This is a genomic window from Nonomuraea sp. NPDC049646, from assembly GCF_044465525.1.
GTDB lineage: Bacteria > Actinomycetota > Actinomycetes > Streptosporangiales > Streptosporangiaceae > Nonomuraea.
In genome coordinates, this window is the sequence record NZ_JBITLU010000003.1 from 445,264 (window position 1) to 671,540 (window position 226,277).

204 protein-coding genes, 1 other RNA gene and 1 pseudogene (2 of these 206 only partly in view) are annotated in these 226,277 nt (G+C 72.5%); 105 read left to right on the plus strand and 101 right to left on the minus strand.

Going from position 1 to position 226,277, the window contains the following annotated elements; genetic code table 11:
• From glyA to ACIBQ8_RS11085, 4 genes are all read right to left on the minus strand, one after another.
• Nucleotides 1–661 carry the 5' portion of a serine hydroxymethyltransferase gene (gene glyA, locus ACIBQ8_RS11070; protein WP_352328178.1) on the minus strand. It extends 593 nt beyond the left edge of the window, so only the first 661 of its 1,254 coding nucleotides appear in the window; its start codon is at nt 659–661; its stop codon lies off the left edge, out of view.
• 148 nt (nt 662–809) lie between these two features.
• Entirely contained in the window at nt 810–1,742 is a 933-nt protein-coding gene (locus ACIBQ8_RS11075; RefSeq protein ID WP_358284824.1) for a YihY/virulence factor BrkB family protein, read from the minus strand.
• Nucleotides 1,743–1,800: 58 nt separating this feature from the next.
• The gene (locus ACIBQ8_RS11080) at nt 1,801–2,175 is read right to left on the minus strand and encodes a YccF domain-containing protein (protein WP_397176300.1); all 375 of its coding nucleotides are present in this window, start codon (nt 2,173–2,175) and stop codon (nt 1,801–1,803) included.
• Nucleotides 2,176–2,229: 54 nt separating this feature from the next.
• Complete coding sequence (locus tag ACIBQ8_RS11085; RefSeq protein WP_397191961.1) at nt 2,230–2,994, minus strand: TIGR03084 family metal-binding protein; 765 nt, start codon at nt 2,992–2,994, stop codon at nt 2,230–2,232.
• A 55-nt stretch (nt 2,995–3,049) separates the two neighbouring features.
• On the opposite strand from ACIBQ8_RS11085, the gene ACIBQ8_RS11090 reads away from it, so the two are divergent.
• The 6 genes from ACIBQ8_RS11090 (at nt 3,050) to ACIBQ8_RS11115 (ending at nt 6,732) form a co-directional block, all read left to right on the plus strand.
• Nucleotides 3,050–3,175: a hypothetical protein gene (locus tag ACIBQ8_RS11090; protein WP_352328175.1), complete on the plus strand. Its 126-nt coding sequence runs from the start codon at nt 3,050–3,052 to the stop codon at nt 3,173–3,175.
• A gap of 67 nt (nt 3,176–3,242) precedes the next feature.
• Nucleotides 3,243–3,326 carry a putative leader peptide gene (locus ACIBQ8_RS11095; RefSeq protein ID WP_311132608.1) on the plus strand — a complete coding sequence of 28 codons (84 nt, stop codon included), beginning with the start codon at nt 3,243–3,245 and terminating at the stop codon, nt 3,324–3,326.
• Nucleotides 3,327–3,429: 103 nt separating this feature from the next.
• Complete coding sequence (locus tag ACIBQ8_RS11100) at nt 3,430–5,103, plus strand: nitrite/sulfite reductase (protein ID WP_397176302.1); 1,674 nt, start codon at nt 3,430–3,432, stop codon at nt 5,101–5,103.
• Nucleotides 5,100–5,243, plus strand: a complete 144-nt coding sequence (locus tag ACIBQ8_RS11105; RefSeq protein ID WP_103955276.1) for an Insertion element protein — start codon at nt 5,100–5,102, stop codon at nt 5,241–5,243. Before ACIBQ8_RS11100 ends, ACIBQ8_RS11105 begins: the two co-directional genes overlap by 4 nt.
• Entirely contained in the window at nt 5,240–5,968 is a 729-nt protein-coding gene (locus ACIBQ8_RS11110; RefSeq protein ID WP_397176304.1) for a phosphoadenylyl-sulfate reductase, read from the plus strand. The genes ACIBQ8_RS11105 and ACIBQ8_RS11110 overlap by 4 nt, the downstream gene beginning before the upstream one ends.
• Before the next feature lie 59 nt (nt 5,969–6,027).
• Complete coding sequence (locus tag ACIBQ8_RS11115; RefSeq protein WP_397191962.1) at nt 6,028–6,732, plus strand: sirohydrochlorin chelatase; 705 nt, start codon at nt 6,028–6,030, stop codon at nt 6,730–6,732.
• A 4-nt stretch (nt 6,733–6,736) separates the two neighbouring features.
• Here ACIBQ8_RS11115 and ACIBQ8_RS11120 read toward each other — a convergent pair whose 3' ends face one another.
• The 3 genes from ACIBQ8_RS11120 to ACIBQ8_RS11130 all read right to left on the minus strand — a co-directional run bounded on the left by ACIBQ8_RS11120 (nt 6,737) and on the right by ACIBQ8_RS11130 (nt 8,747).
• Entirely contained in the window at nt 6,737–7,429 is a 693-nt protein-coding gene (locus ACIBQ8_RS11120; RefSeq protein WP_397176306.1) for a hypothetical protein, read from the minus strand.
• A 2-nt stretch (nt 7,430–7,431) separates the two neighbouring features.
• The gene (locus tag ACIBQ8_RS11125; protein ID WP_397191829.1) at nt 7,432–7,932 is read right to left on the minus strand and encodes a SigE family RNA polymerase sigma factor; all 501 of its coding nucleotides are present in this window, start codon (nt 7,930–7,932) and stop codon (nt 7,432–7,434) included.
• Nucleotides 7,933–8,003: 71 nt separating this feature from the next.
• Nucleotides 8,004–8,747, minus strand: coding sequence for a DUF1707 domain-containing protein (locus tag ACIBQ8_RS11130; protein WP_397176309.1), 744 nt, complete (start codon nt 8,745–8,747; stop codon nt 8,004–8,006).
• A 144-nt stretch (nt 8,748–8,891) separates the two neighbouring features.
• Here ACIBQ8_RS11130 and ACIBQ8_RS11135 point away from each other — a divergent pair, with 144 nt between their 5' ends.
• Nucleotides 8,892–10,238 (plus strand): ankyrin repeat domain-containing protein, encoded by a 1,347-nt coding sequence (locus ACIBQ8_RS11135; RefSeq protein WP_397191830.1) that lies wholly within the window; start codon nt 8,892–8,894, stop codon nt 10,236–10,238.
• Nucleotides 10,239–10,326: 88 nt separating this feature from the next.
• On the opposite strand, the gene ACIBQ8_RS11140 is transcribed toward ACIBQ8_RS11135, so the two are convergent.
• The 3 genes and pseudogenes from ACIBQ8_RS11140 to ACIBQ8_RS11150 form a co-directional block, all read right to left on the minus strand.
• Complete coding sequence (locus tag ACIBQ8_RS11140; protein WP_387664106.1) at nt 10,327–11,097, minus strand: SigB/SigF/SigG family RNA polymerase sigma factor; 771 nt, start codon at nt 11,095–11,097, stop codon at nt 10,327–10,329.
• A gap of 174 nt (nt 11,098–11,271) precedes the next feature.
• Nucleotides 11,272–12,162, minus strand: a complete 891-nt coding sequence (locus tag ACIBQ8_RS11145) for a maleylpyruvate isomerase family mycothiol-dependent enzyme (protein WP_397176314.1) — start codon at nt 12,160–12,162, stop codon at nt 11,272–11,274.
• Nucleotides 12,162–12,533: pseudogene (locus ACIBQ8_RS11150) on the minus strand (sigma-70 family RNA polymerase sigma factor); the annotation flags it as partial. The pseudogene ACIBQ8_RS11150 and the gene ACIBQ8_RS11145, both read right to left, overlap by 1 nt.
• A gap of 327 nt (nt 12,534–12,860) precedes the next feature.
• On the opposite strand from ACIBQ8_RS11150, the gene ACIBQ8_RS11155 reads away from it, so the two are divergent.
• On the plus strand, nt 12,861–13,286 hold the full coding sequence (locus ACIBQ8_RS11155) for an OsmC family protein (RefSeq protein ID WP_397176317.1): 426 nt from the start codon (nt 12,861–12,863) through the stop codon (nt 13,284–13,286).
• A 33-nt stretch (nt 13,287–13,319) separates the two neighbouring features.
• Nucleotides 13,320–15,449, plus strand: coding sequence for a glycogen debranching protein GlgX (glgX, locus tag ACIBQ8_RS11160; protein WP_397176319.1), 2,130 nt, complete (start codon nt 13,320–13,322; stop codon nt 15,447–15,449).
• Nucleotides 15,450–15,487: 38 nt separating this feature from the next.
• On the opposite strand, the gene ACIBQ8_RS11165 is transcribed toward glgX, so the two are convergent.
• Nucleotides 15,488–15,889, minus strand: coding sequence for a hypothetical protein (locus tag ACIBQ8_RS11165; RefSeq protein WP_397176321.1), 402 nt, complete (start codon nt 15,887–15,889; stop codon nt 15,488–15,490).
• A 132-nt stretch (nt 15,890–16,021) separates the two neighbouring features.
• Between ACIBQ8_RS11165 and ACIBQ8_RS11170 the strand changes: the two genes are divergently transcribed.
• The 3 genes from ACIBQ8_RS11170 to ACIBQ8_RS11180 are packed head-to-tail and all read left to right on the plus strand — an operon-like array spanning nt 16,022 to nt 18,243.
• A complete protein-coding gene (locus ACIBQ8_RS11170) occupies nt 16,022–16,744 on the plus strand; it encodes a pyrimidine reductase family protein (RefSeq protein WP_397176323.1) in 723 nt (240 codons plus the stop codon).
• Nucleotides 16,741–17,877 (plus strand): ATP-dependent DNA ligase, encoded by a 1,137-nt coding sequence (locus ACIBQ8_RS11175; RefSeq protein WP_397176325.1) that lies wholly within the window; start codon nt 16,741–16,743, stop codon nt 17,875–17,877. Before ACIBQ8_RS11170 ends, ACIBQ8_RS11175 begins: the two co-directional genes overlap by 4 nt.
• Nucleotides 17,878–17,904: 27 nt before the next feature.
• The gene (locus ACIBQ8_RS11180) at nt 17,905–18,243 is read left to right on the plus strand and encodes a hypothetical protein (RefSeq protein WP_397176327.1); all 339 of its coding nucleotides are present in this window, start codon (nt 17,905–17,907) and stop codon (nt 18,241–18,243) included.
• Nucleotides 18,244–18,267: 24 nt separating this feature from the next.
• Here ACIBQ8_RS11180 and pgeF read toward each other — a convergent pair whose 3' ends face one another.
• Entirely contained in the window at nt 18,268–18,975 is a 708-nt protein-coding gene (gene pgeF / locus ACIBQ8_RS11185; protein WP_397191831.1) for a peptidoglycan editing factor PgeF, read from the minus strand.
• Between the two features lie 9 nt (nt 18,976–18,984).
• On the minus strand, nt 18,985–19,683 hold the full coding sequence (locus ACIBQ8_RS11190; protein WP_397191832.1) for a GNAT family N-acetyltransferase: 699 nt from the start codon (nt 19,681–19,683) through the stop codon (nt 18,985–18,987).
• A gap of 57 nt (nt 19,684–19,740) precedes the next feature.
• On the opposite strand from ACIBQ8_RS11190, the gene ACIBQ8_RS11195 reads away from it, so the two are divergent.
• On the plus strand, nt 19,741–21,186 hold the full coding sequence (locus tag ACIBQ8_RS11195; protein ID WP_397176333.1) for an aldehyde dehydrogenase family protein: 1,446 nt from the start codon (nt 19,741–19,743) through the stop codon (nt 21,184–21,186).
• A 17-nt stretch (nt 21,187–21,203) separates the two neighbouring features.
• Complete coding sequence (locus tag ACIBQ8_RS11200) at nt 21,204–22,082, plus strand: tetratricopeptide repeat protein (RefSeq protein WP_397191833.1); 879 nt, start codon at nt 21,204–21,206, stop codon at nt 22,080–22,082.
• Between the two features lie 118 nt (nt 22,083–22,200).
• Here ACIBQ8_RS11200 and ACIBQ8_RS11205 read toward each other — a convergent pair whose 3' ends face one another.
• Nucleotides 22,201–22,602, minus strand: a complete 402-nt coding sequence (locus ACIBQ8_RS11205; RefSeq protein WP_397176337.1) for an RNHCP domain-containing protein — start codon at nt 22,600–22,602, stop codon at nt 22,201–22,203.
• A gap of 1 nt (nt 22,603) precedes the next feature.
• Nucleotides 22,604–22,972, minus strand: coding sequence for an RNHCP domain-containing protein (locus ACIBQ8_RS11210; protein ID WP_352325680.1), 369 nt, complete (start codon nt 22,970–22,972; stop codon nt 22,604–22,606).
• A 316-nt stretch (nt 22,973–23,288) separates the two neighbouring features.
• Here ACIBQ8_RS11210 and ACIBQ8_RS11215 point away from each other — a divergent pair, with 316 nt between their 5' ends.
• On the plus strand, nt 23,289–25,346 hold the full coding sequence (locus tag ACIBQ8_RS11215; RefSeq protein WP_397191834.1) for an acyl-CoA dehydrogenase: 2,058 nt from the start codon (nt 23,289–23,291) through the stop codon (nt 25,344–25,346).
• Here the strand turns inward: ACIBQ8_RS11215 and ACIBQ8_RS11220 are convergent.
• Nucleotides 25,306–25,842, minus strand: coding sequence for a YceI family protein (locus tag ACIBQ8_RS11220; protein ID WP_397191835.1), 537 nt, complete (start codon nt 25,840–25,842; stop codon nt 25,306–25,308). The two genes, ACIBQ8_RS11215 and ACIBQ8_RS11220, sit on opposite strands and share 41 nt — an antisense overlap.
• A 148-nt stretch (nt 25,843–25,990) precedes the next feature.
• On the opposite strand from ACIBQ8_RS11220, the gene ACIBQ8_RS11225 reads away from it, so the two are divergent.
• The 4 genes from ACIBQ8_RS11225 to ACIBQ8_RS11240 all read left to right on the plus strand — a co-directional run bounded on the left by ACIBQ8_RS11225 (nt 25,991) and on the right by ACIBQ8_RS11240 (nt 28,941).
• Nucleotides 25,991–27,166 (plus strand): sensor histidine kinase, encoded by a 1,176-nt coding sequence (locus ACIBQ8_RS11225; RefSeq protein WP_397191836.1) that lies wholly within the window; start codon nt 25,991–25,993, stop codon nt 27,164–27,166.
• On the plus strand, nt 27,163–27,810 hold the full coding sequence (locus ACIBQ8_RS11230) for a response regulator (protein ID WP_397191837.1): 648 nt from the start codon (nt 27,163–27,165) through the stop codon (nt 27,808–27,810). Before ACIBQ8_RS11225 ends, ACIBQ8_RS11230 begins: the two co-directional genes overlap by 4 nt.
• A 118-nt stretch (nt 27,811–27,928) precedes the next feature.
• The gene (locus ACIBQ8_RS11235; RefSeq protein ID WP_352325673.1) at nt 27,929–28,123 is read left to right on the plus strand and encodes a hypothetical protein; all 195 of its coding nucleotides are present in this window, start codon (nt 27,929–27,931) and stop codon (nt 28,121–28,123) included.
• 5 nt (nt 28,124–28,128) lie between these two features.
• Complete coding sequence (locus ACIBQ8_RS11240) at nt 28,129–28,941, plus strand: MBL fold metallo-hydrolase (protein ID WP_397176347.1); 813 nt, start codon at nt 28,129–28,131, stop codon at nt 28,939–28,941.
• Between the two features lie 205 nt (nt 28,942–29,146).
• On the opposite strand, the gene ACIBQ8_RS11245 is transcribed toward ACIBQ8_RS11240, so the two are convergent.
• On the minus strand, nt 29,147–29,719 hold the full coding sequence (locus ACIBQ8_RS11245) for a hypothetical protein (protein WP_397191838.1): 573 nt from the start codon (nt 29,717–29,719) through the stop codon (nt 29,147–29,149).
• Nucleotides 29,720–30,041: 322 nt separating this feature from the next.
• On the opposite strand from ACIBQ8_RS11245, the gene ACIBQ8_RS11250 reads away from it, so the two are divergent.
• A complete protein-coding gene (locus ACIBQ8_RS11250; RefSeq protein WP_397176350.1) occupies nt 30,042–30,341 on the plus strand; it encodes a hypothetical protein in 300 nt (99 codons plus the stop codon).
• 204 nt (nt 30,342–30,545) lie between these two features.
• Here ACIBQ8_RS11250 and ligD read toward each other — a convergent pair whose 3' ends face one another.
• Nucleotides 30,546–31,556, minus strand: a complete 1,011-nt coding sequence (ligD, locus tag ACIBQ8_RS11255; protein ID WP_397176352.1) for a non-homologous end-joining DNA ligase — start codon at nt 31,554–31,556, stop codon at nt 30,546–30,548.
• A 382-nt stretch (nt 31,557–31,938) separates the two neighbouring features.
• Between ligD and msrB the strand changes: the two genes are divergently transcribed.
• A complete protein-coding gene (gene msrB / locus ACIBQ8_RS11260) occupies nt 31,939–32,340 on the plus strand; it encodes a peptide-methionine (R)-S-oxide reductase MsrB (RefSeq protein ID WP_352325044.1) in 402 nt (133 codons plus the stop codon).
• Nucleotides 32,341–32,527: 187 nt separating this feature from the next.
• Here the strand turns inward: msrB and ACIBQ8_RS11265 are convergent, their stop codons facing one another.
• The 3 genes from ACIBQ8_RS11265 to hemG all read right to left on the minus strand — a co-directional run bounded on the left by ACIBQ8_RS11265 (nt 32,528) and on the right by hemG (nt 35,845).
• On the minus strand, nt 32,528–33,352 hold the full coding sequence (locus tag ACIBQ8_RS11265) for a hypothetical protein (protein WP_397191839.1): 825 nt from the start codon (nt 33,350–33,352) through the stop codon (nt 32,528–32,530).
• 382 nt (nt 33,353–33,734) lie between these two features.
• Nucleotides 33,735–34,436, minus strand: coding sequence for a hydrogen peroxide-dependent heme synthase (gene hemQ / locus ACIBQ8_RS11270; RefSeq protein ID WP_352365611.1), 702 nt, complete (start codon nt 34,434–34,436; stop codon nt 33,735–33,737).
• Nucleotides 34,437–34,441: 5 nt separating this feature from the next.
• Nucleotides 34,442–35,845 (minus strand): protoporphyrinogen oxidase, encoded by a 1,404-nt coding sequence (hemG, locus tag ACIBQ8_RS11275; protein WP_397191840.1) that lies wholly within the window; start codon nt 35,843–35,845, stop codon nt 34,442–34,444.
• A gap of 108 nt (nt 35,846–35,953) precedes the next feature.
• On the opposite strand from hemG, the gene ACIBQ8_RS11280 reads away from it, so the two are divergent.
• On the plus strand, nt 35,954–36,949 hold the full coding sequence (locus ACIBQ8_RS11280; protein WP_397191841.1) for a DUF4349 domain-containing protein: 996 nt from the start codon (nt 35,954–35,956) through the stop codon (nt 36,947–36,949).
• 3 nt (nt 36,950–36,952) lie between these two features.
• Here ACIBQ8_RS11280 and hemE read toward each other — a convergent pair whose 3' ends face one another.
• Nucleotides 36,953–37,903 (minus strand): uroporphyrinogen decarboxylase, encoded by a 951-nt coding sequence (gene hemE / locus ACIBQ8_RS11285; RefSeq protein WP_397191963.1) that lies wholly within the window; start codon nt 37,901–37,903, stop codon nt 36,953–36,955.
• Between the two features lie 670 nt (nt 37,904–38,573).
• Here hemE and ACIBQ8_RS11290 point away from each other — a divergent pair.
• From ACIBQ8_RS11290 to ACIBQ8_RS11310, 5 genes are all read left to right on the plus strand, one after another.
• A complete protein-coding gene (locus ACIBQ8_RS11290) occupies nt 38,574–39,170 on the plus strand; it encodes a DUF3000 domain-containing protein (protein ID WP_352365603.1) in 597 nt (198 codons plus the stop codon).
• A gap of 45 nt (nt 39,171–39,215) precedes the next feature.
• Nucleotides 39,216–40,430: an HRDC domain-containing protein gene (locus ACIBQ8_RS11295; protein ID WP_397176360.1), complete on the plus strand. Its 1,215-nt coding sequence runs from the start codon at nt 39,216–39,218 to the stop codon at nt 40,428–40,430.
• 131 nt (nt 40,431–40,561) lie between these two features.
• Complete coding sequence (locus ACIBQ8_RS11300) at nt 40,562–41,707, plus strand: Gfo/Idh/MocA family protein (RefSeq protein WP_397176361.1); 1,146 nt, start codon at nt 40,562–40,564, stop codon at nt 41,705–41,707.
• The gene (locus tag ACIBQ8_RS11305; protein WP_397191842.1) at nt 41,704–42,864 is read left to right on the plus strand and encodes a dihydrodipicolinate synthase family protein; all 1,161 of its coding nucleotides are present in this window, start codon (nt 41,704–41,706) and stop codon (nt 42,862–42,864) included. Before ACIBQ8_RS11300 ends, ACIBQ8_RS11305 begins: the two co-directional genes overlap by 4 nt.
• Nucleotides 42,861–43,721 (plus strand): sugar phosphate isomerase/epimerase family protein, encoded by an 861-nt coding sequence (locus ACIBQ8_RS11310; RefSeq protein ID WP_397191843.1) that lies wholly within the window; start codon nt 42,861–42,863, stop codon nt 43,719–43,721. The genes ACIBQ8_RS11305 and ACIBQ8_RS11310 overlap by 4 nt, the downstream gene beginning before the upstream one ends.
• Here ACIBQ8_RS11310 and ACIBQ8_RS11315 read toward each other — a convergent pair.
• From ACIBQ8_RS11315 to ACIBQ8_RS11350, 8 genes are all read right to left on the minus strand, one after another.
• Nucleotides 43,718–44,761 (minus strand): glycoside hydrolase family 88 protein, encoded by a 1,044-nt coding sequence (locus ACIBQ8_RS11315; protein WP_397176366.1) that lies wholly within the window; start codon nt 44,759–44,761, stop codon nt 43,718–43,720. The genes ACIBQ8_RS11310 and ACIBQ8_RS11315 overlap by 4 nt on opposite strands.
• A 57-nt stretch (nt 44,762–44,818) precedes the next feature.
• Entirely contained in the window at nt 44,819–45,037 is a 219-nt protein-coding gene (locus ACIBQ8_RS11320; RefSeq protein ID WP_397176367.1) for a hypothetical protein, read from the minus strand.
• Between the two features lie 17 nt (nt 45,038–45,054).
• Nucleotides 45,055–47,625 (minus strand): PEP/pyruvate-binding domain-containing protein, encoded by a 2,571-nt coding sequence (locus ACIBQ8_RS11325; protein ID WP_397191844.1) that lies wholly within the window; start codon nt 47,623–47,625, stop codon nt 45,055–45,057.
• A 37-nt stretch (nt 47,626–47,662) separates the two neighbouring features.
• On the minus strand, nt 47,663–48,577 hold the full coding sequence (locus ACIBQ8_RS11330; protein WP_397191845.1) for an alkaline phosphatase family protein: 915 nt from the start codon (nt 48,575–48,577) through the stop codon (nt 47,663–47,665).
• A gap of 8 nt (nt 48,578–48,585) precedes the next feature.
• Nucleotides 48,586–49,359 carry a sugar phosphate isomerase/epimerase family protein gene (locus ACIBQ8_RS11335; RefSeq protein WP_397191846.1) on the minus strand — a complete coding sequence of 258 codons (774 nt, stop codon included), beginning with the start codon at nt 49,357–49,359 and terminating at the stop codon, nt 48,586–48,588.
• A 31-nt stretch (nt 49,360–49,390) separates the two neighbouring features.
• A complete protein-coding gene (locus ACIBQ8_RS11340; protein WP_397176374.1) occupies nt 49,391–50,392 on the minus strand; it encodes a LacI family DNA-binding transcriptional regulator in 1,002 nt (333 codons plus the stop codon).
• Nucleotides 50,393–50,516: 124 nt separating this feature from the next.
• A complete protein-coding gene (locus tag ACIBQ8_RS11345) occupies nt 50,517–51,533 on the minus strand; it encodes a hypothetical protein (protein ID WP_397191847.1) in 1,017 nt (338 codons plus the stop codon).
• Nucleotides 51,534–51,699: 166 nt separating this feature from the next.
• Complete coding sequence (locus ACIBQ8_RS11350; protein ID WP_397191848.1) at nt 51,700–53,127, minus strand: FAD-dependent monooxygenase; 1,428 nt, start codon at nt 53,125–53,127, stop codon at nt 51,700–51,702.
• 93 nt (nt 53,128–53,220) lie between these two features.
• Between ACIBQ8_RS11350 and ACIBQ8_RS11355 the strand changes: the two genes are divergently transcribed.
• Entirely contained in the window at nt 53,221–53,514 is a 294-nt protein-coding gene (locus tag ACIBQ8_RS11355; RefSeq protein WP_397176379.1) for an ArsR/SmtB family transcription factor, read from the plus strand.
• Between the two features lie 13 nt (nt 53,515–53,527).
• On the opposite strand, the gene ACIBQ8_RS11360 is transcribed toward ACIBQ8_RS11355, so the two are convergent.
• A complete protein-coding gene (locus tag ACIBQ8_RS11360) occupies nt 53,528–54,913 on the minus strand; it encodes an LCP family protein (protein ID WP_397191849.1) in 1,386 nt (461 codons plus the stop codon).
• 353 nt (nt 54,914–55,266) lie between these two features.
• Between ACIBQ8_RS11360 and ACIBQ8_RS11365 the strand changes: the two genes are divergently transcribed.
• The 4 genes from ACIBQ8_RS11365 to ACIBQ8_RS11380 all read left to right on the plus strand — a co-directional run bounded on the left by ACIBQ8_RS11365 (nt 55,267) and on the right by ACIBQ8_RS11380 (nt 59,788).
• Nucleotides 55,267–55,995 carry a hypothetical protein gene (locus ACIBQ8_RS11365; RefSeq protein WP_397176381.1) on the plus strand — a complete coding sequence of 243 codons (729 nt, stop codon included), beginning with the start codon at nt 55,267–55,269 and terminating at the stop codon, nt 55,993–55,995.
• 61 nt (nt 55,996–56,056) lie between these two features.
• Nucleotides 56,057–57,220: a thiolase family protein gene (locus ACIBQ8_RS11370; protein ID WP_397176611.1), complete on the plus strand. Its 1,164-nt coding sequence runs from the start codon at nt 56,057–56,059 to the stop codon at nt 57,218–57,220.
• Complete coding sequence (locus tag ACIBQ8_RS11375) at nt 57,217–59,304, plus strand: 3-hydroxyacyl-CoA dehydrogenase NAD-binding domain-containing protein (protein WP_397191850.1); 2,088 nt, start codon at nt 57,217–57,219, stop codon at nt 59,302–59,304. Before ACIBQ8_RS11370 ends, ACIBQ8_RS11375 begins: the two co-directional genes overlap by 4 nt.
• A gap of 88 nt (nt 59,305–59,392) precedes the next feature.
• Nucleotides 59,393–59,788, plus strand: a complete 396-nt coding sequence (locus ACIBQ8_RS11380) for an SSI family serine proteinase inhibitor (protein WP_397176385.1) — start codon at nt 59,393–59,395, stop codon at nt 59,786–59,788.
• A 42-nt stretch (nt 59,789–59,830) separates the two neighbouring features.
• Here ACIBQ8_RS11380 and ACIBQ8_RS11385 read toward each other — a convergent pair whose 3' ends face one another.
• Nucleotides 59,831–61,294 (minus strand): amino acid permease, encoded by a 1,464-nt coding sequence (locus ACIBQ8_RS11385; RefSeq protein ID WP_397176386.1) that lies wholly within the window; start codon nt 61,292–61,294, stop codon nt 59,831–59,833.
• 90 nt (nt 61,295–61,384) lie between these two features.
• Between ACIBQ8_RS11385 and ACIBQ8_RS11390 the strand changes: the two genes are divergently transcribed.
• Nucleotides 61,385–62,023: a DedA family protein gene (locus ACIBQ8_RS11390; RefSeq protein WP_397176387.1), complete on the plus strand. Its 639-nt coding sequence runs from the start codon at nt 61,385–61,387 to the stop codon at nt 62,021–62,023.
• Here the strand turns inward: ACIBQ8_RS11390 and dxs are convergent.
• Nucleotides 61,968–63,860: a 1-deoxy-D-xylulose-5-phosphate synthase gene (gene dxs / locus ACIBQ8_RS11395; protein ID WP_397176389.1), complete on the minus strand. Its 1,893-nt coding sequence runs from the start codon at nt 63,858–63,860 to the stop codon at nt 61,968–61,970. The genes ACIBQ8_RS11390 and dxs overlap by 56 nt on opposite strands.
• 140 nt (nt 63,861–64,000) lie before the next feature.
• Here dxs and ACIBQ8_RS11400 point away from each other — a divergent pair, with 140 nt between their 5' ends.
• From ACIBQ8_RS11400 to ACIBQ8_RS11410, 3 genes are read left to right on the plus strand one after another with little or no spacing between them, the layout of a single operon-like run.
• On the plus strand, nt 64,001–64,888 hold the full coding sequence (locus ACIBQ8_RS11400; protein WP_397176391.1) for a neutral zinc metallopeptidase: 888 nt from the start codon (nt 64,001–64,003) through the stop codon (nt 64,886–64,888).
• A 53-nt stretch (nt 64,889–64,941) separates the two neighbouring features.
• Complete coding sequence (locus ACIBQ8_RS11405; RefSeq protein ID WP_397176393.1) at nt 64,942–65,754, plus strand: neutral zinc metallopeptidase; 813 nt, start codon at nt 64,942–64,944, stop codon at nt 65,752–65,754.
• Between the two features lie 36 nt (nt 65,755–65,790).
• Nucleotides 65,791–66,540, plus strand: a complete 750-nt coding sequence (locus ACIBQ8_RS11410) for a neutral zinc metallopeptidase (protein WP_397176395.1) — start codon at nt 65,791–65,793, stop codon at nt 66,538–66,540.
• Here ACIBQ8_RS11410 and ACIBQ8_RS11415 read toward each other — a convergent pair.
• Genes ACIBQ8_RS11415 through ACIBQ8_RS11430 form a run of 4 tightly spaced genes read right to left on the minus strand, consistent with a single transcriptional unit; the run spans nt 66,537 to nt 70,980 of the window.
• Entirely contained in the window at nt 66,537–67,742 is a 1,206-nt protein-coding gene (locus ACIBQ8_RS11415; protein ID WP_397176396.1) for an ROK family protein, read from the minus strand. The two genes, ACIBQ8_RS11410 and ACIBQ8_RS11415, sit on opposite strands and share 4 nt — an antisense overlap.
• 35 nt (nt 67,743–67,777) lie before the next feature.
• Nucleotides 67,778–69,040 carry a sugar ABC transporter permease gene (locus ACIBQ8_RS11420; protein WP_397176397.1) on the minus strand — a complete coding sequence of 421 codons (1,263 nt, stop codon included), beginning with the start codon at nt 69,038–69,040 and terminating at the stop codon, nt 67,778–67,780.
• Nucleotides 69,037–69,801, minus strand: coding sequence for an ATP-binding cassette domain-containing protein (locus ACIBQ8_RS11425; protein ID WP_352365555.1), 765 nt, complete (start codon nt 69,799–69,801; stop codon nt 69,037–69,039). The genes ACIBQ8_RS11420 and ACIBQ8_RS11425 overlap by 4 nt, the downstream gene beginning before the upstream one ends.
• 60 nt (nt 69,802–69,861) lie before the next feature.
• Entirely contained in the window at nt 69,862–70,980 is a 1,119-nt protein-coding gene (locus tag ACIBQ8_RS11430; RefSeq protein WP_397191851.1) for a sugar ABC transporter substrate-binding protein, read from the minus strand.
• A 231-nt stretch (nt 70,981–71,211) separates the two neighbouring features.
• Here ACIBQ8_RS11430 and ACIBQ8_RS11435 point away from each other — a divergent pair, with 231 nt between their 5' ends.
• Entirely contained in the window at nt 71,212–71,526 is a 315-nt protein-coding gene (locus tag ACIBQ8_RS11435; RefSeq protein WP_397191852.1) for a hypothetical protein, read from the plus strand.
• A 43-nt stretch (nt 71,527–71,569) separates the two neighbouring features.
• On the opposite strand, the gene ACIBQ8_RS11440 is transcribed toward ACIBQ8_RS11435, so the two are convergent.
• Entirely contained in the window at nt 71,570–72,610 is a 1,041-nt protein-coding gene (locus ACIBQ8_RS11440; protein WP_397191853.1) for a hypothetical protein, read from the minus strand.
• A gap of 53 nt (nt 72,611–72,663) precedes the next feature.
• Between ACIBQ8_RS11440 and ACIBQ8_RS11445 the strand changes: the two genes are divergently transcribed.
• Complete coding sequence (locus tag ACIBQ8_RS11445; protein WP_397176404.1) at nt 72,664–73,203, plus strand: DinB family protein; 540 nt, start codon at nt 72,664–72,666, stop codon at nt 73,201–73,203.
• 45 nt (nt 73,204–73,248) lie between these two features.
• On the opposite strand, the gene ACIBQ8_RS11450 is transcribed toward ACIBQ8_RS11445, so the two are convergent.
• Nucleotides 73,249–73,938: a sulfite exporter TauE/SafE family protein gene (locus ACIBQ8_RS11450; RefSeq protein ID WP_397191854.1), complete on the minus strand. Its 690-nt coding sequence runs from the start codon at nt 73,936–73,938 to the stop codon at nt 73,249–73,251.
• Nucleotides 73,939–74,197: 259 nt separating this feature from the next.
• Between ACIBQ8_RS11450 and ACIBQ8_RS11455 the strand changes: the two genes are divergently transcribed.
• A complete protein-coding gene (locus ACIBQ8_RS11455; protein WP_397191855.1) occupies nt 74,198–74,908 on the plus strand; it encodes a neutral zinc metallopeptidase in 711 nt (236 codons plus the stop codon).
• Here the strand turns inward: ACIBQ8_RS11455 and ACIBQ8_RS11460 are convergent.
• Nucleotides 74,845–75,525, minus strand: coding sequence for a TetR/AcrR family transcriptional regulator C-terminal domain-containing protein (locus ACIBQ8_RS11460; RefSeq protein ID WP_397191856.1), 681 nt, complete (start codon nt 75,523–75,525; stop codon nt 74,845–74,847). The genes ACIBQ8_RS11455 and ACIBQ8_RS11460 overlap by 64 nt on opposite strands.
• 70 nt (nt 75,526–75,595) lie before the next feature.
• On the opposite strand from ACIBQ8_RS11460, the gene ACIBQ8_RS11465 reads away from it, so the two are divergent.
• Together ACIBQ8_RS11465 and ACIBQ8_RS11470 are read left to right on the plus strand one after the other, a co-directional pair.
• Nucleotides 75,596–76,510 (plus strand): ATP-binding cassette domain-containing protein, encoded by a 915-nt coding sequence (locus tag ACIBQ8_RS11465; protein WP_397191857.1) that lies wholly within the window; start codon nt 75,596–75,598, stop codon nt 76,508–76,510.
• A gap of 14 nt (nt 76,511–76,524) precedes the next feature.
• Nucleotides 76,525–77,319, plus strand: a complete 795-nt coding sequence (locus tag ACIBQ8_RS11470) for an ABC transporter permease (RefSeq protein WP_397191858.1) — start codon at nt 76,525–76,527, stop codon at nt 77,317–77,319.
• 153 nt (nt 77,320–77,472) lie between these two features.
• Here ACIBQ8_RS11470 and acnA read toward each other — a convergent pair whose 3' ends face one another.
• Complete coding sequence (acnA, locus tag ACIBQ8_RS11475; protein ID WP_397176415.1) at nt 77,473–80,202, minus strand: aconitate hydratase AcnA; 2,730 nt, start codon at nt 80,200–80,202, stop codon at nt 77,473–77,475.
• A 145-nt stretch (nt 80,203–80,347) separates the two neighbouring features.
• Entirely contained in the window at nt 80,348–81,076 is a 729-nt protein-coding gene (locus ACIBQ8_RS11480; RefSeq protein WP_397176417.1) for a metal-dependent hydrolase, read from the minus strand.
• Between the two features lie 311 nt (nt 81,077–81,387).
• Between ACIBQ8_RS11480 and ACIBQ8_RS11485 the strand changes: the two genes are divergently transcribed.
• The 4 genes from ACIBQ8_RS11485 (at nt 81,388) to ACIBQ8_RS11500 (ending at nt 84,496) form a co-directional block, all read left to right on the plus strand.
• The gene (locus ACIBQ8_RS11485) at nt 81,388–82,122 is read left to right on the plus strand and encodes a PadR family transcriptional regulator (RefSeq protein WP_397176419.1); all 735 of its coding nucleotides are present in this window, start codon (nt 81,388–81,390) and stop codon (nt 82,120–82,122) included.
• Between the two features lie 55 nt (nt 82,123–82,177).
• On the plus strand, nt 82,178–82,675 hold the full coding sequence (locus tag ACIBQ8_RS11490) for a DUF1707 domain-containing protein (RefSeq protein ID WP_397191859.1): 498 nt from the start codon (nt 82,178–82,180) through the stop codon (nt 82,673–82,675).
• Nucleotides 82,676–82,768: 93 nt separating this feature from the next.
• Nucleotides 82,769–83,449 (plus strand): DUF6879 family protein, encoded by a 681-nt coding sequence (locus ACIBQ8_RS11495; RefSeq protein WP_397176423.1) that lies wholly within the window; start codon nt 82,769–82,771, stop codon nt 83,447–83,449.
• Nucleotides 83,450–83,614: 165 nt separating this feature from the next.
• Nucleotides 83,615–84,496, plus strand: coding sequence for a CAP domain-containing protein (locus tag ACIBQ8_RS11500; protein ID WP_397191860.1), 882 nt, complete (start codon nt 83,615–83,617; stop codon nt 84,494–84,496).
• Between the two features lie 71 nt (nt 84,497–84,567).
• On the opposite strand, the gene ACIBQ8_RS11505 is transcribed toward ACIBQ8_RS11500, so the two are convergent.
• From ACIBQ8_RS11505 to ACIBQ8_RS11540, 8 genes are all read right to left on the minus strand, one after another.
• A complete protein-coding gene (locus ACIBQ8_RS11505) occupies nt 84,568–86,805 on the minus strand; it encodes a hypothetical protein (protein ID WP_397191861.1) in 2,238 nt (745 codons plus the stop codon).
• Nucleotides 86,806–86,820: 15 nt separating this feature from the next.
• Nucleotides 86,821–96,522 carry a hypothetical protein gene (locus ACIBQ8_RS11510; protein ID WP_397191862.1) on the minus strand — a complete coding sequence of 3,234 codons (9,702 nt, stop codon included), beginning with the start codon at nt 96,520–96,522 and terminating at the stop codon, nt 86,821–86,823.
• Nucleotides 96,523–96,677: 155 nt separating this feature from the next.
• Nucleotides 96,678–97,199, minus strand: a complete 522-nt coding sequence (mug, locus tag ACIBQ8_RS11515; RefSeq protein WP_397191863.1) for a G/U mismatch-specific DNA glycosylase — start codon at nt 97,197–97,199, stop codon at nt 96,678–96,680.
• A gap of 31 nt (nt 97,200–97,230) precedes the next feature.
• A complete protein-coding gene (locus ACIBQ8_RS11520; RefSeq protein ID WP_397191864.1) occupies nt 97,231–98,631 on the minus strand; it encodes a sugar porter family MFS transporter in 1,401 nt (466 codons plus the stop codon).
• Between the two features lie 85 nt (nt 98,632–98,716).
• Nucleotides 98,717–98,842, minus strand: a complete 126-nt coding sequence (locus tag ACIBQ8_RS11525) for a hypothetical protein (RefSeq protein ID WP_397176435.1) — start codon at nt 98,840–98,842, stop codon at nt 98,717–98,719.
• Nucleotides 98,843–98,867: 25 nt separating this feature from the next.
• On the minus strand, nt 98,868–101,327 hold the full coding sequence (locus ACIBQ8_RS11530; RefSeq protein ID WP_397191865.1) for a polynucleotide kinase-phosphatase: 2,460 nt from the start codon (nt 101,325–101,327) through the stop codon (nt 98,868–98,870).
• Nucleotides 101,311–102,879 carry a 3' terminal RNA ribose 2'-O-methyltransferase Hen1 gene (locus tag ACIBQ8_RS11535; RefSeq protein ID WP_397191866.1) on the minus strand — a complete coding sequence of 523 codons (1,569 nt, stop codon included), beginning with the start codon at nt 102,877–102,879 and terminating at the stop codon, nt 101,311–101,313. The genes ACIBQ8_RS11530 and ACIBQ8_RS11535 overlap by 17 nt, the downstream gene beginning before the upstream one ends.
• 42 nt (nt 102,880–102,921) lie before the next feature.
• A complete protein-coding gene (locus ACIBQ8_RS11540; protein WP_397191867.1) occupies nt 102,922–103,836 on the minus strand; it encodes an LLM class F420-dependent oxidoreductase in 915 nt (304 codons plus the stop codon).
• A 119-nt stretch (nt 103,837–103,955) separates the two neighbouring features.
• On the opposite strand from ACIBQ8_RS11540, the gene ACIBQ8_RS11545 reads away from it, so the two are divergent.
• The 4 genes from ACIBQ8_RS11545 to ACIBQ8_RS11560 are packed head-to-tail and all read left to right on the plus strand — an operon-like array spanning nt 103,956 to nt 107,815.
• Entirely contained in the window at nt 103,956–104,966 is a 1,011-nt protein-coding gene (locus tag ACIBQ8_RS11545; protein WP_397191868.1) for a hypothetical protein, read from the plus strand.
• A 25-nt stretch (nt 104,967–104,991) separates the two neighbouring features.
• Complete coding sequence (locus ACIBQ8_RS11550) at nt 104,992–106,122, plus strand: sensor histidine kinase (RefSeq protein WP_397191869.1); 1,131 nt, start codon at nt 104,992–104,994, stop codon at nt 106,120–106,122.
• Nucleotides 106,119–107,219, plus strand: a complete 1,101-nt coding sequence (locus ACIBQ8_RS11555) for a sensor histidine kinase (protein WP_397176445.1) — start codon at nt 106,119–106,121, stop codon at nt 107,217–107,219. Before ACIBQ8_RS11550 ends, ACIBQ8_RS11555 begins: the two co-directional genes overlap by 4 nt.
• Nucleotides 107,216–107,815 carry a response regulator transcription factor gene (locus ACIBQ8_RS11560; RefSeq protein WP_125646369.1) on the plus strand — a complete coding sequence of 200 codons (600 nt, stop codon included), beginning with the start codon at nt 107,216–107,218 and terminating at the stop codon, nt 107,813–107,815. The genes ACIBQ8_RS11555 and ACIBQ8_RS11560 overlap by 4 nt, the downstream gene beginning before the upstream one ends.
• Before the next feature lie 62 nt (nt 107,816–107,877).
• Here ACIBQ8_RS11560 and ACIBQ8_RS11565 read toward each other — a convergent pair whose 3' ends face one another.
• The 3 genes from ACIBQ8_RS11565 to ACIBQ8_RS11575 all read right to left on the minus strand — a co-directional run bounded on the left by ACIBQ8_RS11565 (nt 107,878) and on the right by ACIBQ8_RS11575 (nt 110,829).
• The gene (locus tag ACIBQ8_RS11565; RefSeq protein WP_397191870.1) at nt 107,878–109,020 is read right to left on the minus strand and encodes a DUF418 domain-containing protein; all 1,143 of its coding nucleotides are present in this window, start codon (nt 109,018–109,020) and stop codon (nt 107,878–107,880) included.
• A gap of 69 nt (nt 109,021–109,089) precedes the next feature.
• Nucleotides 109,090–109,497: an STAS domain-containing protein gene (locus ACIBQ8_RS11570; protein WP_397176449.1), complete on the minus strand. Its 408-nt coding sequence runs from the start codon at nt 109,495–109,497 to the stop codon at nt 109,090–109,092.
• Between the two features lie 81 nt (nt 109,498–109,578).
• Nucleotides 109,579–110,829 (minus strand): class I SAM-dependent RNA methyltransferase, encoded by a 1,251-nt coding sequence (locus tag ACIBQ8_RS11575; protein WP_397176451.1) that lies wholly within the window; start codon nt 110,827–110,829, stop codon nt 109,579–109,581.
• Nucleotides 110,830–110,926: 97 nt separating this feature from the next.
• Here ACIBQ8_RS11575 and ACIBQ8_RS11580 point away from each other — a divergent pair, with 97 nt between their 5' ends.
• Nucleotides 110,927–112,567 (plus strand): alpha/beta hydrolase, encoded by a 1,641-nt coding sequence (locus ACIBQ8_RS11580; RefSeq protein ID WP_397176453.1) that lies wholly within the window; start codon nt 110,927–110,929, stop codon nt 112,565–112,567.
• Here ACIBQ8_RS11580 and ACIBQ8_RS11585 read toward each other — a convergent pair.
• Nucleotides 112,554–114,620, minus strand: a complete 2,067-nt coding sequence (locus ACIBQ8_RS11585; protein ID WP_397176454.1) for an APC family permease — start codon at nt 114,618–114,620, stop codon at nt 112,554–112,556. The genes ACIBQ8_RS11580 and ACIBQ8_RS11585 overlap by 14 nt on opposite strands.
• Nucleotides 114,621–114,700: 80 nt before the next feature.
• On the opposite strand from ACIBQ8_RS11585, the gene ACIBQ8_RS11590 reads away from it, so the two are divergent.
• From ACIBQ8_RS11590 to ACIBQ8_RS11600, 3 genes are read left to right on the plus strand one after another with little or no spacing between them, the layout of a single operon-like run.
• The gene (locus ACIBQ8_RS11590) at nt 114,701–115,366 is read left to right on the plus strand and encodes a potassium channel family protein (protein WP_397176456.1); all 666 of its coding nucleotides are present in this window, start codon (nt 114,701–114,703) and stop codon (nt 115,364–115,366) included.
• On the plus strand, nt 115,366–116,025 hold the full coding sequence (locus ACIBQ8_RS11595; RefSeq protein WP_397176458.1) for a potassium channel family protein: 660 nt from the start codon (nt 115,366–115,368) through the stop codon (nt 116,023–116,025). The genes ACIBQ8_RS11590 and ACIBQ8_RS11595 overlap by 1 nt, the downstream gene beginning before the upstream one ends.
• A gap of 8 nt (nt 116,026–116,033) precedes the next feature.
• Complete coding sequence (locus ACIBQ8_RS11600; RefSeq protein ID WP_397191871.1) at nt 116,034–116,465, plus strand: TIGR03668 family PPOX class F420-dependent oxidoreductase; 432 nt, start codon at nt 116,034–116,036, stop codon at nt 116,463–116,465.
• On the opposite strand, the gene ACIBQ8_RS11605 is transcribed toward ACIBQ8_RS11600, so the two are convergent.
• From ACIBQ8_RS11605 to valS, 10 genes are all read right to left on the minus strand, one after another.
• Nucleotides 116,431–116,913, minus strand: coding sequence for an NUDIX domain-containing protein (locus tag ACIBQ8_RS11605; protein WP_397191872.1), 483 nt, complete (start codon nt 116,911–116,913; stop codon nt 116,431–116,433). The two genes, ACIBQ8_RS11600 and ACIBQ8_RS11605, sit on opposite strands and share 35 nt — an antisense overlap.
• A gap of 82 nt (nt 116,914–116,995) precedes the next feature.
• Nucleotides 116,996–117,793 carry an SDR family oxidoreductase gene (locus ACIBQ8_RS11610; RefSeq protein WP_397191873.1) on the minus strand — a complete coding sequence of 266 codons (798 nt, stop codon included), beginning with the start codon at nt 117,791–117,793 and terminating at the stop codon, nt 116,996–116,998.
• Nucleotides 117,794–117,818: 25 nt separating this feature from the next.
• The gene (locus ACIBQ8_RS11615; protein WP_397191874.1) at nt 117,819–118,424 is read right to left on the minus strand and encodes a Uma2 family endonuclease; all 606 of its coding nucleotides are present in this window, start codon (nt 118,422–118,424) and stop codon (nt 117,819–117,821) included.
• A 68-nt stretch (nt 118,425–118,492) separates the two neighbouring features.
• Entirely contained in the window at nt 118,493–119,164 is a 672-nt protein-coding gene (locus ACIBQ8_RS11620) for a DUF3159 domain-containing protein (protein ID WP_397176465.1), read from the minus strand.
• A 4-nt stretch (nt 119,165–119,168) separates the two neighbouring features.
• Nucleotides 119,169–119,555: an OB-fold nucleic acid binding domain-containing protein gene (locus ACIBQ8_RS11625; protein WP_352324045.1), complete on the minus strand. Its 387-nt coding sequence runs from the start codon at nt 119,553–119,555 to the stop codon at nt 119,169–119,171.
• A 103-nt stretch (nt 119,556–119,658) separates the two neighbouring features.
• Nucleotides 119,659–120,297, minus strand: coding sequence for a DUF3710 domain-containing protein (locus tag ACIBQ8_RS11630; protein ID WP_397176466.1), 639 nt, complete (start codon nt 120,295–120,297; stop codon nt 119,659–119,661).
• Nucleotides 120,298–120,356: 59 nt separating this feature from the next.
• Entirely contained in the window at nt 120,357–120,797 is a 441-nt protein-coding gene (gene dut / locus ACIBQ8_RS11635) for a dUTP diphosphatase (RefSeq protein WP_352324043.1), read from the minus strand.
• Nucleotides 120,794–121,348: a PaaI family thioesterase gene (locus tag ACIBQ8_RS11640; RefSeq protein ID WP_352324042.1), complete on the minus strand. Its 555-nt coding sequence runs from the start codon at nt 121,346–121,348 to the stop codon at nt 120,794–120,796. Before ACIBQ8_RS11640 ends, dut begins: the two co-directional genes overlap by 4 nt.
• Nucleotides 121,349–121,423: 75 nt before the next feature.
• Nucleotides 121,424–122,587: an AI-2E family transporter gene (locus ACIBQ8_RS11645; protein ID WP_397176467.1), complete on the minus strand. Its 1,164-nt coding sequence runs from the start codon at nt 122,585–122,587 to the stop codon at nt 121,424–121,426.
• A 109-nt stretch (nt 122,588–122,696) separates the two neighbouring features.
• Nucleotides 122,697–125,174, minus strand: a complete 2,478-nt coding sequence (gene valS / locus ACIBQ8_RS11650) for a valine--tRNA ligase (protein ID WP_397191875.1) — start codon at nt 125,172–125,174, stop codon at nt 122,697–122,699.
• 107 nt (nt 125,175–125,281) lie between these two features.
• Here valS and ACIBQ8_RS11655 point away from each other — a divergent pair, with 107 nt between their 5' ends.
• On the plus strand, nt 125,282–125,566 hold the full coding sequence (locus ACIBQ8_RS11655) for a DUF4235 domain-containing protein (protein ID WP_352324039.1): 285 nt from the start codon (nt 125,282–125,284) through the stop codon (nt 125,564–125,566).
• Here ACIBQ8_RS11655 and ACIBQ8_RS11660 read toward each other — a convergent pair.
• Genes ACIBQ8_RS11660 through ACIBQ8_RS11670 form a run of 3 tightly spaced genes read right to left on the minus strand, consistent with a single transcriptional unit; the run spans nt 125,499 to nt 129,436 of the window.
• Nucleotides 125,499–126,932 carry a trehalose-6-phosphate synthase gene (locus ACIBQ8_RS11660; RefSeq protein WP_397176469.1) on the minus strand — a complete coding sequence of 478 codons (1,434 nt, stop codon included), beginning with the start codon at nt 126,930–126,932 and terminating at the stop codon, nt 125,499–125,501. The genes ACIBQ8_RS11655 and ACIBQ8_RS11660 overlap by 68 nt on opposite strands.
• 9 nt (nt 126,933–126,941) lie before the next feature.
• Complete coding sequence (locus ACIBQ8_RS11665) at nt 126,942–128,492, minus strand: FAD-dependent monooxygenase (protein ID WP_397191876.1); 1,551 nt, start codon at nt 128,490–128,492, stop codon at nt 126,942–126,944.
• Complete coding sequence (locus tag ACIBQ8_RS11670; RefSeq protein WP_397176472.1) at nt 128,489–129,436, minus strand: MBL fold metallo-hydrolase; 948 nt, start codon at nt 129,434–129,436, stop codon at nt 128,489–128,491. The genes ACIBQ8_RS11665 and ACIBQ8_RS11670 overlap by 4 nt, the downstream gene beginning before the upstream one ends.
• 173 nt (nt 129,437–129,609) lie before the next feature.
• Here ACIBQ8_RS11670 and paaI point away from each other — a divergent pair, with 173 nt between their 5' ends.
• Entirely contained in the window at nt 129,610–129,978 is a 369-nt protein-coding gene (gene paaI / locus ACIBQ8_RS11675) for a hydroxyphenylacetyl-CoA thioesterase PaaI (protein ID WP_364414869.1), read from the plus strand.
• Nucleotides 129,975–131,285, plus strand: coding sequence for a phenylacetate--CoA ligase PaaK (paaK, locus tag ACIBQ8_RS11680; protein WP_397191877.1), 1,311 nt, complete (start codon nt 129,975–129,977; stop codon nt 131,283–131,285). Before paaI ends, paaK begins: the two co-directional genes overlap by 4 nt.
• A gap of 16 nt (nt 131,286–131,301) precedes the next feature.
• Here the strand turns inward: paaK and ACIBQ8_RS11685 are convergent, their stop codons facing one another.
• From ACIBQ8_RS11685 to ACIBQ8_RS11700, 4 genes are all read right to left on the minus strand, one after another.
• Nucleotides 131,302–132,111, minus strand: a complete 810-nt coding sequence (locus ACIBQ8_RS11685) for a hypothetical protein (protein WP_397176475.1) — start codon at nt 132,109–132,111, stop codon at nt 131,302–131,304.
• 93 nt (nt 132,112–132,204) lie between these two features.
• Nucleotides 132,205–132,504, minus strand: coding sequence for a DUF4193 domain-containing protein (locus ACIBQ8_RS11690; RefSeq protein WP_352324238.1), 300 nt, complete (start codon nt 132,502–132,504; stop codon nt 132,205–132,207).
• Between the two features lie 340 nt (nt 132,505–132,844).
• Nucleotides 132,845–134,113, minus strand: a complete 1,269-nt coding sequence (locus ACIBQ8_RS11695) for a sensor histidine kinase (RefSeq protein WP_397176613.1) — start codon at nt 134,111–134,113, stop codon at nt 132,845–132,847.
• A gap of 38 nt (nt 134,114–134,151) precedes the next feature.
• Nucleotides 134,152–134,805, minus strand: a complete 654-nt coding sequence (locus ACIBQ8_RS11700; RefSeq protein WP_349451511.1) for a response regulator transcription factor — start codon at nt 134,803–134,805, stop codon at nt 134,152–134,154.
• Nucleotides 134,806–135,029: 224 nt separating this feature from the next.
• Between ACIBQ8_RS11700 and ACIBQ8_RS11705 the strand changes: the two genes are divergently transcribed.
• Nucleotides 135,030–135,194 carry a hypothetical protein gene (locus tag ACIBQ8_RS11705; protein ID WP_352359142.1) on the plus strand — a complete coding sequence of 55 codons (165 nt, stop codon included), beginning with the start codon at nt 135,030–135,032 and terminating at the stop codon, nt 135,192–135,194.
• A gap of 78 nt (nt 135,195–135,272) precedes the next feature.
• Here ACIBQ8_RS11705 and ACIBQ8_RS11710 read toward each other — a convergent pair whose 3' ends face one another.
• Both ACIBQ8_RS11710 and ACIBQ8_RS11715 read right to left on the minus strand, forming a co-directional pair.
• The gene (locus tag ACIBQ8_RS11710) at nt 135,273–136,061 is read right to left on the minus strand and encodes an inositol monophosphatase family protein (RefSeq protein WP_397191878.1); all 789 of its coding nucleotides are present in this window, start codon (nt 136,059–136,061) and stop codon (nt 135,273–135,275) included.
• The gene (locus tag ACIBQ8_RS11715) at nt 136,061–138,037 is read right to left on the minus strand and encodes a prolyl oligopeptidase family serine peptidase (protein ID WP_397191879.1); all 1,977 of its coding nucleotides are present in this window, start codon (nt 138,035–138,037) and stop codon (nt 136,061–136,063) included. The genes ACIBQ8_RS11710 and ACIBQ8_RS11715 overlap by 1 nt, the downstream gene beginning before the upstream one ends.
• A gap of 184 nt (nt 138,038–138,221) precedes the next feature.
• On the opposite strand from ACIBQ8_RS11715, the gene ACIBQ8_RS11720 reads away from it, so the two are divergent.
• Nucleotides 138,222–139,181 carry a ferrochelatase gene (locus tag ACIBQ8_RS11720; protein ID WP_397176481.1) on the plus strand — a complete coding sequence of 320 codons (960 nt, stop codon included), beginning with the start codon at nt 138,222–138,224 and terminating at the stop codon, nt 139,179–139,181.
• Here ACIBQ8_RS11720 and ACIBQ8_RS11725 read toward each other — a convergent pair.
• Nucleotides 139,172–140,359, minus strand: a complete 1,188-nt coding sequence (locus ACIBQ8_RS11725) for a lytic transglycosylase domain-containing protein (RefSeq protein ID WP_397176482.1) — start codon at nt 140,357–140,359, stop codon at nt 139,172–139,174. The genes ACIBQ8_RS11720 and ACIBQ8_RS11725 overlap by 10 nt on opposite strands.
• 92 nt (nt 140,360–140,451) lie before the next feature.
• Between ACIBQ8_RS11725 and ACIBQ8_RS11730 the strand changes: the two genes are divergently transcribed.
• From ACIBQ8_RS11730 to ACIBQ8_RS11740, 3 genes are read left to right on the plus strand one after another with little or no spacing between them, the layout of a single operon-like run.
• A complete protein-coding gene (locus ACIBQ8_RS11730; RefSeq protein WP_397191880.1) occupies nt 140,452–141,654 on the plus strand; it encodes an MFS transporter in 1,203 nt (400 codons plus the stop codon).
• Nucleotides 141,655–141,709: 55 nt separating this feature from the next.
• Nucleotides 141,710–142,432: a polysaccharide deacetylase family protein gene (locus ACIBQ8_RS11735; RefSeq protein ID WP_397176486.1), complete on the plus strand. Its 723-nt coding sequence runs from the start codon at nt 141,710–141,712 to the stop codon at nt 142,430–142,432.
• 44 nt (nt 142,433–142,476) lie between these two features.
• Entirely contained in the window at nt 142,477–143,754 is a 1,278-nt protein-coding gene (locus tag ACIBQ8_RS11740) for a D-arabinono-1,4-lactone oxidase (RefSeq protein ID WP_397176488.1), read from the plus strand.
• On the opposite strand, the gene ACIBQ8_RS11745 is transcribed toward ACIBQ8_RS11740, so the two are convergent.
• A complete protein-coding gene (locus ACIBQ8_RS11745; RefSeq protein WP_397191881.1) occupies nt 143,751–144,242 on the minus strand; it encodes a hypothetical protein in 492 nt (163 codons plus the stop codon). The two genes, ACIBQ8_RS11740 and ACIBQ8_RS11745, sit on opposite strands and share 4 nt — an antisense overlap.
• 12 nt (nt 144,243–144,254) lie before the next feature.
• Between ACIBQ8_RS11745 and ACIBQ8_RS11750 the strand changes: the two genes are divergently transcribed.
• The 3 genes from ACIBQ8_RS11750 (at nt 144,255) to sepH (ending at nt 148,755) form a co-directional block, all read left to right on the plus strand.
• A complete protein-coding gene (locus ACIBQ8_RS11750; RefSeq protein WP_397191882.1) occupies nt 144,255–144,878 on the plus strand; it encodes a pentapeptide repeat-containing protein in 624 nt (207 codons plus the stop codon).
• Nucleotides 144,794–145,759 carry a protease inhibitor I9 family protein gene (locus ACIBQ8_RS11755; RefSeq protein WP_397191883.1) on the plus strand — a complete coding sequence of 322 codons (966 nt, stop codon included), beginning with the start codon at nt 144,794–144,796 and terminating at the stop codon, nt 145,757–145,759. The genes ACIBQ8_RS11750 and ACIBQ8_RS11755 overlap by 85 nt, the downstream gene beginning before the upstream one ends.
• Before the next feature lie 161 nt (nt 145,760–145,920).
• On the plus strand, nt 145,921–148,755 hold the full coding sequence (gene sepH / locus ACIBQ8_RS11760; protein WP_397191884.1) for a septation protein SepH: 2,835 nt from the start codon (nt 145,921–145,923) through the stop codon (nt 148,753–148,755).
• A 99-nt stretch (nt 148,756–148,854) separates the two neighbouring features.
• Here the strand turns inward: sepH and ACIBQ8_RS11765 are convergent, their stop codons facing one another.
• Together ACIBQ8_RS11765 and ACIBQ8_RS11770 are read right to left on the minus strand one after the other, a co-directional pair.
• On the minus strand, nt 148,855–150,348 hold the full coding sequence (locus ACIBQ8_RS11765) for a PH domain-containing protein (RefSeq protein WP_397191885.1): 1,494 nt from the start codon (nt 150,346–150,348) through the stop codon (nt 148,855–148,857).
• 41 nt (nt 150,349–150,389) lie between these two features.
• Nucleotides 150,390–150,911: a PH domain-containing protein gene (locus tag ACIBQ8_RS11770; RefSeq protein WP_358284587.1), complete on the minus strand. Its 522-nt coding sequence runs from the start codon at nt 150,909–150,911 to the stop codon at nt 150,390–150,392.
• Between the two features lie 800 nt (nt 150,912–151,711).
• Here ACIBQ8_RS11770 and ACIBQ8_RS11775 point away from each other — a divergent pair.
• From ACIBQ8_RS11775 to ACIBQ8_RS11790, 4 genes are all read left to right on the plus strand, one after another.
• Entirely contained in the window at nt 151,712–152,224 is a 513-nt protein-coding gene (locus tag ACIBQ8_RS11775; RefSeq protein WP_397176496.1) for a YbhB/YbcL family Raf kinase inhibitor-like protein, read from the plus strand.
• A 199-nt stretch (nt 152,225–152,423) separates the two neighbouring features.
• On the plus strand, nt 152,424–153,830 hold the full coding sequence (locus tag ACIBQ8_RS11780; protein WP_397176497.1) for a hypothetical protein: 1,407 nt from the start codon (nt 152,424–152,426) through the stop codon (nt 153,828–153,830).
• Nucleotides 153,831–153,910: 80 nt separating this feature from the next.
• Nucleotides 153,911–156,106, plus strand: coding sequence for a SulP family inorganic anion transporter (locus ACIBQ8_RS11785; RefSeq protein ID WP_397191886.1), 2,196 nt, complete (start codon nt 153,911–153,913; stop codon nt 156,104–156,106).
• Nucleotides 156,107–156,139: 33 nt separating this feature from the next.
• Entirely contained in the window at nt 156,140–157,156 is a 1,017-nt protein-coding gene (locus ACIBQ8_RS11790; RefSeq protein ID WP_397191887.1) for an NAD-dependent epimerase/dehydratase family protein, read from the plus strand.
• Nucleotides 157,157–157,478: 322 nt separating this feature from the next.
• On the opposite strand, the gene ACIBQ8_RS11795 is transcribed toward ACIBQ8_RS11790, so the two are convergent.
• From ACIBQ8_RS11795 to ACIBQ8_RS11815, 5 genes are all read right to left on the minus strand, one after another.
• The gene (locus ACIBQ8_RS11795; RefSeq protein WP_397176503.1) at nt 157,479–157,715 is read right to left on the minus strand and encodes a hypothetical protein; all 237 of its coding nucleotides are present in this window, start codon (nt 157,713–157,715) and stop codon (nt 157,479–157,481) included.
• Between the two features lie 69 nt (nt 157,716–157,784).
• Nucleotides 157,785–158,175: RNase P RNA component class A (rnpB, locus tag ACIBQ8_RS11800), an RNA gene on the minus strand.
• Nucleotides 158,176–158,440: 265 nt separating this feature from the next.
• Complete coding sequence (locus tag ACIBQ8_RS11805; protein ID WP_397191888.1) at nt 158,441–159,670, minus strand: bifunctional RNase H/acid phosphatase; 1,230 nt, start codon at nt 159,668–159,670, stop codon at nt 158,441–158,443.
• Entirely contained in the window at nt 159,667–160,407 is a 741-nt protein-coding gene (locus ACIBQ8_RS11810; protein WP_397176506.1) for a zinc ribbon domain-containing protein, read from the minus strand. Before ACIBQ8_RS11810 ends, ACIBQ8_RS11805 begins: the two co-directional genes overlap by 4 nt.
• Nucleotides 160,408–160,409: 2 nt before the next feature.
• The gene (locus tag ACIBQ8_RS11815) at nt 160,410–161,210 is read right to left on the minus strand and encodes a Nif3-like dinuclear metal center hexameric protein (protein ID WP_397191889.1); all 801 of its coding nucleotides are present in this window, start codon (nt 161,208–161,210) and stop codon (nt 160,410–160,412) included.
• Between the two features lie 117 nt (nt 161,211–161,327).
• On the opposite strand from ACIBQ8_RS11815, the gene ACIBQ8_RS11820 reads away from it, so the two are divergent.
• The 7 genes from ACIBQ8_RS11820 to ACIBQ8_RS11850 all read left to right on the plus strand — a co-directional run bounded on the left by ACIBQ8_RS11820 (nt 161,328) and on the right by ACIBQ8_RS11850 (nt 169,071).
• Nucleotides 161,328–162,800 carry a flavin-containing monooxygenase gene (locus ACIBQ8_RS11820; RefSeq protein ID WP_397191890.1) on the plus strand — a complete coding sequence of 491 codons (1,473 nt, stop codon included), beginning with the start codon at nt 161,328–161,330 and terminating at the stop codon, nt 162,798–162,800.
• A 72-nt stretch (nt 162,801–162,872) separates the two neighbouring features.
• Complete coding sequence (locus tag ACIBQ8_RS11825; protein ID WP_397176511.1) at nt 162,873–163,901, plus strand: dipeptidase; 1,029 nt, start codon at nt 162,873–162,875, stop codon at nt 163,899–163,901.
• Nucleotides 163,898–164,959 carry a M20 family metallopeptidase gene (locus ACIBQ8_RS11830; protein WP_397176513.1) on the plus strand — a complete coding sequence of 354 codons (1,062 nt, stop codon included), beginning with the start codon at nt 163,898–163,900 and terminating at the stop codon, nt 164,957–164,959. The genes ACIBQ8_RS11825 and ACIBQ8_RS11830 overlap by 4 nt, the downstream gene beginning before the upstream one ends.
• Before the next feature lie 146 nt (nt 164,960–165,105).
• Nucleotides 165,106–165,519 (plus strand): SSI family serine proteinase inhibitor, encoded by a 414-nt coding sequence (locus ACIBQ8_RS11835; protein WP_397176514.1) that lies wholly within the window; start codon nt 165,106–165,108, stop codon nt 165,517–165,519.
• A gap of 76 nt (nt 165,520–165,595) precedes the next feature.
• Nucleotides 165,596–166,384: a GNAT family N-acetyltransferase gene (locus tag ACIBQ8_RS11840; protein ID WP_397191891.1), complete on the plus strand. Its 789-nt coding sequence runs from the start codon at nt 165,596–165,598 to the stop codon at nt 166,382–166,384.
• Nucleotides 166,385–166,445: 61 nt separating this feature from the next.
• Nucleotides 166,446–167,882 (plus strand): Nramp family divalent metal transporter, encoded by a 1,437-nt coding sequence (locus tag ACIBQ8_RS11845; protein ID WP_397191892.1) that lies wholly within the window; start codon nt 166,446–166,448, stop codon nt 167,880–167,882.
• 67 nt (nt 167,883–167,949) lie between these two features.
• Nucleotides 167,950–169,071: a C45 family autoproteolytic acyltransferase/hydolase gene (locus tag ACIBQ8_RS11850; protein ID WP_397176520.1), complete on the plus strand. Its 1,122-nt coding sequence runs from the start codon at nt 167,950–167,952 to the stop codon at nt 169,069–169,071.
• Here ACIBQ8_RS11850 and ACIBQ8_RS11855 read toward each other — a convergent pair.
• From ACIBQ8_RS11855 to ACIBQ8_RS11865, 3 genes are read right to left on the minus strand one after another with little or no spacing between them, the layout of a single operon-like run.
• The gene (locus ACIBQ8_RS11855) at nt 169,032–170,540 is read right to left on the minus strand and encodes an AMP-binding protein (protein ID WP_397191893.1); all 1,509 of its coding nucleotides are present in this window, start codon (nt 170,538–170,540) and stop codon (nt 169,032–169,034) included. The two genes, ACIBQ8_RS11850 and ACIBQ8_RS11855, sit on opposite strands and share 40 nt — an antisense overlap.
• Nucleotides 170,541–171,572, minus strand: a complete 1,032-nt coding sequence (locus ACIBQ8_RS11860) for an acyl-CoA dehydrogenase family protein (protein WP_397191894.1) — start codon at nt 171,570–171,572, stop codon at nt 170,541–170,543.
• Nucleotides 171,569–172,735, minus strand: a complete 1,167-nt coding sequence (locus ACIBQ8_RS11865) for an acyl-CoA dehydrogenase family protein (protein ID WP_397191895.1) — start codon at nt 172,733–172,735, stop codon at nt 171,569–171,571. The genes ACIBQ8_RS11860 and ACIBQ8_RS11865 overlap by 4 nt, the downstream gene beginning before the upstream one ends.
• Nucleotides 172,736–172,899: 164 nt before the next feature.
• Here ACIBQ8_RS11865 and ACIBQ8_RS11870 point away from each other — a divergent pair, with 164 nt between their 5' ends.
• From ACIBQ8_RS11870 to ACIBQ8_RS11885, 4 genes are all read left to right on the plus strand, one after another.
• Entirely contained in the window at nt 172,900–174,249 is a 1,350-nt protein-coding gene (locus tag ACIBQ8_RS11870) for an ATP-binding protein (RefSeq protein WP_397176527.1), read from the plus strand.
• Between the two features lie 11 nt (nt 174,250–174,260).
• Nucleotides 174,261–174,860, plus strand: coding sequence for a TetR/AcrR family transcriptional regulator (locus tag ACIBQ8_RS11875; RefSeq protein ID WP_397176529.1), 600 nt, complete (start codon nt 174,261–174,263; stop codon nt 174,858–174,860).
• Between the two features lie 69 nt (nt 174,861–174,929).
• A complete protein-coding gene (locus ACIBQ8_RS11880) occupies nt 174,930–175,907 on the plus strand; it encodes a diiron oxygenase (protein WP_397176531.1) in 978 nt (325 codons plus the stop codon).
• Complete coding sequence (locus ACIBQ8_RS11885) at nt 175,904–176,701, plus strand: SDR family NAD(P)-dependent oxidoreductase (RefSeq protein ID WP_397176533.1); 798 nt, start codon at nt 175,904–175,906, stop codon at nt 176,699–176,701. The genes ACIBQ8_RS11880 and ACIBQ8_RS11885 overlap by 4 nt, the downstream gene beginning before the upstream one ends.
• A 14-nt stretch (nt 176,702–176,715) precedes the next feature.
• Here ACIBQ8_RS11885 and ACIBQ8_RS11890 read toward each other — a convergent pair whose 3' ends face one another.
• On the minus strand, nt 176,716–177,495 hold the full coding sequence (locus ACIBQ8_RS11890; protein ID WP_397191896.1) for a class I SAM-dependent methyltransferase: 780 nt from the start codon (nt 177,493–177,495) through the stop codon (nt 176,716–176,718).
• 51 nt (nt 177,496–177,546) lie between these two features.
• Here ACIBQ8_RS11890 and ACIBQ8_RS11895 point away from each other — a divergent pair, with 51 nt between their 5' ends.
• Together ACIBQ8_RS11895 and ACIBQ8_RS11900 are read left to right on the plus strand one after the other, a co-directional pair.
• Nucleotides 177,547–178,146: a copper resistance protein CopC gene (locus ACIBQ8_RS11895; protein WP_397176537.1), complete on the plus strand. Its 600-nt coding sequence runs from the start codon at nt 177,547–177,549 to the stop codon at nt 178,144–178,146.
• Nucleotides 178,143–179,177 carry a CopD family protein gene (locus tag ACIBQ8_RS11900; protein WP_397176539.1) on the plus strand — a complete coding sequence of 345 codons (1,035 nt, stop codon included), beginning with the start codon at nt 178,143–178,145 and terminating at the stop codon, nt 179,175–179,177. Before ACIBQ8_RS11895 ends, ACIBQ8_RS11900 begins: the two co-directional genes overlap by 4 nt.
• Here the strand turns inward: ACIBQ8_RS11900 and ACIBQ8_RS11905 are convergent.
• Nucleotides 179,135–180,319: a hypothetical protein gene (locus ACIBQ8_RS11905; RefSeq protein ID WP_397191897.1), complete on the minus strand. Its 1,185-nt coding sequence runs from the start codon at nt 180,317–180,319 to the stop codon at nt 179,135–179,137. The two genes, ACIBQ8_RS11900 and ACIBQ8_RS11905, sit on opposite strands and share 43 nt — an antisense overlap.
• A 69-nt stretch (nt 180,320–180,388) precedes the next feature.
• Nucleotides 180,389–181,675: a cytochrome P450 gene (locus ACIBQ8_RS11910; RefSeq protein ID WP_397191898.1), complete on the minus strand. Its 1,287-nt coding sequence runs from the start codon at nt 181,673–181,675 to the stop codon at nt 180,389–180,391.
• A 52-nt stretch (nt 181,676–181,727) separates the two neighbouring features.
• On the opposite strand from ACIBQ8_RS11910, the gene ACIBQ8_RS11915 reads away from it, so the two are divergent.
• From ACIBQ8_RS11915 to ACIBQ8_RS11925, 3 genes are all read left to right on the plus strand, one after another.
• Nucleotides 181,728–182,135 (plus strand): PaaI family thioesterase, encoded by a 408-nt coding sequence (locus ACIBQ8_RS11915; protein ID WP_352321529.1) that lies wholly within the window; start codon nt 181,728–181,730, stop codon nt 182,133–182,135.
• A 63-nt stretch (nt 182,136–182,198) separates the two neighbouring features.
• A complete protein-coding gene (locus tag ACIBQ8_RS11920) occupies nt 182,199–184,850 on the plus strand; it encodes a CocE/NonD family hydrolase (protein WP_397191899.1) in 2,652 nt (883 codons plus the stop codon).
• On the plus strand, nt 184,847–185,695 hold the full coding sequence (locus ACIBQ8_RS11925) for an ABC transporter permease subunit (protein ID WP_352359061.1): 849 nt from the start codon (nt 184,847–184,849) through the stop codon (nt 185,693–185,695). Before ACIBQ8_RS11920 ends, ACIBQ8_RS11925 begins: the two co-directional genes overlap by 4 nt.
• Here the strand turns inward: ACIBQ8_RS11925 and ACIBQ8_RS11930 are convergent.
• On the minus strand, nt 185,688–186,164 hold the full coding sequence (locus tag ACIBQ8_RS11930) for a VOC family protein (protein ID WP_397191900.1): 477 nt from the start codon (nt 186,162–186,164) through the stop codon (nt 185,688–185,690). The two genes, ACIBQ8_RS11925 and ACIBQ8_RS11930, sit on opposite strands and share 8 nt — an antisense overlap.
• 146 nt (nt 186,165–186,310) lie before the next feature.
• A complete protein-coding gene (locus tag ACIBQ8_RS11935; protein WP_397191901.1) occupies nt 186,311–186,580 on the minus strand; it encodes a hypothetical protein in 270 nt (89 codons plus the stop codon).
• 195 nt (nt 186,581–186,775) lie between these two features.
• Between ACIBQ8_RS11935 and ACIBQ8_RS11940 the strand changes: the two genes are divergently transcribed.
• Both ACIBQ8_RS11940 and ACIBQ8_RS11945 read left to right on the plus strand, forming a co-directional pair.
• On the plus strand, nt 186,776–187,156 hold the full coding sequence (locus tag ACIBQ8_RS11940; protein ID WP_397191902.1) for a nuclear transport factor 2 family protein: 381 nt from the start codon (nt 186,776–186,778) through the stop codon (nt 187,154–187,156).
• Between the two features lie 518 nt (nt 187,157–187,674).
• Nucleotides 187,675–189,723 (plus strand): ATP-binding protein, encoded by a 2,049-nt coding sequence (locus ACIBQ8_RS11945; protein ID WP_397176548.1) that lies wholly within the window; start codon nt 187,675–187,677, stop codon nt 189,721–189,723.
• Between the two features lie 10 nt (nt 189,724–189,733).
• Here ACIBQ8_RS11945 and ACIBQ8_RS11950 read toward each other — a convergent pair whose 3' ends face one another.
• Nucleotides 189,734–190,654, minus strand: coding sequence for a hypothetical protein (locus ACIBQ8_RS11950; protein ID WP_397176550.1), 921 nt, complete (start codon nt 190,652–190,654; stop codon nt 189,734–189,736).
• Between the two features lie 617 nt (nt 190,655–191,271).
• Here ACIBQ8_RS11950 and ACIBQ8_RS11955 point away from each other — a divergent pair.
• Complete coding sequence (locus tag ACIBQ8_RS11955) at nt 191,272–192,171, plus strand: proteasome assembly chaperone family protein (RefSeq protein ID WP_397176552.1); 900 nt, start codon at nt 191,272–191,274, stop codon at nt 192,169–192,171.
• A gap of 167 nt (nt 192,172–192,338) precedes the next feature.
• Nucleotides 192,339–193,379, plus strand: a complete 1,041-nt coding sequence (locus tag ACIBQ8_RS11960) for a Gfo/Idh/MocA family oxidoreductase (protein ID WP_397191903.1) — start codon at nt 192,339–192,341, stop codon at nt 193,377–193,379.
• Nucleotides 193,380–193,424: 45 nt separating this feature from the next.
• On the opposite strand, the gene ACIBQ8_RS11965 is transcribed toward ACIBQ8_RS11960, so the two are convergent.
• Nucleotides 193,425–194,207 (minus strand): tyrosine-protein phosphatase, encoded by a 783-nt coding sequence (locus ACIBQ8_RS11965; RefSeq protein WP_397176556.1) that lies wholly within the window; start codon nt 194,205–194,207, stop codon nt 193,425–193,427.
• A 73-nt stretch (nt 194,208–194,280) separates the two neighbouring features.
• Between ACIBQ8_RS11965 and ACIBQ8_RS11970 the strand changes: the two genes are divergently transcribed.
• Nucleotides 194,281–195,255, plus strand: coding sequence for a hypothetical protein (locus ACIBQ8_RS11970; RefSeq protein ID WP_397191904.1), 975 nt, complete (start codon nt 194,281–194,283; stop codon nt 195,253–195,255).
• A gap of 39 nt (nt 195,256–195,294) precedes the next feature.
• Here the strand turns inward: ACIBQ8_RS11970 and ACIBQ8_RS11975 are convergent, their stop codons facing one another.
• Nucleotides 195,295–197,778 (minus strand): ATP-binding protein, encoded by a 2,484-nt coding sequence (locus tag ACIBQ8_RS11975; RefSeq protein ID WP_397176559.1) that lies wholly within the window; start codon nt 197,776–197,778, stop codon nt 195,295–195,297.
• Nucleotides 197,779–197,888: 110 nt separating this feature from the next.
• Nucleotides 197,889–200,000 (minus strand): M6 family metalloprotease domain-containing protein, encoded by a 2,112-nt coding sequence (locus tag ACIBQ8_RS11980; protein WP_397176561.1) that lies wholly within the window; start codon nt 199,998–200,000, stop codon nt 197,889–197,891.
• 110 nt (nt 200,001–200,110) lie between these two features.
• Between ACIBQ8_RS11980 and ACIBQ8_RS11985 the strand changes: the two genes are divergently transcribed.
• Together ACIBQ8_RS11985 and ACIBQ8_RS11990 are read left to right on the plus strand one after the other, a co-directional pair.
• On the plus strand, nt 200,111–201,265 hold the full coding sequence (locus ACIBQ8_RS11985; RefSeq protein ID WP_397176562.1) for a PucR family transcriptional regulator: 1,155 nt from the start codon (nt 200,111–200,113) through the stop codon (nt 201,263–201,265).
• Nucleotides 201,266–201,394: 129 nt separating this feature from the next.
• Nucleotides 201,395–202,486: a hypothetical protein gene (locus ACIBQ8_RS11990; protein WP_397191905.1), complete on the plus strand. Its 1,092-nt coding sequence runs from the start codon at nt 201,395–201,397 to the stop codon at nt 202,484–202,486.
• A gap of 38 nt (nt 202,487–202,524) precedes the next feature.
• Here the strand turns inward: ACIBQ8_RS11990 and ACIBQ8_RS11995 are convergent, their stop codons facing one another.
• Complete coding sequence (locus ACIBQ8_RS11995) at nt 202,525–202,944, minus strand: MarR family winged helix-turn-helix transcriptional regulator (protein ID WP_397176566.1); 420 nt, start codon at nt 202,942–202,944, stop codon at nt 202,525–202,527.
• A gap of 71 nt (nt 202,945–203,015) precedes the next feature.
• On the opposite strand from ACIBQ8_RS11995, the gene ACIBQ8_RS12000 reads away from it, so the two are divergent.
• The 4 genes from ACIBQ8_RS12000 (at nt 203,016) to ACIBQ8_RS12015 (ending at nt 208,109) form a co-directional block, all read left to right on the plus strand.
• On the plus strand, nt 203,016–204,749 hold the full coding sequence (locus tag ACIBQ8_RS12000) for an ABC transporter ATP-binding protein (protein ID WP_397176568.1): 1,734 nt from the start codon (nt 203,016–203,018) through the stop codon (nt 204,747–204,749).
• Nucleotides 204,750–204,868: 119 nt separating this feature from the next.
• Nucleotides 204,869–206,137, plus strand: a complete 1,269-nt coding sequence (locus tag ACIBQ8_RS12005) for an MFS transporter (protein WP_397176570.1) — start codon at nt 204,869–204,871, stop codon at nt 206,135–206,137.
• A 9-nt stretch (nt 206,138–206,146) separates the two neighbouring features.
• The gene (locus ACIBQ8_RS12010; RefSeq protein ID WP_397191906.1) at nt 206,147–207,700 is read left to right on the plus strand and encodes a gamma-glutamyltransferase family protein; all 1,554 of its coding nucleotides are present in this window, start codon (nt 206,147–206,149) and stop codon (nt 207,698–207,700) included.
• Nucleotides 207,701–207,782: 82 nt separating this feature from the next.
• Nucleotides 207,783–208,109 carry a DUF5709 domain-containing protein gene (locus ACIBQ8_RS12015; RefSeq protein ID WP_397176573.1) on the plus strand — a complete coding sequence of 109 codons (327 nt, stop codon included), beginning with the start codon at nt 207,783–207,785 and terminating at the stop codon, nt 208,107–208,109.
• Between the two features lie 103 nt (nt 208,110–208,212).
• Here the strand turns inward: ACIBQ8_RS12015 and ACIBQ8_RS12020 are convergent, their stop codons facing one another.
• From ACIBQ8_RS12020 to ppgK, 3 genes are all read right to left on the minus strand, one after another.
• Nucleotides 208,213–208,875: an HAD family hydrolase gene (locus ACIBQ8_RS12020; protein WP_397191907.1), complete on the minus strand. Its 663-nt coding sequence runs from the start codon at nt 208,873–208,875 to the stop codon at nt 208,213–208,215.
• Between the two features lie 34 nt (nt 208,876–208,909).
• Nucleotides 208,910–212,782, minus strand: a complete 3,873-nt coding sequence (gene hrpA / locus ACIBQ8_RS12025; protein WP_397191908.1) for an ATP-dependent RNA helicase HrpA — start codon at nt 212,780–212,782, stop codon at nt 208,910–208,912.
• A 111-nt stretch (nt 212,783–212,893) separates the two neighbouring features.
• The gene (gene ppgK / locus ACIBQ8_RS12030; protein WP_397176579.1) at nt 212,894–213,625 is read right to left on the minus strand and encodes a polyphosphate--glucose phosphotransferase; all 732 of its coding nucleotides are present in this window, start codon (nt 213,623–213,625) and stop codon (nt 212,894–212,896) included.
• A gap of 119 nt (nt 213,626–213,744) precedes the next feature.
• Here ppgK and ACIBQ8_RS12035 point away from each other — a divergent pair, with 119 nt between their 5' ends.
• A complete protein-coding gene (locus ACIBQ8_RS12035; RefSeq protein ID WP_397176581.1) occupies nt 213,745–214,866 on the plus strand; it encodes a TIGR03118 family protein in 1,122 nt (373 codons plus the stop codon).
• Between the two features lie 228 nt (nt 214,867–215,094).
• On the plus strand, nt 215,095–215,454 hold the full coding sequence (locus ACIBQ8_RS12040; protein ID WP_357965343.1) for a hypothetical protein: 360 nt from the start codon (nt 215,095–215,097) through the stop codon (nt 215,452–215,454).
• Nucleotides 215,455–215,552: 98 nt separating this feature from the next.
• Here ACIBQ8_RS12040 and ACIBQ8_RS12045 read toward each other — a convergent pair whose 3' ends face one another.
• The gene (locus ACIBQ8_RS12045; protein ID WP_397176583.1) at nt 215,553–216,146 is read right to left on the minus strand and encodes an HAD family hydrolase; all 594 of its coding nucleotides are present in this window, start codon (nt 216,144–216,146) and stop codon (nt 215,553–215,555) included.
• A 117-nt stretch (nt 216,147–216,263) separates the two neighbouring features.
• Here ACIBQ8_RS12045 and ACIBQ8_RS12050 point away from each other — a divergent pair, with 117 nt between their 5' ends.
• The 4 genes from ACIBQ8_RS12050 to ACIBQ8_RS12065 are packed head-to-tail and all read left to right on the plus strand — an operon-like array spanning nt 216,264 to nt 220,714.
• The gene (locus tag ACIBQ8_RS12050) at nt 216,264–217,082 is read left to right on the plus strand and encodes a DUF4253 domain-containing protein (protein ID WP_397176585.1); all 819 of its coding nucleotides are present in this window, start codon (nt 216,264–216,266) and stop codon (nt 217,080–217,082) included.
• A gap of 53 nt (nt 217,083–217,135) precedes the next feature.
• A complete protein-coding gene (locus ACIBQ8_RS12055; RefSeq protein ID WP_397176587.1) occupies nt 217,136–218,653 on the plus strand; it encodes a hypothetical protein in 1,518 nt (505 codons plus the stop codon).
• A complete protein-coding gene (locus ACIBQ8_RS12060; RefSeq protein ID WP_364328875.1) occupies nt 218,650–219,069 on the plus strand; it encodes a hypothetical protein in 420 nt (139 codons plus the stop codon). Before ACIBQ8_RS12055 ends, ACIBQ8_RS12060 begins: the two co-directional genes overlap by 4 nt.
• Before the next feature lie 37 nt (nt 219,070–219,106).
• Entirely contained in the window at nt 219,107–220,714 is a 1,608-nt protein-coding gene (locus ACIBQ8_RS12065; protein ID WP_397191909.1) for an MFS transporter, read from the plus strand.
• A 48-nt stretch (nt 220,715–220,762) separates the two neighbouring features.
• Here ACIBQ8_RS12065 and ACIBQ8_RS12070 read toward each other — a convergent pair whose 3' ends face one another.
• Nucleotides 220,763–221,572: an SAM-dependent methyltransferase gene (locus ACIBQ8_RS12070; protein ID WP_397176591.1), complete on the minus strand. Its 810-nt coding sequence runs from the start codon at nt 221,570–221,572 to the stop codon at nt 220,763–220,765.
• A 189-nt stretch (nt 221,573–221,761) separates the two neighbouring features.
• A complete protein-coding gene (locus tag ACIBQ8_RS12075) occupies nt 221,762–223,012 on the minus strand; it encodes a Scr1 family TA system antitoxin-like transcriptional regulator (protein WP_397176593.1) in 1,251 nt (416 codons plus the stop codon).
• A 222-nt stretch (nt 223,013–223,234) separates the two neighbouring features.
• Between ACIBQ8_RS12075 and ACIBQ8_RS12080 the strand changes: the two genes are divergently transcribed.
• The 4 genes from ACIBQ8_RS12080 to ACIBQ8_RS12095 form a co-directional block, all read left to right on the plus strand.
• Nucleotides 223,235–223,966, plus strand: coding sequence for a hypothetical protein (locus tag ACIBQ8_RS12080; RefSeq protein ID WP_397191910.1), 732 nt, complete (start codon nt 223,235–223,237; stop codon nt 223,964–223,966).
• Nucleotides 223,967–224,443: 477 nt separating this feature from the next.
• Nucleotides 224,444–224,644, plus strand: coding sequence for a hypothetical protein (locus ACIBQ8_RS12085; RefSeq protein WP_397177928.1), 201 nt, complete (start codon nt 224,444–224,446; stop codon nt 224,642–224,644).
• 37 nt (nt 224,645–224,681) lie between these two features.
• On the plus strand, nt 224,682–225,422 hold the full coding sequence (locus ACIBQ8_RS12090) for a hypothetical protein (protein ID WP_352358998.1): 741 nt from the start codon (nt 224,682–224,684) through the stop codon (nt 225,420–225,422).
• Nucleotides 225,419–226,277 carry the 5' portion of an FAD-dependent oxidoreductase gene (locus ACIBQ8_RS12095; protein WP_397177929.1) on the plus strand. The gene runs 326 nt beyond the window's last position, so only the first 859 of its 1,185 coding nucleotides appear in the window; the start codon lies at nt 225,419–225,421; its stop codon lies off the right edge, out of view. The genes ACIBQ8_RS12090 and ACIBQ8_RS12095 overlap by 4 nt, the downstream gene beginning before the upstream one ends.

A 226,277-nucleotide genomic window follows, 5' to 3' on the forward strand; every position in this document is an offset into this window, starting at 1 on the left:
AGATCACGTCGGCGTGACCCACCGGGGACGGGTGGGCGCCGCCCGCGACCAGGCCGGCGATGTGCGCGATGTCGGCCGCGAGCACGGCGCCGACCTCGCGGGCGATGGAGGCGAAGCCCTCGAAGTCGATCGTGCGCGGGATCGCGGTGCCGCCGCAGAAGATCAGCTTCGGCCGGTGCTCCAGGGCCAGCTCGCGGACCTCGTCGAGGTCGACGCGGCCGGTGTCGCGGCGCACGCCGTAACGGACCGGGTTGAACCACTTGCCGGTGGCCGAGACCGACCAGCCGTGGGTCAGGTGGCCGCCGAACGGCAGGCCCATGCCGAGCACGGTGTCGCCGGGCTGCAGGAAGGCCAGGTAGACGGCCAGGTTGGCGGGCGAGCCCGAGTACGGCTGGACGTTGGCGTGGTTGACGCCGAACACGGCCTTGGCCCGCTCGATCGCCAGCGTCTCGATCTGGTCGATGACCTGCTGGCCCTCGTAGTAGCGCTTGCCCGCGTAGCCCTCGGAGTACTTGTTGGTCAGCACCGTGCCGGTCGCTTCGAGCACGGCCTTGGACACGTAGTTCTCGGACGCGATCAGCTTGACGGTGTCGGCCTGGCGGCGCTCCTCCGCCTTGATGAGCTCGGCGAGCTGCGGGTCGGCGCTAGCAAGAGAACTCATGACTCCCCTGTCATCATTGACAATTGGCGAAGACCCAGGCGCTCGGCCTCCGCTCCCGGTTGATTCGCTCCCTGGTGGTCGATCCCACCGAATGCGCCAGTCGTGTCGCCCTAGACGATAGCGGATGCGCAACCGGCCGCTCCTCCCGCTACTTGGTCCGGCTCACACCCGGCCAGAGCCGGTCGACCTCGGCGTTGAGGATGGCCCCGATGAGCACGGCCAGGGCGGTGATGTACAGCCACAGCAGCAGCGCGATCGGTGCGGCCAGGGAGCCGTAGACGGACACCGGCGAGAACCAGGCCGCCAGCACCGCCCGCAGCACGGCGGCGCACACGATCCACAGGAACAGGGCCAGGATCGCGCCGGGCAGCTCCCGGTACCACTTCGTCCGCACCGGCACGCTGACGTGGTAGAGCACGGTGAGGAACAGCACCGAGCCGCTGATCACGACGGGCCAGTAGAGGATGTCGATGAGGATGCCGTACTCGCCGGGGAGGGCGTCCTTGAGCAGGGTGGGGCCGATGACCAGGATCGGCATGACGATGATGCCGATGATCAGGCCGACGACGTAGAGGCCGAACGACATCAGCCGGGTGCGGATGATGCCGCGCTCCTCCCCCAGCCCGTAGGCGACCGAGATGAGGTCGACGTAGACGTAGAGCGCCCGCGAGCCCGACCACAGCGACAGCAGGAAGCCCAGCGAGATGATGGAGACCTTGTTGGCGTCGTCCCTGAGGACGTCGGTGATGAGCGGGTTGATCACCTTCTTGACGGCGTCGTCGGTGAACAGCAGCCCGGCCTGCTCGATCACCCAGCTCTTGACCTCGGTGACGACGCCGCCGCCGAGCCAGGTGCCGAGCTTGCCCAGCACGCCGATCAGGCCCAGCACGAACGGCGGCAGCGACAGCAGCGCGAAGAACGCGGCCTCGCCGGCCAGGCCGGTGACCCGGTAGTTGACACCGGCGTTCGTGGCCGCGCGCACGATCGCCCACGACTTGGTGTCGAGCACCCAGTTCAGCCTGGCCCGGGCGTTCGAGGCGAGCCGCCTCCTGGACCGGGAAGGCGCATTGGTGGACGTCATGGCACCCAACGGTATTTCGCAGTGACTCTCCGGGACAGCTTACGTCCCGGCTCCTGCCCTAGTCGTTGTCCACGATGCGCGCGCCCAGCGGGAGGAGGGAGACGGGGATCAGCTTGAGGTTGGCGATGCCCATGGGGATGCCGATGATGGAGATGAACAGCGGGATCGAGGTGACCACGTGCCCGATCGCCAGCCAGATGCCCGCGACCACGCACCAGATGACGTTGCCGATGAGGGAGAGGACGCCGGCGTCCGGATCGCGCACGACCGTACGGCCGAACGGCCACAGAGCGTAGGCGGCGATCCTGAACGAGGCGATGCCGAACGGGATGGTGACGATGAGGATGCAGCAGATGATCCCGGCCACGGCGTAGCCGATCGCCAGCCAGATGCCGGCGAACACGAGCCAGATGACGTTCAGAATGGTCCGCATGCTCACAGCATGTCACCGGCCGTGCCCTCGACGTCATCCGGTACGACCCTGAACTTACCCTGACCGGGGCGGCCGCCCCCGCCCCGGCGGCCCGGCGAACGCCTGGGCGATCTCCATCCAGACGCGGGCGGGCTCGCCGGCGGCCTCCAGGGCGGTGTCCGACAGGTGCACGCGCTGGGTGACGAGCAGGCAGAAGTCGAGCATCGGGCCGCGCACGGCGGCGGGCGCGTCCGCAGGCCCCGAGGTCCACAGGTCGCCGCCGGGGGTCGTGAGCTCGACGCGTACCGACCCGTCGGGCTCGGGCAGGCCGCGGACGGCGAAGCTGTAGGGACGGGCGCGGACGCCGAGCAGGGCCACGTGCCGCAGCCGTTCGGTGGGCTCCCGGGCGACGCCGAGCGCGTCGGCCACGTCCTGGCCGTGGGCCCAGGTCTCCATCAGGCGCGCGGTGACGAAGGACGCGCCCGACATCGCCGGCCCGAACCACGGCACCCGCACGCGCGCGCCGAGCGCCGCGAACGCCTCCAGCGACCGGGCGCGGGACGTGCGGAACCAGGCGTGCAGCTCCTCCGGCGGCAGGCCGCGCGCGGCCCGCGCGAGGTCGTCCACCGAGCCGGAGCGCGCGGCCAGGGCGCGGAAGCCGTCCGGGTCGGTGACCGACACCACGGCGGCGTCGTCGAACCAGGCCAGATGGCTCACCTGGTCGCGCACCGCCCAGCCCGCGGCGGGCGTGGGCCGCTCCCAGTCGGCGGGGCGCAGCGGCGCCAGCAGCGCCTCCAGGGAATCGCTCTCGGCCCGGAGGTCGGCCAGCAGTGCGGCCATGAGATCCACGCGCGCCAGCCTAACCCGAACAACGTTCTGGGAGAATAATGCAGACGTGATCTGCGAGAGCTGCAAGGACAAGCGTCACGACGACTGCCGCGGCGGCTCCTGGTGCGACTGCCAGCACCAGAGCGAGGAACGGCCGCAGGAGTCGCCGCTCGACTGGCCGCGCCAGGGTTAGGGGCCGGCGGAGTCCAGACTCTGGACCCCATCTTGGACATCCGGGATCTCCGGAGTATCTTCAAGGTATGCCAGCGGACCCCATGCTCGTCGGTCGACGCCACGTCGACCTTCAGCGTGTCCGCAGTGCCATCTGTTGCGACGCCCGCTAACTCATCTTCTCCACCGCAGAGCGCGTCGCACCCACCTGAACCCCTGCACTCGACGACGAGGCAGGAGGAACGCTGCGCGCGCCCACAAAACGAAGGACGCGCAATGAGCACCCCTGCCAGCCGGCATCACAAGCGCCCGCGCGGCGAGGGCCAATGGGCCCTCGGTTACCGGGAACCGCTGAACAAGAACGAAGAGAACAAGAAGAACGACGACGGCCTCAACGTCCGCCAGCGCATCATCGACGTCTACGCCAAGCGCGGCTTCGACTCGATCGACCCCGCCGACCTGCGCGGCCGGATGCGCTGGTACGGCCTCTACACCCAGCGCAAGCCCGGCATCGACGGCGGCAAGACCGCGGTCCTGGAGCCGGAGGAGCTCGACGACCGCTACTTCATGCTTCGCGTGCGCATCGACGGCGGCCAGCTCGACCTGCGCCAGCTCCGCACGATCGCCGACATCGCCAACGAGTACGCGCGCGGCACGGCCGACCTCACCGACCGGCAGAACATCCAGCTCCACTGGATCGAGATCGAGTCGGTGCCCGACATCTGGGAGCGCCTGGAGGCCGTCGGCCTGTCCACCACCGAGGCGTGCGGCGACACCCCGCGGGTGATCCTGGGCTGCCCGCTGGCCGGCATCGACGCCGAGGAGGTGCTCGACGCCACCGACGACATCCAGGCGATCAACCGGCAGTTCATCGGCAACCCCGAGTACTCCAACCTGCCGCGCAAGTTCAAGAGCGCGCTGAGCGGCTGCCCGGCCCACTGCACGGTGCACGAGATCAACGACGTCGCCTTCGTCGGCGTCGTCAACGAGCACGGCGAGGCGGGCTACGACCTGTGGGTCGGCGGCGGCCTGTCCACCAACCCGATGCTGGCCAAGCGCCTCGGCGTCTTCGTCAGCCCCGACCGCGTCGACGACGTGTACGCGGGCGTGATCGGCATCTTCCGCGACTACGGCTACCGGCGGCTGCGGCACAGGGCCCGGCTGAAGTTCCTGGTCAACGACTGGGGCGTGGAGAAGTTCCGCGAGGTGCTGGAGACCGAGTACGTCAAGGAGAGCCTGCCCGACGGCCCGGCGCCCGCCCTGCCGCGCGGCAGCCGCCGCGACCACGTGGGCGTGTACCCGCAGAAGGACGGCAACTTCTACGTGGGCTTCGCGCCCAAGGTGGGCCGCCTCGACGGCGACAAGCTCAACCTGATCGCCGACATCGCCGAGCGGCACGGCTCCGGCCGGGTGCGCACCACCGTCGAGCAGAAGATGGTCGTCCTCGACGTCGCGCCCGACCGGGTGGAGTCCATCGTGGCCGAGCTGGAGGCCAACGACCTCCAGGTCAACCCCTCCACGTTCCGCCGCCAGACGATGGCCTGCACCGGCATCGAGTACTGCAAGCTCGCCATCGTCGAGACCAAGGCCACCGCCGCGCACCTGATCGACGAGCTGGAGCGGCGGCTGCCCGACTTCGAGCAGCCGCTCACCATCAACGTCAACGGCTGCCCCAATTCCTGCGCCCGCATCCAGGTCGCCGACATCGGCCTGAAGGGCCAGCTCGTCGTGGACGAGAACGGCGACCAGGTCGAGGGCTACCAGATCCACCTGGGCGGCTCGCTCGGCGTGAACTCCGGCTTCGGCCGCAAGGTGCGCGGCCTGAAGACCACCGCCAAGGCCCTGCCCGACTACGTCGAGCGCGTGGTGAGCAACTACGACGCCCAGAAGAAGGAGGGCGAGTCCTTCGCCGACTGGGTGCAGCGCGCGGACGAGGCGGACCTGAAATGACTACGCGAGCGGTCCCCTTCCACTGCCCGTACTGCGGTGACGAGGACCTGGAGCCCTACGAGGGGGACGGCGGCTGGTACTGCCGCGCCTGCGCCCGCGCCTTCAAGCTGAAGTTTCTCGGGATCGGAGTGAAGATATGACGCTCGTCGACATCGAGGTGGGTTTGCGAGATCAGCGTGGCACGCTCGACCTGCAGGACATCGTCGAGTCCGCCGCCACGTTCCTTGAGGGCGCCCCGGCCCGGGAGATCATCCGGTGGGCCGCGGCGACGTTCGGCGACCGGTTGTGCCTGACGTCCTCCATGAGCGACGCCTTGCTCATCGACCTGGTGAGCCGCGTCAAACCGGGCGTGGACGTGCTGTTCATCGACACCGGCTACCACTTCGCCGAGACGATCGGCACCCGTGACGCCGTGCGGCAGGTCTATGACGTCAACGTGATCGACATCAAGCCGTCCAGGACGGTCCAGGAGCAGGATCGCGACCTCGGGCCGCGCCTGTTCGGCCGCAACCCCGACCTGTGCTGCTACCTGCGCAAGGTCGAGCCGCTCAACCGGGCGCTGGAGCCGTACCTGGCGTGGATCTCCGGCATCCGCCGGGACGAGTCGTCCAGCCGTACGGACACCAAGGTCGTCGAGTGGGACGCCAAGCGCCAGATGGTGAAGGTCAACCCGATCGCCGCCTGGACGCAGGAGGAGGTCGACAACTACATCGCCGACAACGGCGTGCTGATCAACCCCCTGCACTACGACAACTACCCCTCGATCGGCTGCGCGCCGTGCACGCGCCAGGTCGCCGAGGGCGAGGACCCGCGCAGCGGCCGCTGGGCGGGGCTGGGGAAGGTCGAATGCGGCATTCACCTGTGATCCCCGGCAGGGGCCGCGTCCCGTTGGCAGGCGGGCCGGCCCCCGGGCGCGTGCCACTGGTGGCGGTGGCGCACGGGTCGCGCGACCCGCGTGCCGCCGCCACCGTGGCCGCGCTGCTGGAGCGGGTGCGCCTGGCGCGTCCCGACGTGCCGGTGCGGGTGGCCTACCTCGACCACTGCGCGCCCACGCTGGGCCAGGCGCTCGACGGGCTGGGCGAGGCCGTGGTGCTGCCGCTGCTGCTCACCGAGGCCTACCACAGCCGGGTCGACCTGCCGGCCGCGCTCAACGACGCCCGCGCGCGCGATCCGCGCCTGCGGGTCCGCTACGGCACGACGCTCGGGCCGCACCCGCTGCTGCTGCCGGCGCTGGAGCGGCGGCTGGCGGAGGCGGGCGTGCCGGCCGGCGACCCGGAGACGGCGGTCGTGCTGGTCTCGGCCGGGTCGAGCGACGCCAGGGCCAACGAGGTGATCGCCGGCATGGCCCGCGCCTGGCGGCGCGCCGGCTGGTGGACGGTGACCGCGGCCTACGCCTCGGCCGCCGGCCCGACGCCCGGGGAGGCCGTCGCGCGGCTGCGGGCCGCGGGCGCGCCCCGGGTGGCCGTCGCCCCCTACCTGCTGGCTCCCGGCTTCTTCGCCGACCGGATCCGCCGGGCCACCGCCCCGGCCGTCTGCGCCGACGTCCTCGGCCCGGCGCCCGAGCTGGTGGACGTGCTGCTGGAGCGGTACGAGACGGCGCTGCGCGAGCGCCTGCCCGTGGCCGGCTGAGCCCTCAGCACCGGGCCGTGATCTCGCCGGTCCTCGCATCGACCCTGACCAGGTCGGGCCGGCATGACCGGGTGCGGGCGTCCACCAGCGTCAGCCGCCACTCGGCGGGGTAGGAGGCGGTCCAGGCCAGCAGCTCGTCGGCGCGCTCGGCGGTCATCGTGCCGGTGCCCGCGGCCGTGGCCTTCACCACGGCGGCGCTCACCTCGTTCACGCCGTCGCGGGCCTGGGCGTCGCCGAACCAGCCGGGATCCTGCCGGACCGTGGGCCCGCACGCGCCGGAGGCGACCAGGTCGCCGTTGAGCCAGACCAGCCCGTAGCCGCCGGGCGGGCAGGTGAGGGCCAGGGACAGCTTCTGGGCCTTCGACTCGAAGGTGAACGTCTCCCGCCTGCCTCCCTGGGTGTAGCCGTGGAAGAGCGGCGGCCGGGGCTGGGCGCGCGCCGGCGCGGGCTGGGCCAGGGCGCCGGCCCACACGTCCCCGGCGGCGGGCGCGGGGACGGGCCGGGCGTCCACGGTGAGCACCGTGACGGCCGTGACCGTCAGGGCCGCCGCCGCCACCGAGGCCGCCGCCCGGCCCCTGCGCCGCCGGATGCGGCGGACGCGGGCGTCCACGTCGGCCAGCCGCACCCCGCCCGGGGGCGCGCCGGCGCTGTCGTCGTCGAGCAGGTCGCGCAGGTCGCGCAGTCGCTGTTGTGTCATCGTCAGCTCCCCGTCTCCGCCGCGGCCCTGGCCGCGGGGTCGAGCCGCAGCTTGGCCAGCGCGCGGCTGGCCTGGCTGCGTACGGTGGACACCGAACAGCCCACGATCTCGGCTATGGCCTCGTCGGGCAGGTCCTCGAAGTACCGCAGCACGACCACGGCCCGCTGCTTGGCCGGGAGCGCGGCCAGGGCGGCCCTGAGCGCGTCCCGGGTGCCGAGCCCGGCCGTGTCGTCCTGGTCCTGGGGGCGGTCCGGGAGCTCGCCCGTGGCCACCTCGCCCCGCCAGCGCCGCCGCCACCAGGAGGCGTGCGTGTTGGTCAGGATGCGGTAGACGTACGGGTCGGGGTTCGCGCCGACCCGCCGCCAGGCCAGCCAGGCCCTGGCCAGCGCGGTCTGCGTCAGGTCTTCCGCCGTGGCCCAGTCGCGGCACAGCAGGTACGCCGTCCTGAGCAGGCGGGCCGAGCGCTGCTCGACGTATCGCTCGAAGTCGGCACGATCCCGCATCGAGGGGTCCTCACTGTCCGGTGATGTTCACCGATGACTACGCCGAAGACCCCCGGCGGCGTTGCACGGCCTCAGTAATCCCGGTAGTCGCGGCGGCGCTCGCGCTCCAGGGCGCGGTGCTCGTCGCGGATCTGCCGGCCGACCTCGCGGGCGTCGTCGCGCATCTGGCGGCCGATCTCGCGCCAGTCGTCGCCGTGCAGCGCCCGCCAGTGCTCCCGCCAGGCGGCCAGGCCGCGCTTGAGCGGCTGGGCGCGGGAGTCGCCGAGCACCTTGACGTCGCCCATCACGGCGTAGGCGCGCACCCGGATCACCGGCACGTTCATGCCGGGGGCCGCCTCCAGCACGTCGACCTTCTTGTCGCCCATCACGGCGACGCCGTCGAGGTCGACGTTCACCCCGTCGGGCACGATGATCTTGACGTCGCCCATCACGGACACCGCCGTGACGTCGACCACGTCCGTGCGCACCTCGGCCTCGCGCAGGTCGAGCAGCACGTCGCCCATGACGGCGACCGCGCCGAGCTCCTGGTCGATGCGCCAGGTGCCGCGCCGCTTGGTGTCGCCCATGATGCCGACGAACCAGCGCCGCTTGCCGCCCTCGCGGGCCGGGACGGGCGCGGGCGCGGGGCCGCCGCCCACGGGCAGGTCCTGGGTGAGCAGGGCGAGCTCGGCGTGCGTGGTCGCGGTGTAGGCGGCCTCGGTGCGGTCGGTCAGCTCGGCGAGCGTGAGCCTGCCCTCGACCGAGGCGACACGGAGCTGTTCCACGACGGCCTCGCGCTCGGCGTCCGACGCGCGCACCTCACCCGGATCTGTCATAGACGCAACATATCGCGTCTTGGGCCGGTTGGGGCTCCTCCCCTGGGAGGAACATCCGTACACCCTTGGATGGGTCCGGGGGCCCGAGGCCGCCGCTCAGCGTGCTCCGGCCACCTCGGGCTGCGAAGACGCTAGGGTCCTGTCATGCATGAGGAACAGCTCTATCGCGCGGCGTTGAACGGCGAGACCGAGACCGTGGGCAAGCTGCTCACCGGCGGCGCCGACCCCAACAAGGCCAGCGAGGGCGAGGAGGCCGGGCTGCCGCTCTGCGCGGCCGCCGCCTGGGACCGCGTCGAGGTGGCCGAGGCGCTGCTGGCGGCCGGGGCCGACGTCAACGGCCGCGAGGCCGGCGGCTGGACGGCGCTGCTGTGGGCCGCCGCCAACGGCCACGCCGCGACCGCGGGCGTGCTGATCGAGGCCGGGGCCGAGGTCGACGCGGCCAACGACGACGGCGACACGCCGCTCACGCTGGCGGCCAGACGCGGCGCGCTGGGCGTGGTCCAGACGCTGCTGGAGGCGGGCGCCGACCACGAGAAGTTCGACGGCGACGGCGACAGCCCGCTCGACATCGCGGCCGACTGGGTGGGCGTGCACCTGGAGTCGGCGCTGCTCGACCAGATCGCCCAGGAGGGCTGGGAGTACGTCGTCGGCCGCCAGTACGCCAAGGACGGCACCGAGCTGGTCACCGTGGCCGGCCGCTCCCCCGACGGCTCGCAGACCGAGCAGGTGCAGGCCCAGCGGGGCCACGCCGCCGTGGCGACCCTCCTGGAGGACGCGTCGGGCGTCTACACGCCGGTCGACCAGCTCGTCGCCAGGGCCGTCGCCCACCGCGACGTCGACGAGGACGCCGAGACCTGGTGGATCGTGGCCGACTCGCTCGGCCGGCGGGCCGACGACGAGACCTACGAGGCGCTGTCCCGGCTGTGCGTGAGCGAGGACGCGCGCGAGCGGGAGTTCGGGGTCGACGCGATCGCCCAGTTCGGGTTCGCCGACGGCGAGAAGCCCTACCTCGACCGCACGCTGGCGCTGCTGCAGAAGATGGTGACCACCGAGGGCAACCCGCAGGTGCTGCGCTCGGTGCTGGCCGCGCTCGGCCACCAGGGCGACCCGCGCGCGCTGCCCGCCGTGCTCGACATCATCGGCCGGCCGGGCCACAAGCGCACGATGACGGACGCCATCGCGCTGGCCGACGTGCTGCCCGCCGACCACGAGGAGGGCCTGTCGCTGCTCGTCGAGATGTCCCGGGACGAGGAGGCCGAGATCCGCGACTGGGCCACGGCCGGGCTGGCCGGGCTGTCGGCGGACACGCCCCGCATCCGGGAGGCGCTGGCCGACCGGCTGGGCGACGCCGACCTGCGCACGGTGGCCGAGGCGGCGCGGGGGCTCGCGGCGCGCGGCGACGAGCGGGCCGAGCAGGGCGTCCGGCGGGTGCTGGAGGAGAGCGACGACGACTACGCCAGAGACCTCGTCACGGGGATCGGCGGGGAGTGAGCCTGTCGCCCCCGGCGGCCGCCCGCTGGGCGGGGCCGCCGGGGGCGCGGGGTTCTGGCCCTGGAGCAGGGGCCGCCCGCCCACCCGGTCAGTCCGACAGGGCGGTGCGGAGCTGGTTCAGCACGGCGCGCAGGATGCGGGAGACGTGCATCTGCGAGATGCCGAACTCGGCGGCGATCTCCGACTGGGTCATGTTGCCGTAGAAGCGCATCAGCAGGATGTTGCGCTCGCGCGAGGGCAGGGCGTCGATGAGCGGCTTGACGGAGTACTTGCCGAGCAGCGTGTCCAGCGACTCGTCCTGCGAGGGCAGGAAGTCGCCGAGGTCGGCGCCGTCGTTGTCGCCGCCGACGGGGGCGTCCAGCGACAGGGCGCTGTAGGCGGTCGAGGCGTCCAGGGTGAGCAGGACGTCCTCCTCGGTGATGTTCATGTGCGCGGCGAGCTCGGCGACGGTGGGCGAGTGGCCGAGCGTCTGGGTGAGGTCGGCCGTGGCCTTGTTGAGCTCCAGCCGGCGCTCCTGGTAGACGCGCGGCACCTTGACGGCCCAGGTGCGGTCGCGGAAGTGCCGCTTGACCTCGCCGACCATCGTGATCATGGCGTAGCCGCGGAACTCGTGGCCGAGCTCGGGGTCGAAGCCGTTGATGGCCTTCATCAGGCCGACGTACGCGGCCTGGCGCAGGTCCTCCATCGGCTCGCGCTGGTGGCGGTAGCGACGGGTGACCTCGGTGACGAGGGAGTCGTACATGGTGACGACGCGCTCACGGATGCGGGCCTTGTGCTCGTCCGAGGCTTCCGGCCTGTTCATCTCAGCCAGAAGCTGTTCGGCGGTCATTTCGTCGAGTGCGATATCCAGGACGGCCATCTGAGTAGCTCCATATGCCCGAAGGCGGCCCCGTCCATGGAAAAAGCCCAGGCAGAGGCACGCCACGTTTGAACGTGAGTTGAAGCCCTCTGCTGGACTTCGGATCAAAGGATTCCCTATGGATCCCGATTTATCACCCTATATTAGGTCACAGATCGATCACAGCTTATCCGCTCACGGGCCCGAAAGCGCAGGAGCCGTGGTCAGGACGTCGCGGGCCAGCGCGAGGTCGCCCGTCAGCTCGGCGGGAAAGGCGTCCGGCTCGCCCCTGCCGCCCAGCAGGAAGCAGAACGCGACCACGTCCGCCGTCAGGTGGGCGTCCGGCGTGCCGGGGGCGGTGTCGGCGACGCCGAGCGGGATCCGCCAGTCGCCGCCGCCCGCGCCGGTGAGGGTGAGGCGCAGGGTGCGGCCGGAGCCGTCCAGGCCGGACAGGAGCATCGTCCAGGGCAGCAGGCGGGCGCACAGGTCGGCCGTGGGGCGGATGTGCTCGGGCACGGGGTCGGGCAGGCGGACCCCGGCCATCGTGGCGGCGTCGGCGGCGTGCACCCACGTCTCCAGGCTCCTGGCCAGGACGTGGTCGCGCACGACCGTCTCCATGCCGTCCACCGTGGCCGGCGTGGCCGGGTCGAGGCCGCCCAGGTGGCGGCAGAGGGCGTCGGCCTGGGCCCGCCAGTCGCGCCTGGTCTGCTCGGGGCTGCGGGCCCGCTCGTAGGCCTGCACGTCCGCCGTGCGGCCGGCCGCGTCCAGGGCGGCCAGCGGCGGGCCGAGCACGGGCGCGCCGACGGAGGCGGCCAGCAGGCCGTCCTTGGCGGCCAGGTGGGCCACGAGCTCCTGGAGCGTCCAGCCCTCGACGATGACGCGCGCCCAGTCGTCGTCCACCGCCGAGGCCAGCAGCGCGTCCATGGCGGCGACGCGGCCGGCGTACGGCAGCGCCCAGCCGGCGGTCGGCGCCGCGGGGCGGCGGCGGGCCCTGGCCCCGGCCAGGAGCTGCGGGCGCAAAGAACGGACCGGCACCACCGGGTCCTCCATCAACGCGTCCAGATACAGGCGCTCGACAGGATCCATCACGCTTCTTCCTCCGCCAGCGCGTCGGCCAGGCGCCGCAGCGCCAGCCGGATGCGCGACTTGGCCGTGCCCTCGGGCACGCCCAGCTCCTCGCTCACCTGCCGGTACGTCCGGCCGCCGTAGTAGGCCAGCTCCACCGGCCGGCGCAGCCCGTCGGGCAACGACGTCACCGCCTGCCGCACGCGCTCGGCCTCCTCGGCGGCCAGCACGGACTCCTCCAGCCTGGCGGGCTCGCGCTCGAACAGCCGCGGCCCGAGCGCGGAGACCCGGCGGCGCTCCTCGGCGCGTACGTGGTCGACCGCGCGGCGGTGGGCGATCGTGGCCAGCCAGGCGCGCAGGGTGCCGCGTCCGGGGTCGTAGGCCAGCGGGCGCTCCCAGAACCTCCTGGGTGATGTCCTCGGCGATCACGCGGTCCCTGGTGACCCGTAAGGAGAGCCCGAAGATCAGCGCGGACAGCCGATCGTAGACCTCCCCCAGCGCCGACTCGTCGCCGCCGACCACCCGCTGGTGCAGCAGGCGGTCGTCGTACGGTGCCTCCACTGGCACCACACTCCCGTGGTCCGGACCAAGGCGGGCGGGTGCGCCGCGACCCGAGCATGTCACCATTCGCCGGAAATGTTGAGGCGGACGCCCCCCGCCACCGGCTCCGCGGCCCCGCGATAGTGTCGAACGGACGACGACCGGAGGGATCACCCGCCATGGCCACCACCCGCACCGCCACCACGCAATGGAAGGGCGCCCTGCTCGACGGCTCGGGCACCGTCTCGCTCGACACCTCGGGCGTGGGCACGTTCGAGGTCTCCTGGCCCTCCAGGGCCGAGGCCGCGGGCGGCCGCACCTCCCCCGAGGAGCTCATCGCCGCCGCCCACTCCTCCTGCTTCGCCATGGCCCTGTCCCACGGCCTGGCCGGGGCGGGCACGCCGCCGGAGTCGCTGCGCACGAGCGCCGACGTGACGTTCCAGCCGGGCGAGGGCATCACGGGCATCGTGCTCACCGTGCAGGGGCGCGTTCCGGGCATCTCGGCCGAGCAGTTCCAGGAGGCCGCCGCGACCGCCAAGGCGAACTGCCCGGTCAGCAAGGCGTTGGCGGGCACCACGATCACCCTGAAAGCCGAACTCCTCTAACAGGAACGCTTTCGCGTGCGACAATTGGGTCACATGCGCGAGGTCTGGCCGGGCGAACCCTATCCACTCGGCGGCACCTGGGACGGCGTCGGCACCAGCTTTGCCGTGTTCTCCGAGGTCGCCGAGCGGGTCGAGCTGTGCCTTTTTCACGACGACGGCAGCGAGGAGCGGGTGCCACTCCCGGAGGTCGACGGCTTCGTCTGGCACGGCTACCTGCCGGGGATCCAGCCGGGCCAGCGGTACGGCTACCGCGTCCACGGGCCGTACGAGCCGTCGCAGGGGCGTCGCTGCGACCCCTCCAAGCTGCTGCTCGACCCCTACGCCAAGGCCATCGACGGCGAGCTGACCTGGAACGAGGCGCTGTTCCCCTACTACTTCACCGATCCGTCGGTGCGCAACAGGGAGGACAGCGCCCCGTACATGCCGAAGAACGTGGTGATCAACCCGTTCTTCGAGTGGGGCAACGACCGGCCGCCGCACATCCCGTACCACGAGACCGTGATCTACGAGGCGCACGTGCGGGGGCTGACCATGCGCCACCCGGGCGTGCCCCAGGACCTGCGCGGCACGTACGCGGGGGTCGGGCACCCGGCGATCATCGAGCACCTGCTGTCCATCGGGGTGACGGCGGTCGAGCTCATGCCGGTGCACCACTACGTGCCCGAGCACTTCCTGGTGGCCCGGGGGCTGACCAACTACTGGGGCTACAACACGATGGCCTACCTGGCCCCCCACGGCCGCTACTCCGGCTCGGGCACCCGCGGCCAGCAGGTGCTGGAGTTCAAGGCGATGGTGCGGGCGCTGCACGAGGCGGGCATCGAGGTCATCCTCGACGTGGTCTACAACCACACCGCCGAGGGCGACCACATGGGCCCCACGCTGGGCTTCCGGGGCATCGACAACGTCAACTACTACCGCCTGCACGACGGCGACCGGCGTTACTACCTCGACTACACCGGGTGCGGCAACTCGCTCAACGTGCGCTCGCCGCACGCGCTGCAGCTCATCATGGACTCGCTGCGCTACTGGGTGCTGGAGATGCACGTCGACGGCTTCCGCTTCGACCTGGCCTCGGCCCTGGCCAGGGAGCTGCACGACGTCGACCGGCTGAGCGCGTTCTTCGACCTCATCCAGCAGGACCCGGTGATCTCGCAGGTGAAGCTGATCGCCGAGCCCTGGGACGTCGGGCCGGGCGGCTACCAGGTCGGCAACTTCCCGCCGCTCTGGACGGAGTGGAACGGCAAGTACCGCGACACCGTGCGCGACTTCTGGCGGGGCACCAACTCCGCGCTGCCCGAGTTCGCCTCCCGCCTGACCGGCTCGGCCGACCTGTACGAGTCCTCCGGCCGCCGCCCGGTGGCCTCGATCAACTTCGTCACCTGCCACGACGGCTTCACCCTCACCGACCTGGTCTCCTACGACCACAAGCACAACGAGGCCAACGCCGAGGAGAACCGCGACGGCACCAACGACAACCGCTCCTGGAACTGCGGCGCCGAGGGCCCGGTGGAGGACCCGCACATCGTCGCCCTGCGCCGCCGCCAGCGCCGCAACTTCCTGACCACGCTGTTCCTGTCGCAGGGCGTGCCGATGCTCTCCCACGGCGACGAGATCGGCCGCACCCAGCGGGGCAACAACAACGCCTACTGCCAGGACAACGAGCTGGCCTGGATCGACTGGTCGATGCTGCACGCCGAGTCCGACCTGCTGGAGTTCGTCAAGGCGTTGTCGAAGCTGCGCCGCGAGCACCCGGTCTTCCAGCGCCGCCGCTTCTTCCACGGCCGCCATCCCGAGAACGGCAAGCGCGACCTGGTCTGGCTGACCCCGGGCGGCAAGGAGATGACGGCCGGCGACTGGCACACCGGCTACGCCAAGTCGCTGATGGTCTACCTCAACGGCGAGGCCATCACCGAGCCCGGCCCGCGCGGCGAGCGGATCGTGGACGACTCCTTCCTCCTGCTCATCAACGCCCACCACGAGAACCTGTCGTTCACGCTGCCGGGGCCGGAGTTCGGTGCCGAGTGGCTGCCGGTGCTCGACACCTGTCACGACGTGGTGGAGGAGGCGTTCGGCGACGAGCGGTGGCGGGCGGGCGACCTGGTGGCGGTGACCGGCCGGTCCTTCCAGGTGCTGCGGCTGCCCAGGGAGCCGCAGACGCCCTAGCTCCGCCGACCACCTGGCGGCATCGACCCGGCGGGCCGTCAGAAGACGCGGGCGATGCCGGCCGTGACGAGGAGCAGCGCGAACGTGGTCACCCCGGCCACGCCGTGCAGGACCACGGCGAGCACCGGGAAGCCGGTGGCCCGGCGCTGGTGGCGTCCGCCGCCGAGCCAGCGGGTGAACATCGTGAAGCCCAGCAGCGCGGCCACGGTGAGCCCGCACAAGGCGATCCAGGCCAGCGGGGCGCGGCCGGTCAGCAGGTAGGCCACCCAGCAGGCCAGCGACGCGGCCGCGAGCGCCGGATGGGACAGCAGCAGCGTCACCGGGAAGCGGGTGACCTTGGCCTCCTGCCGGCGCAGGCCGCCGGCCGAGAGCCAGCGGTAGAGCAGGTAGACGCCGATCAGTGCGGCGATCGTCCATGTGACGGCGGTGAGCAGGCCCATGTCACCTCCCGGCGAGTCCCTGCCGTCACCGTATGCAGACTCCGGGCCTTTCGTCCTTCAGTTACTCAAAAGTGCTGTCAGCCGCAAAACCCCCGGGGACGGTTTGTCGGTGGGGTGTGCCAAGGTAGAGGAGTGCGGCGCATCTATCCCGACTTTCAAGACAATCCGGACATCCCGCAGGCGTACGCCTACCCCGAGGGGCGGCCCTGGCTGCGGCTCAACATGGTGTCCAGCGCCGATGGCGCGGCGTGGCTGCAGGGGCGCTCGGGCGGGCTGTCGAGCAGGGGCGACAAGCGCATCTTCGGCATCCTGCGCGGCTTGTCCGACGTGATCGTCGCGGGGGCGGCGACCGTCCGCACCGAGGGCTACGGCCCGGTCAAGCCGCGCGCGTCCTGGTCGTCGATCCGGGCCGGGCGTCCCGACGTGCCGCCGATCGCGGTGATCACCCGCAGCCTCGACCTCGACCTCGACGGCGAGCTGTTCACCGACGCGACCAACCCGACGATCGTGATCACCTGCGAGTCCGCGCCCGCCGAGCGCCGCAAGCTGGCCGGCCGGCGGTCCGATCTGATCATCGCCGGCGACGACGGCGTCGACATGCGGCTGGCCGTGCGCGAGCTGCACGAGCGCGGCCTGACCCGCGTCCTGTGCGAGGGCGGCCCGCGCATCAACGCGCAGCTGTCGGCCGACGACCTGATCGACGAGTTGTGCCTGTCGGTGAGTCCCATGCTGGTCGCGGGCGGCGCGGCCCGCATACTGAACGGCGTGGCCGCGCAGGTCCCGCTTGACCTCCGCCAGGTCCTGGAAGAGGAGGGGGTCCTCTTCTGCAGATACACGAGGGAGCAGAGCCCATGACCGAGCAGCCCGTCGAAGAGCCGGAGCCGGTGCCCAACCTCCCGGTCCGGCCGCCCGTGCCGCCGATGCTGGCCAAGCCGGTCAAGGCCATGCCCAAGCAGGACGGCACCCTGTTCTACGAGCCCAAGTGGGACGGCTTCCGCTGCATCGTGTTCAGGGACGGCGACGAGGTCTACCTCGGCAGCCGCAACGAGCGCCCGTTCACCCGCTACTTCCCCGAGCTGGTCGAGGCGGTCAAGGCCGAGCTGCCCGGCAAGGTGGTGATCGACGGCGAGATCGTGCTGCCCCGGGGGGCGCAGCTCGACTTCGACGCCCTCCAGCAGCGCATCCATCCGGCCGCCTCGCGGGTCAAGCTGCTGTCGGAGCAGACGCCGGCCCAGTTCATCGCCTTCGACCTGCTGGCCGTGGGCGACGAGTCGCTGATGGAGGAGCCGTTCTCCGAGCGGCGGCGGCGGCTGGAGGAGCTGTTCCCGCACAAGGGCGGGTCCGTCCGGCTCACACCGGTCACCACCGCCGACGAGCAGGCGCGCGAATGGTTCGACGCCTTCGAGGGGGCGGGCCTCGACGGCATCATCGTCAAGCCGGGCGACCAGCCGTACGTGCCCGACAAGCGCACGATGTTCAAGGTCAAGCACGAGCGCACGGCCGACGTGGTGATCTGCGGCTACCGCGAGCACAAGACCGGGCCCATCGTCGGCTCGCTGCTGCTCGGCCTCTACGGCGACGACGGCCGGCTGCATCACGTGGGCGTGGCGGCCTCCTTCCCCATGGCGCGCAGGGCCGAGCTGGTGGAGGAGCTCAAGCCGTACCTGGCGGAGCTGAGCGAGCACCCGTGGGGCCACTGGGCCGAGCAGGCCACGGCCAACGCCGGGCAGCCGGCGGCGGGGCCCGCGACCGGCGGGCAGCGGGTGCCGGGCGCGGTGTCGCGGTGGAACGCCAAGAAGGACCTGTCGTTCATCCCGCTCCGGCCCGAGCTGGTGATCGAGGTGGCCTATGACCAGATGGAGGGCGACCGGTTCCGGCACACGGCGCACTTCCGGCGCTGGCGGCCCGACCGAACGCCCGAGTCGTGCACGTACGAGCAGCTGGAACGGCCGGTCAGCTACGACCTCGACGACATCCTCGCCCGTTAGGGGGCAAAGCGGTCTAGTCTCTCCCTTATGACCACCGGTGATGAGCTCAAGGCGGCCGTGTCCGCGCGGCGCGACCTCGGCCCCGACTTCGAGGACGCGCTGGTGGAGTCGTTCCTCGACAAGGTGGGCCAGGAGGTCGACCGGCGGGTCGACGAGCGCCTGGCCGGCGCGGCCCCACGCGCCAAGGCGCCCGCCAGGGGGTCGGACGGCCAGCGACTGGCCCTGGCGATCGTCTCGCTCTCCCTGGGCACGCTGTCCACGGTCGCGCTCGCCTTCGTGGGCGGCGGGCGGGCGATGGCGCTGATCCCGATCTGGGTCGGGATCATCATCGTGAACGTCGTCTTCAACGGCTCCCGCGAGAAGTAGCCCCTCCGGGGGCGGGCTTCCGGGTCAGGTCAGCCAGATGAGACCGGCGAAGCGGCCGCCGGGCTGCTCGCGGCGGTGGGAGTAGAGCTCGGCGGACTCGATGGTGCAGCGCGCGTCGTGCCGCACGTCGGCGACGCCCGCCGCCCTGAGCTGGGACTCGATCCCGGCCCGCAGGTCGAGCGCCGGGGTCCCCCACGACGTCGTCGACCACGTGGGCGGCACCTTCGCGGCCACCCGCTCGCGCAGGTCCTCGGGCACCTCGTAGCAGCGGCCGCAGGCGCCGGGGCCGATCAGCGCGATCATCCGGCCCGGCCGGGCGCCCTTGGCCGCCATGGCCTCGACCAGGACGGTGGCCACGCCCGCCTCCGTGCCGGGACGTCCGGAGTGGGCGGCGCCGACCATGCGCGCCTCGGGGTCGGCCACCAGCACGGCCGGGCAGTCGGCGCCCAGCGAGGCCAGCGCCAGGCGCGGCTCGGTGGTGAACACGCCGTCGAGCGGCGGCGGGTCGTCGCCGAACGGCTCGCTCACGTAGGCGACGTCGGCGCTGTGGACCTGGCGCATGTAGACGACGGCACGCACGCCCAGCTCGGCCGCCAGGCCCTCGCGGTTGGCCCGTACGGCCGCCGGGTCGTCGCCGACCATGCCGCCGAGGTTGCGCGAGCCGTACGGCGGGGCGCTGACCCCTCCGTGGCGGTCGGTGACGACGGCGTGCACTCCGGGGGCCAGCAGCATGCCCCGATCCTAGCCGGGTCCGGGCGAGAAGCCGGGCTGCGGCCGCGGGGAGGGGCCGGGCTGCGGGGAGGTCGTCGGTTGCGGGGAGGTCGTCGGTTGCGGGGAGGTCGTCGGTTGCGGGGAGGAGCCCGGTTGCGGGGAGGAGCCGGGGCCGCCCGGGGAGGAGCCGTGCAGGACGGTGCCGGGCGGGCGGCCGAGCTCCAGGTACATGTTCACCTCGTCGAAGCGCCATTCGCCCACCTCGACCACGTTCGGCAGCCGCCCCCACTCGCGGAACCCGAGGCTCTGGTAGAGCGCGATCGCGCCGTGGTTGTTGCCGCGCGCCCGCAGCGTGAGCGTCTCGATGCCGGCGGCGCGGGCGTCGTCGGCGAGGCCGGCCACGACCACCCGGCCGAGCCCGAGCCCGCGCGCCTGCGGGTGGGCCATGACCTTGCCGACCTCGGCGGAGTGCCGGAAGACCGCCTCCTGGCCGCGCCGCCACAGGCCCATGGCCTGCACCGTGCCGTCGACGGTGGCCAGGGCGAGCCGCCCCTCGCCCTTCCTCGCCATGGCGAGCGTGGCCTCCACCCAGGGGTCGGTCTCGTCCCTCGTGGGCGGCGCGAGGTAGCCGACCGCGCCTCCCAGCTCGACGACGGCGTGCAGCACGCGGTGGACGGCGGCGAGCAGGGGCTCGTCGGCGGTTTCCGGCCAGGTCAGCTCGATTTTCACGGAAGACCATTATGCCCCGATCCCTCCGGGACTGGCCTGCCCGTGACAAGCAAGCATATGCTTGGGCACGTGCCTGACTACCGCAATCTCATCGGCGGCGAGCTGGTCCCCGCGGACCGGACGATGGACACCGTCAACCCCGCCACGGGCGAGGCGTGGGCCCGGATCCCGGCCAGCGGCGCGCGCGAGGCCGAGGCCGCCGTGGCGGCGGCGCGGGCGGCCTTCCCCGCCTGGTCGGCCATGCCCGCGCTGGGCCGGGCGCACTTCCTGCGCAAGGTGTCGGAGCTGTTCGCCCGGCACGCCGAGGAGCTGGCCCGGCTGGAGACCCGCGACAACGGCCGCATCCTGCGCGACACGCTCAAGAAGGACCTGCCGGGCATGGCGTACCTGTGGCAGCTCGCCGCCGGGCAGTGCCTGGAGGCGGTCAAGGGCGACACCGTCCTGCTCGGGCCCGACACGCTCGGTCTGACGCGGCGCGAGCCGTACGGGGTGGCGGTCTGCATCATCCCCTGGAACTCCCCTGTCTCGACCTTCTCCGCCAAGGCGGCCTACGCCCTGGCCGCCGGGAACACGGTGATCGTCAAGCCCGCCGAGCAGGCCAGCGCGTCGGTGCTGCGGCTGGGCGAGCTACTGGCCGAGGTGTTCCCGCCCGGCGTGCTGAACATCGTCAGCGGGCTCGGCGAGGAGGTCGGCGACGCGCTCGTCCGGCACCGGGACGTCGGCAAGATCAGCCTCACCGGCTCCACGGCCACCGGCCAGGCCATCACCCGGGCCTCGGCGGACGCGCTGAAGCCGCTGACGTTCGAGCTGGGCGGCAAGTCGCCCAACATCGTCTTCCCCGACGCCGACCTGGACGCCGCCGCGCAGGGCGTCACCGTGAACTCGGTCTACACCGGCAACGCCGGGCAGGTGTGCGTGGCCGGCTCGCGCATCCTCGTCCACCGGTCGATCTGGGACGACCTGCTCGGGCGGATCAGGCACATCTGCGCCGGGCTGGTCCTGGACGACCCTCTCGACCTGGCCACGACCATGGGCCCGATCGTGTCGGCCGGGCAGTTCGAGCGGGTGCGCTCGTACCTGGAGACGGCCGAGAAGGAGGGCGCCGAGCTGGTCTTCGGCGGACGGTCGGGCGCCGAGGTGGTGCCCGGCCTGCCGGGCGGCTACTGGGTGGCGCCCACGCTCTACACCACCGAGGACAACGGCCTGCGCATCTGCCAGGAGGAGATCTTCGGGCCGGTGGCGGTGGCCATCCCGTTCGACAGCGACGAGCAGGCGCTGGAGATCGCCAACGACTCGCCGTACGGGCTGGCGGCCGGGGTGTGGACGCGGGACCTCGGACGGGCGCACCGGTTCGTGCGGGATCTGCAGAGCGGCACCGTGTGGGTGAACACCTACCGCCAGATGCCTCCGGGCCTGCCGTTCGGCGGCGTGAAGGACAGCGGGTACGGCCACGATTCCGTCCTGGAGTACACCCGGGAAAAGGCGGCCATCATCCAGATTTAGTTAGATAGATTCCCTCCATGAGCGAGGGGATCAACGACCAGTCCGAGCTGTCCGAGGCAGCCGCCCAGTCGCGCGCGTCCGTGCTGCGCAGCCGAGCCGAATCGTACATCGCGCTGTCGCGGCACGAGGCCGCTATCGCCGATCTGACCGAGTCGATAACGCTGGTCCCGGACAACGCCCGCGCCTGGCGGCTGCGCGGCGAGAGCCATCGGGTCATCGAGCGGTACGAGGCCGCCCTGGCCGACTTCGACGAGTCGTTGAGACTGGAACCCGACAGCGCGTACGCGCTGGGCTCGCGCGGGCAGGCGTACGCGGCGCTCGGCCGGCTGGAGGAGGCGATGGACGACTTCGACCACGCGCTCACCCTCGCCCCCGAGTCCCTGTGGATCCTGGAGGCCAAGGCCGACGCCCTGGTGGACATGGACCGGCTGGACGAGGCCCTGGACGAGCACGCCAAGATCATCGCGTTGAACGAGGAGCTGGCGTACTCGTGGGTGGCGCGCGGCGACCTGTACCAGCGCATGCACCTCTACAGCGAGGCCATCGCCGACTACACCAGGGCCCTGGAGGCCGACCCCGACCACGTGCGGGCGCTCAGCCGGCGCGGCGAGGCGCTGCGCATGATCGACCGCTACCAGGAGGCGCTGGCCGACCTGAACCGCGCGGTCGAGCTCGACCCCGACAACGACCGCGCGTTCGGCAGCCGGGGCGCGGTGCTGAGCGAGATGGGCGACAACGAGGCCGCGCTGCGCGACCTGGACAGGGCCATCGAGCTGGACCCCGAGTACATCTGGGCCTACCGGGTGCGCGGCGAGATCTTCCAGGAGATGGAGCGGCACGAGGAGGCGGTGACCGACTTCACGCTGGCCCTGCGCCTGGAGTTCGGCGACGACTGAGCCGTCACGAGGGGGCGGGCCGCCCCGGAGGGCGGCCCGCCGTCGTCAAGGCGCTTCCCGAGCGCCTTCTGTGAGCACCTCTTGTCAGAGCGCGCCCCTTGTCAGAGCGCGCCCCTTGTCAGAGCGCCAGCAGGGCGTTCACCGGCAGGCGGCTGTCGGACAGCGGCCGTACGGCGATGCGCAGCAGGGCCAGCGCGTTGTCGTCGCCGGCGATGCGGTTGGCGCTGAGCCCGCCGCACGCCTGGCAGTGGTGGATGATCAGCCACTCCCCGTCCGGCCTGACGGTGACGCTGAGCGCCGCCATCAGGCCCCGGCAGCCCGCCCGCCGGTCCCCCGGGATCCGGTGGTCGACGTGCAGGCTGGTCAGGCAGTGCGGGCAGTGGTTGCGGTGCGCCGTGCCGGGCGCGTCCATCGGTACGTCCAGCCGGCAGCCGACGCAGCGGAACGCGTCGCCGCGCTCGCCGCGCTGTACGGCCTTGGGCTGTTGCGGCCTGGCCCGGCCAGGGTTCCTCCTGGGCATGTCACAGGTCGCCGAACGCTTCGAGCGGGAACGGCGGCTGCGCGAGCGGGCGTACGGCCATGCGCATGAGGATGAGCTGGTTGTCGTCCCCGCAGATGGGGTTGGACGTCAGCTCGCCGCAGCGCGAGCAGCGATGGATGATCATCCAGTCGCCGGTGCGGAGGACCGCGATGGAGATCGGGTTCATCCGCGACCGGCACTCCGACGGGCCGCCCTCCACCCGGTCGAGCACGTGCAGCGAGTGCAGGCAGCTCGGGCAGTGGTTGCGGCGGACGCCGCCGGGCGCGTACGCGGCGACGGTCAGGCCGCAGCGGACGCAGGCGAAGGTGTCGGTGCTGATGATGGAACGAGGTTTGCCGTTGGCAGACAACCTGGGTTCTCCTTGCCGGATTTGTCGTGAAAAAGGCAGCAAGGGAGCGCCGAGCGGGCCTCACGGGCACGCTGGTGCCACAGGCGGTCCGGCCGCTGGGGCCAGGACTAGATGCTCGTCCTCAGGCTCTGGAACACAGGAGAGGCGGGCACGCCCGTGACACGGTGAGGCGCGCTGGGCGCCATGCCGGTCATCAACCCACCTCCAGAAGTCGCACCGAACGGGACAGTCGCCAGGGTAACCACCCCCGCCGGCCGCGCGCCAACGATTTTCCCGGCCCCTGGAGATCGACCGAATATCCTTCTAGTGTGCGTCCATGGGGATCGGGCTGACCGAGGAACACCAGGCGCTGGCGGCCTCCGTACGGGGGCTGGCGGGGCGTACCGTCGAGCACCGGGCGCTGGCCGGGCAGGGGCTGCTGGGGCTGCACCTGCCGGAGGAGCACGGCGGTCAGGGGTTCGGGCTGGTCGAGTCGTGCGTGGCGCTGGAGGTGCTGGGCGAGTTGCGGGTGGCGGGGCCGTACCTGCCGGCCGTGCTGGCCTCGGCGGCGCTCGCCCGGTCCGCGAGTCCCGCGCCCGGCCTGCTGCGCGGGCTGGCCGACGGGTCGCTGACGGCGGCCGTCGCGCTCGGGCCGCTCGCCCTCGGGGCGGCCGGGGCCGACCTGTTCCTCGTGCCGCACGGTGACGGGTGGGCGCTGCTCGACCGGGCCGGCGTGCGCGCCGAGCCCGCCGAGGGCGTCGACCCGGACCGGGACCTGTGCACGGTCACGGCCGTCACGGACGGCGACGTCCCGCCGGAGCGCCTGCTGGGGCCGGTGCCGGTGCGGGAGCTGGCCGCGGTGCTGCTCGGCGCGGACGCGTGCGGCACCGCCGCCTGGGCGGTCGGCACGGCCGCCGCCCACGCCAAGGTACGCGAGCAGTTCGGCCGCCCGATCGGCCAGTTCCAGGGCGTCAAGCACCGGGTGGCGGCCGCCCTGGTGGCCCTGGAGCAGGCCCGCGCCGCCGTCTGGGACGCCGCCCGCGCCTTGGACACCCCTCCCACGGACAGACCCGGCGGACCCGGCGGACCCGGCGCACTCGGTGACGACGTGCGGCTGGCCGCCGGGGTGGCGGCCGTGCTGGGGCCGGACGCGGCGGTGCGCTGCGCGGCCGACGCCATCCAGGTGCTCGGCGGCATCGGCTACACCTTCGAGCACGACGCCCACCGCCACTACCGCCGCGCCCTGTCCGGCCGCATGCTGGCCGGCGACCCGGGGCCGTGGGCCGAGCAGGTCGCCGGGCTGGCCCTGGCGGGCGCCCGCCGGGCGATGGAGCCCGACCTGCCCGAGGAGTCCGTCCCGCTCAGGGAGGCGATCAGGGCGGAGGCCGAGTCGTTGCGGCGCGAGGAGCCGCTCGCCCGGCTGGGCCGGTTCGCGCGGGAGGGCTGGATCATGCCCTACCTGCCCAGGCCGTGGGGCCGCGCGGCCACGCCGCTGGAACAGGTGATCATCCACCAGGAGTTCCGCGACCTCAAGCGTCCCAACCTGGGGATCGCCGCCTGGGCGGTCCCGTCCATCGTCACGTACGGCACCCCCGAGCAGCGGGAGCGCTTCCTGCCCAGGACGTTCACCGGCGAGCTCGTGTGGTGCCAGCTGTTCAGCGAGCCCGGCGCCGGGTCCGACCTGGCCGCTCTGTCCACCAGGGCCACCCGCGTCGAGGGCGGCTGGTCGCTGACCGGCCAGAAGATCTGGACGTCCCTCGCCCAGTACGCCCACTGGGGCATCTGCCTGGCCCGCACCTCCCCCGGCAGGCCCAAGCACGAGGGGATCACGTACTTCCTGGTGGACATGTCGGCCCCGGGCGTCACGGTCCGGCCGCTCAAGGAGATCAACGGGGACGAGATCTTCAACGAGGTCTTCCTCGACGACGTCTTCGTCCCGGACGACCTGGTGGTGGGCGAGGTGGACGGCGGCTGGCGGGTGGCCCGCGACACGCTCTCCCACGAGCGGGTCGCGCTCGGCGACTCCTGGGGGCCGGGCTCCCGGCACACCGACCTGATCCGGCTGGTCGCGAGCCTGCCGCCGCTGCGGCAGTCGCAACGCGAGCAGGCGGGCCGCCTGTGGGCCGAGGGCCAGGCGATCTCGGCGCTCGGGCTGCGCGTGACGCTGTCCAGGCTGGCCGGGGCCGGCCCGGGGCCCGCCTCCAGCGTGCGCAAGCTGCTCGGCATGCGGCACGCGCAGGCGGTCTCGGAGTTCTGCTGGTCGCTGGCGCCGTCCGACCGCCACTGGAACCGCATGATCCTGACCACCCGGGCCTTCACCATCGGCGGCGGCACCACGGAGGTGCAGCTCAACATCATCGCCGAGCGCGCGCTCGGCCTTCCCCGCGATCCGTGACGCCCGCCCGCACGCACCTGACCTCGGCCGACATCGCCAGGTGCCGGGCGGCGATGCCGGGCATGGCGGTCACCCCGAAGGCGGTCCGGTCCACCCGGGCGGCGACCACGACGGTGAAGCCGTTCGCGGTCACGTCGCAGCGCTGGACGGTGAGGGTGAGCGGGCGCTCGACGCCGGTGACGGTGAGCGTGCCGGTCAGCGTCCCGTCGCCGCTGGGGCCGCCGGTGAAGGTGATCACGGGATGGCGGGCGACGTCGAGGAAGCGGGGCGAGCACACGGTCTCGTCGCGGCGGTGGTTGCCGGTGTGGAAGCCGGCGGCGTCGATCTCCACGCGCACGCGGGAGTCGGCGAGCGGTTCTGCGACGTCCACGGTGCCGCCCCTGACGTCGAAGGTGCCGCGGGCGCGGGCGAGGCCGTACAGGTGCCGGGTGGTGAAGTGGATCGCGGAGTTCTCGGTGTCGATCTCGTAGCGGCCCAGCGGGGGCAGGTTCGTCATGGGTCCATTGCACGGCGGCGGGGTGGCCGTACGGCAGAGCGGGCCGTCGGTGGTGGGGGCGACGATCGGCGGGAGCGCATGCGACTTTCGTATGGTTTCCCACTTGCCGGATATTTGCGGCATACGGGGATGTCGTAGCGTTTGCGGCATGTGTGCAGGGGCGTGTCGCCGTTCCCTCGTCCTGGACGTGGTCATCGCGGGCGGCTTCGCGCTGCTGGACACCGGCTCGACGCTGCTCGGCCTGTCGTGGTGGCCGGAGCGTCCGGGTCCCCTCGCCTGGACGCTGCTGGCGGTCCAGGCGGCCGCCTGCCTGTCGCTGGTGGCCCGCCGCCGGGCGCCGCTGACGGTCCTGGCGGTGCTGGGGACGTACACGCTGGTGCTGACGTTGCTGATCTCGCCGGGCGGGGTGCTGGTCCCGGCCGGGCAGGGGAACGTGTGGGCGCCGTTCGCGACCATCGCGGCGGCGTACGGGCCGCTCTACGACCGCAGGGACCGGCGGATCGCCGTCGCCGCGCTGGCCGCGTACACGATGGTGATCGCGCGGGTGTGGGACCCGTCGGCCGGCGTGCTCGTCGACGGGGTGCTGCGCACCGCCGTCGGCCCGCTGCTCGCGCTCTACCTCGACGGACGGCGGCGGGTGCTCAGGATGCTGGTCGAACGCGCCGAGCGGGCCGAACGCGAGCGGCACCTGCTGGCCGAGCAGGCCCGCGCCGAGGAGCGCGCCCGGCTGGCCGGCGAGATGCACGACGTCGTCACCCACCGGGTGAGCCTCATGGTGCTGCAGGCCGGCGCGCTGCGGGTCACCGCGGCCGACGAGCACACCCGGCAGACCGCCGAGGAGCTGCGGGCCGCGGGCTGCCAGGTGCTCGACGAGCTGCGGGACCTGATCGGCGTCCTGCGCACCGCGCCGGAGCCGGACGTGCCGCCGTCGGCGGCCGACTTCGCCGCGCTGGTCGCCGAGTCCGCCTCCGTGGGCACCCCGGTCGAGCTGGTCGAGGAGGGCGACCGGGCGCTGGCCTCGCCGGTGGTGGGGCGCACGGCGTACCGGATCGTGCGCGAGGCGCTGACCAACGTGCGCAAGCACGCGCCGGGCGCGCGGGTGCAGGTGCGGATCGAGTACGGCCAGGCGCGGGTCCGGCTCGCGGTGCGCAACACGCCGCCGACCGGCCTGCCCGGCGGCCCCCTGGCCGGCACCGGCTCCGGCCTCGGCATCGCCGACCTGCGGCGGCGGGTCGAGGTCGTGCACGGCACGCTGCGCGCCGGGCCGGCCCCCGACGGCGGGTTCACCGTCGAGGCCGTCCTCCCGGCGTACGTGGCCACATGATCAGGGTCGTGGTCGTGGACGACGAGCCGATGGTCTGCCGCTTCCTGCGCACCATCCTCGGCTCGGCGCCCGACATCGAGGTCGTGGACGAGGCCCACGACGGCGCGGCCGGCGTCGAGGCGGTCGTGCGCGCCCGTCCGGACGTCGTGCTGATGGACCTGCGCATGCCCCGCGTGGACGGGCTCACCGCGATCGAACGCCTGGCCGAGCTGCCCCGGCCGCCGGTCGTCGTGGTGCTGACGACGTTCGACGCCGACGAGTACGTGCTGCGCGCCCTGCGCGCGGGGGCCGCCGGCTTCCTGGTCAAGTCCACGCCGCCGGAGGACCTGATCGGGCTCGTCCGGGTGGCCGCCGAGGGGCACACCGTGCTGTCGCCGGTCGCCGCCCGCCGGCTGGTGGCGGCCTCGGCCGCCGCGGACCCGGCCCGCGCCCGCGCCCGCGAGCTGCTGGAGTCGCTGACCGGACGCGAGCGCGAGGTGCTGGCCTGCCTCGGCGAGGGGCTGTCGAACGCGCGGATCGCCGCCCGCCTCCACCTGGCCGAACCCACCGTCAAGGGGTACGTGTCGCGCCTGCTGGACAAGCTGGGCTGCCACAACCGCACCCAGGCGGGCCTCATCGCCCACGACGCGGGCCTGACCCGGTAGGCGCCGCGGGCGGCGGGTTCGGCGGCGGGTTCGGCGGCGGGTTTGGCGGCGGGTTTGGCGGCGGGTTTGGCGGTGGAGCAGCGAGGTAGGTGATAAGCCGCAAAGGGGGACAAAAGCCATGAGTAATCCGCAACAGCCCGAACTTCGCCGGTCGGGCAAGTCTGGAGCGAACTCGAAATCCACCGACGCCGTGCCGGAGTCGAAGAGCGGCGGCAAGCGGGCCGGCCGTCCGCACGGCAGCGACAAGGGGCACAAGGGCGGCGGCAAGGGCGGCGGCGTGCCTCCGGGCCAGCACCCTCCGTATCCGGGGTGAGCCGGATGAAGGGCAGCCTGCAGTTCATCGGCAACGCGACCACGCTGATCCGCTACAACGGCTTCACGCTGCTGACGGATCCCAACTTCCTGCACCGCGGCCAGCGGGCGTACCTGGGCTACGGCCTGAGCTCGCGCCGGCTGAAGGACCCGGCCATCGACGTGTCGGACCTGCCGCCCATCGACGCGGTGGTCCTGTCGCACCTGCACGGGGACCACTGGGACCGGGTGACCGAGAAGGGCCTGGACAAGGGCACCCAGATCATCACCACCCGGCAGGCGGCGCGCACGCTGCGCCGCCGCGGCTTCGGCCGCAGCACGGGCCTGGAGGTGTGGGAGCAGCACGAGCTGAACGGCCCGCAGGGCAGCGTGACCGTCACCGCCCTGCCCGCCCGGCACGCGCCCGGTCCCGCCGAGGCGCTGCTGCCGCCGGTGATCGGGACGATGCTGGAGTTCCGCGGCCCCGAGGGCCTGGTGGAGCTGCGCCTGCACATCAGCGGCGACACCCTGCTCGACCGCCGCCTGGAGGCGATCCCGCGTCGCTTCCCCGAGGTCGACCTCGCGCTCGTGCACCTGGGCGGCACCCGCCTGCTCGGCACCCTGCTGGTCACCATGGACGGCGAGCAGGGCGCAACCTGGGTCGACCTGATCAACCCGCACACGGTGGTGCCGGTGCACTTCGACGACTACGGCGTCTTCAGCTCACCGCTGGACGACTTCCGGCACCACATCGAGCAGGTGGGCCTGGCCGACCGGGTGGTCTACCTGGAACGCGGCGAGACCCGCGAACTGGCGCCGCACCACCTCGTGCGCCGCTGACCTCCCGCCGGGGTGAGCTCTTTTCTACCCGGAGGAGGAATCTCCTACCGGGGGCGGAAACTTTCCTATCCGATTTCTGCCCCGGTGGGAGGTACGGGAGTTACCTTCGATCTCGGCCGCACCTCCTGTGCCGCCGCACGGCCGGGCCGTCGGGCCCCGTCCCAGGCGCCGGGTCCGGCCGTGCGGCCCACAGCCGCCGGCCCGCTCAGGAGAGCTTGGCCAGCTTCTCCGACGTCCGCTGGAACGCCTTGCCGGTCCACTTGTAGGTCTGGCGGACGAGCAGGTCGGGGCAGCACCGGGGAGCCTTGTCGCTGACCACCTTGCCGCTCAGGCGCGCCTCGCCGTGCTGGACGGTGACCGTCTGGGTCTTGAAGTACCGGTTCTTGCCGAGCGTCCCGATCAGCCGCGGGGCCGAACGCCGGGACGCGCCGTCGTAGACGAAGGAGATCACCGGGTTGCCCGCCGTGGGGCTCGGGCAGGACGAGGTGACGACGGTGTCGGGACGCCCGTCCCGGGTGAGGTCGCCGACGGCGGCGACGCGGGCGCGGACGACGTACCAGCTGTCCTTCGGCCCCGGCTTGGGGCAGTGCAGCGCCCGCTCCACGACGGGCGCCCAGTCGATGCCCTGGAACGGGTCCTTCGCCGCCGGGCCGGTCGCGGCGAAGGCGGCGCCCGTGGCGAGGATCGGCGCCAGTGAGGTCGACAGGACGACGGTCGACGCCCAGACGCGGAGTCGGCGGGCCATCGGGCTGCTCTTGTGCGTGGCGCTTGAGTTCATGACCGTTTCGATGCGGGAAACGCCTGACAAGTTCGGCCCGGCCGCGTGAGTTCCGGCGTCATGCCTCGGGAGGGTTCGGCCGTCCTGCCCTCCGGAGCGTTTCGCCACGCGGAAGGGGGTGCAGGGCTTTGTGGGGACTCGACCACATTTTCGGAAGCGTCGGCGCAGCGTTACGCGCGACACGCCCAGACCTGCGGCTCTCATCCTGTACCAGGTCACGATCGCCACCGCCGTTATCGGTCTGAGATGTTCACTCATGTCTCCACCTCGCCCCCTGCCCAGGCAGCCGCCTGGCCGAGGCCGGAACGGAAGGACACCTCACATGCGCCCAGCCACCCGAGCAGCCCTCGCCACCCTCGCCGTCGCGTGCTGCACCTTCAGCGCGCTGCCGGCCTGGGCGGCGCCGGCCGGGAACGCGCCCTCGTGCGTGACCGTCTGGCAGACCACCGGGACCATCACCAAGACCGGCTACGCCCGCAACGACTGCGGCTACCGGCTCCGACTGAAGATCATCTGGGCGCGCGGGACGGACGGCGCCTGCCAGACCGTGGACCCCGGCGAGACCATCTACTCGCGCGTGCCGCGCGGCGTGCGCACCTTCGACGGAGCCGACACCTGCTGACCGGCTCCCGCGAAAAGGCCGGCCCCACGACGGGGCCGGCCTTTCGCGGCTCTCGGGGGTCGCCGTCACCGGGGGTCAAGGGCCAGTGACCGAGATTCCCGCTCCGGGAGTCAACCGCCGACGACCGAGATTCCCGCTCCGGGAGTCAAACGCCGGTGACCGAGATTCCCGCTCCGCCCGGCGGGAGAGCGATCTCCGGAGGCGTCACTTGTCCTCCGGCGCGTTCCTGGCCTTGCTGGGCTGGACACGCTTGGGCTCGCCCGGCATCTTCGGGTAGTTGGGCGGGTAGGGCAGGTCGCCGCGGTCGTCGGCGGCGTACATCTCCAGCAGGGGCTCGATCGAGTACGCCCGGTCGTCGATGGCCGCGTGCACGTCGCCCAGCTTGGCGAAGCGGGCCGGGACGGTGCGGATGTCGAAGTCGCGCGGGTCGGCGTCGGCCAGCTCGTCCCAGGTCAGCGGGGTCGAGACGGGGGCGTGCGGGCGAGCCCGGACGGAGTAGGCGCTGGCGACGGTGCGGTCTCTGGCGTTCTGGTTGAAGTCGATGAAGACGCGGTCGCCGCGCTCCTCCTTCCACCACGCGGTGGTCACCAGGGCGGGATCGCGCGCCTCGACCGCCCTGGCCAGCGCGATGCCGGCGTGGCGCACCTGGACGAAGTCCCAGCGGGGCTCGATGCGCACCGCGATGTGCACGCCGCGGTTGCCCGAGGTCTTGACGAACCCCGCCATGCCCAGCTCGTCGAGCACCTCGCGGGTGCGCTCGGCGGCCCGGCGCGCGGCGTCGAACTCCAGGCCGGGCTGCGGGTCGAGGTCGATGCGCAGCTCGTCGGGGTGCTCGACGTCGGCGGCCCGCACCTGCCAGGGGTGGAAGTCGATCGTGCCCAGGTTGGCGCAGTAGGCGATCGCGGCGACCTCGGTCACCCGGAGCGAGTCGGCGGTGCGGCCGCTGGGAAAGGTGACCGTGACCGACTGCAGCCACTCGGGATGCCTGGGCGGCATGCGCTTCTGGTAGATGGCCTCGGTCTGGACGCCGTCGGGATGGCGCTTGATGTTGGTCGGCCGGTCTCTGAGCGCGCGCAGGGCCCCTTCGCCGACGCTCACGTAGTACTCGACCAGCTCCCGCTTTGTCGCCCCGATCTCCGGGAAGTAGACCTTGTCGGGATTGGTGACCTTGACGGTCCGCTCCCCCACCTTGAGCTCTATGAACGGCGATGCCATGCCACCGAACCTACTCCCCCGCCCCGACAGAACAGCCGAGACGACGGGCGACGCGACGACCGGCTCGACGACCGGCGCGACATCTGGCAATAGAGGTGGGCCCGTCCCGGAGCCGCGTCGGTGGCGGGACCGGGGCTCGACGGGACGGACCTAAGATCATCCATCGCCGTTCCGGGCGCTGGCGCGCCACCCGGCCGGCCATCTCGGGTCGCCAGCGGCGCCAGCACGGGCGTGGGCTGTGCCGCTACGGCGAGCCGCGGACGATCTCACCCCTTGGCAGGAGGCGATGACACCCCCTTACCGACAAAGACGCGAATTCGGCCGAGAAAGGATGCTTCACCCTGCGGAGATCTCTTTTTGCCGGATCTCGTAGTCTGGACGCATGGACAAGGTGGTCAAGAGCGAGGCCGAATGGCGTGCCAGGCTCTCTCCTGAGGAGTTCCACGTGCTCAGGGAGGCCGGCACCGAGCGCCCGTTCACGGGGGAGTACGTCGACACCAAGACCGAGGGCGTGTACTCGTGCCGCGCCTGCGGCGCCGAGCTGTTCCGGTCCGACACGAAGTTCGAGTCGCACTGCGGATGGCCGAGCTTCTTCGAGCCGTCGGGGTCGGAGGCGGTGAGGCTGATCGAGGACAACAGTCACGGCATGGTGCGCACGGAGGTGCGCTGCGCCCGCTGCGACTCCCACCTCGGGCACGTCTTCCACGGCGAGGGCTATCCGACGCCGACCGACGATCGTTACTGCATCAACTCGGTCTCGCTGAGGCTCGAACCCAAGGGGTGATCGATTAGCGACAGAGCGTACCGATCGTCCACAAGGGGTAGGGGCCTGCTTGTGGGCCGTGTCCATCTTCGCCACCGCTGGGTGACGATTGAGACGATCGGGCGTGTCGTGACTCAGCGGTGCGAGGTGTGCTCCAAGACGAGGGTCCGGGTGCGCTAGCCCGCCCCGGTGGGCGTCCCGGCGCGCGTCAGTTCGGCCGGGGGTAGGTGACGCGGCAACTGTGATCGGACGGGCCCAGGATGTTGGCGAGGACGGGGTTCCCGTTCTCGCCGAACTCCGCCTGCACGAACACGATCGGCCGCTTCACGCCGTTCGCCCTGAGGTACTCCAGGCCGCGTTTGCACAGCGTGATCGCCGTCGCGGAGTTGTCGGCGCTGTCCGGTAAGTTCGTGTAAATGCGCAAATATCCGCCTATGGTGCGGATGTCTTTGAGGTGTTTCATCGCCTTGTCGCCCCGTCCCCAGCGGGCGTGGAAGTACTCGGCGGCCTCCCGGTCGGTGTGCCGCGACGGGCCGTCGGCCTTGTAACCGGCCGAGTCGCCGCTCTTGGCGTCGCCCGGGGCATCGGCCTCGGGCAGGCTGACCTGGGCGTCGCCGGTCTCGGTCCGCCCCGTGACGGTGTCCGGCTTGCCCTGGACGGCGTCCGGCTTCGCGGCGGGGTCGGCGGTGCCGGTCTTTGCGGGCGTCCCCGACCCGGCGGGGTCGGCGGCGGCCGGCGTGCTCGGCCGGGCCTGGCCCTTCGGCAGCTCGCGCGCCTCGGCGGCGCCCTTGCCGCTGGCCGGCGCCCGTCCCGGGTTCGCCGGGACGCCGCCCTCCGCCGCCGGTTCCCGCCTGGCCGTGGCGCCGTCCGCGCCGGCCGGGGCTCCGGAGGCGGCGACCGTGCCGCCGAGCGCGCCGTTCAGGCCGAGCAGCAGCGCCACTCCCCCGGCCAGCGCCACCGCGCCCGCGGCCAGAGCCCGTGTTCCCGTACGCGCGCGCCGCCGCCGCCCACGCCGCCCGCGCCCCGTACGCACCTCAGCCGGGCCGCCGGTCGCACGCGCGTGACGCCTACCGGCCTCAGCCGGCCCGTCGGTCGCCCGCGCGTGACGCGTACCGGCCTCAGCCCGGCCGGCGGTCTCGTGTGCGCCGCCGGTGCGGGTGTCCGGCCGGTCGGCGGGGTGCCGGGCGGCCGGGGTCGTGTCCGGTAACGCTGCGTGGCGGCCTGGCGCGCGCCGGCGTCCGGGGCCCTGACCTTCCGCGGACTGTTCCACCCGGCCCTCCTCGCCCCTGCGTGGATCGTGCCACGACGTCACGCCACCGAAAGGGAATTCACCCTCGATTGTGACAAAGGGGATAGATCACTTCAGGGAGATCGTCAAGTTGGCCCCGACGTTCCTCGCCGGACCACCACGACCGCTACGGCAGGGCCGCGACGAGCTCCTGCACCGGCTTGCGGGCGCCCGTGTAGAACGGGATCTCCACGCGGGTGTGCCGGCGGGCCTGCGCGCCGCGCAGCGTGCGCATCAGGTCGACGATGCGGTGGAGCTCGTCGGCCTCGAACGCCAGCATCCACTCGTAGTCGTTGAGCGAGAAGCAGGCCACGGTGTTGGCCCGCACGTCGGGGTAGTCGCGGGCCATCCGGCCGTGCTCGGCCAGCATCGCCCGCCGCTCGGAGTCCTCCAGCAGGTACCACTCGTAGGAGCGCACGAACGGGTAGACGCTGACGTACGCCCGCGGCTCCTCCTCGGCCAGGAAGGCCGGGATGTGGGACTTGTTGAACTCGGCCGGCCGGTGGAGCGCCATGGCCGACCAGACCGGCCTGCTGTGCCGGCCGAGGCCGGTGCGGCGGAAGCGGGAGTAGACGTCCTGGAGGTCCTCGGGCGTGGGAGCGTGCCACCAGAACATGTAGTCGGCGTCGGCACGGAAGCCGGCGACGTCGTAGACCCCCCTGGTCACGACGTCCTTCCCGGCCGCCTGTGCGAGCAGCTCCTCGACCTCGTCGGCCATGTTCTCCCGGTTGCCCGGGACCTGCTCGGTCACCTGGAAGACCGACCACATGGTGTAACGGATCACCTGGTTGAGATCGCGGGCCTTCGGCCGCGGCGCGCCCTCTGTCATGTCCTTCATTCTCCTTCTCGCGACAGGTGGTCCAGAATCCGGGCCGCGGCCGTGCGGGCGGTCGCGATGCAGGCGGGGACGCCGATGCCGTCGTAGGCCGCGCCGCACACGGCGAGCCCGGCGGCGCCGGAGACCGCGGCGCGCACCCTGGCCACCCGGTCGAGGTGGCCCACGTTGTACTGCGGCAGCCCGCCGCCCCAGCGGGTGACCCGGCTGTCGACCGGCAGGCCGCGCACGCCCACCACGTCGGCCAGCTCGGCCGTGGCCAGCGACACCAGCTCCGCGTCGTCGCGCTGGAGCAGGTGCTCCTCGCCGATCCGGCCGACCGAGCAGCGTACGAGCAGCAGGTCCTGGGCCAGGTGGGGCCACTTCACCGAGCTGAACGTCACGGCCTTGACCGGCCGGCCCTCCACCGGCGGCACCAGGTAGCCGCTGCCGGTCGGCGGCTTCGGCAGCGCGTCGATCGGGTAGGCGAGCGTGACGACGGCCATGCTGGCGTACTCGATCCTGGCCAGCTCGGCGGCGGCCTTGGGCACCTCGGCCTTGAGCAGGCGGGCGGCGGCGGGCGCGGGCGCGGCCAGGATCACCGCGTCGGCCTCGATCACCTCGGGCCGCGGCACCGGCCCGGCGACCAGCCGCCAGCCCTGCTCGGTGCGGTGGAGCTCGCGCACGGTCACGCCGGTGCGGACGTCGGCCCCGGACGCCTTGGCCACCGCCTCGGGCAGGCCGCCCAGGCCCTGGCGCAGCGTCGTGAAGACCGGCCCGCCGTTCTTGGGCGCCTCCTCGACGATGTGCCGGGCGGCGCTCAGCAACGAGCGCTCGGCCCTGGCGACGGCCGCGACCTGCGGCATCGTCGCCTCCAGCGACAGCATGTCGGAACGGCCGGCGTAGACCCCGCCGAGCAGCGGCTCGACCAGGCGCTCGACGACCTCGCCGCCCATCCTGGCCCGGATGTAGGAGGCCACGGACACGTCGGTGCGCACCAGCGTGGGCGGCAGGACCTGGTCGAGCGGCACCCGCAGCAGGCCGCCGGGCGAGATGATGCCGGACCTGGCCAGCTCCGCCAGGTCGGCCGGCACGCCCATGACGTGCCCCTTCGGCATCTGCCGCAGCGCGCCCCTGGAGTAGACGGCCGACCGCACGGTGCCGGGGAGGACGAGATCGTCCTCCAGCCCGACGGCCTTGGCCAGCTCGACGCCCTCCGGCCGGCGGGCCAGCATGGCCTCGGCCCCGGCGTCGAGGCTCACCCCCGCGACCTCGGAGGCGTGCAGCTTGCCGCCGAGGCGGGGGCTGCCCTCCAACACGGTGACCTTGACCTGCTCGCTCGTACCCTGACGGAGGAACCACGCGGCCGCCAGGCCGGAGATCCCACCGCCGATGACGACGACGTGCGCCCGATTCCCTTCCACGTCTCCTGACGCTACCGCCTCGGCAGACCGCCCAGCTGTTCGGGGCACGTGACCCTACCGTGATGTATGTCGCCAAACCGGGGTGATCCGGTTTCCGTCATAGAGGGCATGAGGAGAACCCGGTTAGGCGTCGCGCTCTCGGCCTGCGCCACTCTGCTGCTCGCGGGCTGCGGCGGCGGCACCGTCGAGATGGCGTCGGGCGGCTCGCCCGCGAAGGTCTCGCAGGGCATGGCCGCCCCCGAGGCGCGGGACCTGGCCGCGCCGCAGAAGCAGGCCGCGTCGCAGCGGCGGCCAGCGCCGCAGGACGGCGGCAGCGCCGTCTCCGGCGTCAAGCCGGAGCAACGGCAGCCGGACCGGCAGGTGATCTACACCGGCAGCATGACCGTCCGCGCCAAGCAGGTCACCTCGGCCGCGCAGCAGGCCAAGCAGCTCGTCACGGCGGCGGGCGGCTACCTGTCGAAGGAGGAGGCGGAGTCGGCCGGCGACACCGAGGACACGGCCCTGCTGGAGTTCAAGATCCCGCCCGCCCGGTACGCCGACGTGACCGCCAGGCTGGGCAAGGAGCTGGGCAAGCAGCTCTCGATGACCCAGGGCACCCAGGACGTCACCCTCCAGGTCGCCGACGTCGAGAGCCGGCTGAAGTCGGCGCAGAAGTCGCTGGAGTCGCTGCGCACGCTGCTGGAGAAGGCCGAGACCATCGGGCAGGTGCTGCAGGTGGAGCGGGAGATCAACTCCCGCGAGGCGGACCTGGAGGCGTTGCAGGCCCAGCAGAAGGAGCTGGCCACCCAGGTCGCGATGGCCACGCTGACGCTCCGGCTGGTCGGGCCGGTGACCGTGGTCGAGGACCCGGCCGAGGAGCCGGCGGGCTTCCTCGGCGGGCTGAAGACCGGGTGGGGGGCGCTGGTGTCGTTCACCAAGACGGCGCTGACCGTGGTGGGCGCGCTGCTGCCGTGGCTGGTCGTCATGGCGCCGCTGGTGGCCGTGGCGGTGTTCCTGGTGCGGCGCAACCGCGCGCGCCGCCCCGCGCCCCCTGCCGCGTCCGAGCCCGGGCCCAAGCCCGAGCCCGACCCCGAGCCCGCCGGGCCCGGTCCGTCGGCCGCGTGACGGTCAGGCGCCCGCTTCGTGCACCAGGTCGGTCAGGCGCTTGAGCTGGTCGGGGTCGGTCGAGGGGAGCACGCCGTGGCCGAGGTTGAACACGTGCCCCTCGGCCGCCGCGCCGCGCCGCAGCACCTCGCGGGCCCGGCGCTCCACGACCTCCCACGGCGCGAGCAGGATCGCCGGGTCGAGGTTGCCCTGCAGCGCCTTGCCCGGCCCGACGCGCCGGGCCGCCTCGTCGAGCGGCACCCGCCAGTCGACGCCCACGACGTCGGCCCCGGCCTCGCCGAGCACGCCGAGCAGCTCGCCGGTGCCGACGCCGAAGTGGATGCGGGGCACGCCCGCGACGCCCTCGAAGATGCGCCGGGTGTGGGGCAGGACGAACTCCCGGTAGTCCTCCGGGGCCACCGCGCCCACCCACGAGTCGAAGAGCTGGATCGCCGAGGCGCCGGCCGCGATCTGGATGCGCAGGTGCTCCAGCACGATGTCGGACAGGCGTTCCATGAGGGAGTGCCACAGGGCGGGCTCGCCGTACATCATGGCCTTGGTGCGGTCGTGGTTCTTCGACGGGCCGCCCTCGATGAGGTAGGAGCCGAGGGTGAAGGGCGCGCCGGCGAAGCCGATCAGCGGGGTGCCACCCAGCTCGCCGACCAGGGACGAGATCGCCTCCGTCACGTACGGCACGTCGCCCGGCTCCAGCGGGCGCAGCGTCTCCACGCCCCGCGCGTCGCGGATCGGGTCGGCGACGACCGGGCCGACGCCCGGCTTGATGTCGAGGTCGACGCCGATGGCCTTGAGCGGGACGACGATGTCGCTGAAGAAGATGGCCGCGTCGACGCCGTAACGGCGCACGGGCTGCATGGTGATCTCGACGATCAGGTCGGGCGTCGCGCAGGCGGTGAGCATCGGCACACCCTCGCGGACCTTCAGGTATTCGGGCAGCGATCGCCCGGCCTGCCGCATGTACCAGACCGGGGTGTGCGGGACGGGCTGCCTGCGGCAGGCGCGCAGGAAGGCTGAGTCGGCGAGATTCACCCTCCAAGGGTGCCATGGCACCGGATCGGCCGAGACATCGGCGCGAGGTGTCGGAAAAACATGCATTGGATACCCAAAATCATGATCAGATAGCCAGATGAAGGTTTACCGGTCTGCCCGGCAGCGGCGTCGCACACGGGTCGAACACACCCCATGCCCGCCCAGAGAGCCGGTCTCGACTGGACCAAATGTTCACCAACCCACCGCGCGGCACCGATTCAGCGACCACTTTCGGGACACGCCGAGCGCGTTGCGGGGAATTGTCAGCGGCTCGTGCCAACGTCGGAGCCACGACCCGAAGAAAGGCCCCGGTTCGATGACTGGTGCGATGACCGCGTTGTGGAGTTCCCCGGAGGTTCGCAGCGAGCGCTGTGCTGCCTGCGCCGGCGAGCGGCTGTTCGAGCAGCCGCCCTGCTTCGACGGGCACGGTCCTGGCGAGTGCCCGGAATGGGCCTGCGCCGAATGCGGCCACGCGATCCTGCTCGGCTCGGCCGAGACCACCCGACCGGTCCGCCAGCTGGTTACGGCAGCGGCTTGATCACCAAGGATGAGCACCCCCGTGGTCCCCTTCCGTCCGTCCTCGACCTACGCTTCGGCTATGACCCTCGGTGACCAGCCACCGCCGCCCGCCGCGTTCACCCGCGCGGCGCAGAGCCTGCGGCTGTCCGAGGTCAGGCCGGAGATCGAGCTGGAGGACCTGCCCGCGCCGCAGCGGCTGGCCCCCTACTCGGCCGCCATCGGCGCCTCGGTCTACCGCGACGACGACGAGCTCGCGGTCGGCCGGCTGATCCTGCTCTACGACCCCGACGGCCAGCGCGGCTGGGAGGGCCCGTTCCGGCTGGTGGCCTACGTCCGGGCCGACATGGAGCCGGAGATCACCTCCGACCCGCTGCTCGGCCCGGTCGTGTGGAGCTGGCTGACCGAGGCCCTGGAGGCGCACGAAGCCGACTACTCCGCCGCGGGCGGTACCGTGACTAGAGCCGTGTCCGAGGGCTTCGGCAACAAGGCGGAAGACCCGGTCACGACCGAGCTCGAGCTGCGTGCGTCCTGGTCGCCCGCCGAGGAGGATCTGTCCGGCCACGTCGCCGCCTGGTGCGACCTCATGTGCCTGGCGGCGGGGATCCCGCCGCTCCCGCCCGACGTGGCCGCGCTGCCGCGCCGACGTGATGATCCGGAGAGTGACCGTACGAAGTGAGGGCACCAGTCAAGACAGCACCAGCGTCATGAGGTCGGTGAGCTCATGACAGAAGAACGCATCGTAGAGCCCCTGCTCGAACCCCGCGAGGGCATCCCCCCGGTGATCGCCGACGCGCACGGGCTGGCGCGGGTCGTCGACGCCTTCGCCGCGGGCACCGGCCCCGTGGCGGTCGACGCCGAGCGCGCCTCCGGCTACCGCTACGGCAACCGGGCCTACCTGGTCCAGCTCCGCCGGGCCGGCGCCGGCACCGCGCTGATCGACCCGGTCGGCTGCCCCGACCTGTCGGCCCTCGACGCCGCGCTCACCGGCACCGAGGTCGTGCTGCACGCCGCGTCCCAGGACCTGCCGTGCCTGATGGAGGTCGGCTTCAAGCCGCGCGAGATCTTCGACACCGAGCTGGCCGGCCGGCTGCTCGGTTACGAACGCGTCGGGCTCGGCACGATGGTCGAGACCGTGCTCGGGCTGCGGCTGGAGAAGGGCCACTCGGCCGCCGACTGGTCCACCAGGCCGCTGCCGGAGGACTGGCTGCGCTACGCCGCCCTCGACGTCGAGGTGCTGGTCGAGCTGCGCGACATGCTCCACCAGGAGCTGGCCGGGTCGGGGAAGCTGGAGTGGGCGCGCGAGGAGTTCGCGGCCGTGCTCAACACCCCGCCGCCGGTGCCGCGCTCCGACCCGTGGCGGCGCACGTCGGGCATCCACAAGGTGCGCAACGTGCGCGCGCTGGCCATCGTGCGCGAGCTGTGGACCATGCGCGACACGATCGCCAGGGAGAACGACCTGGCCCCCGGCCGGGTGCTGCCCGACGCCGCGATCGTCACCGCCGCCCTTGAGGGGCCCCGCACGAAGAAGGCCCTGACCGAGATCTCGGCCTTCACCGGCCGCAGCGCCCGCCGGTACATGAACGACTGGCTGGCCGCCGTCAACCGGGCGCGCACGCTGCCCGACGGCGAGCTGCCCCAGCCGAGCACGCCCGGCGACGGGCCGCCCCCGCCCAACCGCTGGGCCGACCGCGACCCGGCGGCGGCCAAGCGCCTCGCGGCGGCGCGGGCCGTGGTGGCCGCGCTGGCCGAGGAGCACCGCATGCCCACGGAGAACCTGCTCCAGCCCGACGCCGTGCGCAGGCTCACCTGGGAACCCCCCGCAGAGATCACCGACGAGAGCGTGACCGCGCGGCTGCGCGCGCTCGGGGCGCGTGAGTGGCAGCTCTCGCTCACGGCCCATCCCATCGCCAAGGCGCTGGCCCGGCTCGACGGCTAGCTCCCCCGCCGGCGTACGGGCGGAGGGCCCGCCTCCGCCCGCCGGCGTCACCGTCCCACTTGACGCTCGGAGGGCGACGGCCGTACGTTTCGGGAAAGCGCTTTCCCCATCCGTTGCCTGAAGGGATCCCCATGAGCGTGCGCACCATCGGCGTCGTGATGAACGGCGTCACCGGACGAATGGGCTATCGCCAGCACCTCGTCCGATCCGTCCTGGCCATCAACGAGCAGGGCGGCGTCACGCTCTCGGACGGCGAGCGGGTCAGGCTGCGCCCGGTCCTGGTCGGCCGGAACGCCGGCAAGCTCGCCGACCTGGCCGACCGGCACGGGATCCCGGACTTCACCACCGACCTCGACGCCGCCCTCGCCGACGACGACAACCTGATCTACTTCGACGCCCAGGTCACCAGCGCCCGCGTCAAGGCCGTGCTCAAGGCCATCGAGGCGGGCAAGCACGTCTACGCCGAGAAGCCCACGGCCGAGTCGGTGCAGGAGGCCGTCGCGCTGGCCGAGGCCGCCGCGGCCAGGGGCGTGAAGAACGGCGTCGTGCAGGACAAGCTGTTCCTGCCGGGCCTGCTCAAGCTGAAGCGGCTGATCGACGGCGGGTTCTTCGGCCGGATCCTGTCGGTGCGCGGCGAGTTCGGCTACTGGGTGTTCGAGGGCGACTGGCAGGAGGCGCAGCGCCCGTCCTGGAACTACCGGGCGCAGGACGGCGGCGGGATCGTGCTCGACATGTTCCCGCACTGGCACTACGTGCTGGAGAACCTGTTCGGCCGGGTCCGGTCGGTCTACGCCAAGGCCGTGACGCACGTGCCGTCCCGGGTGGACGAGCAGGGCCGCGCGTACGAGGCCACCGCGGACGACGCCGCGTACGGGATCTTCGAGCTCGAAGGGGACGTGATCGCTCAGATCAACTCCTCCTGGACGGTCCGCGTGAACCGCGACGAGCTGGTCGAGTTCCAGGTGGACGGCACGCACGGCAGCGCCGTCGCGGGCCTGCGCAACTGCCGCTTCCAGCACCGGGCCGCCACCCCCAAGCCGGTCTGGAACCCCGACCTGCCCGCCACGGGCCGCTTCCGCGAGGACTGGCAGGAGGTGCCGGACAACGCCGAGTTCGACAACGGGTTCAAGGTCCAGTGGGCGGCGTTCGTCCGGCACGTGCTGGAGGACGCGCCGTTCCCCAACGACTTCGCCTCGGGAGCGCGCGGCGTGCAGCTCGCCGAGCTGGGCCTGCGCTCGAACGCCGAGGGCCGCAGGATCGAGGTGCCGCAGCTGTGAGGATCGACCTGCCGGGCGGCGCGTACGAGCTGCGCGACCCGGTGACCTGGGCGGCGCCGGCCGCCCCGGCCGTGAGCCGGGTCGTCTACGCGGCCGCGCACGTCGTCGCCGACCCGCTCGGCGACAACACGCCGGGCTCCCCCGCCGCCGTCGACTGGGCGGCCACGCTGCGCTTCCGCCGCCACCTGTGGTCGCACGGCCTGCGGGTGGCCGACGCCATGGACACCGCCCAGCGCAACATGGGCCTGGACTGGGCGGCGACCAAGGAGCTGATCCGGCTCAGCGCCGAGGAGGCGCGCGCCTTCGGCGACCCGGCGGCCCTGGTGGCCTGCGGCGCGGGCACCGACCACGCGCCCGACGCCGCCGACCTGCACACGATCACCGCCGCGTACGCCGAGCAGGTGGAGACCGTCCAGGCGGCCGGCGCGGGCGTGATCGTCATGGCCTCCCGCCAGCTCGCCAGGGTGGCGGCCGGGCCCGCCGACTACCACCAGGTGTACGGCAAGGTCCTCGACCTGGCCGACCGCCCGGTGATCCTGCACTGGCTGGGCGAGATGTTCGACCCGCAGCTCGCCGGTTACTGGGGCGCGCCGGGCGTGGACGCCGCGACGGAGTCGTTCCTGGAGCTGGTCCATGCCCACGCCGCCGTGGTGGACGGCGTCAAGGTGTCGCTGCTGGACGAGGAGCACGAGGTGCGGCTGCGCGCCGCGCTGCCCGAGGGCGTCCGGCTCTACACCGGAGACGACTTCAACTACCCGTCCCTCATCAGGTCGGGCTCGCACGCGCTGCTCGGCATCTTCGACGCGATCGCCCCGGCCGCCGCCGCGGCCCTGCGCGAGCTGGACGCCGCCGAGGCCGCCACCGGCGAGCAGGCGGCCCGCCACCTGGCCCGCTACGACGAGATCCTGGCCCCCACGGTCGCCCTGTCGCGGAAGATCTTCGAGGCGCCGACGTACCACTACAAGACCGGCATCGTCTTCCTGGCCTGGCTCAACGGCCACCAGGACGCGTTCGCCATGGTGAACGGCGCCCAGTCGGCGCGCTCGCTGCGCCACCTGGCGGAGGTGTTCAGGCTGGCCGACCGGGCCGGGCTGCTGGCCGACCCCGAGCTGGCCGTGCGCAGGATGACGGCGCTGCTGGCGGTGAACGGCCTGTGAGCCTGTCGCTGAACCAGTGGACGACCAGGCGTTGGTCCGTCGCCGAGGCCGTGGACGGCTGCGCGCGGCACGGCCTTGAGGCGATCGGGCTGTGGCGCGAGAAGGTGGCCGAGGAGGGGCTCGCGCGCAGCGCCAAGCTGGTGCGCGAGGCCGGGCTGCGGGTGTCCTCGCTGTGCCGGGGCGGCTTCCTGACGGCGGGCGGGCTGCCCGGCGAGGAGGGGCGGCGCGCGTTCGAGCGGGCGCTCGACGACAACCGGCGGGCCGTGGACGAGGCGGCCGAGCTGGCCGCCGCGTGCCTGGTGATGGTGGTCGGCGGGCTGCCGGGGGTGCGGCCGGGCGAGCCGCTGCCGCCCGGTTTCTCCAAGGACGTCGCCGGGGCGCGGGAGCGGGTCGCCGAGGCGCTGTCGGTGCTGGCGCCCTACGCCGGGGAGCGCGGCGTCAGGCTGGCGCTGGAGCCGCTGCATCCGGTCTACTGCCCCGACCGGGCGGTGCTGTCCACGCTCGGCCAGGCGCTCGACCTCAGCCTGCCCTACCCGGAGGAGCAGGTCGGGGTGGTGGTGGACACCTTCCACGTGTGGTGGGACCCCAGGCTGGCCGAGGACGTCGCGCGGGCCGGGCGGCGCATCGCGTCGTACCAGGTGTGCGACTACCTGCACCCGCTGCCCGCCGACGTGCTGCTCGGGCGGGGCATGATGGGCGACGGGGTGATCGACTTCGCGCCGATCACCCGGGCCGTGCTGGCCGCCGGGTACGCGGGCGACATCGAGGTCGAGATCTTCAACGCCGACGTCTGGGCGGCCGACCCGGACGAGGTGCTGGCCACGATGAAGGCCCGCTACGCCGAGCTGGTGGTCTAGACGCGGCCGGGGTCGAGCGTGCCGTCGAGGGTGAGGGCCGCTTCGAGCAGGAAGTAGTCGCCCCAGACCAGCTCGTGGGCGGTGGCCAGGCCCTTGCGCCGGTCGTAGCAGCCGTCCACCAGGCCGCCGTGCTCGTTGAGGTGGTCGCGGGCCAGCGCGTCCAGGGTGCGGGCGGCCTGCTCGCGGTAGCCGTCCTTGGCCAGCGGCGCGAGCTTGGCCAGGGCGGCGGCGGCGATCGCGGTGGCCGAGGTGTCGCGGGGCGCGGCGGGGATGCCGGGGTCGTCGAAGTCCCAGTAGCAGACCAGGTCGGACGGGACGTGGGCCAGGTACCAGTCGGCGACCTCGGTGGCCGGGCCGATGAACTCGGCCGACAGGTGGGCGGCCTGGGCCAGGCCCAGCATGGCCCACGCCTGCGCGCGGGCCCAGGTGCTGCCCGGCGAGGACCCGTTGACGGCGCCGGCCGAGGTCTGGGCGACCGAGCCGTCGGCCCGTACGCACATCGCGTAGCCGGTGCGGGCATGCGACTCGGCCATCACCAGCAGTTCGCGGGCGCCGGTGCGTTCGCAGGCGAAGGCCAGCAGCGGGACGGTGCCGGGCAGGCCGTCCACGCAGGCGCCGGGGCGCGGCCAGCCGTACCTGACGACGTCCTCCTCCTGGGGCGGCAGCAGGCCGGCCAGCGGGTCGAAGCCGATGCTCAGCGACCGGGCGGCGGCCACGGCGGTGGTGGCGCCGGGGTCCTCGTCGCCGGCGAGCACGGCCGGGAGCGCGGCGCCGTACCAGAACAGCATGCCGCGCAGCAGGGTGGGGGCGTCGGTGCGGGCGGCCAGCCGCTCGGCGACCTGGCCGGCGGCACGGGCGTAGCGGGGCTCGCCGGTGACGACCCCGGCCAGGGACAGCAGACCGCCCCAGAAGCCGCCGCACCAGTCCCCGTCCTCGGACCAGGTCCATTCGCCCGTCACGGGGTCGGCGTAGAGAGGGAAGCGTCCTTGAGACTGCGCGAGGGTGCCGCCGACCCTGCGCACCAGCTCTGTGACCAGCATGGAACCGCCTCATCCGGAAACGTGATGCCTCCTCCGGTTACCCGGGGCGGCACGGGCTTAACGGGGCGCGTCCCAGACGATCAGGCAGCGCCGCGGCGACAACCGGCGGAACCGGCACCCGGGCAGCGACCGCCTGGCGGCCCGCCTTTGGGTCCGCGGCGGAGCCATGAGGCCGTCGCCGCAGCCGACGTCGAGCGCGCGGGCCGAGCCGGGCGGGATCAGGCTCAGCACCAGCCGCTGGTAGTGCACGTTGTGATTCCAGTACGGATCGGGCACCTGATCACCATAGTGCGCTAAAGGGTCACCGTGCCCGCCGCTCCGTCGACGGTGATCTCCTGCCCCGTGGCGATGCGGCCGGTGGCGTCGCGGACGCCGACGACGGCGGGGATGCCGTACTCGCGGGCCACCACCGCGCCGTGCGACATGGCGCCGCCCATCTCCATCACCAGGCCGCCGGCCGTGAGGAACAGCGGGGTCCAGCCGGGGTCGGTCGAGGGGCAGACCAGGATCTCGCCGGGTTCGAGGTGGGCGCCGTTGGGGTCGAGCACCACCCTGGCGACGCCGGTGACCGTGCCGGCCGAGGCCGCCGTGCCGGTCAGCGCGCCGTCGGGCGCGGGCCCGGCCAGGGCCTCGGGCTCGGTGCCGTCGGAGAGCAGGATCCGGGGCACGTGCCTGCGGCGCGACTCCCGCTCGTACGCCGTCCGCCGCTCGCGTACCAGGTCGCGCAGGTCGCCGCCGGACAGGGCGGCCCTGGCCTCCTCCAGGCGCAGGAAGTACACGTCGGCGGCGTCGTCCAGGACGCCGGTGGCGGCCAGGTGCTCCCCGACCGCGCGCAGGCTCCGCCGGACGGCGGCGATGGCCCTGACCGCGTGGTACTTGGGCAGTTCGCGCAGCCCCGCGTACGCCCGGGTGCGGCCGAGCGCGAAGCGCACCACGGGCGCCCGCCACCGGCCCCTGCGGGCGGCCAGCGCGGCGACCCGCTCGACCTCGTCCAGGGCCGCCCGCGCGCCCCTGGCGAACAGCGCGTCGGGGGCGAGCGCGGAGCCGGCGTCCAGGCGCAGGTAGTTGGCCAGTACGCCGAGGATGTGGGTGGGGTCGTCGGACCAGCGGGGCAGGCCGGCGTCGATCTCGGCCACGCCGCGGTGGCCGTACCTGCCGAGGAAGGCGGCGATCTCCTTCTGGGCCCGCGGCGGCAGCTCGCCGGCCCGGTACCGGCGGGCCAGCTCGGCCGCGGGCGCCGCGCGGAACACCTCGGGCTCGACGCGGGTGGCCAGGTCCCACAGTTCGAGGTCCATCTCGGTGGTCGGGTTGTGCGGGACGCCGCGCAGGACGTCCTGCAGGTCGCCCACCCGCGCGCCGGAGAGCCGGGCGGCCAGGCCGAGCAGGGCGTAGCCGGTGATCACGATCGGCATGATCGAGACGATGGCCGGGAACGTCCCGCCGAGCAGGCGTTCGGCGTGGTCGAGGCGCTGGGCGGGGGTGGCGCCGGGCGGCGGTTCGAGCCTGCGGTCCAGCTCCGCGCCGACGCGGGCGGCGTGGGCGAGCGCCCTGTCCGGCCGCAGCAGCGCGTCGCGGACCCGCGCCGGCGCGTGCACGCGGCGCGCGAAGCGGAGAAGCCCGCGCAGGAACGGGCGCGGCGAGGTCTGGACGACCGACAGCCGCGGGTCGCCCGCCAGCTCCCGCACGACGGCCGCGGCCCGCGCCTCCCCCAGGGGCATCATGCGTGTCAGGACCGCCCGGCCGGTACGGCTGCGCAGCGGCGTGGTCAGGTCGATCCACAACCGCTGCCCCGCCTCGGACAGGAACGCCGGGCCGGCGAGCCGGTCGGCGGGCGGGTGCCCGAACACCGCCGCCGCCCCCGAGGCGACCAGGTCGAACACCGAGGCCCCCATCGGCGTGAACGGCCCCATCACGCCCTGGGCGACGTTGAGCGACAGGTGGACGCGCAGGCCGGGCCCGGCCGGCCGGGGCAGCGGGTAGAGGGTGGTGATCGGCCTGGCCTGGGTGAGCCAGAGCGTGCCGTCGGGGCCGACGGCCCACTCGGTGTCCTGGGGCGTGCCGTAGTGCTCCTCGACCCGCGCGCCGAGCTCGGCCAGGGCGAGCACCTGCGCGTCGGTCAGGCACAGGCCCGCGGCGGCGGTCTCCACGCGTTCGACGCCGCCGCCGGGCCGGGGCCGGACGGCCAGCCTCGCGCCGCCCGCCCGCCGTTCCAGCACCTGGCCGCCCGAGACGACGAACCGGTCGGGATCGACGGCTCCGGAGACGACCGCCTCGCCGAGCCCGGGGGCGGCGTCGAGGACGGTCTCGCGCCGCCTGCCGGTCACCGGGTTGGCGGTGAACATCACCCCGGCCACCCGCGCGTCCACCATCACCTGGACGACCACCGCGAGCCGGACGCCGGCGTGGCCGATGCCGTTGGACTCCCGGTAGGCCACGGCCCGGTCGCTCCACAGCGAGGCCCAGCAGCGGCGCACGGCGTCGAGCACCGCCTGCGCGCCCACCACGTTGAGGAAGGTGTCCTGCTGGCCGGCGAAGCTGGCGAACGGCAGGTCCTCGGCCGTGGCCGAGGAGCGCACGGCCACCGGGACGTCCGCGCCGAGCCGCGCGTAGGACGCCACGATCGCCTCGCGCACCGGGGCGGGCAGCTCGGCGCCGAGCAGGTGGCGCCTGGCCCGCGCGGCGAGCCCGTCGCCCGGGGCGAGGTCGAGCCCGGCGGCGGCCTGCCGGTAGGCGTCGGTGGTCAGGGCCCAGCCGGGCGGGACGGGCAGGCCGGCGCGGATCAGCTCGCCGAGGTTGGCGGCCTTTCCGCCCACTTCGGCGAGCATCGTGGCGTCGACCTCGGAGAGGTCGCGTGTGATCCTCATGGAAGGCACCCCCTCTTCCGAGTCTGCCACAAATTCATCAACTGTTGAACAGCGGTTCCCCGTCCAGTTCCCAGGCCGGGTCGAGCGGCACGCCGAGCAGGGCCAGCGCGGTCGGGCCGACGTCCACCAGGCGGGGCTCGGCCAGCGGGCGGCCGCCGAGGTCCGCGTCCAGCCGGTTCGCGATCACGAACACCGTGCGCTCCTCGGCCGAGGTGCCGCCGTGGCCGCCCTCGTCCACGTGGCCGTGGTCGGTGGTGACCAGCACGGTCCAGCTCTCCCCCGGACGGGCGCGGACGGCGTCGAGCAGGCGGCCCAGGTAGGCGTCCTGGGCGTGCAGGGCGGCGGCGTACTCGGGGCAGTGGGGGCCGAGGGCGTGGGCCACCTCGTCGGTGTCGCCGAGATAGACGAAGGCGAGGTCGGGGCCGGTCTCGGCGAGGTGGCGCTCGGCGGCGTCGGCGATCTGCCGGTCGGCGGCGGTCCAGGTGAGGGCGTAGCCGTCCAGGACCATGCGGTGGTCGATGGCGGGGCCGAACGCGCCGTGCTCGCCGAGGGCGGCCCAGGACAGGAAGGCGGCGGTCACGAGGTCGGGGCGGGCATTCTTCGCACGACTCAAAAAGTCCGGAAATTTCGTGAACTGGGGGCTGGTGAAGCTGTTGTCCACGACGCCGTGTTTGTCGGGCCAGGCGCCCGTGGCGATCGACGACCATCCGGGGCCCGAGTCCGTGCGCGACCTGATCACGCGGCCCGCCGCCGGCGGCTCCGGAGCCTTGGGCACGACCTCGCCGGGCGACTCCGTCCTGGGGGCCGCCGCCTCGCCGTACGGGAGCCTGCTGGTGCCGTACGCGCCGGAGGCCATCAACGACGACAGGACCGGCGGGGCCAGGGCGACGAGCCGGTCGAAGCGCAGGCCGTCCATGCCGACCACGAGGACTTTGTTCTTGTTAAGGGGCATTCCCCTATCTAAGCGGTGAACCGCCGCACCCAGGCGACCGCGCCCGGCAGGATCTCCTCGACCGGCGCCACGTCCGGGTACCAGGTGCGCTCCCACTCCAGCGAGACCCATCCGGCGTACCCGGCCGCGCGCAGCAGGTCGCCGGCCTCCGCCAGCGGGACCGAGCCCGTCCCCATCGGGACCGGGGTGGTGTCCTCGGCCGAGACGGCGTCCTTGACCTGGACGTAGGCGAGCCAGGGCCCGAGCGCCGCCAGCGTGGCGGCCGGGGACTCGCCGTGCCGCCAGGGGTGCAGCAGGTCCCACAGCGCGCCGGTGACCTCGGGACGGCCCGCCTCGGCCAGCAGCCCGGCCACGGCCGCGCCGGTGGGCATCCGGTCGTGCGTCTCGACCAGGACGCGTACGCCGAGGGCGGCGGCCGTACCGGCGACGGCCCTCAGCCTGCGGGCGCCGACCGCCGGATCGTCGCCGCGCGGGAACACCCGCACGCCCGGCGCGCCCAGGTCGGCGGCCAGCCGCAGGTCGGCGAGGAGCGCGTCGGCGACCGGCGCGTCCGGTCCCGGCTCGCAGATGCCGACATATCCGGCCAGGGCGGCGATCTCCAGCCCCGCCCGCTCCACCCGTTCCCGCACCCCGCGCCGCTCCTGCGCGGTGAGCCCGGCGTGGACGCCGGTGTCGGGATGCAGCCGCAGCTCAAGGCCCTGACAGCCGTGCGCGACGGCGATCGCGACCGCCCGCTCCAGCCCCTCCCCGGGCATCCCCAGCGTGCTGACCGCCGGCTTCACGCCGTCACCCCTGCTCCCCCGCCCGTCCCGCTCACGCCATCCTCCTGACGCTCTCCCGCAGCACGACCTCGCCCGCGACGTGCTCGACCACGGGGGCAGCGGCGGCGTCCTCGCGGCCGAGCGCGAGCTCCAGGGCCCGCGCCCCCATGTCCGTCAGCGGCAGCCGCACGGTCGTCAGCGCGGGCACGTGATCACGCAGCGTGACGATGTCGTCGAACCCGGCCACCGAGACGTCCTCCGGCACCCGGATCCCGCGCTCCCTGCAGGCGGCCAGCGCCCCCACCGCCATCACGTCGTTGACCGCGAACACGCAGGTCGCCTCGCCGATCTCGGTCGCGGCCCGGTAGCCGCCGTCGCGGTCGAACGGCCCGTGGACCACGACGGGCTCGGGCAGGCCCAGCTCCCGCAGCGCCGCCGTGAACCCCTCGCACCGGTCGGCGGCGGTCACCAGGTGGGGCGGCCCGGCCAGCACGGCGAACCGGGTGTGCCCCAGCCCGGCCAGCGCGCGGGCCAGGGCCGCGGCGCCGGCCCGGTTGGCGGGCGCGACGGTGTCCACGCCGAGCAGGTCCTGGCCGACGCACGCGGCCCGGCCCCCGCCCTCCTGGTAGCGGGCCAGCTCCTCGCGCAGCCGCCCGGTCACGACGGGGTCGGCGACCCGCGAGCCGACCAGCAGCACGGCGCGCACGCGCTGGGCGTTCATGGTGGCGACGTAGGCGATCTCCTGCTCGGGGTCGCGGTGGGTGGTGCCCACCATGACCAGCATGCCCTCGGTGGCGGCGGCCCGCATCGCGCCGTCGGCCAGCGCGGCGAAGTAGGGGTCGGTCAGGTCGTGGACGACGATGCCGATGACGTTGCTCGCCCCGCGGGCCAGCGTCTGGGCGGCGATGTTGGCGCGGTAGCCGAGCTCGTCGGCGGCCCGTTCGACGCGGGCCCTCAGGGTCGCGCCCACCTGGCGGGTGCTGCCGTTGAGCACCCGCGAGGCGGTGGCGAGGGAGACGCCCGCCTGTTTGGCGACGTCCTCAAGCGTGACCACGAGACCTCCCGGAAAGCGGTTTCCAAGTCTGCCAGACGACGACCTGGCTCCGCATCCTCGCACGCCCGCCCCGGGCGGCGACACAACTCGCGGGGCCGCGCTCACCGGGACGGCGACGGGCCGCTCACGCCCAGGGGAACAGGATGTCGAACAGGCCCTTCTTCTCGCTCGGCGAGGGGGCGGGCTGCTCCTGCTGCGCGGGCGGCGCCTGCGTGGGGGCGGTGGTCTCCTGCCGCTCCGGCTCCTTGGTCGCGGGGGCCTCGGCCGGGTCCTCGGGGGTGCCGTCGGAGGTCTCGTTCATCTGGTCCCGCGGGCCGTGGGTGACCTTCTCGTCGGGCGTGGCGGTCGGGCGGCTCTCGCGGGCGGTGGCGGTGGGCCGCGCCGACGGCTCGCGGGTGGGACGGGGGCGGCGGGCCACGGGGGTGGGGGTTACGGTCTCGGACACGGTCGGCTCGGCGGTGTCCGTTTCCTCGGGCTCGGGGGCCGGCTCGGTCTCCTCCGGGAGCGCGGTCTGCGGCGGGGCGGTGACCTGGCTCGCACCGGCGCAGGTGCCGACCCCGCACGGGTCGTCGGCGGAGGTGCCGGTGAGCAGCCAGCCCGCCCCGGCGCCGACCAGCACCACCGCGGCGGCCGCCAGCACCAGCACCCGGGTACGCCGGCGCACCTCGCGGTCGCGCCCGGCGCCGCCCCGGCGGTCGTCGGCGTCGTCGGTCCAGCCGGAGCCGAGGAAGCCGCGTCTGGTCTCACCCGCGTCGTCGTCGCGTTCGGGCCGGTAGCCCTGGTCCAGCGGCAGGTAGGGCAGGTCGTCGTCGGCCGCCCGGTCATCGCCGGGGACGTCGGGCGCGTCTGCCTCGACGACGGCGTGCGGCCCGCTCAGGCTCTCGTACGACCCGGCCGGCGTCTCGTGCGGACCGCTCAGGGCCTCGTGGGACCCGCTCGGGGCGTCCAGGACGTCGTGCGGGCCGCTCGGGGCGTCGAGCACGTCGTGCGGCGCGTCGGCCGGGGCCGCCGGGGCCGCCGGGGCAGGGGCTTCGACGGGCTGCGCGCCCTGGCCGGCCGGGAGGATGTAGGTCTCGTTGCCGGAGACCTGGATCGCGGGCTGCTCGTCGGTGTCCTCGGTGCTCCACCGGGGGGACAGCACGTCTCCGGTCAGTTCCGGGTTTAACGATTTACCCTGCCCATCCTCGTACGGCCTGTCGTTCTCGTCGCGCGCCACGATGGAACCTCTCTAGCTCTGAATACGGACCGCGACCTTTCTTAACAGACTTGTCCGGAAATTTCACATGTTTCACTAAAGTTACTCTGCGTCACATTCGTCCCAGCCAGCGGGCGAGCGCGGCCTCCAGCGAGTGCCCCCGCGCCTCCGACGTCCAGGCCGTATAGCCGTCGGGCCGCACGAGCAGCGCCTCGGCGTCGTGCTCCGCGCCGCCCCGCACGATCTCCAGCCGGTCCGCCCACGGAGCGGCCGCCGCCACCAGGTCGTCGCGCCCGCCGAGGTCCAGCAGCAGCGCCCGGCCGCCGCGCAGCAGCTCCGCCGTGCGCACCACGCCGCCGGCCGTCTTGACCGGCAGGTCGGGAGCCATCCGCCCGGCCCCGGGCACGCCCACGTCGTAGACGGTGTCCACCCCGGCGATCATCCCGCTCAGGTACTCGTTGACCTCGTCGAACCGCATCAGCTCGGCGAACAGCTCGCGCAGCGGGTCGACGGCCGGGTCGGGGTGGGCCAGCGCGCTCTGGGCCCGCACGTTCCACAGCACCCGCGCGCCGACCGGATGCCGCTCGGCGTGGTAGCTGTCCAGCAGCCCGGCCGGGGCCTCGCCGCGCACTTCGGCGGCCAGCTTCCAGCCCAGGTTGAAGGCGTCCCCCAGGCCGGTGTTGAGCCCCTGGCCGCCCCACGGGAAGTGCACGTGCGCGGCGTCCCCGGCCAGCAGGACGCGGCCCGCGCGGTAGGCCTCGGCCTGCAGGGCGGCGTCGCCGTACCGGGACAGGTTGCGCGCGCCGGCCATCGGGACCGGGACGCCGAGGATGTGCTCGGCCGCCTCCTGGAGCTCCTCGACGGCGACGGGGGCCTCCCGGTCGGCGTGCGGGGCCCGGAAGTCGTAGGTGGTGACGCGGCTGTGCCCGGCGGGATCGAGCCAGACGATGACCCATCCCCGCGGCGTACGCGTGTAGCCCGGCGGCACCGTGTACGGGTCGAGCAGCCGCACGTCGCCCATGAGCGCGGCGACGCGGGCCCCGGCGCCGGTGAACGGGATGCCGGCGGCCTTGCGCACGACGCTGCGCGCGCCGTCGGCGCCGACGACGTACCGGGCGGTCAGCTCGCGGCCGTTCACGGTGAGGGCGACGTGGTCGTCCCGCTGGTCCAGGCCGGTGACCTCCTGGCCGCGCCGGATCTCCGCGCCCAGGGCCGCCGCGCGGCGGGCGAACACCTGCTCGGCCCACGCCTGCGGGCTGCCCACGATGCTCGGGCCGCCGTCCGAGACCGCGCCGAGGTCGAGCCCGAACATGCCGGAGAAGTGGAAGCTCACGCTCCCGTACGTGGACCGCCCCACCGCCTCCAGCAGCCCCCGCCGGTCCAGACTCCGAGCCGTGCCCGCGTGCAGCGTCCCGGCCTTGGACTGGCCGGTCGGCACGGCGAGCCGTTCGAGCACCAGCGGCCGCACCCCCTGCAGGCCCAGCTCGGCGGCGAGCAGCATGCCCACGGGCCCGCCACCCACCACGGCGACATCGAACACAGCACCCTCCTCGGACCCGGATGAGTACGTAATCCTCGTACATACGAACAATGTCCGTCAAATCATCGTTCGTGTTATCCGTACAATGGCGGCATGCTGCACCCGTCGCGTGACCAGATCCAGTTGGTGGAGGTGCTCGCCGCGCTCGGCCATCCCGTACGCGCCAAGATCGTGCGCGCGCTGGCCTCGGGGGACGAGCTGTTCTGCGGCGAGGTCGTGGCCGACGTGCCGAAGTCGACGCTGACCGCCCACTGGCGGGTGCTGCGCGAGGCCGGCGTCATCTGCCAGCGCCCGGAGGGCCGCAAGCTGTTCATCCGGCTGCGCCGCGACGACCTCGACGCCCGCTTCCCCGGCCTGGTCGACCTGCTGCTGTCCGAGGACCTCTAACCCGCCGCCGGCGTCACAGGCAGGGGTTCGTGGTGGAGTCGACCACCTTGTCCTTGAGCGAGCCCGGGATCGCCGACGCCACCCGCACGCCCGGCCAGTCGGCCCCGATGACGAGCTGCACGATCGGCCCGTCGGGCAGCGGGGTGACCTTGGTCGCGTACGGCTTAGGGTTCACCGGGGCGACCTTGCCCGCCACCGGCGTGCGCTTGTCCTTCGACAGCCGGGCGGCCACGGCGTCCCCGTAGACGGCGCCGTTGTCGGCGTCCTTCCTCGCGTACCGGATCGACGTGGTGGCCACCGGCGCGGCGTTGCCGACCTGGACGACGGCGAACCCCTGGTCGGCCAGCTCGTCGGCCACCTGACCGGCCTTGCCGAGCTCGGTGGTGCCGTTGAGCACCTGGACGCGCACCTTCGCGTTCTCGACCTTCGGCTTGGCGGCGGCCGAGGGCGGGGTCACGTTGACGTCGGAGCGCACGGCCTCGAAGAAGTTGCGCGCGTCCGGCTGCTTGAGCTGCACCCGGTTCTTGTCGGCCGGGTACGCCTCCACCGGCACGGTGATGCCCTTGAGCTCCTTGGCGGTCAGCCCCTTGACGCTGCCCGCGATCTCCAGCATCCGCGACAGCGTGAGCTTGTCGTCCACGGTGACGGCCTTGGCCCCGGCCCGCAGGAACGCGTTCAGCTTGCCGGGGTCGGTGAGCAGCCCGCCATCGGTGATCTTGTCCAGCACCTTGGTGAGGAAGACCTGCTGGCGCTGGATGCGACCGAGGTCGCTGCCGTCGCCGAGGGTGTAGCGGGTGCGCACGTACCCGAGGGCCTGCTCGCCCTTGACGACGTGCTTGCCCGCGCTGAGCACGAGCTTGGCCTTGGGGTCGTCGACCGCCTTGGGCAGGCAGATCTCGATGCCGCCGAGGGCGTCGACGATGCCCTTGAAGCCGGTGAAGTCGACCTTCACGATGTGGTTGATCTTGATGTTGGTGAGCGACTCCAGCGTGCGGACCGTGCAGTCGATGCCGCCGTCGTTGAAGGCGGAGTTGATCTGGCGCAGCCCGCCGGCCAGCATCGTGCCGGTGCGGCTCCGGCACTGCGGGATCATGACCATCGTGTCCCGGGGGAAGCTGATCATGGTGGCCTTGTCCCGGTCGGGAGAGATGTGCAGCACCATGATCGTGTCGGTGCGCTCGCCGAGGCCCTGCGACTTCGCGCCGTACTTCTTGTTGTCGCCCTCGCGCGAGTCCGAGCCGACGAGCAGCACGTTCAGCGCGCCGGTCTCGGGCGGCCGCGACGGCCCGGCGTCCACGGGCACGCGCGGGATGTCGTTGTCGATGCTGCGGTAGTAGGCGTACCCGCCCAGCGTGACGACGACCAGCACGAACGTCAGCGCCATGCTCACCCACGCCATCGGCGTGATCCGCCGCGCAGGCCCCGGGGGCCGGTCCGGGCGACGGTCGGGGCGCTGATCGGGGTGGCGGTCCGGGCGGCGGTCGGGGCGATGCTGCGGCCGTTCCGGCGCTCTCCGGCCCTCGCTCACGCGCCCCCCTCTACGCGCGCCCGCACAGGACGCACCCCCGCGCGCCCCTCGCAGAGCGCGGCCCCCTCTGGTGTGACGCGCAGCATACTGACAATCCGCCGTTTATACGGCATGTCGCAGATTTCACGCGATGGCACCCTCCAGCGGACGCGTCCGGCGAGGGCTCCATGCAATGCGCGCGAATCCACGGCGTCACTACGGTCCGTGACGCCATCATGACGTCCATGCTTCTGACCGAGATGGCGCCCCCTCCAGGCGCCGAGGCGCTGGCCGGGCTGCGCGCCGCCGCCCGGACCGCCCGCCGGGCCGTCTTCGTCGCGCTCGCCGGCTCGATCGCGCTGCTGGCCGCGTCACAGGTGCTGGCCGACCGCGCGCCGACCAGAGAGCAGACGTTACCGCTCGCCGTGCTCTCGCTGGCGGTGTTCGCGATCGCGGTGCCCGTCCTGGCGGTCACCCAGCTGGTGTGGGGCGCGCGGGCGCGCCTGGTGCGGCAACGCGAGCGCGAGCTGTTCGCCGTGCCGCCCTCGGCCCGGCGGCGTCCGCTGAGCCGGCTCGGCGTCGCCTCCGGCTGGGCCGTGCTGCTGCTGCTCGGCGGCACCTCTCCCGGCCAGTTCAGGGCGGCCGCTCTGTACGCCTTCGCCGACGCCCTGAGCTGGGCCGTCGAGGCCGCCATGGTGATCGGCCTGGCCGCGGGGGTGTCGTTCCTCATCTGGTGGGCACGGGACGCCCTGGGGATAGTGGCGCGCGCCGGTCGTCCGGGAGGATCACCTGGCGATCCGTGGGATCCCGGCCGGGGCGCGCGTCCACGAGGGGGCGCGGCGCTCTGGACGGGCGCGGCCGTGGCGGTCGCCGCCCTGCTCGGAGCCCGCGCCCATCTCTGGGAACCGCCCATGCCGATCGTTTACGCGCTGCTGACCGCCGCCCTCGTCTGCGGGGTGGTTACCGACGAGTAGCATAGGCGCGGAACCCCATCCAAGAACGAGGAGCGAATCCGTGCCTTCCTCTCGTGACGTCGTGTTCGTCGACGGCGTACGCACGCCTTTCGGCAGGTCAGGGCCGAAGGGACTGTACGCGGAGACCCGCGCCGACGACATGGTCGTCCGCGTCATCCGCGAGCTCATCCGGCGCAACCCCGGCCTGCCCCCCGAGCGCGTGGACGAGGTGGCCATCGCCGCGACGACCCAGATCGGCGACCAGGGCCTGACCATCGGCCGCTCGGCGGCGGTGCTGGCCGGCCTGCCCAAGAGCGTGCCCGGCTACGCGATCGACCGCATGTGCGCGGGCGCGATGACCGCGGTCACCACGGTCGCGGGCGGCATCGCCTTCGGCGCCTACGACGTGGCCATCGCCGGCGGCGTCGAGCACATGGGCCGCCACCCCATGGGCGAGGGCGTGGACCCCAACCCGCGGTTCCTGTCGGAGAAGCTGGTCGACCCTAGTGCGCTGGTCATGGGCATGACCGCCGAGAACCTGCACGACCGCTACCCGTCGATCTCCAAGGAGCGCGCCGACGCCTACGCGGTGCTCTCGCAGGACAAGGCCGCCAAGGCGTACGCCGACGGCAAGATCCAGCCCGACCTCGTGCCCACCGCCGTCCGGACGGCCGAGAAGGGCTGGGGCCTGGCCGCCGAGGACGAGGCGCCGCGCCCCGGCACCACGATGGAGGCGCTGGGCGCGCTCAAGACGCCCTTCCGCCCGCACGGCAACGTCACCGCGGGCAACTCCTCCGGCATCAACGACGGCGCCACCGGCTGCATCGTGGCCGCCCGCGAGGTCGCCGGCGAGCTGGGCCTGACGCCGAAGATGCGCCTGGTCTCCTACGCCTTCGCGGGCGTGGACCCCGAGGTGATGGGCGTGGGCCCGATCCCGTCCACCGAGCGGGCGCTGCGGCTGGCCGGGCTGTCCATCGGCGACATCGGCCTGTTCGAGATCAACGAGGCGTTCGCCGTCCAGGTGCTGGCCTTCCTGGAGCACTTCGGCATCGCCGACGACGACCAGCGCGTCAACCCCTACGGCGGCGCGATCGCCTTCGGCCACCCGCTGGCCTCCTCCGGCGTCCGGCTCATGACGCAGCTCGCCCGCCAGTTCGGCGAGCGGCCCGACGTGCGGTACGGCATCACCACCATGTGCGTCGGCATGGGCATGGGCGGCACTGTGATCTGGGAGAACCTGGCATGAGCGACATCGAGACCTGGCGCGCGCTGCTGAGCGGGCGCAACACCGACGAGGTCGTCACCAAGGCCCTCGTGCGCGACGTGCCGCTGCCCGGCGGCGCCGGCACGATGGCCCTGATCACCCTCGACAACGGCTTCGACCACACCAAGCCCAACACCTTCGGCCCGCACGGCCTGTTCGCGCTGGAGGAGGCCCTGTCGCGGATCGCCGCGCGCACCGACCTGGCCGCCGTGGGCGTCACGGGCAAGCCGTTCATCTTCGCCGTCGGCGCCGACCTCAAGGGCGCGGCCGCCGTGGCCTCCCGCGAGGAGGCCGAGGCCATCGGCGCGCTGGGCCACCACGTCTTCCGCCGGCTGGGCGAGCTGCCGATCCCGACGTTCGCGTTCGTGAACGGCGCGGCCATGGGCGGCGGCCTGGAGATCGCGCTGCACTGCGCGTACCGGACGATCTCCTCCGGCGTGCCCGCGGTGGCGCTGCCGGAGTGCTTCCTCGGCCTGGTGCCCGGCTGGGGCGGCACGCAGCTCCTCCCCCGCCTGATCGGCCCGGCGAACGCGATCAAGCTGATCATCGAGAACCCGCTGTCGCAGAACCGCATGATCAAGGGCGCGGACGCCTACAAGCTGGGCGTCGCCGACGCGATGTTCGAGCCGGCCGACTTCCTGGAGGAGTCGCTGCGCTGGGCCGCCCGCGTGGTCAAGGGCGAGGTCGCCGTCGAGCGGCAGGAGCACGACGGCTGGGACAAGGCCGTCGCCGACGCGCGCTTCCTGGTGGACATGAAGCTGCGCGGCGCCTCCCCCGCCCCCTACCGGGCGCTCGACCTGATCGCGCTGGCCGCGACCGCCTCGCGCGAGGAGGGCTTCGCCGCCGAGACGCGGGCGCTGGCCGACCTGCTGATGGGCGACGAGCTGCGCGCCGGGCTCTACTCCTTCGACCTGGTCCAGCGCCGGGCCAAGCGTCCGGCCGGCGCGCCGGACAGGTCGCTGGCCCGCAAGGTCACCAAGGTCGGCGTCGTGGGCGCCGGGCTGATGGCCTCGCAGATGGCGCTGCTGTTCGCCCGCCGCCTGGAGGTCCCGGTCGTGCTGACCGACCTCGACCAGTCCCGCCTGGACAAGGGCGTGGGGTACGTGCACGCCGAGGTCGACAAGCTGCTGGGCAAGGGCCGCGTCTCGGCCGACCAGGCCAACCGGCTCAAGTCCCTGGTCACCGGCTCCCTGACCAAGGACGCCTTCGCCGACGCCGACTTCGTCATCGAGGCCGTCTTCGAGGACATGGCGGTCAAGAAGCAGGTGTTCGCCGAGGTCGAGGCCGTGGTGTCGGCCGAGTGCGTGCTCGCCACCAACACCTCCTCGCTCTCGCTCACCGAGATGGGCGCCGGGCTGGCGCACCCCGAGCGGCTGGTCGGCTTCCACTTCTTCAACCCGGTCGCCGTGATGCCGCTGCTGGAGATCATCAGGGGCGCCTCGACCGACGACGCCACGCTGGCCACGGCGTTCGCGGTGGGCAAGTCGCTGCGGAAGTCGTCCGTGCTGGTCAAGGACGCGCCGGCGTTCGTGGTCAACCGGCTGCTGACCTGCTTCATGGGCGAGGTCGTGGCCGCCGTGGACGAGGGCACGCCGCTGGAGGTCGCCGAGCACGCGCTCGACGGGCTCGGGCTGCCGATGACGCCGTTCGCGCTGCTGCAGCTCGTCGGCCCGGCCGTCGGCCTGCACGTCGCCGAGACGCTGCACGCGGCCTTCCCGGAGCGGTTCGGCGTCTCGGAGAACATGGCCAAGCTGGTCGCCTCGGGCAAGCCCGGCGTCTACCGTCCGGACTTCTCGCTCGACCCGGAGGCGGTGGCGCTGTTCGCCGGCGGCACGTCGCCGTCCACGGCCGAGCAGGTCCGTGAGCGCGTGCTCGGGGCGCTGTCCCGGGAGATCCGGATCATGCTGGACGAGGGCGTCGTCGCCGGGCCGCAGGACATCGACCTGTGCATGATCCTGGGGGCGGGCTGGCCGTTCCATCTGGGTGGCATCACGCCTTATCTGGACAGGTCGGGGATCGCCCAGCCCCGGTTCCTTCCGCCCGGTGTGGCCTCGCTGCCCGCGTGATTTTACGGAGGCCCGCCCGGCGGGTCTCCGTACGTCATGGCCGCCTTCGCCGTAGCGTACTGTGCCGTCCTACGAACGGAGAGTAACCATGATGCGAGCAGTCGGCACGATCGCTCTGTGCGGAGCCCTCGTGCTGGGCGCGTCGTCGCCCTCCCTGGCGGCGGCGCCCCCCACCCCCAAGGTCGTCCTCAAGGTCACCATGGCAGTGAAGAACGGCCCCACCAAGGGCGCCTGGCTCAACTGCAGCCCCGACGGCGGCACCCACCCCTCCGCCCACGCCGCCTGCGCGCTCCTGCGCAAGGTGAAGGGCGACCCGGCCAAGATCAACGTTTCCCCGAAGGCGGCCGCGGCCTGCGGCAAGGAGGTGGAGCCGCGCGCCGTCATGATCCTCGGCAAGTGGTACGACAAGACCGTCAAGTGGGGCAAGGTCTACACCAACGCCTGCACGATGAAGGCGGGCCTCGGAACGCTCCTGGCGATCTGAGCGGGTGAGGGGGGCGGGCGGCCGGCCCGCCCCTCTCGCGCGTCACCGGCCGGGCACGGCGCCCCGCCTGCTGTGCCGGTAGCCGTAGGCGAAGTAGACGACCACGCCGATGACCATCCAGACGACGAACCTCAGCCAGGTCTCCAGCGGCAGGTTGAGCATCAGGTAGAGGCAGGCCAGCACCGACAGGATCGGCAGCAGCGGCACCATCGGCACCCGGAAGGCCCGCTCCAGGTCCGGACGGGTGCGCCGGAGCACGATCACGCCGACGGACACCACCATGAACGCGAACAGCGTGCCGATGTTGACCAGCTCGGCCAGCTCCCCGAACGACACGAACCCGGCCAGCGCCATGGTCACCAGGCCGATGAGGATGGTGAGCCTGGCGGGCGTGCCGAAGGTGGGGTGGACGACGGCCAGCCGGCGCGGCAGCAGGCCGTCGCGGCACATGGCGAACAGCACCCGGGTCTGCCCGAGCAGCAGCACCAGCACCACGGTCGTCAGACCGGCGATGGCGCCCACGCTGATGATGGTGGCCAGCCAGGACTGGCCGACGGCGGTGAACGCGTCCGACAGCGGCGCGCTCGTGCTCAGCTGCTTGTACGGCTGCATCCCGACCACGACCAGCGAGACGGCGACGTAGAGGATCGTGCAGACGGCCAGCGAGCCGATGATGCCGCGCGGCACGTCGCGCTGCGGGCGGACGGTCTCCTCGGCGGCGGTGGCCACGATGTCGAAGCCGATGAAGGCGAAGAACACGATCGCCGCGGCCGAGAAGATGCCGATCACGCCGAACGCGACGGGCGTGACCCCGAACAGCACCTGGATCAGCGGCGCCTTCAGCCCCTCGACCCGCGGCGAGGCCACCGGCTCGGGGATGAAGGGCGTGTAGTTGGCGGCCTTGACGAAGAACAGTCCGGCCACGATGACCAGCAGCACCACCGTGATCTTGGTGATCACCAGGATCAGGTTGACCCGCGAGGAGATCTTGATGCCGGCCACCAGGATCGCGGTGAGGATCAGCACGATGGCCACCGCGGGCACGTTGACCACGGGATCGTCGCCCGCGATGGAGGCCGGCAGGTGGATGCCGACGGAGTCGAGCATCGAGGCGAAGTAGCCCGACCAGCCGACCGACACCACGGCCGCGGCCAGCGCCAGCTCCAGGATCAGGTCCCAGCCGATCACCCAGGCGGGGAACTCGCCGAGGGTGGCGAAGGAGAAGGTGTAGGCGGACCCGGCCACGGGGATCGTGGAGGCGAACTCGGCGTAGCACAGCGCCGCCAGGCCGCACACGACGGCCGCCACGACGAACGACACCGCGACCGCCGGCCCGGCCACCTCCTTGGCCACCTGGCCGGTGAGCACGAAGATCCCGGTGCCGACGATCACGCCGATGCCGAACACCATCAGGTCCATGGCGCTCAGGCGTTTACGCAGCTGGTGCTCGGGAGTTTCGGTGTCGCGGATCGACTGTTCGACGCTCTTCGTGCGAAAGATGTCCACGATCAGCGATCCTTCCCAGACCCTCCGTGATCATGCGCTCGCGCCGGGCTCGCCGGTGAAGCGCCTCGTCGGGGGTAGCGGACCCGCATCATGGTGGACGACCTGCTGGACACGCTGGCCGGTCAGGACGTGGCGGTGGTGCTGGCGCTCGTCCTGGTCTTCCTGACCCTGGACGCCTCGGTCGGGATCGGCCTGATCACGCCGGGCGACGGCCTGCTGCTCGTCGCGGGCGCCACGTCGGGCAGCGTGCCCGAGACGCTGGCCCTGATCGGCACCGGCGTGCTGGCCTGCCTCCTGGGCGCGACGGGCGGCCACCGCCTGGGCCGCCGGTACGGCCCCCGCCTGCGCGGCAGCAGGCTCGGCCGGCGCGTCGGCGAGGAGCGCTGGACCCGGGCGGAGCAGATCCTGCGGCGCAGCGGCTGGGCGCTGGCCCTGGCCTACTTCCTGCCGGTGGTGCACGCGCTGACGCCGGCCCTGGCGGGCGCGGTGGGCATGCCCTACCGCCGGTTCATGCCGTGGGCCCTGCTGGGCAGCACGGCGTGGGTGAGCACGTACATCGTGCTGGGGACGGTGGCCGGGCAGATGGCGCGGCGGGAGGCGGGCCTGCTGCTGCCGGCGGCGGCCGCGGCGGTGGTCGTCATGCTGGCGATCACCGCCGTGGTCCGCCGGGTGCTCAACGGCGGACCGGCTGCTCCACGCGGGAGGTCCGCTTCGCGACGGCCTCGGTGATCTGGCGCGCGAGGTCCTGGCCGGTCAGGCCGATGCGGCCGAGGATCGCGGCCCGCTTGGCGTGGTCGAGGAACTCCTGCGGGATGCCGAAGGTGCGCACCGGGACGTCGACGTCGGCGTCGCGGAGCAGGCGGGCCACGGCGTCGCCCACGCCGCCCACGCGGCCGTTGTCCTCGACCACGGCGACCAGCTTGTGGGCGCCGGCGGCCAGCGTCAGCGCCTCGTCGAGCGGCTTGACCCAGCGCGGGTCGACCACGGTGGCCGAGATGCCCTGCGCGTCGAGCAGGACGGCCGCCTCCATGCACACGTGCGCCATCGGGCCGACGCCGACCAGCAGCACGTCCGGCTCGCCCTCGGCGGCGCGCAGCAGGTCCATCTCGCCCAGGCGGCCCACCGACTCCAGGGGCTCGGCCACCGGGCCCTTGGGGAAGCGCAGCACGGTCGGCCCGTCGGTGACCTCCACGGCCTCGCGCAGCAGCTCGGTGACGCGGTCGCCGTCGCGCGGCACCGCGATCCGCAGGCCGGGCACGACCTGGAGGATCGACAGGTCCCACATGCCGTTGTGGCTGGCGCCGTCGTCGCCGGTGACGCCGGCCCGGTCGAGGACGACGGTGACCGGCAGGCGGTGCAGGGCGACGTCCATCAGGAGCTGGTCGAAGGCCCGGTTGAGGAAGGTGGCGTAGACGGCCACGACCGGGTGCAGGCCGCCGAGCGCGAGGCCGGCGGCGCTGGTCAGCGCGTGCTGCTCGGCGATGCCGACGTCGTAGATGCGGTCGGGGAAGGCGTCGGCGAAGGCGTTGAGGCCGGTGGGGTGGAGCATGGCCGCGGTGATGGCGACCAGGTCTTCGCGCTCCTTGCCGAGCCTGACCAGCTCCTCGCTGAAGACGTTGGTCCAGATGCGCGGCTTGGGCTTCTCGGCGCCGGTGGCGCGGTCGAAGGCGCCGGGCGAGTGGAACTGGTCCTCGTCGTGGTTCTCGGCGGGGGTGTAGCCGCGGCCCTTCTGGGTGAGGGCGTGCACGATGACCGGGCCGCGGAAGGCGCGGGCCTTGCGCAGCGCCGCCTCCATGGCCTGCTCGTCGTGGCCGTCGATGGGGCCGACGTACTTCAGGCCGAGGTCCTCGAACATGACCTGCGGGGCCAGGACGTCCTTGACGCCCTTCTTGAAGCCGTGGAGGGCGTCGTAGAGGACGGGAACGTTCCCGAGCTTGTCCTTGACGTATTCGAGCATGTCCTCGTAGCGGCGGTTGACGCGCAGCGAGGACAGGTGGGAGGCCAGGCCACCGATGGTCGGGGAGTAGGAGCGGCCGTTGTCGTTGACCACGATGACGACGGGCAGGTCTTTGATCGCGGCGATGTTGTTGAGCGCCTCCCAGGCCATGCCGCCGGTGAGCGCGCCGTCGCCGATCACCGCGACGACCGTGCGCTCGCGCTCGCCGCGCAGCTTGAACGCCTTGGCCAGGCCGTCGGCGTAGGACAGCGCGGTGGAGGCGTGGGAGTTCTCGACGAAGTCGTGCTCGGACTCGGTCTGGCTGGGGTAGCCGGACAGGCCGCCCTCCTGCTTGAGCGCCTCGAAACCGGCCGCGCGGCCGGTGAGGAGCTTGTGCACGTACGCCTGGTGGCCGGTGTCCCAGATCACCGGGTCGCGCGGGGAGTCGAAGACGCGGTGGACGGCGATGGTGAGCTCGACCACGCCCAGGTTCGGCCCGAGGTGGCCGCCGAACCTGGCGCAGGCGTCGACGAGCAGGTCACGGATCTCCCCCGCCAGCCGCGGCAGCTCATCGACAGCGAGCCGTTTGACGTCGTGCGGTCCCTCTATCGAGCCCAGCAACCCGCTCACGGATGCGACTCCCCTCTGCCTCGTTCGCCGTCTGTTCCTTTTCGACGACGCAGAAGAGTCTAGTTCGCCGACGTCTCACTGACTCCATCGAGTCAAATCCACCCACTTATGTCCGATCTTGACCTAGTCTTTCCGGACATATGAACTCCCTCCCTAAAGGCAGGATCGCGGCCGTGGTCGCCGCGGCTCTCGCACTCGTCATGGCCGCCGCCTCCCTCGTGCTCGTGCTTTCCGACGTCGCCACGACCTCGGCCGAGCGTGCGCCGGTCAGCCAAGCCCAGAAACTCGCCTCACCGCCGGCCGCGGCCCGCGCCGGCGCAGCCGCGCCCGGCGGCCAGGCGCAGGCCACGGCCAACGCCCTCTACCGGACCGGCAGGCTCGCCGACGTGAACTGCGCGCCGGGCGCGCTGCCCGCGGGCAGCATGATCGCCTATCGCCGCTTCCTCACGCGGGTGACGTACTGCCTGAACAAGGCGTGGGCCACGCAGTTCCGCAAGGCCCGCATGCCGTTCAGCAAGCCGCGGCTGCGGATCATCACCAAGAAGGTCAGGACGCCCTGCGGCGCCTGGAACACCGGCGCCGACGGCGTCTACTGCTCCACCGACCGCACGATGTACCTGCTGATCAGCCGCGACCAGCTCCGCAACCCCTTCCCGCTGGGCATCAGCCGCCTGATCGCCCACGAGTACGGCCACCACGTCCAGCAGGCCTCCGGCATCTGGAACTACTACTGGACGGCCAGGAACACCGCGGGCAAGGCGGCGCGCCTCCAGCTCTCGCGCAAGTCCGAGCTGCAGGCCGAGTGCTTCTCCGCGGTCTTCATGAGCACGATGAAGGGCACCGCGCTGGTCAACCAGTCCGACTGGGACTACACGGTCCAGTGGTTCTACAAGAACGGCGCCAAGGGCTGGCCGCAGAACGACCACGGCAAGGGCCCGACGCAGGCGGCCTGGATGACCAGGGGCTTCAACCGGGGCGCGCCGGGCGCCTGCAACACGTGGGCGGCGGCTGCGCGAAACGTCCAGTGAAGTCTGGCATTTCCGCTTTACGTTGATCTCCCTCTTTTGTAGTGTGCCTTCCCATGCGTACCCCCCGATTGGCGATCATTGCCGGAGCCCTGGCGAGCGTTTTCGTCGCCGGTACGGCCCACGCGGCCGTGGCCGCCCCGGCGAGCAAGCCGGTCCTGACGAAGAACCCGATCTACAAGACCGGCCGGCTCGCGCTCAGGACGTGCGAGGAGCCGCCGGTCCGGTCCGGGACCGAGGACGAGGCGCGGGTCTACTTCGAGGCGGTGCTCGAATGCCTCGACAAGGCTTGGGGCCCCAAGCTCAAGCAGGCCGGCTTCGCCTTCAGCAAGCCGAAGTTCCAGGTGATCACCAAGCTGGGCGCCCCCACGGGCTGCGGCGGCTTCCCGGGGGGCGCGCAGGCGTTGTACTGCCCGGTCAACAAGACGATGACCCTGCTGCTCAGCCCGAACGTGGTGGAGGAGCCCTCGGACCCGGTGCTGATGCTGGTCGTGGCCCACGAGTACGGGCACCACGTCCAGAAGCTCACCGGCATGCTCCGGCACAACAAGCGCGGCGAGTACGTCCTGGACAACCCGCGGAACCTGGAGCCGGTGCGCCGCACCGAACTGCAGGCCGAGTGCTACGCCGGGGCGTTCATGGGCAGCGTCTGGGACTCGCTGGGCCGTAGCCAGAAGGAGTTCGACTCCCTGCTCAAGGGCACGCACGACCCGGCCGACCTGAGCGCGCTCGGCGTGAAGACGCGCTCCTCGGCCGACCTGAGCCACGGCTCGGACCACAACGTCGCGTGGTGGCTCAAGCGCGGCTTCACCGGCAAGTCGGCGGGCTCCTGCAACACCTGGGCGGCTCCCAAGGCCAAGGTCAGCTAAGCCAAACTCGTACAAACTCCTCTAAGATCCGCGATCGTGCGCATTCCCCTCATGGCGCTTGCCATGTGCATGATCGCGGTTCTGCTGTCGCCGGCTCCGTCGGCCGCGGCGGGCCGCCCGGCGCATGGGGGATTGTCGGCCGCGCCGGTCGTCGCACGGGAACGCCTGGCCTGCGCCGTCCCCGCCATCAGGACGGGCAGCGCCGCCTCGCTCACGTCCTTCCACCGGGCCATGGCCAGGTGCGCCGACCGGTTCTGGGCCGGCCGGTTCGCGGCCGCGGGCCTGGCCTACAGCCCGCCCGAGGTGACCGTCACCACCGGCGGCGACTCGGTCTGCGGCCGGATCACCGCCAACGGCGCGCAGTACTGCCCGGTGCAGCGCACGATCGTCATCCGCATCATGAAGCACGACCTGGACGACCCGTTCAGGATGAACATCGCGCACTCCGTCGCGCACGAGTGGGGACACCACGTCCAGCAGCTCACCGGCGTGCTGGACGCGCAGAACGCCCTCTACCAGCCCGCCTCCACGGGGGCCCGCACCCTGCTCAGCCACCGGCTGGAGATGCAGGCCGAGTGCTTCGCCGGCGTCTTCTACAGCGCCGCGCTCACCTCGATCAAACCCGACGTCACCTGGCGCGAATGGCTGGACGCCGTCCGCCGGGCGGACTACAGCAAGATCCACGGACGCCCGCGCAACCTGGCCTACTGGCAGAACCGCGGCTACCGGGACGGCTCCGCCGCCGCCTGCGACACCTGGACGGCCCCCAAGGCCCGGGTGCGCTAGGAGCTGACCCTGGCCAGCACCTCCAGCGGGTCGGCCAGCACGTGGGCGAAGGCCAGCTCGGCCGCCCCGACCAGCGTCACGTGGTCGCCGAGCGCCGACGTGCGCAGCCGTACGTGCTCGCGCTGGGGGGCCATGGCGTGCAGCGCCAGCCGGGTGCGGACCTGCGCCGCCGACCCGAGGTAGACCTCCCGCAACATGCCCCCGAAGATCACCATCTCCGGGTTGAAGATGTTGACCAGGTTCGCCACGCCGAGCCCGAGCCAGTCGCCGACCCGGCTCAGCGCCTCCTGCGCGACGATGTCGCCCCGGTCGGCCGCGTCGACCACGGCGCGGACCGCGTCGCGGCCGTGCTGGCCGGGCCCGAAGCGGCCGGCCAGCTCCAGCAGCGCCCGCTCCCCCACCTCGGCCTCCAGGCAGCCGTGCGAGCCGCAGGAGCATTCGCGCCCGCCGGGGTTGACGACCATGTGGCCGACCTCGCCGCCGTAGCCGTCGAAGCCGCCGAGCAGGTGGCCGCCGGTGATGATGCCGCCGCCGATGCCCACGTCGCCGTGCAGGCAGATGAGGTCGCGCACGCCCACGCCGAGGCCGCGGCTGTGCTCGGCCAGGGCCGCCAGGTTGGCGTCGTTGCCCACGCTGACCGGCAGCCCGAGGCCCAGCCTGCGGCCCAGCTCCTCGCCGAACGGCACGTCGTGGGCCATCAGGTTGGGCCCGAACGTCACCACGCCGTCGCCCTTGCGCACCCCGCCGGACACGGCGGCGGCGGCGCCGACGCACACGGTGTCGTCGCGCGTCTTGCGCCGCATCTGCCTGGCGAACCCCGACAGCACCCCGGCCAGCTCGTCGAGGGCGAACCTGCCCCGGTCGCGGGTGGTCTCCCTGCGGTCGAGGATGACGCCGCCCAGCCCCACCCGCGCCGCCACGAGCCGGTCGGGGCCCACGTCGAACGCGAACACGTAGACCCGCGCCGACTCCGGGCGCACCACCAGCGAGGGCCGGCCGGCCCGGCCGGTCTCGCGCGGCAGCTCCTCCCGCACCAGCCCGGCGGCGGTGAGGTCGGACGTCAGCGCCATGATGGTGCTGCGGTTGAGCCCCATCTTCGCGGTCAGCTCGGCGCGCGAGATCGGCCCGCCCAGATGGACATGGCGAAGCAGCGCGCCGAGATTGTGGCGCCTGATGTCCTCCTGGGACGGTCCGGCACGCATCGTCTGGGGTTCCTTCAGGGGCTGCGGGTCGCTGATCACCTTAGACCAGCGGCAGCCGCCCGCTTGCGCGCCAGGGCGTCGACGCCTGCGGCGAGCAGCAGCACGCACCCGGTGACCAGGTACTTCACGCTCGCACCGTAGCCCATCAGGCCCATGCCGTTCTCGATCACGGCCACCACGGCGCCGCCGAGCACCGCGTCGAGCACCCGTCCCTTGCCGCCGAACAGGCTGGTGCCGCCGATGACGGCCGCGCCGACCGCGTACAGCAGCACCGAGCTGCCGCCGGTGTTGGGGTCGACCGAGCTGGCCCTGGAGGCGGCCACGATCCCGCCGACCGCCGCCATCGAGGAGCAGATCACGAACGCCGCGATCTTGATGCGGTCGACCGGGATGCCCGCCCGGCGCGCGGCCTCGGTGTTGCCGCCGACCGCGTACAGGTGCCGGCCGAACGCGGTGCGCCGCAGCACCAGCGTCCACACGACCAGCAGCACGACGATCACCGGCACCACGATCGGCACGCCGGTGAGCGAGACCAGCGCGGGGTTGCGGCTGCGCTCCAGGTTGAGCACGTAGACCGCGAGCCCGCCGAGCAGCGCCAGGGCGCCCACCCGGGCCGCGATCAGCGACAGCGGGTCGGCGACCAGGCCGCGCGCGGACCGGTTCCTGGCCCGCAGGAGCTGCACGGCCGCGAAACCGGCCACGCACACCGCGTACAGGATCCAGCCGAGCAGCGGCGGCAGGTTCTTGTTGGCGACGGCGACGATCACGCTGTCCCGGACGGAGATGTTCGTGCCCTCGTTGACCAGCACCAGGACCAGGCCCTGGAAGGCCAGGAAGGCGGCCAGCGTGACCACGAACGACGGTATGCCGACCTTGGCCACCAGCGTGCCCAGCACGACGCCGATGAGCACGCCGGTGGCGATGGCGGCCAGCACGCAGACGTACCAGGGCAGGCCGAAGGTGGCCAGCGTGACGGCCAGCACCGCCGCGCAGACGCCGCTGGCGAAGCCGGCCGACAGGTCGATCTCGCCCAGCAGCAGGACGAAGACCAGGCCCATGGCGATGAGCGTGACGTTCGCGCCCTGGGTGAACAGGTTGGCGAAGTTGATCGAGGTGACGAACGCGGGCCGGGCCAGGGCGAAGACCGTGCAGAGCACGATCAGGCCGAGCACGGCGGGCAGCGCGCCCATGTCGCCGCCCCGCACGCGCTCCCAGTACGCCCGCACGCTGTGCGCGATCGACGGGGACTGCGCGGCGACGACGATGGCCTCGCCCGGGAGTTCCTTGACCTTGCTCATGGGGTGACCCCGTTCTTGAGGCCGAGTTCGCCGCTGCGACCCGAGGTGATCAGTTCGACGACCTGGGCGTGCGTCACGTCGGCGGTCTTGACCTGGGCGGCCATCCTGCCGAGGTAGAGCGCCGCGATCCGGTCGGAGACGGCGAACACGTCGTTCATGTTGTGCGAGATGAGGACGACCGCCAGGCCCGTGTCGGCCAGCCTGCGCACGAGTTCGAGCACCTGCGCCGTCTGGGCCACGCCGAGGGCCGCCGTGGGCTCGTCGAGGATGACGACCTTGCTGTTCCACAGCACGGCCTTGGCGATCGCGACGGTCTGCCGCTGACCGCCGGACAGGCTGGAGACCTGCTGCCTGATGGACTTCACCGTGCGCACGGACAGGCTGCTGAGCGTCTTCTCGGCCAGCTCCTCCATGCTGTCCTCGTCGAGCAGGAAGCCGTTCTTGCGCTCCCTGCCGAGGAACATGTTCTGGACGATGTCGAGGTTGTCGCAGAGCGCCAGGTCCTGGTAGACGATCTCGATGCCGAGCTCGCCCGCGTCCCGGGGGGTGTGGACGGCGACCTGGCGGCCGTCGAAGAGGATCTGGCCCGAATCGATGGGGTAGATGCCGCCGATGCACTTGACCAGCGTCGACTTGCCGGCGCCGTTGTCGCCGACGAGCGCCGTGACCTCGCCGGGGTAGGCGGAGAACTCGACCTCGTGCAGCACCTTCACCGGACCGAAGCTCTTGTCGATCCCGCGCACTTCGAGGAGGGGGGTCATGGGGCTCCCTAAAGAGGGGCGCGGCCTCGCGCCGGTGGCACCCGGCCGCGCCCGTCCATGCTATTGAATTCCGGCCTCAGTGCACTTCTTGGCGAAGTCGGCGGTGCAGAGCTCCTCCTTGGTGACGTAACCGTCGGCCACGACGTCCTTGACGTTGTCGAAGGTGATGGCCTGCGGCTCCAGCAGCTCGGAGGGCACGTCCTGGCTGGTCTCGGGGTCCTTGACGCTGGCGCTCGCCGCGGGCTTCTCGCCCTTGGCCAGCGCGACGGCGAGCTTGGCCCCGGCGTCGGCCTCCTTCTTGACCGCCTTGTAGACCGTCATGCACTGGTCGCCCGCCAGGATGTTCTGCAGGCCCTGGACGGTGGCGTCCTGGCCGGTGACCGGCACCTTGCCGTTGAGGTTCTGCTTCTTCAGCACGGTGATGGCGGCGTTGCCGAGGCCGTCGTTGGCGGCCAGCACGCCGGCGATCTTCGGCTGCTGGGTGAGCATCTGCTCGAAGATCGTCCCGGCCTGGGTGTTGTCCCAGTCGGGCACGGCCTGGTCGGGGCCCTTGACGTACTCGCCGGCGTCGAACTTGGGCTCGAGCACGCCGTCGTAGCCGTTCTTGAACAGGGTCGCGTTGTTGTCGGTCGGCGAGCCGTTCAGGTAGGCGACGATGGGCTTGTCGGCCTTCTTGTCGGCCAGGCACTTGCTCAGGCCCTCGCCCTGGAGCGTGCCGACCTTGGTGTTGTCGAAGCTGACGTAGTAGGCGGCGCCGCCGCCCAGGGTCAGGCGGTCGTAGTCGATGGTGGCCACGCCCTGCGACTTGGCCTTCTCGATCACGGCCTTGCCGCTGCCGCTGTCCAGGTTGACGATCATCAGGACGGTGGCCCCGTTGGTGATCATCTGGTCGGCGATGGTCTGGAACGCCGTCTTGTCGTTCTGGGCGTTCTGGATGTCGTACTGGACGCCGGCGGCCTTGAACGCCTCTTCCAGGTACTTGCGGTCCGCCGTCTCCCAGCGCGCCGACGACTTGCTGTCCGGGAGGATGACGCCGATCTTGCCGGCCTTCGCGGGCTGCGTCGCCGAGGCGGAGGAGGTGGAGGTGGTGCCGGTCTGACCGCTGTCGCCCCCGCAGGCGGTGAGACCGAGGGCGAGCGTCGCCGCCGCGGCGGTCAGGCTGAGGATCCCCTTGCGCATGATGCAGGGTCCTTTCTTCCGGAGGGGCCCGGATGAATGTTGTTTGCGGCAACGTATTCCGCCACAGCCTGCTTTGGAAGACCCTTCCGTCCGGCAGTTTGTTGTTTCCGGTAACAATCCAGAAACGTAGGTCCGGAGGGTTGGTAACTGACAGTAACTTTTTGGTCACTTTCCGTGACCATCGAGGCTCGTGAGGATGGAGGGGCCCTCGAAAGGAAAGGAACCCCGCCCATGCGCCACCGTGCCCGCCTCGCCGCCCTGACCGTGGTCCTCGCCTCCGCGACCGCCGCGCTCCTCGCGCCCCTGCCCGCCCAGGCCGCGACCGGTCAGGTCGTCGTCTTCCAGGTCGAGCCGCTGCCCCTGGAGATCTACAACGACCCCGTCGGCTGCACGAAGCTGCCCGCCGCCGCGCACGTGCTCAACAACCAGACCGATCAGGTCGTCCGCATCTACGGCGACCCGTTCTGCTTCTCGTCGTCCGTCACGGTCCCGCCCGGCTACGGCAGCCACGTCCCCGCCGGGTCGGGGAGCTTCTCCGTCGCGTAGTCGTGCGCCCGTACCGCGAACGGCCCCCGCTGGGGCCGTTCGCTCAGCGGCGCGGGGTGTACGGCGCCTGCGTCCCGAGGTCGACGTCCGCGTCCGGCCACCGGCGCCGCAGGGCCGCGGCCACCTGGCGGCACCATCCGGCCAGCCGCGGCAGCGCCCCCTCGGCGGTACGGGCGGCCGCCTCCAGGATCGCGACGAGCTGGGCCCGGCTGTCGTCCCCCGCCGGGCGGCCGTCCAGCACGGGCAGCCGGGTGAGCCTGGCCAGCGCGTACGACACGCACGCCGCCGCCAGCCCCCTTTCGTAACGGACGTCGTCCTCGGCCTGCGGGACCCCGGCCGCCAGCGCCCGCCGGTAGGCCTCTCCCGCGGCCGGGCCGCCCAGCGTCAGCCAGCCAGGGCCCGGCACGTGCAGCGGGACCGCGTCGTGCAGCGCGTGCGTGAACCCGGCGAACTCGAAGTCGATCAGCCGCGCGTCGGCGGGCCCCTGCTCGCGCACCAGGACGTTGTTGGCCTCGGCGTCACCGTTGCTGAGCACCAGGAACGGCCCCGGCTCGGCCAGTTCCGCCAGCGCCGCGCCGAACTCCCGCTCCACCCCGCCCGGGACCGGCACCCCCAGCAGCGACGGCATCCCCGTCTCGCGCTGCCGGGCGACCCGTCCGAGCCGGTCGGCGGCCGGATCGACCGGCCCGAGCGCGGCCCGCCGCCGGTAGTACGCCTCCGCGTGGCCCGCGGTGATCGCGCCGAGCTCGCCCCGGGCGCGGGCGGCGGCCGTCAGCCGGTCCGCGTGCGCCCCGGCGCCGTGGCGGCGCAGCAGTCCGTCGAGCGCGGTCCGCGGCGCGAGGTCCTCCAGCACCAGCCGCCCCTCCGCCAGGTCGACGGCCAGCAGGCGCGGCGCCAGGGCCGCCCCCAGGTCCTCCGACAGGAACCGCAGGGCGGCCGCCTCCGTGCGCAACCGCCACGGCTCGTCGCGGGCGCGGGAGGCGTGCGGCCCGGTCCACTTGATGATCACGGTCTCGTCGCGGTCGGTACGGGCGCGGGCGACCCGCCACGGCTCCAGCCTGGTCCACTCCACCACGTTGATCACGACGCGAGCGTACGGAACGGCCGGGAATCGCCTTGTCGCTAGACTGCCCGATCATGACCGTATTCGACGAGCAAGGACGCCCGGAACCGCCCTTCATGGGCGACGAGACCGAGACCCTCCTGGGCTTCCTCGACTTCCTGCGGGCCACCCTGGAGTGGAAGTGCTCGGGCCTCGACGCGGCGGGCCTCGACGCCACCGTCGCCGCGTCCTCGATGACGCTGGGCGGCATGCTCAAGCACCTGGCCTACGTCGAGGACCACTGGTTCTCCCGCATGCTGCACGGGCGCGACCCGCACGCCCCCTGGGACGCCGTCGACTGGACGGCCGACCCCGACTGGGACTGGCACTCCGCCGCCCACGACTCCCCCGACGAGCTGCGCGCGCTCTGGCGGGACGCGGTGGCCCGCTCGCGCGCCCTGACCGCCGAGGCGCTGGCCGCCGGTGGGCTCGACCAGCCCGCCCGGCGTACCTGGCCGGACGGCCTCCGCCCCCACCTGCGCTGGATCCTCGTCCACATGATCGAGGAGTACGCCCGGCACAGCGGCCACGCCGACCTCATCCGCGAGTCCCTCGACGGGCAGACCGGCGAGTAGCCCGGCGACTGGCCCGGTGACTGGCCCGGTGACTGGCCCGGCGGGTCAGGTGAGCAGGCTCTGGGCGATCAGGGCCACCGCCGACGCGGTGGCCACGCCCAGGACGGCCATCCGCACCTTGCCGCCGTCCAGGTAGCGCCGCAGCGGCCGCGACGCCAGGAAGCCCAGGGTCATGGGCACGATCAGGGCCGCGCCCGTGGCCAGCGCGCGGGCCGGAAGGTGGCCGACGAACGCCAGGATGGCGATCGACTGCGCGGCGCTCAGGAAGAAGAACATCGCCAGGGTGGCCCGGATCTGCGGCCCCTTGGCACTCTGGTACACCAGCGCCAGGGGCGGACCGCCGATGCCCGTGGCGGTGCCGGTGATCCCCGACACGAAGCCCGCCCCGGTGATCGTCCCGCCGTTGCGGACGACGCTGACCGTACGCGCGGTGAGCCCGACCGCCAGCAGCACCATGACGCCGACCAGCACGCCGAGCGCCTGGACGGAGACGTACACGACGATGAAGGCGCCGACGGCGCTGCCGGGCACCCGGCCCAGGAGCGCGAACCCCAGCCCCCGCCAGTCCACCCGCCGCCACTCGGCGGCCAGCGTGAACAGCGGCAGGGTCATGTTGACCACCTGGATCGCGCCGGGCATCAGGCTGTGGTCCAGCATCGTCAGCACGGGCGCGGCCACCAGCCCCAGCCCGAACCCCACACTCCCCTGCACGACCGCGCCCAGAAAAACCGCCACACTCGCGACAAGTAACACCAATCCCACGTCACTCACCCCGAAAGTCAACCACCCTCACCCACAGTCACCCCCGCTGGACAACCCCCGACCGCCCCCGCCGAACGGGGGCGCCCCGCAGGCCGGATACCCCGGGGCCAGGTGCCGCCGGGGCGGGGTGCCGGGGCGAGGTGGCGGGGCGAGGTGGCGGGGCGAGGTGGCGGGGCGAGGTGGCGGGGCGAGGTGGCGGGGCGGGGTGGCGGGAAGCTCTATGCTGCTCAGCGTGCGCTTCTCCGTTTCGCGTGCCCTTGTCGCTCTTGTCGCCCTGTCGGTGGCGGCGGTCGTTCTTCAGGCCGGGCCTGTGGAGGCCGTCGCGGGGCCGCGACTCGGGCGGTCGGCGTGCCCCGAGACGCCGATCAGCTCAGGCGGGATCCCCAGGAGCCGCGAATACCTCACAGCGGTCGTGAAATGCCTGGACAAGTCGTGGTCCGCGCATTTCAGGCGTACCGGCCGGACGTTCCGCAAGCCCGTCGTCCGCTACTACGACGAGCCGGTGCGGGAGGTGTGCGGGTTCGCCTGGCCCGAGCACGCGGCGGCCTTCTACTGCATCGGCCGCGACACCCTCGTCTTCCCGCTGACCGGGGCCTGGATCGAGGGCCGCACCGACCTCTACCCTTTCAAGGTCGCCGCCCACGAGTACGGCCACCACGTGCAGAGCCTCCTCGGCGTGCGCAAGGGCGCGCAGAGCCGGCGCTACGAGCTCCAGGCAGACTGCCTGGCCGGCGCGTTCCTGGGCAGCGTGTGGCCGTCGCTGAGCCGTACCCGGCAGGACTGGACGGCGCTGCTCGACGCCACCAGGGCCGCCGGCGACGAGGGCGAGGAGCACAGCCACGGCACGGGCGCCAACCGCGTGCGCTGGCTGGAGCGCGGCTACCGGGCGGTCTCGCCGGCGGCCTGCGACACCTGGTCGGCCCCCGCCTCCCAGGTCTCCTGACGGTCGAGGCGGCCCTGCATGCCGTCGAGGATGAGCCGTAGGCCGTCCTCGAACGAGCGCTCCCCCTGCGGGTCGCCCACCTCCGCCAGCCCGGCCGTCAACCGGGGGTGGGCCCGCTGGAAGGCGGCCATGTCGGGCATGGCGCCGCCGGCGTCCGGCCGCGTCCGGTCGGCCTGCTCCTCCAGCACGAACCCGGCGACGTACACGCTCATCGCGAACAGCCCGCGGACAGCGTCGCCCACCGCGAACCCGGCCGACTCCAGGGCCGCCACCGACCGCTCCACCACCTCGAACAGCAGCGGTGACGGCCGGGTGCCGGCCACCAGCCGCGCGCCGTCGCGGTAGGAGTTGAGCATCGCCCGGTCGCGGTGGGCGTGGTCCCTCATCCACTCGCGCCAGGCGGCGGGCTCGGTGAGCGCGGGGCGGGTCATGTGGGCGGCGGTCATCGCCTCGGCCATCGCGTCGAGGAGCTCCTGCTTGTTCTTGAAGTGCCAGTAGAGCGCGGGCGCCTGGACGCCCAGTTCGCCCGCGAGCCGCCGCAGCGTGAGCCCGTCGAGCCCGGTCTCCTGCAGCAGCCGCAGCGCCGCGGCCACGATGGTGCCCTTCTCAAGTGCCACGGTTGACAGCTTAACAACGTTCAATGCACCCTTAACGCTGTTAGATTTAACGCCGTTAAGGAGCCTCGCGATGATCTACGCGGAGGGTTTACGGAAGCGGTACGCGGCCACGGAGGCGCTCAGGGGCATCGACCTCGACGTCCCGGCCGGCACGGTGTGCGGGCTGCTCGGCCCCAACGGAGCAGGCAAGACGACGACCGTGCGCATCCTGGCCACCCTGCTCCGCCCGGACGGCGGCCGGGCCGAGGTCGCCGGGCTCGACGTGGTGCGCGAGGCGGCCCGGCTGCGCTTCCGCATCGGCCTGGCCGGCCAGCACGCCGCCGTGGACGAGCTGCTGACCGGCCGGCGCAATCTGGAGCTGTTCGGCCGCCTCTACCACCTGTCCAGGGCGCGGGCCAGGAGCAGGGCCGAGGAGCTGCTGGAGCGGTTCGGGCTGGCCGCGGCCGGGCGGCGGCTGGTCAGGACGTACTCGGGCGGCATGCGGCGGCGGCTCGACCTGGCCGCCAGCCTGATCGTCGCGCCGCCCGTCCTGTTCATGGACGAGCCGACCGCGGGGCTCGACCCGCGCAGCCGCCGCGAGCTCTGGGACGCGCTGCGCGACCTGGTCCGCGAGGGCACCACCCTGCTGCTGACCACCCAGTACCTCGACGAGGCCGACCACCTGGCGGACCAGGTCGTGGTGCTGCGCGAGGGCCGGGTCGCGGCGGCGGGCTCCCCCGCCGCGCTCAAGAGGCAGGTCGGCGGCGACCGCGTGCGGATCGTCTTCCGCGACCCCGGCGACGCGGCGACGGCCCTCGGGACGCTCGGGCTCGCGTCCGAGCCTGCCGTCGAGCCGGGCGGGACGCGGATGACCCTGCCGGCGCCCGACGGGGCCCAGTCGCTGGTCCGCGTCGCGCGTGCCCTCGACGCGGCCGGGATCGCCGTCGAGGATCTCGCGCTCCGCCGTCCGACGCTCGACGAGGTCTTCCTCCACCTGACCGCATGACAGGAGCCACGAGCATGAACCTGCGCTGGACCGTCACCGACTCCCTGACCATCGCGGGCCGCACGTACTCGCGGTGGAAGGCCCAACCGGGGGAGATCGCCGGATTCCTGGTGTTCCCCATCATCATGACCGTGCTGTTCGGGTACGTCTTCGGCAGCGCGATCACCCTGCCCGGCGGCGGCGACTACCGCAGCTTCCTGATGCCGGGCATCTTCATGCAGGTCATGGCCATGACGGCGACCGCGGCCGCCACGGCGGTGGGCGAGGACATGGAACGCGGGATCATCGACAGGTTCCGCGCGCAGCCCATCGCCCGCAGCGCCGTGCTCATCGGGCGCAGCGTGGCCGACCTGTCGATGCACCTGATGTCGCTGGCCGCCATGGTCGCGGCGGCCGTGCTGCTGGCCGGATGGCGGACGCACGGCTCCCCGGGCGAGACGGCGGCGGCGTTCGGGCTGCTGGCGCTGTTCGGCCTGGCGATGATCTGGGTGGGCACCTACATCGGCCTGTACGTGCGCAGCGGCACGCAGGCCGACGCGGCCACGTTCGGCTGGCTGTTCCCGATGACCTTCCTGGCCAACACGTTCGTGCCCACCGAGGGCCTGCCCGCCTGGCTGCGGCCGGTGGCCGACTGGAACCCGATGAGCGCGACCGTGGCCGCCGCCCGCCGCCTGTTCGGCAACCCCACCTCGGCGGGGTCCGTCTGGCCGCTGCAGCATCCGGTCGCGGCGAGCCTGCTGTGGTCGGTGGCGCTCATCGCCGTCTTCGCCCCGCTGGCGACCCACCGCTACCGCACGTCCAGCCGGTGAGACACGGGCGGACAGCGGAGAGCCGCCCGGCGGAGGGTGTTCCGCCGGGCGGCTCTCACGGGTCGGGTGAAACCCCCGATGCGGGCGCGTGAGGATCCGCGCCCCGTCCCCGGCCCGCGTCCGGCTCTTGACCGGGCGCGGGCGCGGGAAGTCCTACTTGGCCAGCAGCGAGCGCAGGACGTACTGCATGATGCCGCCGTGCCGGTAGTAGTCGGCCTCGCCGGGCGTGTCGATGCGGACGACCGCGTCGAACTCGACGTCGCCGGCCTTGACGTGCACGGTGGACGGGATGCCGCCGCCGTTGAGCGCCTCGACGCCGGTGATGTCGAACGTCTCCTCGCCGGTCAGCCCGAGCGAGGCCGCCGTGGCGCCCTCGGGGAACTGCAGCGGGAGCACGCCCATGCCGATCAGGTTGGAGCGGTGGATGCGCTCGTAGGACTCGGCGATCACGGCGCGCACGCCGAGCAGCGCGGTGCCCTTGGCCGCCCAGTCGCGCGAGGAGCCCGAGCCGTACTCCTTGCCCGCCAGCACCACCAGCGGCGTGCCGGCCTCGGCGTAGTTGACCGAGGCGTCGTAGATGAACGACACCGGGCCGTCGGGCTGGGTGAAGTCGCGGGTGTAGCCGCCCTCGGTGCCCGGCGCGATCTGGTTGCGCAGGCGGATGTTGGCGAACGTGCCGCGGATCATCACCTCGTGGTTGCCGCGCCGCGAGCCGTAGGAGTTGAAGTCGCGCACCTCGACGCCGTTGGCCTGGAGGTACTGGGCCGCGGGGGTGCCGACCTTGATCGAGCCGGCCGGGGAGATGTGGTCGGTGGTGACCGAGTCGCCGACCTTGACCAGCACCCGGGCGCCCGAGATGTCGGTCACCGGCTCCGGCTTCTCCGGCATGCCCTCGAAGTAGGGGGCCTTGCGCACGTACGTGGAGGACGGGTCCCACTCGAAGGTGTCGCCGGTCGGGATCGGCAGCGAACGCCAGTGGTCGTCGCCCTTGAACACGTCGGCGTAGTCGCGCTCGAACATGTCGCGGCCGATCGAGGAGTGGACCACCGAGGCGATCTCCTCCGGCGCGGGCCAGAGGTCGCGCAGGAACACCGGCTGCCCGTCGGAGCCGATGCCGAGCGGCTCGTTGTCGAGGTCGATGTCCATCGTGCCGGCCAGCGCGTACGCCACCACGAGCGGCGGCGAGGCCAGGTAGTTCATCTTGACGTCGGGGTTGATGCGGCCCTCGAAGTTCCGGTTGCCGGACAGGACCGCGGTGACCGCGAGGTCGTTGGCCTGGATGGCGTCGGAGATCTCGGTGGGCAGCGGGCCCGAGTTGCCGATGCAGGTGGTGCAGCCGTAACCGACCAGGTTGAAGCCGATCTTGTCGAGGTACGGCTGCAGCCCGGAGCGCTCGAAGTAGCCGGTGACGACCTGCGAGCCCGGGGCCAGCGAGGTCTTGACCCACGGCTTGCGGGTCAGGCCCTTCTCGACGGCGTTGCGGGCCAGCAGCGCGGCGCCGAGCATCACGTACGGGTTGGAGGTGTTGGTGCACGAGGTGATCGCGGCGATCGACACGATGCCGTGGTCGATCTCGAACGACGTGCCGTCGGCCAGCGTGACCGGGACCGGCTTGTGCGGCCGGCCGCCGTCGGCGCGGGCGTTGGAGGCGGGCGCGTCGGAGGCGGGGAAGGACTCCTCGCCCTCCTCGTCGACGCCGTCGGCCACGTAGTTCTGGACGTCGCGACGCCAGGCGTCCTTGGCCGCCGACAGCTCGATGCGGTCCTGGGGGCGCTTGGGGCCGGCGATCGACGGGACGACCGTGCCGAGGTCGAGCTCGATGTACTCGGAGAAGACCGGCTCGGGGCCCTGCGGGTCGAGCCAGAGGCCCTGGGCCTTGGCGTACGCCTCGACCAGCGCGATCTGCTCCTCGGAGCGGCCGGTCAGGCGCAGGTAGTCGACGGTCTGGCCGTCGATCGGGAAGATCGCGCAGGTGGAGCCGAACTCGGGGCTCATGTTGCCGATCGTGGCCCGGTCGGCCAGCGGCACGGAGGAGACGCCCTCGCCGTAGAACTCGACGAACTTGCCGACCACGCCGTGCTTGCGCAGGATCTCGGTGATCGTCAGGACCAGGTCGGTGGCGGTGGCGCCGGCGGGCAGCTTGCCGCTGAGCTTGAAGCCGACCACGCGCGGGATCAGCATGGAGATCGGCTGGCCGAGCATGGCGGCCTCGGCCTCGATGCCGCCGACGCCCCAGCCCAGCACGCCGATGCCGTTCTCCATCGTGGTGTGGGAGTCGGTGCCGACGCAGGTGTCGGGGTAGGCCTTGCCGTCGCGGATCATGACCACGCGGGCCAGGTGCTCGATGTTGACCTGGTGGACGATGCCGGTGCCGGGCGGCACGACCTTGAACTCGTCGAAGGCCGTCTGGCCCCAGCGCAGGAACTGGTAGCGCTCGCGGTTGCGCTCGTACTCGCGCTCGACGTTGCGCTGGAAGGCGTCGGGGTGGCCGAAGTAGTCGACGATGACGGAGTGGTCGATGACCATCTCGGCGGGCGCGAGCGGGTTGATCCTGGCGGCGTCGCCGCCCAGGTCGCGCACGGCCTCGCGCATGGTGGCCAGGTCGACCACGCAGGGGACGCCGGTGAAGTCCTGCATGATGACGCGGGCCGGGGTGAACTGGATCTCCACGCTGGGCGTCGCGGCCGGGTCCCAGCCGCCGAGCGCCCGGATGTGGTCGGCGGTGATGTTGGCGCCGTCCTCGGTGCGGAGGAGGTTCTCCAGCAGGATCTTCAGGCTGTACGGGAGGCGTGCGGCGCCCTCGACGGCGTCAAGCCGGAAAATCTCGTACGACGCGTCGCCGACGCGTAGCGTGTCACGGCTGCCGAAGCTGTTCGCGGACACGGTGATTCGCCTCCTCCATCAGACAATTGCTCACTTGAATCCTGCCGCACCCACGGAACGACACGTACGTTAGGTGAACCTAACTTGCGGGGCTCGCGGCGGATGTCTCGACGTCAAGATATTACTACGGTATCTCGACATCAAGTTAAAGCGGGGCGAGCCGCCAGAAGAGCAGGCCGATGATGGCGACGGAGAGGATCGGCGCGAGGATCTTCTGCTCGAACTTCTTGCCGGTCTTGATGCCGATCTTCCAGGGCAGCACGAACTTGGCGCCCAGCGGCCAGAGCACCGGGCAGCCCCGTTCGGTCATGCAGTCGCCGACGACGTGGATCAGGCAGCCGACCCCCACGGCCAGCCCGAGCCAGGCGTAGCCGACGTTCAGGGAGAGGAACACGGCGTAGAGCCCGGCCGTCATGCCGATGTTGATCATGATGGACCCGGCCTTGTTGCCCGGGATGCCGATGCCGATCGCCCGCAGGGCCAGCCCGATCATCAGCACGACCGTGATGTCACGGGCGATCGGATAGGCGTTGACCAGCCAGTGGACGCCGAACCCGAGCGCCGCCGCGAAGGCCAGCGAGTGGGTCATGCCGCGGTGGCCGCCGCTGATCCAGGACACGAACTTGCTGAGCAGCCAGGTGACCGGCCCGAAGGTCTGGGCGATGGTCGCGCTGGGATGGTCGAGGTCGGGCAGCATGGCCGCCCCCGCGCAGACCAGGGCGCCGGCGATCAGCTCGGCCGGGCCGAGCGCGCCGGCCATGATGCCGGTCTCGATGAACCGGGAGCTCTCGTTCAGCAGCGGCAGTGCGGCGAGCGGCGGCGCCAGCGCCAGCCACGCGATCGCCCCGGTCATCGCGTGCGTGTGCCCCATCATGATCGGGACTGTATTGCAAAGAGCCGCTTTACGCGGAGATCCCGGCCGCCAGGTTCTCCTGACGCTGGAACGGTCCGCCGGAAAACACCCGCAAACGCAGACGAGGTCGTCTCCGCGGCGACAGCACCCCCCAGCCCTGCCGACGCGGAACGACCTCGTCTGCTCTGTTCAACGGCGGACATCCCAAGACTGTTCCCCAATTCCGCAACTTTTTCGTGATCTGGCTCACTCTGCACCCTGCCTTGCCAACGAAACAGTAGCGATATATCTTTGACGCATCGAGAACAGATCGCGATATAGGGAGAAAGAGCATGAGTTACGCACACGCAGCGGGCGACCAGTGGTTCGGCCCCCGGGAGAACCTGCGCGCGGCCCGCGAGAAGCTGAGGGCCATCGCCGACGCCTTCGAGCAGATGGGCGGCCATCACCACCATCACCGGGGCGGCGGCGGGCCGGGCGAGCGCAGGCAACGCGGCCGGCGCGGCGGGCCGGGCGGACCGTTCCCGTTCGACTTCGGCCGCGGCGGCCCCTTCGGCCCGGGCGGGCCCTGGGGCGGGCACCACGGCTGGGGCGGCGGCCGGGGCCGTAAGGCCAAGCGGGGCGACGTCCGCGCCGCGATCCTGGCCCTGCTGGCCGAGGAGCCGCGCAACGGCTACCAGATCATCCAGGAGATCGCCGAGCGCAGCGAGGGCGGCTGGAAGCCCAGCCCCGGCGCCGTCTACCCGGCGTTGCAGCAGCTCACCGACGAGGGCCTGGTGATCGCGGAGGAGAACGAGGGCCGCAAGACCTTCCGCCTCACCGACGAGGGCCGCGCCTACATCGACGCGCACGCCGACGAGGTCCGCGCCCCCTGGGACGAGATGCGTCCGGACATCGACGACAACACCGCCGATCTCTGGCACATCGCCCGACAGTCGGCATTCGCCATGATGCAGGTTCTCCAGACCGGAAACGACGCACAAATCCGCGAAGCGCGTAAGACTCTGGTTGAGACCCGGCGCAAGCTCTACCAGATCCTGGCCGACGGCGAACCGGGCGAGGAGTAACCAGGTGACCGGCTCCGCAGCGACAGGCCGGTTCGGGGAGAGCGAGGAACCAGACATGGACCACAACGATCTCCGCATCGGCGACGCCGAGCGCGAGCAGACGATGGCGGCCCTGCGCGAGCACTTCGCCCAGGGCCGCCTGACCCACGAAGAGCTCGACGAACGCCTCGACCGGACGCTGGCCGCCAAGACGGTCCGCGACCTGTCCCAGGTGACGGCCGACCTGCCCGGCTCGTCCCCCTCCTACGCCCAGCCCCCGCAGCTGTCCCAGCAGATGCCCCAGTTCGACCGGGACGCCTGGCGCCAGGCGATGAGGGCGCACCGCCACCAGATGCAGGCCATGCACCACGCACAGGCCGCGAACCGCCGGCACGACCATTCCCGCCGTCACTGGCGCGGCCACCGCGGCCCCGGCCCGCTGCTGCCCCTCCTGATCGTCTCCGGGGTGCTGGCGCTGGTCTTCGGGTTCGGCCTCTTCAAGATCCTGCTGGCGGTGTTCGTGGTGGCCACCGTGTTCAACCTGGTGCACCGCCGCTTTCACTACCGCGGGTGACCTTCGCATCCCTTCGTGACGTTGGGCCTTGACCAGAATCAACTGACATTTCATGATCTGGCGGGCGGATCTCACCGAACGAAGGGGCGTCGCATGACCGAGCCGGGTTCCGTGGCGGCCCTCACGAATCCGTTCGCCGCGGTGGGCGGCGCCGACGCGCTCGTCCTGGACGCGCCCGGCTACCTGGCGGCCTTCGAGCGCGACCACGCCGGCTGCGTCGTCCCCCTGTGGAAGCTGGAGCGCGCCCAGAGCTTCTACGAGCCGGACGTGGCGAGCTGGCGGGCCATGATGGACGGCGACTGGACCGCCTCCCTCTCCCTGGCCGAGCAGATGGCGCCGCTGGTGGCCGGCTACTTCCGCCACCGGATGCCGGTGCGCCGGGTGCGCGTGGTGGAGTTCCCCGTCAGCGCGTACCTGCAGTGGGAGATGCACCTGCTGGACATGCGGGCCAGGGCGGGCTCACCCTGCCGGGTGGTGCCCGCGGCGCGCGTGGCCGCCCTCGAACCGGTGCCCGAGCTGGTGATCTTCTCCCCCGTCCTGATGTACGAGGTCCTCTACGACGAGCACGGCGGCGGCCGGGGCGGCCGGCGCATCACCGATCCCGGCGTGATCGGCCCGTGCCTGCGGGCGGTCCAGGAGCTGTTCGCCGAGGGCGAGGACGTGCGCGACTTCCACCGGCGGGAGATCGTGCCGCTGCCGCCGCCGTCGGTCACCGACGAGATGCGCGCCGCGGTGCCACCGTACGCCCACCGGACGGAGGAGTTCCGGGTCTGAGCGCGGCCGGGTTGCGGCCCGCGACTGGAACGGGCCACGACGCATCTCCTGACACTTTGGTTTACCCGGACATCAGGGAAATTTCGCAAATTTCGTGACAGGGGGGTTGCGGCCCTACCAGAATGCGGTGCGATCCAGCGTCCATCGCAACTGGAGGAAGCCCCAATGCGCAGACCCCTAGGGGTACTCGCCGGCCTGGTGAGCCTGGCTGCACTCGGTACGCCGACGACCCCGGCCGACGCCTCGACGGCGGCCGCGGCCGGCAGCGAGGCCGCCGGCCGTTGCCGGGTCACCGTGGCCACGCCTCGCGTCAACGACACCGCCCAGATCGTCTCCTCCGCCGCCCGTCAGGGCTGCCGTACGGACGCGCTCCTGCGCGTCCGGCTCAAGCGCGCCGTCCCGGGGCCGGACCCCGTCGTCAAGAGCGGCTCCACCCGGTCCGGCAGCGTCGCGCTCGCCCTCCCCTGCGCGCCCGGCGTCTACTACGCGGTCGCCACCGACCACCGGGGCCGCGGCGCATCCTCCAAGGCGGTCAGGCTGACCTGCGCCCCGGCCCCGACGCCCACGGCGACCCCCAAGCCCACCCCGACGGCCACCCCGACGACCACAGCCACCCCGGCCCCCAAGCCGACCGCGACCGGCCCCGCCGGCACGGTGGGCACCGCCGAGGAGAACGAGGTCCTGCGCCTGGTCAACGCCGAGCGCGCCAAGGGCGGCTGCCAGCCGCTCAAGCACGACGCCCAGCTGCGCGCCGCGGCGTACGGCCACTCCGCCGACATGGCCGCCAAGGGCTACTTCGACCACACCTCGAAGGACGGCCGCAGCTTCATGGACCGCATCAGGGCGGCCGGCTTCACCGGCGGGACCGCCTTCGCCGAGAACATCGCCAAGGGCCAGGCCACCCCGGCCTCCGTGATGAACTCCTGGATGAACAGCTCGGGCCACCGGGCCAACATCATGAACTGCCGGTACACGGTGATCGGCGTGGGCGCGGCCAGGAACGGCCAGGGCCCCCTCCACTGGACGCAGGACTTCGCGGCCAGGTAGCCCTCGCGGGCCCCGCGCGCCGCGCGGGGCCCACCGGGTCAGACGCGGGTCAGACGCGGGTCAGACGCGGGTCAGACGCGGGTCAGCAGGACGTTCCCGTCCCCGGCCTTCCTGACCACGATGACCGCGTACAGCCCGGTCACCTTCGGGTCGCTGATGGTCAGGCGTTCCATCTTGTTAGGGCCGCCGCTCGCGGACTTGCGGGCGGCCGAGCGCGGCAGGCCCCACGCGGCGGGGTCGGGCGCCATCACGAAGAGGTCGAGGTCCTGCCCGTTGCGCGGCACGACCGTGATCGTGGCGGGCACGCCCTTCTCGATCCACGTCGTCCGCACCTCGGCCAGGCGGCCGGCGGCAATGGGGAACTCCTGCGGCGTCCCGGCCTCCAGGTTGCCCGCGGCCGCCTCGGTCACCTCCATCGCGTACTCCTCGTAGTCGGCGTCGGAGCTGACCGAGTTGACGAACCAGTTGCGGGTGGCCGAGCTGGGCTGCACGGCGACGAAGTCCGCGCTGGTGGCGGTCCAGTCGGCGCTCCTGACGGCGTCGCCGCCGGCGTTGGGCGTGGTGGCCAGGTCGACGTCCGCGCCGTCCGGCCCGGTGACGGCGGCCACCACGTGCCATTTGCCGGGCGTGGTGACGAAGGCCGTCTGCAGCGGGACGTTGGCGGGCCGGCGGATCGGATGCCGGTCGGCCAGGTCCTCCACGTGCTGGGTGGAGACGGCGTTCTGGAACAGCGCCCCCTCCGCGAGGTCGTGGTGCTGAGGGTCGAGCAGGGTCATGAAGTGGTCGAGGTCCTGGGCGACCGCCTTCCTGAACGCGGCCACGACGGTCTCGGGCCCGACGCCGCCGAGGTCCCAGTACGTCTCGTCCCGCGTGCCCGAGTCGGCCAGGTCGAGCAGCACCCCGGCCACGCGGCCCTCGGTCCTGACCGCGTCCGTCCCGCTCGGCCAGCCGTCGCTGAACCAGCGCGGGCTCTCCAGGTCGATCGCGGAGGTCGACCACCGGTAGTGCGTGTCGTCGTAGGTCTGGACGGCGACCCAGTCGGCCCACCCCTCGATCCAGGCGCAGGTCGGGTTGATCATCGGCGCCCTCATGAAGTGCTGCCCGCAGTCGCCGCCGGTCGACGGTCTCCTGCCCGTGTAGTCCATGATGAAGTGCCCCAGCTCGTGGGGAAGCGTCATCTTCTCCAGCGGTATCGAGGCGTCCAGGTTGATCTGGAAGCGGCCCAGGCAGTCGGGGCCGGCACTCGGGCAGTAGTAGGACGTGGGCAGCACCTTGTCCGGCCGCCAGATGACGGTCACCGACTGGCAGTTCTGCTCGCCCGGCTTCCAGCAGTCGTCGGCCGGGTCGTTCAGCCAGCCGGTGTAGGCCTTCCACGTGTCGTAGACGGCCGCGTGCAGGCGGAAGGCCCCCTCCATCGGATCCCCGGCGGCGCTGCGGTAGTCCATGACGGTGGCCGACGTGCCGGGGGGAACGTCCGGCGTGGTCGGGCCGGCGTCGGTGTAGATGTCGGCGGCCTTCTCCGAGAAGCCCACGGACCAGTAATTGCTGACCGGGCTGACCTCGATGTTGACGTCCTGGCCGGTGCCGTCCTCCTCGGTGCCGGGGAAGCAGAGCTTGTAGGCGCCGGACGCGTCCGTCTCGGCCCAGCCGAGATTGAGCCGGCCGTTCGTGTCGGTGTCGAACGCGTCCACCTCGGCCATGGGGACGCCGCCGACGGTTCCGTCCGCCCTGATGTAGGTGACGCGCCCCTGCACGCACGTGTCGCCGGCCGCGGCGGCCCGCGCGGTCCTTTCCGTACGGCGCCCGCGGCCCTCGCGCGGCATGCCGAACACCGACGACCGCTCGCCCACGGTGACGTAGGCGAGCCCGCCGGAAGCGGGCCCCGGCCGCCCGTCGCGGGCCTGGACGCGGACGGAGGCGGGGCCGGGCCCGACCGCCGTGACGACGCCCTCGTACCGGACCGTCCGGCCCGCACGGGCCCGCCAGGTCCGGGTGGCCCGGTCCACCGGGCTGCGGCCGATCGTCGCGGCGGCGCGGTCGAGCCCGGCGGGCGGGGTCGCCCACTTCAGGGTGTCCGCGAGTTCGATGATCGTGGTGGCGTCGGGGATGTCGTCTTTCGGGGTCACCTCGATCGTGAGCTTCGCGCTCTGCCCCACGGCGGGGGCGCGGTCGAGCGAGACGTCCACGGTGAAGCAGTCCCCCGGGACGCAGGCGGGCTGCTTCGGCGCGGCGGCGTGGGCCGGGGCCGTGGTGAGGCCCACGGCCGCCAGCACCCCCGCCAGGGTGGTCGCCATCAGTCGGCGTGACATCGGCATGTCTCCTGATCAGCCCGCGCAGGCCACGGGCGAGTCGAAGTGGCCAGGTGAGGTGGGATAGGGCGAACCGCTGTCGCCCGAGGCCGGCACGGCCACCTCGCGCACCCCGGACGCGTCGCCGAGGGTGCGGCCGGCGCCCGCGCCCCAGGCCACCCTGGCCAGGAAGTCGAGCATCGCCGGGGAGTGCTGGCGGACGATGTTGTGTCCGCCGTTGGCCGGGCCGCAGTGGGTGTAGAGGTTGAAGCCGCCGTTCCAGTCGATCATCTTGTCGCCGGGGTTGGGCCCGTTGGCCGTGCGGTCGCCCTGCAGGACGTCGCGGTCCGCGCCGCCGTACTGCCAGTCCACGCCCTGGTGGTGCTGGTCGTCGGCGGTGGCGGCGTTGTCCTTGTCGGTCATGCGGAACCACGCGCACGGGTCCACCACCGTGGTCAGCTCGCCTTCCGGCATCTTGCCGGGGGCGCACGAGCCGGGGTAGGAACCGCGCGGGTTGTAGTCGAGCAGGTCCGCGCCCGCGCCGCCGAAGACGTGGTCGACGAAGCGGTCGCCGGTGCCGCGGGCGGCCGGGTCGAACGCGCCGCCGGTCAGGCAGTCGGCGGTGGCGGCGTCCAGGGCCGGGTCGCAGCCCTTTCCGCCCCACAGCAGGTCGTCGCCGTCGCCGCCGAACACCTCGTCGCCGCCGCTGTCGCCGTTGACCAGGTCGTCACCGGCGCCGCCGTGCATGCTGTCGCGTCCGGGGCCGCCGCGCATGCGGTCCGCGCCGCCCTTGGCGAAGCCGTCGTGCGGCATGGCGGCGGACGTCCAGGTGTCGCCGTCGGTGTCGTGCAGCAGGTCGGTACGGCGGTCGTAGGTGCCGGGCTGGAAGCCCTTGTAGGTCTCCTTCGGCGGGGCGTTGAGGCTGACGGTGAAGCCGAGCCGCTGGGCGTCGGCGGCGTCGAGGCGCTCGTTCAGCACGCCGCCGCGGTCGCCGAGCATGGCGTCCTCGCCCGCGCCGCCGGACAGGTCGTCGTCCCCCAGTTCGCCGAACAGGTCGTCGTCGCCCTGGCCGCCGTGCAGGGTGTCGTCGCCGTCCTGGCCCCACAGCGCGTCGTCGCCGTCGTCGCCGTACAGGTGGTCGGCGCCGTAGGAGCCGGCCGGCTCGCAGGTGGCCTGGGCCTGGGTGCAGAACCTGGTCGACCCGCCCGGCAGGGCCGGGTCGTGGCCGCGTACGCGGGTCGCGTCCGCTGGCGCCTGGCCCGCCGGGTAGCGCTCGGTGTAGACCTTCTCGGCGTCGCCCGTCACGGTGCGGACGAGCGAGCCGTTGTCACCGAGCAGGACGTCGGCGCCGCCGCCGCCCTCGATCGCGTCGGCCCCGTCGGCGGCGGCCTGCCTGGCCGAGCCGCCGATCAGGTCGTCCTGGCCGGGGGCGTCGTCGCCCTCCAGGTCGGCGGCGCCGCTGGGGTCGCCTCTCCAGCCGGGGTCGGTCAGCGGTCGCGTGGTGGTGTGGGCGGACTCGGCCGTCAGCGGCAGGTCGCCGCGGATCTGGTCCGCGCCGTCACCGCCCTCGGCGTAGTCGCCCTGGCCGCCGCCGGACAGCTGATCGTCCCCGCCCTGCCCCCACAGAACGTCCACCCCGGCCCCACCGGACACCCGATCCGCCCCTGCCCCGTCACCTGAGCCCTCGGTGGAACCCTTGCGCGAGCCTTCGCCTGAGCCGTCACCTGGGCCCTCGGTGGCACCCTTGCGCGAGCCTTCGCCCGCGTCGGCGGCCAGGAGTGTGACGGCGCGCGGGGTCATCGGGGTGCCCGCGGAGCCGATGCGGACGGTGGCCCTGGCCGGGGTGCCCGTCAGCGTCACCACGGCGTTGTCGCCGGCCACGACGTCATCGCCGGGGCCGCCGTAGAGCGCGTCGGCGGCGTCGGCGGCCGTGGTGTGGGTGCCGCCGACCAGGTCGTCGTCGCCCTGGTCGCCCTCGACCCAGTCCACGCCCGCGCCGCCCTCGGCGTAGTCGTCGCCCTCCTGGCCGCGCAGCCGGTCGGGGCCGCCCTGGCCGAAGATCGCGTCGTTGCCCGCGCCGCCATCGGCCACGTCCGGACCGAAGCCGCCCGCGAGCAGCTTCACCTGATGCGCGGCCGCCTGCCCCGGCCGCACGGCGACCGAGGTCGCCGGGTCAGCCGCCGGCTCACCGCCCGAGGCCGCCGTGGCAGACGGCGCAGCCGAAGGACTCCCCGCCCCAGACGGCCCCGCAGAAGGGCCTCCCGTGGACGACGGGCTCTCCGACGGTGTGCCCGACGAGGTGGCCGACGGAGTAGCCGACGGCCCCCCAGACGGCCCCCCAGACGGCCCCTCGGACGGAGCGCCCGAGGAGCTGGGCGAGGGGCTGGGCGAGGTGCCCGACGGACCGGCCGACGGGGTGCCCGAGGGGGCGGCCGACGGGGTGCCCGAGGGCCCAGGGGGCGGGGTGGCGGTCAGGCTGGCGTTGTCGGCGGCGATCACGTCCGGGCCGTCGCCGCCCAGCAGCGTGTCACCACCATCCGGGTACGCGCCCGCAGCGCCCCCCACCAGCTCGTCCTCCCCCGCCTCGCCGTACACCTCGTCGCCGCCGACGCCGCCCTCCAGGTGGTCGTCGCCCGCGTCGCCGTGCACCTCGTCGGACCCGATCCCGCCATGGGCCCGGTCGGGGCCGTCGCCGCCGTGGATCACGTCCGGGCCGCCGGCCTCCTCCGGGGTGCCGTCGAGGTCGAACGGGCCGTCGGCGGCGCCGTTGTCGCCGATCAGCTCGTCCGCCCCGGCGTCGCCGTACAGGAAGTCGCCCTTGTCGTCCTTGCCCGCCGTGCGGGTACCGCCGATGACCAGGTCGTCGCCGTCGCCGCCGAACGCCCGGTCCTGCCCGGACTCGCCCACGACGGTGTCGTCGTGCGCGCCGCCGTACAGGGTGTCGTCGCCGGAGCCGCCGGTCACCTCGTCGGCGCCGTCGTCGCCGAGCGCCGTGTCGTCGCCGGAGCCGCCCGAGACCCGGTCGTCGCCCGAGCCGCCGGCCAGGCGGTCGTCACCGCGTTCGCCACAGACCACGTCCTGGCCGCCGCCGGCCTCGACCCGGTCGGCGCCGCCGCCGGCCGAGACGGTCTCCTTGCCCGCGCCGCCGATGATCAGGTCCCGGCCGTCGGCGTCGCCGTCGTGCTCCTCGCACGGCTCGTCCCGCCGGCGGTCGCCGAAGACGGTCGCGCCTCCGTCGCCGCCGATGACGTGGTCGTTCCCGTCGCCGCCGGACAGCTCCTTGGCCGAGGGCTGGACGCCCGCCGGCAGCGGCAGGTGACGCACCTGCCTGGCCGGGCCGAAGTCGTCGCGCCCCTGGGCCTCGCCGACGTCGGACGGCTCGGCGATCACCCAGTCGTCGCCGGGGCCGCCGGAGATGTCGTCCTTGCCGTGGCCGCCCGCGAGCACGTCGTCCCCGCCGCCGCCGATGATCTGCACGGCCTCGCCGGGAGCCGAGTGGCCGGCGACCAGGTCGACGGCCTGACCGCCGTACACCTTGTCGGCGCCCGCGCCGGTGTCGACGTAGTTCGGCCCGGAGTCGGCGGGTCCCGCCTCGTCGCGGTCGATCTTCTCGCGCGGCCCGGTGTAGATCTCGTCGGCCGCCGAGCCGCCGGTGAGGGTGTCCGCGCCGGGCCCGCCGACCAGCAGGCTCGGCTGCGCGCGGAACCGCGGCGAGGGGTCGGCGGCGGCCAGCGGGCTGTCGGAGGCGACGGCGATGGTGTCGTTCCCGCCGTTGCCGTACAGCCGGTTCTCGCCGAGACCGGCCGCGATGCGGTCGCCGCCGTCGGCCGGGCCGTCGTCCGGCGCGCCGGGCAGGTCGTCGCCGGTCCAGTCGGCCACCTGAACGTCGCCGACCTTGCGGGTGGCGGGGGTCAGGCGGCCGTCACCGGCCACCCAGCCGCCCGCGCCGCCCATGGTGACGCAGTCGTCGCCGGGGCCGCCGGCCACGATCGCGGCGGGCCCGTCGTACTGGTCGCCGCTGGTGATCTGGTCGTCGCCCTTCCCGCCGTCGATCACGTTGCGGCCGGCGCCGGCCAGGATCAGGTCGTCGCCGTCGCCGCCGAACGCCACCACCGTCCGGTCGAACGGGTGAGCTCCGGCGGCGTCGTCGCCGTACCCCTGGAAGACCAGCCGCAGCGCGCCCTTCGCGCCCCGGCCGTCGGCCAGCACCCGCGTCAGGCCGGACGCGCGGTGCTCCTCGCGCACGCCCAGCGCGCTGACCACGAAGCCCTCGTCGCCGGGAAGCTGGCTGACGGTCCACTGCTCGGCGTCGTCGCCCGGCTTGGCGGTGCTGCCGCCCCTGGCCTTGCGCATCGGGCCGACGTGCAGCACCAGGGCGTCGCCCGCCTCGGTGGCGAGCTTCGGCGGGTCCTCGTCGCACTTGGGCCGGACCGAGAAGTCGAGCAGTTTGGCCTCGACGATGGTCCAGTCGAACCGCTTCTTGAAGATCGAGATGCCCACCTCGACCCAGGCCTTCAGGTAGACCTTCAGCTCGCCGTCCAGCGAGAACAGGCACAGCGGGTTGCGCAGCAGGACGTCGGCGAACTCGAAGAACCGGAACTTGCCGTCGTTGGTGGGATCGAGCCAGTTCATGGCGACGGTGAGGAAGATGCCGCCGCTCACGCCCGCCTTGACCAGCACCACGTCCACCGCCGCGCCGGCCTCCAGCCGCCCGGTCAGGGAGATCGCCGGCAGCGGCCTGCCCTGGTCGTCGGTGGTCTTCAGGTAGAGGCTGTCGAGGACCTGGAGGTCGACCTTGCCCTGCTCGATCGCCTTGCGGATGCCGTAGGTGTCGAAGCCCGCCCTGATCTGGGCCTCGACCCCGGCGGTGCCGGAGATGACCACCATGATCGGCGGCGGCGACCAGACCGGGCCGAAGGACTGGCTGTAGGAGAAGCCGAGGCGCAGCGGCCCGGAGTCGAAGGCGACCAGCTCCACGTCCTTGCCCATCAGCAGGCTGAAGATCGACCGTCCGGCGTTCTGCAGCACGGGGAAGCTGAAGCCCGCCTTCGCGGAGTGCTCCATCGGCCCCTGGGCGTCGGCAGTGGCGGCCTTGCCCTTCCCGCACGACCGGGCGCCCTGGTCGAGCGCGGCGAACAGGTCGTCCGTGGCGGGGGCCACGTCCTTGATCAGCGAGTCGGCGACGTCGGGCGAGTTCTCGGTGTCCAGCGCGCGGTCACCGGCCACGGTGAAGCTGCCGATCGGGATGTGCAGCTCTCCCTGGCAGTCGGGCAGCGACGTGACCAGCCTGCCGACCTCGATCATCCGCTCGATGAACTTGGTCGTGCCGCCGCCCGCGACCGTGTTGTACTTCTTGGCGATCGTCATCAGGTTCACCTCGCCGCCGCCCGCGGCCCTGCTCAGGTCCGACAGCACGGGGATGGGCGCGTAGAGCTGATCGATCACCGGTTTGACCGGGTCCGTCACCTTCTTGACCTGGGTCACCACCGGCCCGAGGACGCTCCGGAAGAAGTCCCCGGCCTCCAGGTTCACGTTGTTGAAGGCGATGTTCAGGTTCGCCGGGTCGGGCGGGCCGCCCTTGGTGAGGTCCCAGTCCAGGTCGAAGTCGCCGTACAGGCCGGGGAACATGGCCGAGCCGGCCGTCACCTTGAAGCGCCAGTCCACGGCGACCTTGGCGTTCAACGACGTCTCCACCAGGCCGCCGGCGTCGGCGAGCTGGTCCAGGCCGATCCGGCCGACCGGCTTGAAGCCGATGGTGAAGGCGCCCGCGAACAGGTCGGGGGCGTTCTGCTCGCGGTTCTTGAGCGTGATGTCGAGGATCGCCAGCCTGGCCTTGATCTCCTCGGGCAGCGAGACGTTCACGCCGACGGTCGCCCGCGGCCGGTTGGCCTCGCCGGCGTCCACGTAGAAGCCGCTGGTCCGGTCCAGGCCCACCATGACTTCGGCGTGCCAGCCGAGCTCGGCCCGTACGCCCTTGCCCGCGCCCTGCTTCAGCGCGAGGCCGGGGACGCCGACGTCCAGCGGCCGCTCCACGCCCAGGCAGTCCTTGACGCAGCCCCGTTCGGGATCGACGTCGCCCTTGCCGACGCTGACCTTGAACGCGATGCCGGTCAGCTCGGCGCCCTTGGCCGCGTCGCAGGCCTCGGGCTTGGCGGGGTCGGGGACGGGCGCCTGCAGGCAGGTGATCACCGGCTGCACGCCGGGCCCGACCTTGGGCGCGAGCTCGTCGTTGTACCAGGTGCGCAGGTCGCCGCCGGTGGGCACTTTGCCGCCGTTGGGCAGCTTGGCCAGGGCGGCCTTGATCCCCTGGCGCTTGGCGCCGACGAAGTCGGCCCCCTGCTGGAGGTCGGCGCCGACCATCGGCAGCCGGCCCTTGCCGGAGGCCATGCGCATGCCGGTCTCCAGGGCGGTGAGGTAGCGGTCGATGCCGTCGCCCAGGTTGGTCCAGTCCAGCTCCAGGCCCGGAGGCAGGGTGGAGAAGTCGAAGGAGGGCAGCTCCAGCCGGTTCACGTCGCCGGGCAGCTTCTTGGACAGGTCGAACATCTCGGCCAGCGGCGCTGCCCTGGGCAGCCGCAGCACGAGCGCGTGCTTGCCGTCCGCGGTGAGCGGCGCGCCGTTGAGGTAGGCGGGCAGGACGGCGCACAGCGCCAGGTCGGTGTCGTCGCGATGCGGGTCGCGGTCGCAGGCGACGGGGTCGCTCGTCTCGTTCAGCGCCAGGTCGAGCCCGGAGAAGAAGGCGGCGGGGGTGACCGCGTCCTGGGACTCGCCGCCGTAGCGCAGGCTCACGCCGTAACCGAGCCTGGCCTGCAGCGGGTCGTCGCCCTCCTTGCCGATCGCCAGCGGCAGCGGTCCGACGTCGGCCTTGACCGTGCCGTCGAGCTGCGCCTTCGCCTGGAGGTCGAGGCCGGAGTCGGTCTCGATGAGCAGGTCGCGGGCCGCGTCGAAGCCGCGCTTGAGCGCCACCCGCAGGCCGAGGCGCACCTCGCCCTCGACGGCGGCGTCCAGCGTGGCCGAGCCCTTGGCGGCGACCAGGCTGCTGTCGCCGAAGGCGAAGCGCAGCGGCTCCTGCACGGCCGCCTTCTTGTCGTAGGCCAGCGACAGCCGCAGGGCGCCGTCCTCGTAGCCGATGCGCACCTGGCCGCCCAGCGCCTTGTTCAGCTCGGCCACCAGCGCCTGGACGGTGTCCGGCGGCGCGGCGGTCAGGCGGTCGATCGCGTCCCGCAGCGGCGAGCGCAGCGCGTAGGCGGCGCCCGCCTCGGGCACGGCCTGGCCGAACTTCTCGGCGAAGGACAGCGTGTGCTCGCCGCACGCGGTCGCGACGGTCAGCACCCGGGTGCCGACGGCGACCCGGCGGCCGACGTGCGCCTGGGTGAACGTGCGCGAGGGGTCGGTGACGTAGGCGTTCTCGTTGCCGCAGGCGCCGTCGCCGTAGACGACGCCGGGGCCCGAGCCCATCTCCTCCGCGGCCACCAGGTCGGACAGCGAGCGGCCGAGCAGCGGCAGCTTCGCCGTCATCGCCTCGTTGACCGGCCCGCTGCCCTTGACGCCGTCGAGGTACGTGGCCACCGCGCCCAGCGACTTGATCAGCGCGCCGAACAGCGCCTGCGGGTTGTCGGGTTCGAAGGCGAAGTCCTTGACCCTGCCGATCTGGTCGAAGCCGCGGAAGCTGACGGCGGCGGGCTTGCCGAGGTCCGGCATCTCCACCTCGCCGGAGACCCTGCCGCCGAAGAAGTCGGCCAGTCCGGGCACGCCCAGCGTGAGCCGCGCCTTGGCCACCGCGTCCACCTGGGAGGTCAGGACGTCGCCCGGCTTGCTCGCCAGCCGCTCGAACAGCCGGGTCAGCGGCACGTCGCCGATGTCCTTGAGGCCGACCTTGACCAGGTCGCCGCCGTTCCTGCTGCCCATGGTGAGGTCGCCGGTGATCTGGACGCCCAGGTAGCCGGCGACGGCGTTGACGTTGACCGAGGAGAGCACCGACACGCGGGCGCCGAACAGGTCCCGGCCGGTCCGCAGCATGATCCGGTCCGCGGCCCTGGGCAGCTCGTTCACCACGGTGGCGCTGCCGTCGGCGTTGACGTGCTTGTACGGGCACGCCTTCTGCTGCCCGTCCGGCCGCTGGGCGCAGCCCTGGCCCGTCACCGGGTCGCTCAGGTCGAGCACGACCGTGGCCGAGGCGTGGTAGCCGCGCATGACGCCCGCCACGGCGGCGGTCGCGTTGGCGCGGTCGAGCCCGGCGGCGGCCTTGAAGGTGTCGCCGAAGGCGATCTGCCCGATCATGGGGTCGTTCGCGGAGATCCGGTACGGCGCGCCCGCGGCGGGCACGCCGCCGCGCCATCCCTCCTCGGCGAGGGTGACGGTGTCGGCGGTGTTGTCGGCCACGATTCCGCTCGACGTTCCGGCGGTGACCGTGCGCCCGGCGAACTGCCCCGGCGTCCACTTCTGCCCGGCGTGCCGCAGCGTCCTGGCCGCGTACGTGACGCCCGTCCCGGTCCCGCTGACGGTCTGCCCCGCGGGGTTGAGCGGCTCGGGGGCCGGGTTGACGGTCCGGTCCACGACGACGGTGAAGGCGATCTTCTTGGCGGCGTCGTCGTACCCGGCGTCGGCGACCTTGATGATCGCGCCTCCGGGCAGGCCGCGAGCCTTGCCCAGCGCGGCGAGCAGGTCCTGGATGGAGGTGAAGGTGGGCCGGCCGGTGTTGCGGTCCACGCTGGCGGCGGCGAAGGCGTGGATCGCCTCCGACACCTGCACGGCGTCGGCCAGCGAACCGCGCATGAACGGCAGGTCGAGGTCGCCCTGCCCGTCCCAGCGGGCGCGCTGGGCGGCGGTGATCGCGTTGGCCAGGTGGGTCAGGCCGTCGAGCAGGTCCTTGGGCGTGAGCGTCTGGAAGCGGCCGAGCCGGTCCAGGTCGGCCTGGGTCACGCTGACGGCGGGGCCGCCGGTGGCCAGGTCGGGCCAGCTCGCGTCGATGGTCGCGGCGGCCCCCTCGACCTGGGCGCCGGCGAACGGCTGCGCGGTGACCTGCAGCCTGGCGGCGGCCGAGCCCTTGCGGGCGAAGGCGAACAGGCTCTGCGAGCCCAGTTCCGAGGTGTCCAGCCGGCCGTTGCCGTCCGGGTCGGCGGCGGTGGCGGCGAACTCGGCGTCGACGGAGAGCGTCGAGGCCGCCGAGAGGTCGACGCCGAGGATGCCGAAGGCGGCGGTGGGCCTGGCCCCGGCGGCGAGCCTGCCCTCGGCCCGCACGGTCAGGCCGGCGTCCTTGGCCAGCCAGGCGGACTTCGTGGCCGGGTCGTAGGCGAAGGGCAGCTTGGCGGTGAGCTTCAGCGTGACGTCCACGCCGCCCGAGGTGGTCAGCGAGACCTTGGGCTGGGCGCTGCTGACGGAGATCGGGCGGCCGGCCGCCGTCCTGGTGACCTCCAGGGTCAGGTCGAGGCGCCTGATCCCGTTCTGGGTGCCCGCCTTGGCCAGGAGTCTTCCGGCGCGGGGGCCGGACAGCTCGTACTCGTCCTGGAGGTCGTCCAGGGTGGTGAGGTCCTTGAGCCTGTCGTGGACGGCCACCTGGAACAGGTCGCCCAGGCCCAGGGCGTCCTCGCCGCCGGGCACCAGGCCGACGAACGGCAACTGCTCGCCCATCGGGCCGAGCGTGGCCAGGCCGCCGCCCGCGGCCGTGAACCGTTCCACCGCGGACAGCAGCGCCGCGGTCTCGGCGTCCGGTGCCGCGGACGCGGCGGCCGGTGGCGGCACGGCCGCGACCAGACCCGTTAACAACGCCAATGCGCAGAAGACGCGCGACAATCGCCGGCTTGCCACCAGACCCCCCAGTGCGAAGACACAACGAACCGGGTACGTATCTAGCGATCAAGGCTTGTGCGTGACTTGGATCCGTCTACAAGCGCAGGTCAGAGACCGTCGGTTTCCGGGCCGGGGCGCAGCGTGGCGCGCAGGCGGGCCATCTCCCCGGCGATCGTGGCGACGGTCCAGTGGGCGTTGAGCCCGCTCGGGTTCGGCAGCACCCACACGCGGGCCCCGCCCACCTGCTCGGGCTGGGGGCCGATGACCGCCTTGGGCCGCGCGAAGGCCGTCCGGTACGCCGAGATGCCGAGCACGGCCAGCACCTGCGGCCCCAGCTCGGCCACCTTCCCCGCGAGCCGCCGGCCGCCCGCGACCAGCTCGTCGCTGGTCAGCTCCGCCGCCTTGGCGCTGGCCCGGGGGACGATGTTCGTGATGCCCAGCCCGTACGAGGGCAGCAGGTGCTGCTCGGCGGGGGCCAGCAGGCGCGGCGTGAAGCCGGACAGGTGCAGCGCGGGCCAGAACCGGTTGCCCGGCCGGGCGAAGTGGTGGCCGGTGGCCTCCGACATCAGGCCGGGGTTGATGCCGCAGAAGAGCACGTTGAGGCCGGGACCGAGCACGTCGACAAGCACGTGCCGGAGGTTAGCCCACTCCGCGGCGTGGTCAGCCCATGTCTTCCAGCTTGCGGCCCTTGGTCTCCTTGACCCATTTGGTGACGAAGAGGAAGGACAGCGCGGCGAACAGGGCGTACATGGCGTAGGTGAGCGGCAGGTTCCACTCCGACAGCGCCGGGAACGAGACGGTGATCAGCCAGTTGGCGATCCACTGCGCGGCGGCGGCGACGCCGAGCGCGGCGGCGCGGATGCGGTTGGGGAACATCTCGCCGAGCAGCACCCAGACCACCACGCCCCACGACAGGGCGAAGAACAGCACGAACACGTTGGCCGCGACGAGCGCGATCGGCCCCTGCGGGCTGGGCAGCGAGACCACGCCGCCGACCTCCCGCGACGCGCTGAACGCCCAGGCCGCGGTGCCCAGGGCGATCGCCATGCCGGCCGAGCCGACGAGCAGCAGCGGCCTGCGCCCGATCCGGTCGACCAGGGCGATCGCGATGAACGTGCCGATGATGTTGATGATCGAGCTGGAGAAGCTGATCAGCAGCGAGTTGCTCTGGTTGATGCCCACCGACTGCCACAGCACCGACGAGTAGTAGAAGATCACGTTGATGCCGACGAGCTGCTGGAACGCCGACAGGATGATGCCGACCCAGACGATCGGCAGCAGGCCGAGCGCGCTCCCGCGCAGGTCCTTCAGCCCCGGCACGCGCTCGGTCCGCAGCACGTGCTGGATCTCGGCGATCCGGGCGTCGAGGTCCACGTCCTCGCCCTCGACCTCGGCCAGCACCTCGCGGGCCTTCCGCGACCGTCCCGACATGATCAGGTAGCGCGGCGACTCGGGGATGGTGGAGGCGAACAGCAGGTAGAGCAGGGCCGGGACGGCGCAGGCGCCCAGCATCCACTGCCACGCCTGCAGCCCCCACAGCCGGTTGTTGACGTCGCCGCCGGCCAGCTCGGCGATCAGGTAGTTGACGAGCTGCGAGACGGCGATGCCGAGCACGATGGCGAGCTGCTGGAACGAGCCCAGCCGCCCCCGGTAGGCGGGCGGCGCGACCTCGGCGATGTAGGCCGGTCCGAGCACCGAGGCCATGCCGATCGCGAAGCCCGCGATGACCCGCCACAGCCCCAGGTCCCAGATGGCGAACGGCAGCATCTGCCCGATCGAGCTGACGGTGAACAGGCCGGCGGCCACCTGCATCGACCGGGTGCGTCCCCACCGGTCGGCCAGCCCGCCGCCGATCCAGGCCCCGAGCGCGGACCCGAGCAGCGCGATGGCCACGACGAAGCCGATCTGGACCGCTCCCACGTCGAAGTGCCGCTGGATGCCGGTGACCGCGCCGTTGATGACCGAGCTGTCGTAGCCGAACAGGAACCCGCCGATGGCCGCCGCCGCGGTGATGAAGACGACGTGGCCCAGATGCTCCTGATGGGTGTGCCGAGTTGCCATACAGGTCCCTTCCCCGTGATCGGGGACCTACCCGGTGATCACCTGTGTAGCGCGGCGCTTACCCAACCTTGCCACAACCCGGACGTCAGGCCCGGGTCAGCCAGAAGACCGCGATCACGACGGCCGCCACCGCCGCCGCCACGGCGTACCGCAGCAGCGCGCGCCCGAGGGCGCGCCGGACGTAGCCGGGACGGTGACGGTCGGCGGTCATCACAGGCTCCTTCGGAGGGGCGGGGTCACAGGCGCGGGTCCACCGGCTCGGACTCCAGGGCGAGCACCGCGAAGACCGGCTCGTGCACCCGCCAGCCCGCCTCGCCGTCCGCCAGGCGCGACAGCGCCTCCAGGCCGAGGGCGTACTCGCGCAGGGCGAGCGAGCGCTTCTTGCCGAGGAAGCGGCGGCGCAGCACGTCGAGGGACTCGGTGTAGTCGGGCCCGTAGATGATCCGCAGGTACTCCCGGCCGCGCACCTTCACGCCGGGCTGCACCCGGCCGGGCACGTACGTGGCCGGCTTGACGACCATGCCCTCTCCCCCGGCGGCGGTCAGCGCCTCCCACCACGCGGTGGCCGCGGCCCTGGACTCCGGCGAATCGAGCGTGACCGACACGTTCCTGGTCGGCGCGATCAGCGGCGAGTCGAGCAGCGCCAGCGTGGACAGGTGCCAGGCGTGCGGCTCCAGCGCCGTGGCCCGCCCCTCGCAGGCCAGGATCTGGAACGGCGCCAGCCTGATCCCGTCCAGACCGTCCACCGGCCAGCAGTAGCGCGCATAGGCGTCGCGGAACAGGGCAGCGTTGTCGGAGCGGCGTCGGGTGCGGGCCAACATCCCACCCACATCCAGCCCGCGTCCGGCCGCCGCCTCCAGAGCCGCGACGGCCTCGGGCAGCGCGGCCCGCGCGGCGGCGCCGACGGAGGCGTACTGCGACCTGATCAGCTCGCCCGCCTTGGCCGACCAGGGCAGCAGCTCGCAGTCGAGCACGACCCAGTCGGAGCCCAGCTCCTCCCACAGCGGCTCGCACGCCGCGCGCACCGCCTCGACCAGCGGCGTCATGTCCCGGAAGAACGGCCGCCCGGTACGCGTGTAGACCGCGCCCGTGCTGCCGTCGGCCACGCCGAACCGGGCCGCGGCGACCTCGGGCGTCCTGCCCAGCACGGCGACGGCGCGCGAGCCCATGTGCTTCTCCTCGCACACGACCTCGCGCACCCCCGCCGCGGCGAACTCCTCGAACGCCTCGTGCGGGTGCTCCAGGTAGCCGTCGAGCCTGGACGTCTCCGGCGGCGCCATCGTCGGCGGCAGGTAGACCAGCCAGCTCGGGTCGACCGCGAACCGGCTCATGACCTCCAGCGCGGCGGCCGCGTTCTGCTCCAGCACCTTGACCCGGCCGCCGAGGCGGGTCTCGACGTGCCGGGTGCCGATCACGTCGCCGACGTCGAGCATGCCGGGCTCGCGGGCGGGGGCGCCGAGCGGCTTGGCCGGCTCGTACCAGACCTGCTCGGCCGGCACCTGGACGAGCTCGCGCTCGGGGTAGCGCAGCGCGGTCAGGTGGCCGCCGAAGACGCAGCCGGTGTCCAGGCAGATCGTGTTGTTGATCCACTCGGGGGTGACCGTGGGCGTGTGGCCGTAGACGACCATGGCCCGGCCGCGGTACTCGTCGGCCCACGGGTAGCGGACCGGCAGGCCGTACTCGTCGGTCTCGCCGGTGGTGTCGCCGTACAGGGCGAAGGCGCGCACGCGCTTGGAGGCGCGGCCGTGGTAGGACTCCTTCAGCCCGGCGTGCGCCACGACGAGCCGGCCGCCGTCCAGGCGGTAGTGGCTGAGCAGGCCGTCCATGAACGTCCGAGCCCGCTCGGCGAACTCGGGCGGCCCGGCGGCGAGCTGGTCCAGCGACTCGCGCAGGCCGTGGGCGACGGTGACCTTGCGGCCGTTCAGCGCGCGCACGAGCTTCTGCTCGTGGTTGCCGGCCACGCAGATCGCGGTGCCCGCCTCGACCATGTCCATGACCAGGCGCAGCACGCCCGGCGTGTCGGGCCCGCGGTCGACCAGGTCGCCGACGAACACGGCGGTGCGGCCCTCGGGGTGGCTCAGTCCCTGCCAGCCGAGCTTGGCCAGCAGCGTCTCCAGCTCCGAGCGGCAGCCGTGCACGTCGCCGATGATGTCGAAGGGGCCGGTCAGCTCCGTCCGGTCCGACCACGCCTTCTCGTAGGTGATCTCGGCGTTGTCGATCTCCTCCTGGCCGCGCAGCACGTGCACCCGCCGGAAGCCGTCGGCGGAGATCTTGGACAGCGAGCGGCGCAGCTCCTTGCGCTGGCGGATCACCACGCCGGGGCCGAAGTCGCGGTCCGGGCGCGCGGCGTTGCGCTCGATCGCCACCTCCTCGGGCGTGTCCAGCACGATGGCGTCGGCCAGCACGTCGTGCTTCCTGGCCAGCTCGATGAGGCTCTTGCGGGCGGGGTACTGGACGTTGGTGGCGTCCACGACGGTGAACAGCCCCCTGGCCAGGCGGACGCCGACGATGTGGTGCAGCAGGTCGAACGCCGCCGGCGTGGCGGCCTGGTCGTTCTCGTCGTCGGACACCAGGCCGCGGCAGAAGTCGGAGGAGATGACCTGCGTGGGCTTGAAGTGCCGGCGGGCGAAGGTGGACTTGCCGCTGCCGGAGACGCCGACGAGCACCACGAGGGACAGCTCAGGAACGCTGATCACGGGTGAAGACTCCCATCTGGGTGGGCGGGCCGACCTCGGGGTCGTCCTCGCCGACGGGTTCGACGGCGACGTGGTAGCCGTACTGGGCGGCCACCCGGCCGGCCCAGGCGGCGAACTCGGCGCGCGTCCACTCGAAGCGGTGGTCGGGGTGGCGCAGGCCGGTCAGGAACTCGTAGCGCACGTTGTGCTCGATGTTGGGGGTGGTGACGAGCACGTGGCGCGGGCGGGCGCGGCCGAACACGACGCGTTCGAGCGCGGCCAGGCGCGGCGGGTCGACGTGCTCGACGACCTCCATGAGCACGGCGGCGTCGTAGCCCGCCAGGCGCTTGTCGGTGTAGGTGAGCGCGCCCTGGAACAGCGTGAGCCGGGCCCGCTTGCTGTCGGGCATGCGGTCCAGGCGCAGCTTGCGGGCGGCGATGGTGAGCGCCAGGGAGGAGACGTCCATGCCGGCGACGCGCGCGAACCTGGGCCTGGCCAGCAGCGCGGCGACCAGCTCGCCCTGCCCGCAGCCCAGGTCGATCACGCTGACCGCGCCGAGCTCTTCGAGCCTGCGCAGCACCGCCTCGCGCCGCAGCGTGTTGAGCGGCCGCGCCTTACGCACCGCGCCCGCCTCCTCGGCCCCTCCTTCCGGCACGTCGCCCTTGACGCCGCCTTCCCCAGCGCCTTCCGCAGCGCCTTCCGCAGCGCCTTCCGCAGCGCCTTCGGCGACGGCTTCGGCTTCGGCGACCGCCACGGCGAAGGCGGCCTCGTCGGCGGCGGTCTCCCCGGCGGGGGCCTCCTCGGCGAGCGCCGGCTCCAGCTCCTCCTCGGTCTCGTCGCCCAGCTCGGCCAGCCTGGTCAGCGCGGTGCGGGCCAGCGCCCAGCGCCGCCCGAAGTAGCGCCGGGCGATCAGGCCGCGCTCCGGATGCCCGCCGAGCCAGCCCGCCCCCGCCCTGACCAGCTTGTCGATCTCGTCGGACGCCATCCAGTAGTGCTTGCCGTCGTCGAGGACGGGGAGCAGCACATACAGGTGGTTGAGCGCGTCGGCCAGCAGGACGGTGCCGCGCAGGGCCAGCCGCACGTACCGGGACTCGCCCCATTCGGGGAAGCCCTCGTCGAGCGGCAGCGTCTGCGCCTCCACCGTCCACCCCAGCGGCTCGAACAGCCGCCGGGCCAGTTCGGGGCCGCCCCGGCAGGGCAGCGCGGGCACCCGGATCTCCAGCGGCAGCGGGGTGCCCGGCAGCTCCGGACGGGCCTTGCAGCGGCCCGCCCGCGCGGTGCGGAAGACGTCGGCGAGCGCGACGGCCAGCAGCGAGGAGGCCGCGTACGGGCGGTCGTTGACGTACTGCGACAGGCTGAAGTCGGGCGAGTTGCGGCCGCGCGAGCGGACCAGCGCGATCGGGTCGACCTCCAGCAGGAGGGCCGCCGTGCAGCGCTCCTCGCCCGCCTCCGGGTAGAACACCGTGGCCGTGCCGAACGACTGGCCGAACTCCTGCACGCGCTCGGGATGCTTGTGCAGGAGGAAGCCCAGGTCGGTGGCCGGTGTGGCGGTGGTCGTGATCGTCAGCAGCACGTCCCAAGTGTGCCGTAGCCGGACGAAGCACCGCCAACGGAATTACACGTGCGGCAGCACCTCGGCGGCGATGAGCTCCAGGTGCTCCAGGTCGGCCAGGTCGAGGACCTGGAGGTAGACGCGCTCGGCCCCGAGCTTGGCGAAGGCGCCGAGCTTGGCCAGCACCTCCTCGGGGGTGCCGCACAGGCCGCCCTCGCGCAGCATGCCGGGGTCCTGGCCGATGGCGGCGGCGCGCCGCTCGATCTCGGCCTGGTCGGCGCCCACGACGACGGTCTGCGCCGCCGACAGGATCAGGCCGCGGCCCGCCTCCTCGGCCGCCTCCCGGACCCGCGTGAACGCCTGCCCGGTGTCGGCCAGGGTACGGAACGGCACGTTGTACTCGTCGGCGTACGTGGCCGCCAGCCGGGGCGTGCGCCTGGCGCCGAAGCCGCCGATGATCACCGGCGGGCGGGGCCGCTGGACCGGCTTGGGCAGCGCCGGCGAGTCGACCAGCCGGTAGTAGCGGCCCTCGAAGGAGTAGGAGTCCTTCGCCGTCCACAGGCCGGTGACGATCTCCAGCTGCTCCTCGAAGCGGCCGAACCGCTCGCCGAGCGGCGGGAACGGGATGCCGTACGCGGAGTGCTCACCGTCGAACCAGCCGGTGCCGAAGCCCAGCTCCACCCGGCCGCCGCTCATCTGGTCGACCTGGGCCACGCTGATCGCCAGCGGGCCGGGCAGCCGGAACGTGGCCGGCGTCACCAGCGTGCCGAGCCTGATCGTGGAGGTCTCCCTGGCCAGGGCGCCGAGCGTCACCCAGGCGTCGGTGGAGCCGGCGCCGGGGTCGCCGGGGCCGATGCGCTGGTAGTGGTCGGACCGGAAGAAGGCGTCGAACCCCAGGCGCTCCGCGGCCTGGGCGACGGCGAGCAGGTCGTCATAGGTGGCGCCCTGCTGGGGCTCGGTGAAGATCCGCAGCTTCATGAGGCTCATTATCCGCCCACATCGGACGGCGACCGGAAAAGCCCCGCGCCGTCCGGCGAACGCTTGCTACCTTCACCAGCAACCGCTGAAAGTAGCCGATCGATCACGATGGGTGGCATATGTCGCGGAAAGCAAGAGAGCCCGGCACGCTCCCCCGCCCGCTGGCGGTGCTCGCCGCGCTCGCGCTCGCCGGAGCCACGGCGCTGGCGATCCGGATGTTGCCCGCGGGCGCCGAGCCCGCGCCGCCGTCCGGCGCCGCTCCCGTCCGCTTCGCGCCGCCGGAGCGGCCGGCGGAGGTCCGGCTGCCGCCGCGTTCGTACGTGGGGTTCGTCGACACCGCGCGCGACCCCGGGTTCGACCTGGCGGCCGAGTCGCGGGCCACCGGCGTCGCCCGGTACGCCCTCGGCCATCTCGTCGCGGACGACGACGGCTGCCTCGTCCGGTGGGCCGGGCCGCCGGGGGAGGCGGGGCCGGGGAGTGACCCGGTGGCCGCCGGGCTCGGCCGGCTGAGGGCGGCCGGCGGTGACGCCTTCCCGGTGTTCGGCGGGCCCGGCGGGGACGACCCGGCCGTCACGTGCACCAGGCCGGGCGGCCTGGCCACCGCCTACCGCAGGGCGGTCGGCGCGTTCGGGGCCGCCGCGGCGGGGTTCGAGCTCCGCGACGCCGCCGACCCGGCCATCGCGCTGCGCAGGGCGCGGGCGCTGCACGCCCTCCAGAGGGAACGGCCGCTGCGGGTCTTCTTCACCCTGCGCCTGACACCCGACGGGCTGGACGCGGCCGACCTGGCGGCGCTGCGCGCTACCCGGCGGGAGGGCGTCCGGGTGGACGCCGTCGAGCTGCTGGCCGAGATGGAGCCGCGCACCGGGCCGCAGGGACGGCTGCGCAGGCTGGGAGCGGCCGTGCGGGCGGCGGCCGGGCAGCTCGCGCGGGCCTACGGCCTGCCCGGCGAGGAGCAGGCGTGGGAGCGGCTCGCCCTGACCCCGGTGCTCGCCAGGACCGGCGATCTGGACGAGCCGGAGGCCCGCAAACTGTCGGAGTACGCCGTCCGGCACGGGCTGGCCTGGTTGTCGCTGCGCGGCGTACCCCCAAAACCGGAAATATCCCGCATTCTCTGGAGGACCCACTCCTGACATAGGATTTTCCCCGAATCCGGGGGTGAGAAAGACGATGGCGAGCCGGGCCGAGAGCGCGCGCAAGATCCTCATCTACTGGATGGACGTCATGGTCGTCCTCCTGGGCCTGGTGTTCGTCACCCTCGTCCTCGTCTACGCCACGCAGGGCCTGATGGGACTCCCGCAGGCGCTGCTCGCGATCGCCTTCCTGGCGGGCCAGTTCGCGCTGTTCCCCTCCGTGCTGCGGGCCGCCTTCGACGACCGCCCGCGGCCCACGGCCAAGCTGCTGGTGTCCGGGGTGTGCGCGGCCGGCTCGGTGCTGCTGCTGCCGCACGACGAGCTGGCGAGCACGGCCACCTGGCTGGAGACCGGCGTCCTGTGGGTGTCGGCGGCCGCGTTCTACCTGCCGCTGTGGGGCACGGCCTGCCTGGGCGCCGTGGTGACCGTCCTGGTCAGCGCGTACGTCGTGGCGATCACCGACCGGTCGTGGGCGGGCACGCTGATCCCCGAGGCGGCCAGTTGCGCGCTCATGGTCGCGGCCATGCTGCTGTGGCGCTGGCTGTGGTGGACGATCAGGGACGCCAACGACGGCCAGGAGGCCAAGGCGCGCCTGGCCATCGCCGAGGAGCGCCTGCGCTTCGCCCGCGACCTGCACGACCTGCTCGGCCGCAGCCTGTCGGTGATCACGCTGAAGAGCGAGCTGGCGGCCAAGTTGTCCACCAAGGACCCGGCCAGGGCCCTCGCCGAGATGGACGAGGTGCGCGAGCTGGCCCGCGGCTCGCTGGCCGAGGTGCAACTGGCCGTGGACGGCTACCACACGCTCGACCTGGACGCCGAGCTGGCCGGCGTACGGGCGGCGCTGGAGGCGGCCGGCGCCCGCTGCCTGATCGAGACCAGGGCCGGCGACCTGTCCCCCGCCGGGCGCGCGCTGCTGGCGTGGGTCGTGCGCGAGGGCGGCACGAACGTGCTCAAGCACAGCTCGGCCACCACCTGCGCGATCACGATCGAGGGCGGCGTGCTGGAGATGCGCAACGACGGCGTCAAAGACCTCGCCGCGGCCCCGGGCAGCGGCCTGCGCGGCCTGTCGGAGCGCCTGACCACGGCGGGCGGCTCGCTCTCGGCCGCCCCGACGCCCACCGGCGAGTTCCTGCTGCGCGCGGCGGTGCCCGCGTGAGGCGGCCGACCCGGCTGGACAAGGTCCGCTGGCTGATCGTCTACTCCACCGACATCATCCTGCTGGTGTCCGCGACCGGCTTCTACAATCTGTACCTGCTCGCGCAGAACGTCGATCTGCCCCGGCAGGTGTTCGTGGCCGCCGGCGTGCTGCTGCTGGTCTTCATGGCGCTGGCCACGCGGCCGTTCCGGATCGCCGTGCGCGGCGGCCCGCGCCCGACGGCGCTGCTGGCCGTCGCCGGGGTGCTCGCCCTGGTCCTCGCGGCCGGCACGATCCTGTACACCGTGCCGGTGTGGCTGGCGATGCTGGCCCCCTTCGTCCGCCGGCGGACGATCGTCGCGCTGTCGGCAGGCTGGATCGCCGTCCTGGTGGTCGTCCTCGCGCTGACCATGGGCCTGCCCGTGGAGATGTTGTCGGCGGTGGCGGTCCTGACCGTGTTCACCGGGCTCGGCGTGGGCGGCATGCTGGCGAACCTGTGGTTGTGGCGGGTGGCCAAGGAGGCGCACGAAGGGCAGGAGGCCAGGTCGAGGCTGGCCGTGTCGGAGGAACGGCTGCGCTTCGCCCGCGACCTCAACGACCTGCTCGGGCAGAGCCTCGCCGACGTCTCGGCCAGGACCGCCCGCGCCGCCGAGTCGCTGCCCGGCGACCCGGCCGCCGCCGAGCGGGCCATGTTCGAGGTGCGCGACCTGGCCAGGCGGTCGCTGCGCGAGGTGCGGACCGTGGTGCAGAACTACCGGGCGCTCGACCTGGACGAGGTGCTGGCCGGCGTCCGGGCGGTGCTGGAGGCGGCCGAGGTCCGCTGCACGGTACGGGCCGACACCACGGCGCTGGCCCCGGAGGCGCGCACCCTGCTCGCCACCGTCGTCCGCGAGGGCGCCACCAACGTGCTCAAGCACAGCAAGGCCGAACGCTGCACGATCACGATCGAGAACGGGGTCCTGGAGATGTCCAACGACGGGGTGAGCGGCCCGGTGGGCGAGCACGCGGCCAACGGGCTGGCGGGCCTGGCCGCGCGGGTCGGCGCGGCGGGCGGCGTGCTGCGGGCCGAGCCGACGTCCGACGGCGGCTACCTGCTGCGCGCGGCGGTGCCGGCATGACCACCCGCGTGCTGCTCGCCGACGACGAGCACCTGATCCGCGGCGCGATCGCCGCCCTGCTCGACCTGGAGGACGGCATCGAGGTCGTGGCCCAGGTGGGCCGCGGCGACGAGGTCGTGGACGCGGTCGCCGAACACCGCCCGGACGTGGCCGTGCTGGACATCGAGATGCCCGGCATGGACGGCCTGAGCGCCGCCGAGCGGATCAGCGCCCAATGCAAGATCGTCATCCTGACCAGCCTGGGCCGTCCCGGCTACCTGCGCAGGGCGATGGCCGCCGGCGTGAGCGGCTTCCTGGGCAAGGACGCCTCCGCCGAGGAGCTGGCGATGGCGATCCGCAAGGTCATGGCCGGCGGCCGCTACCTGGACGCCGAGCTGGCCGCCGCCGCGATGGCCGCCGGCGACAGCCCGCTGACCGAGCGGGAGCGCGACGCGCTGCGCCTGGCGGGCGACGGGGCGACGATCTCCAGGATCGCCGGCGAGCTCCATCTCACCGAGGGCACCGTGCGCAACTACCTGTCCAGCGCCATGACCAAGCTCAACGCCCAGAACCGGCTGGAGGCCATCCGCACCGCCCAGCGCATGGGCTGGCTCTGACGTCGGCGCCAGCGCCCTCAGCGCGAGTGACCTCAGCGCGAGTGACCTCACTGCCGGTGAGCTCAGCGCCAGTGGGTGATCCGGCGCAGCACGTACTCCACCGGGCCGTGGCGGTGGGTGCGCAGCCAGCGTCCGCTCGCCCACACGAGCACGGTGTAGATCACCAGCGCGACGCCCATCACCGCGACCGGTGACAGCCTGCCCGCGAGGGCGAGCCCGCACCCGGTGAAGACCAGGGCGATGAGCAGCGACTGGCCGACGTAGTTGGAGGCGGCCACCCGTCCCGGCGCGGCCAGGACGCGGCCCGCCGCCGGGAAGCGGCCGATCAGCCGGAGCAGGGTGGCGACGTAGGCGGCGGCCAGCAGGATCGAGGTGAGCGTGTTGACCGCGCCGCCGACCAGCTCGACGGCGCCGCCCCGGCCGGACGTCCAGGCGTACAGCACGCCGCCGGGCAGTCCGACGCCGAAGCCGGCCCACTGGACGCGGGCCAGCAGGCGGGGCCGCTGCCCGAGGCCCTCCAGCAGCCTCGACTTGCCGGCCGCGAGCCCGAACAGGAACATCGCCAGCGCGGTCGGCCCCTGGAAGAGCCAGATCGTGGCCACCAGCGGCGGGTAGAGCTCGGCCTGCATCGTCAGGAAGTCCAGCGGGCCGCCGGTGGCCAGGGCCAGCACGCGGGCGGCCGCCGCCGGGTCGGCCGCGGCGGGCTGCCCGGCGGCCGGGTCGAGGGTGGACAGCCAGGCGAGGGCCAGCCAGAACAGGGTCAGCGCGCCGATGATCGAGGACCCGGCGATGACGGCCGTCCTCGGCCGGAGCCCGCGCAGGGCCAGCAGGACCAGGCCGAGCGCGGCGTAGAGGGTGAGGATGTCGCCGATCCACAGCAGCAGGCCGTGCGCCAGCCCGATGACGAACAGCGCCAGGCAGCGGCGCAGCGTCCTGGCCCGCACGCTCGCCCCCGCCCGCTCGGCCGCCCGCATCTGCAGCGTGAAGGAGTACCCGAACAGGAACGAGAAGATGATGTAGAACTTCGTCAGCACGAAGGCCGTGATCGCCAGAGCCACGGGCCCGTCGGGGATGGGCATGGCGCCCGACAGCGCGTAGCCCGGGTCGGCCAGGAAGCCGATGTTCGCGACCAGGATGCCCGCCAGCGCGAACCCGCGTACGGCGTCGATCTCCTGAACGCGTCCGGCGAGGGTGGTTTGCGTCATGCCCCGACGCTAGGGACGCCTCCCCGCGCGGCGCGTCCGTCCTTGGTCTGGACGGGCGTGACCAAAGGCTCAGCGGGGCGGATCGGCCGCGGCGGCGGCCACGGCGGCGTCGGCGGTGGGGTAGACCGGCAGGTGCGCGTCGACCCCGGTGATCTCCAGCAGCCGGGCGGGGGCGCCCTGCGGGGCGGCGAGGTAGACCCGCGCGTCGTGCGCGCTCGCCTCCTGGTGGCAGGCGAGCAGGGCGTGCAGCCCCGAGCTGTCCATGAACGTCATCGCGCTCAGGTCGAACACCACGTGATCGGCCGGACGCGCCCTGGCCTGCCGGACGTGCTCCCGTAATCGCGTGTGGTTGGTGGCGTCGACCTCACCGCACACCTCGATCACGGTCACGCCGGGCAGGTGCCGATGGCTCATCGTCAGCGGCGTCATCGGCGGCCTGCCCGATCCTGGGCGGCCCGCGCCTCCGGAGGCGACCATGGATGCACGATAGACAGCTTCACCCGCCCGGGGATCCGGCAAACCGTCACGATGAGGTCACGCCTTGGCCGGGCGCGGCCGTCAGCGCTTCACCAGCAGCGCCACGCATTCGACGTGGTGGGTCATCGGGAAGGCGTCGAAGGCGCGCAGGTCGGTCAGCTCGTAGCCCAGCTCGCCCAGCCACTTGAGGTCTCTGGCCAGCGTCGCCGGGTCGCAGGAGACGTAGACGATGCGCAGCGCCTCCAGCCCCGCGACGCGCTCCACCACCTCGCGCCCGAGGCCGGAGCGCGGCGGGTCGACCACCACGAGGTCGGCGCGCTCGATCTGGAACCGGTCGAGCGCCTCCTCCACCCGGCCGCGCTCGACCCTGGCCTGCGGCAGGTCGCGCAGGTTGGCGCGGGCGTCGCGGACGGCCGCCGCGTCGGACTCCAGCCCGAACACCGCCCCCTCGGGCCCGACCGCCTCGGCCAGCCCGGCCGCGAACAGGCCGACCCCGCAGTAGAGGTCGAGCGCCCACTCCCCCGGCTCGGGCGCGGCGTAGGCCAGCACCGCGTCGAGCAGCGTCTCGGCCGCCCCCGGGTGGACCTGCCAGAAGCCGCTGCCCGCGACCCGGAACTCGCGGTCGCCCACGCGCTCGTGCAGCACGCCGGAGCCGCGGCGCGGCACCGTGCGGCCCTTGCCCTGGTCGAGCAGGATCGAGGCGGGCGCGTCGAGCTCGGGCACGCTCACGCTGCGCCGCGGGCGCGGCGAGACCACCACGGCACGGTCGCCGCCGGCGGAGGCGATGACCTCGATGCCGGCCGCGCCGGGCCACTCGTGGTCTTCGGCGGCGACCGCCTCGACCTCGGGGTGGGCGATCAGGCAGGCGTCGACGACCTCGATCTCGTGCGAGCGGTGCCGGCGGAAGCCCAGCTCGCCGGCGGGCGTGGCGGCGAACTGCACGCGGGTGCGCCAGCCGAGCCCGTCCTTGGCGCCGGGCACCTCCTCCACGACGACCTCGCGCTCGATGCCGGCCAGCCGGTGCAGCTGCTCGGCCACGACCTGGGCCTTGAGCCGGCGCTGCGCCTCCAGCGTGGCGTGCTGCCAGTCGCAGCCGCCGCAGCGGCCGGGGCCGGCGTACTGGCAGGGCGGGACGACGCGGTCGGGCGAGGGCTCCAGGATCTCCACGGCGTCGGCGCGCAGGAACCGGCTGGTCTCCTCGGTCACGTCGGCGATCACCCGCTCGCCGGGCAACGCGTGCCGGACGAAGACCACCCGCCCTTCATGGCGTGCCACACACCAGCCGCCATGCGCGACCGGACCGACCGTCAGCTCCAGAGATGCCTGTTCCACACCCCCACCCTATGGTGAGCCGCCACGGGCGGCGTCCGCGTGCCCCGCCTCGCGCCCCGGACGCCCACTTTCCGGACTTGAGTCACTACTGTGGGTGATGATGGACAGAAGTCGGGTGGTGCGCCGGCGGCTCGGATTCGGGGGCACGCTGCTGGCCGTGCTGTTCGCCTGCGCCTCCCTGACGCCCTCGCTGCTGCCGCGCACGTGGCTGTTCCAGGGCGTGATGGGCGCGGTCACCGGCATCCTCGGCTACGGCGTGGGGGCCACGGCGGGCGCGCTGGGACGGGCGGCGATCCCGTACCGGCTGCCGGAGCGTGGACGGCGGGCCGCCTGGCAGATCATGATCGGCGGCTGCTCGGGGCTGACCGTCGTGGCCCTCTGGTACAGCATCGACTGGCAGCGCGACGTGCGGGCACTCATGGGCATGGACACCCGGATCACCTGGTTCCCGCCGGTGATCCTGGCGGTGGCGGTCACGCTGTTCGCGCTGTGCCTGCTGCTGGCCCGTCTCGTCCGGCTGGCCGGGCGCAGGCTGATCGACTGGCTCGACCGGTACGTCCCCGCCTACGTGGGCCACATCGCCGGGGTGCTGATCGTCGCCTCGGTGGTCGCGGTGTTCGCCGACGACGTGCTGTTCTCGGGGTTCCTCAACACGATGAGCGACGTCTCCTCGGTCGCCAACGAGGGCACCCATCCGGGCGTGCGCAGGCCGGGCTCGGCCAAGGTGTCCGGCGGGCCGGGGTCGCTGGTGGCCTGGGACTCCCTGGGCCGCGAGGGCCGCCGCTTCACCGGCACCGCCTCCACGGTCTCCGAGCTGACCGCCTTCTCCGGCCGTACGGCGACCGAGCCCATCCGCGTGTACGTCGGCCTCGGCGCGACCTCCTCGCCCCGGCAGCAGGCCGCGGTCGCCGTGCGGGAGCTGGAGCGGACGGGCGGCTTCGGCCGTCCGGTGCTCGCGGTGCTCGGCACCACCGGCACCGGCTGGGTCGACCAGCACATCGCCGACTCGCTGGAGTTCATGTACAACGGCGACACCGCCATGGTCGCGGTGCAGTACTCCTACCTGCCGAGCTGGGTGTCGTTCCTGGCCGACCGGCACAAGGCGGCGGCCGCCGGGCGGGCCCTGTTCGAGGCGGTGCGCGCCAGGTGGGACCGGCTGCCGCCCGGCCACCGGCCCCGGCTGCTGGTCGCCGGCGAGAGCCTCGGCTCCTACGAGCTGGAGAACTCCTTCCGCGACCTGACCGACCTGGTCGCCCGGACCGACGGCGCGCTGTTCGTCGGCCCGCCCAACGCCAACCACATCTGGAACCACCTCACCACCCACCGCGACCCCGGCACCCCCGTGTGGCGGCCGGTCTACCAGGGCGGCAGGACGGCCCGCTTCGCCCAGCACCCGGCCGACCTGTGGCGCCCCCCGAGCCCGTGGCCGCCGCCGCGGGTGGTCTACCTGCAGAACGCCACCGACCCGGTCGTGTGGTGGTCGCCCACGCTGATCTACCACCGGCCCGCATGGCTGGAGGGCACGCGGGGGCCGGGGGTGAACCCGCAGATGAACTGGTTCCCGCTGGTGACGTTCTGGCAGGTGCTGGTGGACATGACGGCGGCGATGTCCGTGCCGCCGGGCCACGGCCACCGCTACGGCGCCAACATCGTGGACGGGTGGGCCGCCGTCGCCGCGCCGCCGGGCTGGACGGCGTCCGACACGTGGCGGCTGCGGACGCTGGTCAGCGCGCCTTGATCTCACCCTCGTCCTGGACGGTCTGGTGCCAGGGACGGCGCACCGCGCCCGGCGCGTACGGCTCGGGCCGGCCCTTGAGCCGGTCGGAGGAGTGGAGCTGCCAGGGCACGCTGGTCACCATGACGCCCGGCTTGAACAGCAGCCTGGCCTTCAGCCGCAGCGCGCTCTGGTTGTGCAGCAGGTGCTCCCACCAGTGGCCCACGACGTACTCGGGGATGAAGACGGTGACCACGTCGCGCGGCGAGCGGCGGCGCAGGGTCTTGACGTAGTCGAGGATGGGCTGGGTGATCTCGCGGTAGGGCGAGTCGAGCATCTTCAGCGGCACCGGAATGCCGCGCCGCTCCCAGTCCTCCTGGAGCTGGCGCGCCTCCTCGCCCTCGACGCCGACCGTGATGGCCTCCAGCGAGGAGGGCCGGGTGGCGCGGGCGTAGGCCAGCGCCCGCATGGTCGGCTTGTGGATCTTGGAGACCAGCACGATCGCGTGGTTGCGGGCCGGCAGCATGGCCGGCTCGTAGTCGTCGGTGAGCTCCAGCTCGGTCGCGACCTTGTCGTAGTGGCGGCGGATGCCCTTCATCATGAGGAACAGCACCGGCATCGCGATCACCACGATCCACGCCCCGACCAGGAACTTGGTCAGCAGCACGACGATCAGCACCAGGCCGGTCATGATGGCGCCGAAGAAGTTGATCACGCGCGAGCGGTGCATCTGGTGGCGGACCTGGCGGTCGGTCTCCGTCTTCAGGTGACGGGTCCAGTGGATCACCATGCCGGTCTGGCTGAGCGTGAAGGAGACGAACACGCCGACGATGTAGAGGTTGAGCAGGCGGCTGACGTCGGCCTGGAAGCCCCACAGCAGCAGGCAGGCGCCGAGGGCCAGGATGATGATGCCGTTGGAGAAGGCCAGCCGGTCGCCGCGGGTGTGGAGCTGGCGCGGCAGGTAGCGGTCCTGGGCGAGGATCGAGCCGAGCACGGGGAAGCCGTTGAAGGCGGTGTTCGCGGCCAGGAACAGGATGAGCGCGGTCACCGCGGAGATCACCACGAACGGCAGCGAGCCGCCGCCGAACACCGCGTCGGCCACCTGCGAGATGATCGGCTGCTGGTAGTAGCCCTCGCCGACCGGGGTGCCGTCCGGCCTGAGCAGGTCGTGGGCGACGACGCTCGGCTCGGCCACCCGCACGCCGGAGGCCAGCCCCAGCGCGATGATGCCGCCGAACATGGTGATGGCGATCAGGCCCATCATGAGCAGGGTCGTGGCGGCGTTCTTGCTCTTGGGCTTGCGGAAGGCGGGCACGCCGTTGCTGATGGCCTCGACGCCGGTCAGCGCGGCGCAGCCGGAGGAGAAGGCGCGCAGGATCAGGAAGGCCGCGGCGAAGGAGGCCAGGTTGGTCTGCTCGGGCCGGATGGTGAACCCGGCGCTGGGCGCCTGGAGCTCGTCGCCGAACACCAGCAGCCGGATGCCGCCCCAGGCGACCAGGCCGATCACCGCGAACATGAACGCGTACGTCGGGACGGCGAAGGCGGCGCCGGACTCGCGGATGCCGCGCAGGTTGACCACCGTGAGCAGGATCACGATGATGATGGCGATCGCGGGCCGGTGCTCGGCCACGAACGGGATGGTCGCGCCGACGTAGTCGACGCCGTTGGCCACCGACACGGCGACGGTCAGCACGTAGTCGACCATGAGGGCGCTGGCGACGGTGAGCCCCGCGTTCTTGCCCAGGTTGGTGGTGGCCACCTCGTAGTCGCCGCCGCCGCTCGGATAGGCGTGCACGTTCTGCCGGTACGAGGCCACCACCGTGAGCATCACCACCACGACGGCGACGGCGATCCACGGGCTGTAGGAATAGAACGAGACGCCCGCCAGCGACAGGATGACCAAAATCTCCTGCGGGGCGTAGGCGACCGAGGACAGCGCGTCACTTGCGAAGACCGGCAGGGCGATGCGTTTGGGCAGGAGTTGCTCGTGGAGCTGCCCGCTTCGCAGGGCACGTCCCACGAGCACGCGTTTGACAAGATCCGTTACCTTCGCCACGTAACGAGATGCTAGCCGCATGCCGATGCCCTAAACGCGGCGCTCCCCCATCGGGCCATACTGGTGTCGAGCAACCGGCCGACCGCGAAGTGCGGGGGAGTATGCATATTGTGATCATGGGATGCGGCAGGGTCGGTTCGACCCTCGCCCACATCCTCGAGGACAGCGGCCATTCCGTCGCCATCATCGACCGTGACCCGCAGGCGTTCCGCCGCCTGCGCGCGGGGTTCCGGGGGCGGCGGGTGACCGGCGTCGGCTTCGATCGCGACGTGCTCACCGAGGCCGGCATCGAGTCGGCGGCCGCCTACGTCGCCGTCTCCAGCGGCGACAACTCCAACATCATCTCCGCGCGCGTGGCCCGCGAGACGTTCGGCGTCGACAACGTGGTGGCCCGCATCTACGACCCCCGGCGGGCCGAGGTCTACCAGCGGCTGGGCATCCCCACGGTGGCCACCGTCCGCTGGACGGCCGACCAGATCCTGCGCCGCATCCTCCCCGAGGGCGCCGAGCCGCTGTGGCGCGACCCCACGGGCACGGTCGTGCTGGCCGAGGTGGCCGCCAACCCGGCCTGGATCGCCACCCGCGTCGTCGACCTGGAGAGCCGGGCCGGCGCCCGCGTGGCCTTCATCAACCGCATGGGCGAGGCCCTGACCATCACCGACGACACCGTGGTGCAGGAGGGCGACCTGCTCCACGTCATCGCGGCCGAGAACGACATGGACCGGATCAACAAGGTGCTCGCCGCGGCGCCGGAACAGGACGACTGATGCGCATCGCCATCGCCGGCGCCGGCGCCGTGGGCCGTTCCATCGCCGCCGAGCTGCTGGAGAACGGCCACGAGGTCCTGCTCATCGACGTCGACCCGCGGGCGATCAAGATCGACAGCGTGCCGCGCGCCGAGTGGCTGCTCGCCGACGCGTGCGAGATCGCCTCGCTCGACGAGGCCGGGCTCGGCAACTGCCACGTCGTGGTGGCCTCCTCCGGCGACGACAAGGTCAACCTCGTGGTGTCGCTGCTGGCCAAGACCGAGTACGGCGTGCCGCGCGTGGTGGCCCGCATCAACCACCCCAACAACGAGTGGCTGTTCAACGAGTCGTGGGGCGTCGACGTCGCCGTCTCGACGCCGCGGCTGCTGAGCGCGCTGGTGGAGGAGGCGGTCAGCGTCGGCGACCTGGTGCGTCTGATGACGTTCCGCCAGGGCCAGGCCAACCTGGTCGAGCTGACGCTGGCCGAGGACGCCCCGGTGGTGGGCCAGCGCGCCGGTTCGGTGCCGTGGCCGGTCGACTCCGCGCTGGTGGCGATCCTGCGCGAGGGCCGGGTGCTGGTGCCCACCGCCGACGACCCCCTGGAGGCCGGCGACGAGCTGCTGTTCGTGGCCAGCCAGGAGGTCGAGGAGGAGCTCGCCCACCTGCTCTCGCAGCGCTGAGCCCGGTCATGGACGCCGGCCGCGCCCGGTCGTTGTTCGAGGGCGCCCGCGTCGCCCGCCTGGCGACGGCCGACGCGGCCGGGGTGCCGCGCGTGGTGCCGGTCACCTTCGCCGTCCTGGGTGACGACGTGGTCACCGCCGTCGACCACAAGCCGAAGCGCACCCGCGAGCTGGCGCGGCTGCGCGACATCCGGGCGAACCCGCGGGTCAGCCTGCTCGCCGACCACTACGAGGACGACTGGGCCAGGCTGTGGTGGGCGCGCGCCGACGGCACGGCGACCATCCACGAGGGCGGCGACTGGGGCGGCCACTGGGGCGACCACGACGCCGCCCTGCGGGCGCTGGCCGGCAAGTACGACCAGTACCGCCGGCGGCCGCCCGAAGGGCCGGTGATCGTGGTCGCGGTCAGTCGGTGGTCGGGGTGGGCGTACTCGGGATGAGCAGGTCGCGGTGGGCGCCCTGCAGGCCCTCGGGCAGGTCGTCGGCGGTGACCCAGCGGGCTTCGAGGATCTCCAGCGGGTCGATCCTGAGCGTGCCGCCGACGAGCCGGGCCTCGTAGGCCACCTCGGCCCGCAGCCCGAACCCGCTGCGCACGCGCAGCAGCCGGCCGGTGCGCACGCGCAGGCCGGTCTCCTCGAACACCTCGCGCTCGACCGTGCCCTCGAACGTCTCGCCCCGCCGGGCGAACCCGGTGGGGAAGCCCCACTGCCGCCCCTCCTGCCACAGCCGGTGACGCAGGACGAGCACCCGGCCGTCGGGGTCGCGTACGAGGCCGGTGACGCCGACCATGAAGGTGGCGTGGGTCAGCCACAACACCCGCCAGCGCAGGCGCCCGCCCAGCGCCTTCCACAGCCGCGCCACCACCCAGCCCACCACATTCCCCCTCATCCTCCCCAGACTCCCACGCCTGCCGACCTTCCGGTCCCGGCCGGCGTTCCGCCCGCGAGCGCCGTCCCGGTGGGTTCCTGGGTCACCTGACCCAGCGGCGGAAGCCGCCCTCGGAGTTGATGACCTGGCCCGTGATCCAGGCGGCCTCGTCCGTGGCGAGCCAGCGCACCAGCCGGGCGGTCTCCTCAGGACGCCCCCACCGGCCCGCCGGCAAGGCGTTCCCGACCTGGCGGGCCAGCTCCGGGCCCGCCCAGCCGGTGTCCACCGGCCCCGGGTTGACGCAGTTGACCGTGATGCCGCGATCGGCCAGCGCGTCGGCCAGGCTGAGCGTCATCTGGTGGATCGCGCCCTTGCTGATCGCGTACGGCAGCTCGTCCGGCATCGGCGCCAGGTGCTGGCCGGAGGTGAACAAAATCACCCGCCCACCCGCCCGCCGGTCGTCGTGCCGGGCGGCGAACGCATGCGTCAGCAGCACGCCGGCCCGCGCGTTGACCGCCCACGTCAGGTCGAGCTCGGCGGCGGTCAGCTCGGCCAGCGTCTGGCGGGAGCTGCGCGCGTGGTTGGCCACCAGCACGTCCACGTGCCCGAACCGGTCCGCGGACTGCTCCATCACGCGTTCAGGGGCGTCGGGGTCGGCGAAGTCGGCCTCCACGTGCATCAGGTCGTCACCGGTGCCGCCCAGCGCCGCCAGCACGCCGTCGATGCCCGCAGGGTCGCTGCCCCAGGGCCGGCCGGCGTCGTGCGGGGTCCAGGACTGCACCGCGACCCGCGCGCCGGACGCCAGCAGCTCGCGCGCCACCGCGAACCCGATGCCCGCCCGGCGGCTCACCCCGGTCACCACCGCCACCCGCCCCGCCAGGGGCCCTCGTCCATGGCTCATCCGAGCATCATGGCGGGTCGGGGGGTCAGAGGCGATGGACGCGGCTCAGATCGACGTCGAGGTCGAAGGGGACGGTCAGCTTGAGCCTGTCGTGGTGGATGCCGGTGAGCGCGTAGGCGCGAGTGGCAGGGTCCCGCTCGTAGACGTAGACGACGGGCTCGCCGCCGTCGTCCTCGACCCGCCAGAAGTGCGGGATCCCGGCCGCGGCATAGAGAGCCGGCTTGCGCTCCCGGTCCCGGCTCCGGGACTCGGGTGACACCACTTCGACAGCCAGGACCACGTCCTGCGCCTTGTAGAAGGTCTCGCGACCGCCGCCGAGGGCCTCGGCCTTCAGCACGACGAGGTCAGGTTCGGGGCGTTGATCGTGCCCCAGGACCACGCTCATCCCGCGGCGGACCCGGAGCTCTTCAGGCGCGGCTCCGCGCAGGTCGGCAGCAAGGAGGTCGACCATCACGGCGTGGAAGGACGCTTGGGGGCTCGCGAAGACCAAGCTTCCGTCGATCAACTCTGTGTGCGCAGGCAGATTCGGAATGTTGTCCAGGTCTTCCGCGACAAAGCCTCCCGGCGGCGGGAAGACCCAGTCAGGCAGCGAGGAAGTGGTCATCTCGAGGCTCACCGCTTCGGCTGTCATGCATCTACGCTACCGATGCAATGCGCTCACGCCAGGTGCACGGGCGCACACGTCTCGGCCCGGCACGGTCAGGCCGGGGCGACCGGGGGCTTGATGGGGGTGCGGCCGCGGCCGAGCAGCCAGAGCATCGCGGCCAGGGCCGCCACCTGGAGAGGCCAGCCCATCACGATCTTGGCGAAGCCGAGCGCGGCCACCGCCTCGTCACCGCCGCCGAACAGGTAGACCGGGCCCTGCACGGCCACCCGCACCACGCACGGCACCATGAGCAGCCAGGTCAGCCGCGTGCAGAGCCGGACGACGCCCGCGTCTTTGTGCCAGCCCACCGGGTCGTTGGTGACCGAGCCGATGAGGAACCCGACGACCGGCCAGCGGGTGACGATGGACACCAGCATGCCCAGCGAGTACGCGCCGTTCCACAGGATGCCGGGCAGGAAGTAGTCTTTCGCGTTGCCGGTGCGGCTGGCGAAGAAGGCGCCGATGGCGATGCCGATCAGGCTGTTGATCACGAACTGCGGCGTGGACCGCTGGACCACCCTGACCAGCAGGAGCACCACCGAGAGCGAGATGCTGACGATGAGCGACGTCTTCAGGTCTTCGGTGACGATCCACGAGACCGTGAAGGCGATCGTCGGCACCGCGGCCTCGATGATGCCGCGGACGCCGCCGAAGGCCTTGGCGAGCTGGGCTCGCACCGCCGCCTCGACGGTCTCGTGCGCGGCCTCTTCCGCCTCAGCACTCACCTGATCAACTCCCTGGGCGCAGTTCGTATCGCGGATTGAACATCACCTTGCGCCCGTCCTGCATGCTGACCAGGCCCTCGGCCTTGACCGTGCGGCCCGGTTCGATGCCGACGATCTTGCGGCGGCCGAGCCACACCAGGTCGATCACGTCGGACCCGTCGTACAGCTCGGCCTCCAGGGCGGGGGCGCCGCCCCTCGGACGCAATGTCACCGTACGTAGCGTACCCGCTACACAGAACCTGCGGCGCCCGCCGCACGACACGATGGGCGTCGCGCCGACCTCGTCGGCGTCTTCCCGCAGTTCCTGGGCCTCGATCTCCGACTGGGTCGTGGCCAGCCGGCTGAAGAAGCCGCGCAATCCCCCGCGTTTCGGAGGCTCTGCCGTACTCATGATGGTTCAGCCTATGTGATGGTAAGCCGTCAGCGAATAGCCGATGGGGGGTCTTGGGATTGTCGCCGGGCCGGGCCGGGGCGGGCCCCCGGAGATGGAACGCTCAGCGGGTCTCGCTGATTTCCGGGCCGCGCTTCAAAGGGCTGAACGCCGGGCGTTCCTCCTGCTCGCCGGCCTGCCGCTCGTGCGGACGGCTCAGCGTGATGGGCTCCTCGCGGGCCATCGGCTCGTCGCCGCGCACGACCACGACGTCCTTGACGAAGTCGATGAACGCCCCGCAGACGCGCTCGTCGAGGGCGCCTGGACCGGTGATGGCGGCCAGCAGGAACCAGCGCGGGCCGTCGATGCCGATGTAGCGGGCCGCCCGGCTGCCGCCCTCCATGGCGACCTCGCCGGCCAGCTCGACGCCGAACGGGCCCTCCCGCTCCTCCAGGGTCTTGGCCTGGGCGACGATCTTGGTCCGGACGTCGTCCCACAGGCCGCCCGAGCGCGGCGCGGCCAGGGCCTGGAGCTGCAGCGAGCTGTCCTCGTACAGGACGACGACGCCCACGTGCTGGTCGCCGAGCGAGGCCAGGCGCACGTCGAAGTCGGGGTTGTGCGGCAGCCGCAGGCCGCCGAGGTCGATCCTGTCCGTGTCGGGGTGGGGCTCGTCGGCGTCCCACGGGCCGGACTCGCGGGTGGGGGCCGGGGACTCCTGCTCGGCCACCGTCTCCGGCTGCTCACGACGACGACGTCGGAACACGTTCCTCACTCTCCCTGTTCGCGGGGCCGGAGCCCCAGGCTTGCTTCGGGCCGGCCGCTTCAGCGGCCCGTCGATCCGAATCCGTTGGCGCCGCGCACCGAGCCGGGCAGGCGTTCGACCTCGTAGAAGGCCGCGCGTTCGACCCGCTGGACCACGAGCTGGGCCACCCGGTCGCCGCGCTGGAGGCGGAACGGCTCCTTGGCGTCGGTGTTGATCAGCGTCACCTTGATCTCGCCCCGGTAGCCCGCGTCGACGGTGCCGGGGGCGTTGACGAGCGTGACGCCGTGGCGGGCCGCCAGGCCCGAGCGCGGGTGCACGAACGCGGCGTAGCCGTCGGGCAGCGCGATCGCCACGCCGGTGCCGACCACGGCCCGCTCGCCGGGCAGCAGCTCGACGTCCTCGGCCGCGTAGAGGTCGGCGCCGGCGTCGCCCGGGTGGGCGTAGGACGGCACCGGCAGCCCGGTGTCGAGCCGCTGGATGAGGACCTCCACGTCGCTCACGGGTTCACCTCGAAGTCCTGGTGTTCGGCGGCGATGGCCGCAAGGTCGCCGTGCTCGGCGAAGTGTTCCATGCTCACCTCGATGAACAGCGCAGCCGCGCGGACGGCGACCGGTCCGTCGGGGGCGCCGACGCGCCCCTCAGCCTCAAGGTACGCCTTCCTGCCCGTGATCCCGTTGCACCAGGCGCGCAGGTGGAGTGTCGTGCCCACGGGAACGGGGAGAAGGTAGTCGGTCTCCAGCCGGGCCGTCACATAGGGCTTGTGGAACAGGTAGACGGACATTCCGATGACCTCGTCCATCGCGGCGGCCAGCACGCCGCCGTGGGCGAGCATGGGCGCGCCCTGGTGGGCCTCCCCCACGGTGAACTCGGCCTCGACCGTGACGCCGTCGGGCGTGGCGGCCTTCAGGTGCAGGCCGGTCGGGTGGTCGCCGCCGCAGCCGAAGCAGCGGCTGTAGTGGGAGCCGAGCGAACTGCCCGGCGCCGGGGCGCCGGGATGGGCCGCGGGCGCCGAGGCGTCCGGCGGCGGGGTGGTGAGGGAGGAACGCGTCACGGGTGACGAGGTTACTCGCTGCGGCCCCCGGACTCGCCCTCGACACCGGATCGGAACCACCCGGCCCGCCCCGCGTCACCCCGCCGCGGGAAGCGCACCCCCGGACGGCGGCGCACCGGCGGGCGGCTCACCGGCGGACGGCGGTTCCCCCGCCGGCGGCTCGTGGTGGGGCGGCGGCGGCAGGGCGGGCGGTTTGTGGCGCAGCTCCGGCAGCGCCCGGTAGATCACCGCCGCGACCGGCACGGCCACGGCCGCTCCCGCGATGCCCGCCAGGATGCCGCCCACCGACAGCACCAGGATGATCGCCAGCGGGTGGAAGTTGAGCGCCCTGCCCACGATCAGCGGCTGGAGCACGTGGTTCTCCAGCTGCTGCTCGACGATGAGGATGCCGAGGAAGATCAGCGCGTAGACCAGGCCCTTGGCGCCGAGCGTGACGAGGGTGGCGACGGTGCCGGCGAAGAAGATGCCGACGATCGGGATGAAGCTGGCGAAGAAGATCAGCACCGCCAGCGGCGCCCACAGCGGCACCCCCATGCCGGCCAGCACGATGCCCATGATGAGGCCGTGCACGGCGGCCACGGCCACGGTGCCCTGGACGTAGTGGGAGAGCGTGGTCCAGGCCGCCCGGCCCGCCCGGTCGACCCGCGGCGACATCGAGCCGAAGGCGCGCAGGAACCACGACCAGATGCGGTCGCCGTCCTTGAGCAGGAAGAACGTCACGAACAGCAGCAGCACGATGGACGCGAGCACCTCGATCGCGACGGCGCTGGCCGACAGCACGGTGCCGGTGATGGCGGTGCGCTGGGCGTTGACCATCGTGGCGATCTCGTCGACGTAGCCGGTGATCTGGGCCTGCTTCAGGTGCAGCGGGCCGGTGATCAGCCACTCCTGGACCGAACGCGCGGTGGCCTGCACCTGGGTGACCAGGTTGGGGAACTCTTCGCTGGCCCGCGCGCCGACCAGCCAGCCGGTGCCGGCCAGGACGGCGAGCGCGACGAGCATGGTCAGCCAGGTGGCGTAGATGGGCCGCAGGCCCGCCCGCCGCAGGCTCTTGGTCAGCGGGAACAGCAGCGCGGTCAGCAGCAGCGCGATCGCCACGGGCAGCGCCACGAAGGTGAGCCTGGCGATGGCCTGGACGAAGAAGTAGACGACCACGCCGACGAGGATCAGGCACCCGCACCATGCGGCCATCTTGGCCAGCACGGGCGGTACGAGTGTGGTGGGGCGGTCGATCTGCACGTGTTCAAGACTGGCACGTCCGGGCCCGGGATGCGCACCGATAAAACGCCGGGATGCCGGAAAGGCGGTGAGGGAGGCGCCCTCACCGCCCGTGCCGGACGGCCGTGCCTCAGCCCAGGTGCACCTCGACGGTCAGCACGTCACCGCCGTCGAGGACGAACTCCTCGACGACTCCGGCCGCGCACAGGTCGTCCTGGGCCTGCCGGACGAGCTCGGCCTCGGGCCCCGTGACGGTCAGCCTGGACACCTCGGCCCGCATCGACAACTTGGCCTCCGACTTGGCCTTGCGCATGCGCCGCAGCACCTCCGAGGCCACGGTCAGCACCGCCGGGTCGCCCGTGCCGCGCTCGGGAGCCGGCCAGGCGGCGCGGTGGACCGAGCCCTCGCGCCACCAGGACCACACCTCCTCGGTCACGAACGGCAGCACCGGCGCGAACAGCCGCAGCAGCACGTCGAGCGCCTGCCGCAGCGCCGCGTGCGCCGAGGCGGCGGCCGGCCCCGACTCGTAGGCCCGCGCCTTGACCAGCTCCAGGTAGTCGTCGCAGAAGGTCCAGAAGAACCGCTCGACGGCCTCCAGCGCGCGGGTGTGGTCGTAGGACTCGAACGCCTGCGTGGCCTCGCGGGCCATGTCGGACAGGGCGGCCAGCATCGACAGGTCGACCGGCTCGGTGACCTCGCCGTCGGTGCCGGCCAGGCCGAGCACGAACTTCGAGGCGTTGAGGATCTTGATCGCCAGCCGCCGTCCGATCTTGAGCTGGCCCACGTCGAACGTGGTGTCCACCCCGTAGCGGCCGTTGGCGGCCCAGTAGCGGACGGCGTCGGAGCCGTGCTGCTCCAGCAGGTCGAGCGGGGTGACCACGTTGCCCTTGGACTTGGACATCTTCTTGCGGTCGGGGTCGAGGATCCAGCCGGAGATCGCCACGTCGCTCCACGGCAGCGCGTCGAACTCCAGGTGGGAGCGGACCACCGTCGAGAACAGCCAGGTGCGGATGATCTCGTGCGCCTGCGGCCGCAGGTCGTAGGGGGACACCCGCCGGTAGAGGTCGCCGTCGGTCGCCCAGCGCCCGGCGATCTGCGGCGTCAGGGACGAGGTCGCCCAGGTGTCCATGACGTCGGGGTCGGCCATGAACCCGCCGGGCACGCCGCGCTGCTCCTCGGTGTAGCCGGGCGGCACGTCAGAGGACGGGTCGATCGGCAGCGACTCCTCGGCCGGCAGGATCGGCGCGTCGTGGACCGGGTTCCCGGCCTCGTCCAACGGATACCACACCGGGAACGGCACGCCGAAGAAGCGCTGGCGGGAGATCAGCCAGTCGCTGGTCAGGCCCTCGACCCAGTTGTCGTAGCGCACCCGCATGTGCGGCGGGTGCCAGGCCAGCTCGCTGCCGCGCTCCAGCAGCCGGGCGCGCAGCGCCTGCTCGCGCCCGCCGTTGCGGATGTACCACTGGCGGGTGGTGACGATCTCCAGCGGCTTGTCGCCGCGCTCGTAGAACTTCACCGGACGCTGCACCGGACGCGGGTCGCCGTCGAGGTCGCCGGACTCGCGCAGCAGCTCGACGATGCGCTCGCGCGCGCTGTGTACGGTCTTTCCTGCCAGCTCCTTGTACGGGTCCGGCTCCACGCCGTCGGGCGGCTCGGGCAGCAGCCGGCCGTCCCAGCCGATGACCGGCCGGGTGGGCAGGTGCAGCTCGCGCCACCAGGTGACGTCGGTGACGTCGCCGAACGTGCAGATCATCGCGATGCCGGACCCCTTGTCGGGCTCGGCCAGGTGGTGGGCCAGGATCGGCACCTCGACGCCGAACAGCGGCGTGAGCGCGGACGTGCCGAACAGCGGCTTGTAGCGCTCGTCGTCGGGGTGGGCGACCAGCGCGACGCAGGCCGGGATCAGCTCGGGCCTGGTCGTCTCGATCCAGATCGGCCCGCGCTCGCCGTAGAAGGAGATGCGGTGGAAGGCGCCGGGCCACTCGCGGTCCTCCAGCTCGGCCTGGGCCACCGCGGTGCGGTAGGTGACGTCCCACAGGGTGGGCGCCTCGGCGAGGTAGGCCTCGCCGCGGCCGAGGTTGCGCAGGAAGGCCCGCTGGGAGACCGCGCGCGACTCGTCGCTGATCGTGGTGTAGAGCAGGTCCCAGTCGACCGACAGGCCGACCCGGCGCCAGACCTCCTCGAACGCCTTCTCGTCGATGGCCGTGAGCTGGTGACACAGCTCGACGAAGTTGCGCCGCGAAATAGAAATCTCACGTTTGCCCGGCTTGTCCGGTGGAACGAAGTCGGGATCGTACGGCAGCGACGGATCGCAGCGCACCCCGTAGACGTTCTGCACCCGCCGTTCGGTAGGCAGGCCGTTGTCGTCCCAGCCGATGGGGTAGAACACCGACTTGCCGATCATCCGCTGGTAGCGGGCCATGATGTCGGTGTGGGTGAAGGAGAAGACATGACCGACGTGGAGGGAGCCGGACACGGTCGGCGGCGGCGTGTCGATGGAGTAGACCTGCTCGCGCGGCTTGGACCGGTCGAAGCGGTAGGTGCCCTCCTCCTGCCAGCGAGCTACCCATACCTGCTCCAAGCCGTCGAGGGTCGGCTTTTCCGGCATGGATGCATGGCGTAGTCGCTGTTGAGTCATGCCTCCTTATGGTACGGCTTCGGGGGCCCGGCAAGCGTTAGAGACTAGTGTTCGTTACATAGGGGAAGGGAGTTGGCATGGCGGAGGACAAACCCGACATCGCCTGGCGCGTCATCGGTGGTCTGGTGGGCATGGCGACCGCGTGGGGGATGAGGAAGCTCCTCGGGTTCGTCTGGGTCAAGGCGACCGGCAAGGAGCCGCCCCTCGACGACGACTCGCCCGAGGTCAGCATGGGCGAGGCGATCGGTTACGCGATCCTCACCGGCGTCGGGATGTCCGTGGCGCAGATCGTGGTCAACCGGACCGCCAAGAAGCGCTACGACGCGTGGAAGTCTGTGAAGCAGGTGACTCAAGGGCACTGAGGAACTCGCTCGCCCAGCGGTCCACGTCGTAGGTGGCCACCCGGCGGCGCATCGTGCGCATCCGCCGGGCCAGCTCGTGCGGCGTGGCCCGCATGGCGGCGATCATCTGCCGCTTGACGTCCTCGATGTCGTAGGGGTTCACCAGGTACGCCTGCCGCAGCTCGTCTGCCGCGCCGGTGAACTCGCTGAGCACCAGCGCGCCCTGCAGGTCGTGGTGGCAGGAGATGTACTCCTTGGCCACCAGGTTCATCCCGTCGCGCAGCGGCGTGACCACCATGACGTCGGCCGCCAGGTAGAGGGCGGCCAGCTCGTCGTGGCCGTAGGACTGGTGGAAGTACTGGATCGGCTGCACCCCGATCTGGGCGTGCTCGCCGTTGATCCGGCCCACCTGCAGCTCGATGTCGTCGCGCAGCTTGCGGTACTCGTCCACGCGCTCGCGGCTCGGGGTGGCGATCTGCACGAAGACCGCCTCGTTCGGGCGCAGGCTGCCGTCCTTGAGCAGCTCGCCGAACGCCTCCAGGCGCTGGCCGATGCCCTTGGTGTAGTCGAGCCGGTCCACCCCGAGCAGCACGTGCTCGGGATCGCCCAGCTCGCCCCTGATCTCCTTGGCCCGCGCCACGACCTGCGGCTCGCGCACCAGCGAGTCGAGCTGCCCGAAGTCCACCGAGATCGGGAACGCCTGCGTGGTCACCACCCGGTCGTCCAGGAAGATCTCGTTCCCCTTGTACGGCAGCCCGAGCAGCCGCCGGCACAGCCTGCGGAAGTTCGAGGCGCCGCCGGGCAGTTGGAAGCCGACCAGGTCGGCGCCGAGCAGCCCCTCGACCAGCTCCTTGCGCCAGGGCAGCCGCCAGAACAGCTCGACGGGCGGGAAGGGGATGTGCAGGAAGAAGCCGATCCGCAGGTCGGGCCGGAGCCGCCGGAGCATCGCGGGCACGAGCTGGAGCTGGTAGTCCTGCACCCAGACGACGGCCCCCTCCTCGGCGGCCTCGGCGGCGGCCGCGGCGAAGCGCTCGTTGACCGAACGGTAGGTCTCCCACATCTCCCGCTCGAACACCGGCGGCGCCACCACGTCGTGGTAGAGCGGCCACAGCGTGGCGTTGGAGAAGCCCTCGTAGTAGAGCTCGACCTCGCGGGCCGACAACGGGATGGGGATGAGGCTCATGCCGTCCTGCTCGAACGGTTCGAGCTTCTCGTCCGGCGCGCCGTGCCAACCGGCCCAGGCGCCGTGGCGGCGCTTCATCACGGGCGCTATGGCCGTCACGAGCCCCCCCGGGCTCCTGCGCCACGAGGCCGTTCCGTCTGGCTCGATCGTGCGATCGACCGGCAAGCGGTTCGCGACGATCAGAAACGAGCTACGGCCGGTCACGCAGTCCTCCTAGGGCTCAGGTCGAGGAGAGCCGCAGGCGCGGCTCACGGCGGCCGCGACCTCGTCCGGCCCCCCGCGGGGAATGATCGCGGCGATGTGGGCATCTGGCCTGATCACCCATGCTTCATCCGGCCGCGCACCGAGTCTTTCGGCGAGCGAGCCGGTCGCATCCATCTCCGTGAGCTCGCGGACGGCGAGCGGTGCCGTAATGACCTTGCCCAGGACCTGCACAAACAAACTCGAATCGCACATATCGCCCAACAGAACGAGGAAACCGTCCCGGCAGAACTCGCGCAGTCTGCCCTTCGCCAGCGGCACGTCCGGAAGGATCACTCCGGGGGCCGGATCGCACAGCGCGCCCTTGGGCGGACGCCCGCCGAACGGCCGGCCCGGCTCGGGCGTGGTGAGCGGCGAGTCCACGTACCAGTAGGGCTCGGCGAAGCGCCCGGAGTCCACCTCGGCGACCAGGCCGCCCTCCAGCACCTCCCGCCGCCTGGCCCGGTCCCGGTCCGTCCTGGGCGCGAGGAAGCGCATGGTGGCGGCGGTCACCTCCAGGTTCTCCCGCGCCGCCGCGTGCCGCTCGGCGTGGTACGACTCCAGCAGCTCCGGCCCGGCCCAGCCGTTCAGCGCGAAGGCGAGCTTCCAGGCCGCGTTCTCGGCGTCGGGCACGCCGGAGTTGAGGCCGCGGGCCCCGAAGGGCGCCACCAGGTGGGCGCAGTCGCCCGCCAGGAGCACTCGTCCGACCCGCATCCGCGAGGCGATGCGCGAGTGGAACCGGTACGTGCTGTGCCAGATCAGCTCGTACGGCCGATCCCCGATGATTTGCCGAATTTTCTGCGAAATGTCGGCTTCTGTGGGGATGAAGTCCGGTGCGATCTGCCAGTCGATCCGGTACGTCCCGTTGGGGCAGGGATGGATGAGGACCTGCCGGCCCGGGTTCCACGCGGGGTCGAAGTAGAAGCGCCGCTCGTTCTCCCAGCCGGGCAGATCCGCCCGGATGTCGCAGATCAGGAACTGGTCGTCGAACGCCTCGCCGTCGAAGGAGACGCCGAGCGACCGGCGTACCTGCTGGGCCCGCGCGCCCGCGCAGACCAGCACGTAGGGGGCGCGCAGCAGCCGCTGCCCGCACTGGACCTCGACCCCGGCCGGGTCCTGGACCAGCCCGGTGACCTCGTGGCCCCAGCGCACCTCGATGAGCGGCTGGTCGGCGATGACCTCGTCGAGCAGCTGCTCGGTGCGGGCCTGGGAGATGTTCACGCACGGCGGCAGCGGGCCCTGGCCGTCGAAGGACCAGGAGAACAGCTCGCGGTCGCGGTAGTACGTGCGGGCGGTGGTCCAGGCCAGCCCCTCCTCGGCCACCCGGCCCGCGCCCGCCGCGGCCCAGATGTCGAGCACGTCGCGCTGCTGGCAGATCGACTTCGAGCCGCCGCCGTCGCGGGCCTGCCGCCGGTCCAGCACCAGCACCCGGATGCCCCAGCGGGCCAGCAGCAGCGCGGCGGTCTGGCCGACCGGGCCCGCGCCCACGACGATGACCTGCGGCACGGACTCCGCGGGCCTCATGACTGGAGCTCGTCCCACACTTCGCGGTCGCGCTCGGCGGTCCAGACACGCGGCCGTTCGACGCCGTGGAGCTCGTCCCAGAGGCGGGAGACGTTGAAGGGCAGGCAGTGCTCGAAGATGGGCCAGCCGCCGTAACGCGGCCGCAGGGCCCGGTGGGTGCGCTCGAACGCCTCCTTCAGCCCGCTCGCCGCGCCGACCTCGCGCAGCATCACGGTGAGGAAGTCGCGGCTCTGGGCGATGGCCGCCTCGACCTCGGCCTTGCCGTGGGCCACCGCTCCCCTGCCGCCGACCAGCGTCTCGGCCCCGAACGAGGCGACGCGGTCGAGCGTGCCGGACGCCCATTCGCGGTGGAAGGCGTCGCCGGTGTAGAGCGCGGCCTGCGACTCGACCAGGTCGCCGGCGAACAGGATGCGCCGTTCGGGCAGCCAGGCCACCAGGTCGCCCTCGGTGTGGCCGCGCCCGCAGTGGGCCAGCACCAGGTCGCCCCTGCCGCCGCCGAGGTCGATGGTGAAGGTGTCGCCGAAGGTGGCGGTGGGCCAGGTCAGGCCGGGGATCGAGCCGGGGTCCTTGAACAGGCGGGGCATCCGGGCGTACTCGCTGGCCCAGTCCTGCTCGCCGCGCTCGGCGATCAGCTCGCGGGTCTTGTCGTGGGCCACGATGACGTCCGCGCCGAACGCCGAGGCGCCCAGCACGCGGACCGCGTGGTAGTGCGAGAGCACGAGGTATCGGACCGGTTTGCCGGTGTGCTCGCGCAGCCTGGCCAGCCAGTCGCGGGCGGCGGTGGGCGTGGCCAGGGCCTCGAAGCAGACCAGGAAGTCCTCGCCCTCGATCGCGCCCACGTTGGGGTCGCCCTCGGCGGTGAGCGCGTAGACGCCTTCCGCCAGCACCTCAAGGGACTGCCGCTTCTCACCGAGATCCGCCGACGAGGCGAACGGCTTGATCATCGTCTCTCCTCACGCGCTGAGGCCGACCCGCTGATGACCCAGGACATACCCCACAGACGGCCTTACAGCTCCGCTGCGCCGGCCCTCCCTTGACAGTGCTCGACAGGACGGGGAAGTGTTTACCGAACATTCGGTCAGTAAGCAAGGGAGACCAGTTGGAGAGCGCGCGTCGCATGCTGGACGCCGACACCGCCTCCGCCGCCCTGGGCATCGAGCTGGTGGAGCTGGCCGAGGGGCGCGCGGTGTGCCGGATGACCGTGACCGGCCAGATGATCAACGGACACGCCATCTGCCACGGCGGCTACGTCTTCCTCCTGGCCGACACCGCCTTCGCCTGCGCGTGCAACACCCGGGGCCCGGTGACCGTGGCGGCCGGGGCCGAGATCACCTTCGTCGCCCCCGCCCACGAGGGTGACGTGCTGGTGGCCGAGGCGGCCGAGCGCACCACCTACGGCCGCAGCGGCATCTACGACATCACCGTGCGCGGGACCGGCGGCCGGGTGGTCGCGGAGTTCCGCGGGCGCAGCAGGGAGCTGAGATGAGGCCCTTCCCGCCGCCGTCCCCCGAGGAGCTCGACCCGGTCGAGCGCGTCTCCAGGGACGAGCTCATGGCCCTGCAACTGCAGCGCCTGCGCTGGACACTGTCCCACGCCTACGACAACGTGCCGCTCTACCGGCGCAAGTTCGACGAGCACGGCGTGCGTCCGGACGACTGCCGGAGCCTGGAGGACCTCGCGCTGTTCCCGTTCACCACCAAGGAGGACCTGCGCGAGTCGTACCCGTTCGGCATGTTCGCCGTGCCGCGCGAGCGGGTGGCGCGCGTCCACGCCTCCTCGGGCACCACGGGCAAGCCCACGGTCGTCGGGTACACCAAGGCCGACCTCGACGTCTGGGCGCAGGTGATGGCCCGGTCGATCCGGGCCTCCGGCGGGCGTCCCGGGGACGTGGTGCACGTGGCGTACGGCTACGGGCTGTTCACCGGCGGCCTCGGCGCCCACTACGGGGCCGAGCGGCTGGGCTGCACGGTGGTGCCGGTGTCGGGCGGCATGACGGCCCGGCAGGTCCAGCTCATCACCGACCTGCGGCCCAGGGTCATCATGGTCACGCCGTCGTACCTGCTGGCGCTGCTCGACGAGTTCGCCGCCCAGGGCCTCGACCCGCGCGAGAGCTCGCTGGAGATCGGCATCTTCGGCGCCGAGCCCTGGACCGAGCGCATGCGCGCCGAGATCGAGGAGCGCTTCGACCTGCACGCCGTCGACATCTACGGGCTGTCGGAGGTCATGGGCCCCGGCGTGGCCAACGAGTGCGTCGAGACCAAGGACAGCCTGCACGTCTGGGAGGACCACTTCTATCCCGAGACCGTCGACCCGTTCACCGGCGAGCCCGCCCCCGGCGGCGGCGAGCTGGTGTTCACCAGCCTCACCAAGGAGGCCATGCCGGTCATCCGCTACCGCACCCGCGACCTGACCCGGCTGCTGCCCGGCACGGCCAGGCCCGCCTTCCGCCGCATGGAGAAGGTCACCGGCCGCACCGACGACATGATCATCCTGCGCGGCGTGAACGTGTTCCCGACCCAGATCGAGGAGCTCGTGCTGCGCGTACCCGGCCTGTCGCCGCACTTCCAGCTGCACCTGACCCGCCCGGACCGGCTCGACGTGCTCACCGTCAGGGTCGAGGCGCGGCCGGGCGCGACCGGCCGCGAGGAGGCCGGCCGCGCGCTGCGGCACGCGGTCAAGGCGGGCGTCGGCGTGACCGTCGAGGTCGAGGTGGTGGACCCCGAGACGCTGGAGCGGTCGGTGGGCAAGCTCAAGCGCGTGGTCGACAAGCGGGCGGACCGCCGGGACGGCTGACCTCGCGGCCGCGGGGCTACGGCGTCAGCTCGTCAGGGGGGTCGGACGCCGGCAACGACGGGCCCTTGAGGCGCAGGTCGTCGCGGATGGTCTTGCCGAGCTTGCCGGTCGCGCCGCGGTTGAGCGCGCCGCCGGCGACGGCTCCGGTGAGGAAGGGGCCGAACGTGGTCAGATGGCGCCCGAGGGTGCGCATGAGACGGTTGCGAAGAGCGGCCTTGGAGGCGGCGCCGAGCGCGAGCGAGACGGACGCGGGGGCGAGGGGGTCGATCCCGCGCTGCTTGGCCCAGGCGGAGGCGAAGGCGAGGGCACGCTGCGTGCCGTTGCCCTGGACGCGGACGCCGTAGACCTCGTGCAGCTCGGCCAGGAGCTTGACCTCGATCGCGGCGACGACGATGGTCTCCGCGACGAGCTGCGCGGGCGCGGAGAGCAGGAGGGGTGGTGCGGCGAACTGGGCCGCCGCCAGTGCTCCGCCGATGGCTCCGACCGTCATCGTGGCCTTCTGGGCGGTGCGCACCAGGTCGTCGGCGAGCTCCTCGCCGGTGAGGCCGTGATGATGCTCGGACAGCGTCGACAGGTCGCGGATGGGGATGCGGGGCGCGATGTTGAGGAAGACGTCGGCCAGCCAGCGGCCGCGGCCTGCGCCGCTCTCGCGGGCCTTCTTCGCCCCTGCGGCCAGGGACCTGGCTAGTCGGCCGAGCAGCCTGCGCCGCTCGGCCGGCTCCAGCTCGCCGGGCTCGGTGAGCCGCACAACGAGCTCGCCGACCTCCTTGCCGGGGTCGGCGATCCCGTCGTCCGCCTGTTGCTTGTCCTTCTCGGGTCCGGCCACGCGATGCCTCCGTCCTCTTGGTCGCGACCGCTCAGGGTAGGCGGGCTCGGTCGTGCCTTGGATCCCTCACCCTGAGCTCCTTCGCTCCAGCGGTCAGGCGGCGCACTCCCGGCAGATCTGCTGGCCGTTCTTCTCGGAGGCCAGCTGGCTGCGGTGGTGCACCAGGAAGCAGCGCGAGCAGGTGAACTCGTCGGCCTGACGGGGAATGACCCGCAGGGAGAGCTCTTCGTTCGACAGATCCGCGCCGGGCAGCTCCAGCGACTCGGCGAGGTCGGTCTCGTCGATGTCGATGCTGCCGGACGACTTGTCGGTACGCCGTGCCTGGAGTTCTTGGAGGCTGTCCTCCCCCAGGTCGTCGTCTGTCTTTCGCGGGCTGTCGTAGTCGGTAGCCATTGTGCTTACTCCATCCCCCTCATCTATATGTCTTCGCGCTCATCGCGCGTCTTCTAACGTCCGGGAGGCCCATCTTGTGCCCGTTCCGTCGGGGAGATTTTCCATCGGTACCCCGCGCGAACGGACAACGAACCTCCCAACACGACAGGGCCTGCTGCCGACGGCAATGGTTAGCCAAATATGGCGAAACCCACAGCCTTGGCGTCATGCACCACCGTGTTCGACGGCACATCCAACCACATGTACGGCGAGAACGAGACGCCCCCACTACATCAACACGCGGACGAACACGCCTGAACGTCACCCGTCGGCGCCCCATGGCCCACTCAAGGACGCTCGGTCAACGCGTCGGAAGCCTAATCGTCACCACAAGTCCTCCGCCGTCACGCGGCACAGCGGTCACGTTTCCACCGTGTGCCTGCACCACCGCACGGACGATGGACAGCCCCAGACCCGATCCCTTGGCCGATTCCACGCGGTCGGCGTGGAGCCTCCTGAACGGCTCGAACAGGCTGTTCACCTCGTACGCCGGGACGTGCTGCCCCGTGTTGGCCACCTGAACAACCAGCCCCCCGTCCGCCATTCCCGTCCGGATCCAGACTTTTCCGTTTTCGGGAAGGTTGTACTTCACGGCGTTCTCCAGCAGGTTGCTGACGGACCGCTCCAGAAGCACCGGGTCGCCCACGGTAGGCGCGCTGACCAGTTCGGCGACAACGGTCACGCCGTGTTCGGCGGCGAAGGGCGCGAGCTGTTCCACGGCCGTCTGCGCGACTTCCTGAACGTCGAGCGGTTTGCGCACCGCGAGTTCTCGTTCGCTCCTGGCGAGCAACAGCAGCCCCTCGATGAGCTTCTCGTTACGCGCGTTGACTTCCAGCAGCGTGCGGCCGAGCGCTTTGAGGTCCTCCGACGCCTCCGGATCCGACAACGCGATCTCCAGGACGGTCCGGTTAATCGTCAACGGCGTGCGCAATTCGTGGGAGGCGTTGGCCACGAATCTGCGCTGGGTGTCGAAGGCGATGTTGAGCCGGGTGAGCATGGCGTCGAAGGTGTCGGCCAGCTCCTTCAGCTCGTCGTTGGGGCCGCGCAGGGCGATGCGCTGGTGGGCGAGCGTGCTCTCCGACAGCTTGCGGGCCGCGCTGGTCATCTGGGTGACCGGCCGCAGCGCCCGGTCGGCCACGAAGTAGCCGATGATGAGCGCGAGGATGCCGACCCCGGCCAGCGCCATGAACGAGCTGGTGAACAGCGCGTCGCGGGCGCTGCTGACGGCCCGCCCCTTGGCCAGCGTCCACCGGTTCTGCATGATGGCGGCGTCGAGCGGGTCGAGGTCGTCGGTGATCAGGTCGGGCCAGGCGTTCTCGATCGACCTGCCGACGATCGAGTAGACGACGAACAGCAGCACGGCCGCGGCGGCGAACACCAGAGCGCTGTAGGTGAGCGTGAGCCGCCACCGGATGCTCACCTTGGCGGGCAGCCCCCTGACCCGTTCCAGGGTGCTGCGGGCGGGCGTCTCGGAGCCGGGCGGGGGCGGGCCGTCCCAGGCCGGCGGCCCGCTCGGGGGTGGCGCCTCCTGCACGCGCGTCGCCTTCCTGGCCGAATGGGGGCTGATCATCGGATGCGTCGGCCCCGCCCCGCGCTCTGGCCGTTCGCTCACAACTTGTACCCAACCCCGGGCACGGTCTCGATCACCTGAGGCTCGCCCAGCTTCTTCCGCAGCGTCATCATGGTCACCCGGACGACGTTCGTGAACGGGTCGATGTTCTCGTCCCACGCCTTGTCCAGCAGGTCCTCCTGGCTGACCACCGCGCCCTCGGCGCGCATCAGCTCCTCAAGGACCGCGAACTCCTTCTTGGTGAGCACGATCTCCTTGCCGTCGCGCTCGACCAGCCGCTTGCCCGGGTCGAGGCGGATCCCGGCCCGCTCCAGCACGGGCGGCAGGGCGGGCGCCGAACGCCGGCCGAGCGCGCGCACCCGGGCCACCAGCTCGATGAACACGAACGGCTTGGCCAGGTAGTCGTCGGCCCCGAGGCCGAGCCCCTCCACCTTGTCGTCCACGTCGCCGGAGGCGGTCAGCATGAGGATCCGCGAGGCCGAGCGCTGCTCGACCAGCCGGCGGCACACCTCGTCGCCGTGCACGACCGGCAGGTCGCGGTCGAGCACGATCACGTCGTAGTCGATGTAGGAGGTGCGCTCAAGGGCGCCGCCGCCGTCGTAGGCGACGTCGACGGCCATGGCCTCACGCCGCAGCCCGGTCGCGATCGCGTCGGCGAGCACCCGCTCATCCTCGACAACCAGCACTCGCACGCCTGGTACACCCTCTTTCCGGTTCCGGTGTCTCATTCTGCCTACAGGCTCGATAAGCGCACGGTAAGGCATGTCCAGGGGTATGCCGGGCAGGGGCCGCACAAATTCATGTTTCAGAGGGCGATAACCCGGGGTATGCCGTCGGGACACCCATTGCCCGGACATCCACTGGCAATGGGGTCCCTTCGCCCCGCACGGATCGAACCCCTGAGAGAGTAGGTGAGATGGGCGAGTTCACCACGACGATCGAACGCCGCCTCGACCAGGCTTACAAGGGCCTCTCCGAGGCCCGCAGCACCGGCGACGACTACCTCGCCGACACCCTCACCGCCGAGATCGAGGACCTGCGCCGCCTGGCCGACGATCACGGCGTCCCGCTGCCGCGCTAGACATACGCGTGCGACGGCCGGGGCCCGCCGGGCCCCGGCCGTCCTGTCATGTCCCGCCCACCGCGTGAGGCGGCCCCGTCAGGAGTCGCGTTCGGGGTCCAGCGGCACGAGCAGGTCGTGCAGCTCCTCGAACAGGCCGGGAGCCGCGCACAGCGCGAACTCCGGGCCCACCGGGCGGCCGTGCAGGCCGCCGAGCCGGGCTCCCGCCTCGGTCGCCACCAGCCCGGCCGCGGCGTGGTCCCAGGTGTTGGTGCCGCGCTCGTAGTACGCGTCCACCCGGCCCGCCGCCACCGAGCACAGGTCGATGGCGCACGAGCCGCCGCGCCGGATGTCGCGCACCCGCGGCAGCACCGCCGCCACGACCTGTCCCTGCACCTCGCGGCGCGGCGCCGAGTAGCCGAACCCGGTCGCGACCAGCGCCCGGGCCAGCGGCACCCCGCTGTTGCAGCGCAGCCGCGCGCCGCCCAGCCAGGCCCCCTCGCCGAGCGCGGCGGTGAACACCTCGCCCCGCGCCGGCACGTTGACGACCCCGGCCACGACCCGCCCGGCGACCTCGACGGCGATGGACACCGCCCAGTCGGGCAGGCCGTACAGGAAGTTGACGGTGCCGTCGACGGGATCGACGATCCACCGCACGTCGGACGCGCCCGGCGCCTCGCCGCCCTCCTCGCCCAGGAACCGGTCGTCCGGGCGGACCGCCAGGACGCGCTCGCGGATCAGCTCCTCCGACGCCTTGTCCAGGATGGTGACGACGTCGGTGGGGCTGGACTTGGTCTCGACGTCCTCCGACATCGTGGGCCGCTTGGCCAGGAGCATGTCCCCGGCCTCGCGGGCGACGTCCTCGGCCAGCCGCAGGAAGTCGGTCATCAGGCCACCGAGTCCGGGCGCTTCCACTCCTCGCCGAGGACGTGCTGGGCGAGGAAGGCGAGCACGGTCTCGTACCAGGCGACGATGTTGCCCGGCTTGAGGATCCAGTGGTTCTCGTCGGGGAAGTACAGGAACTTCGACTCGACGTCGGTGCGCTGGAGGTCCCACCACAGGCGCAGGGACTCGCCGATCGGCACCCGGTAGTCCTTGTCGCCGTGGATGACGAGCATCGGGGTGGTGATCTTGCCCAGGCCCAGGTGCGGGGAGAGCTGTTCGTAACGCTCCGAGCCGGGCTCGCCGAACTCGCGCTGCCAGTACAGCGAGGAGTCGGTGGTGCCGGCGAACTGGTCGAGGTTCCACAGCGCGGCGTGGGTGACGATGGCCTGGTAGCGGTCGGTGTGCCCGGCCAGCCAGTTGGCCATGTAGCCGCCGAACGAGCCGCCCATCGCCGCCACGCGCTCGTCGTCGATGTCGTCCCTGGCCAGGGCGACGTCCACGATGGCGTCGAGGTCGGCCTGGGTGCGGGGACCCCAGGCGCCCCAGCCGCGGTCGATCATCTCCTGGCCGTAGCCGGTGGACAGGCAGGGATCGGGCATGAGGACGGCGTACCCGCGCTGCGCCATGATCCACGCCTGCCAGCGCCACTGCCAGTCGTTCCAGGACGCGACCGGCCCGCCGTGGATCCACAGCAGGAACGGCGCCGGGTTGTCGGCCGAGGCGCCCTCGGGCAGCACGAGCCAGCCGCGCACGGTCGCGCCGTCGTCGGCGGTGGCCGAGATCTCGGTCAGCGTGCCGGGCACCTCGGGGCGCGGGGCCGGCGAGGGCAGGTCGGCGATCTCGCCGGTGGCCGCGTCGATCCTGGCCGGGGCGGGGGCGAGGGCGATGTTGCTGCGCAGAGCGTAGACGTACGCGCCGTCGGCGCCGGCGTTGACCCCGAGGTAGGCGGCGTCGTCGCCGGTGAGCCTGGTGTGCTCGCCGTCCAGCGGGACGCGGAAGACCGGGCGGCGGCCCTGGTGGTCGGCGACGAGGTAGAGGGCCGAAGAGTCGGGGGCCCAGGCGAGGTCCATCGGGAACAGGTCGGGGGCGTAGGCCCGGCCCTCGCCGGTGGCCAGGTCGGCGATCCACAGCTCCACGCGGACGGAGACGTCCGTGCTCGTGATGCGCTCGCGCGCGCAGGCCACCCGCGTGCCGTCGGGCGAGACGGCGATCGGGCCGCCGAAGTCGTGCGCCTCGTCGGTGAGCAGGGTGCGCCGCTCGCCGGTGGCCACGTCGATGGCGACCAGGTCCGTACGGCTGTCGCCGCCGGACAGGAACCTGCGCCAGGTGACGATCACGGTGGAGCCGTCGGGGGTGAGCTCGAAGGCGGCGTCGCGCAGCGCCTCGCCCGCGTCGGGGGTCAGCTCGCGCACGTCCTCCAGGCGGTCGGCGCCGAGCCGGCCGGTGAACAGCCGGGTGCGGGCCGGGCCGAGGTCGTGGTCCCAGTAGCGGACCGGGTAGCCCTCGTGCAGGATCGCGCTGGTACCGGCGTCCTTGCGGGCCTTGCGCCGCTCGTCCTCGGTCGACTCGTCGCCGTCGAGCACGTCGGAGGCGAACACCACCACGTCGCCCGCCGTGCGGGCGGCGCCGATGCCGCCGGGGCGGGTGGCGATCTGGCGGGCCTCGCCGCCGGCGCGCGGCAGCAGCCACAGCGCGGGGACCTCCTCGGTCGCGTCCTTGACGGTGGTGTCGGGGCGCGCGGAGGTGAACAGCACGTCCCCGGCGTCGGTGAAGGCGGCGGCCGTCTCGCCCTTGGCGGAACGGGTCAGACGGTACGGCTCACCGTCGAGGGGGATCGCCCAGAGCGCGGTGCCGTACGACTTGCCGTCGGGATTGAGGGCCTGCACGGCCGAGATCAGACGGGAGCCGTCAGGCGAGAGCTTCAGGGAGAGGACCCGGGGGATGGCCACATAGTCACGAATGTCATCGAATGCGCTCACTCGATCGAACCTACCTGGTCACCGGCGCTCCGCGGGCGACGCCGCGCTCCGCGCCTCCTCCGCGCTTCCTCCGCGCTTCCTCCGCGCTTCCTCCGCGTTTCCTCCGCGTTTCCGCTGCGCCTCCTCTGCGCTGCCTCGCCCTCCCTCCGGCCGGACCGCCCGCTCTCCTGACTAGGCTTGACACGTGGCTGATTACGACGCTCTGCTCGTCCTGTCGTTCGGCGGCCCCGAGGGCCCCGACGACGTGCTGCCGTTCCTGGAGAACGTCGTGCGGGGGCGCGGCGTGCCGCGCGAGCGGCTGCTCGCGGTGGCCGAGCACTACCAGGGCTTCGGCGGCGTCAGCCCGATCAACCGGCAGAACCGCGAGCTGGTCGAGGCGCTGGGCCCGGTCGCGGGCGTGCCGGTCTACTGGGGCAACCGCAACTGGCATCCCTTCGGCGAGGACACCGTGCGGCAGATGGCCGCCGACGGCGTACGCCGGGCCGCCGTCTTCGCCACCTCGGCGTTCGCCGGATATTCGAGCTGCCGCCAGTACTACGAGGACATCGCCAGGATCTCTGTCGAGGGCGGCCCCGAGCTGATCAAGATGCGGCACTTCGGCGACCATCCGGGGTTCGTCGAGGCGATGGCCGACCACACGCGCCAGGCGCTGGAGCGGCTGGGCCGCGACGACGCCCGGCTGGTGTTCACCGCCCACAGCATCCCGGTCTCGATGGCCGAGACCGCCGGCCCCTCGGGCGGCCTGTACGAGTCCCAGCTCCGCCGCAGCGCCGAGCTGGTCAACCGGGCGCTGGGCCGCGACGAGCCGTGGCACCTGGTGTGGCAGTCGCGCAGCGGCCCCCCGCAGGTGCCGTGGCTGGAGCCCGACGTGTGCGACTTCCTGCGCAAGACGGACGCCGGCTCGGTCGTGCTGGTGCCCATCGGGTTCGTCTCCGACCACATGGAGGTCGTCTACGACCTCGACACCGAGGCCCGGCAGGTGGCCGCCGAGCTGGGCCTGCCGATGGAGCGCGCGGCGACGGCCGGCACCCATCCGGCGTTCGTCCGCATGGTCAGGGAGCTGATGGACGAGCCGGAGCCCGTCCCGTGCCCGCTCACCTGCTGCCCGCGTCCGGTCCGGCCCGGCGGGCGGCCTCAGGCGTAGGTGCGGGCGTACGCCTCGGCGATGCCCATGACCTTGTCCACGTAGTCCCACGAGTGGTTGTAGAACCAGATCGACTTGCGCAGCTTCGCGCCGCCCTTGCCCGCGCCGTTGGCGCACAGGTAGTTGGCGGCGCCGGGCACGGCGTCGTAGGGGCTCCAGATGTCGGCCTTGCCGTCGCCGTCGCCGTCCACGCCGTAGTGCTTCCAGGTGGCGGGCATGAACTGCATCGGCCCGAGCGCGCCCGCGCTGGAGGGGCCGTTGTTGCGGCCGTGGCTGCTCTCGACCTGGCCGATGGCGGCCAGCACCGTCCAGGACAGGCCGGGGCAGCGGGTGGCGGCGGCCTTGTAGAGGTCGAGGTAGCTGTTCGGGCGGCCGACGGTGACCGGCTGCTGCTGTTGTTGTTGCGGCTGCTGCTGCTGTTGCCGCTGGGTGCGGCTGGCCGCGTCGAGCACGACGACCTGCGCGCCCTTGCCGAGCAGCCGCCGCACCCCGGCCTCGGCGATCGTGCCCGGCTTGCCGTGCAGCAGCACCGCGACGCCCTTCGCGAAGCCGAGCGACCGGCCCACCTCCGTGCTGACCAGGCCGTCCACGCCGGAGAGCCCGAGCGTGGCCGAAGCCGCGACCCGGAGCCTCGGGCCGCCGTCCACCTGGTACATCGCGCCGAGGATCATGCCGTACCTGCGCGTGGTGCCGGCCTCGGCGACCAGCTCGCCCCGGGCCAGCGCGCTCCAGACTGCCGGCTGGTCGGCGACGGGCTGGGGCGTCCAGGAGCGGAAGTCGGCCGGGTCGACGGCCAGCAGGTTGAGCGACGTGCCGGCGACCTTGACCGCGCCCGCGTCCACGACGGCGGCCTTCTGCACGTGCTTGAGCGCGCCCAGGGCGAGCCTGGTGCGCCGCGAGACCGTGGCGGGCGCGATCGCCAGCACGCGCGGCGGCGTCACGGTGACGCCCGGACCGCCCTGGCCGAAATCCTTGACCGGCGCCGTCGTGGGTACGAGCTGGTCGAGGCGGGGAGCGGCCTCCGGAACCACGCGGGTGATCGGCCGGCGCACCGGCTCCTGGGCCGTCCTGACCAGGTCATCGCCCATGAGCACGACGACTCCCCCGGCCACGGCGGTGACCACGAGCACGCCGAGGACCGTGAGCAGGACCGCACGGAGAGAGGGAAGACCGGACATCAGGCACACGTTAACCCACTCACCGGAAATATCACTTGCCATCCGGACAGACGGTGCGCCATCGTGGGGGCGCTAAGTAAGGGGGAAACAGCGTGGTCGGGCCTTACCGGGGGTTGTTCAAGGGGCCCGGCGTCAAAGGATTCGTGCTGGCCGGGCTCGTCGGCCGGATGCCGATGTCCATGCTCGGCATCGGCGTCGTGCTGCTGATCTCCACCGTCACCGGGTCCTTCGCCACCGCCGGCGCGGTCGGCGCCACCACCAACGTGGCCTTCGCCATCGCGGCGCCGCTGTCGGGGCGGCTGGTGGACAGGTTCGGCCAGAACCGGGTGATCGCCCCCTTCTCGGTGGTCAACGCGCTGGCGATGGCCGCGCTGATGCTCAGCGCCGCGCTCCGCCTGCCCGAATGGACCCTGTACGTCTCCGGCCTGCTGATCGGCGCGTCCTCCCTGTCCCTCGGGTCTATGGTGCGGGCCCGCTGGTCCACGATCCACGGCGGCACCGGGACGCTGCACACCGCCTTCGCCTTCGAGTCCGTGGCCGACGAGGTCGTCTTCGTCACCGGGCCCGCGCTCGTCACGGTGCTGGCCACCGCGGTCAACCCGTACGCGGGGCTGGTGGTGGCGCTGGTGTGCATGCTCGGCGGCTGCCTGGCCCTGGCGGCGCAGCGGCGTACGCAGCCCCCGGTGCAACCGATCAGGACGGGCGGCGGCACGCCCATCCTGATCCCCGGCATCGCCCTGCTGGCGTGCGTCTACCTCGGGCTCGGCGCGGTGTTCGGCTCGGTGGACCTGATCATGGTCGCCTTCGCCGAGGAGCACGGCGTGAAGGGCGCCTCGGGATTCCTGCTGGCGGCGTTCGCGGGCGGATCGATGGTGTCGGGGCTGTGGTTCGGCTCGCGGGAGTGGCGGATCTCGCTGCGCGCCCGGTTCATCCGCGCGCTGGGCGTGTTCGTGGTGGGCCTGCTGCCGATCATGCTCGTGGACGACCCGTGGGTCATGGCCGCCGTGGCTTTCGTGGCCGGTCTGGCCATCTCGCCGACGCTCATCACCGGGTTCTCGCTCACCGAGCGGCTCGTCCCGCCGTCCCTGCTCACCGAGGGCATGGCCTGGATCTCGACCTCGATCGGGTTCGGCGTGGCGATCGGCGCGTGGGCGGGCGGGCGGCTCACCGACAGCTTCGGCGCCTCCAGCGCGTTCGGCTTCGCGGTGTGCGCGGCGCTCACGGCGGCGGTCGTGGGTGTCGGAGGTTCGGGTTTGCTGAGACTTCCGGAAGCGCCTTCACCCCTGAAGAGCTGATCCGCTACGGTCGGGAGTTATCCCTCGCAACACCCATCACACCGGAAGCTTTGCTATGTCCCGACAAATCACTTCACTTCTAGCTATCGCGGCAGTTTGCGTCACCCTGGCTCCCGCGCCCGCGTTCGCCCAGACGCCGAAGAAGGCCGAGGTCGATTGCGAGCAGGTCAAGTGCATCGCGCTGACCTTCGACGACGGGCCCGGCCAGTACGCGGGAACGCTGCTCGACACCCTCAAGAAGTACAACGCCAAGGCGACGTTCTTCCTGGAGGGCCAGTACGTGAACAGCCGTCCGGCCTTCGTCAAGCGCATGGTCACCGAGGGCCACGAGGTGGGCAACCACAGCTACAAGCACCCCGACTTCACCAAGATCGACGCCGGGGTCATCAGGAGCGAGATCAAGAAGACCCAGGACGCGGTCAAGAAGGCGGCGGGCGTCGAGCCCAAGCTGCTGCGACCGCCGTACGGGCTGGCCGACATCCAGGTGTCGGACGTCGCGACCGAGTTCGGCATGCCCATGATCCTGTGGACGGCCGGCTCGCACGACTGGGACACCAAGAACGTCGAGGCCATCAAGAAGAAGACCCTTGAGGTGGCCGAGCGCGACGGCATCATCCTCATGCACGACTGGGTCAAGCAGACCGTGGACGCCATGCCCGCGATCGTCAAGTCGCTGCAGGCCAAGGGTTACCAGCTCGTCACGGTCTCCGACGTGATCAAGCAGCAGAACCTGCAGCCCGGTCAGATTTTCCCGGTTCCCGAAGGCTGGGAGAAGTGAGTATCGTTCACGTTTAATCGGAACGACGCTCGGAGGGGCGCCTCATGGTCTTCACTAACTGGGCCGGCAATCAGACGGGCGCCCCTGCCGAGGTGCGCACCCCCGCGAGCGTGGCGGACGTCGTCCAGGCCGTGCGGGACGCCTCGGCCGCCGGGCGCCGCCTGCGCATGGTCGGCACGGGCCACTCCTTCACCGGGGTGGCCCTCACCGACGGGATCATGCTCCGCCCCGAGGGGCTGAGCGGCATCAGGTCCGCCGGCGAGGACCGCGTCACGGTCCTGGCCGGCACGCCGCTCAAGGTGCTGAACGAGCTGCTCGACCAGCGCGGGCTGGCCCTGGCCAACATGGGCGACATCACCGAGCAGACCGTCGCCGGCGCGATCCAGACCGGCACCCACGGCACCGGCCGCGACAGCGGCGGCCTGGCCGACCAGGTCGCCGAGCTGGAACTGGTGCTCGCCGACGGCTCGGTCGTCACGGCCGTGCCCGGCGAGGACCTGTTCGACGCCGCCCGGGTCGGCCTCGGGGCGCTGGGCGTGCTGACGGCCGTGACGTTCCGGGTGGAGCCCGCGTTCCTGCTGCGCAACCGGCGGCGCAGGATGACGCTCACCGACATCCTCGGCTCGCTCGACTCGCTGACCTCGGCCAACGAGCACCTCGACTTCTTCTGGCTGCCGCACACCGACGCCTGCCTGGTCAAGACCAACAACAGGGACGCGGGCCCGGCCAGGCCGCCGAGCCCGTTCAAGCACTGGCTGGACAACGTGTTCCTGGAGAACACCGTCTTCGGCGCCGCCTGCGCCGTCGGCGGGCGGCGTCCGGCGCTGATCCCGCGGATCAACGCGATCAGCGCGGCGGCCCTCGGCGACTCGGAGGCGGTGGACACGTCGTACAAGGTGTTCACGGCCCGCCGGGACGTGCGGTTCCTGGAGATGGAGTACGCCGTGCCGCGCGAGCACCTGGCCCAGGCGCTGCGCGAGACCCGCGACCTGATCGACAGAATGGACTGGAAGATCACCTTCCCGGTCGAGGTCCGCGTCACGCCGCCCAGCGACGCCTGGCTGTCCACCGCGTACGGACGCGACTCGGCCTACGTCGCCTGCCACATCTACCGGCCCACGCCCAACCCCGCCTACTTCGAGGGCGTGGAGGAGATCATGAACCGGCTGGACGGCCGGCCGCACTGGGGCAAGATGCACACCCGCGACGCCGCGTACCTGCGCAAGGTCTACCCCCGCTTCGACGACTTCGTCGCGCTGCGCGACCGGCTGGACCCGCGCCGGGTGTTCACCAACGACTACCTCGACGTGGTGCTCGGCTAGCGCCCCTCCTGCTGCGCCGGCGGCTCGTCCGGCTGCGTCGTGGCCGGGGGCGCGCTGGACTGCTGCCCGCCCGGGTCGGGACGCTCCTGCTCCTCCTCGCCGGGGCCGGGCGTCTCGGGGACGGGCTCGACCGTGTCCGTGGGCGTGGGCGCCGGGGTGCCGCTCGGCTTCGGCTCGCCGGTCTCGGACGGCGGCGGCGTGCGCGGCGTGTCCGTGGGCGTCGGGGTGGGGGTCGGGGTCGGCGACTGGGTCGGCCCGGCCGGCCGGTCGTCGCGGTCCTGGCGGTCGTGCCCCTGGTCCTTGACGGGGGCGCGCTGCTGCTCCTTCACCGGCGTCTGCCTGCCGGTGACCCGCTCGTGCAGCGTCCGGTGGTCGAGGGCCTGGAAGGCGAGGATGCCGCCCATGCTGACCGCGAACACCAGCACGGCCGCGACCGCCATCTTCAGCCACGGCAGCCCCCTGCGCCCGGCGGGCACGGCGACCGGCATGACCAGCGTGTCATGCCCCTGGTCGCCGCCTCCCTGAGCACCGCTCCCCTGAACGCCGCCTCCCTGAACGGCGCCTCCCTGAACGGCGCCTCCCTGAACGGCGCCTCCCTGAACGGCGCTTCCTTGGACGGTGTGCGCGGCGGTCTCCTCGCCCGCGGCCGGGGTGGCGTTCGCGGCGGCGGCGAGCAGGCCCTGCCCCTCCTCCTGCTCCTCGCGCCACGCGGACAGCGTGTGCTGCTTGACCCGGTCGCCGGTGCGCTTGAGATAGTGCGTATAGACGGCACTGGCCACCGTACTCGCGATGCTGACCACGGCGGCGCCGATCACGGTGCCCGCCACCCCGAGGTAGGAGGCGGCCACCGCGGCGGTGACGGCGGCGAGGGCGCTCCCGAGGATCTGTGGCACGCTCAGCTCGAACTTCCGCTGCTCGCCGGTCATCCCCCGGATCAGTCCCCTCTGGTCATGCGTACGGTAAAGAGCTTCCTCGTGAATAGACGCGAGCGCGTGTCCCGTTGTTCCTGTGACCTGCGTGACAGGCATCCTCGTAACTCGTGCCCCGACGATTCGGCCTACCCTCCGTCTACCTCGCCGCGGCCGTGGCGACGGCCGCGACGACCGCTGTGCCTCTCGCCATGACGCCCGCCTCCGGACTCGCCCTGCGCCCCTCGGCCTCCGAGCCCACCCGGCCCTACATCGTCACCGCGCGCAGCCGCGCGGACGCCCGGGACCTCGTCGCGGAGGTGAGATGGCGGGTACGGCGTTACTACACCGAGGCCCTGCCGGGTTTCGCCACCTTCCTCACCGTCGGCGAGCTGGCCGAGCTCAGATCCGATCCCCGGGTCCTGGCCGTCGAGCCCGACCGCGAGATCCACGCCATGCCCGCCGACGCGCCCGCCCCCGCCGAGGCCGCCTCCGAAACGAGCGCGGGCACGGACACGGGCGCGGGCACGACCGTGTTCGTCGTGGACAGCGGCGTCGACGTCACCCGGGCCGAGTTCGGCGACCGGGCCTGGCGCGCCTTCGACGCCACCGGCGGCACCGGGCGCGACTGCGGCGGGCACGGCACGCGCGTGGCCAGGGCCGTCGCCTCGCGGGCGCCGCAGGCCAGGATCGCCTCGGTACGGGTGCTCGGCTGCGCGGGGTCGGGCTCGCTGGCCGACGTGCTGGCCGGGCTCGACTGGATCCGGCGGCACGCGCGCGGCCCGTCCGTCGTCGCGCTCGCCGCCGACGGGGCCGACTCGCCCGCGCTCGGCGCCGCCGTACGGTCGCTGGTGCGCTCGGGGGTCTTCGTCGTGGGCGCGGCCGACTCGGGCTGGTGCCAGGTCGCCTCCGGCGGGCCGGCGTTCTCGGCCGGCGCCCCGTACCTCGCCGCCGCCGCGGCGCGTCTTCTCGAACGCCGTCCGGACGCCGGTCCTTCCCTTGTCGCGAGTTCGCTGAAGTGCACAACAGCACGCGCCGCGATTCGCCAGAATCCGTCGAGGAGCTCTAACCTCCTCATGCACAGCGGCGGGCACTAGAGGAAATGGAATCCACAAATGTGACCGGCGTCACATCGCCCCCGGGGCTTCCCAGGAAGGCGATGTTCGGACATGCCGGGTACGGTGCTGGCAGGCAACCGGCACACGCGAGAGACTCAAGGGTCCGGGGGAAGAATGGCGACGCTGACGAAGGGACTCGCATGCAGGAGCTCCGACTCGTCGCGGTGAGTGAGGACGGCACCTATCTCGTGCTGGCTACTGCCGGGCGAGGTACGCGCTTCACCCTTCCCGTGGACGACCGGCTCCGTGCTGCCGTCCGCGGCAACTTCTCCCGTCTCGGCCAGTACGAGATCGAAGTGGAGAGCCCGTTGCGCCCCAAGGAGATCCAGGCACGCATCCGCGCCGGAGAGACAGCGGAAGAGATCGCCGCGACCGCCGGGATCCCGGTCGAACGAGTCCGCTGGTTCGAGGGCCCGGTGCTGCAGGAGCGGGAGTACGTCGCCCAGCAGGCGCAACGCGTCGCCGTCCGCATGCCCGGGGAGACCGCGCCCGGTCCCACCCTCGGCGAGCTGGTGGCCGAGCGGCTGACCAGGCGCGGCGTCCCCACCGACGAGATCGACTGGGACTCGGCCAAGCGCGACGACGGCCTGTGGCGGGTCAAGCTCGGCTACGTCTGGAACGGTCACACGCGTCACGCCGAATGGCTCTTCGACCCGCGCAAGCGCCACGTCTCCCCGCACGACGACGAGGCCATGCGCCTGTCGTCGGCCGACTTCGATCCCGAGCCCGCCGTGGTGGAGGACACCACGGTCACGCCGTTCGCGCCGCGGGTGGCCAAGCTGCAGCCGGTGCCGCCGCTCGCCTCCGACCCGCTGCCCTTCCCTTCGGTCGTGCGCCGCGAGCCGGAGGAGCCGGCCGTCGGCTACACCCCGCCGCCCAGGCCCGCCGACACCGGCGGCTACGGCCGCGGCCCCGACCTGCCGGGACGCGACCTCACAGGCCGCGACGTCTCCGGGCGTGACGTGCCTGGGCGTGACGTGCCGTTCGACCGGCCGTCCCCGGGGCGGGAGAGCGCGTCGGACAGCTCGTCGTCCCTGCCCGACGCCACCCGCGCTCCCTTCCGGGGCGAGGGCTTCCACCAGGACCCGTCGCGCGCCGAGGGGCAGCGCGGGGAGCGCTCTGAGGGGCAGCGCGGGGAACGCGCCGAGGGGCAGCGCGGGGAGACCGCGGGCCGCGAGACCGGCTTCGGCCGCTCCACGGACGCCTCCTCCCGCCGCGGCGGCACGTCACCGTGGCTGCCCGACTTCGGCTCCGGCCGCTCGGGCGAGCGCGACGACTCCATCTACGCGCCTGCCACCCCGCCCTCCCGCCTGCTCACCTCCCACCCATCACCCACCGAACCGACGACATCCGCCCAGCCCCCCGCTGCCTCGGATTTCGGTACGCAGCCACCCGCCACCTCGGACTTCCGCACGCAGCCACCCGCCGCTCCGGACCTCGGTACCCGGCCGCCCGCTGCTTCGGACTTCCGCCCGCAGCCGCCTGCGACCCAGGCACCTGGCACGCAGTCGCCTACCAGCCCGTCGATGGATGGGCAACCGTCGGTCAGCCCGTCGCAGGGTGCTCAGTCGCCCGCCGCTCCGGAGGTTGGTGCCCAGTCGCCCGCCGCTTCTGAGGCCGGCACTCGGTCCCCTGCCGGTTCGGAGTCTCTTGGTCAGCAGGCGGCGGTGTCCGCTGCCGAGGGCGCCGCCACGTCGGCGGCTCCTGAGGTCCCGCCGACGTCGGCCGCTCCCGAAGGGCCGGGGGTGCCGCCGGCGGAGCAGCCGTCCTCGCCGACGGCCCACGGCGAGCGCACGACTCATCCCGACGCTTCCGCTCCGGCCCAGCCCAGTACCTCGGCGCCTGCCGCCGTGACGCCCGTCCAGCCGGAGCCCGCCGCCACGGCCGACGTGCAGCAGGAGACCGCGGCCGCCACGGAGGCCCAGCCGACGGGCTCGGCCGTGGATGCTCAGCTCTCCACGACGCCGGAGGCCGACACCACGTCCGCCTCCACCACGCCCGAGACCGACACCACCGCTTCTCCCGCGCCCGAAGACGCCGGCGACTCCCCCGCGCCCTCGTCGGACGCCTCGACGGCCGGTGCGACGGACGTCCCGGACGCCGAGGCGGAGGCTTCCTCCCCCACCGCACCCACCGAACCGACCACCACCGAGGCGACCGCCGCGGACGTGACGTCAAGCGCACCGACCACCGCGGAGCCCGCGCCCAAGACGCCCGATTCCACCGAGCCTGAGGATGCGACGACCGCACCCCCCGAGCCGGAGGACGCGGCAACCGCAGCGCAGGCGCAGGCCGCCACACCACAGCCGACCACCGAGAGCGCACCGGCAACCCCGGCAGCCACCGAGGACGTCCCGGAAACCGCCACGACCACCGAGGCGGACGCCACCCCCCAGGCAGAGCCGGCCCCAATCGAGCCGGCACCGGCCGAGGCGGCGACGCCCGACGCACCCGCCGCCGAGACGTCCGCCACCGAGGACGCACCGGCCGACGAGCCCTCAGCCGCCGCCTCCCAGGACGAGCCGGCCGCCGAGACCGGCCAAGAGTCCCCGGCCGCTCCGGAGGCGGCTACGGCGAAGTCCCCGGACGCCGAGCACGAGCACCCGGCGACGGCACCCGAACCCGCCGCCCAGGACGTGCCCGCCGAGGACGTTTCCGCCGAGGACGTAGCCGTGCCGGAGGCGTCCGAGGAGGCGGCAGAGCAGGTCGAGGCGCCCGAGACGGTCGAGGTGGCCGGGAAGAAGGCGCCCGCGCCCAGGCCCAAGCCCGGCCCCGGCGCTCCCAAGGGCACCCCGCCGGTCCCGGCCGCCCGTCCCGGCAAGGACGACGCCAAGGGCCCCGGCAAGGACGACGTCCCGGTGCCCTCTCCGCCGCCCGCGCCGGCCGCGCGTCAGGCGCGCAAGGGTTCGCGGGGCCGCCGAGCCTCCGTTCCGACGTGGGACGAGATCATGTTCGGCGCCCGCCGCCAGGACTGACCCGCACCCGATCAGGCGACCACAGGCCGCGCCCACCTCGACAGGGGGCGCGGCCTCGGTCGTTCAGGAAGGAAGTACCGCGGTGTCCGGCGAAGGCGTTCAGTTCTGCGGCGGGACGGCGTGGGGCTGCATGAACGGCGCCAGCCACTCCGGCGTCACCTCGGCGGGGAACGCCGCCCCCTGAGCCTCCGAGACGTCCAGCGCGTCGTAGCCGCCCTTGCCCGCCCCGACGCCCGCGATCAGCGTCAGCACCCCGGCCCGTCGCTGGAACCAGGTCTGACGCAGCCGCCAGCCCACCACGGCCCGGCGTTCGATCACGGCCTCGGCGCGGCGCAGCGAGCCCGACCGGACGACCAGCCGGGCGCCGTCGTAGCCGTGCCCCAGGGAGGCGTACCGGTCGAGGCCCAGGAACACCCCAGCGCCCGCCAGGAGCACCGCCAGGACCGTCAGGATCCACCAGAGCATCATTCCTGTGGCCCACGCCCCGGCGGCGCTCAGCGTGGCCAGGAGGAGCCATGGGAAGACCGCGCGGAACAGGCGGCGGTTGCGGGCGACCGGCGGATGGGCGCGCAGAGTGGAGCGGAAGGGGCCCACGGCGTCGGCGGTGACGCCGACGGCGACCTGGCGCGGCACGTCGGGCAGGAGCTGCCCGCGCGTCTCGGAGTCGCCCAGCCCGGTCACGATCGCCCAGACGCGGACGACCCCGGCAAGGCGTTCGGCCAGACCGTCGACGATCTCGTAACCGCGCACCCGCCGGGACTCCAGCGACACGCTGCGCCGGTTGATCAGCCCGCGTTCGGCCACGAGGTAGCCGTCGCGGCGGGTGAGCCGGAAGTCCCAGTTGAAGACGGCGTACATCACGCCGCCGACGAACGGCATGGCGACGACCAGCAGCAGCGCCACCACGAGCAGCAGGTAGGGGTGCTCCCACAGCCACTCCCCCGCGCTCCAGGCGGCGTCCTGGCCGAAGCCCAGGTCGTCGCCCCACTGGAAGGCCAGTCCCACCGCGCCGCCGGCGAGCGCGAACGGCGTGAGCAGGTACGCCCCGGACAGCGGCCCGTACAGGAGCCACCGGCGCGGGACGGCGATGATCGGCCGGTTCACCGGGGCGGGGCCGGGCCCGGGGAGGTGCTCGGCCTCCCTGACCTGGACCGCACGGCGCAGCAGCACCGCCTTGAGGCGTTCGGCCTCGCCCAGCGTGACGCCGTCGAGCGCGGCCTCCTCGTCGTCGCCGCTCGCGCCCGTGTCGACCTTGAGCACGGCGAGCCCGAGAATGCGGTGCATGGGCGGCGTGGACACGTCGACGCCGCGCACCCGTTCCAGCGGGATGGTCCGGATCGAGCGGCTGATGAGCGACCGCTTGGTCTCCAGGCGGTCGCCGACGATCTCGTACGTGAAGGTGGCCCAGCGGATGACCGCGAACACGACGGTGCCGACGACGCCGAACGCCGCCCACGCATAGGACCTGGCCGAGAAGCCGCCCACGAACAGCACGCCGACCAGGGGCAGCAGCAGCGAGGGCAGCATGCGTACCGGGTCGATGAGCAGCACCTTGGGGCTCAGCCGCCTCGGCGCGGGCGGCGGGGGCGGCATGGGCTGAGGTGGCAGGGGGGTCGGTGGTGGTGGCGGCTGGGTCACGTGGCGTCGTCCCTGAGTTCCTCGGCGCGGTGGGCGAGCCGTTCAGCGAGCCCGGCCGCCACCTCGAAGTCGAGGCCCTTGATCGTGGACGAGCCCGCGTGCGAGGCGGTGCGGATCTCCAGCGTGGCCAGGCCGAGCAGCCGTTCCATCCACCCCTGGCCCTTGTCGACCGTCTGGATGCGGCTCACCGGCACGAACACCCATTCCCTGGTCAGGAACCCCGACCTGGCGTAGACGACGTCGCCCGACAACTCCCAGCGGTGGACGGCGTACCTGATGAACGGCTCCGCCGCCAGGAACGGCGTCAGCACGACCCCGACCACCAGCGGCAACAACCAGGAACGCGCGGCGAACCACGACGGGACCCACGACCAGCCGCTGCCGCCTACCCACCCGGCTACCACGGCCGAACCGCCCACGAACAACACGAACCCGATCGCCGCCTGCAGCAACCACAGGCGGCGGGCTTTGGGCGAGACGCGGTGCGCGGGGTCACGCAGTGGGCCTTTTGACGTCACAAGAACCAGCTTAGGGCGCACGCCCCGAAAGACGATCTGACCCCGCCCCCAAGATCTCTTCCATCCCCCGGCCCGCCCGCCCAGGGTCATAGGGCAAGAGCCGAGGGAGTGGCGGCAGGTAAAGATCGGGCGGGCGTCGCGGCGTGTCGGACGGCCGGCCGAGGGCGGCGGGTGCATGCTCGGTGGCGGCCGGCCGCAGGCTGTCGAGCTGGGCCACGTCGGCGGCGCCACGTTCGTGCCATCCAGGCCCGGCGGCGCGTTACCGCACCACGCGCGAAACGCCCTCACGAAGCGTGGCAGCCGCCGTCCCCCGCAAGCACAGCAACGCGACGGCCCCGCCCTCCCATAAGCCGCAGAGACGCGACGGCCTCCGCCTTCCCGCAAGACGCGGAGACCTGGGCCGCCGCTCTCCCGCAAGGCGTGGAGATCCGGGCAGCCGCACCCCCTGCGCAAAGCACATCTGCCTCGTTCGGCGCATCTGAATTTTGCGTGCTGGGCGACGTCCGAAACCATGCCCGTTTTGTCCTGTCGTCTCGCGCCCCGGGACGGCACCGCGCACCCCGGGGAACGGGCAGGCCAGGAAGGTCATCGGATCGTCACCCCCGGCCCTTCGCCGACGGCGTCCCTGTGGCCAACTTCACCCCCCGGATCCCCGCATTCGGCCCGGTTTCGGCTCCTTTACCGACGACCGACCATCGGGAAACGGTCTGCGCACCGCCGAGAGCCGCGTAGCATCATCCGGCATGGGGCTGTGTAACACGGCATCACGTGTGAGGCGGGCCGCTGTCAGTGTGACAGTGGTGGCTTTCGCGCTCACCCTGTCAGGTTGCGCCGCCCTGGGCATCGGAAGATCCCAGGCCAAGGAGATCGCGGAGATCAACGTCTCGAGTCCGGAGTTGCGCGACGGCATGCCGCTGCCGAGCGAGTTCTCCTGCCGAGGCCGCCAGGGCAGCCCCCCGCTGCGCTGGTCCAGCGAGCCCTTGCCGAAGGCGAAGTCGATCGCGATCGTGGTCGACTCCCATACTCCCTCCGAATCGGCCGTTCACTGGGTGCTCTACAACATCCCGGCGACCACGACCGAGCTGGGGCCGGGTGCCGCCGAGAGTCCGCCAGAGGGCTCCAGCCAGGCCACGGTGACCAGTGGGAAGGCGGGCTACGAACCGCCCTGTAACACTCCGGGCAGCTACCGGTTCACCGTCTACACGCTGAACGACAAGGTCGTGGTGACGGAGGGCGGCCTCCCCGAGATCTTGAAGAAGATCGCCGACCACACCATCGCCCGAGGCCGGCTGACGGCGGTGAACATCCAGTGACAGGTCGATCACCGCAGGTAGACCGGATGGACCAATTCTTTGCGTAGGGTGTGACAACTCTCATAGTGGTCCGACAGAATCAGATCCAATTGTTAGGCATTGGTGATCAAAGGGGGCAGATCGCGTCGATGGCCGCGCGATCTCACCGATGCCACAGGGAGGCCATGGCTTTGAGGGTGGTGCAATGATCGCGGTCGTCGTGAGCTTGGTCGCTGTCGTGCTCCTCGTGCTCGTCGTCGTGGCACTGGGCATGCGTTCCATGAACCGCCGGGAGAGCTCTCTCCCTCCGGAACGGCTGAAGGAGATGGCCGAGAAGGAGGAGATGACGCACGCCCGGTCCACCGACGAGTTCGCCGCGCACGAACCGCGCATGGCCAATTTCAGCCCTGACTTCTCCCCGATCGACGAGGTGAAGCCCAAACCCGTCCGCACCGGCCAGCGTGGCAGGCGTGGCGTCGACGAGTGGGGCAACCCGACCACCGACCACGAGGACGAGGAGTTCTGGGCGAACATCCGCAGCGACGCGGAAGAGGGCGGTTTCGGCGCCGGCGGCACCGTGGCGGCCCGGAAGGGCGCCTCCCGTCCCGTCGAGCGTGAGCAGCCCGCCGAGCGCCGGGAGCGTCCCGCCAAGCCCAAGCCCGTGGCCGCCGCGGCCGACCCCAACGCCGCGACCGTCCAGGCCCCGCTGCCCCAGCGCCAGCCCGCCGCCGCCGCGGCGGCCAACCTCGCCGACCTGGTGGAGCCCGCCAAGCGGCCCACTCCCTCCGCCTCCGACCTGGCCGACCAGCGCACGGTGACGTTCGCGGCGCCCACGCCCGACGTGCTCAGCCTTCTCGGCGGCGGCGCCCAGCCGGTCGTGCCGGCCTCCCGCCCCGAGCCCCTGCCCGCGAGCGGCGCCCACCCGGCCGTCCCGGCAGCGGGCGGCGGCTCGTTCCCCGCCCACCCGGCCGCCGCCGGCGGGTCCTACGCAGGCGTCACCTCCAGCGGGTCCTTCCCGGTCGCGCCGGTCGCGCCGATCCACGGCGCGCCGACCAGCGACCCGTTCCCCGCGTACAACAACGCCGCCAACAACGCCGCCGACGCCCTTGAGACCACCTGGACGGGCGCGCCCGCCGCGGCCACCTCCGGCTCCTGGCCCGCCGCCTCGCCCGACATCCTCGACGACCCCTCCCCCGCCTCCTACGGCGGCCCGGCGAGCTCCTGGCCCGCCTTCGTGGAGCAGCCCGCCGCCACCGCCTCGCCCGCCGCCGCGTTCCCGGCCTCGTACGAGGTGCGCGCCGGCTGGGCCGTGGCCGACGACTCCGGCTCCCCCATCACGGGCCCCTCTCCGGCCACCGGCACGCCGACCGTCCCCGCCCGCGCGGTCTCGGCCTACGACGACGTCCTGTCGGCTCCGCCGGCGACGCCCGCGCCGTCCTCCATCGCGTACGAGACCGGCGACTTCACCGCCGGGCCCGGCCCCGCCTGGCCCGAGCCGCCGTCCGGCACGGCGAACTGGCCGACGTACGGCGGGCAGTCGCAGGGCGCGGCGACGCCCGGCCAGGCCGACAACGGCGGCGGCCGTCGCCGCGCCCCCGAGCAGGACTACAACGACTACTACCGGTGATCTCCGGCCCCTTACCGAATGAGTAAAACCCCCGCGACGACCCCCTAAAGCGGGGGTGGCGCACCACTAGGGTTTCCGACATGATCGGCGATACCCTCAGTAGCTGGTTGCGTACGCTACGGCATGATCTACCCGCTTCGCTCGTGGTCTTCCTCGTCGCAGTCCCGTTCTCCCTGGGCATCGCGGCGGCCTCGGGCGCCCCGCCGGCCGCCGGGCTCATCGCCGCCGTCGTGGGCGGGGTGGTGGCCGGCTCGCTGGGCGGGTCTGCCGTCCAGGTGAGCGGGCCGGCCGCAGGGGTGTCCGTGGTGGTCGTGGAGCTGGTGCGGGTCCACGGCTGGCGGGCCACGTGCATGATCACGCTGCTGGCGGGGGTCGTCCAGCTCGTGCTCGGCGTGGTCAAGGCCGCCCGGGTCGTCCCGGCCGTCTCCCCCGCGGTCGTGCGCGGCCTGCTGGGCGCGGTCGGCGTGATCCTCGCGCTCTCCCAGCTCCACGTGGTCCTCGGCGGGCAGCCCCAGCTCTCGGCCCTGGCCAACCTCGCCGACCTGCCCGGCCAGCTCGCCGGCCTCCACGGGCACAAGGTCGCGCTGGGCCTGTTCACGATCGTGGTGCTGGCGTCGTGGACGCGGCTGCCGGCCCGGGTCAGGGTGGTGCCCGCGCCGCTGGTGGCGCTGCCGGCCACGGCGGGCGTCGCCTGGCTGGCCGGCTGGGACGTCACGCACATCGACCTGGCGGGCAGCTTCGCCGGGTGGGGTTTCCCGGTGCTGCCGTCCGCCGACTGGCACACGATCGTGGGCGCGGTGCTGCTCGTGGCGCTGCTGGGCAGCGTCGAGTCGCTGCTGTGCGCGTCCGCCGCCGACGGGATGCACCCCGGCCGCCGCGCCGACCTCGACCAGGAGCTGACCGGTCAGGGCGTGGCCAACATGGTGTCGGGGGCGCTGGGCGGGCTGCCGGTCGCCGGCGGCGTCGTGCGTACGGAGGCGAACGTGCGGGCGGGCGGCCGCACCCGGTCGGCGGCGATCCTGCACGGGGTGTGGGTGCTGGGCTTCGCGGTGGGTTTCGGCTGGACGGTGCGGCTGATCCCGCTGGAGGCGCTGGCGGCGCTGCTGGTGTTCACCGGCGTGCGGCTGGTGGGGCTGGCGCGCGTCAGGAAGGGCCGCGGGCACGGCGAGGTGCCGGTCTACGCGGTGACGGCGGTGACGGTGATCGTGCTGGGCCTGGCCGAGGGGGTGCTGGCGGGGGCGGCGCTGGCCGCGCTGCTGGCGCTGCGCCGGCTGACCTGGGTGAGCGTGCGCAGGCGCGAGGAGCCGGACGGCCGGCTGCACGTGACGATCAGCGGCTCGCTGACGTTCCTCGGCGTGCCCAGGCTGACGCACGAGCTGCGGTCGATCCCCGCGGGCACGCCGGTCGACCTCGACCTCACCATCGACTTCATGGACAACGCGGCCTTCGAGGCCATCCACTCCTGGCGGCTGGACCACGAGCAGGCGGGCGGCACGGTCGATCTCGACGAGCCGCACGACGAGTGGTACACGCTGGCGTCCGGCGGGGGCCGCGCCTGTCCCGGCGGGTCGCCGGACCGGCGATGGGTGCCGTGGGCGCAGCGGCGGGCCCGCCCGCAGCGCCGCGCCATCCCCGACGACGGCGGCTCGACCCCGGTGACCTGCACCGAGGGGACGCGCGACTTCCACCGCACCACGGCGCCGCTGGTCCGGCCGATCTTCACCGAGCTCGCGCGCAAGCAGCAGCCGACCCACCTGTTCATCACCTGCGCCGACTCCAGGATCGTGCCCAGCCTGATCACGGCGAGCGGTCCCGGCGACCTGTTCACCGTGCGCAACATCGGCAACCTGGTGCCGCGCCGCGGCTCCGAGCCGCACGACGACTCGGTGGTGGCCGCGATCGAGTACGCCACGCAGGTGCTCGGCGTGCGCACGATCACCGTGTGCGGGCATTCGGGGTGCGGGGCCATGGCCGGGGTGCTCAGCGCCGGGGTGCAGGCCGGCAGCCTGCCGGGGCTGCGGCGGTGGCTGCGGCACGGGAACCACAGCCTGGCCAGGTTCATCGAGACCGAGGGCGACCGGCTGCACAAGGGGGCCCTCGACGTGTTGTGCCGGGTGAACGTCCAGCAGCAGCTGGAGAACCTGCGCACCTACCGGAAGGTGGACGAGCAGGTCAGGGCGGGCAAGCTGGAGCTGGTGGGCCTGTACTTCGACATCGGGTCGGCGCGGGTGCACCTGGTGCCGCCGCTGCGGTCTTCGCTCTCCGTGAAGTTGTGAGCCCGCGCCCCGCCGGGCGCGGAAGATGGGTTCATGAAGATTTTGCTCATCGGCGGCACGGGGTTCCTGGGGCGCGCCATCGCGGAGGAGGCGTTGGCGCGTGGCCATGAGGTCACGACGTTCAACAGAGGGCAGAGTGGCGGCGACGTGCCGGGCGTCCAGGCCGTGCGCGGCGACCGGGAGTCCGTCGCCGACCTGGAGCGGCTGGCCGACGGCGGGCCGTGGGACTTCGTGGTGGACACGTCCGGGTATGTGCCGCGGGTGGTGGGCGAGTCGGTGCGGGCGCTGTCGGGCCGGGCGGCGACGTACGCGTTCATCTCCAGCGTCTCGGCCCTCGACGGGTTCCCCGCCAAGGCGGCGACCGAGGACACCGGCGGATGGCCGTGCGAGCCCGACGCCGGCCCCGACGACGGCGACTACGGCGTGCTGAAGGCCGGGTGCGAGCGGGCGGTCGAGCAGGGTTTCGACGGCAACGCGCTGATCATCCAGCCTGGGCTGATCCTCGGCCCGTACGAGAACGTGGCCCGGCTGCCCTGGTGGCTGACCCGCATCTCGCGGGGCGGCCGGGTGCTGGCGCCCGGCGATCCGGCCGCGCCGATGCAGCTCGTCGACGCCCGCGACGTCGCCATCTTCACCCTCGACCAGGCCGAGCAGGGCGTCGCCGGCCGGTTCGCGGTGACCGGCCCGGCGGGCAACACCACCTACGGCGAGTGGCTGGAGCTGTGCAAGCAGGTCACCGGGTCCGACGCGGAGTTCGTGTGGATGGACGCGGAGTTCCTGGTCGCGCAGGGGGCCGGGGCGTTCGTGGAGCTGCCGCTGTGGGGCGGGCCGCCGTCGGAGGAGAACGACAACTTCTGGAGCGTGCCGACGGGCAAGGCCGAGGCTGCGGGGCTGCGGACGCGTCCGGTCGCGGAGACCGTGCGCGACACGTGGGCGTGGCTGCGGGAGATCCCGGAGGAGCAGCGTTCCTACGGGCGCAGGATGGTGCACGGGATGGCCCCGGAGAAGGAGGCCGCCATCCTCGCCGCCTGGGACGCCCGCTCCGCCTGACCCCGCGACCGCCGTCAGGGCCCGGTGTGAGCGCCGTCAAGGGGACCGAGGCCGCCAAGGGGGCTGAGGCTGTCAGGCGTCGCCGGAGGTGGCTGGGGTTCCGTCCTTCGCCGGGCGCCTGACGCGTGGTCGAAACCTTGTGAGCTGTGAAGACGCATACAGCTCAGCTCGACGGGCAGGTGACTGCCGGTGTACGTGAACTCACGGGGGAGGGTTCGACGATGACGTACCAGAGCAGGCCCGTCACGGGCTGGGTGGGCTGGGTATGGTTCGCCGGCATGCTCATGATCATGGCCGGCGTTTTCAACATCATCACCGGTCTCTACGCGGTGATCAACAGCGGGCTGTTCGTCCGCACACCATCCCGCCTGCTGTTCTTCAACATCGGCACCTGGGGCTGGATCCACCTGTTGTTCGGGATCGTCCTGCTCCTGACCGGCATCGCGGTGACCGTGGGGCAGACCTGGGCCCGCGTCGTGGCGGTGGTCCTCGTCATGATCAACGCGATGACGCAGCTGACCTGGATCGCGGTCAACCCGTGGTGGTCGCTCGCGGTCATCGCGGTGGACGTACTCGTGCTGTACGCCCTGATCGTGCACGGCCGCGAGGCCCAGGAACTGGGAGGTGAGAGACGAGCCGGCCTGTAGGCCGGGTTCTGTCCTTCGCGAACGAAGGGGCGACCATCCATCTAGGGCCGCCGTTGCCGGCGGCCTCAAGCGGTCTACCCGCGCGACTCGGGCGGGCAGCCCTCGAACGTCGCGCGCGGAACGCTCCGGAGAGCGTCCCTTCTTGACCTTGCTCCGGGTGGGGTTTACCTAGCCGCCCACGTCACCGTGGGCGCTGGTGGTCTCTTACACCACCCTTTCACCCTCACCTCCCACCGAGGTGGAAGGCGGTCTGCTTTCTGTGGCACTGTCCCGCGGGTCACCCCGGGTCGGCGTTACCGACCACCCTGCCCTGTGGAGCCCGGACCTTCCTCGGCGGGCCCGAAGGCCCGACGCGGCCGCCCGGCCGACTCGTCTTCAGGGAGGTTATCAAACCTCAAGCCGTTCCCAACCGAGTCGCAAGATCGATTGGGTGGGATGGGCTTGTCACCGCCTGAGGGGGGCGGAGGCAGCAGTGGCCGCGCCGGGATGTTCTGGCGGCTCCCGGCGCGGCCGCGCTCAACACACCAGGGCCGGTCGAAGCACGGCTCCACCGCCGCGCTCCACGCACCCGGGCCGGTCGAAGCACGACGGCGCCACCGGTGCGCTCAAGGCGGATGGGGTGTGTCGGCGGAGGTGCTCAGCGTAGGTGGGCTGTGTCGTTGAAGGACTTCACCACGGCGGGGCCGTCGGCGTAGTACTCGATCAGCGACAGGCAGGCCAGGTCGAGGTGCATCCGGTAGAGCGCGCCCAGCGGCGCCGTGAGGGCGTCGCGCAGCAACATCTTGATCGGTGTCACGTGGGAGACGACGAGCACGGTCTTGCCCTCGTAGCGCTCCACCAGCCGCTCCCCCGCCGCCTGGACGCGGCGGGCCGCCGTGGCGAAGCTCTCGCCGCCGGGCGGCGCGGCGTCGGGGCCGGCCAGCCAGGCGGCCAGCTCGGCGGGCCACTCGCGCTGCACCTCGGTGAACGTGTGCCCCTCCCAGGCGCCGAAGTCGGCTTCCCTGAGGTCTTCGTCGATCTCGATGTCGAGCCCGGTGCGCTGGGCCACGGCCTCGGCCGTCTGCCTGGCCCGCTTGAGCGGCGAGGAGACGATGACGTCCGGCCGGTACGGCTCCCGCGACAACCGCTCGGCGGCAGCCGCCGCCTGGGCCAGCCCGTTGGCGGTGAGCTCGGCGTCGCCCAGGCCGGAGAACCTGCGTTCGACCGACAGCGGCGTCTCGCCGTGCCTGAGCAGCAGCAACGAGGTGGCCACGCGGGTGGGCGGGGCCCAGCCGGTGCCCTTGGAGCGCTGCTGGGCGGCGGCCACGGAGGCCGTCGGGGCCGACAGCTCGGCGATGGCGCCCGCGTCGAGGAGATCGGTCTGCTCGACGACCGGCGCCGGGGTGCGGACCGCGGGCACGGCCGCGGCCCCCGCGCCGGTGTCGTGGGTGCCGCCCGCCTTCCAGGTCAGGCCCTTGGCGGCGGCGTCCATGGCCTCGTTGGCCAGCCGGTCGGCGTGCTTGTTGTGCTCGCGCGGGATCCAGGTCCACTCGACCACGCGCAGCCGCCTGGCCAGCGCGCCGGCCTCAAGGGCGAGCGGACGCAGCCCCTCGTTCTTGATCTTCCAGCGGCCGGCCATCTGCTCGATGACCAGCTTGGAGTCCATCCGCACGGCCACCTCGGCGCCCTCGCCGCCCACGCCCAGCACGGCGGTCAGCCCGGCGATCAGCCCCCGGTACTCGGCCACGTTGTTGGTCGCGACGCCGATGGCCTCGGCGGCCTCGGCCAGCACCTGGCCGTCGGCGGCGTCCCGGACGACCGCGCCGTAGCCGGCCGGGCCGGGGTTGCCGCGCGAGCCGCCGTCGGCCTCGATGACGTAGGACGTCACAGGCCGGACTCCGGGGTGCGGACCAGGATCCGCCGGCACTCCTCGCAGCGCAGCACCTCGTCGTGGGGGGCGGCCTTGATGGAGTTCATCTCGGCGATGGACAGGGCCACCTTGCAGCCCTGGCAACGCCCGCCGCGCAGCATGGCGGCGCCCACGACGTACTGCTCCTTGAGCTTGTCGTAGAGCTTGAGCAGGTCGGCGGGGATCTCGCCGGCGACGGCGGCGCGGCGGCCCCGGACCTCGCCCGCCTCCTTGTCGATCTCGGTCAGCGCGGCGTCACGGCGGTCCTCGGCGGCGGCGCGGGCGGCGGCCAGCTCGTCGCGCTGGGCGGCCAGGTCGGTGACCCTGCTGTCGGCCGCCTCCCTGCGCTCCATGATCTCCAGCACGACCTCCTCCAGGTCGCCCTGGCGCTTCTGCAGCGAGGCGATCTCGGACTGGAGGCTCGCCAGGTCGCGGGGCGAGGTCACGGCGCCGGAGTCGAGGCGCTTCTGGTCGCGGTCGGCGCGGGTGCGCACGGCGTCGACGTCGGTCTCCGCCTTGGTCTGCTCGCGCGCGAGGTCGCCGGCCTCGGTCTCGGCCTCGATGACCTGGGTGACCAGCCGGGCCAGGCGCTTGGACTGCTCGTCGATCTCGGCCAGCTCGGGCAGGGTGCGCCGGCGGTGCGCCAGCCGGTCGATCACGGAGTCGAGCTCTGCCAGGTCGAGCAGTCGCTTCTGGGCCTCAGGGGCTGCTTTCATGATCAATATCCTCTTGTCCAAGCATCGGTGACCGTGGCGGAGACGCGCGTTTCAACGGTAACGCCACTTAGGCGCAGGATGGACGCCGCGCTGTCGAGCCAGGGCCATTCGGTGGCCCAGTGGGCGGCGTCGATCAGGGCCGGGCCACCGGACTCGACGAACTCACCGGCCGGATGGTGCCGGAGGTCGGCCGTGAGGAACACGTCGACGTCCGCGGACCTGGCCGCGCCGAGCAGCGAGTCGCCGGCGCCGCCGCTGACCGCGACGCGCGAGACCGGCCGGGCCAGGTCGCCCGCCACGCGCAGGCCGCCGGCGGTGCGCGGCAGCCCCTTGGCGGCCTGCGCGGCGAACTCCCCCAGCGTCATGGGCTCGGGAAGCTCGCCGATGCGGCCCAGGCCGCGCCAGAGGTCGTCGGGGAAGGGCTGGAGCGGTACGAGGTCGCCGGTCAGGCCCACGGCCCTGGCCAGGGCGTCGGAGACGCCGGGATTGGCGGTGTCGGCGTTGGTGTGGGCGGTGTAGAGGGCGACCTCGTGCTTGATCAGGCGGTGGATCAGGCGGCCCTTGGGCGTGGTGGCGGCCACGCTGGTGGTGCCGCGCAGGTAGAGCGGGTGGTGGGTGACGATCAGGTCGGCGCCCCAGTCGAGGGCCTCCTCGCCCACGACCGCGACCGGATCGACGGCGAACAGCACCTTGTGCACCCGCTGGGCGGGGTCGCCGCAGACCAGCCCCACCGCGTCCCACGACTCGGCCCGGGCGGGCGGGTAGGCCGCCTCGAGCACCTCGATCACTTCAGTCAGCGTCACAGCAGCCACCTGCGCAGACTACCGGCCCGTGGAAGGGTGGCGCGGGGCGTGGCGGAGGGTGTCGCCAGAACGCGGTCCGGCGTACTGTAAGTGGATCCTGACTTCGCGGAGGACGGCATGACACCCAGCGTCGCGATCATCGGAGCGGGCTTCGGCGGCCTGTGCATGGCGATCCGGCTGCGGCGTGCCGGGATCGGCTCGTTCACGGTCTTCGAGAAGGCCGCCGACCTCGGCGGCACGTGGCGGGACAACAGCTATCCGGGCGCGGGCTGCGACATCCCCTCGCACCTGTACTCGTACTCGTACTCGTTCGAGAAGTACGCGAGCTGGACCCGCCGTTACCCAGCCCAACCCGAAATCCTCGCCTATCTAGAGCATTGCGCCGATAAATACGACGTCAGGCGAAAAATCCGCTTCGGGGCTGAAGTACGGCGAGCGGTCTTCGACGGCCGCCGCTGGCAGGTCACCAGCGTCCACGACGGCGGCGAGCGCACCGAGGCGTTCGACGTGGTCGTCATGAGCGTGGGCCAGCTCAACCGCCCCCACCTGCCCGAGATCCCCGGCATGTCCGACTTCGAGGGCGTCTCCTTCCACTCGGCCCGCTGGAACCACGACCACGACCTCACCGGCCGCCGCGTCGCCGTGATCGGCAGCGGCTCGTCGGCGGCCCAGCTCATCCCGGCCGTCGCCGAGCGGGCCGCGCACCTCGACGTCTTCCAGCGCACGCCCAACTGGGTGATCCCCAAGCCGGACGCCACCTTCGGCCCGCTGACCCGGCTGGCCTTCCACTACGTCCCGGGCCTCCAGCGGGTCTACCGGGAGTTGATCTACCGGTACGGCGAGGCCACGCTCTACCCGGCCCTGGCCGAGGGCTGGAGCGCCGGCCTGCTGAAGAAGCGCGCCCTGGCCCATCTGCGCGCCCAGGTCCCCGACCCCGTCCTGCGGGCGAAGCTGACGCCCGGCTATCCGCCCGGCTGCAAGCGCGTCGTCATCGACAGCGCCTTCTACCCGGCGCTGACCAGGCCGGACGTCGAGGTCGTCACCGATCCGATCGTCCGGATCGGGCCGAAGGGCGTGGAGACCGCCGAGGGGCTGCGCGAGGCCGACACGATCGTGTACGCCACCGGCTTCCTGAGCACCGAGTTCCTGGCCCCGATGGAGGTCACCGGGCTCGGCGGGCGGTCGCTGGCCGAGCAGTGGCGCGACGGCGCGCAGGCCTACCTCGGCATCTCGGTGCCCGGCTTCCCGAACATGTTCCTGCTCTACGGCCCGAACACGAACCTCGGGCACAACTCGATCATCTACATGATCGAGTGCCAGGTGCGGCACGTCATGGCATGCCTGGCGCGGGTGGCCGAGCAGGGGCCGATCGAGGTGCGTCCCGCGGCGATGGCCGCCTGGACCAGGCAGCTCGACGCGGCGATGGCCCGCATGGTGTGGGGCGAGGGGTGCCGGAGCTGGTACAAGACGTCCGAGGGACGGGTCACCAACAACTGGCCCGGCCCGACGACGCTCTACCGGCGGCTCACCGCCCGGCCGCCGGACGGGGCGTACCGGAGGATCGAGGAGGTCCCGTCTTCGGTGCGGTGAACAAGATATGGGCGAAAAATCGGACTTGAGGCGCATTGGAGCAGATCGGGGGCGCGCGGTAACGTCCTTCGCATGACGCTTCCCCTGCATCGGCGTGCCGTCGTGGCCGACACCCACAATGATCTGCTCATGGCGGTCGCCGCCCGGCCGCCCCGGCAGTGGGCCTCCTTCTTCCGCGAGCGGTGGCTGCCGCAGCTCGTCGAGGGTGGGGTCGACCTGCAGATCCTGCCGGTCTTCATCGACGACCAGTACCGGCCCGAGGGCGCGCTGCGGCAGACGCTGCGCATGATCGAGTGCGCCCACGTGATCGCGGAGGGCAACCCCGACGCCGTACGGCTCTGTCTCGACGCCTCGGCGATCGACGCGGCGCTGGAGGAAGGCAAGATCGCCCTGGTGCTCGCGCTGGAGAGCATGCCGGGGCTCGACGAGAGCGTCGAGCTGATCTCGACCGTCCACCGGCTGGGCGTGCGGGTGGCCTCGATCGCCCACTTCGGGCGTACGCCGCTGGCCGACGGCAGCGCGGAGGACGCCACCGGCAGCGGCCTGACCAGCCGCGGCGTGGCCGCCCTGGGCGAGATGGAGCGCCTGGGCATGGTGTTCGACGTCTCGCACCTCGGCGCGTCGGGCGTGGCCCACGTGCTGGAGCTGGCGACCAAGCCGGTCATGGCCACCCACTCCGCGGCCCGCGCGCTGCGCGACCACCACCGCAACCTCACCGACGACCAGCTCCGCGCGGTCGCCGCCACGGGCGGCGTGGTCTGCGTGAACTTCTTCGCCCCCTTCCTGGCCGAGCGCACCGAGGACATGACGCTCGACCGCCTGCTCGACCACATCGAGCACGTCGCGCAGGTGGCCGGGATCGACCACGTCGGCCTCGGCCCCGACTTCATCCGCGAGGTCATGGACGACCTGACGCCCCCGTGCTGCGAGGACCTGGAGCCCGACGGCCTCGACCCCAAGGCGTCGATCCCCGGCCTGGAGGGGCCCGCCGGGCTGCCCATGGTGACCGAGGGGCTGCTCGCCCGCGGCCTGCCGGAGAAGGATGTCGCCAAGATCATCGGAGGGAACGTCCACCGGTTCCTCGGAGAGCGGCTGGCATGATCGACGATCTGGAGGAGCTGGTCCTGTGCGAGTCGTTCTCGCGCGACCTTGAGGCCGTGGCCCGCAGCGCCGAGGTCGTGGCCGCGATGGGGGCCCGCCACCTGGGGGCCCGGCCGGAGTTCCTGGTGATCGACGGCGTCACCCATCTGCGCTGGTCGTTCGGCACGCCCAGGGTGCTGCTGCTCGGCCACCACGACACCGTCTGGCCGATCGGCACGCTGGCGACCCACCCCTGGTCGGTCATCGACGGGGTGGCGCGCGGGCCGGGCGTGTTCGACATGAAGGCCGGGCTGGTGCAGACCTTCCACGCGCTCGCCGGGCTCGGCTCGCTCGACGGCGTCACGCTGTTGATCACCGGTGACGAGGAGCTGGGCTCGATCACCTCCGCGCCGCTGATCGCGGACACCGCGCGGGGGCTGGCCGCCGCGTTCGTCATGGAGGCCAGCGCCGACGGCGGCGCGCTGAAGACGTCCCGCAAGGGCACGTCGATGTACACGCTGCGGGTGCGCGGCAAGGCGGCCCACGCCGGGCTGGAGCCGGAGAAGGGCGCGAACGCGGGCGTCGAGCTGGCGCACCAGATCCTGGCCATCGCCGCCCTGGGAGCCGGTGACACGACGGTCACCCCGACCGTGCTGCGCGGCGGGACGACGCTCAACACCGTCCCGGCCGAGGCGACGGTGGGGGTCGACGTGCGGGCCGGCACGGTCGCCGAGCAGCTGCGGGTGGACGCCGCGATGCGGGCGCTGGCCCCCGTGGTGCCCGGCACGCGGCTGGAGGTTGAAGGGGGCCCCAACCGGCCGCCGCTCGAAGCCGCCATGTCGGCCTCGCTCTACGCCCTGGCCCAGGAGCTGGCCGGCGGGCTGGACGTGGGCCCGCTGACCGCCGCCGCGGTGGGCGGCGCCTCCGACGGGAACTTCACCGCCGGGGCCGGCTGCCCGACGCTCGACGGGCTGGGCGCGGTGGGCGGCGGCGCGCACGCCGACCACGAGCACGTGGTGGTGGCCGAGATGCCGCGCCGAGCGGCCCTCCTGCGCGCCCTGGTCGAGGCCGTGCGCTGAGCCGGCCACGCCCGGCGGCGGGAGGGTTGTGATCAGCGGAGACAGCATTCTGTCACTCCTTCACCAGTGGTATCGGTATGGTGACTGCCTGTAGTCATTTGACGTGCGCCGCCACTCTCGGGGCGCACGTTGACCAGGGAGGTTCCATGAAATCCGTGCTGACCGCCGCTCGCAGGACGGCCGCCCTAGCCCTGTGCGCGTCCGCCGCGCTCGTCGCCCCGTTCGGGGCGAGCCCGGCCGGTGCCGCCGCCGCCGACGAGCCGGGCGTGCTGCTGTTCATCACCGTCACGCCGAGCAACGGCGGCGGCGCGTACTCGATGCGGCTCACCTGCGACCCCGACGGCGGCACCCACCCGCGCCCGCGCACGGCCTGCGCGGAGTTGCACGAGGTCGACGGCGTGGTCAAGGATCTCAACGTCGATCCGGGCGCGTGCCCGCGCAACTACTCCCCCGTCTCCGTGCGCGTCAGGGGCCACTGGTACGGCCGCACGACGTCCTACGACAGGAAGTTCGAGAACGACTGCGTCATGGAACGCACGCTCGGGCCGCTGGTGAAGTGAGCCCCGGTAGCCCCTGACCATGCCCGTCCGCGGACCGCGGGCGGGCATGTCGCCGTCCGGCGGGCATAGTGGGGGCATGACGAGCCGGGAGGAGGCCGCCGAGGCGGCGGCCAAGAGTGGCGTGACGATCCGCGAGTTGCACGAGATGGGGGAGTTCGCGCAGGTCTTCCGGCTGTTCGACGAGATCTGGCGGCCCGATCCGGGCAACGCGCCGGTCAGCGTCGAGCTGATGGCCGGGTTCGCGCACACCGGCAACTACGTGGCCGGCGCGTACGAGGACGACGTGCTGGTGGGCGCGTCGGTGGGCTTCCGGGCGGCGGAGGGCGCGCTGCACTCGCACGTCACGGGCGCCTCGATCGGCCGGGGCATCGGCTACGCGCTCAAGCTGCACCAGCGGGTTTGGTGCCTGGACCGGGGCCTCGACCGCGTCACCTGGACCTTCGATCCGCTCGTCCGCCGCAATGCCCGGTTCAACCTGGTCAAGCTGGGCGCCCGCCCGCAGGAGTACCTGCGCGACTTCTACGGCGTCATGGCCGACGCGATCAACGAGGGCGACTCCTCCGACCGCCTGCTGGCGGTGTGGCCGCTGGACGAGCGCCCGCTCGGGCCACGGGTGGAACCGGCAGCAGGCCGCCCCCGGGTGCTGGCCGAGGACGGCTCCGGCCCGCTCGTGCGGCCGTCGGACGCGGGCGTCGTGCTGGTGGGCACGCCGCCCGACGTCGAACGGCTGCGCGTGCACGACCCGGCGGCGGCCAGGGCCTGGCGGGCGGCGATGCGCGAGGTGCTGGGCGGCCTGATGGACTCCGGCGGCCGGGTGGACGGGCTCACCGACCGCGGGGACTACGTGGTGACCCTGACCGGATAGTTCACCGCCGTAAGCGATCTGCGTAAGGTGACGGTACGGGAAGCCGAACGAGGAGATCCGCATGACGGACTTCACCCCCACCGTCCCCGCGCGCGTCCTGCCCTCCGTCGCCGTCCGCGACCTGCCCGACCCTCCCCGCTCGACCTGGCGCGTCATCGGTCCTGGGCTGGTCGGGGCGGGGGTGGGGCTGGCGTCGGGCGAGTTCATCCTGTGGCCCTACATCGCCTCCCAGGTGGGGCTGGTGTTCGTCTGGGGCGCGGCGGTCGGCATCGTCACCCAGTGGTTCCTGAACATGGAGATCGAGCGGTACACGCTGGCCACCGGCGAGACCGCGCTGACCGGGTTCAGCCGGATGTGGCGGCACTGGGGGCTGGTGTTCGTCGTGATGACGCTGGCCTCGAACCTGTGGCCGGGGTGGGTGACCACGTCGGCCACGATGGTGACGTACCTGACCGGGGCCGGGGCGGGCGGGGTGCGCTGGATCGCGATCGGCATGCTCGTCGTGATCGCGCTGGGCCTGACGCTGGCGCCGGTGATCTACACGGCCCTGGAACGGGTGATCTTCGTGAAGATCGCCCTGGTGGCCACGCTGGCGGTGGTCGCGATCCTGTTCGCGATCAACGCCGACAGCTGGGTCGAGCTGGGCAGGGGGCTCACCGTCGGCGCCCGCTTCCCGGCCGGGGAGCTCGGGATCGCCGTGCTCATGGGCGCCGTCGCCTACGCCGGGGCGGGCGGCGGCCAGAACCTGTGCCAGAGCAACTGGATCCGCGACAAGGGCTTCGGCATGGGTTCGTACGTCCCGCGCCTGGTCAGCCCGGTCACCGGCGAGGAGGAGGCGGTCGCCTCGACCGGCTTCCAGTTCCCGCCGACGCAGGACAACCTGGCGCGCTGGCGCCGGTGGTGGCGCTTCGCCAACGCCGAGCAGGGCGCGACGTTCGCGCTGGTGTCGTTCCTGACGATCGGGCTGATGTCGATGCTGGCCTACTCGACGGTCTTCGGCCGGCCGGAGGTGGCGGGCAGGAACGACATCGGCTTCCTGAAGGTCGAGGGCGAGGTGCTGCAGGGCGCGGTCGGCACGTGGTTCGGGATCCTGTTCTGGCTGATCGGCGCGCTGGCCCTGTTCGCCTCGGCCATGGGCATCGTCGACTACACCTCGCGGCTGGCCTCGGACACCATCAAGACGGTCTACCTGCGCGACCGGCCCGTCTCGGTGAACCGGGTGTACTTCGTCACCGTCTGGGCGATGACGCTGGTCGGGATCGCGATCCTGCTGCTCGGGCTCGACCAGCCGCTGATCCTGCTGGTGTTCTCGGCGTGCTTCGCGGCGGTGATGATGTTCGTGTACTCGATCCTGCTGATCGTGCTGAACCGGCGGGCGCTGCCGGCGGCGATCAGGGTCAGGTCGTACCGGCTGGGGGCGCTGGTCTGGTCGGTGGCGTTCTTCGGGACGCTGACCGTCCTGGTGGTCGTCCAGCAGGTGCAGAAGCTGACCGGCTGATCGCCTTCCGCCGGACGGTCAGCGGGCGGTAGGAGCCCGGTCAGCGGGCGGCGGCAGCATCGGCGGCATGACGAACATGACCTACGTGGCCGGCGGCAATGACGACTTCCAGCTCGTCACGCACCTGACCGTCACCGGCAGCCAGTTCGAGATCGGCCGGGTGCTCACCGAGGAGGCCCGCCGGCTCGGCTGGTCGCCCAGGGCCGCCGACCCGGCGGTGATCAGAGCGAGGATGTCCTGGTTCGAACGGAACTGGCCGCAGCACCACGCCCGCATGGACGGCGCCGCCGCGGCGCTCGGCCTCGACCCCGACCAGGACGAGCTGGCCCTCGACGGCTGGAACTTCGTGCCCGTGGGCGCCGCCTGCTCGGCCCTGTGGTGCCCGCCGTCCGCCTCGGCCGACGGGCGCGGCAGGGTGGGCCGCAACTACGACTTCTTCCTGGACACCACCAGCCGGCTCATGGGCGAGCCGGCCCTCCCCGGCGAGCTGCCCATGGCCGCCCGCCCGTACGTGATCAGCACCGTGCCCGACGAGGGGCTCGCCTCGACCGTCATCACCATGAACGGCCTGGACGGCTGCATCGACGGGATCAACGAGGCGGGCCTGGCCGTCATGCTGCTGATCGCCGACGCCGAGACCGCCACCCCGCCGCGGCAGGACGCCCCGCAGGTCGGGCTCGGCAGCCTGCAACTGCCCCGGTTCCTCATGGACACCTGCGAGACCGCGGCCCAGGCCAGGCAGGCGCTGCTGGGGGCCAAGCAGTACGACCTCGGCCTGCCCCTGCACTACCTGATCGCCGACGCCCACGGCCAGGCGTTCGTGTGGGAGCGCGGCCCGGACGGCACCGAGCACGCCGTCGAGTTCGGCGACGGCCCGCTGTGCGTCACCAACCACCTCCTGCACCGCCACCCCGACCCGACGGCCCTGCCCGCCGACACCCCGGCGAGCCTGGGCACCTACGGCCGGCTGCGCACCCTGTACGAGCGCAGCAAGGGCGCCACCATGTCCGCCGGCGACCTGCGGGACAGCCTGCGCGCGGTGCGGCCCGCGGAGGAGGCCGCCGTACCGTTCCGCACGCTGTGGACCACGCTCTTCGACACCGCCGGCCGCACCCTCGCCACCCGCTTCTACCTCGGCGACGGCCGCGACTACAGCGAGGAGCTGGTGTTCCCCGCCTCGGCCAGGTAACCCTCGCGCACCTTCGAGCGCGACAGCTTGCCCGTGGGGGTGCGCGGCAGCCGGTCGCGGTACTCGACGACCTTCGGGTGCTTGAACCGGGCGAGCCGCGGCCCGCAGTGTTCGAGCAGCTCGGCGGTGAGCGCGGGGCCCGGCTCGACGCCCTCGGCGGGCTGGACGAGCGCGACCACGTTGTGGCCCCACTCCTCGTCGGGCACGCCGATGACCGCGACGTCGGCCACCGCGGGATGCTCCAGCAGCGCGGCCTCGATCTCGGCGGGGTAGATGTTCACCCCGCCGGAGACGATCAGGTCGGTGCGCCGGTCGCACAGGAACAGGAACCCGTCGTCGTCGAGGTAGCCGATGTCGCCGGGGGCGTACCACTCGCCCAGCATGCTGGCGGCGGTCTTGGCCGGGTCCTTGCGGTACTCGAAGGAGCCCATCGAGGACTTGACGTAGATCATGCCGGGCTCGCCCGGCGGCAGCTCCTCGCCCTTCTCGTCGCAGACCTTGGCCTCGAACGTCGGCGCCGGGCGGCCCACCGTGCCGGGCCTGGCCAGCCAGTCGTGCGGCTTGACGGAGAAGGCGATCGTGGACTCGGTGGAGCCGTAGTACTCGTACAGCACCGGGCCCCACCAGTCCATGATCGCCTTCTTGACGGCGACCGGGCAGGCCGCGGCCGTGTGGATGACCTGGCGCAGGCTCGACACGTCGTACTTGGCCCGGACGTCCTCGGGGAGCTGGAGCATGCGGTGGAACATGGTCGGCACCATCATGGCGTTGGTGACGTGGTGGCGCTGGATCAGCTCCAGGATGTCGACCGGGTCGAACCTGGGCGTGATCACCACCGTGTGCCCGAGGTGCAGCGCGAACTGGGTGTGCGCGCAGGGCGCCGAGTGGTACATCGGCGAGGTCACCAGGTGCACGCCGTCGCCCGGCGTGAGGTCGACGACCTCGCCGAGGAACCACGTGTACAGCGGCACAATGGCCTCCGGCTCGGCGTCGGGCAGCGCGCGCTGCACGCCCTTGGGGAAGCCGGTGGTGCCGGAGGTGTACCACATGACCGCCCCGGCCGTGCGTTCGCCGGGGGCGTCCGCGGGCTGCCCCTCGGCCAGCCCGGACGTGCCGATCTCGGCGCCCGGCACGGCGTGCGCGGCGTCGGTGACCACGACCTTGGCGTCGCAGTCGGCCAGGATGTAGGACACCTCGGACTCGGTGAGGTGCCAGTTGACCGGCACGTAGTAGAGCCCGATCTGGCCGGTCGCCATGAGCATGACGACGGCGTCGATGCCGTTGGTCAGCACGCCGGCGACCACGTCGCCCTTGCCGAGGCCGCGGGCCCGCAGGCCGTGGGAGACCTGGTTGACCCGGGCGAGCAGCTCGCCGTACGTGGTCCGCGTGCCGTCGGTGTCGATCACGGCCAGGCGGCCGGGGTCGGCGGCGGCGATGGCGTAGAAGCCGGGAAGGCCGCTGATGTCCATCTACAACTCCAGGAGTTCCGCGAGACGGGCCCGGTGGATGCGGGGCGGGCCGAGCAGCACCTCGTCGGTCTTGGCCCGCTTGTAGAACAGGTGCGCGTCGTGCTCCCAGGTGAAACCTATGCCGCCGTGCAGGAGCAGGTGGTCGCGGGCGACCTCGAAGCAGGCGCGGCCCACGTACGCCTGGGCCAGGGCGGCGGCGCCGGGCAGCTCGGCGGGCGACTCGTCGGCGGCCCAGGCGGCGTACCTGACGATCGACTCGGCCTGTTCGAGCTTGCCGTGCATGTCCGCGAGCTTGTGCTTGACGCCCTGGTAGGAGCCGATGTAGCGGCCGAAGGCGACGCGGATCTTGGCGTAGGCGACGATGGCGTCCAGCGAGGCGCGCAGCACGCCCAGCTGCTCGGCGGCGAGCGCGACGCACAGCCGGTCGCCGATGCCGCTGCCGGCGGGCGGACGGCCGAGCACGCGGGCGGGGGCGCGCTCCAGGGTGACCCGCGCCTGGCCGCGCGTGAGGTCGAGCGTCTCCAGCGGCGTCCGGGTGACGCCGGGGCCGGCCAGGTCGACGGCCACCAGCAGCACGCCGCCGTCGCCGGGCGCGGGCGCGAGCAGCACGTCCGCCTCCATGCCGGACAGCACCCGGGGCAGGTCGCCGGTGACGGCCGTGCCGTCGAAGGCGAGGTCGCTCTCGGGCTGGACGAGCGTGGCGGCGACGCGGCCCTCGGCGATGCCGCCCAGCAGCTCCTTGTCGGGCACCTGGGTGAGCGCGAGCGCGGCGAACTGGGTGGCGAGGAAGGGGCCGGGCAGCAGCGCGGCGCCGGTCTCCTCCAGGGCCACCGCGAGGTCGGCGAGCCCGGCCCCGGCGCCGCCGTGCTCCTCGGGGACGACCAGGCCGGACAGGCCGAGCTCGCCGTTGAGCCGGGCGTACACCTGGGGGTCGTAGCCCTCGCGGGCCTTGCGCAGCGGCGAGGCGGCGCGCAGGAAGTCGCGCACGGCCTCGCGGAGCTGCCGCTGTTCCTGGCTGAGTACGAGCTTCACCCCTGCGTCCCCACCTTCAGGTCCTTGAACGGCACGGTCTTGTCCGTCCGCGGCTCCGGCGGCAGGCCGAGGACGCGGTCGCCGACGATGTTGCGCATGATCTCGTTGGTGCCGCCGCCCAGCGCCATGCCGGGGGCCAGCGAGATCGACCGGGACAGCGGGTGGTCGCCGACCACGGACTCCGGGCCGGCGAGCTGGGTGGCGAGGTCGGCCTGGAACAGGGTCAGCTCGGCCAGCAGCAGCTTGGCGGCGCTGCCGCGGGCGCCGGGGAAGATGCCCGCCCTTGTCTCCTGGGCCAGCCGCTGGTTGAACAGGGCCAGCGCGCGGCTGCGGATGTGCAGCTCGACGAGCTGGTCACGGACCAGCGGGTCGCTGGTGTCGAGCGTCTCGCGCAGCGCCTCGAAGGTGGCCGGGTTGTCCTTCTGCCCGCCCATGCCGACGCCCGCGGAGATCGACAGCCGCTCGTGCAGCAGGGTGGTGACGGCCACGCTCCAGCCGTCGTTGACCTCGCCGATGCGGTGCTCGTCGGGGATCGTCACGTTGTCGAAGAAGATCTCGTTGAAGTTGGCCCGGCCGGACATGTCCTTGAGCGGCCTGACCGTCACGCCGGGGTGGTGCATGTCCACCACGAACATGGTCAGGCCGCGGTGCTTGGGCACCTCGACGTCGGTGCGGGCCAGCAGCAGGCCCCAGTCGGCGTGGTGGGCGACCGACGTCCAGACCTTCTGGCCGTTGACCACCCAGGTGTCGCCGTCGCGCACGGCGCGGGTCTGGAGGCTGGCCACGTCGCTGCCGGCGCCCGGCTCGGAGAACAGCTGGCACCAGACCTCCTCGCCGCGCAGCAGCGGCCGGACGAACCGCTCGCGCTGCGCGTCGGTGCCCCGGTCCACCAGCGTCGGCCCGGTCATGCCGAGCCCGATGGAGAAGACGTACGTGGGGAGGGTGTAGTCACGGGCCTCGGCGGCGAAGGCGCGCTCCTCGGCCGGCGTCAGGCCCTGGCCGCCCCACTCCCGCGGCCAGGTGATGCCGGAGTAGCCGGCGTCGTAGAGCCTGGCCATGAACTCCTTGGCGCGGGCGAGGGCGTCGTCCCCTGACTGATCGTCGGCCGGGACGTTGTCGCGCAGCCACTCCGCGGCGGCACGCCGATACTCTGCAAGGTCCACATCGACTCCTTGGCATCAGTGTTCACTTACTCTAGTCAGGTCGCGGCGGCACGCATAGAGCAATGCTCTGGAGCGCCTTTCGGCCGCATTTGTCGCCGAAACTCCGCTAATTAGGACCACTTCCGCCTCCTGTGATCACCTGGTCGTCGGAGGGGTGCGTGCGCATGTTCAGACGCTGGTCCGTGCAACGGCGGCTGACGCTGGCCGCCCTGCTGTGCGCACTGGCGGGCTACGGCGTCACCGCGCTCCTCGTCATGCCGCTCGTGCACACGCTGGCCACCGGCTTCCTCGTCGAGCAGACCGCCGGCGCCGCGCGCCGCATCGCCTTCGTCGTCGAGCGGGACGCCCCCGGCCGCCTGCGGCCCGTGGCCGTCACCGAGGGCACCGACCTCATCCAGGTCGTCGACACCGACGGCCGGATCCGGCAGGCCAGCCCCCGCCTGACGGGGCTGCCGCCGCTCAGCTCCGACACCGCCACCGGCGACGACGCCCGCCTGGACACCACGACCTGCACGAACCGGCTGCGCGGCGTCCACTGCCTGATCACCGTCGGCTTCCGGGCGCACGTCGAGGGCCGGCCCTGGATGGTCTACGCCTACACCCCCGCGCTTCCCTGGTACATCAGCCCCTTGTACCTGCCGGTCACCGCGCTCGGCGTGCTGCTGCTGGCCGCCGTCACCGCCTGCGTGGCCTGGCTGACCGCGCGCAAGGCGCTGACCCCGGTCTCGGCGATCAGGAACGAACTGGCCGAGATCACCGCCACCGACCTCGGCCGCCGGGTGCCCAGAGGACGGCACCGGGACGAGCTCGACGACCTCGCCCGTACCGTGAACGAGACCCTCGACCGGCTCGAACGCGCGGTGGAGCAGCAGCGCAGGTTCGCCTCCGACGCCTCCCACGACCTGCGCAGCCCGATCGCGGCGATGCGCACGCAGGTGGAGGAGGCGATGCTCGCCCCCGAGGAGGCCGACTGGCCCCGGACCGGCCGGCGCGTGATCGAGGGCCTCGACCGCCTGCAGAACATCGTCGGCGACCTGCTGACCCTGGCCCGGCTGGAGGCCGGCGCGCCCGGCCGCCGCGAGCCGGTGGACCTGGCCAGGCTGGTGCGCGAGGAGCTGGTCCGGCGTCCGGAGCGCAAGCCGGTGGAGACGCGGCTGCGCTCGGGCATGGTCGTCGAGGGCGACGCGCTGCGGCTGTCCCGCCTGCTGGCCAACCTGCTCGACAACGCCGAGAGGCACGCCGATACCATGATCACTGTGACTGTGGGTGAACAGCAGGGGCAGGCGGTGCTCGAAGTGCTCGACGACGGCGCGGGCATCGCCCCCGACCAGCGCGAAGCCGTCTTCCGGCGGTTCACCCGGCTGGCCGACTCCCGCCGCCGGGACGCCGGCGGCACCGGGCTCGGCCTGTCCATCGCCCGCGAGATCGCCGAGGCCCACGAGGGCACGCTCACCATCGAGCCCTCCGAACGCGGCGCCCGGTTTGTCCTACAAATACCGTTGATCAGTAGTTAGAGTTACTCGCTGTGACACCCAGTTTCAGCCGATTAAGGCGCGAAGACCTCCTCAAGACGGCCTGCGAAGTGATCGCCGAGCAGGGGTTCGGTCACACCCGGACCCTCGACATCGCCCGCGCGGCGGGCGTCAGCCAGGCGTTGCTCTTCTACCACTTCGACACCAAGGACCGGCTGTTCGCGCAGGCGTTCGGCTACGCGGCCAGGCTGCAGCTCGACGCGCTGTCCGACATCGAGGACTCCCCCGCCGGCCCGCTCGAACGCCTGCGCGCCCTGCTGCGGCGCTGCTCGCCGGCGATCCCCTCGGACGAGTGGCGGCTGTGGATCGACGCCTGGGCCGAGGCGATGCGCAGCCCGGAGCTGGAGGAGATCTCCCGCCGGATCGACGCGCGCAGCCGTTCGCTGCTGCGCTCGATCATCGAGGACGGCGTCCGCTCGGGCGCCTTCGCCTGCGGCGACCCGGAGGAGGCGGCCTGGCGCATCTTCGCGCTCATCGACGGCCTGGCGGTCCAGACGCACGTGCATCCCCACGTGCTCTCGCGCCGCCGGGCCGCCGTCCTGCTGCGTACGGCGGTCGCCGGAGAGCTGGGGCTGCCCGTCGAGAACCTGTGACCCGGGCCCCTCTTCCCCGCCTATTGGATCCTTCGTACAATTGTTGGGGCGAGGAGAGGAGCACCCGCGATGACATCCGCACCGAGCTCTGCCGCCGCCAGGGAGAACGACGAGAGGGTCACCGACCGCAGCGCCTACGAGGCGGTCGTCGAACGCCTGTCGAAGGCGTCGGTCGACAAGCACTGGGAGCCCTACCGCGACATCCCGTGGGACGACCCGGAGTTCCTCGTGGACCAGGCCGATCCGCGCTGGGAGCTGCCCGAGGTCGACAAGCTGGGCGGCCACCCCTGGTACCGCAGCCGCTCCCCCGAGGTCCGCGCCAGGATCGGCCTGTGGCGGGTCGCCACCGCCATGAAGATCGGCCTGCAGTTCGAGAACCTGCTCAAGCGCGGCCTGCTCAACTACGCCTACCGCCTGCCGAACGGCTCCCCCGAGTTCCGGTACGTCTACCACGAGACCATCGAAGAGGGACATCACGGGATGATGTTCCAGGAGTTCGTGAACCGCACGAAGCTCCCGATACGCGGCATGCCGCGGCCGCTGTCCCTGGTCGCCCAGATCGCGCCCTGGATCCCGCTGGTCTCCACCGAGCTGTTCTTCGTCTTCGTCCTGGGTGGCGAGGACCCGATCGACCACGTGCAGCGTAAGGTGCTGAAGGACGGCCGGGCCCACCATCCGCTGGAAGAGACGATCATGCGCATCCACATCGCGGAGGAGGCCAGGCACATCTCCTTCGCCCGCCACTACCTCCGCAGCCGGGTGCCGCGCATGCCCCGCCACCGGCGCGTGCTGCTGAGCCTGATCTCGCCGGTCGTGCTCGGCGTGATGGCCCGCATCATGCTCGCGCCGCCCGGCCCGCTGATCAGGCACTTCCGCGTCCCGCCCCGCGTCGTGGCGGAGATCTACCGCGACAACCCGGCCGCCCGGCGGGAGATCCGCGACTCGGTGAGCCGGACGCGCGAGCTGTGCGCCGAGATCGGGCTCGTCAACGTCGTCAGCAGGAAGGTGTGGCAGGCCATGGGGATATGGGCGGAGCCGCGCCGGTGAAGGTCGCGGTGGTGACCGGGGGCGCGTCCGGGATCGGCCGCGCGGTGGCGCGGGAGCTGCGGCGCAGGGGCGTGACGGTGGTGATCGCCGACGTCGACGAGCGGGCCGGCAAGCAGGCCGCCGCCGACCTCGGGCTGGAGTTCGCCCGCCTCGACGTCACCGACGCCGAGGCCGTGGCCGCGCTGCTCACCCGGGTGAAGGCCGAACGCGGGCGGCTCGACTTCCTGTTCAACAACGCCGGCATCGCGGTCGGCGGCCGCACCCGTGAGCTGACGCTCGACCACTGGAACCGGACCATCGACGTCAACCTGCGCGGCGTCGTCCACGGCGTGCACGCGGCCTATCCGATCATGGTGGACCAGGGCTTCGGGCACATCGTCAACACCGCCTCGCTGGCCGGGCTGGTGCCCGCGCCGCTGATGCTGCCGTACACGACGAGCAAGCACGCCGTGGTCGGGCTCTCGCTGGGGCTGCGGGCCGAGGCGGCGGCGTACGGGGTGCGGGTGAGCGTGGTCTGCCCGGGGTTCATCGACACGCCGCTGCTCGACCACGCCAACCCGGGGCTGCCGCAGAACGAGATCGCCGCCCATGCCAGGAGCGCGGCGGTGCGGGCGCAGGGGCGGCTCTACCCCGTCGACGCGCTGGCCGCGGACGTCCTGCGCGGGGTGGCCAGGAACAAGGCGCTGATCGTGGCGCCCGCCTCGGGGCGGATCGCCTGGCGCGCCGCCCGGCTGTGGCCGTCGGCGGCGGTGCGGGTGGCGGGCCTCGCCGTCCGCCGGCTCACCCGGCGCTGAGCCCCGGCCGCCCGTCAGGCGGGACGGCTGTCAGGCGCGGGACGGCGGGCGATGAGGACCTCGGTGGTCGCCGTCAGCTCCCAGCGGCCCGACGGCTCGGCGGCCGCCAGGGCGGCCCTGGCCGCCGCGACGAACGCGGGCACGCGGTCGCCGAGCCTGGCCGGGGCCGTGTAGGAGTAGGAGAGCTGCAGGCCGAGCACGGCGTCGAGGTCGTAGGCCAGGCGCTGCTCGTACCGGCCGGACTCCAGGTCGGCGAAGGGCGAGGCGGCCAGCACGTCGTGGTGGTGCTCGCCGGTCTGCTGGAAGGAGCCGGCGGCCGTCCAGGTGTTCACCCCGAACTCCTCGCGCACCCGGCGCATGACCGGCTCCCACGGCTCCTCGGCGGGGTCGCGGGTGGGGCCGACGAGGGCGACGACGCCGCCGGGCGGCAGCAGCGCGTCGAGGTCGGCCAGCACCGCGCGGCGGTCCATCCAGTGGAACGACCTGCCCATCACGACGTGACCGAACGGCGGCAGCTCCCGCAGCGTCGTCGAGTCGCCGCGCAGCCACCGGACGCCGGGCACGCCCGCCCCCAGCCGCCGCCCCTCGGCCAGCATCTCCTCGTCGGGGTCCACGGCGAGCACCTCGCGCACCCGCCCGGCCAGCGGGATCGCGATCGTCCCCGGGCCGCAGCCGAGGTCGAGCACGACGGCGTCCGGGCCGAACGCGCGGGCCAGCCGGTCGATGGCCGGATCGCCGTGACCGGGCCGGTACTTGGCGTAGTAGGGCGCCGCGCCGCCGAAGAGGTCCGTCATGGGTGGGACCATATACGGGTTCGAGACTCGTTCGATGGAAGGTTTTGATCGGTGAGGCGGCTACTCACGGTCCTGTTGCTCGCGTGCGCCGCGGTCGGGTTCGCCCTGCCCGCGCAGGCGCACAACGTGCTGGTCGGCAGCGATCCGAAGGACGGCGCCACGCTGTCCGCCTCGCCCGCGCGGGTGACGCTGGTGTTCGACCAGGCGGTGCGCCAGGGCTACGCGCAGGTGGGCGTGACGGGGGCGGACGGCTCCGCGTGGGCCGACGGCGCGGCGGAGGTGGCCGCCGAGCGGGTCTCCGTCAAGGTCAGGCCGCTGCCCGCGGGCGGCTCGTACGTGGTGGGCTACCGGATCCTGTCCTCCGACGGCCACCCGGTGACCGGGAAGATCAGCTTCACCATGGCCGCCTCCGCGACCGGCGTCTCGGCCGGGCAGGCCGAGCAGGGCGACAGCGCCGAGGCGGCCGAGGCGGCGGCCAACGGCGGGGCCGGCATGGCCGTCGTGTGGATCGTGGCCGCGCTGCTGCTGCTGGCCGCGGGCACCGCCGTCGCCCTCCGCCGCGCCGCCCCGGCTCCCGGGCCCGCCTCTGCGGAGCCGGTGTCGAAGCCGGAGCCGGAGCCGGCATCGGAGTCGGAGGGGACGCGGGCGTGACCGCGACCGTCTCCTCCCGTTCCGGGCAGCAGGTGGTGGGCGGGCGGCTCGTCGCCGGCGCCTTCGTCGTGTGCGGGATCGTCGCCGCCGTGGCGGCCTCCACGTTCACCGCGCAGGAGTCCGTGCCGGGCATCCCCATGCCGGGGCCGGTCGTGGCCTACGGCCTGCCGGTCGTCCGGGTGCTGCTCGATCTGGCCGCCGTCGCCGTGGTCGGCCTGAGCCTGGTGCCCAAGCTGCTCGGCTTCGACGACCCCGAGGCCACCGAGCCGGTGCTGCGCCGGGTGCGTCCGCTCGCCGTGCTGGCGGCCTGGGCGTGGGCGATCTGCGCGCTGCTCACCATCGTGTTCCAGACGGCCGAGCTCAATCCGGGCCGGGTGCCCACGTTCGGCCTGATCGCCTCCTACGTCGAGGAGGTCGGCACCGGGCAGGGGCTGCTGTTCAGCGCGGCGTGCGCGCTGGCGGCGGCGGGCATCGGGCTGATGGCGGTCAGGTTCGGCGAGAAGGTGCCCGCGGAGCTGCGGATCATCGTGGCGCTGTTCGGGCTGCTGCCCATCCCGGTCACCGGGCACGCGGTCAACTCCGTCTGGCACGACCCCATCATGATCTCGATGGAGATCCACGTGATGGGCGCGGCGGCCTGGGCGGGCGGCCTGGCCGCCACGGCCGTGTTCGTCGCCCCCCACCGGGGGCTGCTGGCCGTGGCGCTGCCGAAGTTCTCCAGGATGGCCACCGTCTGCCTGCTGCTGGTCTCGCTGTCCGGGCTGGTCACGGGGCTCGGCACGATGGCCCTCACGCCCGGCGTCGAGCTGCCCGGCGCGATCGTGACCAGCCACTACGGCGTGCTCGTCGTGATCAAGACGGCGCTGGTGGCCCTGCTGGTGCCACTGGCGGCCCACATCCGCTTCCGCCTGCTGCCGGTGATCCGCCGCGGCGGGGCCACCGCCCTGGTGAGCTGGACGGCGGCCGAGGTGGGCGTGATGGGCCTGGCCTACGGGGTGGCGGTCGCGATCACCCGGGCCTCGATCGGCTGAGCCCGCCGGTCGCGCCGCCCGGCGAGCCATTCGGCGGCCAGCCAGGCGACCATCAGGCCGAGCCCGGCCCACAGGGCCGACGACGTGACCAGGGGCGGGGCTCCGTACAGGCCGGTCTGGCCCTTGATCGCGCCGTAGACCGGCCCCAGGGCCGCGTTCTGCACGACCAGCGCGCCGTAGGCGCCGGCGGTCACCCCGGCCGCCCCCACGACGGCGCGCACGGCCGGGACGCGCACCAGGAACGCCAGGTCCACCAGCAGCCCGGCCGCCACGAAGAAGAACGGCACCGCCGACGGCGGGAAGCCGCCGAAGGTGAGCAGCGGCCAGATCAGCGTGCGGAACCCGACGTACGCGCCGGCCACCAGCGTCGCCGCGCCGAACCTGCCGATCAGCAGCCTGGCCGCGACCAGCACCGACAGCCCGCCGACGACGGCGTAGACCGAGTAGAGGTAGTCGGGCACCGGCAGGGTGAACCCGGCCATCATGATCCGGTCGACCGGACGGCCCATCTGGTCGGCGGCGAAGCGCAGCAGGATCGGCTCGGCGTAGGTGGCGTGGTTGTCCCAGGCGCCGAGCGACAGGATGCCGTACTCCTGGTGCTGCTCGGGGAAGTGCACGTTCTCCAGGAAGAACGCGAGGAACGCGCCCAGCACGACCGTGCGCTCCCGGCCCGGGGGCGCCCCCATGAACCAGCCCCTGATCACGCCCATGATCATGAAAAACGTTCCAACGTAGAGCATGATGTGCGACGGGCTCCACGAGGTGATGTCGAGCCCGTTGACGCGGTGGTTGATCAGGTCGAGCGGCACCGCGACGAGGAAGATCCCGGTTCCCCACTGGATGAGCCGCAGCGCCGCCTTGTCGACGCCGTAGCCGGTGTAGCCGTGGACGACGGTCAGCACGACGACGAGGGCGGTGCCGGCGGAGTTGAGCAGGTGCGGCGGGGCGAGGTCGTCGCGCAGCCATTTGAAGTGCCACGAGACGTCCCAGGCCGAGCCGAGGAGCTTGAGCGTGAGCGCCACCAGCCATCCGAAGTAGAGCACCCGGAACAGGTCTTGCGGCGTCTCGCGCCCCGCCTGGCCTCTGGTCCAGTACGGCAAGGCCCACGCTGCGGCCTTCTTGAACGATGCTGGTGACTTCACGGCGCAAATCTTACGGTCATCCGGCCCATCGGTCTCAGATGTCTCATTTGTCTGGTCGAGAGGGGGCCGTCAGGCCGGGCGGCGGGTCAGGCGTACCGGGAGGTGTTTGAGGCCGTTCTGGAAGTTGGAGGTGAGGCGTACCGGGGGGCCGGCGAGTTCGACGTCCCAGGCGAGCAGCTCGGTGAAGACCGCCCGGAGCTGGACGCGGGCGAGGTGGGCGCCGAGGCAGAAGTGCGGGCCGAACCCGAAGCTGACGTGGTCGTTGGGGGTACGGGCGACGTCGAAGCGGTCGGGGTCGGCGAAGACGGCCGGGTCGCGGTTGGCCGAGGCGTGGTAGACGACCACCTTCTCGCCCGCCTGGATGCGCCGGCCGCCGAGCGTCAGGTCGCGGGTGGCCGTACGGCGGAAGTCCATCACCGGAGGCCAGTGGCGCAGCATCTCCTCGACCGCGGACTCCAGCAGCGACGGGTCGGCGCGCAGGCGGGCCAGCTCGGCGGGGTGGCGCAGCAGGCTGAGCAGGCCCCCGGGGATGCCGTTGCGCAGGGTCTCGTTCCCGGCGACGGCGAACAGGAAGAACATGTTCTCGAACTCGGCGCCGGTCAGGCCGCCCTTCCTCATGGCGGACATGACGGACTCGTGCGGGGTGTCGGCGAGGGCGTGGGCATAGGCGAACATGTCCGCCAGCGCGGCCCTGGACCTGGGGTTCATCCCCGGTTCGAGCTCGGGACGGGCGGCGACCGCCAGCCGGCCCACGGGCGTCAGGGACTCGACCTCGGCCGTGGACAGGCCGGCGTAGTCGTCGTCCTGGTAGCCGATGACGCGGGAGGCCCAGTCGTACAGCAGCCGCCTGTCCTGCTCGGGCACGCCCATCACGTGGGCCAGCGTCCAGACCGGCAGGTCGGCGGCCACCTCGACGAAGTCGCACTCGCCGGGCGCAAGCAGCGCCGCCACCCGGTCCTTGATCGTGCGTTCCAGGGCGCGGACCGCGCGCGGCGTGAAGGCGGCCGCCACGATCCGGCGCAGCCTGGAGTGGTCGGGCGGGTCCATGTTGAGCATCATCGACCGGACGAACTCCAGGTCGGCAGGGGTGTCAGGGTCGCGGATCTGGGTGGCGCCGAGGTGGGAGGAGAAGTCGTCGGGGCTGCGCAGCACCCGCTTGACGTCGGCGTGCCGGAACACGCCCCAGTAGCCGGGGCCCTCGCGCCAGGGGCCGACGGCCGGCTCGGGGATCCAGCACACGGGGCTCTCCCGGCGGAGCCGGGCGTACAGGTCGTAGGGGACGTCCGCCGCGTAGGTGGACGGCAGGAACACCTCGGCCAGGTCGCGCTCCTCCTCCCGCTGCTCGGAGTTATCCACAGGACGCTCGCTCCGCTCCTCCGCCATGCCCTCCAGCGTGCATGATGAGCGCGTGACTCCAGAAGACGCACAGGCGATTCTCCGTCAATACTTCGCTCCCTGGATCCAGGAGCTCGGGCTGCGGGTGGAGGAGGTGGGCGAGCGCCACGCCGTCGTCCGGCTCCCCTGGTCCGACTCCCTGGCCAGGGAAGGCGGCGGGTTGTGCGGCCAGGCGATGATGGCCGCCGCCGACACCGCCACCGTCGTCGCGATCTCCTCCGCCAGGGGCGGGTTCGTGCCGATGACCACCGTGCAGCAGTCGACCACGTTCCAGCGGCCGGTGGTGGGCCGCGACGTGCTGCTCGACGTGCGCGTCACCAAGCTGGGGCGCTCGCTGGCCTTCTCGGAGGTCACGCTGACGCCCGACGGCGACGGCGACCCGGCCGCGCACGCCTCGACCGTCTACGCGATCCTCGGCTGACGACGGCCGCCCGGCGACGGCCGTCTCAGGGATCTCTCAGGTGCGGAAAGTAGGCTCACCGCCATGAAACGTGTGGCCGCGCTGGTCGCGGTGCTCGCCGTCATCGGGGTGACGACGTGGCTGGTGTGGCCGTCGGCCGCGCAGGCGCGCGGTCAGGACCAGCGGATCACGGTCGTCGACGGGCCCGCCGACGACCAGCGGGTGGAGCTCGACGCCACCTTCTTCCCGCCCGCCGGCGGCGGGAAGGCGCCCGCCGTGCTGGTCGCCCACGGGTTCGGCGGCAGCAAGCAGAGCGTCCGCCAGCAGGCCGCGCGCCTGGCCCAGGACGGCTACGCCGTGCTGACCTGGTCCGCGCGCGGTTTCGGCCGCTCCACGGGCGAGATCGCGCTCAACTCGCCCGACTACGAGGTCAAAGACGTCAGGCAGCTCCTCGACTGGCTGGCCAAGCGGCCCGAGGTGCAGCTCGACACCGCCGGCGACCCTCGCGTGGGCATCACGGGCGGCTCGTACGGCGGCGCCATCGCCCTGATGGCCGCCGCCTACGACCAGCGCGTCGACGCCATCGTCCCGCAGATCACCTGGGCCGACCTGGCCGACGCCCTCTTCCCCAACGCCGCCGGCGGATCCGCCACCGGGCCGGGCGCCCAGGCCGCGATCGGGCAGGGCGTGGCCGACGGCGTCTTCAAGCGCATGTGGGCGGGCATCTTCTTCGGCCAGGGCGTCTCCCTCGACACCTTCGCCGCCCAGTCCCGCCGCGAGGCCGCCGCCCCGCTCACCGTCGAGCAGGCCAGGTGCGGCCGCTTCCTGCCGGCGATCTGCGACATCTACCAGCAGGTCGCCGAATCCGGCCGGGCCACGCCCGAGGCCGTCGCGCTGCTGCGCAGATCCAGCCCGGTCACCGTGGCCGGCCGGATCAAGGCGCCCACCCTGCTCCTGCAGGGCCAGCGCGACTCCCTGTTCCCGCTCGCCCACGCCGACGCCAACGCCAGGGCCATCGCCGCCGCCGGCACGCCGGTGAGCATGGCCTGGTTCGACGGCGGCCACGACGGCGGCAACGGCGAGGCCGACTGGCTCTACGACCAGTCCTCGGCCTGGTTCGCCCGCCATCTCAAGCGCGAGGCCGCGCCCGCGGTGAGCGCGTTCACCGTCACCCGTGACGGCGGCCGCGACCCCGGCACCCGCCAGCGCATCAGGCTCCACCCCGAGGCCGCCGCCTACCCCGGCCTCTCCGGCACCGACACCGCCACGGTGCAGCTCACCGGCCCCGAGCAGAACGTCGTCAACCCGCCCGGCGGCGCCCCCGCCTCGATCTCGACCGTCCCCGGCGTCGGAGGGCTGCTGAGCGGCCAGGGCGGCGGCGCGGGTCTGTCCATCGACATGCCGGGCCAGAGCGCGGCGTTCGAGTCGCCGCCGCTCACCGCCCCGCTCCAGCTCACCGGCAGCCCCACGGTCAAGGTCAAGGTGTCGGGCAAGGGCCAGGCGACCCTGTTCGCCAAGCTCTACGACGTCGCCGACGCCGTCCAGCCGCCGGCGCTGCCCGCGGGGCTGGTGGCGCCGTTCCGGGTCACGATCCCCGAGGGCGCCGGGTCGGCCGAGGCCACGGTGACCCTGCCGGCCGTCGACCACCGGTTCGCCGTGGGCCACCGGTTGCGGCTGGTCGTGACCACGACGGACATGGGGTTCGCGACCCCGGCCGAGCCCGCCGCGTTCGGCGTCTCCCTGGCCTCGCCCGCGCTGGCCGTGCCCACGGTCCGCACGCTCGCCGCGCCGCCGACCGGGGTGGCCTGGTGGGTGTGGGCGATGCCGCTGGCCGCCGTTCTCGCCGCCGCCGTCCTCCTGGCCACCGGCCGTCCCGCGGGCCGCCGCCCGGCTGGGAAGACCGGCGCGAGCGCGGACGACGACCCGGCGTCGCAGGCGCCGGGCGGTGACGGCGATCCGGCGTCGCGGACGCCCGGCGGTGACGGCGGGCGTGAGGTGCCGTTGGAGATCGTCGGGCTGACCAAGGCGTACCGCAACGGCGAGCGGGCCGTCGACGGGCTGTCGTTCCGGGTCGAGCAGGGCCAGGTCCTCGGCCTCCTCGGTCCCAACGGCGCCGGCAAGACGACCACGATGCGGATGATGATGGGCCTGATCCGCCCCGACTCCGGCGAGATCCGGATCTTCGGCGACCCCGTCACGCCAGGCGCGCCCGTGTTGTCCAGGCTGGGCTCGTTCGTGGAGGGCCCCGGCTTCCTGCCCCACCTGTCCGGTCGCGACAACATCGAGCTCTACTGGGCCGCCACCGGCCGTCCCGCCGCCGACGCCCACTTCGAGGAGGCGCTGGAGATCGCGGGCCTGGGCAAGGCGCTCGACCGCGCGGTGCGCACCTACTCCCAGGGCATGCGCCAGCGGCTGGCCATCGCCCAGGCCATGCTCGGCCTGCCCGACCTGCTGGTGCTCGACGAGCCCACCAACGGTCTCGACCCGCCCCAGATCCGGGAGATGCGCGAGGTGCTCAAGCGCTACGCGCGCGACGGCCGTACCGTCATCGTCTCCAGCCACATGCTGGCGGAGGTGGAGCAGACCTGCAGTCACGTGGTCGTCATGCACCGCGGCCGGCTGGTCTCCACCGGGCCCGTGTCGCGGCTGCTGAGCTCGGCGGCGGGCAACGGCAACGGGCACGGCGGCCCGCGCCTGGAAGACGTGTTCCTCGACCTCATCGGAGACAGATCATGACCGCCGCGCCCGGCTACGCGCCGCGCCGCACGCTGCCGCTGCGCGTGGAGATCGTCAGGCAGTTCAAGCGGCGGCGGACGCTGGTCATGTTCGGGCTGCTGCTGGCGTTGCCGTGGGTGCTGGTGATCGCGTTCCAGTTCGGGCCGCAGTCGGGCAACCAGGGGCAGTCGTCGGTGCGGATCAGCGACCTGGCCACCGCGAGCGGCCTGAACTTCGCGGCGTTCGCCCTGTCGGTGTCGGCGAGCTTCCTGCTGGTGGTGGCGGTCGCCCTGTTCTGCGGCGACACGGTGGCCGCCGAGGCCAACTGGTCGTCGTTGCGTTACCTGCTGGCCGCGCCGGTCCCCCGCGACCGCCTGCTGCGCCAGAAGCTGATCGTGGCGCTCGGCTTCTCGGCGGCGGCGGTGATCTGCCTGCCGCTGATGGCGCTGCTGGCCGGCACGGTCGCGTTCGGCTGGCACGACATCCAGGTGCCCGGCACCGGCGAGACGATCCCGGCGCTCGACGTGCTGCCCCGGTTCGGCATCGTGATCGGTTACGCCCTGGTCAGCCAGCTCGTGGTGGCGGCCCTGGCGTTCCTGGTCTCCACGGTGACCGACTCGCCGCTCGGCGCGGTGGGCGGGGCGGTGGGCCTGTGGATCGTGTGCACCATCCTGCAGGCGGTCGAGGCGCTGGGGACGCTGCGCGAGTTCCTGCCGACGTTCTGGAACAACGCGTGGCTGGACGCCCTGGCCCCCGAGCTCGACTGGAGCGGGATGGCCAAGGGCGCCTCGGTGTCGATCACCTATGCCGCGATCCTCATCGCCGTGGCCTTCCGCAGGTTCCGGCGCAAGGACGTGGTCAGCTGACGCCCTTGGCGGCGTCCTCCAGGCCCTTGATCTCGATCTTCCGCATGCCCAGCATGGCCTGCATCACCCGCTGGGCGGCGGCCGGGTCCGGCACGCTCATCAGCTCCTGAAGCGCCCTCGGGACGATCTGCCACGACAGGCCGTACCTGTCCTTCAGCCAGCCGCACTGCGACTCCTCGCCGCCGTCGGTGAGCCTGGTCCACAGGTCGTCGACCTCCTCCTGGGAGCCGCAGTCGACGTAGAGGGAGATCGCCTCGGTGAAGGTGAACTGGGGGCCGCCGTTCAGGGCGAGGAAGCGCTGTCCGGCCAGCTCGAAGGAGACCACCATGGCCTGCCCGGCAGGCCCGGGGGCGCCCTCGGGGTAGCGCTGGACGTCCAGGATGCGGGAGTCGGCGAAGATCGAGGTGTAGAACTCGGCCGCCTCTTCGGCCTGGTTGTCGAACCACAGGTACGTCGTGATCTTCTGCATGTCGCCGGTCGTCCTTTCGAGGCGTGTCGCGGGGGCGGGTCCGTGCCCGTCCCCCTTCTTTCATCGACGCGTCGAACGGGACGGGGGCGGATCGACACGCGTCCCGAAGAATTTTGGAAAAAGTCTGAGACATCCGGGAAGGGCGGTCATGCCGGGACGGACGGCGTCCTGAAGAAGCGGGCGGTGTCGTCGTCGGCGGGAAAGCACGCCTCGACGGCGATCTCCTCAAGGGTGACGTCGAAGGCCGCGCCGAACGTCGTGATGGTGTCGACGAGACGCAACTCCGCTCCGCGGTGGCCGATGCGGACCGGCAGCGCGATCTCGGCCGGATCCGGTGGCCGTGGATTGCCCGCGAGGCCGTAGGACAGCACCTCCTCGTACAGCGCGCTCAGCTCGGCGTCGCCGCTCCGCGCCACCTGGCGGGCGGATCTGCTCCAGGACGTTCCGCGCCGAGGCCAGGTGCGGGCCCGCCGGCGGCCGTTCGCGGACGACGGGCGCGCGACCGGCCGCGACCGGCAGGCGGTTGCGCTCCCGCAGCGGGACGCCCGGATGCCCGGCCAGACGCAGCACCATCGCACTGCTCGGCATGGTCCGCCGCGACGGTGTCCCCCATGAACGACAGCAGCACGACCACCCGCAACAAGCGCCTGGTCCTCGACGGCTTCACCCGGTTCGCGGCCGGGGACATCGACGTGCGCCGCACACTGCTGCACGAGGACTTCGTCGAGCACAGCCCGGGCAACCCCTCCGGGCGGGAGGCGTTCATCGCCCACATCCGCGCGGCTCCCGTGGCGCGGGCCCGGCTCGACCTCAAGCGGGTCGTCGCCGACGACGATCACGTGGTGCCGCACCACCTGATGACCACGGACGACGACCCGCGCGGCGTCGCCGTCGTCGACATCTGGCGGCTGGCCGACGGGCGGATCGTCGAGCACTGGGACGTGGTGCAGCCGGTGCCGGAGGCGGCGCGGGTTCCGCCCGGGATGTTCTGAGGCGCGTGCAGCGGACCTCCGCCCGTTCCGCGATCGGCGTCCCGGCGCCGGAGGTTCCATGAATGGGGCAGGCGGGATTCGGCGCGACAGGAGGTGATGTACCGGGATAGGGCGGGCCGGAGGGCGATGGGCCGGAAAGGGGGATCAGGAGGGCCGATTCAGGAACGGCCCGGGTTCAGGAAGGCGGGCGCCCGGCCGCAGGAGGGCGCGGGCGGCCAGGTCAGCCCCAGTGCGGAGGCTTGTTGTCGAGGTAGAAGGCGTCGGGGTCGGCTTCACGCCAGTCGCCCCAGCCGAGGTCGGTGTCGTCCGAAGTCTGCTCCGGGAGAAATTCGTCCACGGAAAACATGCTACCGAGATGTACAAACCAACACCGGTCGTCTTCCCGGCTCCACGGACAGCCCTCGCGCCCGGCGGTACGATGCCAGGGCAGGTGTCGCCGATCCCCCGTGAGGCTGCGCATGGCCACCCCTACAGGCTGGCGGAGAGAAGGCAATCTACCGGCGGAGCTCACCAGCTTCGTGGGGCGGACCCGGTTACTCGCCAACCTCAAGCGGCATCTCGCCGAGTCCCGGCTGGTGACCGTCACGGGCATCGGCGGGGTGGGCAAGTCGCGCACGGTGCTGCGGCTGGCGCACCAGGTCCGCACGCAGTACCCCGACGGCGTGTGGTTCGCCGACCTGGCCCGGCTGCAGGACGCGGGCATGGTCAAGCACACGATCGCCTCGGCGCTCGGCATCGCCGACCAGTCCTCGCGGGCGGAGTCGGAGTCGCTGTCGGAGTGGGTCGGCGAACGCGACATGCTGCTCATCATCGACACCTGCGAACACCTCGTGCAGGGCTGCGCCGAGCTGGTCCACGAGCTGCTGGAGGCCGCGCCCAACCTGAAGGTGCTGGCCACCAGCAGGCAGTCGCTGCATCTGCCGTACGAGCAGGTGGTGCCGGTGCCGCCGCTGCTGGTGCCCGGCGACGACCCGGCGGAGAACCTGTTCACCAACGAGTCGGTGCAGTTGTTCGCGCTGCGGGCCGGGGCGGTCGTGCCCGACTTCCAGCTCGACGAGGACAACATCGGCGCGGTGGCCGAGCTGTGCCGCAGGCTCGACGGCATCCCGCTGGCGATCGAGCTGGCGGCGGTGCGGCTGCGCGCCCTGTCGGTCGAGCAGATCCTCGGCCTGCTGGCCGACCGGTTCAGCCTGCTGGCCGGCGCGAGCCGTACGGCGCTGCCGCGCCATGCGACGCTGCGGGCGGCGATCGGCTGGAGTCACGAGCTGTGCGAGCCCGCCGAGCGGCTGCTGTGGGCGCGGCTGTCGGTGTTCGCCGGCGACTTCGAGCTCGACGCGGCCAGGTTCGTCTGCTCCGACGGGCGCCTGCCGTCGGAGGACATCACCGATCTGGTCACCGGGCTGGTGGAGAAGTCGATCCTGATGATCAGGAGCCACCACTCCGGCGTCCGCTACAAGCTGATCGACACGCTGGCCGAGTACGGCGAGGAGTGGCTGGACAAGCTCGGCCAGGCCCAGCAGATGCGGCAGCGCCACCTGGAGTACTACCTGAGCCTGGCCCAGCGCAGCGAAGACGCGTGGTCGGGTCCGCGGCAGATCTACTGGTTCGTACGCATGCGCCAGGAGCACGACAACGTGCGGGTCGCGCTGGAGCACGCGTTGGCCTCGTCCATGCGCAGCGGTTCGGCGCTCACGCTGCTGGCGTCGTTGTGGTTCATGTGGGTGTGCTGCGGTTTCGTCCGGGAGGGGCGGCTCTACCTCGAACGCGCGCTGGAGGCCAACCCCTCGCCGAGCAAGGAGCGCTGCAAGGCCCTGTGGGTGCTGTCCTACGTGCGCAGCGCGCAGGGTGACAGCGAGGGCGCGCTGGCGGCGGCCGAGCAGTGCAGCACGGAGGCCGTCCGGGTGGGCGACTCAAGGGCGGTGATCCTGGCCTCGAAGATGCAGGGCACGGCCGCGCTGCTCCAGGGCGACCTGCAGAAGGCCAGCGCGCTGCTGGGCGTGGCGATCGAGTTCAACACCGACAACAAGGAGCTCAACCCGGGCCTGCTGCCCGCGATCGTCGAGCTGTCGCTGGTGTTGTCGGCGCAGGGCGAGCTGTTCGAGGCCGAGTCGCTGCTCCAGGACTGCCTTCAGGTGTGCCGGGAGCGCGGCGAGCTGTGGGTCAGCTCGTACGCCCAGTGGGCGATGTCGCGCACGAGGCTCGCCACCGGCAGGCCGGGCGAGGCGCTGCACAACGCCCGCGAGGGCCTGCGGATCAAGCGGCACTTCCACGACACGCTGGGCACGCTGCTGGTGCTGGAGACGACCGCGCGCATCCTCATCGCGCTCAAGCAGGCGCCGACGGCGGCCAAGCTGCTGGGCGCGTTGCAGCAGAACTGGCGGACGGCCGGCCTGCCGCAGATGGGCGCCCCGTTCCTGACCGACGACCACGACGCGTGCGTCGAGGACTGCAAGTCGATGATGGGCGACCTGGCCTACAAGAACGCCTTCGAGAACGGCGCCCGCCTCGACCTCGACGAGGCGTCCACGCTCGCGCTCGGCGACCTGGACGCCCCGGCCGAGGACTGATCCCGGCGCCTCACACGGCCTGCGGCCAGCAGGTGCCCTCCGGCCACGCGTGCACGTAACGCGCGCTGCCGAGCGAGAACTCGATGTGCCCGCGCACCCAGTGCTCAAGGCCGCGGACGTACGTGCGGACGGGCGGCGGGGCCCACTTCTCCAGCGCGGCGCGCCGGTCGAGGAAGGCGGCGAGCGCCTGGTTGTGCATGTCGGAGACCTCCAGGAGGGCGTCCTGGAGGCTGAGGTTGCGGTGGGTGGCCAGCACGGTGACGAGGTTGTGCCGGGCCTTGTCGTTGTCGCGCTCCTTGGCGTAGGAGAGCAGGTCGTTGTCCCAGCCGATGAGGTCGCAGGCCAGGTCCGACAACATCCGTACGTCGGGATGGTGCCACTCCTCGGCCTCAAGGCGGTAGCCGCCGCCGGCGTCGATGAGGGCGAAGCAGGTGTAGGTGGCTCCGGTGATGCGGCGCATCAGGATGTAGTCCTGCGGGGTGGGGATCAGGTCGGCCTCGCGGTTGGCCGCCTCCCAGATCTGGGCGAACAGGTACTCCTTGACCGTGATGCGCCACCGGTCCACCTGCGCCGGGGTGGAGGTGGAGACGATGCGGTGGAGGAGTTCGTTGAGGGCGAGCCCGAAGGGGTCGTCGTCGTCGGGTTTCCTGCGGTCGTCCAGGATCTCCAGGAGCGGCGGCAGGGCGCGGGCGAGCGCGGAGGCCCGGTGGCCCATCAGCTCACCCTCACAGAAGGCGTCGTCGAACGCGAAGAGCCAGTTGTACCAGTCGTTGATCAGCCGGAGGCTGTCACGCGGCACCTCGGGGTTGGTCCGGGCGGCGAGCAGGCCGATCTTGGAACGCCGGAAGTGCTCGATGGTGTCGGCGTCCTTGAGCATGTTGGAGGCGGCCAGCCACGTATGGCTCTCCGCGTCGACCTCCGCGGCATGCACGTTGATCTCGTTGGGGAACGGGCACGGCAGCGGAGGGATGTGGAGCGGTCGCCTACTGAAGGAATGCGCAGAAGTTGCCACGTCCTTCAGCATGACGATCGGCTGTTCAAAAGGCCACACTCGTCAACTTGGAGCCCTTTAATGCCTTTTTCACACTATGGATCCCTCCAAGGGAACTGGTGGATAAACTGGGCATTTGCCAACATTCAGGCTGGGTCCAATGCCGACGGGGGGCCGTCCCGCTGATCGGCTCCCGTCCCCGGCAGCGCTCTGACCACGGCCGACTCCTGCGTGAGCGCGCCCCGGGGAAGCGGCCCGCGCGCGCGGCCGCAGGCGCGGCCGGCGCCGAATTCAGACGCGACGATCATTCACCGGGCTCCCCGCGACCATGATCGGTCGCCACCATCAGCAAAATGTCACCTTTGATGATGGCGAGATTGACCGGAACGGCAGCCTCCGGCGTCGGCGGGCGACATCCTGGAGCCGCCGCGCCGGCCAGGGCGGACCCCCGCCTCCGACCGGATGCCGGATTGTGCCTCGATAGGGTGCCTTGCGCGGAATCGATCCGACTCGCCATAGGTTCTGGGGAAGAGTACCTAGGGAAAGGCTGTCCAACCGTGTTCGACCCGAAGGATCTCTACAGGCTCGCAGACGACGCGCCCGAGCTGACTGATCCGGTTTTGCTGTACCACTTCGACGGTTTCGTCGACGCGGGCGGCGCCGGACGCCTCGCGCTGGGCCACCTGCTGGCCGAGCTGGAGCACCGGGTCGTGGCGACGTTCGACGTGGACCGGTTGCTCGACTACCGGTCCCGGCGGCCCATCATGACCTTCGACACCGACCGCTGGGTCGAGTGTGAGAGCCCCGAGCTCGCCGTCCATGTCGCCCATGACGCCACGGGCACGCCGTTCCTGTTGATGAGCGGCCCGGAGCCGGACCGGGAGTGGGAATTGTTCACCCGCGCGGTGGGAGAGCTGCTGGAACGGCTGAAGGTGAGCAAGATCGTCACGCTGCACGGCATCCCGATGGCGGTGCCGCACACGCGTCCGCTGGGCATCACCATGCACGCCAGCCGCCCCGAGCTGATCAACTCCCAGACCAGCGCCTTCGGCCGGGTCCAGGTTCCGGGGAGCGCGGCCGCGCTCCTGGAGCTGCGGCTGGGCGCGAAGGGGCACGACGCGGTCGGGTACGCGGTGCACGTGCCGCACTACCTGTCGCAGGCGGAGTACCCGACGGCGGCGGTGACCGGGCTGGAGGCGGTGACGCGAGGCACCGGCCTGGTGTTCCCGATGGAGGCGCTGCGCGAGGCCGCCCACCGTACGACGGCGGAGATCGAGGAGCAGATCCAGGCGTCCTCGGAGCTGTCGACCGCCATCAGCGGGCTGGAGCAGCAGTACGACGCGTTCGCGGGCGGCGCGGAGCGGGAGAACCTGATGGCCGAGACGACCCAGATGCCCACGGGCGACGAGCTGGCCGCCCAGTTCGAACGCTTCCTGGCCGAGCGCGACGACGAGTGACAGGCGATCCGGGCCGAGCGCGACGACGAGTGACAGGCGATCCGGGCCGAGCGCGACGACGAGTGACAGGCGGTCCGGGCCGAGCGCGACGACGAGTGACGGGCGGCCCGAACCCGACGCGACGACGCGCGGCAGGCGGCCCGGACCGTACCGGATAACCTGGGCGGATGAGCGAGATCCGGGTCGGCCTGATCGGATACGGCACCGCGGGCGCGTACTTCCACGCCCCGCTCGTCCACGCCACTCCGGGCCTGCGGCTGTCGGCGGTCGTGACGCGCAACCCGGAGCGGCAGGCCGAGGTGGCCCACCGGTACGGCGCGGCCGGCGTCCCGGACGTGGGTGAGCTGTGGCAGCACAGCGACCTCGTGGTGGTCGCCTCCCCCAACCGCACGCACGTGAGCATGGCCGCCGCCGCGCTCGCCGAGGGCCTGCCCGTCGTCGTGGACAAACCGGTCGCCCGCACCGCCGAGGAGGCCCGCGAGCTGGTCCGGCTGGCCGAGCAGGCCGGCGTCATGCTGACCGTGTTCCAGAACCGGCGCTGGGACGGCGACTTCCGCACCGTGCGGCGGCTGATCGCCGAGGGGCGGCTCGGCGACGTGCTGCGCTTCGAGTCGAGGTTCGAGCGCTGGCGGCCGGTGCCCAAGGGCGGCTGGCGGGAGACCGGCGGCGCGGAGGAGATCGGCGGCCTGCTCTACGACCTGGGCAGCCACCTGGTCGACCAGGCGCTGCAACTGTTCGGCCCGGCGCACGAGGTCTACTGCGAGAGCGACGTGCGGCGGCCCGGCGTGGCCTCCGACGACGACACGTTCATCGCGCTGCGGCACGCGGGCGGGGTGCGTTCCCACCTGTGGGCCAGCTCGGTGGCGGCCCGGCTCGGCCCGCGGCTGCGGGTGCTGGGCTCGGCGGGCGCGTACGTCAAGCACGGCATGGACGTGCAGGAGGAGCGCCTGCGGGCGGGCCTGACCCCTGACTCCCCCGGTTTCGGCGCCGACGAGGAGAGCCGCTGGGGGCGGCTCGGCACCGACGACGACGCCCGGCCCGTTCCCACCGAGCCGGGCGCGTACCTGGACTTCTACCGCGGGGTGGAACGCGCCCTGCGCGAGGGCGCGCCGCCGCCGGTGGACCCGCGCGGCTCGATCGACACGCTGGCCGTCATCGAGGCCGCCCACCTGTCGGCCGCCCAGCGCATGGTCGTCCACCTGGGCTGACACCCGGGCCGACACCCGGGCTGACACCTGAGCTGATCGTGGCGATCAGTCGCGCAGGCGGGCGCGCAGGGCGGTGTTGTCGGCGTCGGTCCAGCCGTGGCCGCGCAGCCAGCCCATCGGGCCGTCGAAGCGGTCGTCCAGCACCTTGAGGAACTGCTCGATGTAGCGGGCGCGGGGCCGGTGGTCGTCGGCCGGGCGGGAGTCGAGGTCGTCCCGGTAGGTGTCGCTGGCGCGCAGGCGCTTGAGAATCAGCTCCAGGCGCTCGCCCGTGGCCACGTAGTCCCGCACGATGGCCTCGCGGGTGGCCCCGGCGACCTCCAGCGCCAGCGCCGACAGCACGCCGGTGCGGTCCTTGCCCGCCGCGCAGTGCACCAGCGCGGCGCCGTCGTCGAGGGCCATGGCGCGCAGCGCCGCCACGACGGCGTCCGGACGGTCGCGCAGGTAGCCGAAGTAGAAGCCGGTCACCCGCAGCTCCTCGTCGACGCCCCGGTCCTGCCAGGGCAGCACGCGGTCGATGTCGATGGAGTCGGCCTCGACGTCGGTGTGCCTGCCGCCCTCGGCGAACAGCGTCAGGTGGTGGTGGGTCACCTCCGGCACCCGGGTGAGCGGGCCGGGGCCCTCCAGGTTGACCTCGGCGGTCGAGCGCAGGTCCACGACATGGCGCAGGTTCAGCTCGCCCACCAGGAGCGACACGTCCGCCGGGGTGAGGCCCTGCAGGTTGTCGGCTCGGAAGATCCGGCCGCGGCGGGTGAGCCCGCCGTCACGGGTGGGAAGCTCGCCCAGGTCACGTACGTTGACGGCGCCTTCCAGATCGATCCATCTTGTCATCTCATCCATTACTTCGACCTTATATGTCGGCCAATCATGAGCGGATTCCTTGTTCATAACGCAGCATGAACGTATGGATCCACGCGCGCTGCCTCCCCGGCTGGTGATCGATCCATCGCTGCCCCCGGACGTCTCGGTCGAGTTGCGGTCGAGCCCGCACATCCTTCACATGGCCCGTTCCGGCAGGCGGATGGATCCCAACTTCAGCCCCGCCCTGCTCTTCGTGCTTCCGGCCCTGCTGGTGATGGTCCTGGTCGTGACCGGCGAACTTGAGGCCGTCTTCGTGGCCGGGCTCGGCATGGGGCTGATCGCCCTGATCCGGTGGATGGCGTTGGACAGCTCCCACCGGGTCGTGAAACGACGGCTACGTCTCGCCACCGCCCACCCCGACCGCTACGTCCTGCCCGAGGACCTCGACCGTCCCTGCCAGGTGCTGCTGCGCCGCGCCCAGGACGCGGCCACGGCCGTGCTCAACTCCAAGGTGCACAAGGCCGGGCTGATCGACTCGGTGGAGAACCAGGTGTCGCTGCCCGAGGAGGTCTGGCAGATCGCCCACCGGCTGCGCCGGCTGTCGTCGATGCACGCCGAGCAGGGCCGGCTCATCCCCCATGAGCTGCCGCCGGGCATGGAGGACGCCTTCAAGCCGTACACCAGCGCCCTCGACGCCGCCTGGACCTCGCTCTCGCACCGCGTACGCCACCTGGAGAAGTACGCCAAGCAGGTGCTCAAGGCCGACAAGGTGTACCACGCGCACAAACGCCTGGAGGCGCTGGCCGCCAAGACCCCCGAGTACCAGCAGCTCCTCGCCGACACCGTACGGGACGAGCTGGCGCGCGAGCGCATCAGGGAGCTGTCCGACCAGGCGGCCCACGTGCGCAAGCTGTTCGAGGAGAGCGTGCTGCAGGCCAGGCAGGCGGCGGGCGAGCTGCTGAGAAGCCCCTTCAGCGACGCCTACGGCACCGGCGCGCTCGGCCCCCGCACCGGCGGGCACGACCGCGCCGCGCACCGCACGACCGGCCCCCAGCGGCACCCCTCACGCGACTCCTGACCTCCGGCACCCCCTCGCCCGCCTGATGACCTGCGGCGCTCAGGGGCGGGCCTGCCGCAGGAGCTCCAGGGTGCGGCGCATGCCCGCCTCGTTGCCGAGGCTGCGGTAGATCTCCCTGGCCTGCTCCAGCGGCCCGACCGCCGCGTCCGGGCCGCCCGCGTCGAGGTGCGCCTCGCCGAGGTAGCGCAGGCTCCTGGCCATCCACCAGCGGTCCTCCAGCTCCTGGAAGCCGCGCACGGCGCGGCGCAGCTCGTGCCCGGACTCCTCGATCCGGCCCAGCCGGGCCAGCGCGCGCCCGGCCGACACCGCGGTGCGCGCCACCCCCCACGAGTCGCCGAGCGCCACCAGGATCTCCTCGGCCCGCCGGACGTACTCCAGCTCGCGCAGACCGCCCGCCGGATCGCCCACCTCGCCCGCGGCGCGCAGGCAGCGGGCCTCCTCCCACAGCTCGCCGCGCTGCCGGAACATCTCGGCCGCCCGGTCGAGGCTGAACCCGGCCCGGACGAACAGGGCGTCGGAGGCCCGGTGGTCGCCGGCCCGGCGCTCGCCGCGCGCCTGGGCGGCCAGCACCTCGCCGTACACGCGCAGGGTCTGGGCCTCGGAGTAGCGGTTGCCCGCCCGCTGGAAGATCTCCAGGGCGTCTTCGAGCAGGTCGCGGGCCTCCTCGGGACGGCGCTCCGCCATGCGCATCTCGGCCAGGTTGCGCTGGGTGCGGGCCATCCACCACAGGTCGTCCTCGCCCTTGAACGCGTTGATCGCCCCGATCAGGTAGTCCTGGGCGCGGTCGAGGTGCCCGCCGCTGATCAGCGTCATGCCGACCGTGCGCATGGCGCGGGCCGCCCACCAGGTCTCGCCGAGGTCGCCGAAGATCTCCAGCGCCTGCTCGGCCTCGTGCAGGGCGCGCTCGCGCAGGCCCATGCCGCCGCGCACGATCGCGCTGTTCAGCAGCGCGATGGCCAGCGCGCGCCGGTCGCCGGTACGCCGCCCCGCCTCGCAGCCGATGTCGGCGACCTCCGCCCAGTCGGCCCAGTAGGCCCGCAGCGAGTGGCACAACGAGCAGAACGCCCTGGACAGCCCCCAGGTCAGCTCCCAGAGCCCGAGCTGCGCGGCCAGGTTGATCATGCCGAGCAGCGACAGCCGCTCGGCGTTGAGCCAGTCGCCCGCCCCGAGCTGCCCCTCGGCGTCGGCACGCCGGCCGCCCTTGCTCCAGTCCTGGGGCCAGCGGTTCTGGGCGGCCTCCTCGGCCCGGCGGCGGTAGCCGTGCAGGACGCGCTCGACGGCGGCCCTGCGGCGCTCCTCCTCGTCCTGGCCGGCCAGCTCGGCGGCGAACACCCGGACCAGGTCGTGCAGGCGGTAGCGCATCGCGCCGGTCTGGTCGGTGCCGGAGCACTCGGCGAGCTGGGCGTCGATCAGCGCTTCGAGCTGGTCGGCGCCGTCGAGGCCGGAGATGTCGAGCAGCTCGCCGGCCACCCAGCCCGGCACGTCGGGCGCCGGCAGCGCGCTGAGCAGGCGCAGCAGGCGGCGCTGGATGCCGGTGCAGTCGTCGTAGCTGAGCTGCACGGAGGCCCGCACGCTCTTGTCCACGCCCTGGGCCACCTCAAGCTGGTCGAGACGGCGGCGCTCGTCGGTCAGCCGCCCGGCCATCTCGCGCAGGGTCCACTGCTCGCGGGTGGCCAGCCGGCCGCCGCAGATGTTGATCGCCAGCGGCAGGTGGTCGCAGAGCCGGACGATCTCCTTGGCCGACTCCAGGTCGTCCACCACCCGCGCGCCGCCGGCCAGCCGGGCCAGCAGCTCCACGCCGTGCGCCTCGGTGAACACGCCGAGCCGGGTGTCGTGGGTGCCGTCCAGGAACAGCGGGGAGCGCGAGGTGACCAGCACCGCGCAGCCCGGCTCGGCCGGGATCAGCGGTTTGACCTGGGCGGCGTCGTGGGCGTTGTCGAGGCCGATGAGGATCTTGCGGCCCTTGGTCCAGGTCAGCCAGAGGGTGCGCAGCTCGTCGAGGCCGCCGGGGTCGGTGGCCAGGCGCACGCCCAGGCCGCGCAGGAAGCCGATCAGCACCTCCTCGGGGCGTACCGGGGCGTCGACGCCGCCGCGCAGGTCGGCGTGCAGCCGGCCGTCGGGGAACCAGTCGGCGACCTCCTGCCCGAACCTGGTCATCAGCGCCGACTTGCCGACGCCGCCGCGGCCGTACACGGAGACGACCAGGGGCGGGGACAGGTCGGAGGACTTGCGGCGGGCGGCGAAGACCTCGCGCAGGGTGGCGAGGGAGTCGGCGCGCCCGGTGAAGTGCTCGGGCACGGGCGGCCACTGGTCGGGCGGCCGCCCGCCGGGCTCGGGCGCGGGCGCGGCGCGCCGCCGGGGCGTGGCCTCGGTGGTGGCCCACGTGGTGACGCCGACGAGCAGCGCCGCCGCGAGCGTCACCCCGATCTTGGCCATGGGCGGGATGTCCCACTCCAGCGAGGCGGCCAGCACGCTGGCGGCGCCGGCGGCGAGCCCCGCCGAGACGGGCGCCGCCCATGTCACCCGCTTACGTCGCGGTTTGTCCGGTAAGTTTCCCGGCACCGAACACCCCCTTCCGGGGGTGATTCAAGCCGATGGGGCACGGCGAGCGCCAGCCGTGCCCCATCGTTCCGCTACAGGCCGATCACGTGACAGGTGGCCGTGGCGGTCTTGGTCGGGTCGCTCTCCGAGACGGCGGTGAGCTTGACCCGGGCCAGACGGTCGCCGCCGGGCGCGCGCACCGCGTTGACCGTCACCGGCGCCTGCTTGCCGAAGGCGACGGAGGCCAGGGCGTTGGGCACCTGGGCGGTCCAGCCCTTGCCCTGCACCTCGGCCTTGACCCGGTAGACGTCGGAGTTGAGGTAGGCGCTGACGTCCTCGGGGTGCTGCCCCTGGGCGGGGGCCGCCCTGCCGGTGTTGAACACCGGGAACGTGCAGGTGGAGACGTTCTTGCCGGTGGGGACGCCGGCCGCGGGCAGCACCCGCACGCCGCGCTTCTGCGGGCCCGAGCCGTCCAGCGACCGGACGGCGACGGTGTAGGACAGCTCGCCGTTCCGGTTGCGCTTGAGGTCGGTGACGTAGAAGTGCAGGCGGTTGGCCTGGTCCACGTACTCGTACTCGCTGCCGGAGTCGGTCCCGGCGTGGAAGAGGGCGTCGGAGAGCTGGCGGTAGTCGCCGACGGTGATCGGCACCTTGGTCCCGTCGGGCATCACGTAGTCGGTCATGCCGATGTCCTGCGGGTTGGCGTCGATCACCCACTCGAACGGCGCCCGGTCCTCGTTCTTGGTCTTGGCCAGGAGCACGCCCGAGTCGGGGGTGAAGGAGTCGGAGCCCATCCGGTCCACGACCTCGACCGTGTAGTTCTGGTAACCGCCGCGGTCGCACAGCGGGTCGGTCGCCGAGCAGGTGCTCTTGTCGCCGGGTGCGTCGAAGGAGATGTTGACGCCCGACAGGTCGCCCTGCCCCGGCCGCACGGCGCGGGCCAGGATCTTGGCCGTGACCAGGCCGGACTCGTCGAGCGCCTCACGCGACAGGCGCAGGACGTTCTGCTCGTCCACCATGCCGAGCTTGAGCTTGTTGCGCAGCATGTGCTGGGCGCCCATGGACGCGCCCGCCGTGGGCGGGATCAGCCAGCGGGAGTGCGGCCCGCCGGGGCCGTTGAAGCTGCCGCGGCTGAGCATCTCCCAGACGCCGGTGTACGCCCGGACCGGCGGCACCCCGTACGGGTTGTTGTAGTTGTCCAGCACGCCGAGGATGTGGCTGAACTCGTGGGCGTAGACGGCCATGCCGGAGCTCTCGGCCTGGACGGAGTCGACGCCGATGTTGGCGTTGGGCCAGAAGTTGGAGGCCGCCTGCCAGGAGGACCACTCGACGTAGCGCGTCTTCAGCCAGTTGGGCAGGGCCGGGTCGGGCGGGCCCCACTCGTCGGGCACGTCCTCCTTGGTCGGGAACTTCATCATCCCGAACTCCTGCCAGGTGGACGACTCGTCCTGGCCGGCGCTGAGGTAGAAGACGAAGTCGTACTGCTTGGCGACCTCTTCGCCGACGGCGTTGATCCAGGCGTTGTGGCCGTCGGTGCGCAGGTTCCTGTTGCAGGTGTCGCCCGCGGGGCAGCCCGAGGTGCCGTTGAAGCCGGGCTCCAGCGCGTACTCGTGGTCCTTGCCCGGCATCGTGTACGGCCCGAACCCGGTCAGCTCGACGCCGTACCGGCCGCCGGAGTCCTCCATCCAGTACTCGTGGATGGTGTGACCCTTGTTGAGGTCGTTCGGGGTGTTGAGGAAGTCCTGGTAGAACTTGGCCACCTGGTCGCGCGGGACGTCGTGGGCCTCGGCGCTCGGGTTGGCGTAGATCGTCGAGCCCTTGGGCTGGGTGACGACGAACGCCTGGTTGGGGTAGTCGAGCAGCACCAGCGCGCCCTTGAAGGTGCGCTTGGAGCCCTTGACGGCCGGGTCGTTCCAGTTGGTGCCGGGAGGCTTCTTGTAGTCCGCCCACGTCATGTGGTCGGGGTTCTCCCAGTTCTGCGGGTCGAGAGGCGTGAGGCCGCCGGGAGGACGGGCGCGCAACGTCTGGGCGTCGGCCGACTCGTCCTGCTGCCAGGGCTGGGTCTGCGGCCAGTGGTTCTGCCGCCAGGGGAACTCGGGATCGACGGTGGGGGGTGCTGCGGAAGCAGGGGTCGCCATCAGGCTCACCGGGAACAGCACGATGGCCGCCAGCAAACCCTTCAGCAGCTTCTTCGGGGCATTCACGGATTGACGGTATAGACGTTATTGACGGAGATCACCGATCAGCTGTAGGGAAGACGTGTAGCAACCCTTCCGACATTTGTCGAAATATCCAGCGTGACCTAGGTGGAGCTGTGGCGGATCTCCAGCGGATCGTGGACGACCTCGCCGTCCGTCTCGGGCGTCCGCTGCTGCTGGAGGACCGCGTGCAGCGCGTCATCGCCTACAGCGAGCAGAACGGCGCCATGGACGACATCCGCCGCGACTCCATCCTGCGCCGGCACACCACCCCGGAGGTGCGCGAGTGGCTGCGGGCGGCCGGCGTGCACGAGGCGCAGGCCCCGCTGCGCACGGCCGGCGCGCCGCACCTGGGCCTGCTGCCGCGCGTGTGCGTCCCGTTGCGGCACGCCGACGGCCTGCTCGGCTTCCTGTGGTTCATCGACGCCGGCCCGGCCATGTCCGACGAGAGGGTGGCCGAGGCCGCGGCGGCCGTCCCCGGGCTGGCGCTGGCGCTGTTCCACGAGAGCCTGGCGACCGGGCTGGCCTCCCATCGGGAGCTGGAGGCGGTCACCGGGCTGCTGCGCGGCGAGCGGGACGCGGCCAGGCAGCTCATCGAGGCGGGCGCCTTCCCGCAGGGCCAGCCGGTGACCGTGCTGGTGGCGCGGCCCCGCTCGGCCGAGCCCGACGAGGGGCTGCGCCTGGCGCTCGAACAGGGGCTGCTGGCGCTGCGCCGGCGGCTGAGCGGCCACCACCCGCTGCACCTGGTGCGCTACGACCACGCCGTGCTGCTCACCGCCGGGCCGCCGGTCCCGCCCGACGAGCTGCACGCGGCCATGCCGGTGCCCGTGGTGGTGGGGGTCGGGCGCACCCGGCTCGAACTGGCGCAGGCGGCGGGGTCGTACGCGGAGGCCCGGCACGCGGCGGAGGTGACCGCGCGGGTGCCGGGGCTCGGCCGGTCGGCCGAATGGGCCCGGCTCGGCGTCTACCGGATGCTCACCCAGCTCGCCGACCAGGAGGTGCATCCCGGGCTCGACGGGCTGCTGGCCGACGAGCAGTACCTGCCGCTGCTGGAGACGCTGGAGACGTACCTGGACCTGGCGGGCAGCGCGGTGGCGACGTCCCGGGCGCTGCGGCTGCACCGCACCTCGCTGTACTACCGGCTGCAGCGGGTGGAGGAGCTGGCGCGTACCGACCTCAAGGACGGCGGCGAGCGGCTGGCCCTGCACCTCGGCCTCAAACTGGCCCGGCTGTCCGGCCGCTACCAGCCCCGGGACGCCCGCGGCGACTGATTGCCTTCGCCGCCGTCGCTCGCGTTTAATGCCAAAAGGGCAAATCCGACGGGAGCGCCGATGGCGGGTGCGAAGCGTGCTGCGCGGGTTCGAGGGCCGTTTCCGGGGAGGCGCGCGCCCTCGCCCGTCGTGGCTCATTCCGCTCCCCTGGTGCTGCCGGTCTGCGCCGAGCCCGTGCGCGACGGGACGGTGGTGATCAGGGGCGGGCGGGTGCTCCAGGTGGGCTCACGGGCCGAGCTGCTGTCCCGCTTCCGCGTCGCGGAGGAGGTCCGCTGGCCGGGCATGATCGTGGCCGGGCTGGTGGACGCCTGCTGCGCGCCGACGCCCCCGGGCCCCGGCGTCACCACGCGGGCCGCCGTGGTGGCCGACCCCGCCGATCTCGCCGGCGTTCCCGGCATCTCGTACGTCGAGGCGTCCAGCGCCGGCGAGCAGGAGTGGGAGGACCACGACCGGGACGCGCTGATCACGGCCCTGCGCGAGGTGGACCGGCCGTGCCCGGTCGGCATCGCGGCCCGGACCCGCGACCCGCACGTGCTGGAGGAGGTCGCCGTGCTGGCCAGGACGTTCGGCCTGCGGCTGCTGGCCGGGCTGGACCGGCACTCGCCCATGGCGCTGGACGAGGCCGGCGCGCTCGGCCCCCACTGCCACGTGGCCTGCGCCCGGCCGCTCGACCCCGGCGAGCGCAAGCTGCTGCGCCTGCGCCGGAGCGTGGTCGCGATCTGCCCGCCGGGGCAGGAGCAGGCCGCCGACGTGCTGGCCCTTCTGGAGGAGGGCAACCACCTCGCCCTGGGCAGCCACGCCCTGGGCCACCCCGACCTCGACCACCCCGACCTTGACCACCCGGCCCGGGGCCGCCTCGCCGCGGGCCGCCTCGACCCGGGCAGGCTCGACCCCGGCAGCCTCGGCCCGGCCGGCGCCGGGCCGGGCGACCTGCTCGGGCCGGGCGACCTGCTCGGGCTCGCGGCCGGCGTCCGGCGGCGGGCCCGGGAGCTCGGGCTGCGGGTGCGGGGGCTGGACCGCCGCCTGGTCGAGGCCGCGACGCTGGGCGGGGCGCGGGCACTGGGCCTGGACGCCGGGCCGGGCCGGATCGGCTCCCTCGGGCCGGGCAGCCGGGCCGACTTCGCCGTCTTCGACGCCCGGGGACGCTACCCGTACTCGGCCCTGCTGTCCCGCCCACCCTGCCTGGCCACGGTCGTCGGCGGCGCGCTCACCGGACCCTGAGCACGCTCGCCGGCCCCTGAGCCCAGTCGGCGGCGCGCTCACCGGAACTGGCCCTCCACCGCGCCGAGCAGATCCCTGAGCTGGTCGCGCTGCTCCTCGGACAGCACCGCGAACAGGCTCTCGCCGGCCTCCCTGCGCGCGTCCCTGGCCCGTTCGGCCATGGCCCTGCCCGCGTCGGTGATCACGACGAGCGTCGAGCGGCGGTTGGCCGGATCGACCTCCCTGCGCACCAGCCCGGCCTCCTCCAGGGCGTCCACGACGGGCGTCAGGGAGCGCGGCACGATCCGCAGCTCGTCGGCCAGTTGCACCATCCGCAGCGGCCGGCCGGCCTCGCCGAGCGCGCGCAACGCCCGCGCCTGCCCCGGATTGAGCCCGAGCGGCACCAGCCCATGGACGTATCCGTGCCGCAGACGCCTGCTGACCAGGTGCAAGAGCTCCGCGAGCTCCTTCTCTCCCATACCGACGATTTTAGCCGGAACAATTATGAGTTAACCTCTGTTTGAGTGGACATCCGAAAGGAGGCCCCATATTGGCCGACGAACCACGCGCGCCGGTGCGGCGCATCATCGGACTCTTCACCCCCTACCGCGGCCGGCTGGTCCTGGTGGGCGCGTTCATCCTGCTGTCGTCCCTGGTCGGGCTGGCCTCGCCGTTCCTGCTGCGCGAGGTGCTGGACGTGGCGATCCCGTCCCGCGACGCGCTGCTGCTCACGCTGCTGGCGCTCGGCATGGTCGCGGTCGCGGTCACCACGAGCGTGTTCGACGTGCTGCAGACGCTCATCTCCACCACCGTGGGCCAGCGGGTGATGCACGACCTGCGCATCTCGGTCTACTCCCACCTCCAGCGCATGTCGCTGGCCTTCTTCACCCGCACCAGGACGGGCGAGGTGCAGTCGCGCATCGCCAACGACATCGGCGGCATGCAGTCGGTGGTCACCTCGACCGCGACCTCGATCATCTCCAACCTCACCACCGTGATCGCCGCGATCGTGGCCATGCTCGCCCTCGACTGGCGGCTGACGGTGATCTCGCTGCTGCTGCTGCCGGTGTTCGTGTGGATCAGCAGGAAGGTCGGCGCCGAGCGCAAGCGCATCACCAGCGAACGGCAGCGCAAGCTCGCCGTGATCTCCTCGATGGTCCAGGAGTCGCTGTCGATCAGCGGCGTCCTGCTGGGCCGGACGATGGGCCGCTCCGCCGAGCTGACCGACCGGTTCGGCCGCGCCTCCGACGAGCTGGCCGAGCTCGGCGTACGGACGAGCATGGCCGGACGGTGGCGGCAGTCGTCGATCCAGATCATCATGGCCGCGATGCCCGCCCTGATCTACTGGGCCGTCGGCCACACCGGCATCATCTCCGTCGGCACCCTCGTGGCCTTCACCACGCTCCAGTCGAGCCTGTTCCGACCGACGGTGTCACTGCTGCGGCTGGGCGTCGAGGTGCAGAGCTCGCTGGCGCTGTTCGGCCGCATCTTCGAGTACCTGGACCTGTCGGTGGACATCCACCCCGGCACCCGCACCCTCGACCGGGTACGCGGCGAGGTGCGCTTCGAGCAGGTCGACTTCGCCTACGAGGACGAGCGCACCCTGCACGCCGTCGACGTCACCGTCCCCGCGGGCACGACGCTGGCCGTCGTGGGCGAGACCGGCTCGGGCAAGACCACCCTCAGCTACCTGCTCCCCCGCCTGTACGACGTGACCGGCGGCCGGGTCACCATCGACGGCGTGGACGTGCGCGACCTGACCTTCGAGACGCTGAGCGAGGTCGTCGGGGTGGTCTCGCAGGAGACGTACCTGTTCCACGCCTCGATCGCGGACAACCTGCGCTTCGCCCGTCCGGCGGCCACCGACGAGGAGCTGGAGGCGGCGGCGCGGGCCGCGCGCATCCACGACCACATCGCCTCGCTGCCCGACGGCTACGACACGATGGTGGGCGAGCGCGGCTACCGGTTCTCCGGCGGCGAGAAGCAGCGCCTGGCCATCGCCCGCACGCTGCTGCGCAACCCGCCGGTGCTGGTCCTCGACGAGGCCACCAGCGCCCTCGACACCCAGACCGAGCGAGCCGTCCAGGAAGCCCTGGACACGCTGGCGCGGGGGCGTACGACGATCACGATCGCCCACCGCCTGTCGACCGTCCGCGACGCGGACCAGATCGTCGTGCTCGACCACGGGAAGGTCGTCGAGCGCGGCACGCACGACGAACTGATGGCGCTCGGCGGCCACTACGCGGCCCTGGTGGACCGGGACCGCCCCCTCGAACTGGTCTAATTTTTCACGCTAAACCTGTTTTAACCGTGTCTTACCTCACATTTCGGGCAAATCGGAATCGTCGCGATCGGGTGGCGCGTTGACTCCCGCGTTTCCCCCTACCGAGGCTAGGACCAGTCTTGCCACCGCGCTCCTCCACCTTCCGCGCCCTGCGCCACCACAACTACCGGCTCTGGGCCGGGGCCGACATCGTCTCCGTCACCGGCACCTGGATGCAGGTCCTGGGGGTGAACTGGCTCATCCTCACCATGACGGGGTCGGCCACCAGCGTGGGGCTGAGCCTGGTGATGCAGGCGCTGCCGACGCTGCTGCTGGGCATGTGGGGCGGTGCGCTGGCCGACCGGCTGCCGACCCGGCCCGTCGTCGTCGCCGCGCAGCTCGCGCAGGCCGCGCTGGCCGTCGTCCTGGCGGTGATCGCCTTCTCCGGCGCCGGCTCCGTCGTGCCGATCTACGCGGTCGCGCTGGCCGGCGGCGTGGTCTCCGCGCTCGGCGGGCCCGCGCTCGGGCGGTTCGGGGCCGAGGTGGTGCCACCGGCCGACCTGCCCAACGCCATGGCGCTCGGGTCGATCCTGAACTCGGCGGGACGCATCCTCGGCATGAGCCTGGCCGGCGTGCTGCTGCCGCTGACCGGCAACGGCGGGCTCTTCCTGCTCAACGCGGCCACCTTCTTCGTCGTGATCGCAGCCGTCGCGCTCATGCGGCGCGCGGAGTTCCACCGGCTCGCCGGCTCCGAGCGGCAGCCCGGCGCGGTCGCGGCCGGCCTGCGGTACGTGCTGCGCACCCCCTGGCTGCTCGTGGTCCTGGCGCTCTCGCTCGTGCTGGGCAGCCTCGGCCGCAACTACCAGGTCACCATGGCCGCCATGAGCGCGGGCCCGCTGGCCGCCGGCGCCGCCGGTTACGGCCTGCTGTCCAGCGTGTTCGCCGCCGGCACGGTCGTGGGCGGCTTCCTGGCCGCCGCCCGGCCGCACCTGACGATCCGGCTGCTGCTGATCACCGCGTTCCTGACCGGGGTCGCGCAGACGCTGAGCGGCCTGATGCCCGCCCTCGGGACGTTCGCCGCGATGATGCTGCCGATCGCGGCGGGCGCGGTGCTCATCGACACCACGGTCTCCGCGCGGGCGCAGCTCGACAGCCCCGACGAGATGCGCGGGCGGGTCATCGCCGCGCTGGGCATGGTGAGCGCGGGCGCGGGCGCGATCGGCGGGCCGCTGCTCGGGTGGCTGAGCGACGCGTTCGGGCCGCGCCTGTCGCTGGGCATCGGCGGCGTGTCGTGCGTGGCCGCGACGCTGCTCGCGGCGCTCGCCCTGGCCCGCCTGTCCGGACGGACCGTCCGCCAGGCGGCCTTCCGCCCGCGTCTGGAGAACCGGCTGGCCCCGGAACGGGCTTAGTCTCTTCACGTGCACAACACCAGATACGCCCCGAACGGCATGGTCTGCAGCGTCGACCACCTGGCCTCGGCCGCCGGGGTGGGCGCGCTGGATCGCGGCGGTTCGGCGGCCGACGCGGCGATCGCGGCCAACGCCGTGCTCGCCGTGGTCGCGCCGCACATGTGCGGGCTCGGCGGAGACCTGTTCGCGCTCGTCCACGACGGCACGGTCACCGGCACGGTCACCGCGCTCAACGCCTCCGGCCGCGCCGGGTCCGGCGCCGACCCCGCCAAGCTGCGCGCCGAGGGGCACACCCGCATGCCGCACCTGCACGACATCAGGTCGGTGCCGGTGCCCGGCTGCGTCGACGGGTGGCTCGCCCTGCACGCCAGGCACGGCCGGCTGCCCATGGCCGAGCTGCTGCGGCCCGCGATCGCGCTGGCCCGCGACGGCTTCCCCGCCTCCCCGCTGCTGGTCCCCGGCGCCCGTACGGCGGCCGCGCGGCCCGGCGGCGGCGACTTCGCCCACGTGCGTCAGGCCGGCGACCGGATCACCCGCCCCGGCGTGGCCCGCGCCCTTCAGGCCGTGGCCGACGGCGGCCGCGACGGCTTCTACCTCGGCGAGTTCGGGCAGGGCCTGATCGAGCTCGGCGCGGGCGAGTACACCGCCGCCGACCTGGCCGCCCCCGGCGCCGACTGGGTCGAGCCGCTGCGGGTGCGCGCCTTCGGCCACGACGTCTGGTCGATGCCGCCCAACTCCCAGGGTTACCTGTTGCTGATGTCCCTGGCCGTCCTCGACGGGCTCGACCTGCCGGGCTCGCCCCGCCATCCGGCCTGGGCCCACCTGCTGGCCGAGGCCGCCAGGGCCGCCGGGCACGACCGGCTCGACCTGCTGCACGAGGACGCCAAGGACCTGCTCGACCCCGCCGAGGTCGCCCGCCGCCGGGCCCTGGTCGACCCGGTCAGGCGCAGCCGCCTGCGGGCCCCGTCCGGCGACGGTGACACGACGTACCTGTGCGCGGTCGACGGCGACGGCATGGGCGTGTCGCTGATCCAGTCGAACGCGTCCGGGTTCGGCGGCATGCTCTTCGAGCCGCGTACCGGGATCAACCTCCACAATCGCGGCATCGGTTTCTCGCTGCGTCCCGGCCACCCGGCCGAGTACGGCCCCGGCCGCCGTCCGCCGCACACCCTGGCCCCCGCGCTCATCACCCGTCCCGGCGGCGGGCTGCGCACGGTCGTGGGCACGATGGGCGGCGACGCCCAGCCGCAGATCCTGGCCCAGGTCATCACCCGCCTGCTGCGCCACGGCGAGGAGCCCGGCCAGGCGCTCGCCGCGTCGCGCTGGCGGCTGGGCGGCGGCGGCACCGGCTTCGACACCTGGGACGCCCCCGACGACGCCGTGCTCGACCTGGAGGAGGGCACGACCTGGGCCGACGGCCTGACCGCGCTCGGCCACCCGGTGCGCACGCTGCCGTACGGCGGCTCCTTCGGCCACGCCCACCTCATCGACGTGCGCCCCGACGGCATGCTGGCCGGGGCATCCGACCCCCGCTCCCTGGTCGGCGCCGCGATCGGCCGCTAGATGGACAAGGATGGGCTACCGGAGGCCCTAAGCCGGGCCAAGTCGTAGGATTCCGGTCCGTACGGTGGGTAGAGGGCGCAGTATGAGCGAACTACCTCCGGACCGATTCGGCATGGCCGACGAGCAGGACATCGAGGTCAGGGAGTGGACCGACGACCTCGGCCTGAACCACGAGGTCAAAGAGGACGACCCCCAGCACGAGGCCACGCTCGACGAACGGCTGCGCCAGGAGTTGCCCGACCGCCCGCGCCGCGCCCCGCGCGAGGAGCACCGCCTGACCGAGCCCGACGAGGGCGCCCACCCCGACACCGAGGACGAGGCCATCGGCGTGGACTGGGACGCCGACCGGGAGGACCTGTCGGCCGAGGAGCGCGCCCTGCGCATCGACCCCGACGAGGACCTCACCTGACCCGCGGAGCCCTCGCGCGGCTCACCTGACCCGCACAGCGCCCTCACGGGCCTGGCTCGCGGGCCTCACTCACGGGCCTGGCTCACGGGCCTGCTCGCGGGCCTCAGGCGAGCCGGCGGAGGGCGGGCAGCAGGGCGTGCAGGTCGTCGGCGATCAGGTCGGCGGCCTTCGCCTGCGGGCGCTCGGCGTGCAGGAACCCCCACGGGCCGCGGCGCAGCAACGCCGTGCGCATGCCCGCACGGGCGGCGGGCAGCACGTCGTTGTCGAGCCGGTCGCCGACGTAGAGGATCTCGCCGGGCTCGCGACCGGCCACCGAGGCCACCTTGGCGAAGAACTCGGGGGCGGGCTTGGACAACCCCCAGCCCTCGGAGGTGTGCACGGAATCGACCGGCAGATCCATCGCCACCAGGGCGTCGAAGGCCCGGCGCGGCTGGTTGCCGGCGATGATCACCTGGAACCCGGCCGCGCGCAGCGCCGCCAGAGCCTCCCGCACGTCGGGGTAGAGGTCGTCGGCGTCGAAGTGGTTGCGCAGCCCGGCCGGGTCGTCGCGCTCCCAGGCGGCGATCTCCGCCTCCACGTCGAGACCGGGCCGGACGAGCTCGAACGCCTCGCGGTGGGAACGGTCGAGCGCCGCCATGCCGCCGAGCGCGCCCATGAGCACGAACCTGCTCACCCCCAGCCGGTCGGCCCAGCGCGACCAGATGCGCGTCTCGTCGATCAGCGTCTCGCCGACGTCGAGCACGACGGCTTTGACGGCCTTGACCATCACTCCCCCTGTACGTCCGTGTGCCGCCCCGAGCTCAGGGCCGCAGCTTCTCCATCGCCTTGGCGATGCGCTTCTCCGACACCGGCGTGGGGGTGCCGAGGGTCTGGGCGAAGAAGCTGACCCGCAGCTCCTCGATCATCCAGCGGATCTCCGTCACGTCGGGGTCGCCCCGGCGGGCCGGGTGGAGGCTCGCCAGCAGGTCGTGGTAGTCGTCCTCGATCTTGTGCACGCGGTCCATCCACTCCTCGTCCCGCCAGGGCTCCTCCGGGAGCTTGGTGAGACGGCGCTCGATGGCCCGCAGGTAACGCAGGACGTCGGGCAGGCGGCGGGTGCCGGTGGCGGTGACGAAGCCCTTGAAGACGAGCTTGCCGAGCTGGTCGCGCACGTCGTCGGTCGAGGCGCTCGCACGCAGGCCGTCGAGGCGGGTGCCCACGGCGTGCCAGACGCTCAGGATCTGCTCGACCTTGGCCAGCACGTCGGCCGCCGTGTCGTGCAGCTCGGCCCGGACGTGCTGGTGGAGGCGGTCGAAGCCGGCCGGGTCCCAGGCCGGGCCGCCCAGGTCGAGCATGAGCTTGTCGACGGCCGCGTTGACGACGTCGTCGAACAGCGCCACGGCGCCGCCGTGGGGGCTGCGCGACAGCGCCAGCTTGGCCTGGTTGGACAGGCCGCCGAGCAGCGACCTGGCCGGGTTGGTGACGTTGAGCAGGAGCAGCCGGCGGGTGCCGGGCCAGTGGGCGCGACGCTGCTCGGCGGCCGTCTCGAAGATCTTGACGGAGACCGACTCGCCCGCGTCGACGAGCGCCGGGTAGCCCTTCATCCGGCCCTGCTCGAACACCTTGGGCAGGGCGCCGAAGCTCCAGGTGCGCAGGCCCGTGCGCTCCAGGTCGTCGCCGGCCTCCGACAGGGTCTTGCGCAGGCGCGGCGCGAGCCGGCGCTTGAGCGCGTCGAGGTCTTTGTCCTCGGCCACCGTGCGCTTGCGCTCGTCGATCACCCGGTAGGTGATGCGCAGGTGGTCGGGCACCTGGTCGAGCTGCCACGCCTCGCGCGGCACCCGTACGCCGGTGAGCCGCAGCAGCTCGCGCTCCACGGCCTCCAGCAGCGGCTCGCCGCCCTGCCTGACCCCGGCCAGCACCTGCCTGGCGTAGTTGGGGGCGGGCACGAAGTTGCGTCGCAGGTGTTTGGGCAGCGACCGGATCAGCGCGGTGATCAGGTCTTCGCGCAGGCCCGGGATCTGCCAGTCGAAGCCGTCGGAGTTGACCTGGTTGAGCACCTGCAACGGCACGTGGACGGTGACGCCGTCGGCGTTGGCGCCCGGCTCGAACTGGTAGGTCAGCTTCATCCGCTGACCGAGCTGCTTCCAGGTGTCGGGATAGTCCCGGGCGCTGATGTCGGCGCCCTCGTTGACCAGCATCTCCGGCGAGAACGTGAGCAGCTCCGGCTGCTCCTGCCCGGCCTTCTTCCACCAGGAGTCGAAGTGCCTGGCCGAGACGACGTCGGCCGGGACGCGCTGGTCGTAGAAGTCGTACAGGGCCTCGTCGTCGACCATGATGTCGCGGCGGCGGGCCCGGTTCTCCAGCTCCTCGACCTCTTCGAGCAGCCGGCGGTTGTCCTTGAGGAAGCGGTGGTGGGTGTCCCAGTCGCCCTCGACCAGGGCGTGCCGGATGAACAGCTCGCGCGACAGGTCGGGGTCGATGCGGCCGTAGTTGACCTTGCGGCCGACCACGAGCGGCACGCCGTACAGGGTGACCTTCTCCAGGGCGATCACCGCGCCCTGGTTCTTCTCCCAGTGGGGCTCGGAGTAGGTGCGCTTGACCAGGTGCTGGGCGAGCGGCTCGACCCAGTCGGGCTCGATCTTGGCGTTGACCCGGGCCCACAGCCGCGAGGTCTCGACCAGCTCGGCCGACATCACCCACTGCGGCTGCTTCTTGGCCAGGGCCGAGCCGGGGAAGATCGCGAAGCGGGCGTTGCGCGCGCCGAGGTACTCCTGCATCGGCCGCCGCCCGTCGGCCGCGCGCTGCTTGTCCATGACGTCCTTGACGCCGATGTGCGACAGCAGCCCCACCAGCAGCGACACGTGCACCTGGTAGGGGTCGGCGGGCGCGCTGCCGGGCTGGGCGCCGAGCGCCTGGCGGACCTGGCTGTAGATGTCCTGCCACTCGCGGACCCGCAGGTAGTTGAGGAACTCGGCCTTGCACAGCCGCCGGAAGGCGCTGGAGGACAGCTCCTTCTGCTTGTCGCGCAGGTAGTTCCACAGGTTGAGGTAGGTCAGGAAGTCGGACTCGGGGTCGGCGAAGCGCCGGTGCTTCTCGTCGGCCTGCTGCTGCTTGTCGGACGGCCGCTCGCGCGGGTCCTGGATGGACAGGGCGGCGGCGATCACCATGACCTCGCGCAGGCAGCCGTTCTTCTCGGCCTCCAGCACCATGCGGCCCAGGCGCGGGTCGACCGGCAGGCTCGCCAGCTTGCGGCCGACGCCGGTGAGCTTGCCCTGGGCGTCGAACGCGCCGAGCTCGTGGAGCAGGTTGACGCCGTCCTTGACCTGGCGGCGGTCGGGCGGCTCGACGAACGGGAACGCCTCGATGTCGCCCAGCCCGATCGAGGTCATCTGCAGGATGACCGAGGCCAGGTTGGTGCGCAGGATCTCCGGGTCGGTGAACTCCGGCCGGGAGAGGAAGTCCTCCTCCTCGTAGAGCCGGATGCAGATGCCGTCGGAGGTGCGGCCCGAGCGGCCCTTGCGCTGGTTGGCGCTGGCCTGCGAGATGGGCTCGATGGGCAGGCGCTGCACCTTGGTGCGGTGGCTGTAGCGGGAGATGCGGGCGAAACCCGGATCGACCACGTATTTGATGCCGGGCACGGTCAGCGAGGTCTCGGCCACGTTGGTGGCCAGCACGATCCGGCGGCCGGTGTGGCGCTGGAAGACGCGGTGCTGCTCGGCGGCGCTCAGCCGGGCGTAGAGCGGCAGGATCTCGGTGTTGCGGAAGTCGGCCTTGGTCAGCGCGTCGGCGGCGTCGCGGATCTCCCGCTCGCCGGACAGGAAGACCAGGATGTCGCCCGGCCCCTCGGTGACCAGCTCGCGGCAGGCGTCGACGATGCCGCCGGTCTGGTCGTCGTCCTCGGCCAGCGGGCGGTAGCGGACCTCGACCGGGTAGGTGCGGCCGGAGACCTCGATGATCGGCGCGTCGCCGAAGTGGCGGGAGAAGCGCTCGGGGTCGATGGTGGCGCTGGTGATGACGACCTTGAGGTCGGGGCGCTGCGGGAGGAGCTGTTTGAGGTAGCCGAGGATGAAGTCGATGTTGAGGCTGCGCTCGTGGGCCTCGTCGATGATCAGGGTGTCGTACTGGTCGAGCATGCGGTCGTTCTGCAGCTCGGCCAGCAGGATGCCGTCGGTCATCAGCTTGACCAGGGTGCGGTCGCTCGCCTGGTCGGTGAAGCGCACCTTGTAGCCGACGACCTCGCCGAGCTCGGTGCCGAGCTCCTCGGCGACGCGCTCGGCGACGGTGCGGGCGGCGATGCGGCGCGGCTGGGTGTGGCCGATCAGCCCGCGCACGCCGCGCCCGAGCTCCAGGCAGATCTTGGGGATCTGGGTGGTCTTGCCGGAGCCCGTCTCGCCCGCGATGATCACGACCTGGTGGTCGCGGATGGCGGCCAGGATGTCGTCCTTGCGCTGGGAGACCGGCAGGTTCTCCGGGTAGCGGACCTGCGGCACGGCCTCACGGCGGCGCGCCAGCCGCTGCTCGGCGCGCTCGACGTCGGCGAGGATCTCGGTGACGATCTTGTCCCGGGCGTCGCGGGAGCGGACCCGGCGCATGCCGTCGAGCCTGCGCCGCAGCCGCCGCTGGTCGCGCGGCATGAGCTCGGGCAGGCGGGACTGGAGGTCGGCGAGCGGAGAGGACAACGAAGGCGTTCCCATACTGCTTTCAGGATATTTGAGCCCCGTGGCCCCGGAGCCAACGGCCCATGGTGCCCGACGCGGCCCGCCTTCCGCATCCCAATATCGGCGGGCCCGCGGCGCCGGAGCCTCCTACCGCGCCGGCCTGGTGGTGGCGGCGTGGCGGGCGGCGCCGATGATGCCGGCCTCGTTCTGCAGGGCGGCGGGGACGACGGGGGTGTCGAGGGTGACGTGCGGCAGGAACTTGTCGGCCTTCTTGCTCACGCCCCCGCCGATCACGATCAGGCCAGGCGAGAACAGCATCTCCACGTGCCTGAGGTACTCCTCGACCCGCTCGGCCCACTTCTCCCAGCTCAGGTCGTGCTCCTCGCGGGCCCGCGCCGACGCGCGCTCCTCGGCGTCCTTGCCGCGCAGCTCCAGGTGGCCGAGCTCGGTGTTGCAGACGAGTGTGCCGTCGGCGAACAGGGCGCTGCCGATGCCCGTGCCGAAGGTCAGGATCAGCACCGTCCCCTTCTGGTCGCGGCCCCTGCCGAAGGTCATCTCGGCGATGCCGGCGGCGTCGGCGTCGTTCAGCACCGTCGCGCCGCCGAAGAGCGCGGCGGCGTCGACGCCGATCCACGAGTGGTGGACGTTGGCCGCCGTCTGCACGACCCCGTCGACGACGACGCCGGGGAAGGTGACGCCGACCGGGCCGTCCCAGTCGAAATGCTTGACGATCTCGCCCACCACCTCGGCCACCCCCTCGGGCTTGGCCGGCTGGGGCGTGGCGATGCGCAACCGCTCCTGGACGAGCTCTCCGGCCTCGGTGTCGACCGGGGCGCCCTTGATTCCCGAACCGCCGATGTCGATGCCCAACACGTTCATGACTCTCCTTCTCCCCCGCCCTGGACGGGAAAACTCGCGCGCCCATATTTCCGGCCCGGCTGAACCCGCTCCGCGCCCACCGCGTATCTCGCGTCACAAGCGCTCACTAGGAGGCACGGATGCGGCTCCGCATCATCACGCTCTGCGCTGTCGCCGTCGTGGCGGGGACGACCCTCACCGCCCCCGCGCAGGCGACCACCAGGACCCGTTTCGACGTCATCAACCTTGTGTCGGACGTCAAGGGCAAGGCCCCGGTCACCGATCCCAAGGTCGTCAACCCGTGGGGCCTGGCCATGGGCAAGACCTTGTGGGTCTCCAACACCGGCACCGGCACCGCCACCGTCTACTCCGGCACGGGCCGTAAGGAGAAGACGGAGGTGTGGATCCCCGGCGGCTCCCCGACCGGCCAGGTGTTCAACCCGGGTGACGGCTTCACCGTGAAGGGCAGGCCGGCCACGTTCATCTTCTGCAGCCCGAGCGGCGCGATCACCGGCTGGAACGCCGAGGCCGACCCGGCCAACGCCGTGATCGCCGCGTTCACCCGCGGCGCCGACTACAAGGGCCTGGAGCTCGTACGGACCGGCGAGGGCGAGTTCCTGCTGGCCGCCGACTTCGCCCACGGCCGGGTGCACGCCTTCGACGAGAACTTCCGGCGCATCCGGCTGGCCGGCTGGCAGTTCCAGGACTCGCGGGTGCCGCGCGGCTACAACGCCTACAACGTGGCCGTGGTCAACGGCAGCGTGTGGGTGGCGTACGCGCTGCGCGACCGGACCACCGGCAAGCCCGTCTTCGGCGCCGGCAAGGGCTTCGTGAGCCGCTTCAACGCCGACGGCCGCCTGACCGGCCGCATCTCCAGGGTCGGGCTCGACGCCCCCTGGGCCATGACCGCCGCGCCGCGCGGCTGGGGCCAGTACGCGGGCGCCCTGCTGGTCGGCAACTTCGGCGACGGCACCGTGCACGCCTACAAGAACAACCGCCACCTGGGCGCGATCACCACGTCCGGTGGCCGGCCCGTCAAGCTGCCCGGCCTGTGGGACCTCGAACCCGGCACCGCGGCCACCGGCGGCGTGAACACGCTGTGGTTCTCGGCCGGCATCGAGGGCGCCAAGCACGGCCTGATCGGCGTGATCGCCCCCGCCGGCACGAAGCCGACCTCCACGGCCGCCGCCCCCGCGAGCACGCCGGCGCCCACCCGCTCGGCCGCCCCCAAGACGAAGTCGCCCTACGGCGGCGGCTACTGACAGGGGCCCCTCGACGTTTCCGGCGCGGCCGGCGCGGGCCGCGCCGGAAACCCGGATTTCCGGAAAACCTGCGAACCACATATGGACACGGAATGCGACGGAGCAGATACTCAACGTGTCAACACCCTCATCCCTGCTCTCACGTCGCCCCCTTAAGCACCGCATGAGCCGGCGTGTCGCGTGCTGCCCGGAACCCGTGCCTGTCAGGGAACAGGACAAGGAGAGACCATGCCAGCCAAGAAGTCTCTGTTCCTTTCCGTCATCGCCCTCGCCACCGCGGCCTGCGTGACGGCCACCGTCGTGGCCCTCCAGGCGTCCAGTCCCGTCTCGGCGGCCACCCGCGCCGCGCTGCCGCCCGGCTACCAGCTCGTCACCCTCCCCAACTCCAACGTCCCCAACTTCCAGCGCCGCACGGTCTACTGCCCGGGCTCCAAGCACGTGCTCGGCGGCGGCGGCGAGGCCCGGGGCAACGGCGCGATCCTGGTGGGGTCGTTCCCCACCGACGACGCCCGCGGCTGGATCGCCCTCGGCCGCCAGATCGGTTACAACGACGTCGGCATCAGCGTGTTCGCCATCTGCGCCGACTGACTCACCCGCCGGCCCCGCCCGCGCTCCCGCGGGCGGGGCCGGCGCATGCCCGCCCCTCAGAGCCCCGTCCTCAGAGCCCCGTCCTCAGAGCCCCGTCCTCAGAGCCCGCCGAGCACGGAGGCCAGGTCGGCGACGCCGCGGTAGTGGACGCCCGTCATGCCGAGCGCCCTGGCGGCCTCCACGTTCGGCAGCCGGTCGTCGACGAACAGGCAGCGCGCGGGGTCGGCCCCGGCGCGCTCGGCGGCGATCTCGTAGATGCGCGGGTCGGGTTTGATCACGCCGACCCTGGCGCTGCTGACCAGGTCGTCGGCGAAGTAGGTGAGCCCCAGCCGGTCGAGGTGCTCCTCCACGGTGTCCATGGCGTTGGTCACGATGACCACCGGCACGTGCTGCTGCGCCTTGGCCAGCAGCTCCCTGACCTCCTCGTCCACCCGGAACGGCACCGCCCCGAACTCGGCCACCGCCCGGCGGGCCCGCTCGTCGCCGCCGAGGGCGACCGCGACCGCGTCCAGCCATTCGCGCTCGGTCATCCGGCCCAGGATGGCCGGCTCGATCAGCTCGGGGGCGAAGGCCGTGGCCATGAGCGGCAGGGCGTACCGGGCCTCGATCTCGGCCTGGACGGTGTGGTCGAAGAGGCGGAGCACGCCATCAAGATCGGTGAGAACCGCATCAAAGGGGAACACAGCCATCATTGTGCCGTGAAGTACCGCATCCGCTGGTCCGAGAAGGTTTCGCGTGCCACCAAAGCCCCGGGGCGACCGGCGGCACTACCATCTCCGAGACAGGATTCGGTATCGGAACGGTAGGGCATGGACGATCACCAGCTGCCACCTGAGCTGTGCCAGCTGTTCGCCGACGGCGGCAGGGGGCGCAGACTGCCCCCGGGCCTGCCCGCGGGCGACGTGGTCTGGCCCGACCCCGCCTACACCCGGCAGGTCGTGGCGGCCCGGCCGGCGTTCTGGATGAGCGACGAGCACGCCGCCGGCGAGGACTGGTCGTTCATGCGGGTCTGGCACGCGCACAGCGGCCTGTGGCCGGTGCTGCTCGACGAGTCGGCCCAGCCGTGGGCGATCGGGCAGATCGTGCCCGACGACCCGATGCTGATCGGCCACTTCACCGCCGAGGGGTTCATGACCGAGGTGTGGCAGGAGTGGGTCTCGCAGATGCCGCGCGACGCGCTGGCGGAGTTAGAGCCGTACGGGGCGCTCTGCCCGGGGCTGGCGCCGCCGGGGGTGCCCCGCGCCGACCCCGGCGACGTGGCCGACTGGCTGGCCCGCGAGCTGGCCCCCAGAGGCATGCCGCTCGGGCTGGTCGCGGCCGGCCGGGGGGCCGACGCGCTGGCCGTCATGGGCTGGCAGGGCGCGCTGCACCACAACGAGTGGATGGTGCCGATGGCCGCCGTGGTGCGCAGCTGGGAGGACCGGTTCGGGGCCCGCGTGGTGAGCGTCGGGTTCAACACGCTCGACCTGAGCGTGGCCGCGCCGCCGGCCGACCCCGAGCACGCCCTCCACGTCGCGGCCGAGCACTGGGCGTTCTGCCCCGACAACGTCGTGCAGGGGCCGGGCGACCTCCAGGGGTACGCCGACCAGATCATCGGGCGACACGCCTGGTCGTTCTGGTGGGATTGAATCCCCGGCTTTTACGCTACTTTTAACCGCGACAGGGAGGGCTTGGTCACAGCATGTCACGGGGAGACCTGACTCCGGAGCTACTGCATTCCTCGTCCTGGACGGACTGGCTGGTGCAGTCGGCCGGCATCCCCGTCCACGACGTGCCGCTGGTGTCGGTGGGCGGCGGGCTCGGCTCGTTCACGCTGGTCGACGTGCTGCGCATCAGAGGCGTGCCGATCCCGGCCATGCGGGTGCTCTCGACCAGCGACACCCCCTGGCAGACGTGGGAGTACCTGACCCGCGTCTCCCAGCTGCCCGCGCACGAGCGCATCCGGTCCGACGCGGGGGCGCGTCCGGACAACATCTGGGGCTTCCCCTCCTACGCGGTGCAGGAGGCCTGGCAGGACGGCTCGCTCAAGCCGATCCTCCAGGTGCTCGCCGAGCCGCTGTTCACCGACTTCTACAGCCCGCGCGCCGGGCTGGTCACGCAGACCGTACGGCGCGAGGCCGACCGCATCGGCTACTGGCACATGCTGGCCAAGGGCCAGGTGCGCATGGTCAGGAAGCGGCTGGGCGGCGGCTACTTCACCGTGCTGACGCCGCCGCCGGGCACCTCGCCGACCAAGCGGGTGGTGCTGCGCTCCCAGTACGTGCACCTGGCCGTCGGCTACCCGGGGCTGAAGTTCCTCGACGACCTCCAGGAGTTCCGGCAGGCGCAGGGCGAGCGGTACCGGGTGGTCAACGCCTACGAGCCGCACGAGCACGTCTACGACCAGCTGCGCAAGCGGCCCGGCGTGGTGGTCGTGCGCGGCGCCGGGATCGTGGCCTCGCGGGTGCTCCAGCGCCTGATGGACGACCGCGAGCGGTACGGCCTGCACACCCAGATCGTCCACCTGTTCCGCACGTACGTGGCCGGCCCGCACGGCCCGAGCGTGTTCATGCGGCGCAAGGGCGGCGACGGCTGGGCCTACCAGGCGTTCACGATGCCCAAGTCGGCCTTCGGCGGCCAGCTCAAGGCCCGGTTCAGGAAGGCCACGCCCGAGCAGCGCGCCGTGATCTCCAAGACGGTGGCCGGCACCACCACCCCGAAGCTGGCCCGCTGGCAGGAGCAGATGCGCAGGGGCCGGCAGGGCAACTGGTACCACCCCACGCAGGCCGTCGTCGACCGCATCGAACGGGCCCCCGACGGCCGCCTGGTCACCCACACCCGCAGCGTGAACGCCGCCGCCATGCAGTACGTCTCCGACTTCATCATCGACTGCACCGGCCTGGAGGCCGACATGCCGGAGCACCGCGTCCTCGACGACCTGCTGCGGCACGGCGGCGCCCGGCCCAACAAGGCCGGCCGGCTGAGCGTCGGCCAGAACTTCGAGGTGCTCGGCGCCGAGAGCGAGGGCGGCGTCCTGTACGCCTCCGGCGCCGCCACGGCCGGCAACCACTTCCTGGCCGTGGACAGCTTCCTCGGCATGCAGACCGCCGCGCTCGACATTGCCGCCGACCTGACCAGGCGCGGGTTCTGCAAGGGGCTCGGGCCGGTGCGGTCCACGGCCCAGTGGCTGCGGTGGGCGGGGAACAGGAGGCTCGCTTGATCCCGACGCTGGCCGGGCGGCTGCAGACCCGGCTGTTCACGCTGGCCACCGTCGGCGCGGCGCTCACCGCGCTGATCACGCTGGTGCTGCCGATGTCCTTCCGGGACGCCTTCCTCGTGCTGCTGGCCGTCGCCGTCGTGGGCGCCGGGTGGGAGCTGCTGTACCACCTGCTCATGCAGTTCCGCTGGGACAAGGACTGGCCGACGCTGTTCGGGCTGGTCACGGCCGTGCCCGAGGGGCTGCTGATGTGGGTGCTGCTGGACGGCGGGCTCGTCCCCGGCGTCGCCGGCCCGGTCAGGGCGTGGGCGTTCGCGGTGATGTTCGCCTTCGTCTGGCTCGGCCAGTGGTTGTTCGTGAACGGGCCGATGCGGGTGTTGTTCGTCGAATGGCGGCTGCGCGGCGGCCGCCTGCTCTGATCAGGTATCTGCTCACGGTTCTGCTTACGGGGGGGCAATGGGGGGCGTCGAGCTGGCTCGACCGCTGTACTTCTGGCTCGGTTTCCTGGCCACGGTGGCCGGGGTCGTGCTGCATCTGCCGATGTACCTGCACGGCGCCGACATGCACTACCGCCTGGCGGGCATGCCGATGGACCTGCCGATGACGATCGGCATGGGGCTGATCGTCGTGGGGCTGGCGGTCACCGCGTACGGGCTGATCCCGCCCGGCGCGCTGACGGCCAGGCCGGCCGCCGAGGTACGCGTCCGCGCCCTGGACGACGCGCGCATGCGACCGGCGCACATCGGGCTGATCGTGGTCATGTCGGTCGCGGTGATCATCGACGCCATGAAGCCGATCACGCTCGGCTTCGTCGCGCCCGGCATGGCCAAGGAGTACGGCCTGAAGTCGGCGCTCAACCCGGCCGGCGAGCTGCCCGTGGCGCTGCTGCCCCTGGCCGGGCTCACCGGGACGGTGCTCGGCTCGCTGCTGTGGGGCTGGATGGGCGACAAGATCGGGCGCAAGCCGTCGATCCTGTTCGCCGGGGTGCTGTTCATCGGCACCGCGATCTGCGGCGTCATGCCGGACTTCGAGTGGAACCTGGCCATGTGCGTGGCCATGGGGCTGGGCGCGGGCGGCATGTTGCCGATCACGTTCTCGCTGCTGGCCGAGACGATCCCGCCGCGGCACAAGGGCTGGGTGATGGTGCTCATCGGCGGCAACCTGGCGGTCGCCTACCTGGCGGCGAGCTGGTTGTCGGCGTCGCTGGCGCCGACGTTCTCCTGGCGGGTGCTGTGGCTGGTCGGGCTGCCGACCGGCGTGTTCCTCATCCTGCTCAACCGGTTCATCCCCGAGTCGCCGCGCTTCCTGCTCGCGCACGGCCGCGACGCCGAGGCCCGCGCGGTCCTGGCCAGGTACGGCGCGGCCGCCACCACCGAGGAGGCCACCGCGGGCGTCGAGCGGGTGGAGGACGAGCACGCGGGCGGCTACTCGCGGCTGTTCCGCCGTCCGTTCACCGGGCTGACGGTGGCCGTCGTGATCCTCGGGCTGAGCATCGGCCTGGTCACCTACGGCTTCCAGTTGTGGATCCCGTCCAACCTGCAGAAGCTGGGCCTCGACCAGCAGACGGCCGACCGGGCGCTGCGCGACTCGACGCTGCTGGGCCTGCCGCTGATCTTCGTCTCGGCCGCCATGTACGGCCTGTGGAGCGCGAAGAAGACGATCGTCACGCTGTCGGCGCTGGTCGGCGTGGCGCTGGCGGTGCTGGCCTTCTCCGGCGAGACGCTGGCGCACGACCGTACCTGGCTGTACCTGCTGCTGGCCGGGCCGATCGTGGGGACGGCGACGATCGCCGCGGTGCTGGCCGCCTACAGCTCGGAGATCTACCCGACCCGGGTGCGCTCGCGCGGCTCCGGGCTGTCGGCGGGGATGGGCAAGGCCGGCGGCGTGGCCGTGACCGCCGTGCTGGTGGCGGGGGCGGCGGCGCCGTCGATCGGCACGACCGCGCTGCTCGGGGCGGTCCCGCTCGTCCTGGCGGTGGTGGCGGTGCTGGTCTTCGGGGTCGAGCCGCACAAGGGCGCGGCCGGCGGCCCGGCCACGCCCGCCGCCGCCTCGACCAGGGCCTGAGGGCGCTTCGGCGTTCACAGGGGCCTGACGCCCAGGGCCTCCGGTCGCTCACGGGACGCGCGCGACGGCGCCGTACGTGCCCGACGAGCTCGGCCGGGCGGAGCAGGCGGCGCCGTGGTCGTCGGGCCGCCACTCCGGGACCCACACCAGCCCCGGATCGACCAGCACCAGCCCGTCGAGCAGCGCCGCCACCTCCCGCCTGCCGCGGATCGCGTGGCCGGGCAGCGTCATCGCCAGCAGGTCCCGGACCGCCGGCAGCAGCTCGCCCGGCACGCCGTCGAAGGTCGTCTGAAGCAGCGACAGGTAGCTGCCGTCGGACGCCGCCTGGCGGACCCGCCTGATCACGTAGTGGACGTACTCGTCGTCGGCCAGGCTGTGGGTGGACAGCAGCAGCACGGCCACGGGCCGGTCCCAGTCGAGGAAGGCGCGCACCACCCGGTCGCCGAGGATCGCGTCGATCTCGCGCACGTCGCCCTCGACCACGCGGACCAGATCGGTGCCCGGCTCGATGGTGGCCCGCGCGCCGGCCAGCACCATCGGGTCGTTCTCGACGTACACCACCCGCGCGGGCACGCCGCCGGGGCCGCCCGCGGCCACGTCGTGCAGGCGCCCGCCCGGGGGCAGGCCGCTGGGCACGCCGCTGCCCACGATGACGAACTGGTCCACGCCCTCGGCCGCCAGATGCCGGACCACGCGCACCAGGAACTGCAGCACGGCCCGCGCGGCGGTGGTCGTCACGGACGCGGCCTGGTCATATCGGCGTACCAGATCGCGGTCGGCCGAGAAGTTGTTCTTCCCGCCCGCGGCCGCGTCGAGCACCCGGGTGGTCATGGCTCGGGTCATCTCCAGCTTCGCCAAGTTTCGGATGGCACGCTGACGCATTGAGTGTTGCCCCTTTCCCCTCGCCCACTATCTCGGGAAAAGCCGGTCCTTTCGGACCCCACTCGATGACCCAGACCATATGATCCTCGTTACCGGCCGGAAGACAACAGGAAAAGCATGAATTCTGCGGAAATATGCCTTACCTGAATGGCCGCCGGCCGGAGATCATTTCCCGGTCGAGCGCGAGAGGCGTTCGCGGTGGGCCTCCAGCACCTCGTACGTCTCCTCGCGGGTGGTGGTCGTCACCGACAGCTTCGTGAACGCCTGGTGGTAGGTCTCGACGGCGGCGACGTCGGTGATCAGCTCGTCGGCCTCGACGCCGTGGGCGCAGGCGACGTCGGGCTCGAACGCCTCGGCGAAGCGCCACAGCGTGAACGGGCCGGTGCGGGGCACGTACGCCGGGTCGTCGATCGGCACGACGTGCAGCGAGACGTTGGGCCGCTTGGCGTGGTCGAGCAGCAGGTCGAGCTGGCGGAGCTGGGCGTGCGGGCCGACGATCGAGCGCAGCAGCACGGCCTCGTCGATCACCGCCCACAACACCGTGTCACCGGCCAGCGCCTCCTGGCGGGCCATGACCAGCGCCAGGGCCTCCTCCACCGACGACTGCCCGAGCGTGGCCGGCCCGGCCACGGTGATCGCGGCCCGCGCGTAGTCCTCGGTCTGCAACATCGGCGGGACGAACTGGGGATGGTAGGTGCGGATCACCGTGGCCCGCTGCTCCAGCGCGTAGGCCGTGGCCAGCCAGACGGGCACCGACTGGGCGTCGTACCAGGCGGCCTCGCGCTCGCCCCTGGCCAGCGAGAGCACGTACTCGCGGACGGGCGGGGCGGTGACGCCGTAGAGGCCGAGCAGGCGCTCGACCGTGATCGGCGTGGGCGCGAGGCGGCCCTCCTCGATCGCGGGGATCGCGGCGGCGCCCTTGCCGAGCGCGCCCTCGACCTGCTCGACCGAGAGCCGCACGCCCATGCGCAGGCCGTGGAGCCGCTTGCCGAGCGCGCGGCGCTGGGAGTCGTTGAGCGGCGGGGCGGCGTCGGGGATCTCGGCGACCGGCTCCGGCTCGCCCGGCAGCCCCTCGGCCCGGCGCGCCAGCTCGACCACGCCGCGCAGCACGGCCAGCGACCCCTCCGACAGCCCGGAGGCCGACAGGCCGATCGCGGCGGCCCGCAGTTGCAGGTCCTCCACCGCGCCGGACTCGTAGTGCTCGTCGCCCACCAGCCAGCCCACGCTCACCTGGAGGCAGGCGGCCAGCGCCCGCAGCACCTGGAGCGTGGGGTTGGTCTGCTTGCCGGTGCGCAACTGGCTGACGTAGGCGCGCGTGATGGGTATGCCCGCCTCGGTGAGGGCGGCGGCGACCTGGGCGCCCGTGAAGCCGCGCTTGGTCAGCGCGAGATCGAGCCGTTCGGCGAAGTTCGCCACGGCGCACCTCCTACCGCCCGTGAACTTTTCCCAGCCTAAGGTACGAGACCCCCGGTGTCCCCTGCCACGCGGGCCAGCTCTGCCCGGCGGGTAGGTATCAACTTATTCGCAAAGTGTGAGTTGACATAGCCCCTCTTTCCAGCACAGTATCGGAGCGCGTGGTAACTGTGGCTTAACAGCCCGGACGATTCGCGAGAGTCTCCGGCAAGGAGGTGGCCGGACGTGACCATGGACTCCCTCGACGGCTCACGCTTCCTGGAGGATCCGGTCTCCCGGGGGCAGCAGCAGGCGGTCCGGCGCATCTGCGCGCGGGTCGCCGGCCCGCTGACGAGCCGCGACGTCCAGGTCGCCGAGCTGCCGCTGGGCGGGGTCGAGATCTGGCTGGACAGCCCGCGTCACCGCTGGCGCCTGCACCACCGCATGGCCCGCGAGCTGCGGCTGGCCGGCTGGCACACCGAGCCCGGTCCCGACCGGCTGCTGCTGCTCGGCTGGAGCGCGGTCTGCCTGGGCCACCGTGCCAGGATGCTGGGCGCGGCCCTGTCCGGGCGGCTGGCCCACTTCGACCGCACGTCGTTCGCGGCCGTCATGATCGCCACCCGGCTGCGGCACGAAGGGCTGTCCGCCGCCGAGCTGCCCGCCGCGGTGGTCGAGCGCTGCCGCGACGCGCTGCGCTGGCCCGCCCGGCTGGCCGACCTCGACGGGCTCGAACGCCGGTCGTCGCTGGAGCCCATCAGGCTCAGGCTGGCCCAGGTGGCCGGGCTGGAGTCGACGGTGAGCCGGCGCTGCGCCGAGCACCTGGCGCTGGCCGCCAGGGTCGCGCGCACGGTGGCCGGCACCGCGCCGCCCGCCCGCTCGCGCGCCTGCGGGCCGCGCGCGGGGCTGACCGAGCGCATGGTCTGCGTCAGCGTGCCCAACAGGGCCGCCGCCGCCCTCGACCCGGGGACGGCGCGATGACGCCGCTCCCCCTCCCCCGCCGGGCCTGGCCGCCCACCGGCCCGCCCGCACCGCCCGCGCCGCGCGCGGCCGTGCCGGCGGCCCTCATGCGGCCGGCTCCGGCGCTACCCCATCCCTCCGGCACCGTGCGTCACGTGCCCGACAAAGTCGGCACGGTGCTGTCGGCCGGCGCGGTAGCGGCTGGCGTGCCGGCCAAACCAAGGGGTAGTGCCTGGGGCCGGCTTTCCTCGCGGCCGTCCGCCCGTGATCGGGCGGCGGCCTCCCCGGCCGGGGAGGCGGGCCCGCCCGGCTCCCCGGCCGGCGCCACCGGCACGGCGGCGCCGCCGGGCGGGACGATCGGCGTGACGGGCGCCACGACTCTGATCGACCGCCCCCTCAGGGGGCCGGCGCCCGCGCGGGCCCCCGTGCCGGTGGCCATGATGTCAGCGGGCCGCGCCCGGCCCGCGTCACCCGGATCCGCGACCGACAGGAGTGATCATGCTCACCGACGAGGTGTCCAGGCGGCAGCCGCACGAGGTGCACGCCCGGGGCGCACGGCCCCAGCCCGCCGAGCCGAGGGACGAGAGCCGGGACGAGCCGTCGCGGGCGCAGGCCCCGGCGCGCACCGTCCACCGGCTGCGCCGGATCCGGCAGGTGTCCGTGCAGGCGATCGGCGAGATCGACCAGGCACTGGCCTGACCGTCATGCGGACGGTCCCCGACCCGGAAGGTACGAGATGAGCCGCGGCAGGGTGGGCGTGATCGTCGCCCCCGCCAACCCCTCGGCGGAGCCCGAGCTGACCCGCCTGCTCGGCTCGCGCGCCGACATGCACGTCACCCGTTTCCCCGTGCACCGGGGCGTGTCGCTCGCCGAGCGGCTGGAGAGCTACAACGAGGCCCTGCCCGGCATGGTCTGCGCGTTCGACGGCCTGCCGCTCGACGCGCTGGTCATGGCCTGCAGCGAGTCCCGCTACCTGCTCGGCCCCGACGACGACGCCGACCAGTGCGCGCGGCTGTCGGCCTCGACCGGCGTGCCGTTCGCCTCCTCCACGCAGGCCACCAGGGAGGCGGTGGAGCACGTCGGCGTGAGCGACATCGTGCTGGTCTCGCCGTACCAGCCGTGGCTGACCGAGCTGGCCGAGCGCTTCTGGAAGACGGCGGGGCTCAACGTCACGCAGGTCGTGCAGGTGCGGGCCGCCAAGGGCGGGTACTCCTCCTACGCGGTCACCCCGGCCGAGCTGATCACCCAGGTCGAGCGGGCCGAGGTGCCCGGCGACGCGGTGCTGCTGTTCACCGGCACCGGCATGGCCACGCTGCCCGTCCTCGGGCCGCTCAGCGCCGGCAACGACCGCACGCTGCTCACGTCCAACCTCTGCACCGCCTGGTGGGCCCTGTCGCGGGCCATCGGCGAGCACGTCACGCTCAGCCGCGTGCCCTACCGCCGCCACATGGCGGAGCAGGGGAGGCGCCCCGCATGAACGGCGTCATCGTCGTCGGGGCCGGCCCGGCGGGGCTGACCGCGGCGCTCTCGCTGGCCAGGGCCGGGATCCCGGTCACCGTCCTGGAGCGGGAGAACGAGCTCGCCGGGCAGGCGCGGGCCTGCACCTTCCATCCGGCCACGCTCGACCTGCTCGACGAGCTGGGCGTGGCCTCGCAACTCGTCGCCAAGGGCCGGGTGGTCGACCGGGTGCAGTGGCGCGACCGGTCGGGCATCGTGCTGGCCGAGATGGGCATGAACCGGCTCAACGGCCTGACCAAGCACCCGTTCAGGATCCACGCCGACCAGGCCGCGCTCACCCCGCTGCTGCTCGCGGCCCTGAACGCCTACCCCGACGTCGACGTGCGCTTCGGCACCCGCGTCGACGGGGTCTCCGAGGGCGGCACCGGTATCCGGGTCCGCGTCGGCCAGACCTGGACGCGGGCCCGGTACATGATCGCCGCCGACGGCGGTCACAGCACGGTGCGCGGCTCGCTGGGGTTGCCCTTCCCCAGGTCGGCCTACCCGACGCAGGCGCTGCGGGTGTTCACCGACTCGCCGCTCGACCGGCTGCTGCCGAGCCTGGCGCCGCTCACCTACGTCCGCGACGTGCAGCAGTCGTGCACGCTGCTCGCGCTGCCCGACCACTGGCGGATCATCTTCAAGATCCCCTGCGACGCCACCGAGCCGCTGTCGGCGCCCAACGTCTCGATGCTGGTCCGCCGCGCCCTACCGGGGGCCAGCGGGCCCATCCACGTGACCGGGGCCGACCGGTTCGGGCTGTCCAGGGGCGTGCTGACGTCCTACCGCTGCGGGCGGGTGCTGTTCGTCGGCGACGCCGCGCACCTGACCTCCA

Coding starts and splice junctions, on each gene's coding strand:
- ACIBQ8_RS12045 (WP_397176583.1), bottom strand. CDS start 216,146: ATGATGGCTGTGTTCCCCTTTGATGCGGTTCTCACCGATCTTGATGGC.
- ppgK (WP_397176579.1), bottom strand. CDS start 213,625: ATGAACGTGTTGGGCATCGACATCGGCGGTTCGGGAATCAAGGGCGCC.
- ACIBQ8_RS11850 (WP_397176520.1), top strand. CDS start 167,950: ATGACGAACATGACCTACGTGGCCGGCGGCAATGACGACTTCCAGCTC.
- ACIBQ8_RS11250 (WP_397176350.1), top strand. CDS start 30,042: ATGCGCCCAGCCACCCGAGCAGCCCTCGCCACCCTCGCCGTCGCGTGC.
- ACIBQ8_RS11080 (WP_397176300.1), bottom strand. CDS start 2,175: ATGCGGACCATTCTGAACGTCATCTGGCTCGTGTTCGCCGGCATCTGG.
- ACIBQ8_RS11765 (WP_397191885.1), bottom strand. CDS start 150,348: ATGCCGCCCCCGCCGCCCGCGCCGAGGCGGCTGAGCCCCAAGGTGCTG.
- valS (WP_397191875.1), bottom strand. CDS start 125,174: ATGCCGGAAAAGCCGACCCTCGACGGCTTGGAGCAGGTATGGGTAGCT.
- ACIBQ8_RS11930 (WP_397191900.1), bottom strand. CDS start 186,164: ATGCAGAAGATCACGACGTACCTGTGGTTCGACAACCAGGCCGAAGAG.
- ACIBQ8_RS11855 (WP_397191893.1), bottom strand. CDS start 170,540: ATGGACATCAGCGGCCTTCCCGGCTTCTACGCCATCGCCGCCGCCGAC.
- ACIBQ8_RS11790 (WP_397191887.1), top strand. CDS start 156,140: ATGAAGATTTTGCTCATCGGCGGCACGGGGTTCCTGGGGCGCGCCATC.
- ACIBQ8_RS11130 (WP_397176309.1), bottom strand. CDS start 8,747: ATGACAGATCCGGGTGAGGTGCGCGCGTCGGACGCCGAGCGCGAGGCC.
- ACIBQ8_RS11565 (WP_397191870.1), bottom strand. CDS start 109,020: ATGACGCAAACCACCCTCGCCGGACGCGTTCAGGAGATCGACGCCGTA.
- ACIBQ8_RS11380 (WP_397176385.1), top strand. CDS start 59,393: ATGATGCGAGCAGTCGGCACGATCGCTCTGTGCGGAGCCCTCGTGCTG.
- ACIBQ8_RS11615 (WP_397191874.1), bottom strand. CDS start 118,424: ATGACAGCCGAAGCGGTGAGCCTCGAGATGACCACTTCCTCGCTGCCT.
- ACIBQ8_RS11325 (WP_397191844.1), bottom strand. CDS start 47,625: ATGAGGATCACACGCGACCTCTCCGAGGTCGACGCCACGATGCTCGCC.
- ACIBQ8_RS11245 (WP_397191838.1), bottom strand. CDS start 29,719: ATGAACTCAAGCGCCACGCACAAGAGCAGCCCGATGGCCCGCCGACTC.
- sepH (WP_397191884.1), top strand. CDS start 145,921: ATGCAGGAGCTCCGACTCGTCGCGGTGAGTGAGGACGGCACCTATCTC.
- ACIBQ8_RS12085 (WP_397177928.1), top strand. CDS start 224,444: ATGCTCACCGACGAGGTGTCCAGGCGGCAGCCGCACGAGGTGCACGCC.
- ACIBQ8_RS11580 (WP_397176453.1), top strand. CDS start 110,927: ATGATGGACAGAAGTCGGGTGGTGCGCCGGCGGCTCGGATTCGGGGGC.
- ACIBQ8_RS12055 (WP_397176587.1), top strand. CDS start 217,136: ATGTCACGGGGAGACCTGACTCCGGAGCTACTGCATTCCTCGTCCTGG.
- ACIBQ8_RS11200 (WP_397191833.1), top strand. CDS start 21,204: ATGAGCGAGGGGATCAACGACCAGTCCGAGCTGTCCGAGGCAGCCGCC.
- ACIBQ8_RS11740 (WP_397176488.1), top strand. CDS start 142,477: ATGGTCTTCACTAACTGGGCCGGCAATCAGACGGGCGCCCCTGCCGAG.
- ACIBQ8_RS11400 (WP_397176391.1), top strand. CDS start 64,001: ATGAACTCCCTCCCTAAAGGCAGGATCGCGGCCGTGGTCGCCGCGGCT.
- ACIBQ8_RS11290 (WP_352365603.1), top strand. CDS start 38,574: ATGACCCTCGGTGACCAGCCACCGCCGCCCGCCGCGTTCACCCGCGCG.
- ACIBQ8_RS11540 (WP_397191867.1), bottom strand. CDS start 103,836: ATGAAGCTGCGGATCTTCACCGAGCCCCAGCAGGGCGCCACCTATGAC.
- ACIBQ8_RS11695 (WP_397176613.1), bottom strand. CDS start 134,113: ATGATCAGCCCCCATTCGGCCAGGAAGGCGACGCGCGTGCAGGAGGCG.
- ACIBQ8_RS11105 (WP_103955276.1), top strand. CDS start 5,100: ATGACTACGCGAGCGGTCCCCTTCCACTGCCCGTACTGCGGTGACGAG.
- ACIBQ8_RS11100 (WP_397176302.1), top strand. CDS start 3,430: ATGAGCACCCCTGCCAGCCGGCATCACAAGCGCCCGCGCGGCGAGGGC.
- ACIBQ8_RS11725 (WP_397176482.1), bottom strand. CDS start 140,359: ATGTCCGGTCTTCCCTCTCTCCGTGCGGTCCTGCTCACGGTCCTCGGC.
- ACIBQ8_RS11495 (WP_397176423.1), top strand. CDS start 82,769: ATGACCGAGCCGGGTTCCGTGGCGGCCCTCACGAATCCGTTCGCCGCG.
- ACIBQ8_RS11520 (WP_397191864.1), bottom strand. CDS start 98,631: ATGGCAACTCGGCACACCCATCAGGAGCATCTGGGCCACGTCGTCTTC.
- ACIBQ8_RS11330 (WP_397191845.1), bottom strand. CDS start 48,577: ATGCCCCTTAACAAGAACAAAGTCCTCGTGGTCGGCATGGACGGCCTG.
- ACIBQ8_RS11300 (WP_397176361.1), top strand. CDS start 40,562: ATGAGCGTGCGCACCATCGGCGTCGTGATGAACGGCGTCACCGGACGA.
- ACIBQ8_RS11490 (WP_397191859.1), top strand. CDS start 82,178: ATGGACCACAACGATCTCCGCATCGGCGACGCCGAGCGCGAGCAGACG.
- ACIBQ8_RS11280 (WP_397191841.1), top strand. CDS start 35,954: ATGAGGAGAACCCGGTTAGGCGTCGCGCTCTCGGCCTGCGCCACTCTG.
- ACIBQ8_RS11120 (WP_397176306.1), bottom strand. CDS start 7,429: ATGACACAACAGCGACTGCGCGACCTGCGCGACCTGCTCGACGACGAC.
- ACIBQ8_RS12015 (WP_397176573.1), top strand. CDS start 207,783: ATGAGCGAACTACCTCCGGACCGATTCGGCATGGCCGACGAGCAGGAC.
- ACIBQ8_RS11390 (WP_397176387.1), top strand. CDS start 61,385: ATGGTGGACGACCTGCTGGACACGCTGGCCGGTCAGGACGTGGCGGTG.
- ACIBQ8_RS11545 (WP_397191868.1), top strand. CDS start 103,956: ATGTCGCGGAAAGCAAGAGAGCCCGGCACGCTCCCCCGCCCGCTGGCG.
- ACIBQ8_RS11705 (WP_352359142.1), top strand. CDS start 135,030: ATGGGCGAGTTCACCACGACGATCGAACGCCGCCTCGACCAGGCTTAC.
- ACIBQ8_RS11295 (WP_397176360.1), top strand. CDS start 39,216: ATGACAGAAGAACGCATCGTAGAGCCCCTGCTCGAACCCCGCGAGGGC.
- ACIBQ8_RS11140 (WP_387664106.1), bottom strand. CDS start 11,097: ATGGCCGTCCTGGATATCGCACTCGACGAAATGACCGCCGAACAGCTT.
- ACIBQ8_RS11315 (WP_397176366.1), bottom strand. CDS start 44,761: ATGCTGGTCACAGAGCTGGTGCGCAGGGTCGGCGGCACCCTCGCGCAG.
- ACIBQ8_RS11965 (WP_397176556.1), bottom strand. CDS start 194,207: ATGACAAGATGGATCGATCTGGAAGGCGCCGTCAACGTACGTGACCTG.
- hemE (WP_397191963.1), bottom strand. CDS start 37,903: ATGCGGCAGGCCGGGCGATCGCTGCCCGAATACCTGAAGGTCCGCGAG.
- ACIBQ8_RS11610 (WP_397191873.1), bottom strand. CDS start 117,793: ATGAGCCATGGACGAGGGCCCCTGGCGGGGCGGGTGGCGGTGGTGACC.
- ACIBQ8_RS11435 (WP_397191852.1), top strand. CDS start 71,212: ATGCGCCACCGTGCCCGCCTCGCCGCCCTGACCGTGGTCCTCGCCTCC.
- paaI (WP_364414869.1), top strand. CDS start 129,610: ATGCTGGACGCCGACACCGCCTCCGCCGCCCTGGGCATCGAGCTGGTG.
- ACIBQ8_RS11470 (WP_397191858.1), top strand. CDS start 76,525: ATGAACCTGCGCTGGACCGTCACCGACTCCCTGACCATCGCGGGCCGC.
- ACIBQ8_RS11525 (WP_397176435.1), bottom strand. CDS start 98,842: ATGACCGCCGACCGTCACCGTCCCGGCTACGTCCGGCGCGCCCTCGGG.
- ACIBQ8_RS12020 (WP_397191907.1), bottom strand. CDS start 208,875: ATGGTCAAGGCCGTCAAAGCCGTCGTGCTCGACGTCGGCGAGACGCTG.
- ACIBQ8_RS11125 (WP_397191829.1), bottom strand. CDS start 7,932: ATGCGGGATCGTGCCGACTTCGAGCGATACGTCGAGCAGCGCTCGGCC.
- ACIBQ8_RS11505 (WP_397191861.1), bottom strand. CDS start 86,805: ATGTCACGCCGACTGATGGCGACCACCCTGGCGGGGGTGCTGGCGGCC.
- ACIBQ8_RS11355 (WP_397176379.1), top strand. CDS start 53,221: ATGCTGCACCCGTCGCGTGACCAGATCCAGTTGGTGGAGGTGCTCGCC.
- ACIBQ8_RS11075 (WP_358284824.1), bottom strand. CDS start 1,742: ATGACGTCCACCAATGCGCCTTCCCGGTCCAGGAGGCGGCTCGCCTCG.
- ACIBQ8_RS11735 (WP_397176486.1), top strand. CDS start 141,710: ATGTCCCGACAAATCACTTCACTTCTAGCTATCGCGGCAGTTTGCGTC.
- ACIBQ8_RS11670 (WP_397176472.1), bottom strand. CDS start 129,436: ATGATCAAGCCGTTCGCCTCGTCGGCGGATCTCGGTGAGAAGCGGCAG.
- pgeF (WP_397191831.1), bottom strand. CDS start 18,975: ATGCTGCTGGCCCCCGGAGTGCACGCCGTCGTCACCGACCGCCACGGA.
- ACIBQ8_RS11375 (WP_397191850.1), top strand. CDS start 57,217: ATGAGCGACATCGAGACCTGGCGCGCGCTGCTGAGCGGGCGCAACACC.
- ACIBQ8_RS11960 (WP_397191903.1), top strand. CDS start 192,339: ATGAGCGAGATCCGGGTCGGCCTGATCGGATACGGCACCGCGGGCGCG.
- ACIBQ8_RS11420 (WP_397176397.1), bottom strand. CDS start 69,040: ATGAGCAAGGTCAAGGAACTCCCGGGCGAGGCCATCGTCGTCGCCGCG.
- ACIBQ8_RS11180 (WP_397176327.1), top strand. CDS start 17,905: ATGACCACCGGTGATGAGCTCAAGGCGGCCGTGTCCGCGCGGCGCGAC.
- ACIBQ8_RS11360 (WP_397191849.1), bottom strand. CDS start 54,913: ATGGCGTGGGTGAGCATGGCGCTGACGTTCGTGCTGGTCGTCGTCACG.
- ACIBQ8_RS11095 (WP_311132608.1), top strand. CDS start 3,243: ATGCCAGCGGACCCCATGCTCGTCGGTCGACGCCACGTCGACCTTCAG.
- ACIBQ8_RS11890 (WP_397191896.1), bottom strand. CDS start 177,495: ATGACGGACCTCTTCGGCGGCGCGGCGCCCTACTACGCCAAGTACCGG.
- ACIBQ8_RS11480 (WP_397176417.1), bottom strand. CDS start 81,076: ATGATGGGGCACACGCACGCGATGACCGGGGCGATCGCGTGGCTGGCG.
- ACIBQ8_RS11215 (WP_397191834.1), top strand. CDS start 23,289: ATGGGGATCGGGCTGACCGAGGAACACCAGGCGCTGGCGGCCTCCGTA.
- ACIBQ8_RS11405 (WP_397176393.1), top strand. CDS start 64,942: ATGCGTACCCCCCGATTGGCGATCATTGCCGGAGCCCTGGCGAGCGTT.
- ACIBQ8_RS11940 (WP_397191902.1), top strand. CDS start 186,776: ATGAACGACAGCAGCACGACCACCCGCAACAAGCGCCTGGTCCTCGAC.
- ACIBQ8_RS11500 (WP_397191860.1), top strand. CDS start 83,615: ATGCGCAGACCCCTAGGGGTACTCGCCGGCCTGGTGAGCCTGGCTGCA.
- ACIBQ8_RS11880 (WP_397176531.1), top strand. CDS start 174,930: ATGACATCCGCACCGAGCTCTGCCGCCGCCAGGGAGAACGACGAGAGG.
- ACIBQ8_RS11920 (WP_397191899.1), top strand. CDS start 182,199: ATGAAACGTGTGGCCGCGCTGGTCGCGGTGCTCGCCGTCATCGGGGTG.
- ACIBQ8_RS11810 (WP_397176506.1), bottom strand. CDS start 160,407: ATGAAAGCAGCCCCTGAGGCCCAGAAGCGACTGCTCGACCTGGCAGAG.
- glgX (WP_397176319.1), top strand. CDS start 13,320: ATGCGCGAGGTCTGGCCGGGCGAACCCTATCCACTCGGCGGCACCTGG.
- ACIBQ8_RS11235 (WP_352325673.1), top strand. CDS start 27,929: ATGAGTAATCCGCAACAGCCCGAACTTCGCCGGTCGGGCAAGTCTGGA.
- ACIBQ8_RS11625 (WP_352324045.1), bottom strand. CDS start 119,555: ATGAGTACGGCAGAGCCTCCGAAACGCGGGGGATTGCGCGGCTTCTTC.
- msrB (WP_352325044.1), top strand. CDS start 31,939: ATGGACAAGGTGGTCAAGAGCGAGGCCGAATGGCGTGCCAGGCTCTCT.
- ACIBQ8_RS11560 (WP_125646369.1), top strand. CDS start 107,216: ATGACCACCCGCGTGCTGCTCGCCGACGACGAGCACCTGATCCGCGGC.
- ACIBQ8_RS11835 (WP_397176514.1), top strand. CDS start 165,106: ATGAAATCCGTGCTGACCGCCGCTCGCAGGACGGCCGCCCTAGCCCTG.
- ACIBQ8_RS11570 (WP_397176449.1), bottom strand. CDS start 109,497: ATGGTCGCCTCCGGAGGCGCGGGCCGCCCAGGATCGGGCAGGCCGCCG.
- ACIBQ8_RS11135 (WP_397191830.1), top strand. CDS start 8,892: ATGCATGAGGAACAGCTCTATCGCGCGGCGTTGAACGGCGAGACCGAG.
- ACIBQ8_RS11085 (WP_397191961.1), bottom strand. CDS start 2,994: ATGGCCGCACTGCTGGCCGACCTCCGGGCCGAGAGCGATTCCCTGGAG.
- ACIBQ8_RS12090 (WP_352358998.1), top strand. CDS start 224,682: ATGAGCCGCGGCAGGGTGGGCGTGATCGTCGCCCCCGCCAACCCCTCG.
- ACIBQ8_RS11485 (WP_397176419.1), top strand. CDS start 81,388: ATGAGTTACGCACACGCAGCGGGCGACCAGTGGTTCGGCCCCCGGGAG.
- ACIBQ8_RS11690 (WP_352324238.1), bottom strand. CDS start 132,504: ATGGCTACCGACTACGACAGCCCGCGAAAGACAGACGACGACCTGGGG.
- ACIBQ8_RS11230 (WP_397191837.1), top strand. CDS start 27,163: ATGATCAGGGTCGTGGTCGTGGACGACGAGCCGATGGTCTGCCGCTTC.
- ACIBQ8_RS12050 (WP_397176585.1), top strand. CDS start 216,264: ATGGACGATCACCAGCTGCCACCTGAGCTGTGCCAGCTGTTCGCCGAC.
- ACIBQ8_RS11365 (WP_397176381.1), top strand. CDS start 55,267: ATGCTTCTGACCGAGATGGCGCCCCCTCCAGGCGCCGAGGCGCTGGCC.
- ACIBQ8_RS12040 (WP_357965343.1), top strand. CDS start 215,095: ATGCCAGCCAAGAAGTCTCTGTTCCTTTCCGTCATCGCCCTCGCCACC.
- ACIBQ8_RS11585 (WP_397176454.1), bottom strand. CDS start 114,620: ATGCGGCTAGCATCTCGTTACGTGGCGAAGGTAACGGATCTTGTCAAA.
- ACIBQ8_RS11240 (WP_397176347.1), top strand. CDS start 28,129: ATGAAGGGCAGCCTGCAGTTCATCGGCAACGCGACCACGCTGATCCGC.
- ACIBQ8_RS11830 (WP_397176513.1), top strand. CDS start 163,898: ATGATCGACGATCTGGAGGAGCTGGTCCTGTGCGAGTCGTTCTCGCGC.
- ACIBQ8_RS11925 (WP_352359061.1), top strand. CDS start 184,847: ATGACCGCCGCGCCCGGCTACGCGCCGCGCCGCACGCTGCCGCTGCGC.
- ACIBQ8_RS12035 (WP_397176581.1), top strand. CDS start 213,745: ATGCGGCTCCGCATCATCACGCTCTGCGCTGTCGCCGTCGTGGCGGGG.
- hrpA (WP_397191908.1), bottom strand. CDS start 212,782: ATGGGAACGCCTTCGTTGTCCTCTCCGCTCGCCGACCTCCAGTCCCGC.
- ACIBQ8_RS11205 (WP_397176337.1), bottom strand. CDS start 22,602: ATGCCCAGGAGGAACCCTGGCCGGGCCAGGCCGCAACAGCCCAAGGCC.
- ACIBQ8_RS11445 (WP_397176404.1), top strand. CDS start 72,664: ATGACCGTATTCGACGAGCAAGGACGCCCGGAACCGCCCTTCATGGGC.
- ACIBQ8_RS11605 (WP_397191872.1), bottom strand. CDS start 116,913: ATGAGGGGGAATGTGGTGGGCTGGGTGGTGGCGCGGCTGTGGAAGGCG.
- ACIBQ8_RS11750 (WP_397191882.1), top strand. CDS start 144,255: ATGCCCCTGGTCGCCGCCTCCCTGAGCACCGCTCCCCTGAACGCCGCC.
- ACIBQ8_RS11220 (WP_397191835.1), bottom strand. CDS start 25,842: ATGACGAACCTGCCCCCGCTGGGCCGCTACGAGATCGACACCGAGAAC.
- ACIBQ8_RS11110 (WP_397176304.1), top strand. CDS start 5,240: ATGACGCTCGTCGACATCGAGGTGGGTTTGCGAGATCAGCGTGGCACG.
- ACIBQ8_RS11840 (WP_397191891.1), top strand. CDS start 165,596: ATGACGAGCCGGGAGGAGGCCGCCGAGGCGGCGGCCAAGAGTGGCGTG.
- ACIBQ8_RS11745 (WP_397191881.1), bottom strand. CDS start 144,242: ATGCCGGTCGCCGTGCCCGCCGGGCGCAGGGGGCTGCCGTGGCTGAAG.
- ACIBQ8_RS11165 (WP_397176321.1), bottom strand. CDS start 15,889: ATGGGCCTGCTCACCGCCGTCACATGGACGATCGCCGCACTGATCGGC.
- ACIBQ8_RS11465 (WP_397191857.1), top strand. CDS start 75,596: ATGATCTACGCGGAGGGTTTACGGAAGCGGTACGCGGCCACGGAGGCG.
- ACIBQ8_RS11195 (WP_397176333.1), top strand. CDS start 19,741: ATGCTTGGGCACGTGCCTGACTACCGCAATCTCATCGGCGGCGAGCTG.
- ACIBQ8_RS11870 (WP_397176527.1), top strand. CDS start 172,900: ATGTTCAGACGCTGGTCCGTGCAACGGCGGCTGACGCTGGCCGCCCTG.
- ACIBQ8_RS11820 (WP_397191890.1), top strand. CDS start 161,328: ATGACACCCAGCGTCGCGATCATCGGAGCGGGCTTCGGCGGCCTGTGC.
- ACIBQ8_RS11595 (WP_397176458.1), top strand. CDS start 115,366: ATGCGCATCGCCATCGCCGGCGCCGGCGCCGTGGGCCGTTCCATCGCC.
- ACIBQ8_RS11175 (WP_397176325.1), top strand. CDS start 16,741: ATGACCGAGCAGCCCGTCGAAGAGCCGGAGCCGGTGCCCAACCTCCCG.
- ACIBQ8_RS11655 (WP_352324039.1), top strand. CDS start 125,282: ATGGCGGAGGACAAACCCGACATCGCCTGGCGCGTCATCGGTGGTCTG.
- hemQ (WP_352365611.1), bottom strand. CDS start 34,436: ATGACAGAGGGCGCGCCGCGGCCGAAGGCCCGCGATCTCAACCAGGTG.
- ACIBQ8_RS11415 (WP_397176396.1), bottom strand. CDS start 67,742: ATGCGTGCCGGACCGTCCCAGGAGGACATCAGGCGCCACAATCTCGGC.
- ACIBQ8_RS12065 (WP_397191909.1), top strand. CDS start 219,107: ATGGGGGGCGTCGAGCTGGCTCGACCGCTGTACTTCTGGCTCGGTTTC.
- ligD (WP_397176352.1), bottom strand. CDS start 31,556: ATGGCATCGCCGTTCATAGAGCTCAAGGTGGGGGAGCGGACCGTCAAG.
- ACIBQ8_RS11995 (WP_397176566.1), bottom strand. CDS start 202,944: ATGGGAGAGAAGGAGCTCGCGGAGCTCTTGCACCTGGTCAGCAGGCGT.
- ACIBQ8_RS11665 (WP_397191876.1), bottom strand. CDS start 128,492: ATGAGGCCCGCGGAGTCCGTGCCGCAGGTCATCGTCGTGGGCGCGGGC.
- ACIBQ8_RS11795 (WP_397176503.1), bottom strand. CDS start 157,715: ATGACCGCGAGCGACCACCACGGGTTGACCGCGATCCAGGTCAGCTGC.
- ACIBQ8_RS11590 (WP_397176456.1), top strand. CDS start 114,701: ATGCATATTGTGATCATGGGATGCGGCAGGGTCGGTTCGACCCTCGCC.
- ACIBQ8_RS11710 (WP_397191878.1), bottom strand. CDS start 136,061: ATGACCGACTTCCTGCGGCTGGCCGAGGACGTCGCCCGCGAGGCCGGG.
- ACIBQ8_RS11155 (WP_397176317.1), top strand. CDS start 12,861: ATGGCCACCACCCGCACCGCCACCACGCAATGGAAGGGCGCCCTGCTC.
- ACIBQ8_RS11825 (WP_397176511.1), top strand. CDS start 162,873: ATGACGCTTCCCCTGCATCGGCGTGCCGTCGTGGCCGACACCCACAAT.
- ACIBQ8_RS11785 (WP_397191886.1), top strand. CDS start 153,911: ATGATCGGCGATACCCTCAGTAGCTGGTTGCGTACGCTACGGCATGAT.
- ACIBQ8_RS11970 (WP_397191904.1), top strand. CDS start 194,281: ATGGATCCACGCGCGCTGCCTCCCCGGCTGGTGATCGATCCATCGCTG.
- ACIBQ8_RS11225 (WP_397191836.1), top strand. CDS start 25,991: ATGTGTGCAGGGGCGTGTCGCCGTTCCCTCGTCCTGGACGTGGTCATC.
- ACIBQ8_RS11425 (WP_352365555.1), bottom strand. CDS start 69,801: ATGACCCCCCTCCTCGAAGTGCGCGGGATCGACAAGAGCTTCGGTCCG.
- ACIBQ8_RS11600 (WP_397191871.1), top strand. CDS start 116,034: ATGGACGCCGGCCGCGCCCGGTCGTTGTTCGAGGGCGCCCGCGTCGCC.
- ACIBQ8_RS11845 (WP_397191892.1), top strand. CDS start 166,446: ATGACGGACTTCACCCCCACCGTCCCCGCGCGCGTCCTGCCCTCCGTC.
- ACIBQ8_RS11430 (WP_397191851.1), bottom strand. CDS start 70,980: ATGCGCAAGGGGATCCTCAGCCTGACCGCCGCGGCGGCGACGCTCGCC.
- ACIBQ8_RS11145 (WP_397176314.1), bottom strand. CDS start 12,162: ATGGATCCTGTCGAGCGCCTGTATCTGGACGCGTTGATGGAGGACCCG.
- paaK (WP_397191877.1), top strand. CDS start 129,975: ATGAGGCCCTTCCCGCCGCCGTCCCCCGAGGAGCTCGACCCGGTCGAG.